The organism is Cyclobacterium qasimii M12-11B (assembly GCF_000427295.1).
Classification (GTDB): Bacteria; Bacteroidota; Bacteroidia; order Cytophagales; family Cyclobacteriaceae; genus Cyclobacterium; species Cyclobacterium qasimii.
The window spans coordinates 1-230,686 of record NZ_ATNM01000197.1 but is presented as its reverse complement, the minus strand read 5'-3'; the positions used below and the strand labels follow the sequence as shown (position 1 = coordinate 230,686).

178 protein-coding genes, 2 tRNA genes and 7 pseudogenes (1 of these 187 cut by a window edge) are annotated in these 230,686 nt (G+C 38.9%); 135 read left to right on the top strand and 52 right to left on the bottom strand.

Annotated features, from left to right (window positions below):
- On the bottom strand, positions 1–138 hold the start of the coding sequence (locus ADICYQ_RS24935; RefSeq protein WP_020888522.1) for a DUF4625 domain-containing protein. Its footprint begins 300 nt before the window's first position; the window shows 138 of its 438 coding nt (coding positions 1–138); it begins with the start codon at positions 136–138; the stop codon falls past the left edge of the window.
- Between the two features lie 276 nt (positions 139–414).
- Here ADICYQ_RS24935 and ADICYQ_RS24930 point away from each other — a divergent pair, with 276 nt between their 5' ends.
- Positions 415–1,185, top strand: a complete 771-nt coding sequence (locus tag ADICYQ_RS24930) for a DUF4625 domain-containing protein (RefSeq protein WP_040418107.1) — start codon at positions 415–417, stop codon at positions 1,183–1,185.
- Between the two features lie 439 nt (positions 1,186–1,624).
- Here the strand turns inward: ADICYQ_RS24930 and ADICYQ_RS24925 are convergent, their stop codons facing one another.
- Together ADICYQ_RS24925 and ADICYQ_RS24920 are read right to left on the bottom strand one after the other, a co-directional pair.
- Positions 1,625–2,323, bottom strand: a complete 699-nt coding sequence (locus ADICYQ_RS24925) for a DUF2490 domain-containing protein (RefSeq protein WP_040418106.1) — start codon at positions 2,321–2,323, stop codon at positions 1,625–1,627.
- Positions 2,324–2,484: 161 nt separating this feature from the next.
- Positions 2,485–2,844 carry a VOC family protein gene (locus ADICYQ_RS24920; protein ID WP_020888518.1) on the bottom strand — a complete coding sequence of 120 codons (360 nt, stop codon included), beginning with the start codon at positions 2,842–2,844 and terminating at the stop codon, positions 2,485–2,487.
- A gap of 1,086 nt (positions 2,845–3,930) precedes the next feature.
- On the opposite strand from ADICYQ_RS24920, the gene sbnA reads away from it, so the two are divergent.
- The 19 genes and pseudogenes from sbnA to ADICYQ_RS24810 all read left to right on the top strand — a co-directional run bounded on the left by sbnA (position 3,931) and on the right by ADICYQ_RS24810 (position 25,159).
- Positions 3,931–4,935 carry a 2,3-diaminopropionate biosynthesis protein SbnA gene (gene sbnA / locus ADICYQ_RS24910; protein WP_020888516.1) on the top strand — a complete coding sequence of 335 codons (1,005 nt, stop codon included), beginning with the start codon at positions 3,931–3,933 and terminating at the stop codon, positions 4,933–4,935.
- Entirely contained in the window at positions 4,929–6,773 is a 1,845-nt protein-coding gene (locus ADICYQ_RS24905) for an FAD/NAD(P)-binding protein (protein ID WP_020888515.1), read from the top strand. Before sbnA ends, ADICYQ_RS24905 begins: the two co-directional genes overlap by 7 nt.
- On the top strand, positions 6,748–8,208 hold the full coding sequence (locus ADICYQ_RS24900) for a type III PLP-dependent enzyme domain-containing protein (RefSeq protein ID WP_020888514.1): 1,461 nt from the start codon (positions 6,748–6,750) through the stop codon (positions 8,206–8,208). The genes ADICYQ_RS24905 and ADICYQ_RS24900 overlap by 26 nt, the downstream gene beginning before the upstream one ends.
- A 321-nt stretch (positions 8,209–8,529) precedes the next feature.
- Positions 8,530–8,688 (top strand): barstar family protein, encoded by a 159-nt coding sequence (locus tag ADICYQ_RS27930; protein WP_020888513.1) that lies wholly within the window; start codon positions 8,530–8,532, stop codon positions 8,686–8,688.
- 158 nt (positions 8,689–8,846) lie between these two features.
- On the top strand, positions 8,847–9,263 hold the full coding sequence (locus ADICYQ_RS24895) for a hypothetical protein (RefSeq protein ID WP_040418105.1): 417 nt from the start codon (positions 8,847–8,849) through the stop codon (positions 9,261–9,263).
- An 805-nt stretch (positions 9,264–10,068) separates the two neighbouring features.
- Positions 10,069–10,569, top strand: coding sequence for a thermonuclease family protein (locus tag ADICYQ_RS24885; RefSeq protein ID WP_020888510.1), 501 nt, complete (start codon positions 10,069–10,071; stop codon positions 10,567–10,569).
- A gap of 397 nt (positions 10,570–10,966) precedes the next feature.
- A complete protein-coding gene (locus tag ADICYQ_RS24880; protein WP_040418103.1) occupies positions 10,967–12,211 on the top strand; it encodes a DUF4919 domain-containing protein in 1,245 nt (414 codons plus the stop codon).
- Between the two features lie 982 nt (positions 12,212–13,193).
- Positions 13,194–13,718, top strand: a complete 525-nt coding sequence (locus ADICYQ_RS24870; RefSeq protein WP_200861928.1) for a DUF6088 family protein — start codon at positions 13,194–13,196, stop codon at positions 13,716–13,718.
- Positions 13,711–14,733 carry a nucleotidyl transferase AbiEii/AbiGii toxin family protein gene (locus ADICYQ_RS24865; protein ID WP_020888507.1) on the top strand — a complete coding sequence of 341 codons (1,023 nt, stop codon included), beginning with the start codon at positions 13,711–13,713 and terminating at the stop codon, positions 14,731–14,733. The genes ADICYQ_RS24870 and ADICYQ_RS24865 overlap by 8 nt, the downstream gene beginning before the upstream one ends.
- A gap of 1,153 nt (positions 14,734–15,886) precedes the next feature.
- Positions 15,887–16,489 (top strand): TetR/AcrR family transcriptional regulator, encoded by a 603-nt coding sequence (locus ADICYQ_RS24855; protein ID WP_040418100.1) that lies wholly within the window; start codon positions 15,887–15,889, stop codon positions 16,487–16,489.
- A gap of 51 nt (positions 16,490–16,540) precedes the next feature.
- The gene (locus ADICYQ_RS24850; RefSeq protein WP_020888503.1) at positions 16,541–17,344 is read left to right on the top strand and encodes a haloacid dehalogenase type II; all 804 of its coding nucleotides are present in this window, start codon (positions 16,541–16,543) and stop codon (positions 17,342–17,344) included.
- Between the two features lies 1 nt (position 17,345).
- Positions 17,346–17,750 carry a DoxX family protein gene (locus ADICYQ_RS24845; protein WP_020888502.1) on the top strand — a complete coding sequence of 135 codons (405 nt, stop codon included), beginning with the start codon at positions 17,346–17,348 and terminating at the stop codon, positions 17,748–17,750.
- Positions 17,747–18,676, top strand: coding sequence for a ketopantoate reductase family protein (locus ADICYQ_RS24840; RefSeq protein WP_020888501.1), 930 nt, complete (start codon positions 17,747–17,749; stop codon positions 18,674–18,676). Before ADICYQ_RS24845 ends, ADICYQ_RS24840 begins: the two co-directional genes overlap by 4 nt.
- A 253-nt stretch (positions 18,677–18,929) precedes the next feature.
- Complete coding sequence (locus tag ADICYQ_RS24835) at positions 18,930–19,781, top strand: LamG-like jellyroll fold domain-containing protein (protein ID WP_020888500.1); 852 nt, start codon at positions 18,930–18,932, stop codon at positions 19,779–19,781.
- Positions 19,782–20,089: 308 nt separating this feature from the next.
- Positions 20,090–20,773, top strand: a complete 684-nt coding sequence (locus ADICYQ_RS24830; RefSeq protein WP_020888499.1) for a DNA alkylation repair protein — start codon at positions 20,090–20,092, stop codon at positions 20,771–20,773.
- A gap of 179 nt (positions 20,774–20,952) precedes the next feature.
- A pseudogene (locus tag ADICYQ_RS24825) lies at positions 20,953–22,403 on the top strand (MBOAT family O-acyltransferase).
- Positions 22,404–22,409: 6 nt separating this feature from the next.
- Positions 22,410–23,330 carry a hypothetical protein gene (locus ADICYQ_RS24820; RefSeq protein WP_020888496.1) on the top strand — a complete coding sequence of 307 codons (921 nt, stop codon included), beginning with the start codon at positions 22,410–22,412 and terminating at the stop codon, positions 23,328–23,330.
- 258 nt (positions 23,331–23,588) lie between these two features.
- Complete coding sequence (locus ADICYQ_RS24815; protein WP_020888495.1) at positions 23,589–24,395, top strand: TlpA family protein disulfide reductase; 807 nt, start codon at positions 23,589–23,591, stop codon at positions 24,393–24,395.
- Positions 24,396–24,562: 167 nt separating this feature from the next.
- A complete protein-coding gene (locus ADICYQ_RS24810) occupies positions 24,563–25,159 on the top strand; it encodes a transposase (RefSeq protein WP_020888494.1) in 597 nt (198 codons plus the stop codon).
- Between the two features lie 86 nt (positions 25,160–25,245).
- On the opposite strand, the gene ADICYQ_RS24805 is transcribed toward ADICYQ_RS24810, so the two are convergent.
- The 5 genes from ADICYQ_RS24805 to ADICYQ_RS24785 all read right to left on the bottom strand — a co-directional run bounded on the left by ADICYQ_RS24805 (position 25,246) and on the right by ADICYQ_RS24785 (position 32,758).
- Complete coding sequence (locus tag ADICYQ_RS24805) at positions 25,246–26,682, bottom strand: SusD/RagB family nutrient-binding outer membrane lipoprotein (RefSeq protein WP_020888493.1); 1,437 nt, start codon at positions 26,680–26,682, stop codon at positions 25,246–25,248.
- Positions 26,683–26,692: 10 nt separating this feature from the next.
- Positions 26,693–29,947 carry a SusC/RagA family TonB-linked outer membrane protein gene (locus ADICYQ_RS24800; RefSeq protein ID WP_020888492.1) on the bottom strand — a complete coding sequence of 1,085 codons (3,255 nt, stop codon included), beginning with the start codon at positions 29,945–29,947 and terminating at the stop codon, positions 26,693–26,695.
- A gap of 291 nt (positions 29,948–30,238) precedes the next feature.
- Positions 30,239–31,219: an MlaD family protein gene (locus tag ADICYQ_RS24795; RefSeq protein WP_020888491.1), complete on the bottom strand. Its 981-nt coding sequence runs from the start codon at positions 31,217–31,219 to the stop codon at positions 30,239–30,241.
- Positions 31,220–31,223: 4 nt separating this feature from the next.
- Positions 31,224–31,976, bottom strand: a complete 753-nt coding sequence (locus tag ADICYQ_RS24790) for an ABC transporter ATP-binding protein (RefSeq protein ID WP_020888490.1) — start codon at positions 31,974–31,976, stop codon at positions 31,224–31,226.
- Positions 31,976–32,758: an MlaE family ABC transporter permease gene (locus ADICYQ_RS24785; RefSeq protein ID WP_020888489.1), complete on the bottom strand. Its 783-nt coding sequence runs from the start codon at positions 32,756–32,758 to the stop codon at positions 31,976–31,978. Before ADICYQ_RS24785 ends, ADICYQ_RS24790 begins: the two co-directional genes overlap by 1 nt.
- Before the next feature lie 412 nt (positions 32,759–33,170).
- Here ADICYQ_RS24785 and ADICYQ_RS24780 point away from each other — a divergent pair, with 412 nt between their 5' ends.
- A complete protein-coding gene (locus tag ADICYQ_RS24780; protein ID WP_040418140.1) occupies positions 33,171–34,085 on the top strand; it encodes an endonuclease/exonuclease/phosphatase family protein in 915 nt (304 codons plus the stop codon).
- 73 nt (positions 34,086–34,158) lie between these two features.
- Here the strand turns inward: ADICYQ_RS24780 and ADICYQ_RS24775 are convergent, their stop codons facing one another.
- Complete coding sequence (locus ADICYQ_RS24775) at positions 34,159–35,016, bottom strand: formate/nitrite transporter family protein (RefSeq protein ID WP_020888487.1); 858 nt, start codon at positions 35,014–35,016, stop codon at positions 34,159–34,161.
- Between the two features lie 507 nt (positions 35,017–35,523).
- Here ADICYQ_RS24775 and ADICYQ_RS24770 point away from each other — a divergent pair.
- The gene (locus tag ADICYQ_RS24770) at positions 35,524–36,201 is read left to right on the top strand and encodes a porin family protein (RefSeq protein ID WP_020888485.1); all 678 of its coding nucleotides are present in this window, start codon (positions 35,524–35,526) and stop codon (positions 36,199–36,201) included.
- A gap of 141 nt (positions 36,202–36,342) precedes the next feature.
- Here the strand turns inward: ADICYQ_RS24770 and ADICYQ_RS24765 are convergent, their stop codons facing one another.
- Together ADICYQ_RS24765 and ADICYQ_RS24760 are read right to left on the bottom strand one after the other, a co-directional pair.
- Complete coding sequence (locus ADICYQ_RS24765) at positions 36,343–37,047, bottom strand: LytR/AlgR family response regulator transcription factor (protein WP_020888483.1); 705 nt, start codon at positions 37,045–37,047, stop codon at positions 36,343–36,345.
- A gap of 670 nt (positions 37,048–37,717) precedes the next feature.
- On the bottom strand, positions 37,718–37,978 hold the full coding sequence (locus tag ADICYQ_RS24760; protein ID WP_040418098.1) for a hypothetical protein: 261 nt from the start codon (positions 37,976–37,978) through the stop codon (positions 37,718–37,720).
- 675 nt (positions 37,979–38,653) lie between these two features.
- Here ADICYQ_RS24760 and ADICYQ_RS29450 point away from each other — a divergent pair.
- Positions 38,654–39,052: an FAD-dependent oxidoreductase gene (locus ADICYQ_RS29450; RefSeq protein WP_081652440.1), complete on the top strand. Its 399-nt coding sequence runs from the start codon at positions 38,654–38,656 to the stop codon at positions 39,050–39,052.
- A 58-nt stretch (positions 39,053–39,110) separates the two neighbouring features.
- Positions 39,111–40,241 carry an FAD-dependent oxidoreductase gene (locus tag ADICYQ_RS26445; RefSeq protein WP_081652439.1) on the top strand — a complete coding sequence of 377 codons (1,131 nt, stop codon included), beginning with the start codon at positions 39,111–39,113 and terminating at the stop codon, positions 40,239–40,241.
- Positions 40,242–40,344: 103 nt separating this feature from the next.
- Here the strand turns inward: ADICYQ_RS26445 and ADICYQ_RS24745 are convergent, their stop codons facing one another.
- On the bottom strand, positions 40,345–42,270 hold the full coding sequence (locus ADICYQ_RS24745; RefSeq protein WP_235114908.1) for an FG-GAP-like repeat-containing protein: 1,926 nt from the start codon (positions 42,268–42,270) through the stop codon (positions 40,345–40,347).
- Between the two features lie 842 nt (positions 42,271–43,112).
- On the opposite strand from ADICYQ_RS24745, the gene ADICYQ_RS26440 reads away from it, so the two are divergent.
- Positions 43,113–43,433 (top strand): HmuY family protein, encoded by a 321-nt coding sequence (locus ADICYQ_RS26440; RefSeq protein ID WP_020888476.1) that lies wholly within the window; start codon positions 43,113–43,115, stop codon positions 43,431–43,433.
- Between the two features lie 208 nt (positions 43,434–43,641).
- On the opposite strand, the gene ADICYQ_RS26435 is transcribed toward ADICYQ_RS26440, so the two are convergent.
- The gene (locus ADICYQ_RS26435) at positions 43,642–44,277 is read right to left on the bottom strand and encodes a toxin-antitoxin system YwqK family antitoxin (RefSeq protein WP_146947861.1); all 636 of its coding nucleotides are present in this window, start codon (positions 44,275–44,277) and stop codon (positions 43,642–43,644) included.
- A 6-nt stretch (positions 44,278–44,283) separates the two neighbouring features.
- Positions 44,284–45,030, bottom strand: a complete 747-nt coding sequence (locus ADICYQ_RS24725) for a YHYH protein (RefSeq protein ID WP_020888473.1) — start codon at positions 45,028–45,030, stop codon at positions 44,284–44,286.
- Between the two features lie 265 nt (positions 45,031–45,295).
- Here ADICYQ_RS24725 and ADICYQ_RS26950 point away from each other — a divergent pair, with 265 nt between their 5' ends.
- The 3 genes and pseudogenes from ADICYQ_RS26950 to ADICYQ_RS30990 all read left to right on the top strand — a co-directional run bounded on the left by ADICYQ_RS26950 (position 45,296) and on the right by ADICYQ_RS30990 (position 48,773).
- Positions 45,296–46,015 (top strand): sterol desaturase family protein, encoded by a 720-nt coding sequence (locus ADICYQ_RS26950; RefSeq protein ID WP_020888472.1) that lies wholly within the window; start codon positions 45,296–45,298, stop codon positions 46,013–46,015.
- Positions 46,016–46,018: 3 nt separating this feature from the next.
- Complete coding sequence (locus ADICYQ_RS24720; RefSeq protein WP_020888471.1) at positions 46,019–47,869, top strand: beta-ketoacyl-ACP synthase III; 1,851 nt, start codon at positions 46,019–46,021, stop codon at positions 47,867–47,869.
- 8 nt (positions 47,870–47,877) lie between these two features.
- A pseudogene (locus tag ADICYQ_RS30990) lies at positions 47,878–48,773 on the top strand (DUF6999 family protein).
- Between the two features lie 102 nt (positions 48,774–48,875).
- Here the strand turns inward: ADICYQ_RS30990 and ADICYQ_RS24710 are convergent.
- The 5 genes from ADICYQ_RS24710 to ADICYQ_RS24690 all read right to left on the bottom strand — a co-directional run bounded on the left by ADICYQ_RS24710 (position 48,876) and on the right by ADICYQ_RS24690 (position 54,463).
- Positions 48,876–49,871, bottom strand: a complete 996-nt coding sequence (locus tag ADICYQ_RS24710; RefSeq protein WP_040418133.1) for a YhdH/YhfP family quinone oxidoreductase — start codon at positions 49,869–49,871, stop codon at positions 48,876–48,878.
- Between the two features lie 337 nt (positions 49,872–50,208).
- Positions 50,209–51,204 (bottom strand): hypothetical protein, encoded by a 996-nt coding sequence (locus tag ADICYQ_RS24705; RefSeq protein ID WP_020888466.1) that lies wholly within the window; start codon positions 51,202–51,204, stop codon positions 50,209–50,211.
- Between the two features lie 154 nt (positions 51,205–51,358).
- Positions 51,359–52,111, bottom strand: coding sequence for an SDR family oxidoreductase (locus ADICYQ_RS24700; protein WP_020888464.1), 753 nt, complete (start codon positions 52,109–52,111; stop codon positions 51,359–51,361).
- A gap of 8 nt (positions 52,112–52,119) precedes the next feature.
- Positions 52,120–53,085, bottom strand: a complete 966-nt coding sequence (denD, locus tag ADICYQ_RS24695; protein WP_040418096.1) for a D-erythronate dehydrogenase — start codon at positions 53,083–53,085, stop codon at positions 52,120–52,122.
- Positions 53,086–53,101: 16 nt separating this feature from the next.
- Positions 53,102–54,463, bottom strand: a complete 1,362-nt coding sequence (locus ADICYQ_RS24690; RefSeq protein ID WP_020888462.1) for a GntP family permease — start codon at positions 54,461–54,463, stop codon at positions 53,102–53,104.
- Positions 54,464–54,640: 177 nt separating this feature from the next.
- Between ADICYQ_RS24690 and ADICYQ_RS24685 the strand changes: the two genes are divergently transcribed.
- The 7 genes from ADICYQ_RS24685 to ADICYQ_RS24655 all read left to right on the top strand — a co-directional run bounded on the left by ADICYQ_RS24685 (position 54,641) and on the right by ADICYQ_RS24655 (position 67,042).
- Positions 54,641–55,357, top strand: a complete 717-nt coding sequence (locus ADICYQ_RS24685) for an LOG family protein (protein ID WP_020888461.1) — start codon at positions 54,641–54,643, stop codon at positions 55,355–55,357.
- 4 nt (positions 55,358–55,361) lie between these two features.
- A complete protein-coding gene (locus ADICYQ_RS24680; RefSeq protein ID WP_020888460.1) occupies positions 55,362–56,303 on the top strand; it encodes a lytic transglycosylase domain-containing protein in 942 nt (313 codons plus the stop codon).
- Between the two features lie 180 nt (positions 56,304–56,483).
- Positions 56,484–58,031: a hypothetical protein gene (locus tag ADICYQ_RS24675; protein WP_020888459.1), complete on the top strand. Its 1,548-nt coding sequence runs from the start codon at positions 56,484–56,486 to the stop codon at positions 58,029–58,031.
- 267 nt (positions 58,032–58,298) lie between these two features.
- Positions 58,299–61,145: an excinuclease ABC subunit UvrA gene (gene uvrA / locus ADICYQ_RS24670; protein ID WP_020888458.1), complete on the top strand. Its 2,847-nt coding sequence runs from the start codon at positions 58,299–58,301 to the stop codon at positions 61,143–61,145.
- 434 nt (positions 61,146–61,579) lie between these two features.
- Positions 61,580–63,085, top strand: a complete 1,506-nt coding sequence (locus tag ADICYQ_RS24665) for a beta-helix domain-containing protein (protein WP_020888457.1) — start codon at positions 61,580–61,582, stop codon at positions 63,083–63,085.
- A 93-nt stretch (positions 63,086–63,178) separates the two neighbouring features.
- A complete protein-coding gene (locus tag ADICYQ_RS24660) occupies positions 63,179–66,055 on the top strand; it encodes a TonB-dependent receptor (protein WP_020888456.1) in 2,877 nt (958 codons plus the stop codon).
- Positions 66,056–66,265: 210 nt separating this feature from the next.
- Positions 66,266–67,042: a hypothetical protein gene (locus tag ADICYQ_RS24655; RefSeq protein WP_020888455.1), complete on the top strand. Its 777-nt coding sequence runs from the start codon at positions 66,266–66,268 to the stop codon at positions 67,040–67,042.
- Between the two features lie 310 nt (positions 67,043–67,352).
- On the opposite strand, the gene ADICYQ_RS24650 is transcribed toward ADICYQ_RS24655, so the two are convergent.
- The 6 genes from ADICYQ_RS24650 to ADICYQ_RS24620 form a co-directional block, all read right to left on the bottom strand.
- Positions 67,353–68,714 (bottom strand): peptidylprolyl isomerase, encoded by a 1,362-nt coding sequence (locus ADICYQ_RS24650; RefSeq protein ID WP_438830486.1) that lies wholly within the window; start codon positions 68,712–68,714, stop codon positions 67,353–67,355.
- Positions 68,692–71,532, bottom strand: coding sequence for a peptidylprolyl isomerase (locus tag ADICYQ_RS26945; RefSeq protein ID WP_235114906.1), 2,841 nt, complete (start codon positions 71,530–71,532; stop codon positions 68,692–68,694). The genes ADICYQ_RS24650 and ADICYQ_RS26945 overlap by 23 nt, the downstream gene beginning before the upstream one ends.
- A gap of 116 nt (positions 71,533–71,648) precedes the next feature.
- Complete coding sequence (locus ADICYQ_RS24635; protein ID WP_040418095.1) at positions 71,649–72,065, bottom strand: ATP-binding protein; 417 nt, start codon at positions 72,063–72,065, stop codon at positions 71,649–71,651.
- On the bottom strand, positions 72,055–72,399 hold the full coding sequence (locus ADICYQ_RS24630; RefSeq protein WP_020888451.1) for an STAS domain-containing protein: 345 nt from the start codon (positions 72,397–72,399) through the stop codon (positions 72,055–72,057). The genes ADICYQ_RS24635 and ADICYQ_RS24630 overlap by 11 nt, the downstream gene beginning before the upstream one ends.
- A gap of 31 nt (positions 72,400–72,430) precedes the next feature.
- A complete protein-coding gene (locus tag ADICYQ_RS24625; protein ID WP_040418094.1) occupies positions 72,431–74,500 on the bottom strand; it encodes a GAF domain-containing SpoIIE family protein phosphatase in 2,070 nt (689 codons plus the stop codon).
- A gap of 398 nt (positions 74,501–74,898) precedes the next feature.
- Positions 74,899–76,131, bottom strand: coding sequence for an aminotransferase class V-fold PLP-dependent enzyme (locus ADICYQ_RS24620; RefSeq protein WP_040418093.1), 1,233 nt, complete (start codon positions 76,129–76,131; stop codon positions 74,899–74,901).
- A 166-nt stretch (positions 76,132–76,297) separates the two neighbouring features.
- Here ADICYQ_RS24620 and ADICYQ_RS24615 point away from each other — a divergent pair, with 166 nt between their 5' ends.
- Positions 76,298–76,966 carry a YdcF family protein gene (locus tag ADICYQ_RS24615; protein WP_020888448.1) on the top strand — a complete coding sequence of 223 codons (669 nt, stop codon included), beginning with the start codon at positions 76,298–76,300 and terminating at the stop codon, positions 76,964–76,966.
- A 19-nt stretch (positions 76,967–76,985) separates the two neighbouring features.
- On the opposite strand, the pseudogene ADICYQ_RS24610 reads toward ADICYQ_RS24615, so the two are convergent.
- Both ADICYQ_RS24610 and ADICYQ_RS24605 read right to left on the bottom strand, forming a co-directional pair.
- Positions 76,986–78,286: pseudogene (locus ADICYQ_RS24610) on the bottom strand (cryptochrome/photolyase family protein).
- A 40-nt stretch (positions 78,287–78,326) separates the two neighbouring features.
- Complete coding sequence (locus tag ADICYQ_RS24605; protein WP_235114903.1) at positions 78,327–82,862, bottom strand: translocation/assembly module TamB domain-containing protein; 4,536 nt, start codon at positions 82,860–82,862, stop codon at positions 78,327–78,329.
- 73 nt (positions 82,863–82,935) lie between these two features.
- Here ADICYQ_RS24605 and tsaD point away from each other — a divergent pair, with 73 nt between their 5' ends.
- The 7 genes from tsaD (at position 82,936) to ADICYQ_RS26430 (ending at position 91,087) form a co-directional block, all read left to right on the top strand.
- Positions 82,936–83,952, top strand: a complete 1,017-nt coding sequence (tsaD, locus tag ADICYQ_RS24600) for a tRNA (adenosine(37)-N6)-threonylcarbamoyltransferase complex transferase subunit TsaD (protein WP_040418091.1) — start codon at positions 82,936–82,938, stop codon at positions 83,950–83,952.
- Positions 83,945–84,409 (top strand): SsrA-binding protein SmpB, encoded by a 465-nt coding sequence (smpB, locus tag ADICYQ_RS24595; protein ID WP_020888444.1) that lies wholly within the window; start codon positions 83,945–83,947, stop codon positions 84,407–84,409. The genes tsaD and smpB overlap by 8 nt, the downstream gene beginning before the upstream one ends.
- The gene (locus ADICYQ_RS24590) at positions 84,375–85,187 is read left to right on the top strand and encodes an NlpC/P60 family protein (protein ID WP_081652438.1); all 813 of its coding nucleotides are present in this window, start codon (positions 84,375–84,377) and stop codon (positions 85,185–85,187) included. The genes smpB and ADICYQ_RS24590 overlap by 35 nt, the downstream gene beginning before the upstream one ends.
- A gap of 11 nt (positions 85,188–85,198) precedes the next feature.
- Positions 85,199–85,705: an HNH endonuclease gene (locus ADICYQ_RS24585; protein ID WP_040418128.1), complete on the top strand. Its 507-nt coding sequence runs from the start codon at positions 85,199–85,201 to the stop codon at positions 85,703–85,705.
- Between the two features lie 183 nt (positions 85,706–85,888).
- Positions 85,889–87,670, top strand: a complete 1,782-nt coding sequence (gene rpsA, locus ADICYQ_RS24580; RefSeq protein WP_020888441.1) for a 30S ribosomal protein S1 — start codon at positions 85,889–85,891, stop codon at positions 87,668–87,670.
- 643 nt (positions 87,671–88,313) lie between these two features.
- Positions 88,314–90,611, top strand: a complete 2,298-nt coding sequence (locus tag ADICYQ_RS24575; RefSeq protein WP_020888440.1) for a TonB-dependent receptor — start codon at positions 88,314–88,316, stop codon at positions 90,609–90,611.
- Complete coding sequence (locus tag ADICYQ_RS26430) at positions 90,611–91,087, top strand: thioredoxin family protein (RefSeq protein WP_051160354.1); 477 nt, start codon at positions 90,611–90,613, stop codon at positions 91,085–91,087. Before ADICYQ_RS24575 ends, ADICYQ_RS26430 begins: the two co-directional genes overlap by 1 nt.
- A 499-nt stretch (positions 91,088–91,586) precedes the next feature.
- Here the strand turns inward: ADICYQ_RS26430 and ADICYQ_RS24565 are convergent.
- A tRNA-Cys gene (locus ADICYQ_RS24565) sits at positions 91,587–91,657 on the bottom strand.
- 367 nt (positions 91,658–92,024) lie between these two features.
- On the opposite strand from ADICYQ_RS24565, the gene ADICYQ_RS24560 reads away from it, so the two are divergent.
- The 24 genes and pseudogenes from ADICYQ_RS24560 to ADICYQ_RS24450 all read left to right on the top strand — a co-directional run bounded on the left by ADICYQ_RS24560 (position 92,025) and on the right by ADICYQ_RS24450 (position 120,305).
- A complete protein-coding gene (locus ADICYQ_RS24560) occupies positions 92,025–93,296 on the top strand; it encodes a c-type cytochrome (protein ID WP_040418089.1) in 1,272 nt (423 codons plus the stop codon).
- A gap of 32 nt (positions 93,297–93,328) precedes the next feature.
- Entirely contained in the window at positions 93,329–96,433 is a 3,105-nt protein-coding gene (locus ADICYQ_RS24555) for a TAT-variant-translocated molybdopterin oxidoreductase (RefSeq protein WP_020888437.1), read from the top strand.
- An 18-nt stretch (positions 96,434–96,451) separates the two neighbouring features.
- Positions 96,452–97,816, top strand: a complete 1,365-nt coding sequence (gene nrfD / locus ADICYQ_RS24550; RefSeq protein WP_020888436.1) for an NrfD/PsrC family molybdoenzyme membrane anchor subunit — start codon at positions 96,452–96,454, stop codon at positions 97,814–97,816.
- A 2-nt stretch (positions 97,817–97,818) separates the two neighbouring features.
- Entirely contained in the window at positions 97,819–98,349 is a 531-nt protein-coding gene (locus ADICYQ_RS24545) for a DUF3341 domain-containing protein (protein ID WP_020888435.1), read from the top strand.
- Between the two features lie 14 nt (positions 98,350–98,363).
- Positions 98,364–98,990: a c-type cytochrome gene (locus ADICYQ_RS24540; protein ID WP_040418088.1), complete on the top strand. Its 627-nt coding sequence runs from the start codon at positions 98,364–98,366 to the stop codon at positions 98,988–98,990.
- Positions 98,990–100,273 carry a hypothetical protein gene (locus ADICYQ_RS24535; protein ID WP_020888433.1) on the top strand — a complete coding sequence of 428 codons (1,284 nt, stop codon included), beginning with the start codon at positions 98,990–98,992 and terminating at the stop codon, positions 100,271–100,273. The genes ADICYQ_RS24540 and ADICYQ_RS24535 overlap by 1 nt, the downstream gene beginning before the upstream one ends.
- 24 nt (positions 100,274–100,297) lie before the next feature.
- Entirely contained in the window at positions 100,298–101,329 is a 1,032-nt protein-coding gene (locus tag ADICYQ_RS24530) for a cytochrome c oxidase subunit II (RefSeq protein WP_020888432.1), read from the top strand.
- A 24-nt stretch (positions 101,330–101,353) separates the two neighbouring features.
- The gene (locus tag ADICYQ_RS24525) at positions 101,354–103,246 is read left to right on the top strand and encodes a cytochrome c oxidase subunit I (RefSeq protein ID WP_020888431.1); all 1,893 of its coding nucleotides are present in this window, start codon (positions 101,354–101,356) and stop codon (positions 103,244–103,246) included.
- Positions 103,227–104,318, top strand: coding sequence for a COX15/CtaA family protein (locus ADICYQ_RS24520; RefSeq protein WP_020888430.1), 1,092 nt, complete (start codon positions 103,227–103,229; stop codon positions 104,316–104,318). The genes ADICYQ_RS24525 and ADICYQ_RS24520 overlap by 20 nt, the downstream gene beginning before the upstream one ends.
- Positions 104,315–105,217, top strand: coding sequence for a heme o synthase (cyoE, locus tag ADICYQ_RS24515; protein ID WP_020888429.1), 903 nt, complete (start codon positions 104,315–104,317; stop codon positions 105,215–105,217). The genes ADICYQ_RS24520 and cyoE overlap by 4 nt, the downstream gene beginning before the upstream one ends.
- A 1-nt stretch (position 105,218) precedes the next feature.
- On the top strand, positions 105,219–105,800 hold the full coding sequence (locus tag ADICYQ_RS24510) for a cytochrome c oxidase subunit 3 (protein ID WP_020888428.1): 582 nt from the start codon (positions 105,219–105,221) through the stop codon (positions 105,798–105,800).
- Positions 105,801–105,822: 22 nt separating this feature from the next.
- Positions 105,823–106,593 carry a cytochrome c oxidase subunit 3 gene (locus ADICYQ_RS24505; protein ID WP_020888427.1) on the top strand — a complete coding sequence of 257 codons (771 nt, stop codon included), beginning with the start codon at positions 105,823–105,825 and terminating at the stop codon, positions 106,591–106,593.
- Between the two features lie 20 nt (positions 106,594–106,613).
- Positions 106,614–106,940: a cytochrome C oxidase subunit IV family protein gene (locus ADICYQ_RS24500; RefSeq protein ID WP_020888426.1), complete on the top strand. Its 327-nt coding sequence runs from the start codon at positions 106,614–106,616 to the stop codon at positions 106,938–106,940.
- A 72-nt stretch (positions 106,941–107,012) separates the two neighbouring features.
- Complete coding sequence (locus ADICYQ_RS24495; protein ID WP_020888425.1) at positions 107,013–107,681, top strand: SCO family protein; 669 nt, start codon at positions 107,013–107,015, stop codon at positions 107,679–107,681.
- Complete coding sequence (locus ADICYQ_RS24490; protein ID WP_040418087.1) at positions 107,668–108,222, top strand: DUF420 domain-containing protein; 555 nt, start codon at positions 107,668–107,670, stop codon at positions 108,220–108,222. The genes ADICYQ_RS24495 and ADICYQ_RS24490 overlap by 14 nt, the downstream gene beginning before the upstream one ends.
- Positions 108,223–108,287: 65 nt before the next feature.
- Complete coding sequence (locus ADICYQ_RS24485) at positions 108,288–108,536, top strand: hypothetical protein (RefSeq protein WP_040418086.1); 249 nt, start codon at positions 108,288–108,290, stop codon at positions 108,534–108,536.
- Positions 108,537–108,749: 213 nt separating this feature from the next.
- Complete coding sequence (locus ADICYQ_RS29180; protein WP_235114901.1) at positions 108,750–109,538, top strand: hypothetical protein; 789 nt, start codon at positions 108,750–108,752, stop codon at positions 109,536–109,538.
- A 109-nt stretch (positions 109,539–109,647) separates the two neighbouring features.
- A complete protein-coding gene (locus tag ADICYQ_RS24480) occupies positions 109,648–112,461 on the top strand; it encodes a sensor histidine kinase (protein WP_020888421.1) in 2,814 nt (937 codons plus the stop codon).
- Positions 112,462–112,510: 49 nt separating this feature from the next.
- The gene (locus tag ADICYQ_RS24475; protein WP_235114900.1) at positions 112,511–115,993 is read left to right on the top strand and encodes a DUF8818 domain-containing protein; all 3,483 of its coding nucleotides are present in this window, start codon (positions 112,511–112,513) and stop codon (positions 115,991–115,993) included.
- A gap of 77 nt (positions 115,994–116,070) precedes the next feature.
- Positions 116,071–116,777 (top strand): annotated as a pseudogene (locus ADICYQ_RS24470) (SDR family oxidoreductase).
- A gap of 2 nt (positions 116,778–116,779) precedes the next feature.
- Positions 116,780–118,771, top strand: a complete 1,992-nt coding sequence (gene ispG, locus ADICYQ_RS24465; protein ID WP_020888417.1) for a (E)-4-hydroxy-3-methylbut-2-enyl-diphosphate synthase — start codon at positions 116,780–116,782, stop codon at positions 118,769–118,771.
- Between the two features lie 30 nt (positions 118,772–118,801).
- The gene (locus tag ADICYQ_RS24460) at positions 118,802–118,990 is read left to right on the top strand and encodes a DUF6728 family protein (RefSeq protein WP_020888416.1); all 189 of its coding nucleotides are present in this window, start codon (positions 118,802–118,804) and stop codon (positions 118,988–118,990) included.
- Positions 118,990–119,340 (top strand): MmcQ/YjbR family DNA-binding protein, encoded by a 351-nt coding sequence (locus tag ADICYQ_RS24455; protein WP_020888415.1) that lies wholly within the window; start codon positions 118,990–118,992, stop codon positions 119,338–119,340. The genes ADICYQ_RS24460 and ADICYQ_RS24455 overlap by 1 nt, the downstream gene beginning before the upstream one ends.
- On the top strand, positions 119,337–120,305 hold the full coding sequence (locus ADICYQ_RS24450; RefSeq protein WP_020888414.1) for an ABC transporter ATP-binding protein: 969 nt from the start codon (positions 119,337–119,339) through the stop codon (positions 120,303–120,305). Before ADICYQ_RS24455 ends, ADICYQ_RS24450 begins: the two co-directional genes overlap by 4 nt.
- Before the next feature lie 11 nt (positions 120,306–120,316).
- Here ADICYQ_RS24450 and ADICYQ_RS24445 read toward each other — a convergent pair whose 3' ends face one another.
- Complete coding sequence (locus ADICYQ_RS24445; protein ID WP_020888413.1) at positions 120,317–120,817, bottom strand: FKBP-type peptidyl-prolyl cis-trans isomerase; 501 nt, start codon at positions 120,815–120,817, stop codon at positions 120,317–120,319.
- Positions 120,818–120,847: 30 nt separating this feature from the next.
- Positions 120,848–121,003, bottom strand: a complete 156-nt coding sequence (locus ADICYQ_RS27500) for a hypothetical protein (RefSeq protein ID WP_020888412.1) — start codon at positions 121,001–121,003, stop codon at positions 120,848–120,850.
- Positions 121,004–121,118: 115 nt separating this feature from the next.
- On the opposite strand from ADICYQ_RS27500, the gene rhaM reads away from it, so the two are divergent.
- The 12 genes from rhaM (at position 121,119) to ADICYQ_RS26425 (ending at position 136,223) form a co-directional block, all read left to right on the top strand.
- Positions 121,119–121,430: an L-rhamnose mutarotase gene (gene rhaM, locus ADICYQ_RS24440; RefSeq protein ID WP_020888411.1), complete on the top strand. Its 312-nt coding sequence runs from the start codon at positions 121,119–121,121 to the stop codon at positions 121,428–121,430.
- 24 nt (positions 121,431–121,454) lie between these two features.
- On the top strand, positions 121,455–124,277 hold the full coding sequence (locus tag ADICYQ_RS24435; RefSeq protein WP_020888410.1) for a glycosyl hydrolase: 2,823 nt from the start codon (positions 121,455–121,457) through the stop codon (positions 124,275–124,277).
- A 110-nt stretch (positions 124,278–124,387) separates the two neighbouring features.
- On the top strand, positions 124,388–125,437 hold the full coding sequence (locus ADICYQ_RS24430; RefSeq protein WP_020888409.1) for a GntR family transcriptional regulator: 1,050 nt from the start codon (positions 124,388–124,390) through the stop codon (positions 125,435–125,437).
- 123 nt (positions 125,438–125,560) lie between these two features.
- A complete protein-coding gene (locus ADICYQ_RS24425; RefSeq protein ID WP_020888408.1) occupies positions 125,561–126,949 on the top strand; it encodes a purine-cytosine permease family protein in 1,389 nt (462 codons plus the stop codon).
- Positions 126,946–127,131 carry a hypothetical protein gene (locus ADICYQ_RS24420; RefSeq protein WP_020888407.1) on the top strand — a complete coding sequence of 62 codons (186 nt, stop codon included), beginning with the start codon at positions 126,946–126,948 and terminating at the stop codon, positions 127,129–127,131. The genes ADICYQ_RS24425 and ADICYQ_RS24420 overlap by 4 nt, the downstream gene beginning before the upstream one ends.
- 167 nt (positions 127,132–127,298) lie before the next feature.
- A complete protein-coding gene (locus ADICYQ_RS24415) occupies positions 127,299–131,261 on the top strand; it encodes a hypothetical protein (protein ID WP_020888406.1) in 3,963 nt (1,320 codons plus the stop codon).
- 261 nt (positions 131,262–131,522) lie between these two features.
- A complete protein-coding gene (locus ADICYQ_RS24410; protein WP_020888405.1) occupies positions 131,523–132,125 on the top strand; it encodes an RNA polymerase sigma factor in 603 nt (200 codons plus the stop codon).
- Positions 132,100–132,471 carry a hypothetical protein gene (locus ADICYQ_RS29175; RefSeq protein ID WP_020888404.1) on the top strand — a complete coding sequence of 124 codons (372 nt, stop codon included), beginning with the start codon at positions 132,100–132,102 and terminating at the stop codon, positions 132,469–132,471. The genes ADICYQ_RS24410 and ADICYQ_RS29175 overlap by 26 nt, the downstream gene beginning before the upstream one ends.
- Before the next feature lie 53 nt (positions 132,472–132,524).
- A complete protein-coding gene (nth, locus tag ADICYQ_RS24400; protein WP_020888403.1) occupies positions 132,525–133,214 on the top strand; it encodes an endonuclease III in 690 nt (229 codons plus the stop codon).
- Complete coding sequence (asnB, locus tag ADICYQ_RS24395) at positions 133,214–135,019, top strand: asparagine synthase (glutamine-hydrolyzing) (RefSeq protein ID WP_040418085.1); 1,806 nt, start codon at positions 133,214–133,216, stop codon at positions 135,017–135,019. Before nth ends, asnB begins: the two co-directional genes overlap by 1 nt.
- Positions 135,016–135,843, top strand: a complete 828-nt coding sequence (locus tag ADICYQ_RS24390) for a glycosyltransferase family 4 protein (protein ID WP_020888401.1) — start codon at positions 135,016–135,018, stop codon at positions 135,841–135,843. The genes asnB and ADICYQ_RS24390 overlap by 4 nt, the downstream gene beginning before the upstream one ends.
- Positions 135,792–136,223, top strand: a complete 432-nt coding sequence (locus tag ADICYQ_RS26425; protein ID WP_152520527.1) for a glycosyltransferase family protein — start codon at positions 135,792–135,794, stop codon at positions 136,221–136,223. The genes ADICYQ_RS24390 and ADICYQ_RS26425 overlap by 52 nt, the downstream gene beginning before the upstream one ends.
- A gap of 21 nt (positions 136,224–136,244) precedes the next feature.
- Here the strand turns inward: ADICYQ_RS26425 and gldB are convergent, their stop codons facing one another.
- Positions 136,245–137,252, bottom strand: a complete 1,008-nt coding sequence (gene gldB / locus ADICYQ_RS24385; protein ID WP_040418084.1) for a gliding motility lipoprotein GldB — start codon at positions 137,250–137,252, stop codon at positions 136,245–136,247.
- Between the two features lie 345 nt (positions 137,253–137,597).
- Between gldB and ADICYQ_RS24380 the strand changes: the two genes are divergently transcribed.
- From ADICYQ_RS24380 to ADICYQ_RS24330, 12 genes are all read left to right on the top strand, one after another.
- Positions 137,598–138,539: a fasciclin domain-containing protein gene (locus ADICYQ_RS24380; RefSeq protein WP_020888398.1), complete on the top strand. Its 942-nt coding sequence runs from the start codon at positions 137,598–137,600 to the stop codon at positions 138,537–138,539.
- A 378-nt stretch (positions 138,540–138,917) separates the two neighbouring features.
- Entirely contained in the window at positions 138,918–141,536 is a 2,619-nt protein-coding gene (locus ADICYQ_RS24375) for an SLBB domain-containing protein (RefSeq protein WP_040418083.1), read from the top strand.
- A 2-nt stretch (positions 141,537–141,538) separates the two neighbouring features.
- Entirely contained in the window at positions 141,539–142,621 is a 1,083-nt protein-coding gene (locus ADICYQ_RS24370) for a Wzz/FepE/Etk N-terminal domain-containing protein (RefSeq protein ID WP_040418082.1), read from the top strand.
- Between the two features lie 87 nt (positions 142,622–142,708).
- Positions 142,709–143,419 (top strand): oligosaccharide flippase family protein, encoded by a 711-nt coding sequence (locus ADICYQ_RS26420; protein ID WP_316929341.1) that lies wholly within the window; start codon positions 142,709–142,711, stop codon positions 143,417–143,419.
- Positions 143,420–143,445: 26 nt separating this feature from the next.
- On the top strand, positions 143,446–143,949 hold the full coding sequence (locus ADICYQ_RS26415) for a lipopolysaccharide biosynthesis protein (RefSeq protein ID WP_020888394.1): 504 nt from the start codon (positions 143,446–143,448) through the stop codon (positions 143,947–143,949).
- The gene (locus tag ADICYQ_RS24360) at positions 143,918–144,742 is read left to right on the top strand and encodes a glycosyltransferase family 2 protein (RefSeq protein ID WP_235114897.1); all 825 of its coding nucleotides are present in this window, start codon (positions 143,918–143,920) and stop codon (positions 144,740–144,742) included. Before ADICYQ_RS26415 ends, ADICYQ_RS24360 begins: the two co-directional genes overlap by 32 nt.
- A 512-nt stretch (positions 144,743–145,254) precedes the next feature.
- Complete coding sequence (locus ADICYQ_RS24355; protein WP_316929340.1) at positions 145,255–146,247, top strand: O-antigen ligase family protein; 993 nt, start codon at positions 145,255–145,257, stop codon at positions 146,245–146,247.
- Entirely contained in the window at positions 146,244–147,377 is a 1,134-nt protein-coding gene (locus ADICYQ_RS24350) for a glycosyltransferase family 4 protein (RefSeq protein WP_020888390.1), read from the top strand. The genes ADICYQ_RS24355 and ADICYQ_RS24350 overlap by 4 nt, the downstream gene beginning before the upstream one ends.
- The gene (locus ADICYQ_RS24345; protein WP_020888389.1) at positions 147,370–148,074 is read left to right on the top strand and encodes an acyltransferase; all 705 of its coding nucleotides are present in this window, start codon (positions 147,370–147,372) and stop codon (positions 148,072–148,074) included. The genes ADICYQ_RS24350 and ADICYQ_RS24345 overlap by 8 nt, the downstream gene beginning before the upstream one ends.
- Before the next feature lie 189 nt (positions 148,075–148,263).
- On the top strand, positions 148,264–149,415 hold the full coding sequence (locus ADICYQ_RS24340; protein ID WP_040418081.1) for a glycosyltransferase family 4 protein: 1,152 nt from the start codon (positions 148,264–148,266) through the stop codon (positions 149,413–149,415).
- Between the two features lie 18 nt (positions 149,416–149,433).
- On the top strand, positions 149,434–150,591 hold the full coding sequence (locus tag ADICYQ_RS24335) for a glycosyltransferase (RefSeq protein WP_020888387.1): 1,158 nt from the start codon (positions 149,434–149,436) through the stop codon (positions 150,589–150,591).
- A 478-nt stretch (positions 150,592–151,069) separates the two neighbouring features.
- Complete coding sequence (locus ADICYQ_RS24330) at positions 151,070–152,437, top strand: exopolysaccharide biosynthesis polyprenyl glycosylphosphotransferase (RefSeq protein ID WP_020888385.1); 1,368 nt, start codon at positions 151,070–151,072, stop codon at positions 152,435–152,437.
- Positions 152,438–152,525: 88 nt separating this feature from the next.
- Here ADICYQ_RS24330 and ADICYQ_RS24325 read toward each other — a convergent pair whose 3' ends face one another.
- Positions 152,526–153,437, bottom strand: a complete 912-nt coding sequence (locus tag ADICYQ_RS24325; RefSeq protein ID WP_020888384.1) for a universal stress protein — start codon at positions 153,435–153,437, stop codon at positions 152,526–152,528.
- A gap of 264 nt (positions 153,438–153,701) precedes the next feature.
- Between ADICYQ_RS24325 and ADICYQ_RS24320 the strand changes: the two genes are divergently transcribed.
- From ADICYQ_RS24320 to ADICYQ_RS24310, 4 genes are all read left to right on the top strand, one after another.
- Entirely contained in the window at positions 153,702–154,253 is a 552-nt protein-coding gene (locus ADICYQ_RS24320) for a 2'-5' RNA ligase family protein (RefSeq protein ID WP_020888383.1), read from the top strand.
- A gap of 533 nt (positions 154,254–154,786) precedes the next feature.
- The gene (locus ADICYQ_RS29170) at positions 154,787–155,587 is read left to right on the top strand and encodes a carboxypeptidase-like regulatory domain-containing protein (RefSeq protein ID WP_235114896.1); all 801 of its coding nucleotides are present in this window, start codon (positions 154,787–154,789) and stop codon (positions 155,585–155,587) included.
- Entirely contained in the window at positions 155,548–157,764 is a 2,217-nt protein-coding gene (locus tag ADICYQ_RS24315; RefSeq protein WP_235114893.1) for a SusC/RagA family TonB-linked outer membrane protein, read from the top strand. Before ADICYQ_RS29170 ends, ADICYQ_RS24315 begins: the two co-directional genes overlap by 40 nt.
- A 12-nt stretch (positions 157,765–157,776) precedes the next feature.
- Positions 157,777–159,204, top strand: coding sequence for a RagB/SusD family nutrient uptake outer membrane protein (locus tag ADICYQ_RS24310; RefSeq protein WP_020888380.1), 1,428 nt, complete (start codon positions 157,777–157,779; stop codon positions 159,202–159,204).
- A 142-nt stretch (positions 159,205–159,346) separates the two neighbouring features.
- Here the strand turns inward: ADICYQ_RS24310 and ADICYQ_RS24305 are convergent, their stop codons facing one another.
- Positions 159,347–159,838 (bottom strand): DUF6702 family protein, encoded by a 492-nt coding sequence (locus ADICYQ_RS24305; RefSeq protein WP_040418080.1) that lies wholly within the window; start codon positions 159,836–159,838, stop codon positions 159,347–159,349.
- A 90-nt stretch (positions 159,839–159,928) separates the two neighbouring features.
- Between ADICYQ_RS24305 and ADICYQ_RS24300 the strand changes: the two genes are divergently transcribed.
- Positions 159,929–160,510: a HupE/UreJ family protein gene (locus ADICYQ_RS24300; RefSeq protein WP_020888378.1), complete on the top strand. Its 582-nt coding sequence runs from the start codon at positions 159,929–159,931 to the stop codon at positions 160,508–160,510.
- A 114-nt stretch (positions 160,511–160,624) separates the two neighbouring features.
- A complete protein-coding gene (locus ADICYQ_RS24295) occupies positions 160,625–162,952 on the top strand; it encodes a M1 family metallopeptidase (protein WP_020888377.1) in 2,328 nt (775 codons plus the stop codon).
- Between the two features lie 497 nt (positions 162,953–163,449).
- On the opposite strand, the pseudogene ADICYQ_RS24290 reads toward ADICYQ_RS24295, so the two are convergent.
- Positions 163,450–164,681 (bottom strand): annotated as a pseudogene (locus tag ADICYQ_RS24290) (ammonium transporter).
- Between the two features lie 48 nt (positions 164,682–164,729).
- Positions 164,730–165,068, bottom strand: a complete 339-nt coding sequence (locus ADICYQ_RS24285) for a P-II family nitrogen regulator (protein WP_020888374.1) — start codon at positions 165,066–165,068, stop codon at positions 164,730–164,732.
- 379 nt (positions 165,069–165,447) lie between these two features.
- Between ADICYQ_RS24285 and ADICYQ_RS24280 the strand changes: the two genes are divergently transcribed.
- Both ADICYQ_RS24280 and ADICYQ_RS24275 read left to right on the top strand, forming a co-directional pair.
- Complete coding sequence (locus ADICYQ_RS24280) at positions 165,448–166,347, top strand: nucleotidyltransferase family protein (protein ID WP_020888373.1); 900 nt, start codon at positions 165,448–165,450, stop codon at positions 166,345–166,347.
- A gap of 173 nt (positions 166,348–166,520) precedes the next feature.
- Positions 166,521–166,940 carry a DoxX family protein gene (locus ADICYQ_RS24275; protein ID WP_040418079.1) on the top strand — a complete coding sequence of 140 codons (420 nt, stop codon included), beginning with the start codon at positions 166,521–166,523 and terminating at the stop codon, positions 166,938–166,940.
- A gap of 2 nt (positions 166,941–166,942) precedes the next feature.
- Here ADICYQ_RS24275 and recF read toward each other — a convergent pair whose 3' ends face one another.
- Complete coding sequence (recF, locus tag ADICYQ_RS24270) at positions 166,943–168,073, bottom strand: DNA replication/repair protein RecF (RefSeq protein WP_020888371.1); 1,131 nt, start codon at positions 168,071–168,073, stop codon at positions 166,943–166,945.
- Positions 168,074–168,152: 79 nt separating this feature from the next.
- Here recF and pdhA point away from each other — a divergent pair, with 79 nt between their 5' ends.
- Positions 168,153–169,175, top strand: coding sequence for a pyruvate dehydrogenase (acetyl-transferring) E1 component subunit alpha (pdhA, locus tag ADICYQ_RS24265; RefSeq protein WP_020888370.1), 1,023 nt, complete (start codon positions 168,153–168,155; stop codon positions 169,173–169,175).
- Between the two features lie 125 nt (positions 169,176–169,300).
- Here the strand turns inward: pdhA and ADICYQ_RS24260 are convergent, their stop codons facing one another.
- The gene (locus ADICYQ_RS24260; protein ID WP_020888369.1) at positions 169,301–169,921 is read right to left on the bottom strand and encodes an SRPBCC family protein; all 621 of its coding nucleotides are present in this window, start codon (positions 169,919–169,921) and stop codon (positions 169,301–169,303) included.
- Between the two features lie 151 nt (positions 169,922–170,072).
- On the opposite strand from ADICYQ_RS24260, the gene ADICYQ_RS24255 reads away from it, so the two are divergent.
- From ADICYQ_RS24255 to ADICYQ_RS24190, 16 genes are all read left to right on the top strand, one after another.
- A complete protein-coding gene (locus tag ADICYQ_RS24255; RefSeq protein WP_020888368.1) occupies positions 170,073–171,212 on the top strand; it encodes a hypothetical protein in 1,140 nt (379 codons plus the stop codon).
- 340 nt (positions 171,213–171,552) lie between these two features.
- Positions 171,553–172,137 carry an RNA polymerase sigma-70 factor gene (locus ADICYQ_RS24250; RefSeq protein WP_146947899.1) on the top strand — a complete coding sequence of 195 codons (585 nt, stop codon included), beginning with the start codon at positions 171,553–171,555 and terminating at the stop codon, positions 172,135–172,137.
- A 3-nt stretch (positions 172,138–172,140) separates the two neighbouring features.
- Entirely contained in the window at positions 172,141–173,118 is a 978-nt protein-coding gene (locus ADICYQ_RS24245) for a FecR domain-containing protein (RefSeq protein ID WP_020888366.1), read from the top strand.
- 34 nt (positions 173,119–173,152) lie between these two features.
- Positions 173,153–174,919, top strand: coding sequence for a peptidase associated/transthyretin-like domain-containing protein (locus tag ADICYQ_RS24240; RefSeq protein WP_051160352.1), 1,767 nt, complete (start codon positions 173,153–173,155; stop codon positions 174,917–174,919).
- Between the two features lie 224 nt (positions 174,920–175,143).
- Entirely contained in the window at positions 175,144–175,914 is a 771-nt protein-coding gene (locus ADICYQ_RS24235; protein ID WP_020888364.1) for a GntR family transcriptional regulator, read from the top strand.
- Between the two features lie 272 nt (positions 175,915–176,186).
- A complete protein-coding gene (locus ADICYQ_RS24230) occupies positions 176,187–177,416 on the top strand; it encodes an MFS transporter (RefSeq protein WP_020888363.1) in 1,230 nt (409 codons plus the stop codon).
- A gap of 85 nt (positions 177,417–177,501) precedes the next feature.
- Positions 177,502–178,995, top strand: coding sequence for an L-fucose/L-arabinose isomerase family protein (locus tag ADICYQ_RS24225; protein ID WP_020888362.1), 1,494 nt, complete (start codon positions 177,502–177,504; stop codon positions 178,993–178,995).
- Between the two features lie 28 nt (positions 178,996–179,023).
- Complete coding sequence (locus ADICYQ_RS26405; protein ID WP_020888361.1) at positions 179,024–179,302, top strand: carboxypeptidase-like regulatory domain-containing protein; 279 nt, start codon at positions 179,024–179,026, stop codon at positions 179,300–179,302.
- The gene (locus tag ADICYQ_RS24220; RefSeq protein ID WP_081652437.1) at positions 179,224–182,202 is read left to right on the top strand and encodes a SusC/RagA family TonB-linked outer membrane protein; all 2,979 of its coding nucleotides are present in this window, start codon (positions 179,224–179,226) and stop codon (positions 182,200–182,202) included. The genes ADICYQ_RS26405 and ADICYQ_RS24220 overlap by 79 nt, the downstream gene beginning before the upstream one ends.
- Positions 182,203–182,219: 17 nt before the next feature.
- Positions 182,220–183,653: a RagB/SusD family nutrient uptake outer membrane protein gene (locus ADICYQ_RS24215; protein WP_020888359.1), complete on the top strand. Its 1,434-nt coding sequence runs from the start codon at positions 182,220–182,222 to the stop codon at positions 183,651–183,653.
- Positions 183,653–185,974 (top strand): hypothetical protein, encoded by a 2,322-nt coding sequence (locus ADICYQ_RS24210; RefSeq protein WP_051160351.1) that lies wholly within the window; start codon positions 183,653–183,655, stop codon positions 185,972–185,974. The genes ADICYQ_RS24215 and ADICYQ_RS24210 overlap by 1 nt, the downstream gene beginning before the upstream one ends.
- A 23-nt stretch (positions 185,975–185,997) precedes the next feature.
- Positions 185,998–186,180: a hypothetical protein gene (locus tag ADICYQ_RS29165; protein ID WP_235114891.1), complete on the top strand. Its 183-nt coding sequence runs from the start codon at positions 185,998–186,000 to the stop codon at positions 186,178–186,180.
- A gap of 24 nt (positions 186,181–186,204) precedes the next feature.
- Complete coding sequence (locus tag ADICYQ_RS24205; RefSeq protein ID WP_081652436.1) at positions 186,205–187,644, top strand: sulfatase family protein; 1,440 nt, start codon at positions 186,205–186,207, stop codon at positions 187,642–187,644.
- 41 nt (positions 187,645–187,685) lie between these two features.
- Complete coding sequence (locus ADICYQ_RS24200; protein WP_040418078.1) at positions 187,686–188,258, top strand: glycosyl hydrolase; 573 nt, start codon at positions 187,686–187,688, stop codon at positions 188,256–188,258.
- 5 nt (positions 188,259–188,263) lie between these two features.
- Positions 188,264–189,070, top strand: a complete 807-nt coding sequence (locus ADICYQ_RS29445) for a glycosyl hydrolase (RefSeq protein ID WP_020888354.1) — start codon at positions 188,264–188,266, stop codon at positions 189,068–189,070.
- Positions 188,955–190,655 carry a glycosyl hydrolase gene (locus ADICYQ_RS24190; protein WP_161625629.1) on the top strand — a complete coding sequence of 567 codons (1,701 nt, stop codon included), beginning with the start codon at positions 188,955–188,957 and terminating at the stop codon, positions 190,653–190,655. Before ADICYQ_RS29445 ends, ADICYQ_RS24190 begins: the two co-directional genes overlap by 116 nt.
- A gap of 65 nt (positions 190,656–190,720) precedes the next feature.
- On the opposite strand, the gene ADICYQ_RS24185 is transcribed toward ADICYQ_RS24190, so the two are convergent.
- Complete coding sequence (locus tag ADICYQ_RS24185) at positions 190,721–193,069, bottom strand: alpha-L-fucosidase (protein WP_040418076.1); 2,349 nt, start codon at positions 193,067–193,069, stop codon at positions 190,721–190,723.
- Positions 193,070–193,899: 830 nt separating this feature from the next.
- Between ADICYQ_RS24185 and ADICYQ_RS24175 the strand changes: the two genes are divergently transcribed.
- Entirely contained in the window at positions 193,900–194,277 is a 378-nt protein-coding gene (locus ADICYQ_RS24175; protein ID WP_040418074.1) for a GxxExxY protein, read from the top strand.
- A 627-nt stretch (positions 194,278–194,904) separates the two neighbouring features.
- Here the strand turns inward: ADICYQ_RS24175 and ADICYQ_RS24170 are convergent.
- Together ADICYQ_RS24170 and ADICYQ_RS24165 are read right to left on the bottom strand one after the other, a co-directional pair.
- Complete coding sequence (locus ADICYQ_RS24170; protein ID WP_020888349.1) at positions 194,905–195,873, bottom strand: YihY/virulence factor BrkB family protein; 969 nt, start codon at positions 195,871–195,873, stop codon at positions 194,905–194,907.
- A gap of 1,330 nt (positions 195,874–197,203) precedes the next feature.
- Positions 197,204–197,276: transfer RNA gene (locus tag ADICYQ_RS24165), tRNA-Met, on the bottom strand.
- A gap of 140 nt (positions 197,277–197,416) precedes the next feature.
- Here ADICYQ_RS24165 and era point away from each other — a divergent pair.
- Genes era through ADICYQ_RS24150 form a run of 3 tightly spaced genes read left to right on the top strand, consistent with a single transcriptional unit; the run spans position 197,417 to position 200,174 of the window.
- On the top strand, positions 197,417–198,307 hold the full coding sequence (gene era, locus ADICYQ_RS24160; protein WP_020888348.1) for a GTPase Era: 891 nt from the start codon (positions 197,417–197,419) through the stop codon (positions 198,305–198,307).
- Positions 198,308–198,318: 11 nt separating this feature from the next.
- Positions 198,319–199,632: a ribosome biogenesis GTPase Der gene (gene der, locus ADICYQ_RS24155; protein ID WP_020888347.1), complete on the top strand. Its 1,314-nt coding sequence runs from the start codon at positions 198,319–198,321 to the stop codon at positions 199,630–199,632.
- Between the two features lie 8 nt (positions 199,633–199,640).
- Positions 199,641–200,174 carry a hypothetical protein gene (locus ADICYQ_RS24150; RefSeq protein WP_020888346.1) on the top strand — a complete coding sequence of 178 codons (534 nt, stop codon included), beginning with the start codon at positions 199,641–199,643 and terminating at the stop codon, positions 200,172–200,174.
- 181 nt (positions 200,175–200,355) lie between these two features.
- Here ADICYQ_RS24150 and rsmG read toward each other — a convergent pair.
- The 3 genes and pseudogenes from rsmG to ADICYQ_RS24135 all read right to left on the bottom strand — a co-directional run bounded on the left by rsmG (position 200,356) and on the right by ADICYQ_RS24135 (position 202,738).
- A pseudogene (rsmG, locus tag ADICYQ_RS24145) lies at positions 200,356–201,005 on the bottom strand (16S rRNA (guanine(527)-N(7))-methyltransferase RsmG).
- 3 nt (positions 201,006–201,008) lie between these two features.
- Positions 201,009–201,620 carry an RNA polymerase sigma factor gene (locus ADICYQ_RS24140; protein ID WP_020888343.1) on the bottom strand — a complete coding sequence of 204 codons (612 nt, stop codon included), beginning with the start codon at positions 201,618–201,620 and terminating at the stop codon, positions 201,009–201,011.
- Positions 201,611–202,738 carry a glycosyltransferase gene (locus tag ADICYQ_RS24135; protein WP_020888342.1) on the bottom strand — a complete coding sequence of 376 codons (1,128 nt, stop codon included), beginning with the start codon at positions 202,736–202,738 and terminating at the stop codon, positions 201,611–201,613. Before ADICYQ_RS24135 ends, ADICYQ_RS24140 begins: the two co-directional genes overlap by 10 nt.
- Before the next feature lie 292 nt (positions 202,739–203,030).
- Between ADICYQ_RS24135 and tgt the strand changes: the two genes are divergently transcribed.
- From tgt to ADICYQ_RS24120, 3 genes are read left to right on the top strand one after another with little or no spacing between them, the layout of a single operon-like run.
- Positions 203,031–204,161, top strand: coding sequence for a tRNA guanosine(34) transglycosylase Tgt (tgt, locus tag ADICYQ_RS24130; RefSeq protein WP_020888341.1), 1,131 nt, complete (start codon positions 203,031–203,033; stop codon positions 204,159–204,161).
- Between the two features lie 54 nt (positions 204,162–204,215).
- A complete protein-coding gene (locus ADICYQ_RS24125; RefSeq protein ID WP_020888340.1) occupies positions 204,216–205,289 on the top strand; it encodes an LptF/LptG family permease in 1,074 nt (357 codons plus the stop codon).
- A 10-nt stretch (positions 205,290–205,299) separates the two neighbouring features.
- Positions 205,300–206,205 carry a DMT family transporter gene (locus ADICYQ_RS24120; RefSeq protein ID WP_020888339.1) on the top strand — a complete coding sequence of 302 codons (906 nt, stop codon included), beginning with the start codon at positions 205,300–205,302 and terminating at the stop codon, positions 206,203–206,205.
- 70 nt (positions 206,206–206,275) lie between these two features.
- Here the strand turns inward: ADICYQ_RS24120 and ispE are convergent, their stop codons facing one another.
- The gene (ispE, locus tag ADICYQ_RS24115; protein WP_020888338.1) at positions 206,276–207,085 is read right to left on the bottom strand and encodes a 4-(cytidine 5'-diphospho)-2-C-methyl-D-erythritol kinase; all 810 of its coding nucleotides are present in this window, start codon (positions 207,083–207,085) and stop codon (positions 206,276–206,278) included.
- 537 nt (positions 207,086–207,622) lie between these two features.
- Here ispE and ilvD point away from each other — a divergent pair.
- The 9 genes and pseudogenes from ilvD to leuB all read left to right on the top strand — a co-directional run bounded on the left by ilvD (position 207,623) and on the right by leuB (position 218,813).
- Positions 207,623–209,304 (top strand): annotated as a pseudogene (gene ilvD, locus ADICYQ_RS24110) (dihydroxy-acid dehydratase).
- A 5-nt stretch (positions 209,305–209,309) separates the two neighbouring features.
- On the top strand, positions 209,310–211,004 hold the full coding sequence (ilvB, locus tag ADICYQ_RS24105; RefSeq protein WP_020888336.1) for a biosynthetic-type acetolactate synthase large subunit: 1,695 nt from the start codon (positions 209,310–209,312) through the stop codon (positions 211,002–211,004).
- A gap of 5 nt (positions 211,005–211,009) precedes the next feature.
- A complete protein-coding gene (ilvN, locus tag ADICYQ_RS24100; protein WP_020888335.1) occupies positions 211,010–211,510 on the top strand; it encodes an acetolactate synthase small subunit in 501 nt (166 codons plus the stop codon).
- Positions 211,511–211,542: 32 nt separating this feature from the next.
- Complete coding sequence (ilvC, locus tag ADICYQ_RS24095) at positions 211,543–212,586, top strand: ketol-acid reductoisomerase (protein ID WP_020888334.1); 1,044 nt, start codon at positions 211,543–211,545, stop codon at positions 212,584–212,586.
- Positions 212,587–212,595: 9 nt separating this feature from the next.
- Positions 212,596–214,095 carry a 2-isopropylmalate synthase gene (locus ADICYQ_RS24090; protein WP_020888333.1) on the top strand — a complete coding sequence of 500 codons (1,500 nt, stop codon included), beginning with the start codon at positions 212,596–212,598 and terminating at the stop codon, positions 214,093–214,095.
- Between the two features lie 21 nt (positions 214,096–214,116).
- The gene (gene leuC, locus ADICYQ_RS24085) at positions 214,117–215,538 is read left to right on the top strand and encodes a 3-isopropylmalate dehydratase large subunit (RefSeq protein WP_020888332.1); all 1,422 of its coding nucleotides are present in this window, start codon (positions 214,117–214,119) and stop codon (positions 215,536–215,538) included.
- A gap of 4 nt (positions 215,539–215,542) precedes the next feature.
- Positions 215,543–216,133 carry a 3-isopropylmalate dehydratase small subunit gene (gene leuD, locus ADICYQ_RS24080; RefSeq protein ID WP_020888331.1) on the top strand — a complete coding sequence of 197 codons (591 nt, stop codon included), beginning with the start codon at positions 215,543–215,545 and terminating at the stop codon, positions 216,131–216,133.
- A 51-nt stretch (positions 216,134–216,184) separates the two neighbouring features.
- Positions 216,185–217,774 (top strand): hydroxymethylglutaryl-CoA lyase-like TIM-barrel protein, encoded by a 1,590-nt coding sequence (locus ADICYQ_RS24075; protein WP_040418069.1) that lies wholly within the window; start codon positions 216,185–216,187, stop codon positions 217,772–217,774.
- Positions 217,743–218,813 (top strand): 3-isopropylmalate dehydrogenase, encoded by a 1,071-nt coding sequence (leuB, locus tag ADICYQ_RS24070; RefSeq protein WP_040418066.1) that lies wholly within the window; start codon positions 217,743–217,745, stop codon positions 218,811–218,813. The genes ADICYQ_RS24075 and leuB overlap by 32 nt, the downstream gene beginning before the upstream one ends.
- 67 nt (positions 218,814–218,880) lie before the next feature.
- Here the strand turns inward: leuB and ADICYQ_RS24065 are convergent, their stop codons facing one another.
- From ADICYQ_RS24065 to ADICYQ_RS24030, 8 genes are all read right to left on the bottom strand, one after another.
- A complete protein-coding gene (locus ADICYQ_RS24065) occupies positions 218,881–219,705 on the bottom strand; it encodes an enoyl-ACP reductase FabI (RefSeq protein ID WP_020888328.1) in 825 nt (274 codons plus the stop codon).
- 105 nt (positions 219,706–219,810) lie between these two features.
- Positions 219,811–221,463, bottom strand: coding sequence for a DNA repair protein RecN (gene recN / locus ADICYQ_RS24060; RefSeq protein ID WP_020888327.1), 1,653 nt, complete (start codon positions 221,461–221,463; stop codon positions 219,811–219,813).
- A 47-nt stretch (positions 221,464–221,510) separates the two neighbouring features.
- Positions 221,511–222,422, bottom strand: a complete 912-nt coding sequence (gene porD, locus ADICYQ_RS24055) for a type IX secretion system protein PorD (protein WP_020888326.1) — start codon at positions 222,420–222,422, stop codon at positions 221,511–221,513.
- Positions 222,423–222,625: 203 nt separating this feature from the next.
- Positions 222,626–223,855, bottom strand: a complete 1,230-nt coding sequence (gene coaBC, locus ADICYQ_RS24050; protein ID WP_020888325.1) for a bifunctional phosphopantothenoylcysteine decarboxylase/phosphopantothenate--cysteine ligase CoaBC — start codon at positions 223,853–223,855, stop codon at positions 222,626–222,628.
- A 1-nt stretch (position 223,856) separates the two neighbouring features.
- Positions 223,857–224,174 (bottom strand): DNA-directed RNA polymerase subunit omega, encoded by a 318-nt coding sequence (locus ADICYQ_RS24045; protein WP_020888324.1) that lies wholly within the window; start codon positions 224,172–224,174, stop codon positions 223,857–223,859.
- 14 nt (positions 224,175–224,188) lie between these two features.
- Positions 224,189–225,115 carry an outer membrane protein assembly factor BamD gene (locus ADICYQ_RS24040; protein ID WP_020888323.1) on the bottom strand — a complete coding sequence of 309 codons (927 nt, stop codon included), beginning with the start codon at positions 225,113–225,115 and terminating at the stop codon, positions 224,189–224,191.
- A 65-nt stretch (positions 225,116–225,180) separates the two neighbouring features.
- Entirely contained in the window at positions 225,181–225,894 is a 714-nt protein-coding gene (locus ADICYQ_RS24035; RefSeq protein ID WP_020888322.1) for a T9SS type A sorting domain-containing protein, read from the bottom strand.
- 217 nt (positions 225,895–226,111) lie between these two features.
- Complete coding sequence (locus tag ADICYQ_RS24030) at positions 226,112–227,725, bottom strand: OstA-like protein (protein WP_040418063.1); 1,614 nt, start codon at positions 227,723–227,725, stop codon at positions 226,112–226,114.
- Positions 227,726–227,822: 97 nt separating this feature from the next.
- On the opposite strand from ADICYQ_RS24030, the gene tilS reads away from it, so the two are divergent.
- From tilS to mdh, 3 genes are all read left to right on the top strand, one after another.
- On the top strand, positions 227,823–229,115 hold the full coding sequence (tilS, locus tag ADICYQ_RS24025; protein ID WP_235114890.1) for a tRNA lysidine(34) synthetase TilS: 1,293 nt from the start codon (positions 227,823–227,825) through the stop codon (positions 229,113–229,115).
- 95 nt (positions 229,116–229,210) lie between these two features.
- The gene (locus ADICYQ_RS24020) at positions 229,211–229,615 is read left to right on the top strand and encodes a cyclic nucleotide-binding domain-containing protein (protein WP_020888318.1); all 405 of its coding nucleotides are present in this window, start codon (positions 229,211–229,213) and stop codon (positions 229,613–229,615) included.
- Between the two features lie 87 nt (positions 229,616–229,702).
- On the top strand, positions 229,703–230,641 hold the full coding sequence (mdh, locus tag ADICYQ_RS24015; protein ID WP_020888317.1) for a malate dehydrogenase: 939 nt from the start codon (positions 229,703–229,705) through the stop codon (positions 230,639–230,641).
- Positions 230,642–230,686 lie beyond the last annotated feature (45 nt).

The window sequence follows — 230,686 nt, the reverse complement described above, 5'->3', positions numbered from 1 at the left end:
AATTTCATCATCGTTTAACCCAATTTCAACATTGTCAATGGTAGGGGAAGGTAAAATTGGATCAATGTTCTCCTGGCATGAGGCCAGTGCTAAAACAGCTATAAGGACAGATATAAAATGGTTGAAATTTATTTTCATGACTGGAATGATATTGTTTTAAATGTATTTCTGTGGTGAATAGGTGTTTGTGGATACAGCGTAAAAGGAGCCTTTAGGCGAATAATACTCATAAACGCCCCTGCAACACTATTGCAAATATATACCATATCATGAGTGAAACAATGTTGCAAATGGAATATTTAATTAAAAGAAATATTCCGCTTCAAAGCGGTACAAAATCTTGTATATGCAATCATATTGCATTATGTTTGTGCAACTATATTGCATTATTTAACCAGTAAAGATTTATTGAAAATGAAAAGACTTAGACAAGCATTTATGATTCCTCTCTTGGCTTTGGCACTGTTTTCCTGCCAGGAAGAGGAGGACATGACCTTTGATCCGGCAGTAATATCTGCCTTTGAAATGGGAGAGGGTAGCTCACATTCTACCGAACCTGTGGCCTACCGTGGTACTGATTTGCACCTGGAGGCTACCATTATTGCAAATGCCAATGTTGCTTCCATTACATTGAGTATTCATGCACATGATGTGGAAGTGGGCGAAGGAGAAACAGAGTGGGACTTTGAAAAAGTCTACACGGATTCCAAGTACTTGGTGAAGAATCCAGCCTTTCATGAGCATATAGATATCCCTGCGACGGCTCCGGCAGGAGAATACCATGTGGTATTGGAAGTTTTAGATATTGCAGGTAACATAACGGAAGTGGAGGGTCATTTAGAAATAAGAGAATTGATTCATATTAGTGGATTCGAAATGGATGCCGAAGTGGTAAGAGGAGAAGATTTCCATGTAGAGTTTTTAATTGGTGCAGCCAATGGGATTCATACCATTACTGTTGACATTCATGCCCATGGTCTTACCGCTGGTGCAGGAGAAGTGGTTTGGGAAATGGAGCAAGTTTTTGAAGAAGGATACCACGAGTTGTCTGAGGTCGAATTTCATGAACACATAGATGTTCCTGCCAATGCCACTGCCGGAGAATATCATGTGATGTTTATTGTAGAGGATGAGGAAGGAAATGAAGAGGAATATGGTACCTATATTGAGGTTGTAAACGATTGATTTTAAATGTGATCCTAGGATATAAAATAAGCCGGAACCTTCCGGCTTATTTTATATTATTCACATGGCTTCGATTTTAGGATGTGTTTAAGAAAAATCCCTACCGACTCTGCCTGGACAGCTACTGCGCCCCTTTGCTAGAAGGTGGATTTGCGGCATAATGAATTTTATGCTCTTTTGGTGGAATTGATATGGATGGAGAAATGCAAAATCAGATTTGTACTCGTTAGTCCTGGAAAAAACAAAATCCCCCTTTTTCTAAAGGGGGACAAAGGGGGATTTCAACGGGAATAGTAAGCCATTACCAAGTCGTAGGCTTTAGTCGTACTCAGGTTATTATAGTATTAATAAAACATCCCAGGAATTGTTTTCACTAGTCAAACTTTTTCACTAAAACCCACCCCAATAGCTATATCAGGTAACGTCGGTGCTTTTTCGATTAAATATCATGGTGCAAGCTAAACTGTAATTGGTTTTTACTCCATTGGTCAGTCGATTGTCTCATGCCTCCCAGTTGAACTTTCAAGTCATTATTGATCATATAGCCAAGGGCCACATAAAACCTGTTTCGGTCAAAGATTTCAACTGAGCTTCCATTTCCTATACCTCTTTCGCCATTGATAAAAATTTCATTGTAAAGGGCCAGGTAGAGGGTGTTTTTTTCCATTGCTGCTTTATTCAAGGCTATATTTAAAAATAAGTTGTACCGAAAACGGGTTCTGAAATCCTGGTTTTCTACAAAGCGCTGCTCATAGCGAAACCTATGGGTAGCATAAAATCGCTCGCCAAATTGAGAGGGGAAAAGGGCTTCCTGATAGATTCTGCTTTCAGAGGATGTGCTTTTGTCCTCCCCATAAGCTCCTGAAGTAATGTTAGCAATGCCAAGGGTGAACTTGATGTCCGTCTCTTTTGGTTTATAGGTCAACCCTCCTCGTAACAACAGTTGTTCCAGGTCTCCACCTTTGTTCCAGTTGCGGTATTGGATATCTCCCTGAAAGCCCCATTGACTTTTATTAAAGGTTGAATTAAAAAAATACATGTACCAGGCCCCTGTTTTGTCCGTGTCTATTTGGGCTTTCCCTGAGAAGGGTACAAGTAGGGTAATGATTATGGACAGTAAAAATAAACGCTTTTTCATTTTTGGGTTTAAAATGTGATGATGGAGTTTTGAAACAGACATTTCTCTCATTTGACCTGCCTGAAATGATAAAGATAGTTCAAAAACATGGGCCTTCCAACCGTTTGAAAGCCGGTTTAGCTTCCTTGAGAATACTATTTACATGGGAAAAGACGATTAATTTATCCTTCTAAATGACTTAATAAATTAATGGTTACCCCATTTGGGTCTTTAATAAAAAAGCGCCTCACTCCCCAGTCTTCATCCGTAATTGGGTATTCAATGGTTATTTTCTGTTGCCTGGCTTTTTCATGCCAACTGTCTATTTCCGAAACTTCTATGGATAAGAATATAGTGGAATTGTCAAGAGGGGCATTGTCCTTGTTTTGAAAGATTGAGATTTGTGCCGTAGGGTTTTCTTTGGAAACAAAGGTCAACACCCACCCCATGTCCATGGCCAATTCCATATCTAAAAAATCAAGGTAAAAGCCTTTGCTTTTCTCCAGGTCATTTGAATAAATATTGGGGACTATTCTTCGCATGGTTTTTTTGTTTTAATGGTTTGTTGTCAAAGATAAAAAAAACTAGTCCAAGTGATTTTGTCAGCATTGTTGCGGAAAAAAAAAGCAACAATACCGCCAAAATCAGGATGTATACTCTATTTAATTTCCAAGGGTTTTCACCCTTGGCTACAAAAATGTCACCCCTATTGGGGTTTAGGGAACGTAAAGGATTCCGGTGTAATCTTTAAAAATGCAAGATTGGGTTGATAGATGATTTTGTCAGCATTGTTGCGGAAAAAGAAGGCAACAATACCGCCAAAATCATAGTGTTTTTCTTATGTAATTACCAAGGGCTGACACCCTTGGCTATGATATTTCGCCCCTTTGGGGCTGGGGAATGGGGACGATTAAATACCCGTCCATCTCTGCTCGTCACTGCGAATCCATTTTTTGGGGATTTTAGGGAGGGAATGGGTGCGGCAGTCCCTCGCTTAATCGGGATATCGAGTTGAGAACAGGTGTTAATGGGTGGGGACTTCCGTTTTTGCCAGGGGTTTTGCACCCCTATCTACAAAAGTTTCACTCCTCCGGAGTTTTTCGTATTCCTTCCATTTTTCGGTTAGTGTTACATAGAAAGTTATGATAAAGTGATTGGTGGAATCCTGCTTGAATTGTGGAGCAATGTTTTGGCTATGCCAGACTCAGGTTAAGCCTAGATTATGACCTCAATTGAATTTTTTTTGGACGTTATTGAATTTAGGAATCGATTCGCTATTCAATGTCTGAGAAAAGCGGCCATGTTCTGTAAAATTTGAATAAACGTATTTCTCCTCAATCTCATAAACAGATGTATTTTTTCATAAAAAGATAGGGTTAAGTTGTAAAGTATTGTAAATCAGCAGGTATATGTTTGAATGTTCTCTCCAAAGAAGCAGGGGTTGGCACATGAATGAACAAACAAATTCAGTATGATTTAAGTTAACTGAGGGTGAAAAATTGTAGTAAGTTTTTCCATTTTATGAAATGAATCCCGGATTGTACTTTATAGAATGGCATAAAATTTATGCATTATGTCCATATAAACTATCAATTAATTTGGATTTCATCCATTAGAACATAAAGGTTATGATTACGACAGCTAATGTTTCGAATGTTGCCAATGATATAGTGGCAACCATAGGGGAGACTCCCTTGGTGCGTCTGGATAAACTTTTCCCAGACAGCCATGCATCGTTTTATGGTAAATTGGAGGCAGCCAATCCTTCCGGAAGTTTGAAGGACAGGACTTCGATTTTTATAGTCAAAAAAGCACTTGAAGAAGGAAGAATAAATAGAGGGGATACCATTATAGAATCGAGTTCCGGTAACATGGCCTTAGGCCTGGCACAGGCATGTATCCATTATGGATTAAAGTTGATCGTGGTGGTGGACCCTAACTTGAATGCACATACAGAAAAGCTATTGAAAACCTATGGGGCCCAACTGGAATATGTAAAAACCCCTGCTAAAAAAGGAGGTTTTCTAGCTGCCCGACTAGACAGGGTACAGGAGCTATTGCAAGCCATACCCAACAGTTTCTGGACCAACCAATATGGGAACCTTAACAACCCTTTGGCACACCATAAAACCATAGACGAAATAATGAGAGACCTGGGTGGAGCGGTTGATTACCTCTTTGTGTCCACTAGCACCTGCGGTACTTTAATGGGTTATGCCGATTATATCAAAGAGCATAATCTAGGAACAAAGGTGATAGCGGTGGATGCTTTAGGAAGTGTTTTGTTTGGAGGAAAGGCAGCGCCAAGACTTATTCCTGGACATGGGGCAGGTGTACAATCGCAGTTTGTCGATACCCAAAAATTTGAAGGCCATGTAAAGGTTAGCGACCTGGACTGTATTGAAGGATGCTGGTCCTTGCTCAAAAAAGAAGGGATACTCTGTGGAGGCTCCACAGGTGGAGTAATTGCTGCCATAGATCGGTACATCAAATACATTCCAAAGGCTAGCAATTGTGTGTTCCTTTTGGCAGATAGGGGAGAGCGGTATCTCGACACCATTTACAATCCGGATTGGGTATTGTCCAATTTCCCTGAAAGTGAGCCAAAGCTAAAAACTGCCATTGGATGGTGAGAGCTGACACCGAAAGGATGGAAAATGCATCAACATATAATATTGCCATAGTTGGAGTAGGCCCAAAAGGTTACTACGCTTTTGAGCGCCTGTTGGCGCAACTCAAAGCGCGCGAAATCCAAGATCCTATAGCGATCCATCTTTTCAATCAAAATAAATTCTTTGCAGCTGGTAATGTTTACCGCCCTGATCAGGCGTCTTATCTGCTGATGAATTATGCCAATAAAAACATCAATAGCTGGACGGATGAGGAACCCCGGGCAATTATCGATGAAACACCAAATTTTGTAAACTGGCTGTCCAAAAAAGCGCAAGTTCCAGAAAGTCAAATTGGTGAGGAATTTTCTTCACGGGCAACAGTAGGTAGCTATTTGATGGAAGGATTTGATCGTTTGGGCAATAACTTGCCTGAGAATATTCGGTTGGTGAAACATATTAGGACGGTTACCGATATTGAAAAACATGGTGAAAAATTCAGGCTTTATACCCAAGAGAAAGAAGAAGATGAATTTCCGGAATTTGATAGAATTTTATTGACGACCGGGCATTTAGGTTGCGGAGCTGGATTTCTTGAAGAAAACCATTTCGGCCATTCCATCGATTTTGTATACCCTACCCACTTGGCTTTGGGACATATTGAAGCCGGAGCGCAAGTGGCAATTAAAGGATTTGGCCTGACCAGCATCGATGCCATTCTCGCCCTTACCGAAGTTAGGGGAGGGCAATTTGCAGGTGCTGGATCTGATAAATTGACCTATATGCCTTCGGGAAAGGAACCCGACAAAATATTTCCCTTTTCCAGAACAGGCCTTCCAATGATGCCTCGTACAGGGACGATGGATATTGATGCCCCCTTGTTTTTTTTTAGAGAGGATGTTATTGCCTGGCTGAAAAGTATAAAGCCCATTTCTTTTGAAAAGACCATTCTACCCTTGATAATCAAAGAATGCGCCCATAGTTATTACAGCGTGCTTTTCAGGAAATACCAACAGGAGATAATTCACCATTCAACCTATGGATTCAGTATAAGTCAAATAGAAGCTTTTCACAAAGCCTTTCCTGAAGCCGAAAGGTTTAGCTGGGAAAAACTGTTGGATCCCTTTTCCAATCAACCCACTTTGACTCATCAACAAGTTGCCGACTATATAGAAAAACTGCTTTTGGAAGCAGAAAAAGGCCCCGAGGAAAGTCCATTGAATGCGGCATTTGGCACCTGGCGCCGTATAAGTTCAGGTTTTAATGAAATCTACAGTTTTGGAGGCTTGGATGCGGCTTCACATAGACTGTTTGACCGAAACTATTTCGGCCTTTTCAACCGCATTGCCTATGGACCTCCAGTGAAGAACATGAAGAAAATACTGGCTCTTGCTGAAGCAGGAATAGTGGACTTTGGTTTTGCTCGAGGGTCGACTTTTGAGGTCAATGAATCCTCTGATGCTTATGGCTTTTTGAAGGGTGAAAACCAAAAAGAGCAAGCCATAGACTACCTGATCAATGCCCGAATTCCCAGAAACAAGGATAGCGAAACGCCCAGCCCCCTTTATCGTTCAATCTTGGAAAAAGGAATCGGAAGAAAATTCATGAATGCCAGTGGAAGCATTTATACTCCCGGGTGCATGGATATGGATGAAAAGGGTAAAATGATTGCAAAGGATGGAACAGTACAGGAAGGGATTGCCCTATACGGCACGCCTACAGAAGGGCTGACTTTGGACAATGACACCTTGTCCAGAAAACGAAACAATTTTGCCTCCCAATGGGCAGAAGAAGTAGCTAAAGCAGTTGAGAAAAAAGAGACGATAAATATTTCCAATGAATACGAATCAAAATTATATTAAAGGCAATCCAAATGCTGGGCTGACCCCCATTACTTCCCCATGGATGCACCGTATTTTTGAAGACCAGAAAATTATCAGCGGACTGATTGAAAAACATGGCTCCCCCATCAACCTGCACCATCTGCCCACTTTTTCCGATAACATCGCTTCCTTCAAAAAGCTTTTTGAAGCTTATGGATTGAAACACCAAATCTACTATGCACGCAAGGCCAACAAATCAAAATCCCTGGTGAAACAGGCTTTGGAAGTAGGCATAGGTGTGGATACAGCCAGCCAAAAAGAACTGGAACAATCCATCGCTTTGGGTGGAAATGGGAAAAACCTGGTGCTTACTTCTGCCATCAAAACCAAGGAACAGTATGCATTGGCCGTCAATGAGCAGGTGCCCATTGTCCTGGACAATGAGGATGAATGTGTACAAGCCCAAAGCATAGCAGAGGAACTGAATAAAAAGGCCATTGTAGGCATTCGCATAAGCGGTTTTACGGTAGAGGGGACCAAGCTTTACAGTCGTTTTGGCTTTGATATAGCTGCTGTGGAGGCCTTTATTCTGGGAAATTTCGGGGAAAAAGGGCGTTTTAAAAACCTCTCTATTCAGGGTTTTCACTTTCACCTGGACGGTTATTCTACCCTTCAGCGTGGCAAAGCCCTTTCCGATTGCATAGGTTTGGCCAAGCGACTCAATGAGTCTGGTTTGTCCATCGCTTTTATAGACATGGGAGGAGGGATATTGATGAACTACTTGGAAAGCGAGGAGCAATGGAAAGCCTTTGATCAGGCATTGCAAGAAGGAGTGAATAACAATGACAATCCCTTAACTTTCAATGGTCATGGATTGGGCTATGAAATGATCAACAATGAATTAACAGGCCAACTCAAAACCTATCCCTATTACAATCACATCAATGGCACGACCTTTCTAAAGGAGGTGCTGGACTATAAAGATGCGGAAACCGCAGAGAGCAATGCCCAAAGACTGAAGGCCATGTCACTTGAAATACGAATAGAACCAGGTCGCTCCCTGCTTAACCAAACGGGGATGACCATTGCCAGGGTAGCCCATAGGAAACAGGATGCCAGAGGGCAATGGCTGGTAGGATTGGAAATGAACATGAGTCAGATGATGAGTTCCAGTGAAGATTTTCTCTTGGATCCCTATGTGATGTATGCGGGTAAATCAGAGTCAAACGCGCCTGTAGAGGTGTTTTTCACAGGTGCCTATTGTTTGGAAAGGGATGTGCTGCTCAAACGCAAAATCTCCCTGCCCCAACTCCCCGCCATAGGTGATTTTGTCGCCTTTGTAAATACCGCCGGCTATATGATGCACTTTTTCGAAACCGAAGCCCACCTTTTCGACCTGTCCCAAAATTTAAGTTTTAGTAGTGAGGGTAAGTTAGGGGTATCGGATTTTACTGCTGATGATTTGATTGGGTAATTATTTTTAGGGAGTTTAATTTTTAGTGGAGTAAACGATATTATTTTTTGATTTTTCTTTAATAGGCTTCTGTTTAATATTTTAAATTTATTAAGTGCTGGTGTAATTGCTGTTCAAGCCTGTGTATTTCCAAATATATTCCTGCCGTTTAAGTAAAAGTGTGGTTTCTATACTTGAATTTTTGTCCTAAATAGTTAATTTGACATTTTACAAGCTAAATGGGGTGGGTTTATAGTCGATATATACGCAACTCAAATAGTAAACATAGCTATATACACTTGTTGGGCTTAATGGAAAGAAACGCAATACAAAATTGAAACTATGCAGATAGAAATTAACGCATATAATTTTTCAGATCTTGACGAATTTTATGATGAGATAAAAACCAAATTGACTAAGAATTTGGAATTTAAGATAGGTCGTAATTTAGATGCATTCAATGACGTTTTAGCTGGTGGATTTGGTGTTTTTGATTGCTAAGATAAGTCCGATGATTTAATCTGAATTGATTCAAATAAAAGCAAGTTGGATTTAAATGAAAAATACAATAATAGTGGAAAAACGATTTTTGAAATAATCATTGAAATAATCAGATACAATGACCATATAAAATTAATTCTCAAATAGAACTATTGAAAATGCAGGATTTAAGTCAAAAAGACTTTTCGGATTTTATTAAAAATGGATTACTTAAAGATTTTCCATATTTTTCCGATTATATAAAAACCAAGGATGATATTTTGACAATTGAATATCCAAGCCAACAAAAGACAGCAACTTTCTGGATTACAACACAAGATTTAGAAATTACAATTGGATTTGATAATAGCGAAGGAAATTGTAGTTGGCATACACATATGAGTTTATTTGGAGCTTATGAACCTGTAGACGAGCTGAAAACTTCGATTGAGTTGATTAAAAACATTTTTAATGGAATTGAGATTTTAGTATTTGAATCAGACTCTATCATTTACTTGACTAAAAATCCAGATGAAGAGATTGCAAATGCAGAGAATAATCAGATTCTTGAATTTAAAAAATGGACTGAAATATAGAAACCACTACGCCTAACAAAATGTAAAATTCATGTGGCTCAATATCAACAAAATAGCCATTATTTCGTGCAACGTTGCTTACGGCCTGACAAGTCAAACTTCGTTGGACTTGTCGCCCCACGAATCTTACATAGAACGTTGGTGTGCTACGAAGCTGTGGTAATCCAGTAGGTGTAAATCCTACCTAAATAATTTGCTGTTCATTTAGTAGAGTTTTAGATAGTTAACTGCCAGACTTTAGCTGAAGCCAGTTATGCTCAAATTAATAAGACATATTTTGTAAGTTTGAACCTGTAATAGCTGGGTTGTCCTAAACCCTAAAAACTGAAAAGCTTTATCTTTTTCAATGGCCTCCTGCATTAGCTGGTGAAAATTGGGTAATTCGACACCGGTGGCTGAGCCTGTCGAAGTCAATGGTGCCGAAGTTAACTTGGTTAGCTTTTTACCTAATTTTAGTAATTTTGATATCAACGAAAGTTGAAAACTTTCCTCATTTTGGGTCTAAGATACGCTTCGCTAAACTTAGACCAGCGGGTGCGATCAATTGAAACTTAAATTCAGCTCCATAGTGCTCGGAAAAGGAACATATTTATTGGGCTCTCTATCAGCCTTTCAAACTGGGAACTCGCTGATAAAGAATCTATTTTTGAGGATCTTTAAATCTTAACTTATAATAAAAAGTTTTTTTTAAGTTTGCTTTTGTAAAAGAAATGCAACTAACGAGGGCAATCATAACCCATATATAATAAGCAAGCCTTAATTTTACTTTTACCCTATTATCTTTGAACCTTGATAGGCTTCTAAAATGAATAAAACATATAAATATTTTCTTGTCCTTCTGGTCTCAATAATCGTTGCCTATTATAATTCCGGTAAGGAGGAAGCTGAGCTTTCGGGTTTGATGCCTGTATCCAGAGTAGTGGATGGTGATACCTTTTGGGCTGAGGATGGGTCAAAAAAAGGAGTGAAAATTCGATTGATTGGAGTGGATGCTCCTGAAACAAGAAATGGGAATTATAAGAAAATTGGATTTTATGGACAAGAAGCCAAAGCTTACCTTACTGATTTATTAATCAATCAAGAAGTTTTGTTGGAATATGGTGTGGACAGTTTAGACCGGTATGGAAGAACGCTTGCCTACGTTTATTTGTCTGATGGTACTTTTGTAAATGAGGAGTTGATAAAAAATGGTTACGCAAGAGTTTTGTCGATTCCGCCCAATGTTAAATACGCAGATGCCTTTGTATCCTACGAACGTGATGCCAGAGAAAGCAATCGTGGGCTCTGGCAAAAGGAGTCTGAATAATCAATTGGCTTATAAGAATGTAGGTCAGCATTGGAGAAAACAAAGCATATTGATCGTATTGTTCTCTTAATTTCGACTAAGGCCGGATGAATATGATTTGACCCTGTAAATGAGCTTTTGCCCATTCCTATTGAATTGATTTCTTTGGTCAATTCAGCCTGAATCAAAGAAAATGAAGCGATTCCTCCTTTTCAATAGCCTCCTGCTTTAACTGATAAAAACTGGATAATTCGGCACCGGTGGCTGAGCCTGTCGAAGTCAGCGGAGTCGAAGTTGATATTGGGAGCTCTCTACCTATTTTAGTGATTGTGATATCAATAAAAGTTGAAAACTTTCCTTATTTTGGGTCTAAGTTATGCTTCGCTAAACTTAGACCAAGTAGAAGAGATGACACACAATGAAAAGAAAGGAAATGCATAAAAAATTAATTACTGGATTATTAATACTTTTTGGACTTCAAGGGTTTGGGCAATCGAATGATCTAAATTTATCGGAAAGATTCGGTAAGTGTGATTCTACACTGACTGATTATGAAGTTATGGATTTATTATTTCATTATAGAGATGTCGCTAAAATGAACCAAAACGATGGAGTATTAGAGGACTTACAAAACCTTGAACGAAATGATGCATTCCCAGAGATTGAGAAGATATGTTCTGAAATACTTGATTATAACCCAGTTAATTTAACTGCCTTAACTTACTATGCAATAGCGCAACTAGGGCAAGAGAAAGAAGAAAATATTACCTCTTCTTGGGATAAAACACAAATGATATATAATGCTGTAAAGCGATTTGGTAAAGGAACAGCGTCTGCACCATTTATTGTTTCCGACTTAAATGATGCAAAAGCATTAATTTATCTGTACTGGGAAAAAGGAACAGAAATTAATTCTTTGAAAAAAAGTCAAGAGGGAATTGTGAATATTTTGATCTCTAACCCTAAAGGTGTAAACGATACTGTTAGCTTTAATTTTGATAAAAGTCTGAATATTAGAGAAATATATTTTGATTATCACCGGGACTTTCAATTTTATCTAGCAGAATCAGCAAGCCCTCAATCTGAATTTTACTACGAAACGTTGCTGGACCGATTTCAAAGTCATGATAAGTCCTTGAAAAACAATGAAATCATTGCTTTAATGATTGGTTTCAAGAACAATCAGAATTATCACCCCTATAAAAATGTCGAGAAGGAGCGTGAAATAATGAAGTTAATGGGCGATAAGAATTATGATAAAGCATTGATGCTAAGTAAAGAGCTTTTAAAAACCAACCCAGTAAACTTTACAGCCCTTATGGAAGAGGGTTTTTCTTTATGGAAAATTAACGATGACAGAAGTTATTTCCCCTCTGTAAAATCAAGAATGATCGTAGATGCCATATTGTGGAGTGGAACAGGATCAAATACACATTCCTATTTTGTTCTTAGCCCACTTGATGGTCAGACGATTATTAGCTATATATTCGGAGGAAACATTGGGACTATGGGGTCTGGTGATGATTCAAATGGTTATTTTCTTGACATGCTAGATATGGAAATAGAAGGACAAGAAACAATAACCCTTTATTTTAATATTGACCATGCAATAAATAATAGCGAATTTAAAAAGCAGATTGAAAAATCTTTAGACAAGGAATAGTGCTTGGTTATAACTGATCAATCCGAAGGTTTTGTATCAATTTATTAATGCAATTTTTCAACTACGGGGAGTGGCTGGGCCATGCAAGCTAAAGGGGATTTGTGGCTTTACAATTCCGATATTTCTATACCAAGTCATTGATTAAGACCATTGTTACTTTTTTGCTGCAGGGCCAAAAAGTAACCAAAAAACCCCGCCGCTGAGTATCTTTTCGGCTAAAATTTAAGGCTGCCCGCACACAGGCAAACTCTGGTATTTTAGGTTTGAGCTATTCAGCTTACATTTCCGGTAGTAAATGCTCACATCAAGGTCAAACATGCCTGTGCCCTTGCCATACCCTGCTTAAATTTCTTCACGCCGAATAGCTACAAGGCGGAAATTTAAAAATCAGCCTATTAAATAATGATTATAAGCATTGGATATTCCAGAGCATGGCGACCTTTTATATTTAGATTTAATAATTCACCTTTTGTAATTTAAATATAGGATAAAGCCGGATGATGCGACTTTACCCTATAAATGGGCTAAAGCACATTCCTATTGAATTGATTTCTTTGGTCAATTGATTTAGCCTGAATCAAGGAAAATGAAACGAATCCTCCTTTTCAATAGCCTCCTGCTTTAACTGGTAAAAATTAGGTAATTCGGCACCGGTGGCTGAGCCTGTCGAAGTCACCGGTGTGCAAGTTAATATTGGGAACTCTCTACCTATTTTAATGATTGTGGCATTAACGAAAATTGAAAACTTTCTTCATTTTGGGTCTAAGTTACGCTTCGCTAAACTTAGACCAGCGGGTGTTGTAGGATTGAGGGATAACCTTCGTCCGTTATATCCAAGAGCAGCTAATGGCTAACTTTCTTGTCACAAATTATTACTATATTTGTGACAAGAAACTAGCCGTATGATGCCACAAAACATTGAAACACAAATACTGGAAAGGGTCAAACGAAAAGCAAAAGGAACACTTTTTTTACTGACAATATTTTAAAGGATGCGAATCCTGATGCAGTTCGTAAGGCTCTTGAACGCTTGGTGAAAGCCGGTAAAATTGACCGTGTAGCTACAGGTATCTACGTACGTCCTGTGATTGATGACATTATTGGAAAAGTGATGCCTGACATCGAGGAGATAGCCATTGCCATTGCCAAAAGAGACAGGGCCCGTATTCTTCCAACGGGAAGTTTCGCAATGTATAAATTAGGATTAACCACACAAGTTCCTTTGAACGTGGTTTACTATACAGATACTTCTGCCAGAAAAATACAAATTGGTAAACAGACCATTAACTTTAAAAAATCAAGCTCAAAAAACTTGGCTTTTGTTGGTGGGTTAAGCAAATTAGCTATTCAGGCAATGCGGACAATCGGTAAAGACCAAATAACAGATAATGAGCTTCGGCAGATCAAAAACATTTTAAAGAAGGAGAATCCAAAATACCTGCAACACGATTTACAAATAGCACCAGTTTGGATTAGGGAATTACTCAAAGGCACAATCAATGATTGATTTTTCACATTTAAGCGAATGGTTTAAGCTACCCGATAAAACCAAAGTCAGAATTTTTTCAGAAACAGCAAGACAACTTCCCTTGCCTTCTCCATCAGCTGCAGAAAAAGACTGGTGGGTGACACATACTCTGGCTGTAATCTTTACTATGGATTGTGCCAAGGCTTTAGTTTTTAAAGGAGGTACTTCTTTAAGCAAAGGTTGGAAACTCATTCAACGATTTTCCGAAGATATCGACTTGGCTTTAGATAGGGAGTATTTGAATTTTACAGGAGATTTATCCAAAGGTGATATCCGAAGGCTGAGAAGAAAGTCGTACGCTTTTATCAATGAAACTTTCACCCAAGAATTACAGGCAAAGTTCAAGGTATTAGGTTTTAGAAATGTAAAAATTAAACCCCGTGAGGTTGAAAACCATGACCAAGACCCATTGATTATCGAAATCTATTACCCAAAATTAACCGAAACGGATACTTATCTTAAACCCGGTGTTTTGGTTGAAGTGGGGAGTCGTTCACTCAAAGAACCTTACACTCAACGCACTTTCGGGACATTCGTTTCTGAAATTTACCCCGAAAATATCTTCGCCGATAATCCCGTTACTATTCCTACGGTAAACCCCGAACGTACCTTTCTGGAAAAGGTATTTCTTTTACACGAAGAGTTTCAGAAAACACCTGAAAAAATCAAGGTTGAACGACTAAGCCGGCATCTTTACGACATAGAGAAATTGAGCCAATCTGAATTTTTAGAAACAGCATTACAAAACCAGAGATTGTATAATACCATCGTAACACACCGGAGTAAATTCACTCCAATTTCTGGAATTGATTACGTCAACCACGCCCCAAAAAATATAAAGTTTGTTCCTCCTGAATACTTATTACCTCTATGGAAAAAAGATTATGCTGATATGTCCGAAAGTATGTTTTATGGAAAGTCATTATCATTTGAAAAACTTATTGAACGATTACTGGAATTACAAAAGAAAATCAACGGACTTGCCCAACGCTAAACCCATACAAAAATCTTTTTGTTCTCAAAATTTTGGCTAAAGCCAGAAAATTCGATTTGACCTTATAAATGGGCTACAGCCCATTCCTATTGAATTGATTTCTTTGATCCATCGGTTTAGGTTAAAATTTAGTAAAATGAAATGGTTCTTCTATTTTAATATCCTCCTGCTTTGGCTGGTGATAATAGGGTAATTTGGCACCGGTGGCTGAGCCTGTCGAAGTCAGTGGAGTCGAAGTCAACTTGGGTAGTTTTTTACCTAATTATTGTGATTATGGCATCAACGAAAGTTGAAAACTTTCCTCATATTGGGTCTAAGTTACACTTCGCTAAACTTAGACCAGGTAGAGAAGGCTTCTTTTATTTAGTGATTTTTAATGCAATCGCTAAAGTAAGGGCGCGGTGGCCGGGCCAAAACTACGAGGGGCGTTAGGCAACGTGTGGTGGGATTTAGTTTTGGCTAGATTTTTCTTTGGTTCGTTTCTTTTCATCAATGGAAAAGAAATGAACAGCAATCCAGTGGTTTTATGGATAAAATTACTTAACAATGCCAAACCCATCAGGCCATGTTTATCCAGTAACGCTTCTATTAATAATTTTCTTTCCTATTAATATAAAACTGAAATTAGTTAGTGGTGGTTTTAACTTTACAATTCCTTTTTTCTATACTATATCATTAACCTTGACTATTGTCACTTTTTTGCTACAGGTCAAAAAAGTAACCCAAAAACCCCGCCGCTGAGTATCTTTTCGGCTAAAAATTAAGGCTTCCCGCACACAGGCAAACTCCTCAGTTTTTGGTTTTCTCATATTTCGTTGATTATTGGATGTTTCATTAACCAAAAAATTCGTCAGACAGAGCCTGTGCCCTTGCCATACCCTGCTTAAATTTCTTCACGCCGAATAGCTACAAGGCGGAATTTAATGAATCACATAGTACCCATTCCTGGCCAACCAATTAGATATGAGTCAATGTATTCGCAATTTCAAGTAGAAACAGATCCTTTTCACCCTTCATTCTTCGTTTGATAAAGTAGGAATTTGGCACACAATTCTTATTCACTCAACTCCTTTATTGAAACCTTTCCATATCCAAATATTACAGAATAAGCCAAGAAACAAACCACTTGTACTTTTATTCGTATATTTAGGGTATGCAGCAAGAATTGAAGTCTGAGATAACCAAGCAACACATAGTGCATGAAGCATTTAAGCTTTTTTATGAAAACGGGTTTAAGGCTACAAGCATAAATGATGTTATGAAAGCTGCCAAAATGACCAAAGGGGCTTTCTACCACCATTATAAAAGTAAGGAGCAGCTTGGATTAGAGGTGATTGAATTGAAAATTCAAAAACGGGTTTACAATGCCATGGTTTTGCCTTTAAACGGTACTGGGAATGCCATGGAAATTCTAGAAAATACCTTTTTAAATAGAATTAAGTCCTTTCCTTTTTATGACAAGCAGCAAGGATGCCCGATGAATAACTTTATCAATGAAATTGGTAATTATGAAATTAGCTATCAATTGGCTTTAAAAAGCATTGTTGAAAAATGGAAAAAAGCACTTGTCATTCTTATTGAAAAAGGCAAGGAGCAAAACGCCATAAAAAAGGAAATTCCAAGTGAAGCAGTAGCCGTTTATCTGATTAGTGCTTTTGAAGGAATTAGAGGAATCAGGAAATTATATGACAATGATGTTATCTTGGATCAGTATATTTCTGGTTTGTCGGTATACCTCAATCAATTAAAATTTTAATTTTTTACCAAAAAACATACCGATAAGAATGTTTTTAACGTAAGTATTTACATGATGAAAAAGAACAGAAGAAATTTTATTAAGAATACAGCTTTACTTGGTATGGCTGGGGCAACAATTCCTCAGGTTGGTTTTGCAAGAAACAATGCAAGCGAGTTGGAGGCTAAAGTGATAGGGACAAGACCTAAGGTATTGTTTTTTGATGTTAATGAAACCTTGCTTGACTTAACAGCGATGAAGACAAGCGTTGGGGATTTACTCGGAGGCAGAAGTGAATTGTTGCCGCTGTGGTTTACCACCATGTTGCAATATTCCTTGGTCACTACCGTGGGCAGACAATACAATGATTTCGGAATAATTGGAGCCGCAGCCCTACAAATGGTCGCCGCTAACAATGGGATCTCTATTACGGAAAAAGAAGCCAGAGATGCTATTTTGGGCCCTATCCGCTCTTTGCCAGCACATCCAGAAGTCAAAGCGTCTTTACAACAATTAAAGGATGCTGGATACAAACTCGTTTCCTTTACCAACTCATCCAATAAGGGGGTGAAAACACAATTTGAAAACGCTGGACTGTTAGATTATTTTGAAGAAAGATTAAGTATTGAAGACATGGGTAAATTCAAACCGCATGCAGATGCCTACGACTGGGCAGCAAGAAAAATGGAGATAAAACCTTCTGAATGCTTATTGGTCGCAGCTCATGGATGGGACATTGCTGGTGCACTTTGGGCTGGTTGGAGAGGCGCTTTTATAAGCAGACCAGGTGCTCAATTGTATCCCCTTGCTCCAAAGCCAGAAATCATTGAAAATGATCTAGCATTGGTCACTAAAAAATTAATTAGCTTAAAATAAGATGAATAAAATAGCAAGTAAAATCATTAATATTATCTCAATTGTGGCAATGGGCTATTTTGCTATTCCTAAACTTTTGGCTAAGCCCATGAGTGTTGCAGGATTTGAACAATTTGAAAATGCTTTACACATCAATGCTGACTTTTTCAGGGTTTTCACGGGTTTAGCTGAAATCAGCATGGTGCTTTTGATAATTTATTTTGCCATTTCACAAGAAGTGAAAATTGGAATATTTGCTTATGCATTTCTATTCATTACCATGATTACGGCTTTGGGATTGGAGTTTTTTGCAAGGCCCGAACCAAAAATACCCTTGGTGATAATTGCTATTGTACTCGCCTTATTCTCTGTATTTCAGGTTTTTTATCTAAAAACAAAATTCAACTTTAAAGAAAATAAACTATGAAAATAGGTATTTTAGGAATGGGAGGCATTGGGAGTTTCATTGGCGCAAAACTTACCAAGAACTTTGAAAAGGATGAGGAGACCAAAGTGATATTTATTTGTCGCAATAAGACAAAGGAGGTCATTAACAAGGATGGACTTTCATTAATAACAGGCGATGAAATAATAAAATCAAAACCTTATTTAGCATCTGATAATCCGGATGAAATCGGATTACTTGATATTCTGATTGTTGCCACAAAATCATTTTCCTTAGCTGCAGCAATTGGTAAATATCAAGATTGTCTGAAAGAAGAGACAATTATAATTCCATTACAAAATGGAGTGAATGCAAAAGAAAGCATTGAAAAAAACATTGAGCACGACCCTTCAAAAATTCTTGAAGGCTGTATTTACATCGCTTCGAACATAGAAAAACCAGGAGTTGTAAAACACCTTGGCGGACCAGGGAAAATATTTTTCGGAAACAATGATGATTCAGATTTTGAATGGGTGGAGAAAGTATTGGTTAATGGTGGTTTAGATGCTACTTACACCAAAGACATCAAGGAGATTTTATGGAAAAAATACCTCTTTGTTTCTCCATTAGCTGTTATGACCACAGCACTTGATATCACATTTGGAGCTTTGGCCGAAGAACCCAAGTATATGGCTAAACTTGAAAAAATGATGAGAGAAGTACAAGCTTTAGCAGGCAAGTTCAATGTGACTTTGACTGAACAAAATATAGCCGATTCCTTGGCAATGCTCTCTAATTTCCCTTACAAATCTAAATCATCACTTCAACTGGATTTCGAAAACCAAAACAGCCAAACAGAAAAAGAGGATTTCCTGGATTTTGTTATAAAAAATGGCAAAAAGTTTGAGGTTAAAGTAGCTAACTACGAAGAAATGAACCAGAAAATAGAGGTGCTTCTTAAGGCTTAATAAATTTTCCTCAGGGTGATCTTATTGCATAATTCCATTTAACGCTTTAATAATTAGGGGATAAAGTAAGATTGGGTTCATTTACCCTATTTCCCCAGCCAGGCAAGGGCGTAATATCACAGCATCGGGTGAAGTCACGGTTCAGTGATTACACATTAAATGATTTTGGCGGCATTGTTGCCATTTTTCTGCACCAATGCTGACAAAATCACTTTAAGATTTGCATTTATCATAGACTCAAAACATCAAAATCATGAACTCAAATTGGCTTTCTCTTACATTTGGATTATTCTTTTTAGTCATTTCAAATTTTGCTTTTTCTCAAAACGAGGAATTAAAAGACCATATTCTTTTCTACAGTTCTTTTGACGGAAAAACTTCGGCAGATATAGCTGCTGGCGATCCACTAATATATACCGCTGATAACTATGGCGAAATAGAAAGTGCAAAGTCAGGTTTACACAATCCTGATGTTGTTTTAGCCAAAAACAAAGGCCTTAGCGGAGATGCCCTTTATTTCAAAAAGAAGAATAGTTCGGCTATTTATTTTAGCGGTAATAAAAACCTGGGATACAGTTCTACATCCTGGAGTGGGACCTTTTCGTTTTGGCTGCAATTGGACCCTGCGAAAGACCTGGAACCGGGTTTTTGCGACCCAATAAACCTCACGGACTCTAGATACAATGATGCCGCCTTATGGGTGGATTTTACAAAAGATGATCCGAGAGAATTCAGGTTAGGCGTTATGGGAGATTTGGAGGTATGGAATCCTGAAAATAAAAACGATGAAGCCAAGACAAAAAAACGAACGGTTACCGTAACCCAGCCTCCTTTTAAAAGTGGAAAATGGACACATATTGTAATTACCTATTCCGAGATAAACACAAATAAATCTTCCAGTAAGTTATACCTAGATGGGCAGTTGAAGGGAGCTGTTGAAGGTGTTAATGATCCCTTTACATGGGAGGAAGAAAATGCCAAGATTATGCTTGGCCTAAGTTATGTTGGGTTGATGGATGAGCTTACAGTTTTCGATAAGGTTTTGGATTCCAATGAAGTGAAGTTTGTTTACGAGCAGAAAAATGGTATGAAGTCTTTGTTCTAAAAGTGGTATGGCTAAGAACAGTTAAATGTTTTTATACAATAGCTTAGGTGGGCGGGAGTTGAGTAATTCGACACCGGTGGCTGAGCCTGTCGAAGTCAGCGGTGTTGAAGTAAACTTGGAGTGTCTCTACCTATTTTAGCTTTGACGGCAACCTGATGATTATTTCACGAAAGTTGAAAACTTTCCTTATTTTGGGCCTAAGTTACGCTTCGCTAAACTTAGGCCAGGTAGGAACTTAGACCAGTTAGGATTAAAAGGTCAACGTTTACTAATTATCATCCCACCACACAACCCAAATATTCAACCAAATGCTATCCAACGAAACCCTTGAATACATTTCAGTCTTAGAACAGGAATTTAGCCGTTATGCCAATAAAGAACTGGCATTGCAGCAAGGGGCATATTTGCGGAATCAATTCCAGTTTTTTGGGATTTCTACCCAGCATAGAAGAGCCATCCAAAGTCCTTTTTTGCACAAAGCCATGCTTCCACCAAAGACTGAGCTTCATGAATTGGTAAAGGTTTTATGGAGTAGGAACGAGAGGGAGTTTCATTACTTTGCCCAAGAACTTTCATTGAAATACATGAAAGTCATAGAGAAAGAGGACATCCATCTTTATGCGCACATGGTGGCTCATCAATCTTGGTGGGATACGGTAGATATGATCGCTAATAAATTGATGGGCAATTACTTTCTGCTTTTTCCTGAAGAAAAGGAGTCGCACATAAACAAATGGTTGCGGTCCAATAATATTTGGTTGCAAAGGAGTGCGCTGCTGTTTCAGTTAAAGTACAAGGATAAAATGGATCTCGCCCTTTTAGTGAAGTGCATTCACCATTTATTGAGATCTGATGAATTTTTTATCAATAAAGCCATTGGCTGGGTACTGCGAGAATACAGTCGTACCGACCCTGAGTGGGTGCAGGAATTTGTAGACGATACAGCATTAAGTCCTTTAAGTAAAAGAGAAGCTTTAAGGTTAATTTCTTGAAGTGGGAAAGAGAATAGGACTTAGACCGCTGTTTCTTTGTTTTTTATTACTACTTTTAAAGTTATTTTTGGAACTTACTAAAAGGTCTAATCCTTAAAAGTATTGCCAATAATTCTACTTTTCTTGAGCTTACCTCAGTCCCTTAATAAGGTTAAAAAATAATTGAATAGACAGAACGAATGCTTTTTAACTCAATTGACTTTGCAATATTTTTACCGATAGTTTTTATACTTTATTGGCTTGTTTCAAGCAAAAGCTTGAAGTTGCAAAACTTTCTAATCGTTGCAGCAAGTTATTTGTTTTATGGATGGTGGGACTGGAGATTCTTGTCTTTGATATTATTCAGTACTGTAGTAGACTATGCTATAGGAAATAGACTGAAGATTGAAGGTAATCCAACAAAAGGAAAGTTTTACTTTATACAAGTATTTTTGTAAATCTAGGTTTCCTGGGGTTCTTTAAATATTACAACTTCTTTTTAGACAATTTTATTTCTGCCTTTTCATTTTTTGGAACAGAAATAAATGCAAGTTCATTAAACATTATTTTACCGGTAGGGATAAGCTTTTATACCTTTCAAACTTTAAGTTATTCAATTGATGTGTACAAAAGAAAACTTGAACCAACGGATGATTTTATTGCTTTTTCTGCCTTTGTAAGTTTTTTCCCACAATTAGTTGCCGGTCCTATTGAAAGGGCAACCAATTTGTTACCTCAATTTTACAAAAAACGGACATTTGATTATTCAAAAGCGGTAGACGGCATGCGCCAAATTCTTTGGGGCTTGTTTAAAAAGATGGTGATTGCAGATAATTGCGCTCAATATGCCAATTTGATTTTCAATAATTCATCAGATTATTCCGGCAGCACATTGGTTTTGGGTGCCGTATTTTTCAGCTTTCAAATTTATGGTGACTTCTCAGGCTATTCGGATATAGCCATAGGAACTTCCAGACTTTTTGGCTTTAATTTGATGCAGAACTTCAATTTCCCCTATTTTTCAAGGGACATTGCAGAATTTTGGAGACGGTGGCATATTTCCCTGTCCACTTGGTTTAGAGATTACTTATATATTCCACTAGGCGGAAGTCGTGGCGGAACGTGGATGAAAGTAAGAAATACATTTATTATTTTTATCGTGAGCGGGTTTTGGCATGGAGCAAATTGGACTTTTATTGTCTGGGGTGCGTTAAATGCAGTCTTCTTCTTACCTCTATTATTGACAAAGAACAATCGAAATAATCTTAAACCGGTTGCCCAGGGAAAGGCTTTACCTAGCATTAAAGAATTTGCATATATGCTGCTAACCTTTGGTTTAATTGTGACTGCTTGGATATTTTTCAGAGCAGAAAATATTGGGCATGCCATAAGCTATATTTCTGAAATTTTATCACCTTCACTTTTCTCAATCCCACAATTTGATGGGAGAGGAAGGGCTTTTGTTGCAATAGTTCTTGTTGCAATTTTTGTTATGCTTGAATGGAAAGGACGTGAAGGGCAATATGCCATTGCCCATTTGGGGCAAAATTGGTACAGGCCCATTAGGTGGTCATTTTATGCGTCAATAATTTTTGCAATTGGAATGTTTATGCCCTCGGTTGAATCCCCTTTTATTTATTTTCAGTTTTAGAATTCTATGAAAAAATTCAGCCTAAATACATTTAAATTTTTATTATTTACCTGTTTGTTTTATTTGGTCATGTTGTTTGTTTGGACTAACCTCACGCCTAATAAATTTAAACCGAATGTAAGTTATAAGATAGGTGCCAATGGACATCTGTTTTCAAGGATTTCTGAAATAAAGAATCAAAGTAATTTAGATGTTTTATTCTTGGGTTCATCTCATTCCTATCGGGGGTTTGATCCACGAATATTTACAAAATACGGGTACAAAACATTTAACTTAGGGTCCAGTTCTCAAACTCCTCTCCAAACCAAAGTTCTTTTTAATAGGTATATGGATTCTTTAAACCCAAAAATGGTAATATATGAGGTTTTTCCTGCGACATTTAACGTTGATGGGGTTGAATCATCACTTGATGTAATTTCTAATGATAAAAATGATTTTAATTCCTTCGAAATGGCTTTAAAAATCAACAACATTAAAACTTACAATACATTTTTTTATGCCCTTATTCGAGATTTATTAGGCCTAAATGAATCCTTTAATGAATCTATTTATAAAGGAAAAGATAAGTATGTATCAGGCGGGTTTGTGGAAAATAAAGTTGAGTTTTTTAAACCCTTTCCTTTTGAAAAAAGAAAAGTAAACATTAAAGATTATCAGCTTGAATCTTTTTTAGAAATCGTGAATGAATTGAAAAAAAGAAACATACCGTTAATTCTGGTTTATGCCCCCATTTCTAAAGTCCACTTTGATAGCTATACGAACACAGACTATCTTGATAGTTTAATGAGTACGTATTCAGTCTATTATAATTTTAATAATATCATTTCTTTAAATGATTCATTACATTTTAGTGATTCTCATCACTTGAATCAAAGCGGTGTGGAATTATTTAACAAAAAACTAATTGAGATATTGAATAAAGAATAGGCAATACCATGTGAAAAGCCTAGTCTCAGAGAGTCGTAAACCAGGGGAAGCAGCCCACTACTACTTCTTGAACAGTAAATTAGCAAGGCAAACCGCCGGAGTTATCCAATTGATGGATCCCTCTAAATTCTTTTTACTTAGATTAAAACACTTTACAGGCAAGATTCAAAACTACTAATTAATTGGGTGTATAAAGGGGTGTTTAGTTTTGTTGTGTTTTTATTTTTTATATATTAAAGTTTAGCTAACTGCTACGCCATGAAAAACTTACCGCTCCTGTTATTATTGGTCTTTATTTCCTTTGCATCTTGTAATGAAAAATCAAGCAAAAATCTTGACAAGGAAATGCAAGGGTTTGAGGATTTGGAAGAGTTGACAGCAGATTTTAGTACTTGGTGGAACTACCATTATTACAAAATCTCTTTTTCATCGGACTTTATAGCGCTTGATGAAAATGCTAAAGTAATCTCAAAAAAAGATTTCCTGATAAAATTAACATCTGGAAACTACATTAGCATTGAGAGCAAGGTGAAAGCTAAGGCCGATTCCATCAGCTATAAACTGGTTAGATTACCTGAAGGTGCGGATAAAAGCATTTCGACTACCATTAAAAATTCAGCGGCACAGGCTTTTGGATATTATGAAATGGAAGGTAAAAAATTCCCAGAAATTGACTTAACAGCTATCAATGGGCAGCAGTACAAAAATGAAAGCCTAATAGGGAAAATCACGATAATTAAAACCTGGTTTATCGCCTGCAAACCTTGCATAGCTGAGATGCCTGAATTAAATGAGTTTGTACATAAGTACCGCAATGAAAGTGACATACAATTTTTAAGCCTGGCCACAGATTCTCAATCTTCCTTAGAAGACTTTTTAACCAAGAGGGCATTCGATTATGTGGTTTTTCCGGATCAAGAAGAACTGATTATTGATCAATTGAATTTACAGGCCTATCCCACGCATCTGGTGCTTGATAAAAACGGCAACATTAAGAAAATTTTCAATAAAGCCTCCGAATTAATGGCCTACATCGATGGGCACAAATCACTTTTAAAAATTTAGGGAAAAGGTATCCGCCAGTCCTGTATTTAACTGAATGGGATTTGCTAGATATTCCTCGGAAGTATGTTGACCCTCTGGGTTTAGTGTGTATAAAATTAAATTTAAGATTGGTTTAAGTTTTGCGAAGCGTAAATCAGGCCAGATAGGGTGACAATTAATTTAAACCAATGTCCTATAATCCAAATATTCATCATCGAAAGTCTTTGCGGTTGACCGGTTACGATTATTCGCAGGCAGGTGCATATTTTATTACCATTTGTTGTCACAAACGAATTCATCGTTTTGGAGAAATTGAAAACAATGAAATGATATTGAATGAATACGGAACACATGCCTATAATGAATGGGCGAAATTACCAGAGCGATTTAATAATTTTGTATTGGATGGTTTTCAAATAATGCCAAATCATATGCACGGCATTATTATTTTGAATGCCGTAGAGGCGGGGTTCACCCCCTCCCAAATAGAAAATAACAATAATGAAATTGGGCAACCGCCAGGGTTGACCCTAACAATATCCGATGATATTAATGATATTCCCATCCGTCCGAATGCATCCGTTGGTGATATTGTTGGTGCATATAAATCCTTGGTTGCAAATAAATGTCTGAAAATTTTCAAATTGAAAAATAGAATGATGGGGAAATTTTGGCAACGCAATTACTATGAACACATAGTCCGAAATGAACAATCCTATCAAACGATTTCAAAATACATTGTTAATAATCCGAAAAAATGGGGAGATGATAAATTTTATTATTGATGAACAAACCATACTCTCCCCAAAAAAGTAAAAGCCGTTCCAATTTGGAACGGCTTTTACACTTTTATTTACATTTAAAACGTCTCTTAATTTACATCCCACCACAAGTAAGTGGCTCCGTCATCTCCTCCAATGGCTTGTCCAGCCGCAGAACGGTTGGTGCCATTTAAGGTTTGCTCATTGACAGGGTAAATCACCCTTTTTGGAATTGTCAGTTGACTTGCTCCTTCTATTGCTGGAGGTTGTAAAGCTGGCCAATCCAATCTTCTCCATTCCAACCAGGCATCATACCCGCGATTGTACAGGGAAATCCATTTTTGGTTGCCAATCTTTTGACGCCAATCTCCTGAAGCTGTTGAATAATTAACATCCTCTTGTGCAAGGTAGGCTGTAGTCTCGCTGTCCGTTCCACCCCAGTAGGCTATGGATGCAGCAATCGCATTGTTATAATGTTCCTCTGCAGTTCCTGGCACATTAAAGCCTCTTTCAATAGCCTCTGCAAGCAGGAATTCCACTTCTGAATAATCTACTAACAATGCCTCGAAAGTAGGGTCTGTGACCATTGGGTTGATGGTTGAGAAATCCGAATAAGAATTTGAAAAACCATATTTTCCTCCTATATATTCACCATCTACTTGGGTGAAATAAAAGACCCTTCTGGGATCATTCAGTTCGTTCATTGCATCAACCAAAGTATTGGCCACAACATAATCTTGTCTGGAAGTAAATAATGGATTTATCTCTTCGGAAACAGGGTTGTTATTAGGTGGTGCACTCAGATATGGAAAGGCACCACTGTCCATATTGGCGGTGAATACATTGGGCGCGGCCGCTTCAACTAAACCCTGAGCAAGGCTTGGGTTTACATCCGCAATGACCATCGCCAGTTTTAGTTTTAGAGAATTACCAAATTTCACCCACATATCCATATCTCCTGAATACATGATATCTGCCTCCTCAAAACCTACAGCATCTACGTTAATCATGTTCAAGCCCTCATCAAGTCGGGTAAGAACTGCATTGTAAACCGTTTCTGCGTCGTCATAGGAAGGAAGAGAATTTTCTGGATTCAAAGCCTCTGAGTAAGGGACATCTCCGAAAGTATTCAGCAATACAGACCAGGAAAACACTTCCATAATTTCTATTTGTGCCAATTGGTTGCTTTTGACTTCCTCTGTGATATTGATGTCTAATGCCACCAACCTTTTGGATTCTTTTAAATCCGCTAAAACATCCCGATAAAGGGCTACCCATACGTTTTGTGGAATAAGTCGGGTAGTCATATTATACCTTGGCTCATCCAAATACTGCGTTGTGGTCCAATGCTGTACATAGAACCTATAATTATTTACGTTTACATCTGGAGTGGTAATCACATCCGTGAGTTCCTTAACTGCGCCTGTAAATAAGGTAGCAGGGGGAACCTCAATTGCACTCTTTTGATCTACATTGTAGTCGTCCAAATTATCTACGCATGATGCCATCAGCGCCATGGAGATTATACTTATAAAAATCTTTTTCATCTTTTCTGGTTTAGAAATTTAACCGAACATTAAAACCATAATTCTTCAAAGCAGGATATGCACCTCCCTGATAACCTCTTCCGGCATTACCGGAGCTCAAACCTTCCTCTGGATCGGAAAATTCCATGTTCTTATGGATGATCCATAGATTACGGCCTATAAGTTGCAGGTCGACACTCTGAAAAACCCCCATTTTTTGAATCCAGGCAGGGGGTAGGGTGTAAGTCACCGCCACTTCTCTTAATTTCACAAAACTCCCATCAAAAGTATACAGGGAACGTGGGGTCTCACCATAATTGTTGGCCGCATAACCAAATGGGGTTATGCCATCGCCATTAAGGTTTTCGGCATAGATGTCATTGGGACTGCCGTCTGCTTTTACTCCCGGTAACAAAACTCCACCGCCATCTGCTACAGGCAGTCTTGAAGGATTTCCCTTGTCATTCAAGGCTGCGGTTAAAGGATATAATCCTGTTCCTTCACCATAATATTGATCCAGGGAGAAAATGTCACCTCCGCTACGGATATCGATTAGAAAACCTAAGGAAATGCCTTTATACGTAATGGTATTGTTAATACCACCAATCCAGTCAGGATTTGGATCACCTATGATTTCATCTGAATTATCTGAAACCATATAGTAACCATCTTCATTGACGGTTCTTTCTCCATTGGTATAAACAAAGTCTTTGCCTCTAATAACTCCATAAGGTTGACCTACGGCCGCATTGACGGATACGCCACCTTGGAAAGAAGCTATGGGAACATTTAATACCTCGTTTTCTCCTTCTCCATATAGACTAATTACCTCATTTCTGTTTCGGGCGAAATTCAAGTTCATGGTCCATTGAAAATCTTGGGTCTGAATGGGAGTTACAAAGGCAGAAACCTCAATTCCCTGGTTTTGAACTTCTCCAGCATTGACAAACCTCTTGGTATAGCCACTTGCTGCAGATGTATTCACCGGCAAAATCTGATTGATGGTGTTTGATTTATAATAAGTTACATCAAATCCAAAGAGTCTGTCAAAAAAGTCAGCTTCTACACCTGCCTCAAAACTTTTTTGCCTTTCAGGCAATAAGAAGTTATTGTTTCTTGTGCTGGGAAGAGAGAATATAGGAATAGATCCATAGCCTGTCTGCGCATCATATACGTCATACAAACTCAAAGCAGGGGCATCATTACCCACTTCTGCATAATTCGCCCTGACTTTACCATGCGACAACCAGGAAGCATCCAATAATTTAGAAAACACTAAGTTAGCTGCTGCTGCTGGATAGAAGTAAGTGTTGTTGTCTTCAGGCAAAGTAGTAGACTTGTCCTGACGAGCAGATACTTCCACAAACAAGGTCTCTTTGTAACCAAAGTTGGCGTTTGCAAATACTCCATCAACACCTATATCTTGTACTTCTTCAAATGGTGGTTGGATGGCATTCCGTGAATTGGAAAGACTGTATAACCCCGGCACTACCAAACCACCATTGGTACTGGCCCTTATGGAACTCATCCTGCTTCTACGCAAATTAGACCCTAACAAGCCTGTAAAGCTGATGTCCTCTGATATGTCCTTGTTGAAGTTTAACAAAAGGTCAAAGTTGGACTCATTAAAATCTCTATTGAATCTAGTATATTGGCTAACATCTGCACTACCAATGGCTACACGTTCTTCTTGAAGATCGGTGGTAGTATTGAAAGACGCCCGGCCCATCACACTGAACCAATCGTTAACCTTATAGTTTACTGAGGCATAGCCATAATAATTGTCCCTGCTGTCATTGGAATAATTTTGATACCTTGACCAATATAAGTTGTCTGAATATATAGGGCCGGTATTGGCACTATTCCAGTTCCAGGTAATGTTTTGTTCATTTCTCCAGTAAGCAGCTTCCTGATCCCGAATGTCCACATTGGTTTGCCACCATTGCCTGAATTGTTGGTTGGGGTTTCTTCCATTGTAGCCGGTTCCGTACCGACCCATACCTACAGTTCGTGCATAGTTTCCAGACGCGGTAACTGTCAGTCGATCCGTTGCTTTATAAGACGCGGTAAAGTTGAACTGATCCTTGTCTATGGTACTGTTTGGCAAATTTCCTTTTATATCATTACGGGTGTATCCTAAACTAAATGTGGCATCTTCTCCACCACCACTCAAAATAATACTCTGATTGGAATTTAACCCTGTTTCATAAAAGGTGCTTGGATCATTTTGAGCAGCAACCCAAGGAGTCATTTGACCAAAGGTTGGAGAAAATGGATCAATCGCATCCCACTGATAGACCATAAGTCCTGGATCAAATGCAGGACCATAAGAAGCATCATCCTGAAACCTTACCACAGGCCCCACTCCACTCCCAAGATCCTGGGGTGTTCGGAAAGCGCCTGAATAACCTGCTCCGTAATCTTTTTGGTACCTAACAAAGGTGCTTTTGTCAATTTGACTCCATACAACACCGGTATTTACGGTAAGGGCCATGCTGTTTTCTTTCCCTTTTTTAGTGGTAATCATGATTACACCATTGGCAGCACGTGATCCGTACAATGCGGTAGCCGCGGCTCCTTTCAAAACGTTGACAGATTCTATATTGTCGGGATTTAAATCTGCTGCTGCGTTTCCAAAGTCAGTACCAACACGACCTTCTTGCTGGTTTCCATAACTTTCATTCGCCTGGTAGGCTTTAGTACTTGTGTTGTTGTTCGCGTTGCTTATTGGCACTCCGTCAATCACAAAAAGGGCTTGGTTGTTCCCTGTTATAGAGGAATAACCCCTTATAATAACATTGGTAGATCCACCCATGGTGTTATTGCTCCTAATGTCCAGGCCGGCTACTTTTCCCGAAAGGGAATTTACAAAATCCGGGCTCCTGGTACGGGTGATCATGTCCCCATCAACTTCCTGTGCAGAATAGGCCAATTCATTTCTATTCCTCTCCACACCCAAAGCGGTTATCACTACTTCAGAGAGTTCCCTCACGTCTTGAAGTAATACTACATCGATTGTGCTTCGGTTTCCGATAGTTGCTTCTTGGGCAACAAAGCCAACAAAGCTAAATACCAGCAGGTTTGAACCTTCTGGAACGGCTAAGGTATAGTTGCCGTCAATGTCTGATATTGCCCCAACCATAGTTCCTTTAACACGTATGTTTACGCCCGGAATACCTTCCGGTTCATCTGCGGAAGTTATCCTCCCGGTTACAGTTTTACTTTGTGCTAGCACAGAAAACACTGTACCTATTACCAGCGCAAAGCAGAGTAAAGTATTCTTCATAATTTCATGATTTAAGTTAAAAGTATAAACCAAATAATACCCCGAATGTTTAATTAAAAATCACACGGAATTCACTTAGGCTAATCGCTACAAAAACAGTTCCGAAATTCATTAATTACAGAATTAATTATAATATTAGTATAACAAACTGTTAAGTTAATTTCAAACCTGTCAATAAACCCCAAACAGGGTGTTTCAGAATGGGTTTTGTCTTCCTAATGCAACTTTTTTACTAGGAGATGCTTAGAATAAAATACATTGGCATTTACGTGATTTAGGGTTGATTCAAAACTAATCAGCCTCTCGCTTTTGCTGTCGCTCCTGTTTTTTGAAATACCTACGGAATAGAAAGTTGTGTTTGAGGGCTTCCATATTTGCATTCAATTTCTCAGCAGCTTCCTTTATATTAACCATTGTACTGTCAATGTTCTTGGACAAAGCTTCATCTTGTGTGAAATGGTTAAAAGTTCCTTTTCCAGATTTTATCTCAGTAAGGTATTCCTCCAGATTTTGTGTTACACTGTTAATGCCTTTACTTGATTTTTCGAGATTAAAAAACACGGCTTTCATTTGGCTGGCTGAGATCGTGTCGCTTAACAAAACAGCAGCAGTGCTTTCATTGTAATTCACTTGCTCAATAATAGCATTTACACGTGTGACCAATGTTGAGGTACTCTGGGTTGCATTTTTTAGCGCTATTAATGACTGACGAATGTCCCGGGCCAGCAGGGTATCGCTTAATAGTGTACCTAAGGTGCCTTTACCCTGTAAAATTTTTTGGGTGATTTTTAGCAAATCTTCGGTGAGCAAGGCCGCATTTTCATTGGTTGTGCTTAGCGTAGAAAGCATGTCATCGGTCCCAACTTTGCTGTAGGACTGAATGGTATCTCCTGAACTAACTGATGTTGTGTTTTGTTCATTTCCAGGAACAATGTTTACCACCATACTTCCTACCAATCCATCGGAGCCGATAAAGGTAATGGCGTCTTTTTTGATAAATCTGGAGATTTTATCTTCCACCATCAATTGGATACGGATGTTTCTTTCATCAATCATTTCTATTTTACTCACGGTGCCCACATCAATCCCAGAATAACGCACGTTGTTCCCTGTTTGTAGCCCATTTACGTTTTCAAAAATACTATACAGCTGAATGTTACTGCTGAAAATATGTTGGCGCATTCCTACAAAATAGAGGATTGCGATGAGTAGTACAGTACCGATCACTACAAATAGGCCTACTTTCGCTTTGTAAGAATTTGATTTTCCCATAATTTTAGTTTTTAAAGAATGCCTGTACTTTTGGGTCCTTCGAGTTCGAAAGCTCATCAAAACTCCCTTCGACATAATTGGTACCATCTACCAATAAAATCATACGATTTGAGATTACCCTTGCACAATCCACATCGTGGGTGATAATAAGGGAAGAGGTATGGTATTTTTTTTGAATATTCCGCATCAACTCGATAATCTCCTTTGCCGTAATCGGATCCAAACCTGTTGTTGGCTCATCATAAATTATAATTTTTGGTTTTAAGATTAAAGCACGTGCCAATGCCACTCGTCGCTGCATTCCTCCAGAAAGTTCCGCTGGCATTAAATCCATAGTATCCGACAGACCCACGTTTTCCAATGCTTCCCTTACGAGTGCTTCAGTACTTTCAAAATCAGCTACCTTATGGGTTTGGCGCCTAAGAGGAAATTCCAGGTTTTCACGTACTGTCATGGAATCATATAGTGCACTGCCCTGGAATAGAAATCCGATTTCAGTGCGGAGTAAATCCAATTCTTTATGACCCATAGTAATAATGTCCTGGTTTTTAATGGTAATACTTCCACTGTCTGGCTGTATTAAGCCCACCAAACATTTGACCATTACCGATTTTCCTGATCCTGACTTGCCCATTACGACCAGGTTTTCGCCTTCAAAAAGTTTCAGGTTAAAGTCTACGAGCACATGGTTGTCTCCAAAACTTTTGTGAAGGCTTCTTAACTCTAATACGGGTTTTAAGTTTTCTTTGGAATCCATCAGATTTCGAAAAATATATCAGTTACAAACACAGCAATAAAATCAATTACAAACAAGAGCATGGAAGTATAGACTACAGCAGAATTTGAAGCTTCTCCCACACCTACGGTTCCCTTGGAACAATTGTACCCCTTATAGCAACCTACCAGCCCAATGGCAAAACCGAAGAAAACGGATTTCACTGTAGCTGGGATGATATCACTAAAACTGAGTGCATCAAAAACCTGGTTGAAATAGAGCATATAGGAGACATGACCTTTTAGATTTTCGATAATGGCTGAACCAAATAGTGCAATAACATCGCCCATTATTATCAATAGAGGCAACATCAAAGTAGTGGCCAAAATGCGGGTAACGACCAGGTATTTAAAGGGGTTGTTTCCTGAAACCTCCATTGCGTCTATTTGTTCCGTAACCCGCATAGAACCCAGTTCGGCCCCTATTCCGGAACCAATTCTACCAGCACAGATAAGGGCAATAATTACAGGGCCAATTTCTCTGACTATAGAAATGCCTACCATTGAGGGCATCCAGGATTCTGCCCCAAATTCCATTAGGGTGGGGCGTGACTGTAGGGTGAAAACAAGCCCTAGAATAAATCCGGTTACCCCAACCAAAAGCAAAGAACGGTTTCCTATATTATAGGACTGACGAAGTAGTTCTTTAAACTCAAAGGGCTGGCTGAAAACTTCCTTGAAAAAGCGCCCTGAAAAAAGCGCCATATCACCTATTTCGGTGAAAAATGATTCAGAACGGGTCTTTATAGAGGTTGATTTAGCCATTTTAAGGATCTTGGCATTTAAGATTGAATAGATTTCGAATTTAGGGATGAATTGGACGAATAATCATGATTTAAGTCATTCTTTAAAATGATACGGTTACCGAGGCTCATTTTATAGTAGAAACATTGGAATGGTAAAAGAGAAATTGGCAATATGAAATAAAGAGTATAGGCATAAATTTTGCCTCAATAGCAGCGTTGAATTCAGTATGGTTAAAGCCTATATGGATAGCTTTTGTTAAACAGTTAACCTGAATTCATAAAGAAAGTTTTAGGAAATATTGTAGTTTTTCGCTTAAGAAGCATCTAAATTTGGTTCAGTCCTAAACACCTATTTTTTAGCTAAGTATAACTTCTTTTACTCCTTGATGTTGAATATCGCTATTAACCCAATCCTGAAAATATATAATTCCATGCAACGGATTCTATTCTATTTGTCATTTGTGCTAATTTTTGCCTCTTGTAGCCCACAACAAGAAACGAAGACTTTCAAGGTCATGGCTTGGAATATTTTGCATGGTGGCAATGATATCGAAAACGGCCCTCAGCATGTCATTCAAATCATAAAGGAAATTGATCCCGATGTGATTTTGATGGTAGAAACATATGGCTCAGGAAAAATGATTGCAGATTCTTTGGGCTATAACTTTCATTTGATTGCAAAAGAAGGAACTGCTCTGGATGAAAAAACCGTCAACTTGTCCATCTTTTCTAAGTTTCCATTTGGAGAGCGAATTGATACAGATTACCCCTTCTATTTGGGAGGGAGAGAAATAATAATAAACAATCAAAAGATTCGCGTTTTCTCTAATTGGTTTCACTATTTGCCATGGGAGGATGCACCTGAGGAACTGGGGATGACTGCCGAGGAATTACTCGTTTGGGAACGAACGGAAACCAAATATGAAATGATCCAAAAGGTGCTTCCTTACTTAGGGAAATACAGTGCAGAAACGGATTCCATCCCCATGATTTTCGGAGGGGACATGAATTCTCCTTCACATTTGGATTGGGGAGAAGAGACCAGGGAAATGCACAAAGGTTTGGTGGTTCCCTGGTACAGTACTAAGGTTTTAGAAAACATAGGTTTGATCGATACCTATAGAACTTTAAATCCAGACCCATTGACCAATCCCGGAATCACATGGGACACCAAAGGGCAAAAAGACGAGCACCGAATCGACTATATTTATTATAAAGGAGATGCTTTACAAGCCATCGAATCAAAATCCTACAAAGCATTTTTGGGAGAACCCTTCTCCCTTAATGGAAAGTCCATTGCTTATCCATCAGATCATGGCTTTGTGGTGACCACTTTTACGTTTTAGCCTGACTTCAAAGACCGTGAAAAAGTAACGTTAATCAGCTGGGTTACTTTCGTAAGTAAGTGGATTTCCTGTTTTATTTGTGTCTTTTAGTGGCATAATTTGATTCGAAAATTCGGTATTTAAATAGCGCCACGACGATAGAACCTCCAATTCCATTTCCCAATAAGGTAAGGAGAAGGAAGGACAAATAATCTCCTAGTGAGATCGTTTCTGAATACAAAAACCCAGCAAATGCTTCTATATTCCCTACAATGCTGTGGTGAAAACCAACAAAACCTATGGTCCCGGTGATCAGTACGATTAAAAGGATACGGGTCAGAGAAGAGGTGGTACTGTTCAATATCCAGGTTAATAGCCCCATAAGCCATCCTGCGAATACTGAACTTAGCAATAAAACCCAGTAACTGTGATCCAATATATGGCTACCAATTTTAACCATTGTTTCCTTGTCGAAAAGATTAAGCTGTGCTGCCAGATCTCCTATACAGAAAACAAATACAATTCCCCCCAGGAGGTTTCCAATGATAACCACTCCCCAAATACTCAATAGTTCGAGAATAGTTCTCTGCCCATTTAAAACAGGCAGTGCCAGGACAGAGGTTTGTTCCGTAAAAAGTACAGATTTACCAAGGATCACCATGATGAATCCTAAAGGGTAAACAAGACCGAACAATTTAAAAATAATGTTTTCGTCTACCTTTCCAGCCAATAAGAAATACAAGGTGGAAATTAAAAGGTAGCTAAAACCAATTTCGAGTCCAGCAATACAAGCACTCAAAAAGATCGCTCTTTTCTTAATTTTGAATATTTCCTCTCCTTCGTGTATTACTCTGCTAAGGATTTCCGTGTATTTTCCGGACTCTTCTATTTCATTGGATTTTTTCTCCAGATCCTGTTGGTGTACTTTTTGGTCTTTTTTCTCTGGCTTCATAAATGATTTAGTATCCACAATTTGTGTTTTTCATTAGTTCAGACTTTAAACTATGAAATATTGGTCAGGAACTATCTGATGGACTATAAAATATAGGTTACTCTAAAGCCTTATGTGGCTTGAGCTTTTATTCCTTCACCAATACTTTGATTAATCTAACTTTAATTCTTTTAAAATTTTTGCGAACTATTGCAATTAAATTATTCCATTGATTTGAAATATCCGACTTTTCTGCTTCAATTTTTGTCCATAATCATTATTTTTTACCTGTTGCTGATGTTTGGGCAATGTTAAAGGTAAATTATTTATTTAAAAATTCACCACCTGTGGAAGAGTCAATTTTTAATTATGGCATTCCCTTTGCTACGTACAATTATAAGCTGGTAAAATTACTTAATGAATAAGTATTGACTATAAAAATTAAATTTATATTCCTATTGTATAAATAATATATTAAATGGTCAACCGGTTAAACCACAATTATTTTTAACTGTAAATTATAATAAAATGTTAAAAAACGCTTCTAATAAAAAATTTGCCGGAATTCTAGCAGCACTATTTTTACTGGTTGGAACAGCGCATACTTATGGACAAACCAATAACCCGGGGCCCAAATTTGGAATCAAGGGTGGTTTAAATCTTTCTCAGTTATATGTTGATCAACCTACAGTAGAGGATGAAAGCATGAAAGCAGGATTTAATTTTGGGGTTTTTGGTAAGATACCAATTAACAGCTTTCTTGCTGTTCAGCCAGAAGTGCTTTATTCCAATGCAGGCTCAAAAGTAACCTATGGTGGTTCTGATTTGGAAAATGTCCTGGGAATTGAATCAGGCGAAGTAAGGTTTAATTTAAATTATGTGCAGGTTCCAGTAGCATTGGCCGTAAACGTTGGTCCCTTAAACCTTCATGCAGGACCATACCTTTCTTATCTATTTTCAGCCAATGTGAAAGATTTGAAGCAATCCGATTTAAGTTCTTCTGATATTGCGACCTTAGATACAGACGACTTTAATAAGTTGGACTATGGGGTGATGTTTGGCGTAGGCTTTGACGTGAAAGCAGTAACCATTGGTGTCAGGTATAATTATGGTTTCCGCGAAATAGGAAACAGTGGGGTTGCCGGTCAATTGACAGAAAACTCTAAGAATGGAGTAGGGCAGATTTATTTAGGATTTGGCCTATAATCTACCAGAATCAACCCTGACTTTACTAAAGTCAGGGTTTTTTTATGTGTCCGGCTTGGGTATTTACCCTACTTTTTCCAGAGACTTAGGATTCAAAAAAACTTGGGAAAATCTTCCATTTGAAGAATAAGGTCAATATTCTTAATTTAAAAGCTTGGCTACATTTCCCCTATAAGCTTCTCCAACAGAGAACTCCAATTCCCCTATAAACACACTGTTTTTTCGAATGGACGTAATTTCACTAATTGCGACTGCATAGGACTTATGAATTCTGATAAATTGATCCAAAGGCAAAAGTGTTTCCACCTCCTTGAAACTCATTCTTACCACAAGTGGCTGAGGAGCATTTTTTAAGTAAAATTTGATATAATCGCCATACCCTTTAAGCCAAAGGATATCCTCGAATTTTAATTTTACCTGACTGTAATCTACATGTACAAAAATATGATCCATCACTTTTATTGATGGGGAAGAGGGTTTGATGGTGAGTAATTCATGTCGATCTTTTGCTCGGTTGCAAGCCTTAATAAAGCGATCCAAGGGAACCGGTTTTACCAGGTAGTCGACAACATCAAGGTCAAAACTTTCCAAGGCAAACTCTTTATAAGCGGTGATAATTATTGCCAATGGTTTTTTTTCAAGACTTGAGATAAATTGAAGCCCAGTTAATTCAGGCATCTGTATGTCTATCAATAGGAGGTCTATTGAATGTTTTTGCATTTCCTCCATGGCATCAAAAGCATTGTCACAAGTGGTTACCAAATTTAGATAGGGTATCTTGCTTATATAGTTTTTAATCAACTCAAGAGCAAGTGGCTCATCATCTACGGCAATGCAGTTTATCATGAATTGGAGCTTTGAAAGGGTGTTTTTTCTTAATTGTTAGCTGAAAATTGGTACTGTATCATTCCAGGATTCCTCATTCTGATAGCTAAGCTTAGTGATGCTCTTTTTATTTCTATCAGGAGGACTTGGTCCTTCAATATATTCGTTTTTGACTTAATATGAAACTTTCATCAATATGCTTGTGGAAAGAGACCTACTCCTTGCGTACTGATTCCTACAAAAAAAATAAACCCACCCCTTTGTATTTGAGTTGGGAAGGTTTTGCTTATCAATGGGGGGATAAAAAAGAAACCCCTGCGCAATACAAAACTGTAAAGGCAGGGGCGACTCCATTATGAAAATTTTTAATCTACACTTACATTTTGATAGTACACTTTTTTACCATCTTTTACGCTAATGACATAATCTCCTTTGATGGCATTTTCGAAATTGAATGTTTTGGTAATGCTTGCCTGGCTGATGTATGTTTCTCCAAAGACTTTAGCTTTGTTATCATCGTGGATTTTAATGTCTATTTCGGATAGGTCACTGTTGTCCAGGTTTAAATGAACTTTTTTGCCTGTTTTTTCAAATACAGATGGAATGATTTTTTCCTCTTTATTTATGCTGCTAACACCGTTTTCTTCTATTTGTACCGTATAGACAATTGATGTGGCATCGTCCGTAATATTTAAATAGTAGGTCCCAGTTTTAAGGTTTTAAGGTTAAAAAGTTTTGAATAATCAGTACTCATCACATAATCATAGAATAGGGTATGGCCTTTATCATCGCTCATAGAGACAGAAGATGCTTCGGAGGGAGAAACCATTTCAAAAACCAGGCTTTTGGCATCACTCCCCTTGATCAAACTAGTGCTTGGTTCGTAAGCCATAGAAGTTAAAGAAATGAACATTAATGCTGCTACTGCGGTACTTTTTAGTATGTTTTTCATGACAATTTTGTTTTAATGTTTGAAGAATAACCCATTGTTTGTGATTGAATTATGAATCAAACATAGGGAGGTTTAAGCCACCTTTTTTTTAGTGCGATGAAACCAAAAAAGGTTGCGACAAAAACTTAAAATGCTGCGATGAAAAATTCGAAGGGGATATATAATGACCAGGAATTCGGATTCGTAGACGTGGAAAAATATAAGGTAGGACCGCTAACTTGGGAGATTTTGGTCCTACAAGTTGCTTTGGCTCTTTGTTATAAGAATTTAGATTTATAGGGAGAGTAATATTAAGGTTTAGAGGATCTCTAATAAATCGGTAAAAGTATCTCAAGGACGCTGATTATGACGTTAATTTACTCATTTTAAGGTGGTTAAGTATGGGGAAGGTTGGCTATTGACTGTTTTGGACTAAAGGACCCTGAGTATCTAGAATTAACAGAGTTGCCCATTATTTTCATTGAAAGGAAAGAAAATAAGGGGCAATCTACGGGTTGTCCCTCAAGATTAGTATTTTTAGGAATGAAGTGTGGGAATTTAGTCGTCTCAATCATCATTGGCATTATCGAGGTCTGAAAAACGGACTTTTGTTTTTTTCAAGATTAGATAAATTCACAGCATTTTAACTTGAATGACCGTAAAAAATCATCACTATAAACCCTATCCAAAGCATACATGAAATTTTTAAAAATTCTATATTTATTGACCGCATGCGTATTGCTAAACGCCTGCAACAATGAAGGTAAGCAGGCCGATTTCACAACTGATATTTGTATTTTAGGTGGAAGCGAGTCTGGATTTACTGCAGCTATCCAAGCTTCCAGAATGGGTAAGAAAGTAGTATTAATAGAGCCAACAGGTCATCCCGGAGGAATGGTAGTGGAAGGCCTCGGAAAGGACATGCGATTTGGTAATGCAATTGTAATTGGAGGGATTACCCGTGAATTTTACGAAGCAGTTGGTGAACATTACGGCCGAAAAGCTGAATTTAATAACCCGAGATGGTATTCGAAATATGAGCCTTCTGTTGCTGGGCAGATAATAGAGCAGATGCTGGGAAAAGAAAAAACATAACCATCATTAGAAATTCCCGGATAAAGGAACAAAACGGCGTAGAAAAAAAGGAAACCGAATAGAGAGGGTAATTCTTGAAGATGGTTCAGAAATAAAGGCCAAAGTCTTTGTCGATGCTTCCATAGAAGGCCATTTACTGCATTTTGCTGGAGTAACTACCGAAACAATTCGCGAGGGGAATGACAAGTATGGGGAGAAGCTTAACGGCATTCAGGAAGTAAATACTTTCAAGCAGTTTACGGTAGCGGTTGACCCATATATTGTTGAAGGTGATTCGACGAGTGGACTAATCTCAACCATTCAAGCTGGCGAATTAGGAAACCATGGGGATCCCAGTCATTATATTCAGGGCTTCTGTTTCAGGATGTGCCTGACAAAAGAGAAGGGAAACATGTTGCCGATCAACAAACCTGAGAACTATGTACCTGAAAGGTATGAAATTTACAGGAGGTACTTCAAAGCAGGTGGCAAGCTATTCAAACCAGAAGCCAATAGACACAATGGTAAAACGGACATAGGCAGTTGGCATGATCTATCGGCAAACCTTTATGGAGAGAATTGGGAATACCCTGAAGGGAATTACCAAAAACAGGACAGTATTGTCAAATTTCACCGTGATTTTACGCTAGGCCTGCTATGGTTTTTGCAGAACGACGAGAGTGTGGATAGTCTCAACAGAGCCAATTGGGAAGGATGGGGGCTGCCAAAAGACGAATTTACAGACAATGGCAATTGGCCACGTCGCCTATATATCCGAAGTGGAAGAAGGATGGTGTCTGATTACGTCATCACTGAACACAATGTTGACATTAAGGTTAAAGATACCGTTTCAGACCCTGTTGGCATTGCATGGTGGCCACCAGATGTGCACCATGCCCGGAGAATTGTAAAAAATGGTAAAGCTTATAATGAAGGATTCACCCATGTAGAAAACGATGGAACTTGGAAACCTTTTAAAATCTCATTTCAGGCCACAGTGCCAAAGAAAGAAGAATGCATTAATCTATTGACCCCTACTAGTCTTTCATCAAGCTATATAGGCTATGGAAGCACCAGAATCGTCCCTACCTTTATGATTGTAGGGCAGAGTGTTGGTGCAGCTGCTGCTATTGCTGCTAGTGAAAATATAGACGTTCAGGATATACCTTATCCGGAATTGGAAAAGGTCTTATTGAGTCAAAACCAATAATTTCCCTGCCGGATGATTGGCTGGAAATAATCACGACAAATAATTAAACCAAAAAAGCCTCTGCAATTATTGCAGAGGCTTTTTTACTTTTTTGATTTATTGACTACCTACGGAAGTAATAAAAATGTCCATCTTCGGCTCCTGCCAGTACATCCCAAGTACCATTTTTATCCCAATCAACAAAAGTAGGGCTTGTGGTATGTCCAGCAAGGATTTTTTCAGATATAGGGCCTTTATGGTTAAAGACTACCTTATCAGGGCTTTCGCTTACGTTTTCAAATAGAGATATATTAACGCTATTGATCAATAGGTCCAGGTCTCCATCATTGTCCCAATCCATAAAGCTGATTTTCCTTCGTCCACTGCTGCCTGCATCTGCGGTGTTAAGTCTTAAGACGCCCGGATTTGCATCTTCCACCTTGTCCTTATTGGAAAAGGCGGAGCCATTTTCTCCGTAAAAGATTCTTTTTCCGGGTTGAAGAATTGGTTCACCGTTACCTTCTTTCCCTTCAAAGAAGGCAAGGTAACCTTCATGGTCCAGCATAACCAAATCCATGACCCCATCTTTGTTCCAATCGATGGCATAAGGAGTGGTTCTCCATTGGGTAGCCAATTCATTGGCTTCAGGCTTCCACCAGTTCCATGCTGGATGAGGTGGTGTTTGGTCAGCCCAATCTATTTTTACCGGCTGAGGAGCCAATAATCCGTCCCCTGTGTTTTTGATCCATTCTACTCGACCCCAGATGGAGTTAAATACAATGTCCTTGTTGTTGTCGCCATCCCAGTCAGCGACAGTCAAAGTGGTGTAACCCCATTTTGCTTCTGCTGGCCCCTGAATAGATCCGTTGTCACCGGCTTGGATTCTTATCGGTTCACCATCGATTTCCAATAGTTTTGGCTCAGCCCATTTTGGTTTCGCTGCGCCATCCAGGTTTTCTATAAAGGCAAAGTGGCCTGCAGAATTACCCGCAATGATATCTTCATCACCATCATTGTCCCAGTCAACGCTTACGGGTGTTACCAGAGCGCCAAATTTAAGATTGTCAGCTTGTTGTCTGAAGTATTTTGGAGAATCAAATATTGGAAGTCCACTTTTAGTTTCCCCAGTGTTTTTGATCAATGCTACCCGGCCATCTTCATCACCAACTACCAGATCCACATGTCCATCCTTGTCCCAATCCAGTGCGACAGGAATGATCATTTCTAGATTCATGGTAATTATACCCTCCTCGTTTTCTAGTAATTTACCTTCTTTATAAACAGGTTTTTCTCTGGTTCCTGTGTTTTCAAAATAGGTCATCTTATCCAGAAACTCTCCACAAATAAGGTCAAGGTCTCCATCTCCATCAAAGTCAGCGAAATTGGGTGAAGGTGCTCCATATACATTTATTTCTTTTCCTCCAGCTTTTATCCGGCCTCTATTTTCGTAGTTGCCATCTTTGTTTTCTAGCAAGTATACATAGCCAAAAAGCGGTCCGTTGGTCCAGACACCTTCATCATTGTAGGCATCGTCCCAGCCGTAAGAAGACCAATCATCCATCCCAACAATGATGTCAAGGTCACCGTCTCCTTCGTAATCAATCATTTTCCACTGGTTAAATCTTGGCTTTTTGCCCAGCTCCTTGGTCAATTCCTCAATGGGGAAGAGGTCTTCAGGTGTGGAGGCCAGGTCTGTTGTGAAATTCATCAACTCCGCTCCGGGGATTAAAACCTTGACTCCTTGATCTGTATGTGATATTTGCACTTTAGATATGGCATCACCTATTCTGACCGGAGGTGCAAAATCTGGGAAATCTTCACCGCTTGTGTTTTCAAAAAAGTAAAGTCCGTTGAACGGTTTATCAGGGCAAGAAACAAGCATGTCCATGTCACCATCACCATCATAATCCATTGGCAATGGCCAGGCCCACAAGCCTACACCTAGAAAAGAACTGGCTTCGGGGTTGTTGTATTTTACGATTTCGAAGTCACTAGGTGAGTCATCTACTTCAGTCGTTTTGGGGCTTGAGCAGGCTAAAGCAAAAGCCATCACAACCAGAATTAAAAAGTTTTTCCTTAGGGAATTTTTTAAAGGCTTCATTTTAATAATTTGGGGTTTTTGTTTCATATTATTAATTGTTTGTAAGCTGATTTTTGTAATAATGACAAATTTTTAAGCATAGGATGCGCAAAATTTGTGTGTTTATCTAGCTAAATAGGTCCCTTAAGTCTTTTTTGATGGTGGTTAGTATTGATAATCAACAACTTTACCTGACCTAAGTCAAAATGGATTTACATAGTACTTACCGCTTTTCAACAAAAGTGACCACCCAGAATTACATAATTAATTCTTTCAAAGCCTTTTTTTATTGTCTTCAATGAATATCCGAAATATAATTTTATTCCCATAATGTTATAATGTATTCATAAGCTTAATTGATGTGAACCTTAAATTCACCAATTTAGGTGGTAGTTGATGAGGGGGAAGGGGAGAGGTTTTAGGCGAGCTTTGCTGAGGATGGAAAGGGATTTCTTTGCTAAAAGATTTTCTATGGCTTAGCCTTTAGGGTTTAATTAAAACAGTTGGCTGAATGGAGGCCAATTTCCAAATACCATTTTATAGGGGAGTCATAGTTGAATAATAGTCTTTTTCCCTAATTCACTAGTTCCATTGGGATTAAATATTACAGCCAAGGGTGTGAGCTCAGGGTTCAGAAATTACAACTTAATTTATTTTGAAGGCATTGTATTTCCGGGCAGGTATTGGAAGAGAACCCTTTCCAATGCTACAGCTTTTCTGAATACAAGCTTTTGACAGAAAGTTAAGACTGGGATGAGGCCTTTAAATGAACGACTATACGTACCAACAAGGATAAAAATGTTCGGGCAGCTTTGGTCGATGGTGTTTTCCAGGAAATTAAGGAAGTACCTGAGACAGCTACCTTCTCTATGGATACAGAAACAGAATTGGCAATCCCCACTGGAAGTGGTAATGGCTGGTACAGTTATAATTCCACTACCCACGCCATTAAACCTATTCCAGGAAAAGTGATTTTGCTACAAACTGCTTCTGGTAATTATGCCAAGGTAGAAATCCTAAGTTACTACAAAGGAAGCCCTTCTGATGAAGCGTTGGATCCTTTGACTGATGTAGGCGCTACCTATACCTTTCAATTTGTATTACAACCAAACGGTACTACCATTTTCGAATAATGTAAGTTTATTTTCCAGCATTGGAATTCTGAGCCTTGTTGAAAAATTTATTTTTTTCGGCAGGGTTTCTTTTACTTCATCCAGGTCATTGTTAATCTTCTTTAAGCGATTAAGAAATTCTTCGTAGTAGTCTTTCTTGTAATTTTGGTTTTGGATATTCTGATTTAAAGGTCTCATGACGGGCTTTATTTTATATTAAAATAGTAAATCAAATTATTTTTTCATCCTCTAAGGCATAACAGGTAGTTGTTTTTTGCAAACCGAATCTTGTACCATTTTTAACTTGAAAATTTCGATACAAGCTGCCATTAAGCCTCCATGCTTGTTGTAATCCATCCTGTTTGTCATCTTTATAATTGTAGACATATGAAGGGGCTCCGTTTGCATACCAACTTCTTTGCACACCTTCCTTTTTGTCCTCGTAATAATTGTATTCGAACTTTAGCTCTCCGGAATCTTCCCAGTATCCAATTTGCTTGCCCACTGAAAGGTTATTTCTATAATTCCGGACTTCAAAGGGCTTTCCATTATCGTAATAGCTGGTATATAAACCATGAAGCACACCATCTAAAATTGAACTATAGGTGCTTATATTGAATCCAACTTGCTTTTTGTAAATGATCCCTGAATATTTTTCATACCCCAAATAATAGTAGCCATTTACCAATGATATGTTTGCATCATTAAAATTTATGGTGTCATTGGGGATCCCTGAAGTATCCACTGAATAATCAAGCTCAAACTTTTCTTCGTTCTCCTTGGAGAAATACTCACATGAAGACAAGCCTATACCAATCAGGAGAACCAAAAACATTTTCAATATTTTACCTAAACCGAATGCCATCAAATATCATTGAGTGAATGTTCCTTTGGTTCCATGATAGGCCCCAGATTTAATAACATATAAACCTGAGGTAGAATAAACCTCATTGCTGACATGGTAGTGATAAATACCATCAGAAAAATCAGCAGTTGGGCCAGTGTGTCCACCATTTTCATCCAGGTTGTCTGGATAAGAATTGTCCATGTCTTTGCGCCCGTAGACAGGAAATCCATCCCTTAAAAAGCCAATTAATTCAGCATCATTAACGGTAAGATAAGTGCCTTCGCTATGATAATGATAGTCCTCCCGTGGTCCAGGATGACCGCCTGAAGCATCAAAAGTTCCCCAGGCATTCTCTTGTAAAACCCCACCACCTTCATAATCATTGTAAATTGGAACACCATTTAATGCCATTCCTACCGGCCCCAATTCCGTTTCTTCTTTATAAGAACTTTCATTTGGATTTGTGGGGATGGTCATAGAATAATTAAATGAAATCATGCTCGTATTCATGTTGGCATGATTGCTTCCCGGGAAAGCTTCAAACATTTCGTGTCCTTCACCCCAATAAGGTGTTTTATGATCAGGCAATCCGGTGCTATTGATAGTAATATTGTCCTCATTTACCTGAACAGAAACTTCTTGGGTATATTCATTCACGTAGTTCTCAAGTACGACATTCGAAATAGATACACTTCCAGGAGTAACAGGCAGTTTTTCATTCTCACAGGAAAATAAACCTATCGTTAGAATTAAATACAATGCTTTTCTCATGTCTCTATAGACGCAGTTTCTTTACTAATCCTTCGCTAATAAATATTTTATTTAGATTTTCTCTGTAAAACATTTAAAAAAGGAGACAATAGAGTAAGCATTCATTTCATCCGATTAAAAATTTAACACTCCGAGGGTTACAGTCATTTACCGATTTTCCGGCCCAAACCTTAGCACAAGCCTCGACGTATTGCTAAAAGACAAATAGAAGAAATGCCTATCTTTAAGGTTCCAAATCCCCTAATCGGTAAAAACTAAGCACCTAATGGAGCCTTTTATAAAACATGTACTGTATGACTATTCCTACCTTATATTGTTTGAGCTTTCCTTTGGCTACTTCCTGTTGCTATATTTTGGTATAGCGCCCCTGTTTTTAGCCATTTGTAGATTTTTGGAATCTCGTAAACTGCTTCACAAAATTCGGCCCGAGGAAGTTTCTCGCCGGCAGGTCGTTTTTGAAATCAAGCATTCTTTGAAGTCTATAGTGGTCTTTGGGTTCTCGATTATACCCGTTATTTATTTTGTGCGTTTAGGTATAATAGATTTATTACCCAATACCTGGCTTACGGTTCTTGTTGGGATTATCGCTCTTACGTTATGGAATGAGGTTCACTTTTACTTGGTGCACCGATTGATGCATCAAAAATTCATGATGAAACAGGTGCATTACATTCACCATAAATCTCATGTCCCAACAGTATATTCCGTGTATAGCTTTCATTGGGTGGAGGCCTTATTATTAAGTACGGTACCTTTAACCATATTGCCGTTTATTCCGTTTTCAATACTTGCTGTTTTCATTTTCCCTCTGGTAAGTATTTTATTGAATTTTGCAGGCCATTGTAATTATAGGTTTGGAAATGGCAAAGGAAATGGGTGGAAGCATTTTGGCACCTACCATAATGAGCATCATAGCAGAGGTAGGAAGAACTACGGCTTTGCCCTTAACTTTCTGGATAAATTGTTTTCCAGACAAAACAGATGACAAATGAATGAAGTATATATAACCGCAGCAGGTACGTTTTTGCCCAATAAACCTGTTTCAAACGATGAAATGGAAGATTTTCTGGGCCGTATCGGCGGGAAAGACAGCCGAATAAAGGAACGCATCTTAAAACAAAACGGTATCAAGACGAGGTATTATGCCCTAGACAAATCCCAGGAAACGACGCATTCCAATGCATTGTTGGCTGTAAATGCGGTGAAGAATGCACTCAAAAAAAGCAATTTACGGTCTGCTGAGGTAGCGCTGTTGTGTACTGGAACGACACAGGGAGATTTGCCAATTCCTGGATTTGCCAGTATGGTGCATGCCGGTTTGGATTTCAATCGTTGTGAAGTGGCGAGTTTTCAAAGTGTTTGTGCTAGTGGGATTATGGCATTAAAAAGTGCTTTTAGTCAAATAAAAAGTGAAGAAAAACAGAATGCAATCTGTGTAGGAAGTGAGCTTTCCAGCAGAATGTTTAAAGCTTCAAGGTTTGAGGCACAGGGAGTAGAAACTTTGCCTTTTGATGCCGAGTTTTTGCGTTGGATGCTTTCTGATGGGGCCGGTGCTTTCGTGCTTCAAAACAAGGGAAATCATGAGGGGATTTCTTTGAGAATTGATTGGATTGACCTTAAATCCTATGCCAATGAATTCCCCGTTTGCATGTTTACAGGGAAAACGGACAATAAAAATGAAGAAGAAAAAACCTGGTTGGATTATTCAAGCTATGAGGAAGCTTCTAAAGCGGGAGCAATAAATTTGAAGCAGGACACAAGACTCCTGGAAAAGGTGATCAAAACAGGGGTAGCGCATTACTTTGAGTTAATCGATCAGGGGAAGATTAATGCTTCTCAAATAGATTGGTTGTGCTGTCATTATTCCTCTGAGGTTTTCAAGGACAGCATCAAAGAACTGATGGAAAAGGGTGGAGGAGCCATAGCCGAAGAGAAATGGTTTAGCAATCTTACCTCCAAAGGAAATACTGGGGCAGCTTCAATTTTCATTATGTTGGAAGAATTGATGTATTCCGGAAAATTAAATACTGGGGATACTATCCTCTGTATGGTGCCTGAAAGTGGTCGCTTTATCACTTCTTATATGCGTTTAACAGTGATAGGGAATACTAAATTGAAGACCAGGGCTTATCCATTGAGGGAAATAGAACCACCTGAATTGATTATTGATAAAAGTGAAACTTCTGAATGGTTGATCCGAAACCTCGCCCAGGTCTGGATTGATTTTGAAACGGCTTTGCTCAAAGTACCTATTGTCGCCAAAATTCATGATGGGAAGTTGAGTGTGGCTGATTATAAGCTGTTGTTAATAGACCTTAGGCAGCAAGTGATAGATGGTTCCCAGTGGATTTCCAGAGCTGCTTCTAATATTGACATTGACCTTTTTGATTTGCGCTCCGCATTTATTAAGCATACGGCAACAGAGCACAAAGATTATCAAATGCTAGAAAGGAATTTTGAAGCTCTTGGGGAGAAACTTGAGACCATAAGGTCAGGTGAAAAGAACATTGGGACAGTTGCTTTGACCTCTTTTATGTTTCAGCAGGCAAGCAAAGCCAACCCCATTGATTTGCTGGGGGCAATGTTTATTATTGAGGGAATAGGGAAAAGGCTGGCAGGTTTTTGGGGAGAAATGATGCAAGATCAGTTGAAGTTGAAAAACAGTCAAGTTTCATTCTTTACTTACCATGGTACTGCGGATGAAAATCATTTTCATAACTTAGAGGAGGCCTTGAACCATCCCAAAATGAACAAGGATATTGCGAAAGCCATTGTTAAAACAGCGAAAACAACGGCAAAATTATACAAAATGCAATTGGAAGAATTGGGGAATTATTAACGAGCAGTATGAAAGACAATGTATTAGATTTATCGAAGCATGATGATAGGGATCCCAATCCCTGGTTGGCCTTATTTCTGGACGATAGTATCCCGATTAACCAAACTACCAAGTTGGTTTTAATGAGGGACAACTCCTCCAGATCCGTTAGGTATTTGCTTCCTTTTATAGAAGTAGGATCTAAGATAACCATGTTCTTCATTCACATTTTCAAGTTTTTCTTCCCTAAACTGATCAATTCCTCACAAATCCTGCATAAGATTTTGGCCTGGGGACTTAAGCGCTTTGTAAGTCCAGATGCCAATTTACTTATTTTTAGACATTTTCATATTGGGACGGAGATCTTGCAATTTATTGCATGCAATATTCCAAAGGTGGAAATAGTTGGGAGCCCGCTCAAACCAAGAAATTTTGAGGACGTAAAAGATGACCTATTTTTGAAGCATGATCTAAACTTGTACAATTTTGTCATTCGTTTAAACAGTCAGTTGAGGGAAAAAACATTTCCATTGGGCCACCTGAAAAATTGGATTTGAGCATGATTACGGAAGATCAATTTGATCACATTGCTTTCCCAGATCGATGGACCAATTTTCTGGACTTGAGATCTGCCATTGAGCTATTTACACCTTTTTACCAATTGTTTCTTACCTCCAATGATTTTATTCGGGCTTCAAATTCCCTGCAGCTAGATGAAACAATCGCCATTTATACTTCTCAAATTCTTGGTACTCCTGGACACCTTGGCCTGGTTAACAATAAGCATCCAATGGTGCCGGTGACTACTTATAGTGCGGCTTACAGGTTAGTATTGCATGGACTTGCCGCTGAAACATTGCATGAAGTTTTGGTCAAAATGAAATTGAATAAAAGTGCCGATGGAGTAATGATGCCTACAAGGTAAAATACGAATAGCACTCTTTGCAAAAAACGGGAATTTGGCAAAGGTTTTCTTTGTTTTCAACCAAATTCCCGAGACTAATTTTAGGAGTAAATATAGCCTTGCTTAATCAGCTAATTTCACGACAGTTCGTCCTTTTAATTTCCCTTGCAGCATTAAGGCTATTTTTTCAGGTAAGGCATCAAGTGTTATTTCATCACAGGTGGCTGACAATTGATCAGGTTTCCAATCTTTGGCCAATTTGTTCCAGACCTGTCTTCTGTAACTCATGGGGTAGTTCTGAGAATCAATGCCTATAAGTGCAATGCCCCTTAAGATAAATGGGAAAACCGTCAGATCAAGATTTGGTGAGGCTACATTACCACAGCAGGTGATGGCTCCCATAGAAGTCGTGGATTTGATGATATTTTCAAGAATCACCCCACCTACGGTATCTATTCCCCCGGCACAAATAGGTTTTAGCATAGGGCGCTTGTCTAAATTTTCGAAATCAGACCGTAGTATTATTTCATTTGCTCCCAAGTTCATGAGGTAATCCTTTTCATGCGCTTTGCCAGTGATGGCAATGACAGTGTAACCCAGTTTGGAAAGGATCGCCACACTCAATGCGCCAACACCACCAGATGCACCGGAAACAATGATTTTACCGTCTTCAGGCTTCACCAATTCGCTGAGTCGCAATACTGACATTCCTGCGGTTAAGCCTGCAGTCCCATAAATCATTGCCTCTTTCATGCTCAGGTTTTCGGGTAGCTTTACAGTCCATTCTGCAGGTACCCGGATGTATTCACCAAAACCACCGGCCGTATTCATTCCCAAATCATAGCTGGTTACGATTACTTTGTCACCAATACTAAAGCCATCATTTTCAGACTTAGCAATTACACCTACAGCATCAATGCCTGGTGTGTGGGGGAAATTTCTTGTTACCCCTTTATTTCCTGAAGCAGAAAGGGCATCCTTGTAATTAAGGGAAGAGTAGGAAACTTTGATTAGCAAATCACCGGCAGGTAAATCTGTTATGTTTTTGGTTTTTATCTCTCCTATGAATGCTCCGTTTTGTTCCTCAACAACAAAGGATTTAAATTGATTTACTTCCATATCCTGGGGTTTATTTTTTAATGAGTCTTGTATGTTTTTTAACCACATAAAGTATTTGTGGTAAATTATTCCCGCAATTGATGTGCCTTAATATTGGAAATATTGCTTTGTCCAATTTTTGAGTTTATCCAAATGGACCCAAATTGTAATTTCCTTGCTGAGTTAGCGCTATCTAAAGCTCGCCTATCAAGCCATTAGGAACTGACTGCTGCCCCCTCAAAAGTTATTTTCAGTTGTTCCTATAAAAACTGAATGATAAAAAACCATTCAAAAGCACCTATTATTTGAAAAGGAGCTGTAGTAAGACAGGGTGATATTGCTCTTGACCCTTTATAGTTTAATCCGTAATATCCTCCCATTTCCATCCATCATTTTTAACTAGACTAGCAATAAATGCCCTTCTGTCATTAATTTTATGTATTAGATCAATCGCAGTAGCCTCTGAAACTAAGATATCAAAAGAATATAATTCATCCTTATAAGGAAAATCAGGAACCTCTTCTTTTTTAAACGAATAAGAGTTCTTTGCCACTTTCAAATATTTATCCATTGCCATTCGCAAATTCTGCCAAATGTATGCCTTGTCAGATTTGTCAATATTGTACACCTTTTGAATGCTTAAAACCTCATCAAGTTTGGCAAGATTAAGTTGTGGGGAATACTTTGGATTTTCAGAATGAAAATACATTAGTACCGGATAGGCTAATTGTTGCTCGCAATGCAACAGTATCATGGGATATAATTCTTTGAATTGATCATGAATTTTATCAAAATTTTTCCCATTCCAACCGTTAAGGATTATTTCATTGGGTGTGTTGCCTAGGTTAGAAATGTAAGTTGCCATCATTCGTTGTTTGACTACAGCATTCATAAGCGGGATAAAATAGGATATTGCTAAGGACAACAAAAACATACCGTTCAACCCCATCAAATTAGAGATTATTCGCCAAAAATCGCTCCCAGTTTTTAAATCACCATTCCCAAGGGAGGTTAAAGTATAACCGACGTAATAAAATTTACCTGTTGTGCTGGCGGATAACTCAGTTGAAGTTTTAACAATTGAATTGATATCCGAATTGTAAATGAGTCCATAACCAATGCCCAGCAATAAAGCCCAAAGGGTAAACAATGTTACCACAACAAGAGCACCTATATTGCTTAAAATAGTTAACCGTGAAAATTTCCTTGAAATAAAAACACCCATATGCCAAACTTGTCTTGCGACAAAATTTGATATTTTACTTCCTCCATTTAATCGAAGAATGGTGGATAAGGCATCAATATTTGTTATGATAACGATGATGATTCCGCTGAGTAGTAGAATTGTGTTCATTGAATTAATATTTTAACCCCTAAATATTTTTTCTATGATTACCTCCAATAGTCAATCCAATTTCATCAGTTTTGAATATTTAAAAATAATAAATGGACCATTTCAGTACAATTCAATCTATCCTATCTTGAAATTTGGCTTAATACTTACTTGATCACCCTCTCCCTATATACGGCATCCCATTGGCCATGATGGTCATAAAGGGAATGTTGGCAGCAGGAGGGAGGCTGGCCATATACACGATGGCCCTACCAATTTCATTGACATCCATGGTAGGCTCTACTTTTCGGGAACCATCCGCTTGTAGGGTGCCTTCTTCCATTTTTTTGGTCATGTCACTTTTGGCATTGCCAATGTCTATCTGACTGCAGGTAATGTTTTGATCTCTTCCATCAAGAATGGTGGATTGGGTTAGGCCGGTGACAGCATGTTTACTTGCTGTGTAGGCCACTGACATTGGCCTGGGAGCATGGGCGGAGATGGAGCCATTGTTTATAATGCGCCCACCCTTTGGTTCTTGCGCTTTCATTAATTTAAAGGCTTGTTGGGTACAGAGAAATGCTCCTGTAAGGTTGGTGTCGATGACTTTTTTCCATTCTTCATAAGCCAGGTCTTCCAAAGGAACAGCTGGTGCATTGATCCCTGCATTGTTAAAAAGCAAGTCCAAGCGTCCGTACTTTTCCATTACTTTATCAAACAATGCATTCACACTTTCAGGTGATGTGATGTCTGTGGGGAAAATCAATACATCGTCTTGGCAACAAATTTTGGCAGTTTCCTCCAACGTTTCCTTCGTTCTTCCAGTCAATATCAAGGTCCAATTGTCTTTGGCCAGAGCTTTCGCTACAGCCCTTCCTATGCCTGAACCTGCTCCGGTGATGAGCGCAGTTTTTATTGTAGTTTTCATAATTGGGCTTATTTTTCGGGTACTTGTATGTGCTCTTCCTGAATATAATTGGTAATGATTTCCGTGGTGTTTTTATCGGCAGTGAAACCAAGTGCATCTGCCTTTTTGGTGTCAAAATTTGGAGGCCAGGTAAGGACAATGCTTTGGAGAAAGGCATCCGGTTCATAGGAAATATGGTCGGTAATGCCTTTATGGGTGACCTTCTCCAGACTGTCGATCATTTCTTGTACGCTTACGGTTATACCGGGGAGATTGATCGTACGGTCATCCCCAATGTCTTTGGCGGATAACTTGGCGGCATGAATGAAGTTACGAACGACTTGCTTTGGCGAAAGTATCCAAAAAGGGGATGAAGGAGCTACAGGGTAACTCGTTGCTTTCCCATTCAATGGTTCTCGAATAATGCTACTTAAAAAAGATGAGGTTGCCGCATTTGGTTTTCCCGGCCTAACGGTAATGGTTGGAAGTCTCAGGCACCTGGCATCTACAAAACCACGTCTACTGAAATCATTCATTAACAAATCTACCATGGCTTTCTGTGTGCCATAGGAGCTTTTGGGTTTAGGCGCAGTTTCTTCGGTGAGTACTTGATTTACATCACCACCAAAGATTCCACAGGAACTTGCAAACACCACTTTTGGGCAGTAAGCCAGTTGCCTGCATTTCTCTAGCAGGTGCTGGGAACCGTATAAGTTTACCCGCATTCCTAGGTCAAAGTTTTTTTCTGCTTCACCACTGACTACTGCGGCAAGGTGAAATATCAGTTCGGGCTTTTTTTCTAATAAAGGATCGATTAGCGAGGGGTCGCTAAAATCTCCTGCAATGCATTCAAAACCTGGGTTGTTTTTGATAATGTCCAAAAAGGCCTGGTCAACCAGCGTTATTTTCCCTTTGGATTCTGGGTGTTGGCGGAGCCATTCTGTAGCGAGTCTGCTACCAATAAATCCGCCACCTCCTATGATCAGTACATTCATTATTTTGGGTTTTGGGTTAGACAAAAGGGAACATCCAGGACAGTAGCCAAACCTGTGCCATTCCTGCCAGTGAAATGACTGCAAGTAGAAAAGTCCAGGTTTTTAAGGCTTCTTTTTCAGTTAGGCCACTCATTCTTGCTACCACCCAAAAAGCACTGTCATTCATCCAGGAAATAAAGAGGGAGCCAAAGCCCATGGCCATCAACAGGTATACAGGATGAAACCCCAGGGATTGTCCGTCTCCAATTAGTGCGGACATGATGGCCACACTTGAAATCATCGCAACAGTTCCCGATCCCTGGGCGGTTTTTAATACGGCAGCTATTAGCCAGGCAAGAGGGATGAAATGTAGTGGGAAATTTTCTGTAGCCAATCTAATTGCCTCTCCAATGCCGCTATTGTTGATCATGGCACCATAAGCACCACCTGCACTTGTGATAAGGATGATTATACCTCCAATTTCCAAAGGCTTTCCTACTTTTGACCATAGTTCTCTGGAGGATAGTTTTTCAGATTTGGCCCATAGGTACAGGGCTGCCGCTGCTCCAGTAGCCATAGCTAAATTTTTATTACCGATAAAAACCAACCATTCAGGAACATGCCCAGTTATGGCTTGAACCATTGTACCTGAACCAATCATAACGATGGGTAAAACGATGGGAGCAAGGGCCCAAGTCAAAGCTATTTGAGATGCATCCCCAGCATTGACTGGCAATGCTATTCTTATGGGTACAACCATTTTTTCATTGATTCTTTTGCCAATATATAATACCAATAGGGCAGGAACAATTCCTAAAATCATTCCTGAAAGGATCACCGTTCCCAGCTCTATTCCCAGACTTTCTGCCATGATAAGTGGGCCAGGAGTAGGGGGAACGATACTATGAGTAATGGCAGCTCCACCGCCGATGGCCATTACATAAAGGATATAATTTTTACCCGTTTTGAGCGCCAGGCTAATGCCCAAGGGGATAAGTAAGAAAAAGACCGTATCTAAAAAAACAGGGATCGAGAGTAAAAATGCAGCGATAAGCAAAGCCAAAGCGGCTTGTTTTTCACCGAGTTTATTTAGCAACTGGGTAACGATTTTCTCTGCTGCACCACTCTCCAACATCGCCGTACCAATTATTGCCGCCAAGGCAATCACCCAAGCTATTTTCCCTGCCATTACACCAAAAGCAATCATGGGTTCATCGAGGGCAGCATTGATGCCTTTGCTCTCCATTAGATCTGGTGTCAAAAGGCCCACAAAGACAGCGGCAGCTACCAGGGCAATAAAAGGGTGAAACTTAAATTTGGAAACCAAAACTACGACCAGAGCAATACTGGACAATAGAATGGCAAATGGCCAAAAGTCAGCATGATAAATTGATTCCATACTTTAAATACGGGAAAATATTCTAAAATCTAACGGCTAGGCCTTCTAAAATTCGTGTTTTAGGTAAAAGATTTTTATTTTTTGAATAAAAGTCGTTTGTTTGCTCAATTCGGATGGTTTACATTAGGAAAAAAATTATTGGTTTTATTTTAGAGGTGAAAATTTGATTGCGATACCATGGAAGATGGAAAAGAGGAGGATAAAATAAGGAGAGCGTTTAAGGAAAAAGACTGGGCGGAAATCAAGAGTGCAGATTCCTGGGTAATATTTAAAGTCATTAGTGAATTTGTGGAAGGTTTTGAAAAGCTTGCCAAAATTGGACCTTGTGTGTCTATTTTTGGATCTGCCAGAACAGCGTCAAACCACCGCAATTACCTAAAAGCTGAAGCCATTGCTGCCAAGCTTGTGAGACATGGTTATGGGGTGATCACAGGAGGTGGTCCAGGGATCATGGAAGCGGGAAATAAAGGCGCTCATTCAGAAAAAGGCAAGTCAGTAGGTTTAAATATCGTTTTGCCTTTTGAGCAATTCAATAATATTTATATTGACCCTGACAAACTGCTTACCTTTGATTACTTTTTTGTCCGTAAGGTAATGTTTACCAAATATTCTCAGGGATTTATCGTTTTGCCTGGAGGTTTTGGAACCATGGATGAATTGTTTGAAGCTTTGACCCTTATACAAACCAAGAAGATCGGACGTTTTCCGATTGTCCTTGTAGGGAAGGCGTATTGGGAAGGATTGATCGAATGGATTAAAACTACCATGTTGGAATCCTTTTCCAATATCAATAAAGAAGACCTCGATCTTTTTGTTCTTGTAGACTCTGCAGATGATGCAGTGGGTGCCATAGACGATTTTTATAACAAGTATCTACTGTCTCCAAATTATTAAGACATTGAAAAAAAAGCATACCTATAACCTGTATTTCCTTGTAACATTGCAGTTTGTAATCATCGGCTATTTGCTTTTTCAAAGCAAGGAGGAAAAGCCTGAGCTAAAAGCAGAAGAAGGGGCAGTTGCCGAATTGCGGGCAGGGAAGACGAGAACGAATCCTAGGGTTCGAATTTTTGACCTTCCCGAAAAGCCCGAATTTGCCGGCGAAAAAGCACCTGTTGATCAACCTGATGTATTCGAAAGGTACGAGAGAGAGATTTATGTCAACGCTTATTGGGAGTCAAATGCCTTGCTGATGCTGAAGAGGTCGGGCAAGTATTTTTCTTATATCGAACAGACATTAAAAGAAAATGGTATTCCTGATGATTTTAAGTATGTGGCTGTCATAGAGTCGGGCTTATTAAATGTCACTTCTCCAGCTGGGGCAAAGGGTTTCTGGCAATTTATGAAGGGAACTGCCGGGGATTTTGGATTGGAGGTCAACCGGGATGTGGATGAAAGGTACCATTTTGAAAAAGCTACATTAGCAGCCTGTAAATACATTCGTGCTGCCTATGGCAAATTTGGAAATTGGACAAGTGTAGCGGCTAGTTATAATATGGGAATGGCAGGAATTGCCCGAAGGAAAAACCAACAGCTTAGTCCTGATTATTACGACCTATACCTTAATGAAGAAACCAGCAGGTATATCTTTAGGATACTGGCAATGAAGGAAATTTTTGAAAATCAAAGCAAGTATGGATTTGAGCTTCAAAATGAAGATTTGTACTCTTTACCACCTCTTAGGGAAATACAAGTCAGTGAAAGCATAGACAACCTGGCGGAATGGGCTATAGAACAGAATAGCAATTATAAGGAGGTTAAAATTTATAACCCCTGGCTAATTAATACTAAACTTAATGTACGAAAAGGTAGTTCTTATATCATAAAATTGCCCTTATAAAATTCTTTTGTAAAGGAATTGTCTTTTATGATTAACTTGAATGGCAAATAAATCCCTTCCTATGAAAAAACCTTTCATCATAACCTTTATCATTGGGCTAGTTTTGCTTGGTTTTTTTATTTGTTACCATTATTGGTTAATAATTATCTCAATAATAACGCAGAGCGGATTGTTAGTAATATGATTGTCCGTACCAGCGAATTTGCAGGTCATGAGGTCAATTTCGGTAAAATCAGACTGGATTATAATTACCAGGGTACCTTTTTAAAAATGGATTCTGTAAATATCCATCCTGGCCAGGAGTTGATGGAGGAGGATAAAATCAAATTCAACCTTACTTTTAAGGAAGCCAGCCTGACAGGTTTTCGCTGGGTAGATTTTCTATTTTACAATAGCATCAAGCTAGACTCTGCCTATATCGCCGATGTGGTTTTGGAGACGGTAACACCAGATCTGGAGGAAATGACTGATAACATGGGGCAGGAAAATGGAAATCAAGGAGAGAACTACAAAAAAATTAGCATCAATCATTTCCGGATCAACAAAGCATCTTTTGAAAACAGAGACAGTGAAACAGACTCTACCAGGTTGCTGATAAATGACCTGTTTATCTTTGCTGATGGGTTTAGCCTAAGTGATCAGGACCTTGAAAGTCAGGAGGCACTATTTTCAGTCAATAGTATTGAGGGGTATTTGGCAGAGGTCGAGCTTCATGTCAATGACTATATAAATGTGGTAGAAGCCAATGATTTATCCTTTAATACAACGGAACAGAAATTAAGCATTGAAAAGGCAGCTTTTAAAAACAAACTGCTCAAATATTCTTATATCAACCGGTTTGAAAAGGAGACAAATTGGATGGAATTTAACAATGCGCGGTTAGAAATCTCGGGAATGGATTTTCAATCCTATTTCAGGGAAGGCAAAATTGCAGCAGACAATGTGCAATTGGATCATTTAGAACTGGAGGTTTTTAGAGACAAAAGGAAGGTGGAGGACACTACCAAAAGACCTAAAATGATACATGACATTATCAAAGGACTGCCAAAAAGTATTTGGTTGAAGTCGATTAACTTTGAGAACACAACCATTACTTATCAGGAGCGGCCAGACACCAAAGCCCCTTCCTCTGGAAAGATATTTTTTGACCAGGTCAATGGAGAGATCCTTGGCTTCACCAATTATGCGGAAAAATTGTCATTGAATGATACCCTAAGCATTAAAGCTAAAGGAAGGCTTATGGGAGAGGGACAGATTGATATGCAGGCAGATTATCTGATCAATGACAAGGAAGGGAAATTTTTACTGGAAGGAACTGTAGGGCAGATGAACCTGACCAGTCTTAACAACATGATCATGCCGGCAACAAGGGTTGCACTAAAGCAAGGTAGATTAGATAACCTATACTTTAACATTGTAGCAAATGACATTGAAGGTACTGGCGACGTAATAGCAAGGTATTCTGATTTGCAAATAGAAATCCTTGATAAAGATTATAAGCGGAACAAAAATGTTTTTAGAGATATTGGTGCATTCATAGCCAATAAGCTTGTGATAAGAACACATAATCCGCAAAAATCAGGAGACCTCCAGAAAGGAGAAGTTTATTTTCAGAGAGCAGAACACAAGTTTATTTTCCATTATTGGTGGAATTTGGTATTGAGTGGACTGAAGTCAACCATTACAGGAGACACGGAACAAGACATGAGGGAGAAGCAAACCAATTAAACCTTTACTTGGAAATGAACCATTTGTCTTGTTTTAGGTTTACCTTAGTTATGTTCTTTTTAGTCAAGCTTATTGCGTGATTGAACTAAAATAACGAGAGGGGTGGAATTATAATAAGTCAAGGAATCTTTTGGTTTCAAGACTGCCAATCAGCGTGGCAAAGTTGAAAAAGGCGAAAATTGCCTTGTGTTATCCCAATAAATTTAGCACTAATAAGAATAGTAATTACCTAATTCAGGTTAAACCAATACAAGAGAAAAATATCCAATGTCAGTAGAAAATCAACCTTCTCAAGAACATATTGAAATATATGGGGCCAGAGAGCATAACCTCAAGAACCTCGATCTTACTTTACCCAGAAATAAATTAGTGGTCATCACAGGTTTGAGTGGCAGTGGTAAAAGTTCACTGGCATTTGACACCATTTATGCTGAAGGCCAAAGACGTTATATGGAAAGTTTTTCTGCCTATGCCCGGTCTTTTTTGGGAGGTATGGAAAGACCTGATGTAGACAAAATCAATGGGCTATCTCCTGTTATTTCTATAGAGCAAAAAACTACCTCAAAGAATCCCCGATCTACAGTAGGTACCGTTACTGAGATTTACGATTTTATGCGTCTTTTATACGCCAGATCAGGTGAAGCTTATTCCTACCTTTCCGGTGAAAAGATGGTTAGGCAGACAGAAGATCAGATTATAGCTCAGATTTTTAACGTTTTTCTAGACAAGAAGCTATCCATTCTGGCACCAGTTGTAAAAGGCAGGAAGGGCCATTACCGGGAATTGTTTGAGCAGATCCGTAAAATGGGATACTCAAAAGTCAGGATAGACGGAGAGATGGTTGAGGTGGAGCCTAAAATGCAAGTGGACCGTTACAAGATTCACGATATAGAAATAGTGGTTGACAGGGTACTTGCAGAGGAGGGGGATAGGTATAGGATTTCTCAGTCGCTAAAAACAGCATTGCAACATGGTAAAGGAGTAATGATGTTGCTTGATGAAGAGGGTAAAACTCATCATTTCTCAAAATACCTGATGGACCCGCTAACAGGGTTAAGTTATGATGAGCCAGCACCAAACTCTTTCTCCTTCAATAGTCCTTACGGAGCTTGTCCTTCTTGTAATGGTCTTGGAGTGATAGAAGAAATCACCCGTGAAAGCGTTATTCCAGATCCATCTTTAAGTATTAGCCGTGGAGGAATAGCACCTTTGGGGGAATACAGGGATATTTGGATTTTTAAAAAAATAGAAGCCATACTTAAGCGCTATACAGGTAGCTTGGCAACCCCTATAGAAAAACTGGATGAAAAGATAATTCAGATTTTATTATATGGGGATAAAATGGACGTTGCTGTTGACTCCGTGAAATACCCGGGGACAAAGTGGAACACCACCTTTGAAGGGATTCTAAATTTTCTCCAAAAGCAAAGAGAAGGAGGGTCTGATAAAATTCAGAAGTGGATCTCTGATTTCACTAGCACCCGTCAATGTCCCGAATGTGAAGGCTATCGCCTAAAGAAAGAAGCCCTTCATTTCAAGATAGCAGAAAAGCATATTGGTGAACTGGCACAAATGGATATCACCTCCCTTGGAGAGTGGTTTGCTAATATTGAAGAGCGAATGACGGAGCGTCAGAAGATCATTGGCGCAGAAGTATTGAAAGAGATAAGGAAAAGAATTGGGTTTTTGCTCGACATAGGCTTAAATTATCTTTCCCTTAATCGTCCTTTGCGGACCTTGTCTGGAGGGGAAGCCCAAAGGATTCGATTGGCAACTCAAATAGGAACGCAATTAGTGGGCGTGCTTTATATTTTGGATGAGCCAAGTATAGGTTTGCACCAAAGAGACAATGTGAAACTGACACATGCCCTGAAAGACTTACGTGATTTGGGGAATTCAGTGATAGTGGTGGAACATGACAAGGACATGATGATGGAGGCCGATTATGTTTTGGACATTGGTCCAGGTGCGGGTCGCCATGGTGGTCAAATTGTAGCGAGTGGTACTCCTGAGGAGATATTAGCCTCCGATAGCCTTACAGCTAAATACCTGAATGGTGTACTAAGCATACCTATCCCTGAACAAAGAAGAAAAGGCTCAGGCAAGAAACTCAAATTAAAAGAAGCAAGTGGAAATAATCTGAAAAATGTAAACCTCGAAATCCCACTGGGTACCATGGTTTGTGTTACAGGCGTGTCAGGTTCAGGAAAAAGTTCTCTGATCCATGAAACCCTGTATCCGCTACTTAACAGACAGTTCTACAATTCCAAAAAGGAACCTTTGCCCTATAAAGAAATAAGTGGCTTAGAGCATTTGGACAAAGTAATAGAAGTGGATCAATCTCCTATAGGACGAACGCCAAGATCCAACCCGGCGACCTATACAGGTGTTTTCACAGACATCAGGGCTTTATTTACAGAATTGCCAGAATCAAAAATAAGAGGCTACAAGCCGGGAAGATTTTCCTTTAACGTTAAAGGAGGACGCTGTGAGGATTGTGAAGGTGGAGGAATGAAGTTGATTGAAATGGATTTTCTTCCAGACGTTCATATTCCCTGTGAAACCTGTAAAGGGAAGCGTTACAATCGGGAAACTTTGGAGGTGAGATTTAAGGGCAAGTCCATTGCAGATATTCTGGACATGACTGTGGAGCAGGCGGTAGCATTTTTTGAACACATACCAAAGATTTTAAGGAAGATACAAACCCTGCATGATGTAGGATTGGATTATATTACTTTAGGCCAACATGCCACCACTTTGTCTGGTGGAGAGGCGCAGCGTGTAAAACTAGCTACGGAGCTTTCGAAGAAAGACACTGGTAAAACTTTTTATATCCTTGATGAACCCACAACAGGATTACATTTCAAAGATATTGGATTGCTTTTGGGTGTCCTTCAACAATTGGTCGACAAGGGTAATACGGTGCTTATTATTGAGCACAATATGGACGTTATTAAGGTGGTGGATTATGTCATAGACCTTGGACCGGAAGGTGGTCAGAAAGGTGGTGAAATTCTTTTTAGTGGTACTCCTGAGAAAATGGCGCTACATCCTACTAGTCATACTGCCAAATTTTTGAAAGAAGAATTGAAAAAGAAAGACCTGGTAATGTGATAATAGCCTGTGACTTTGAGTGGTTGCCTAATTGAACGCAAGCATGGAATACAAGCATATAGGTAGTCTTAAGTGGATTTACATTTCCGCGAAGGGCTACCTTTCTAATTGATGGGATTTCAGGTAAAGGCCATAATTTACTTTTTGTATTACCTGTTAATAATACCAAGCACTGTTTGAATAGATGAATTGATGATTTTTAAGGTATGTTTTTTGGGAATTTGAGACCTAACCTTTGCGCTAAATAGCTGATTATTAAGAGTTGTTAACGCACTGAGGGTCTGATAGGGCCTATTTCTTTATCAATGTTAAGAGAAGGTTAATTCGGAGCATTTAATTTTAAAATTTCATAATTCACTTTTTATTGGGTGGTAGATTTTTGGGTCAATTTTGTGCCTGAATCTAATTCAGACTTAAAAATCTAATACCTAACCATGAAGAAATTATTTAATTGGATGATGATCGCTACAATTGCTGTATCAACTATGACAGCATGTACCGAAGAGGAAACACCTAATAATACAGTCGCTATTTCAGGAGTTCCAGCTACGGCAGTAGTAGAAGCTGGTCAGACAGTAGACCCTGTTACCGCCAATATTACAGCGGGAGACGGGCTGACAACTTTGGTTGTCTATAAAGATGGTGTGGTTGTCGAAACCATAAATTACACAGGAGAAATGAATGCTGACTACCAGTTTTCTTATCAAACAACAGCCGAAGATGCAGACAAAAATCTGGTATTTGAATTTGTTGCTACAGATATGAATGGCGATACTCAGACCTCTACTTATGTGGTAACTGTAGGAGAAATTGCTACGGTTGTTAAAATTGAAAACAACATTACTGCTAACACGGAATGGGAAACTGGTAAAGTTTACGTTCTAAGTGGAAGAATAGCTGTAACTGCAGGTGTTGAATTAAAAATTCAACCGGGAGTTATTGTAAAAGGTGAAGCTGGATCTGGTGCCAACGCTACCGCTTTGGTAATTGCCAGAGGAGCAACCATTGAAGCTATAGGAACAGCAGAACAACCAATCATTTTTACTTCCATAGCAGATGAAATTGCTCCTGGAATGATTGCTAGCCCTAACCTTGACCCTGACCTGGATGGATTATGGGGAGGATTATTGGTACTTGGAAAAGCACCAAGTTCTTTTGCCGGAGACGTAACAGAAGTACAAATAGAAGGAATTCCACCTTCCGATTCAAACGGACTACATGGTGGAGATGATCCTGCAGATTATTCAGGGACTATCAAATACGTATCTATCAGACATGGTGGCGCCAATATTGGTGAAGGAAATGAAATCAATGGTTTGACTTTAGGATCTGTTGGTTCTAGCACCATCATTGAAAATGTAGAAGTAGTGGCCAATCAGGATGATGGAATCGAATGGTTTGGTGGTACTGTAAGTGTGAAGAATGCTGTTGTATGGAATGCAGGTGATGATGCTTTGGATACTGATATGGCTTGGGCAGGAACACTTGATAATTTCATTGTAATCTCCGGAGGATCTACTGACCATGCATTAGAAATAGATGGCCCTGAAGGTTCCTACAACGACAGTCATACCCTTCAGAATGGTACTATAGTTGGAAATGACGCTTCAGAATTAGGTGATTTCAGAGATGGTGCAAGAGGTACCTTCAAGAACATTCTTTTTCAAGGTTTTGCTGATCCGGCATCTACAGATGGCAGAGGAGACCTTTCTTTGAGTGGAGATAAATCTCTTGAGAATTTTACAAATGGGATCCTTTCTTTTGAAAACCTTGAAGTAGTACTTGCAGATGGTGTTTCACTGTCTACCATGTTCAAAAGTGGAACTGATGCTTACGCTAGTGCTGTGGCTGATGGTGCAGGAACTGTTGGAGCTGACAAATCAGTATTTGCTGATTGGACTTGGTCAGCTGTTGCTGGACAATTGGACGCTTTAAAATAATAATAACTGACAACATTTTTTTGAAAGGAATGCAATCCGCATTCCTTTCTAATTTTTTTATCTGATCGCTGTAATACTTAAAATGAAAATAAAATGAAAAACTTTACAAATAGCTGGATCTTTATAGGATTTATGCTTTTGTCCACAGGTTTATTTGCCCAGAATGGGACGATCCGTGGGACAATTTATGATGAGGGTACCGGGGAGCCATTGTTTGGTGTAGCTGTTGCCGTAGTAGGTGCTCAAATTGGAGCGGTTACAGACTTTGATGGAGATTTTGAAATTCAACTGCCGGAAGGAGTTTATTCTATTCAGGCATCTTTTATTTCTTTCAACAACCTACAATTGGAAGAAATAGAAGTAAATAAAGGACAGGTTACCCTTCTTGATAACCTTAGAATGTCAGAATTCACTTCTGACCTTGAAACAGTAACCATTACAGCAGAGGCGATAAGAACCACTGAAGCCGCGCTAATGACTGTAAAAAGAAATGCCCCACAACTGATGGATGGTATTTCAGCAGCTGCTTTCAGACAAATTGGCGATGGAGATGCTGCTTCTGCAATAAAGCGGGTAACAGGGGTTTCCATTGAAGGAGGGAAATATGTGTACATCCGTGGACTAGGTGATCGTTACACCAAAACAGTATTGAACGGAATGGACATTCCTGGCTTGGATCCAGACAGGAATACGATCCAGATGGATATTTTCCCTACTAATATTATTGACAATATTATCGTGTCTAAATCATTCACCAGTAATCTTTCAGCAGATTTTACCGGAGGTGTTGTGGACATTGAGACCAAAGATTTTCCTGAGGAGAAAACGATGCGCCTTTCAATCAGTGGAGGTTATAATCCTGCCATGCACTTTAACTCCAATTTTTTATCTACAGAAGGTAGTGCCACCGATTTTTTAGGTTTTGACAATGGCTTCAGAGACATTCCAACCAAAGGAATCACAGAAATTCCACAATATGCAGATGTCGTAGGAAATCCTGGAGGAGAAAAAGGACTCCTTTACCAAAGTATTTTGAGTGATTTCAATCCTACTTTTGGAGGTACAAAAAAGCAAAACCTTATGAATTATTCGCTAGGCTTCTCGCTTGGAGATCAATTCAAACATGGTGACAATACCTTCGGCTATAATTTTGCCATTACCTACAAAAACACCTCAGAATTTTTCAAAGGGGCAGAATTTAACTTGTATGCCAAACCTAGGGAGGCAAATGAGACAGAATTGGAACCATTAGAAAGGTCTGTAGGGAATTATGGAGAAAGCAATGTTTTACTAGGAGGCTTGTTTGGGATTGCCTATAAAACCGATTTTTCGAAGTATAAGCTTAATTTTATTCACCTGCAAAATGGATCTTCCAAAGTGGGTAATTTTGACTTTCAAAATACCAATCTTGGGGCAGTTTTTGAGGCAGATCAGTACAATATAGAATACAGTCAAAGGGCTTTAACGAATGTTATGCTAAGTGGTATCCACTACAGTAAAGATGGTGCCTGGGAATTGGATTGGAAAGTTGCACCTACGCTATCTTCCATTGAAGATCCTGATGTAAGGGTACTTAGATTTAGGGAGCCAAACAAAACCATTTCATCAGAAGTTGGTCTTCCTCAGAGGATTTGGAGGTCACTTGATGAACAAAACCTAATTGGTAAACTTGATTTGACCAAAAACCATGTTCTTTTTGGGGAATCTGCTAAGCTTAGGTTTGGCTCATCTTATGCCTATAAGCAAAGAGATTTCCTAATCCAGGATTTCCAGTTTTCTACTGGCAATTCTACCTTCACAGGAGATCCCAATCAGGTACTTATTGAAGACAACCTTTTTTCGGAAGACAATAGAAACGGAATCCGATACAGCCCACTGTTCATTCCAAATAATCCCAATAGCTACAATGCCAATCTAACCAATGTTGGTTTGTACGTTCATAGTGAGTTTGCACCTTTGAAAAATTTAAAAGCGATTGTGGGTTTGCGTGCAGAGAAGTTTGACCAATATTATACCGGGGCGAATCAAACACAAACCATAGTATATGACAATGAAAAAGTAATGGGAGACCTGGATCTTTTTCCTACCATTAACCTGATCAGGAATATTAAAGAGAACCAGAACCTTCGCTTCTCTTTTTCAAGTACCATTGCCAGACCTTCTTTTAAGGAAATGTCTTTTGCAGAAATTTTGGACCCAATCACAGGCAGAACATTTATTGGAGGTTTGTTCCCAGAGACAACTGATGGCGGAACTGAAGTATTATGGGACGGTAATTTAGAAGCCACAAGAATCAATAACTTTGATTTGAGATGGGAACAATTTCTTTCAGGAGGCCAGTTGTTCTCAGTGAGTGCTTTTTACAAGACCTTTGACAAACCTATAGAAATGGTACAGTTTCTTTCAGATCCCGGTGCTTTTCAACCCAGGAATGTAGGAAATGGAACTGTGGCTGGAATTGAACTGGAATTGAGGAAATCACTTGGCTTTTTAAGTCCTTCACTTGAGACTTTCTTTTTCAATTTCAATGGTACCATTACAAAATCCAGCATTCAAATGTCAGAAGCTGAATTACGATCAAGAGCCCTTACGGCAAGAGAAGGCGAAACCATTGAAGAAACCAGAGACATGTCCGGACAGGCGCCGTACATTATCAATACTGGTTTGAGTTATAACAACTATGTTTCAGGAATAGAGGCAGGGATATTTTATAACATGCAAGGAGCTACCTTAAATTATATAGGCTACGGTAATAGAACAGATACTTATACTGTTCCCTTCCATGCTGTTAATTTAAGCCTGAACAAAACATTTGGTGCTGAGGAGAAAATTAAAGCAGGGGTAAATGTTCAAAACTTACTCAACCAGTCAAGAAAAGAAGTTTTCCGTTCTTACGGAGCCGAAGATCAGATCTTTTCATCACTCAGCCCAGGAACACTGATCAATGTAAACTTTTCTTACGCTTTTTAAACCTTAGGTGTGTAATAGCTAGCTAATTGAAAATTATATACAAATCATTCTTCATTTGTATTAATAAACCATCCAAGTATTAATTTTTTACAGCTTATTTTTCCGGGTTTATTTTAATCTTTTAAAATATCCTTCCAATTGGAAGGATATTTTTTTGTCTGTATGTTAAGAAATTGTTAACTTTAGTTAACAGTATAATAATTTAGACAAATGCATAAGGCACTATCCCTGTTGGTTTTACTTTTAATGGCTTCCGTTTCGGAAACGGTTCAGGCTAAAAACCATGCCTATTTGTCAACTATTTCTACCCCATCTGAGCCTTCTTCATTGCTGAAATCCTGGCGTATGGATAGTGAGGATTTCACCATTTTACATGAGCAATTGAATAAAGATTTTTCCAAGTTTGGCAGGACCAAGAAAATGGTAAAAAACATATTCTACCGCTCTCACCAGCGGATATTTCGTAACTACGAGCAATTTAGTATGGCTCAGGATACATTTACCTCCGGAGCTTATGATTGTGTAAGTGGCTCGTTGATTTTGGCCGGGTTACTTGAATACTTTGGTTTTGAATTTGATATAATAGAGACCACGTACCATGTTTTTTTGAAAGTGGAAGTTGCCAATGAGGATGTGATATTGGAGGTAACTGACCCCTTGACTGGTTTTATTTCGGACGATCCTGCACGTAAAACTTATCTGGCCAAGTACAGCTATGGAGAAAATATTTCCAGTCCATGGGGTATTTTAGCAAGCATTGAAGGGGCAAATACTCCTGCAATTTTCAGGAAGATTGACCTCCAAAGCTTAATTGGCCTTCAATATTTTAATCAGGCCATCAATCATTATAATAAGGAGAATGAACTTCTCGCCTATCAATTCAGTGTTTCTGCCCTCAAGATGTACAAAGCAGAAAGAATTATAGGGTTTTCAGAATTTTTTGAAGCACAATTTATTACTGTCAGCCTCTCGCTAATATTTCTTTAATTCGGATTGTGCAATAGGGTTTTCCGTTGAAATCCTTCTAAAGGGGGATTTGCGGAAACGTGAATTTAAAGCTGATTTGGTGTTCTTCAAACCGGCTGAGAAAATTCAAAATCAGATATGCACTCGTCAGTCCTGTTTGCCTTATCCGGCAATTATATATTAAAACACAAAAAAAAAATGCTTCCTATAGTGAATAGGAAGCATTTTTAAGTAGGCTTTTATTTTTATTTATCTTTTAAAACCTCGCATTTATCATAGTTGGGGTCTATATCGATAAACACTTCCTCTTTGGCTAAAACAAACCAATTGGCTAAGATATCCTCTTCTTTTTCCTTTTCGCTGCAGCTTTTAGTTTTTCATAATCATCTGCAATATTGGCTCTATGAGCAGGATAACGGGCCTTGTAAAAGAGAATCCGTACACCTGGCTCAGACCTTCCGTTTCTTGGGTCAACATCGTCAAATCTTACAGTTGGAGTTATGTCGCCTATTTCCATACTATCCAGTGTAAAAAAGAGGATAGGGTCTTCCAGGGTCCTTGAAGTTAGCCTATTGGAACCTGTAGCAGGGTCTGTGAAAAATCCTCCAGCATCTGAAGTCTCCCTGTCATCGGAATTCTCCTTGGCTGCTTTGGCAAAAGGTATTTTCTCATCAATGATCTGCTGCCGAAGACTATCCAAAAACTGCTCAGCTTTCACGAGGTCTTCTTCTGATGGCGTAGGAATCATTAATATATGTCTTGTATTAAATGTATTGCCTCTTCTTTCGAGCAATTGAATCATGTGGAACCCAAACATGGATTCAACCGGATCACTGATTTCTCCTTGTTTTAGCGCAAAGGCCGTGGCTTCATATTCAGGAGCCAATTCCCCTCTTTTGAAAAAACCTAGATCACCTCCTTGAGGTCCAGAACCTGGATCCTGAGAATATTGTCGCGCCATAGCTGCAAAATCAGACTCGCCGCTTAGTATTTTTTCTTTGATCTCTGCCAGTTTCTTGTATACCTTGTCCTTCTCAGATTGGCTAACTTCTGGTTTTTTAACAATCTGCCCAACAACTACCTCTGAAGAGAAGAAAGGCAAGGAATCCTTTGGGATTGAGCTATAAAATTTTCTCACATCATTTGGAGAAACCTGTAGGTCTTGGGTGATGACACCCTGCATTTTACCAACTACTAATTGTTCCTTTACAGCGTCTTGGATCTCATTTTTTAATTGATCACCTGTTTTACCATAATTTTCGATTAACATTTCTTCATCTCCTCCAAATTGCTGGAGTACCATGTTGAAACGTTGATCTGTTTGGATGATTACTTCAGCTTCAGATACAATCACAGAATCAATTTCTGATTTTGCCATCATCATTTTATTAATCAGCAAGGATTCAAAGACCTGACATCTTGAAGGAATCTCAAAACCTTGTTGGGCTTGTGAAGATGCCTCCAGGTAGGCTTTTTGAAGATCGGACTCCAAAATGATGTAATTGTCTACTTTAGCGATGATCTTATCCAGTACTTGTCCAGTTGGCTTTTCTTCCTTCTCTTTTTCTTCAGGACTGGGACTGGCAGACTCAGTAGTAGTGTCTTGTGCCAAAGTCATTTGGAAAACGGAAAGGCCTAGCACCACCAGTAAGCTGAGGCTTTTGGTCAATTTATTCATATATGGTAAACTCATTGTTTTTAAGTGCATTGTTGTAAATATCTCTTTTTAATTTTTCGGCTATCTCAGCTCTCCTTTTATTAACGATGATCTTTGAAATCTCGTCTTTTACAAACTCTAATGGTGGCACCTGATCCTGAAGCCTGTATTCCAATATCTTGAAATAATAGGAGTAGGTTTCGTCATCAACATGAATCAACTTTTCGTTCCGGAGCAATTGAACGTGGTTGTTGTTTTTGGTCAACGGTGTGTTTAAGATAATGTCATCAAAATTGATCCAGGTGGAATCCTCCATGAAATAATTGTTTGCATAACGGATAGCAAAGTCCTTCAGTTCTTCTTTCTGACTTTCCTGATTACTGTTTAGCAAGCGTTCCAATTGTCTCCTGTTTGGAATGTCCTTTTCAAGCTTTATAAAATTGGTACGGACAATTATTTCCTTTAAGGCAAAATTTTGATTATTAGAAGTATAATAGGCTTCAATTTCCTCCTGAGTAACATCTTTGTTAAGCGTCTTTTCTACGTAATTTTTCTCGAATTCGTAAGCAATTAATGCATACCTGTAATCCAGTAATTTTCTGTTTATCTCAGCCTCATTAATGGTGAGATTTTGACTTGCTTCCCGTATAACCAGTTGCTTTTTTATCCAACTTTGAACATAACGATTGATCAATTCTACAGAATCCATGTCCGGAGACATCTCCTTACCTATGTGGTCAATGTCTGAATGGTATAAATTAGCATTACCAACAGTGGCCACAAGCGTATCGTCTGTATCCTCTTGATCATTCTTCATCTTGAACAAATCACAGGAAGACACGAAAAGCATAATGCTACATGCGATTACTAGTTTATTGAACAAGAGACTGGTATATTTTTCTTTTTCATCCTCATTGACCTGGATGGTATATTTTTGTTTTAATTCAGTAAGTAAGTTTTTTTCAAGGTATTGTTGATAATCCTGAATGAGTTTCCCCCGAGTTTCTTCATATTTTTTCACTCTTGCAGGTAATATTTCTCCCAATACCAGGAGAATGGTTTCGTTATTTTGCTGAATTTCATGATAGGACTGGTTTAGATCCAGTCCATTAAAGATTTCATTTTTGTCAACTTCGTAAGTTTTTTGCTCTACAGTAAAAAGCAAAGCATTCTTTTCAAGAAATTTCTTGTTTAATTCTGAGGACAAGCTGTCAGTGAGAGGCTGGGAACTCAGATAAGCCGCTACATTGGAAATGTCTTGGTTCTTTTTAGCTTTTAGAATCAATGCTTTTGCACGTTTATTCCACATGTATTGGTCATTGTTTTCTTGGAAGTAGGCTTTTTGGCCTGTGCTGTCCTCTAGTGCTTTTTGCCATACCTCATTGTTCATGAGTTCAAATAACAACATGCCATACCTGTATTCATTGACCAGTTGTCTGTAGTCATGGTTGTTTTGATAGAGCTGCTCTTCCTCCCATTTTGACAATAACTCCTCAGAAAAATCTTTATAAACGGCATCAAAAGAAGAAGTAAACAATGTGTTTCCTTGTGAATTGGTTGTTTTGAGAAAGGCAATCAAATCAGCAATTTCCGCTTCTTTCCATTCGGACTGTATAATCAAATTGTCTTCCTTTTTGGATAGTTCTTCTAGTTTTGAATAAAGTTGAGCCGTTGGTTTTCCATTTTGGCTTGCAAATGTACTTTTAAGAATTGAAAGGAGTTGATTGTTTTCAGTGACCTTAAACTTCGCCTTTTGCATGGCTAAAACTTGCTCTTTTATTAAGCTTGACCGGCTGTCTCGTAAAATGTTAGATTTTATTGTAGGTAAAACTTCGTTAAATGGCGGCACTGGCTTTGCCGCCTCCAGGCGGATGATGTGGTAGCCATACTCTGTTTTAACAGGTACTGAAAAAGCTCCTATTTTGTTCAATGAGAAAGCAGCATGTTCGAATTCAGGAACAATAGCACCGACACCAAACCAAGGGATAATTCCCTTTTTAACCTTACTACTTGGGTCTTCAGAATAGGTTTTCACCAAATCTAACCATTGATTTGAATCCTCAAGAAGCGTTTGATGAATTTGATTGATTTTATTTAAAGCAATTGCTTCTTCGTCGACACTTACATCTGCCCCAACTCTTATTAATAGATGTGACACACGTAATTGACCAGGATTTGGTCTACGATCTTCCAACTTTATGATATGGTAGCCAAAATCTGAAACAATCGGGGCAGAAATTTCACCAATTTTCAGATTGTATGCAGCTTCTTCGAAGGGCAAAACCATTTGCATGGCTGTAAAATATCCCAAGCTGCCTTTATTAGCACTAGCAGACGGATCATCCGAATATTTTACTGCCAACTGGTGGAAATCAGCCCCTGCATTTGCTTCGGCTTTTATTTTTTCAGCCATCTTGTAGACAGCTATTGAATCCTCTTTTGAGGCATTTTCCGGAAACTGGAAAAGTATGTGGCTGGCCTTTACAATTTCCTGCATCCTACTGTACGCTTTTCTTAACTCGCCTTCAGTAAGCGAATTTTCCAGCAGATAGGGCTTTTTTAATTCATCTTTGAAAGCAGCAAATTCGGTCTTGAATGCCTTTGTTTGGTGCATCCCTAAATCCATCGCGTATTTCACTTTGAGTTTGTAGTCTACAAATAACTCAAAATTACGCTCAAAATCAGTTCTGCTAATAGGGCTAGCATCCTTCTGGCGGTTCTTATTTAGAATATAAAGAAATTCCTCTTTATCAGAGGTTTCTCCATTTATTTTTAAAAGGTAGTCCAATAGTGGATTTGCTTCCTTGATGGCATCAGGAACCGGAGTGGCACTTGCAAATAAAATTCCTAACAAAAGGAAATATATATGCTTCAAATTCATAGGACAATTGGTACAATTTAATCTGCAATGTTACAAATTTTACCCCACAATTCGGGTTGTTAACCCGGATAAGTGATGGGATTTAACATTTATTTGGAATTGAGTTTTTTAATGAGACGACAGGTATTAATAGAATGATTGGTTTCAAATTCTATTTTATCCATTATTTTCCTTACCAATAACAATCCGAGGCCCCCTTTTCTCCTCTCTTTCATTACAGAGTTTACTTCGGGAGATTTGTATTCTATTAGATTAAAGGCTTTCCCTGAATCTGTAATCTCAAAAATGATCGTGTCTGCATTTAAATGCACATTAAGCAATAAAAAACTGTGGGGGTCGCAATCATGAGAATGAATGATAAGGTTGGCACATACCTCTTCCACTGCCAATATCAATTGATTTTGGCTTATGTCATTTAATTTGGCCGGAATAAGGGTCTTTGATATAAAGGTCCTTAATTCTGCCAACTGACTTTTTTCACAATATAGCTTCAATTCATGCTTCATGGAGTGATTTTTCAGCTGCTTCTCTTGTGTCTTTTATATTCATTAATTGGTCCAGGCCCAGAATATGAAAGACATTCATTACTTTTTCATTGAGTCCGTAAATAATAAATTGGATGTTTTTTTCCTTAAAATCTTCTAAGTATGACATGAAAACCCCTAAGCCTGCAGATGATATGTACTGTAGCTCATGGGCATTCACTAAAATATTTTTGATGTCTTCATTTATGACTTCTTGAATTACCTCATCCAATTCCACTGAATTGCTGGCATCCACTTCTCCTTCAAGGCTAATGATTAAATAACCTTCTTCACCCGTTTTATTTATAGTTAACATATTCAATTATACGTTTTAAGCTTTTTTTAGTTTATGCTTTAAATTTGATGACCAAAATTGAATAATCATCATCGGGTAAAGTCTCTCTCCCGACAAAATCATAAACTTCTTCTACTATTTTACTTTTTATTTCCATTGCCTGAAAATCTTTTAAGCCATCCAAAAGCAACCTTAGTTTGTCATAACCAAACTCTTGGTTGTCTTTGTTTTTTGCTTCCACTATGCCATCGGTATACATGACCATAACATCTCCCGGTTGGTATTTTAAATACCCTTCTTCCAGGTAATTCTCATATCCATCGTTTCTGACGATACCTAAACCCATGCCTTTGATGTTTAAAAACCGGGAAATATCTTTCTCCCTGGAATAATATAAGGTAGGACAATGGCCAGCTCTCGCAAAGTTGATTTCTTTAGTTAAGGTACTGATGGTGTAATACGTAGTAGTTATAAAGTTGTTTTTTTCAAGGCATCGGCTTAGGGCATTGTTGGCTTTGGATAAAAAGTCTTTTGGTGGGAGATTTAATTGTACCAAACTATGAAACACCCCTTTCATTTGTGACATATTGAAAGCGGCAGAAGTTCCTTTTCCAGATACATCCCCAATAATCAAAGCAAAATTATTTTTATCAAAACGATAGGTTTCATAGTAATCTCCTCCCACTTCATCCGCAGCAGCTGAAAACCCATCTATTTCAAAACAGTCATTGTGATGCAATTCGGAAGGTAAAAGGCTGCGCTGTACTCTTTGGGCAATTTCCAGTTCTTCTCTATACCGTTCATTTCTGATGGCTTCATTGAGAAGTCTGTGGTTTTCAATCGAAATAGAAGTCTGACCAGCAAAGGTTGAAATGATGTTGATCATTTCTTTGTTAAAACCATCCTTGACTTCCTTTAATAGGAAGATATCACCCAATTTCTTTTTATTAGCCGATACGGGAAGTACCAATACAGATTTATAGATCTCATGCGGAATATGTCCGTACAGGTATTCGGTGCGGTCAGTGGTTTGGCCATTGAAGTAGGAGGCAAAAGGTGCAGACCTTTTTAACAGGGTCATCACTTCCTGACGTTCTCCATTGCTGATAAATTTCTGCAATTGTATTTTGGACGATTGTTCAGGTTCCGATGGATAAAGTTCTAGCCAGGCTGCATCTACATAGGCTGCACTCATACAGCTATCCATTAAAATGTCTAAAACCTGCTCTTCATCTTCACCTGGTTTTATGGATTGGCTTAACTTCTGGAAACTGATTGCCTCCGTAAGTTTCTGCTCAAATACAGAGGAAGTAGGTAAGTTAAACAAGGTTACCAGTGAACTGAAAACCGCATATAAAAGCACGAAAACAAAAAGGCCTAGCAGGAAAAGATTTTCCGATAGATTAATAAAGTGAATGTTTTGCTGGGTATAAGAAACCAGGCGGAAAAATAGATACACCGTGCAGGCGATAATTATCACCAAAAATAAAATGGATTTCCATTTTTCCCGAAAGGTGAGATAGGGGATCCATTTTAAGTTGATAGAAAGAATGGCACCGTAGATGATCAGAAAGATCAGGCCAAACATAAAGCCGTAATTAAAACTTGCTTGGCTGATCAGAACAAAGAACATGCTGATCAATAGAATGACCTCATAAGCTTGCCATTGCTGTACGATAGCTTTACTTTTTTGGTAAAGTATCAGGTGTTTCCAACTCAAAGTGGTTGAAATAAGGAAGATAGATACTACAGCAAAGTTTACATGGTAGAAGAAATTCTTTAGAAGAGGGTCTTCCGACAATCGGGAATCTCCAAGCAGGTAATAGAAGAAAATTATAAGAAAGGAGGTACCTGTGGCCATCAAACCCGTCGAAGCGGCCCTCCAGATAAAGAAGATGAAATTACGATTTTGGTTTTTCTTTATGGCATCATTGAAAAAAATGTATAACCAGATAAAGAAGAGGATTTCAAGAATCCAGGTAATTTCCTTGCCAATCAAACCTTCCATTTGATTGATTTCCCCAAATACTCTGATCAAATTCACAAGTAGTAATGCTAGCCATGAGATGACGGCTAGCATAACATAAATTTTGCCTCGTTGTATTTGTGGAAACTTCACCATAGAAAATCTTACAATAATAAAAATAGAATACCAGAAACCATCGGTAACCGTAAAAAACTATGTGCGATTACGCTAAATTATTTAGCACTGGAATTAAAAATGTTCAGTCAGAAGTGCCAAATAGTCTTGGGAATTCGTCCAGTTTCTTGGCTTTTTCTTCATAAGTAGACATTAAATTTGGCAATAAGGGATGTTATCCCTTTAAAAGTTACCAGGTACTACTATTACAAGGTAGTGAAAACCTATCTCTTTTTTTAAATCTAACTTTCTTTCCTAATTCAAAATGTCAATTTGGGAGATAAGCAAAGAAAAAATCCGGCTCGAATAGTTTAGATAACTACCCGGCCGGATTTTTTGTAAAATAGGTTATAAAAGGTTTGCAACCTTTTTGACTTCCTTTAAGCCGTTCTTTTTGCTAAAGACTCTTTTAGTTTCTTAGCTACAATTTTGTCTTGACCCTTTTCAAGCATAAATACGGTCAAACGTAAACTTTTTGGTTCTTCCCAGTCGATGGTTTCTATGGATGGATTGCCCTCTCTAAGATCTCCTCCAACATCTTTGGCAGAGAATCCATGCTGACTTCCTTCCCAGCTGATTTTAAGGGAGGGATTGTGATTGGCCACTTCTGGTATTACGACCTCGGTAGTAATACCCGGGATGTCTGCAATGGCATCATCGATAAGGGCCACTCTGTCTTCCCAAGTTTGCCATATCTTATCATGGTCTCTGTTGATGAAAGTTTCTAAAGCCATGTACATGCCAAGAATTTCTTCTTTATTAACTTTCTGTCCACGACCGATATTTCCACCTCTTGGAGGAGCACTTAGTCTGGCGGCTTCTATTAAATGTTTTTTACCCATCAAAATACCAGCACTTTGTGGACCAGCCATTGCTTTACCACCAGAAATAGCCACAAGGTCAAAACCCATGTCATTAAATCTCCATAAGTTTTCTACTGGGGGAACGTCAGCTGCGATGTCGTTCATGGTAGGAATGCCATGTTTTTTTGCGATAGCTATCCATTCCTCATGCTTGATTTGGCCTACAGGTGCTTCCCGATTTAAAAACCACATCATGGCAGTTTTTTCACTGATAGCAGCTTCCAACTCTTCCTTGGTTTCAATCATTATTAATTTAACACCTGTATTGGTGAGCGCATGATGGTATCCGTTGGCATGACTTTTTTGGAGAATTACTTCCGTTTTCATTCCAGTTCCTTCCAAAAAGGGTAGTTGACCAGCTTTTTTAGAATCTTTACCTGTAAGTACTCCTGCCATTCCTAAGACCAATGCAGACCAGCAACCAGCCGTAACCATCGCTCCTTCAGCATGACAAAGGCCAGCGATTTTTTCGCCCACTTTGTCTTGGACATCGTTTAGCATTACATATTTTTTAGAAGCCAAATTAATGGTCTCCATTACCTCAGGGGGCATCAAAGAGGCAGTCATGGAAGTGTAATTCCCTGCTGCATTGATGAAAGTTCTTAAGCCTAACTCTTTTATTAAATCTCTTTTTGCTACAGCAGCCGTCGTTGACGGTAAAGTGTCTGCCAACAAGGTGCTACTACCTGCCAATCCACCCAAAATAGGGAGTGATGCAAGGCGTTTGATTAGTTTTCTTCTAGATATCATGATGTTGTTAGTGTGATTATAGGCCGATAATTTAATAATTATCACTGGGCTTTTTAAATTTAGCCCAGAAAATATATTATTTTTGAAAGTAATAGGCAATTTGGTGGGTTTAGCGGTAATGCGATTCGATTGATTTTTTGCCCATAACCAGTATATCTCAGAAAAAATGTTCAACAAGAAACAACCTGCAATTGACAATGAAATAAAAATCTTGGCAAAAGTCCTCTGGGATTACCATAAGTTAAATCATGCCTTAGAAAAAGCAGATGCCATTATGGTTCTTGGTAGCCATGATACCAGAGTGGCTGAAAGAGGAGCCAGTCTCTGGCTGAATGGAATGGCAGAATACTTGATCCTTTCAGGTGGGCTTGGGAATTTCACCCTTGGCCTTTGGGAGGAGCCTGAAGCAGACAAATTTGCGAAAATTGCCATGGAAATGGGTGTGCCCAAATCCGCCATAATTGTAGAAAATCAGTCTACCAACACTGGAGAAAACATTCAGTTTACACAAAACATATTAAAAGAGAGAAATCTCGATTTCCAAAGGTTCATTATTGTTCAAAAACCTTATATGGAAAGGCGTTCATATGCCACATTTAAGAAGAATTGGCCAGAGAAGCTGGTATGGGTGGCTAGCCCGGAAATTCCCATTGATAGCTATCCCAATGAGGAGATTTCTATGGCTATAGTGATTCAATCCATGGTGGGAGATTTGCAGCGAATAAAAGAATATCCAAAACTTGGTTTTCAAATTGAGCAGGAAATCCCTCAAGAAGTATGGCAAGCTTTTGAACAATTGGTGATTTTGGGATTTGACCAGCACCTTATCAAATAATGGTGTTTCTATGCTTTAATTATTTATCCAAGGCTTCCTTATAGGTCTCCAATGCCCTTTCCCGTGCTTTTTTATGCTCAATTATTGGCGCTACATAGTCTTCAGTACCGTATTCTGGGATCCATTTTTGGATGTATTTTTTTCTTTGTCAAACTTGGTCATTTGGGATTCTGGATTGAATATTCGAAAATAGGGTTGTGCATCCGTACCAGTGCCAGCTGCCCATTGCCATCCACCATTATTGGATGACAATTCAAAATCAAGCAATTTCTCTGCAAAATAGGCCTCTCCCCAGCGCCAGTCAATCAGCAGGTGCTTGGTTAGGAAGCTTGCGGTGATCATCCTTACCCTGTTGTGCATGTACCCAGTGCTATTAAGCTCCCTCATGCCTGCATCAACCATTGGGTACCCGGTTTCACCTTTGCACCATTTGCCAAATGCAACCTCATCATTCTTCCATAAGATGCGGTCATATTTCTCCTTGAAGGAAGTATCGACTACTGTAGGCTTGTGATAAAGGATCATCATGTAAAACTCCCGCCATATTAATTCATTGAGATAAGTCCCATTTAGTTCGACAGCTTCCTGTACAAGCCGACGAATGCTTATGGTTCCAAAACGCAAGTGAATCCCCAAACGACTTGTCCCATGTTTAGCGGGAAAATTTCGGGTTTTGTCATAATTTTGAATCAACTTTTCATCGATCTCCAAGGGTGGGATTTTCACTGGGCTTTCTTCAAACCCTATCGCTTTAAGAGAAGGGAGTGGTAAGGGTTCCGTTTTGTAAAATGACTTTTTCCTGTCATCTAAACTAAGGAGGTCAAAAGTGAGGTCTTTTAATTTCTGCAGCCAGATTTTACTGTAAGGGGTAAACACCTTGTAAAAACTTCCTTCATTATTGGTGATCTCATCCTTTTCAAAAATCACCTGGTCTTTAAAATCATAAAAAGGAATGTCTTTGTCTGCCAAGAATCTCTCCACCGCATTGTCCCTTTGTCTGGCATAAGGCTCATAATCACGGTTGGTGTATACATTTTGAATGTCGAATTCTTTGGTCAAGTCACTGAAAACGGATAGCGGTTTGCCTAGTTTAACCAGAATAGAACTATCGTAATTTTTTAATTCGTCATGAATTTTATTGACTTGTTCGAGAATAAACTGCACCCTGGCATCTTTTTTATTTTCCAGTTTATCAAGAATTTCTTCATCAAAAATAAATAGGGGCAAAACATTTTTCTCATTTTCATAAGCCATAAACAAGCCTATGTTGTCAAAAAGCCTCAGGTCTCTTCTAAACCAAAATATTGTCACTTTATCCATACTACAATAATCAAAAAAAAGCGGAGATTGTTTAGTGAATTCAAGGATTTTCTTTGTCCATAATATTTATGATAGATGGGGTTTCCCTTGGATCGGGCTTGAACAATTCGGGAGCTACCTCATCCAGGTTGATGTTGAAATCACCTCTCAGGTATTCATCAGAATCATTAATGTACAGCGGTTTACTTCTCTTAAAGTTTTGAAAAAGCTCTTTAAGTGAGCTGAAAAGCAGGTTTTGGGAAATGGATACGCCATAGGTATTGGGAGCGCGGTTATTAATGTTTAGGGCCGTTAGAGTATTGAAATTATTGCGATTGTATACCCTTACACGGTATTGCCCATTCTCAGTCAAAAGATACTCGGCCTGCCAATCTCCCGCAATTGTATTGAGGTCAGCATTGCCCTGAAGATCGGTAAACCCACCATCTCTGGTCACGCGCAACCTGCCGTCAAAGAAGGTATAAGCCACTCTAATTTGAAATGTTTCCAGTGCTGATTCATCTAGTCCCATCAGGTCAAAATCTATTTCCAGGTTTTCATCCACCTGTGCAATCAGGTTATTGAGCTGTGAAGAGATCAATTGGCTGAGGTTAGAAAAACCGATTCCGGTGCTGTTAAACTGTCCTTCTGGAGAAAACCTTCTAAGCATTATCAGGGAGAAAACCTGCCTGTTCTTTTCCTGTTCATCGTTAGCGATTCTATTTTTGAAAGCAGAAATGGTGGTTTGTAACTCGCTATCCTCAGGGAATTCCGAAAAGTCAAAATCAAAAGATATGTCAGGAGACAATAATTCACCGTTAAGATCCATAATCACCTTTACCGGAAACCGTCTTTTAATTTGGCTGGTTTCTAGCGCACTGGTGCTGGAATTCGTTTGAAGGGATGTCAGTGACACGTTTTCTTGATAGATAGCAGAAATATCCATCACTCCTTGGTAAGGGTCTCCATACCAGTTGATAATTCCTCCTGGTTCAATTACGAATTTCTTGTTGATTACATTGTACAAAGAGAAATTATACAGGGCATCTACTATCTCATAGTTACCGGTCATGGTGAAATTTCCTTGTGTATCAATATTCATATTGAAGACACCCTTCCCATGACCCTGAATATTCTCGCCTGTTTTAGGGTCAATTTGAATTTCGACATAGGCATCCGGCGTAATGTCAAGGTTCAGGTTCATCCTGAGATTATTGATTGTAAGCCTTTCGATCGATTCGCTAAATTCAAGTATTTGCGTGGTATCCCTCAGGTTGATGATATTGATAAAATCTTCCTGTGCCTGACCATTGGATTCACCTATAGGAATGAATACTTTGGTATTGGGTTGGGAGGTAGCATTTGCGGTAAGATCAAGGTTATTGGCTGCACCAAAAACACTGATATCCCCCGTAGCATAGGCTGTTCCAAAGAAAAGATCATTGTCAGATGCACTGGTATTCATCACCTGAAAATTGTTTATCTCAGCGGTAAGGTCTAGAATGAAATTATCAAAATTGTCATGTGTGATACCTCCTCTTAGTCCCGCAATATTGTTATTGACATCTCTTAATTCCAATCCCCTGAAACTAATGTCGTTTGGTTCGAAAATGATGTTGCCATCTACCATGTAGGTCGTATTGAGGTAATTGAACCTGAAAGTAGCACCGTCTAATTTGCCTAAACCTTCTACAATGGGATGGGTGATGGTTCCTCCTACCTTTAAATCCCCATTTAGCTTTCCATCTATGTCAGTTAAATAATCTGCTATAAATGGCTCAATTACGGAAAGTCGGGCATCAGTAAAGCGGGCGTTTAATGCCATTTCTCTTTCGGTATTGCCCAAATCACCTGAAAGATCAATTACCTCTGCACCGTTACGAATGTTTTGAATAGATAGATTGACTGCATCATCAGAATAGTAAGCATTGGCCTCAATTTCACCTACCAGGAATTGGTTGATATAGATGTCTCTAATGGAGATAGCACCTTTCATTCCCTTTTTATTCCATCCCTCTTTCAATTGTATATGTCCGTTGGCTGTTCCTTCATATTCTTTGAGGCCAAAGGAGTTGAGGAAATCCAGGTTTAATTCATTGATGTTGATCTCCATTTTGTCGTGTGGATTGTGATTGATCTTACCATCAGCAGCTATGAATTCATTGTTATGAAATATTTTTAATTTGTCAAACTGAGTTTCATCAGCTTTAATGCTAATACTGTTGCCTTCTTCGAACTGCCAATAATCATCCAGCAGTTTGATTTCTGATGGAGAGAATTTTATCAGGGTGTTATCGGGTGATAAATTGATCTCTGCCCCAATGTCAAAATGGCTTTCCGTAAGCAACTGATCCAGGTAGAAAGAAATGTCCAACTTGGACTGGTTCCATATCGTTTCTACAGATAAATTATGAAAGTTGAAACCTGAATTGAGCTGAATCTCTTTTGACAATACATAAAAAGAAGCGAGCACCTCATTGCTGTCCTTGTATTTGGCAGTATTCAAATCAATATTATTATCGATAAAATAATTATTGCCATAGTATATGGTGTCTATTCCGCTGTAAAAGTTGAATACCGTATTTTGCTCCGTTTGATAAAATGCGCCTTCCACCTGTGTATTGTTTGAAATAAACAGCATTGGATCGATCAAATTTAATATCGGGTTCGCATCCCTTAGATCAAGGGTGATATCGATTTGGTAGGGATTGATTGGGGAGGTTTTGGCCACCTTCGATCCTGAGTAGTTATTCGTTAAAATGGCATAGTAATTTTTCCATAATTCCTTCAGGTCTTCGCCCAATTGTTTCACCTTATAATTGCCACTGATACCCGCCACCAGGAGGTCAGAGTTCAAGGAAATAACACGGGAATTGTCTGTGAAAAGCGATTGAAAGAGGAAGTAATCCAGAAAAAGATCACGGCCATCATAGCTGACAAGTACGTCTCTAAATCTGGCAACTCCTTCAATGTCATCCAGGGTAACCCCCTTTGTGTCCAGTTCGAAATTACCACTGAGGAAAATGGCTTGATTGGAAAGGTTTATTTCATTTAAGAATGCCGTATCCAGGTCTAAGACCAGATTTGCAGAATCCTTGTTATTTCTTAAATCCAACATGCCGTCAACATCCATTACCAGGTTTGGGTCATTGACAGTCATTTTACCCTCAAACAAGTCCTTGGCAAAAGTGGCTTTGGTTTGTATGTTTTTGAAGTCGTAATGGTTGATGCCCAATTTGCTAAAATTAGCGTCCAACTCAATGATTGCAGATGAAACACTAAACCCGGATCCTTTAATTTGTCCTTTGAAACTTGTCTTTTGAAAACTTTCCCGGTCTTCCATCAAGACGCCCAAGTCTAGATTCGACACTTCTAACTGCCCTTTATAGGTTGGGTTATCGTCTTGTTTTAAATAGTTGAGGGTTCCATTAAGTCTGCCTATTCCCGTTCGGAAATTACCTTTAGCAGTAAAATCAGTAAGATGCCCAACGAAGTCAGAATTAAAGCGAATGATACCAAATTTGTTCAGTTCTTTTCTAGCCTGAGGTGTCACATACCGATAGAGGTCGTCGGGACTCAAGGTAGAATTGATCAATGAAAGCTCAAAATAAGTTTCTGATACTTTTGGCAATCCTTCAATATTGAATTTCCCAAACAAAGCACTTTTATCACCAAACCTCAAGAGAAGCTCATCGGAATAAATGGAATCGACTCGTCCGTTGACCTGACCGCTGAGGTATAGCCGATCATCAATGGCTGGGATGTTGTCAGAAAAATACCCCAAGTCTCTGATATCTAAAACTGCCTCGTCCAATTCGGCTAAAATTTCCACCTTCCGATTGAAATCCCTTAGATCAGTAGGAGAATCAAACCTGAATTGGAGGTAATTTTTTATTTCTGTCTGATTGGATTTTAAGTAGAGGTCTTTGAACTCCATACCCGTGCTGGAGTAGGTGAAATTGGTCTGTAGTTGTTGAAAAACCATTCCTGAATTGGCCTCAACTCCTTTCATGTGTTTTAGGTCAAATGCTACCGTGTCCCTTCTGACATAGAAGTCTGTAGCACTTGCCACCAAATCTCTAAATTGAAGATTGCTGTAATCAAATTTTATATCGAAAGGAGGCAGGGTATAGTCCACGATATCCAAAGAGGTTTTTATCAGGGAGACATTGCCAATTGTGAAGGTGGAAGCCTTTAGAGAATTTTTTTCTTTCTTAGGAAGGAAGATCTCCCGTACGCGGGAAAGAAATACAGATATATTTAATCCTTCTCCATCAGGGTGGGTAAGGATCCGGACTTTTCCATTATTAAGGTTGATTTCATCAAAGCCCGGCTGTTCATTGTCCATTAGTCCCTTAATGGAAAAGTCAATATAAACCTCGTCGAGATCCATCATCAAGCTGTCTTGCAAATCTTTAATGGTTACTTCTTGCAAGCTGATGGCATCCCACCACCTTATATTCACGCGACCTATTTCTGTTCTGTACCCGGTTTCTTTGCTAATATGGTTGGTTACGAAACCGGCCAAGTAGGTTTGTAATACAGGAATCTGTAACAATAAGGTAATTGTAACCAAGAAAATGAGCAGATAGCTCATGATCCTAAACGTCCTTCTAAGGGCATTCAGCAAAATTTCCTTAACTTTCGATTTATTTTCCAACAGGCACGAAATGAGTTGTAATATATTAGCAATAGAATCCTCTTGTGATGAAACGTCAGCATCAGTGATTTCTGATGGCAAAATACTTAATAATATTGTCGCCACGCAATCTGTTCATGAGAAATATGGTGGGGTTGTTCCAGAATTGGCTTCTAGAGCACATCAACAGCATCTTATTCCAGTAGTGGCAGAAGCTTTAAAATCTTCAGGAATTAATAAAAGTGATTTGAGTGCGGTGGCTTTTACCCGTGGCCCAGGATTAATGGGCGCACTTTTGGTAGGGGTGTCATTTGCGAAGTCCTTCGCTTATGCTTTGGATAAACCTATCATCGAAGTGAATCACATGGAAGCCCATGTTTTGGCACATTTTATAGACTCCCCTAAACCAACCTTTCCTTTTATTTGTCTTACCGTAAGTGGGGGACATACCCAACTCGTATTGGTAAACAATCCATTGGAAATGGAAGTTTTAGGAGAAACACAGGATGATGCGGTAGGCGAAGCTTTCGATAAAATCTCAAAAATTATAGGTTTGCCTTATCCCGGTGGGCCGCATTTAGATAAACTTGCAGCCAAAGGGAATCCACTTGCGTTTCCTTTTCCATTATCGGAGATGAAAGGTCTTTCCTTTTCCTTTAGTGGCATAAAAACTGCAGTACTTTATTTTTTGAGAGATAGGATTAAGAGAGAACCTGATTTTATAAAGAACAATTTGGAAGACATATGTGCTTCAGTGCAGCATACACTCATTAAGATGTTGATGCAAAAACTGGTAAAAGCTACAAAAGAGAGGGGGATTAAAGAAGTGGCCATTGCTGGAGGAGTATCTGCGAACTCAGGTCTTCGGCAAACCATTTTAGAGGAAGCGAAAAAATACCAGTGGAATGTTTATCTTCCCAAACTGGAATACTGTACAGACAATGCGGCAATGGTGGCAATGGCAGCGCATTTTAAATTTCAAGCTGGAATGTTTACAGATTTGAACGTCAGCCCATTGGCAAAATTGAAAATTGGAAATCATGGTTAAAAAGAATAAATTCGAGAAAATTATTAATATCAAAAACAAAAAGGCAAGTTTTGAATTTGAGTTTATTGATAAATACAAAGCCGGTTTAGTATTAAAAGGCACAGAAATTAAATCGATAAGGGAGGGTAAGGTTTCCCTTACCGAAGCATTTTGCTTTTTCCGTGACAATGAACTATTCATTAAGCAAATGCATATTGCACCTTATACCTTAGCGGCTCATTTCAATCATGACCCGGTTAGGGAGCGCAAGTTGTTGTTGCAGAAAAAAGAATTGAAAAAGCTGGAAAACAAATTTGCAGAAAAGGGACTTACCATTGTTCCGGTAAGGGTTTATATCAATGACAATGGGTTGGCTAAAATAGAAGTAGCCTTAGGGAAAGGTAAAAAAGTGCATGATAAACGACATTCACTAAAAGAAAAAGATGCTAAAAGAGACCTCCAAAGAATGGACTTCTAATGCTGGGTGCGGAATCTGTAGGATGTCGCTCCTCAGTGTTTTTAGGGAGCCTTTACTCAGTTCAGGGTTAAGTACCCAATTGCTTTTTGGGGAGTTGTACAATATTGTGCACATTGGTTCGGATGACCAATGGTTGAAGATAGAAGGAGTTGAATCGACTGGCACAGGTTGGATTATGGCTTCTCAACACCACCCGCTTTCAAGAGATGAATTTGATTTTTTTGTGCAGTCACCTCGGCAAGTTGTTTCCCAGGGAATTGGTGAAATTCGTTTAAAGGACAACACCTTACTTTTACTCCCCGGCAGTCAAATCCATGCGGGACAAAATGAAATATTTGAGTGGGAAGAATCTATCAAGTTTAATGGTACAAGTCATCCATTTGAAGTAAAGGCCTCGAGGGCAGAAATCATTGCTACTGCGTTGACCTTCCTGAATGCACCATTTCTACCTGGTGGCAGGAGCCTTTTTGGTCTGAATGCATCTTCATGGCTAAATCTTATTTTTAAAATTAGTGGAGTGATCCTGCCCAATGAACTTTCTGCTCTCAAAAACATAGGTAAGGATCGGGAGGTGTCAGAGATCCAAGCTGGGGACCTTATAGTATTTGGCGCTAATCAAGGTGTACCTTTCCAAGCTGGCCTATATAAAGGTGAACGTGAAATTCTTTGGGTAAGAGAAAAAGTAAAGACAGGAGCTTTTGATCCAGAAAAATGGGCCAGCAATGCAGCACTCAGTGAATCTATTCAATTGATGCATATAAAAAACCTTGTGGATTGATGAAGGAATATTTGGAAAAAAAAGTACTTGTATTGAACCTGGATCATTCTCCCATTGGGGTCGTAAATGTATATAAAGCATTTGTTCTTACTTATCTTGACAAAGCCACTGCATTGGTTCAGTATGAGGACCTTCAAATAAGAACTGTAGATAAGGTGTTTGATTACCCCGCCGTTATTCGACTCGATGATTATAAGAACATACCGCATAAGGGGGTTTTATTGAATCGAAACAATCTTTTTAAACGGGATGATCACACCTGTCAATATTGTGGATCGAGTAAAGATCTGACCTTAGATCATGTCATTCCAAAGTCCAAGGGTGGCAAGACATCCTGGAATAACCTGATTACTGCTTGCCATCGTTGCAATACAATCAAAGGGAATAAAACCCCGGAAGAGGCAGGCATGGCTTTAAAGACCTATCCTTTTAAGCCCAATTTATCTTATTTCCTGGCAGAATATGCTGAGCGCCATGCTGAAGAATGGATTCCTTTCCTTGCTACAAAGCAGGTATGATCTAAAGTGCCCAAATAGGTTGAATATCTTGATCTTTTGTTGGCTTACAGTTTCTAATCCTAAAATTATTCGTAAATTTGCAATCCATTCGAGTGGATGGGCCTTTTAACAAAAGGATATCATTTATAAAAACCTCAGCCAGACGACCCTAAGGCTGTTGAAAATCAGGGTTATCTATTAATTATGTCAAATCAAGAAGATTTTAATTGGGAAAAATTTGAGACCAAGGGTTTCGGAGAAGGTTACACCAAAGCTGAGAGAGCTGAGATGGAAAACCTTTACGACAATACCCTTACTGAGATTACAGAAAAAGAAGTTATCACAGGTACTGTAGTAGGTATTAATGATAAAGATGTAATCATCAACATTGGTTTCAAATCAGACGGACTTGTTCCACTGAACGAATTCCGTGATATAGAGGGGTTGAAAATCGGCGATGAAGTTGAATTATTCATCGAAGAGCAGGAAAATTCCTTGGGACAGTTAGTACTTTCCCGTAAGAAAGCCAAGATGGTTAAAGCTTGGCAGACCATTGAAGAAGCATTGGAACAAGACAATGTTATCGAAGGTTTAGTTAAGAGAAGAACCAAAGGTGGACTGATCGTTGATATTTATGGTGTAGAAGCTTTCTTACCAGGATCTCAAATCGATGTTAAACCTATCAGAGATTTTGATATCTATGTAGGTAAAAAGATGGAAGTGAAAGTGGTTAAGATTAATCACGCAAACGATAACGTTGTAGTTTCACATAAAGTCTTGATCGAGAAAGATCTTGAGAAACAAAAAGCTGAAATCCTTAACAACCTTGAAAAAGGTCAAGTACTTGAAGGTATTATCAAAAACATGACCAACTTCGGTGTATTCATCGATTTGGGTGGTGTAGATGGTTTACTTCACATTACAGACATCTCTTGGGGTCGTATTAATCATCCAGAAGAAGTACTTAACCTTGACGACAAAGTTCAGATAGTAGTACTTGATTTTGATGATGATAAGAAAAGAATTTCTTTGGGTATGAAGCAATTGACTGCTCATCCTTGGGATTCTTTATCTGCTACTTTGGAAGTTGGATCAAAAGTTACAGGTAAAATTGTAAACGTAGCTGACTACGGTGCATTCCTTGAATTAGCACCAGGTGTAGAAGGTTTGATTCACGTTTCTGAAATGTCATGGTCACAGCACTTAAGAAACCCAGCTGACTTCGTGAAAGTTAGTGATGAGATCGAAGCTGTAATCCTTACACTTGACAAAGACGAGCGCAAGATGTCTCTTGGTATCAAGCAACTTACTGAAGATCCTTGGACTAAGGCTGAAATGTCTACCAAATATGCTATCGGTACCAAACATAAAGGTATTGTTAGAAACCTTACCAACTTCGGTCTATTCTTAGAGCTTGAAGAAGGTATAGATGGTTTGGTTCACGTATCTGATTTGTCTTGGACTAAAAAGATCAAACATCCTTCAGAATTTGTGAAGGTAAGTGACGAACTTGATGTTATCGTTTTAGAATTGGATCTTGATAGCAGAAGATTGGCTCTTGGACACAAACAATTGGAAGAAAATCCTTGGGATACTTTCGAAAATGTGTTCCCAATCGGATCTAAGCACAAATGTGCTATCATCTCTAAAAATGATAAAGGAGCTGTCCTTGAATTACCTTACGGTCTTGAAGGATTTGCAACTACCAAAAATCTTGAGAAAGAGGACGGAAGTCAAGCAGAAGCAGGTGAAAGCCTTGATTTCACTGTGATTGAATTCTCTAAAGATGACAAGCGTATTGTACTTTCTCATACTGCTACTTTCAAAGAAGAAGCAATGCCTAAACCAGGTGCTGCTAAGAAAGCTAGTCCTAAGAAGAAAGCTGCAACTAGCACGGATAGTGGAGCTGGAGCTGAAAAATCTACACTAGGAGATTTGGATGCACTGTCTGCATTGAAAGAAAAAATGGATCAGGGTAAGAAATAATTCACCCTTATTTATATAATACCGAAAGCACTAACCTTACCCAAGGTTAGTGCTTTTTTTATGTCTTATTGGAAGTTTTTTTTATAGCCCATATTGGGGAAGGGCTAACCAATAACCATTGCAATTTCTATTTGCTTTTGAAGCTAAATTTGAAATAATTTTAAGCATGGTTGTTCAAAGCGCTTAGATCGCGAATGTTGCAGGATTGTTGCCAAAAATTAAAGAATGCCTTCTCAAGCCTATCTTTTTTTATTGCTTATACCATTGGGTTTTGTTTTTAATATTGCCCAATCCCTTTGTATGCTTATGTAAGCGAGTAATGATTGGCTAATTTTTAAATGATTTCAGGGATGAATAGACCTCTCCTAATGGGATTTCTGCGTGGGGTTTAGCTATCATTTGTCCTTGATAAATTGATGCATTTTATTTTAAAACCAGTTAATTGAGACACTATTTTTATTGGGTTTCTCAGCAACAAACTTCCTACTTATTTCCTTTTGCTAGTTTAATGGTGCTTCTGCTTACATAAGCTATTGTCGGGTTTAATGTTTTAGAGTCGTAAAATAATAATTAAATAAACGTCAAAAATATTTGTTAGATAAGGCTAACTTATTACTTTTGTAAGGATATTAAAATTATAAATATGAAACTAATAAAATACACCACATTCTTATTTTCGCTGTTAGTTGCCCTAACTTATCAACAAGTGGAGGCGCAACAGAAAGGTGTAATTACCGGAAAAGTTATAGATGAAAGTGGTGCTCCATTGGAATTCGCCAATGTAGGTATTCGAAAAATTTCTTTGGGTGGTGTTACAGATGAAAATGGCTCTTTTGTCATTCAAAATGTCCCATTGGGTACACATTCCTTGACAGCTTCCCTGATAGGATTTGAAATGCAACAAACCAAAATTGAGGTTACAGGGGCTAATTTGTCACCAAGCTATAATTTTGTTTTAAGTGAATCTGCAGCATCACTTGGAGAAGTAGTAGTATCGGGGACTATGAAAGAGGTTTCAAAATTGGATAGCCCAGTGCCTGTAGAAGTTTACTCAGCCAATTTCTTTCGGTCCAATCCTACACCTTCTGTCTTCGAGTCTCTTCAGAATGTAAATGGAGTCCGTCCTCAAATAAATTGTAATGTTTGTAACACGGGAGACATTCACATCAATGGTCTTGAAGGCCCTTATACTATGGTTTTGATTGATGGGATGCCGATTGTGAGTGGCTTGTCATCTGTGTATGGATTGACAGGGATTCCTCAAGCACTTATCGAGCGGATAGAGATTGTGAAAGGACCGGCTTCAACCTTGTATGGTTCCGAGGCAGTTGGTGGGCTTATCAATATCATCACTAAAAAACCAGCTTCCGCCCCATTGGTGTCAGCAGATGTGTTCAGTACCGACTGGGGTGATGTCAATACTGATTTGGGTTTACGTTATAATCTAACCGAAAAAACCCAAGGCCTTTTGGGGATAAATTATTTTAACTATCAGAACCCAATCGATAAGAATGGAGATGGCTTTACCGATGTGACGCTTCAAAATAGAATTTCTATTTTCAACAAATTTAATTTTGATAGAAAATCCGGGAAAGATTTCTCTGTAGCAGGACGTTATGTTTATGAAGATAGGTGGGGTGGTGAGATGGATTGGACTTCTGAGTACCGAGGTGGAGATGAGATTTATGCAGAAAGTATTTATACCAACCGATGGGAAATGTTTGGGGTATATCAACTGCCTGTAGATGAGCTGATTAATTTTCAGTTTAGCACAAACGGACATAGTCAAAATTCCGTTTATGGGGACTCACCTTATATTGCAGATCAGTACATTGGTTTTGGTCAGCTGACTTGGAACAAACCCCTGAAGGAACATGATTTATTGTTTGGGATGGCGTATAGGTACACTTTTTATGACGACAATACACCAGCCACTACCGATGCAAATAACCTGAATGAACCATCAATCACGCATCTTCCTGGTGCTTTTTTACAGGATGAAATTACTTTCAACGATAACCATAAAATATTAATGGGTATGCGGTATGATTACAATAGTCTACATGGAAGCATCTTTTCTCCAAGGATAAATTATAAATGGACCTCTGATAATAGAAACAATGTAGTTCGGATGAGCGTCGGGAATGGATACCGGGTAGCCAATGTATTCACCGAAGACCATGCGGCCCTTACTGGTGCCAGGGAAGTGGTATTTGATGGGGAGCTTGCTCCAGAAACTTCATGGAATGCCAACTTGAATATAGTTAAGAAAATTTATACTTCTAGCCAGGTTTTCATAAGTCTTGACGGATCTGCTTTTTATACTTATTTTAACAATGCTATTTTACCTGATTACGAAACGGATCCAAATAAGATTATTTATGGTAACCTTGATGGACATGCTGTATCAAAGGGCGCTTCACTCAATGTAGAAATGTCTTGGGTAAATGGCTTAAACATTATTGCAGGAGGTACGCTGATGGATGTGTCAGTAACGGAAAATGACGTAACCTACAGGCAGTTACTTACTGAGCGGTTTAGTGGCGTATGGAGTATTGGTTATACCATTCCTTCCATAGCGTTAACAGTAGATTATACAGGTAACCTTTATGGCCCTATGAGATTGCCTCTTTTGGGGGCACTTGATGATAGACCTGGGTACTCACCTTGGTACAGCTTGCAGAATGTGCAGCTTAGCAAACGCTTGACTTCAAAATGGGAAGTGTATGGTGGCGTGAAGAACCTTTTGAACTTTACGCCGGCTGCGAACAGTATAGCAAGAGCCTTTGATCCTTTTGATAGAAATGTGGTTTTTGATGGAGGTGGGCAGGTAGTTCCAACCCCTGAAAATCCTACAGCACTTACATTTGATCCATCTTATGTGTACGCGCCGAATCAAGGGAGAAGAGCCTTTCTAGGAGTTAGGTTTACGATTGATTGATGAAGTGGCTTATAATCATATGGACTGTATTAGTGATGGCATCTTGTGCTGAGATATCCCATGGCCAAACTTTGCCATGGACCTCAATGGAGCATCTTGGGGATAGCTTAAGGGCTAACCCTAAGCCATTAATGGTTTTTATTCACACGGATTGGTGTAAATACTGCAAGATGCAGGAAAACATAACCTTTAAAGACCAGGAGGTTATTGATTTACTTACAGAAAAATTCTACTGCCTAAAAATTGATGCTGAAGACGAGAGAACACTGACTTTTATGGGGCGGGACTATGATCCTGCTTCTGTTGGGGATTTTCATCCTTTGGCTAGAATGCTGGGAATGGAACATGGAAAGCTATTGTTTCCTACTACAGTGTTTTATTTCCCAAGTACTCAAACCTTCCAAAGATTTCAGGGGTTTCAACGTGAAAAAGACTTGAAAAGGTTCATCCAAGAAATTGAAAATGGTATGCCTTAGGTTTTTTGGGGGGCGAAAACTGAAATAAATTATACTGTAAGGTATGAAATAGCTTAGTCGATAGGGTAGTTTGAAAAAGAGAATTTGTTTGAAAATTTTAAAATTATTTTTGTTGCAATTCTGTGTTATTGCTTAGGATGGCATGGCCAAACCTATTGTTTTCCATACAGGTTTAACTAATTTTTCAATGCTGTTTTGTTTGATTTGGTGATTTCTGGGAAGGCTTTTTTAAATTGATAGCCCTGTGTTTTTTGTTAATTTAAGCCCTTTTACTGAGACCTTTAATAGGAGAAAAGTTAAGATTTACTTGAATAAAACCGGTTTAAATTTTACCCAGATTTTGGGGATGAGATTGTCCTGACCTATCCTTATGGTTCTCAAAAGGCAACTTTTTCAATCAATTTGGATACAATGTGGTATTTCTGGTAATAGAATTAGGCATAACCAATTCCAAAAAAGTAGGCACAAAAAAAGGCATCCCTGAACGGGATGCCTTTTGAGGTCGAGAGCGGATTCGAACCGCTGTACAAGGTTTTGCAGACCTCTGCCTAGCCACTCGGCCACTCGACCTTTTTATTTATCGAAGCGCAAATTTAGGCATTTAATGTTGGCTTTTCAAACGTTACCGCTAAAAAATATCAGGAGTTTTTCACCAAATGCTGGAGTTAAAATCACTCTGAAACGAAATGTTAATTGGTGTGGACGAGATTATTTTTTAAATTATTTAAAAATCAACTTATTTATAACTGTTCTAAATTAAAAAATGCTTCAGGTATACCTATTCAACCAACTGTAAAACAACGAATTAAATACTATATTTAGTTTTTGTTCTCCAAAATTGTTCTATGCTCTTCAAGTTTGAAAAATAGAAGTTGGGTGGTACATTTGTGGGGAATTTGTATTGCACTGAGAAAATCTGAAAAAAGTACACATAACTATGTCGATCAAACGCTCATTATTAGGGGTTTCAATTCGCGTATGCCATCTGATGGTCTTGATATTCCTATTTTCAGGGATTCAGGCATATGCGGTGGACCCTGAAGTTCCGGATAGCGAAGAAGCTATATCCGCGGGTCAGTCCATTTTTAATGCCAACTGTAAAACCTGCCATAGACTCGATCAGAAATTGATCGGTCCTGCCCTTAGGGGAGTTACTGATAGGAGGGAGTTGGCTTGGATAAAACAATTTATTACCAACTCACAAGTATTGGTTCAAGGAGGAGATGCTGATGCAGTAGCTCTTTTTAAAGAATTCAATAACACGGTCATGCCTGCGCATGATTTTTTAAGTGACGGCGACCTAACGAATTTGCTTTCATACATTGAGTTCGGGGACAAAGTCGACCCAGCAGCAGCGGCAGCAGCGGCTGGAGCTGAAGGTGGAGAAGCAGCTAGTTCGGGAGGAGGAATTCCTAACGAATACCTGACCATAATTCTTGTAGTACTTGTAATCGTGCTGGTTCTAGTATTGGTTGTATTGGGACTTATCGTTTCAGTATTGACAAAATACATGAACAAGAATGATGATCTGGATGAGGACGATAAAGCTTTTATCAACCAAAAAACAGATTATAAAGGCATCTTTAAAAGTGACGGCATGATCATTATTGTCACGGCTATCGTGCTTGCATTTGTTGTAAAGACAGCCATTAATGGCTTGTATACAGTAGGTGTTCAGCAAGGATATGCGCCAAGCCAACCAATTGCTTATTCACATGAGCTTCATGCAGGTCAGTATGAAATCCCTTGTCAATACTGTCATACAGGTGTAGAAATCGGAAAGTCTGCAAACATTCCTTCCGCTAACATATGTATGAACTGTCACATGCACATTCAAAATGTGGAAGGCAAAGATGGCATTTCTCCTGAGATAGCAAAAATATACGATGCAGTAGATAATAATAAACCTATAGAATGGGTAAGGGTGCATAACCTTCCTGATTTGGCTTATTTTAATCACTCTCAGCACGTTGTTGTAGGTGGTGTTGAATGCCAAACTTGTCATGGACCTGTCGAGGAAATGGAAGTAGTTTCTCAATACAGTGCATTAACCATGGGTTGGTGTATTGATTGTCATAGAAATACTGAAATCGACACACAGGGCAATGAGTATTATGACAAACTCGTGCAATTGCATTCAGAATCCTCTAACGATGCTTTGAAAGTCAAAGACATTGGTGGTTTGGAATGTGCAAAGTGTCACTATTAAATCTTTACGAACATTCTTTTCTTTAATATAAAATGAAAGAAAATAAAAAGACATATTGGAAAGGGTTAGAGCAGTTGACAAACGATCCCGAGTTTGTTAAAAATGCTGATCAGGAATTTCCTGGCTTTACCTCAAAAAGTAATCAAAAGGAAGATGGAAGTTCCACTAGAAGGGACTTTCTAAAAATGATGGGTTTCAGTGTGGCTGCGGCTTCACTGGCAGCTTGTGAGGCTCCGGTAAGAAAAGCCATTCCTTATGTCAACAAACCTGTTGATATCAATCCTTCTGTTCCCAATTATTACGCATCTACCTTTTCAAAAGGTGGGGACTACGCTTCTATTGTGGTTAAAACCAGAGAAGGTAGGCCTATAAAAATCGATGGTAATAAATTGTCACCGATTACTAAGGGTGGAACAAATGCTATCGTGGAAGGATCAGTATTGTCACTTTATGACGATGCAAGATTAAAAGCCCCTCAAATTGGAGGCAATGCTGTTGAATGGGCTGCATTGGATAGTGAACTTTCTGGAAAGCTTAAAAGCGCTGGAGCAATTAAAATAATCAGTAATACCATTTTATCTCCTGGTACAAACAGGGCGATAAGAGCATTTGCTGATCAAATGGGTAATGTTGAACTCATTACTTATGATCCTATCTCCAACTATGGTATCACCAAAGCGAGTGAGACCTATTATGGAAGCAGTATTCTTCCTTCTTATCATTTCGATGAGGCTAAAATAATTGTCAGCTTTGGAGCTGATTTTTTAGGTTCATGGATTTCTCCGATTGAATTCGCGAGACAATATGCTCAGGGAAGGAAGATTTCTAAGGAAAACCGTAATATGTCAAGGCATTTCCAGTTTGAGTCTACACTTTCTCTTACAGGATCTAATGCTGACTATCGTACACCAATTACAGCGTCCCAAAGTGGCCTTGCTGTGTTGTCTTTGTACAACCTGATTGCAAAAAAAGCTGGTGCAAGTACTGTTTCGGGTGCTAGTTTAGAAATAAATCATTTAGCAAAAGCTGCTAACGAATTGTGGGCCAATAAAGGCGCATCTCTTGTCGTATCTGGATCAAATGATCCAAATGTTCAAGTGGTGATTCACGCAATCAATGAGCTTCTAGGAAATAATGGAAGTACAGTAGACTTTCAAACGCCAGTATATTTCCGTAAAGGAGATGACAACAGGATGAAGCAATTCGTCACTGAATTGAATGCTGGAAAAGTTGGAGCTGTAATTTTTTACAATTGCAATCCAGTTTATGACTTCGGTGGAGGGCAAGAAATTGCTGCTGCTATAAGTAAAGCTAAGGTTTCTGTTTCCACTTCCGAAGTGAAAGATGAGACGGCTTCATTTGTACAATATCTTGCTCCGGATCATCACTTCCTTGAATCTTGGAATGATTTTAATCCTAAAAAAGGAGTTTATAGTTTGGCTCAGCCAGTAATCTCTCCATTGTTTAATACCCGTCAGGCAACTGAAAGCTTTTTAAAGTGGGCAGGAAACAATACTTCATATTATGATTTTCTTCGCGAAGACTGGGAAGCTACTTTTGCTTTCCAAGGATTAGAAGGCGATTTTCAGTCCTTCTGGGATAAATGTCTATATGATGGGATCTATGAAATGGCCAATACTTCAGAAGACAGCGAAACCACTGCTGCTCTTGCAGTAACTGGTGACATCAATGCTTCTGCTTCAGCAATAGGCAAATCCTATCAGGCGCAGGGTTCAGGTACAGAACTTATTGTTTATACCAAAGTAGGTATAGGCTCAGGTGCCTTTGCCAACAACCCTTGGTTACAGGAAATGCCGGATCCAATATCAAAAGCTACTTGGGACAATTACCTTACGGTATCTCAAAAGTGGGCCAATGCTAATGATCTGAAGATGTATGAAGGAGGCACTAAATTGGCAAATGTTTCTGTCAATGGTCAAACTTTCACTGTGCCAGTTTTGGTTCAACCAGGACAAGCTGACGGAACCTTTGGTCTTGCATTAGGCTATGGTAGAACAGCAGCTGGAAGAGTAGCTGATGGAGTAGGTTTTAATGCCTATGCTTTATTGAACGCTTCTAAAGGATTTGTTGATTACGATATAACTGAAGGTGTAAGTGTAAGCCTTACGGATGAATCTTACAAAATAGCACAGACACAAACGCACCAGACCTACATGGGAAGGAGTTTTGTTGTTCAAGAAGCTACTTTAGGTGAATACCAAGAGGATGCTAGTGCTGGAAGGTACCACCCAGAAATATATAAAGACGGCGAATTTGTCAAGCCAAGTAAAATCTCACTTTGGTCTGGTCATAAATACAGCCAACACCATTGGGGATTAGCAATAGACATGAACTCCTGTATAGGATGTTCAGCTTGTACAGTTGCATGTCAGGTAGAAAATAACGTAGCCGTTGTAGGTAAGCAGGAAGTTCTTAACAGGAGAGAAATGGCCTGGATAAGAATTGACAGGTACTACAGTTCACCTGCAGAAGCTTCTTCCACTACGGAATTAGAAGAAGCAGCGGACAATCCTGAGGTTGTTTTCCAACCGATGATGTGTCAGCATTGTAACAATGCACCTTGTGAGACTGTGTGTCCGGTAGTTGCTACTACGCATAGTTCTGAAGGACTAAATCAAATGACTTATAACCGTTGTATCGGTACTAGGTATTGTGCCAACAACTGTCCTTATAAAGTAAGAAGATTTAACTGGTTTAAATACCATGACAATAAGGATTTTGCAGGAGTAAATACCGCTCAAAACGATGATTTGGGTAAAATGGTACTTAATCCTGATGTGACGGTAAGAGCGAGGGGTGTAATGGAAAAATGCTCCATGTGTGTTCAACGAATTCAGGCTGGGAAACTGACTGCAAAACGTGAAAACAGGAAAGTGAAGGATGGTGATATAAATGTTGCTTGTGCAGTATCTTGTCCTACTGAAGCGCTTGTTTTTGGAGACATGAATGATCCTCAATCTAAAGTGTCAAAAATGTTGAAAATTGAAGAAAACAGTACGGACGCTATCAAGGAGGTAAATGAAGAAAGGGCGTACCATGTATTAGAGGAAATCAATGTCAGCCCTAATGTTTGGTATTTTACCAAAATCAGAAATAAGGACAAAAACGAAGCTTAAAAAACAAAATAATAAGATATGCAGGTTACTTCACCCGTACGCGATCCGCTTATTACCGGCGGTAAGACTTACAAGGACGTCACCAATGATATTGCCAGGCATGTAGAAGGTAAGCCAACCAAAAGTTGGCTGATTGGATTGGCAGTTTCGTTGACTGTTCTTTTAATAGGCAGCTTGGCACTGGTTGCTACCCTTTGGGAAGGAATAGGAATGTGGGGACTTAATAAAACTGTAGGCTGGGCCTGGGACATCACCAACTTTGTGTGGTGGGTAGGTATTGGTCACGCAGGTACACTTATATCGGCCGTATTGTTGCTCTTTAGACAAAAATGGAGAACATCCATTAACAGAGCAGCGGAAGCCATGACGATCTTTGCCGTTATTTGTGCTGCAATCTTTCCATTGATACATATGGGAAGGCCGTGGATTGGAGCCATTTGGGCGCTTCCATTGCCAAATACATATGGATCACTGTGGGTGAATTTTAACTCTCCACTACTATGGGATGTATTCGCGATCTCAACTTACTTCTCTGTATCCCTTGTATTTTGGTATATCGGTTTGATTCCTGATTTTGCTACTATTAGAGATAGAGCTACAGGAATTAGAAATACCATATATGGTGCATTGAGTTTTGGATGGGATGGTGGTGCTAAGACCTGGATGAGGTATGAGAGTGTTTCACTTATCCTTGCAGGACTTGCAACTCCCTTAGTACTTTCTGTACACACAATTGTATCCTTTGACTTTGCTACTTCAGTAATACCTGGATGGCACACTACTATCTTCCCTCCTTATTTTGTGGCAGGTGCCATTTTCTCAGGGTTTGCCATGGTGTTGTCCTTGATGATTGTCACCAGAAAGGTATTTAAGCTTGAAGACTACATTACAATGGGCCATATTGAACTGATGAATATTGTAATCATCGTCACTGGTTCTATTGTAGGTATTGCTTATATCACTGAATTCTTTATCGCTTGGTATTCCGGTGTAGAAGCAGAACAATATGCATTTATTAACAGGATGTTCGGACCTTACTGGTGGGCATACTGGTCTATGATGACCTGTAATGTGATTTCCCCACAATTGTTCTGGTTCAAAAAAATCAGAACCTCAATTGTAGCTACTTTTATATTATCTATAGTGGTGAATATTGGGATGTGGTTTGAAAGGTTTGTTATTATCGTAACCTCTTTGCACAGAGATTACCTTCCTTCTTCATGGGTAATGTTTTATCCAACCATTACAGACGTTGGAATATACCTATTCACTTTCGGATTTTTCTTCACCTGTTTCTTGTTGTTTGCCAAATTCTTCCCAGTGATCAACATGGCAGAGATCAAAGCTGTATTAAAATCTTCATCTGAAAAAACAACTAAATAATCATGGAAAGAGATAAAAACTTTATCCTGGGGATCTTTGATGATGAGGACATTCTTAAGAATGCTGTCAGAGAAGTAAGAGCTGCAGGAATTAAAATACATGAGGTGTTTTCCCCATACCCAGTTCACGGATTGGAAGATGAGTTGGGATACAAAAAAAGTAGATTACCAGTAGCTGCATTTCTATTTGGATTGTTAGGAACTACTTTGGCATTGACCATGCAATTTTATATGATGAAATTCGATTGGCCAATGATAATCGGTGGTAAAGACCACGCTGCTTTTCCTGATTTTATTCCGGTGACTTTCGAATTGACAGTTTTGGTAGCAGCTTTTGGAATGGTAGGCGTATTCATGATCAGTAGTAACCTGAAACCATGGGGACAGCCTAAGATTTTTGATCTCAGAAGTACAGATGACAAGCACGTTATGGCCATTGATATCGCTAATAATGCTGCTGTAGATTTGGAAATAATTAAAGGTGCTCTGAAAAATTCAGGGGCATCGGAGGTGAACAGTAAAAGTTTTGATTAAGTAATCTGTAGCAAATGAAAATTATATCATCAATATATTCAATAGCTGTAATCGGGGTATCACTAGGGCTTGCTTCTTGCAGTGCTGAGGGTGATTATCCAGGTACGGAGTATGCTCCTCAGATGTATCATTCAGTTCCTTATGAAGGCTTAAGCCAGATCACGAACGAAGAAGAAGGGCAATGGTTATCCACTCGAGAGGATGGAAAAGGAGAGTTTTTCAACAGCAATACAAATAACCCGAATAGAATGAATATGCGGGAGCCTGTAGCCAATACTGTTCCAAGAAATAAAGAAGGTATTTTGCCTTACAGATTAAAAGTTGCCGACCTTGAAGGTGCAGCTTCTACTCAAAATCCAATTCCTCTTAATGATGAAGTATTGGCTGATGGTAAGAGGTTGTTTGTCCAGTATTGTACTCCTTGTCATGGAAGTGGCGGAGAAGGTGATGGAAAAGCTGGTATGGTAATAGGTGGTGTTGCTAATTTAAAAGGTGGAGCCTACTTAAATTTATCCGAAGGCCATATTTTCCATGTTATCACTCATGGTAAAGGTAGGATGGGAGCTCACGGCTCGCAGATTACTGCTGACAGAAGGTGGGAAATTGTACACTATGTTAAACAAGAAATTCAGAAGCAATAATGGCACAGGGAAGCAACTACAATTTGGATCAAAAATTTGATTTTACCGCCTCGGTAAAGAAAGTGATTTTCATACTTGGTGGTATCGGTGCGCTTTTATTGGTATTCGGTATTATCATGGCTGCTACTGGTGGACATGGACACGGAGAAGAAACTGGGCATGGTTTTCATTGGACGCAAAGGTTATATGCTAACCTTTGGATAAATAATGTGTATTTCACAGGGATTGCGATTATAGGAGTGTTTTTCTTCGCTATTCAATATGCTGCTCAGGCAGGTTGGTCTACCGCTTTACTTAGGGTCATGTTGTCCTTAGGTTATTGGCTTCCAATTGCTGCAGTTTTAATGTTGGTAACTTTCTTTATAGCCAATCATGATCTGTTTCATTGGACTCATAGCTATGTTTTTGACAAGGCAGGAGATCATTATGATAGAATAATTGACGGAAAAGGAAGTTTCTTTTACTGGCCAATGGAAAAAGGTACCTTCCCGATATTTTATATCGTTCGTATGGTATTGTTCTTTGGCTTTTGGGTTTTCTTTTTTAACAAACTTAGAACCCTTTCTAACGAAGAAGACCTTCATGGAGGAACAACTTATTGGCACACCATAAGAAAATGGTCAGCTATATTCTTGATCTTTTTTGCTGTTTCTTCCTCTATAAGCGCTTGGGATTGGGTAATGTCTATTGATACACACTGGTTCTCAACATTGTTTGGTTGGTATGTCTTTGCTTCTTGGTTTGTTGCTGGTTTGTCGGTAATTACCTTAATAACCATATTCCTAAAAGAGCAAGGATACCTGGAGATGGTCAATCAAAATCATATCCATGATCTTGGAAAATTTGTTTTTGCTTTCTCTATTTTCTGGACTTACATATGGTTCTCTCAGTTTTTACTGATTTATTATGCCAATATTCCTGAAGAGTCTGTCTATTTTATTGAAAGACTTTCCAGTGATGTGTATGGTTCTTACATATTTGTTAACCTAATATTAAACTTTGCCTTACCATTTTTGGTTCTTATGACAAGGGATGCTAAAAGGCATAATATATTCCTTAAGGTTGTATGTACACTCATTATTGTTGGGCACTGGGTTGATTTCTTCTTGATGGTTCAGCCAGGTACTTTGGGACATAATGGTGGAGTTGGTTTAATGGAAGTAGGAATGTTGTTGGTTTATGGGGCTGCTTTTGCTTTTGTAGCATTGTCTAACTTAGCAAAACACAACCTTATTCCGAAGAACCATCCGATGTTAGAGGAAAGTTATCATCATCACATTTAATTTAATTCCGAAACAGTTATAATTATGTACGGATTTCTTATTTCAATAGGTGTAGTACTCCTGATCATGGTGATCTGGATGGTCTACAGAATTCAAACCCTGATCTCGGTCGCTAAAGGGTCTGATAAAAAAATTGCTACTACCAGTAATAAAGTAAACGCCATTTTATTCATGGTGTTTCTTATCGGGATTGGTGGCTGGATGGTTTGGTATTCTGTTAAAGAATTTCACAATTACCAGTTACCAATAGGTTCAGAGCATGGTATTGTTACAGACAGGTTGTTTTGGATAACCATGGCTGTTACTGGTTTTATTTTCATTCTTACCCATATCCTATTGTTTTGGTTTAGTTACCACTACCGATACGATGAAAAACGAAGAGCAGCATTTTACCCTGACAACAATAAGTTGGAGATTCTTTGGACGCTTGTACCTGCTGTAGTACTAACCGTTTTGGTTATATCTGGTTGGAAAGCTTGGACTGATATCACTGGACCAGCGCCTGACAATGCGCATGTAGTTGAGATCATGGGATATCAGTTCGCATGGGACGTTAGGTATCCAGGGGCTGATCAACAACTGGGAAACTATGATTATAGGCTTACTACTGCTACCAATTCAAGAGGGATTGACTTTACAGACAAAAATGCTTTCGATGATTTCCCTTCGCAAAGTGTAGTAATTCCTAAAGGAGAGCCTGTATTGTTCAATATTAGAGCAAGAGATGTATTGCATTCAGTTTTTGCACCGCATATGCGATTAAAAATGGATGCTGTACCAGGCATGCCTACAAGATTTTGGTTTGTACCCAACAAAACGACCGAAGAGATGAGGGCAGAGTTGGGCGATGAGGAATTTGAATTTGAAATTGCTTGTGCTGAGGTTTGTGGCAATGGTCATTTTTCTATGAGAAAAGTAATCACGGTTGTAGAGCCTGAAGAATATAGAAAGTGGTTTGCAGAACAAACTCCTTTTATAAAGAGTAATCCGGATCTTGTAGCCGACCTTCCTGTAGAACTTAAGGAATTGGCCGAGATTTATATAAACGAAGAATAACTTAGCGAATTAATTATAAATACCATGGCAGTAGCAAACGTTTCAGCTCATGATGCAGCATCTACACATGATGATCATGACCATGAGCACCACGATAACTTCATAACGAAGTATATATTTTCAACTGACCATAAGATGATTGCGAAGCAATATCTTGTGTCTGGTATATTTTGGGCATTTATTGGTGGTTTTCTTTCTGTATTATTTCGATTGCAGTTAGGATTTCCTGATATGGATATGTCCTTCCTTAAACCTATTTTAGGTGGATGGATTGATGCAACTGGAAAATTGGATCCTACCTTTTACCTGGCTTTAGTCACCATGCACGGAACCATCATGGTTTTCTTTGTATTGACGGCGGGTCTTAGTGGTACCTTTTCCAACTTTCTAATTCCATTACAAATTGGAGCCCGAGACATGGCTTCAGGATTTATGAACATGTTGTCCTACTGGTTCTTCTTTCTTTCCGGTGTGATTATGTTCATTTCCTTGTTTTTGGAAAAAGGCCCTGCAGGTGGGGGATGGGTAGTTTATCCACCATTGTCTGCACTGGAGCAAGCAATTCCTGGTTCTGGTATGGGTATGACTCTATGGTTAATCGCTATGGTTTTCTTTATTGCCTCTTCATTGATGGGCGGTATAAACTATATCACTACCGTAATCAACCTTCGAACAAAAGGAATGTCATTTTCTAGATTGCCATTGACTATCTGGGCATTCTTTCTTACAGCAGTTATTGGATTGTTGTCTTTCCCAGTTTTATTCTCTGCCGCCTTATTGTTAGTTTTTGACAGAAGTTTTGGTACCAGTTTTTACCTAGCTGATATTTATATCGGTGGTGAAGCCTTGCCGAATACAGGAGGTAGTGCTGTATTGTACCAGCATTTGTTCTGGTTCTTAGGTCACCCTGAAGTGTATATTGTGCTATTGCCTGCATTAGGGATTACTTCTGAAGTAATAGCAACCAATTCAAGGAAACCTATTTTTGGCTACAAAGCAATGATTATATCCATGTTGGGTATTACTATATTGTCTTTCGTGGTATGGGCGCATCACATGTTCGTGTCAGGTTTGAATCCATTCCTAGGCTCAATCTTCATGTTCCTTACCTTGATTATAGCAGTGCCATCTGCAGTTAAAGTATTTAATTACTTGACTACATTGTGGAGAGGTAACTTGAGATTTACGCCAGCCATGTTGTTTTCTATAGGCCTTGTTTCTTTCTTTATATCAGGTGGTTTGACAGGTATTTTCTTGGGTAATTCCGCTATTGATATTCAATTGCACGATACTTACTTTGTTGTTGCTCACTTTCACCTGGTGATGGGTGCCGCTTCGTTCTTTGGAATGCTTGCAGGAGTTTACCATTGGTTCCCTAAAATGTTTGGCAGGATGCTAGACGAGAAATTAGGTTATGTTCATTTCTGGCTTACATTTGTTGGTGTTTACCTTGTGTTTTTCCCAATGCACTACATTGGTATCGCTGGTTTCCCAAGAAGGTATTACAGCTGGACAAACTTCTCTTTTGCAGACATGTATACTGATTTGAACATGTTTGTATCTGTAGCTGCAATAATTACTTTCTTTGCTCAGTTTATCTTCGTGTTTAACTTCTTTTACAGTATGTACAAAGGAAGAAAAGCAAGTTCTAATCCGTGGCATTCTAATACTTTAGAATGGACTACACCAGTAGTGCCTGGTCATGGAAACTGGGTAGGAGAAATCCCAACTGTTTACAGATGGCCATACGATTATAGCAAACCTGGATCTAAAGAAGATTTTATTCCTCAAACTGTTCCACTTTCTGCTACTCCGGAATCTAATCTTCCTCATGAAGCAAAACTTGTTCAATTGGAAAAAGAAATAATGGCTGAAGAAGGAGAAGTATTGGTAACTAATGAGTCAAAAGAATCTTAATAATATTAACAGCTTCCGTAGTGTATGTTTCATCACTACGGTGGCTGTTTTCCTTCTTATTCTGATTGGTGGTATAGTTAGAAGTACGGGCGCTGGAATGGGTTGCCCTGACTGGCCGAAATGTTTCGGGAGTTGGGTGCCTCCAACATCAGAAGATCAACTTCCAACAAACTACCCTGAAATCTATGTTACCAAAAGAGTTGAAAAGAACGAGCGTTTCGCTTCTCTTTTAACTACTCTTGGATTTGACCATTTGGCTGAAGAAATAAGAAACGATGAAAGTATTCTTGTTCAAGAACCATTCAATGCTACTAAAACCTGGATTGAGTATATAAATAGACTCGCAGGTGCAATTATTGGATTGCTTATAATATTGACTTTGATTTATTCTTTTAGGTTAAAGTCTGTTGATCCAAAAATTATGTGGCTTTCAATTCTTTCTCTGGTTTTGGTGTTGTTTCAAGGTTGGTTGGGCTCTATAGTAGTCTCTACTAATCTTCTTCAATGGATGATAAGTGTCCATATGATTGTCGCTCTTTTCATGGTTTGCCTTCTCCTGTATATTTATCATTTATCTGGCAGATACGCAAACAAAACGAAACGTGCTGACTTGCCAATTGAAATTTCAACCAAATATCGTTGGATACTTGGTTTGGGCATTTTGTTAATGGTTGTTCAAATAATCCTTGGTACCCAGGTAAGGGAACAGATTGATGTAATAGCAGGTAACGCTGCTTATTTGAATAGATCATCATGGATAGGAGAGTTAGGCCTTACCTATTATATTCATAGGACTTATTCCTTGGTTATACTAGGCCTACATTTATTTATTGGTTATAAGTTATTCCCTTTTAGGGAACGAAATAATAAAATGAGTAACCATTATGTATTGCTGATGTCATTGTTTGTTGCGGTTATTTTATCCGGTACAATAATGGCTTATTTTGGAATACCAGCATTCATTCAACCTGTGCACTTGTTCTTGGGTTCGTTGATTATTGGATTTCAATATTTTATTTGGCTTGAATTAGGGCAAAGTGAAAAAGACCCTATAAATATTGCTTTATCATGAGTACTCTAGGTTTATCAGAAAAATTGTTGTGGGATAGTGTTGCCATGAGGTTTAAAGCCTATTTGGAGTTAATTAAATTCAGATTGTCTGCTTTGGTTACCTTCTCTGCTGTATTTGGTTTTATTTTGGGACACCATGGTCAGAATTTTTCTTGGGGTGGTTTCATTGGATTTGTTATAGGTGGCTTCCTTATTACTGGAGCGTCTGGTGCAGCCAATGAGATAAAAGAAAGAGAAATTGATAAGTTAATGACAAGAACCAAAACGCGCCCTCTTCCAATGGATGTTATTTCCGTTAGAGAAGCTTATTGGTTTGCTGTTATTACCGCTGTTTTAGGCATATTCCTTTTGGCATTTTTCACCAACATGTTGACCACCGGATTAGGTATCCTAAGTATGGTGTTGTATGTGTTTGTGTATACGCCACTCAAGAGGGTTGGTCCTATTGCTGTATTAGTAGGAGCTATTCCTGGTGCAATGCCTCCTTTACTTGGATGGACAGCTGTGACAGGAAGCATTTCTTATGAAGCATTGATCATTTTCGGTATTCAATTCATCTGGCAATTCCCCCATTTTTGGGCAATCGCCTGGGTAAGTGATGAGGATTATAAAAGAGCAGGTTTTAAACTGCTTCCTTCTGGAGGACAGAAAGACCTTAATACTGCTATTCAGATAATGATCTATACCTTGTTTTTGTTGCCTCTTGGACTTTTACCTACCTATTTCGGGTTGACGGGTATAAATTCCGGGATTGTAGCCACCATTTGTGGGGTATTGTTCTTGGCACAAACCTTTTCTTTAATGAAAGATTGTTCCAGGAAATCAGCCTTGAAAATTATGTTTGGTTCATTCTTGTACCTTCCTATAACACAAATTGCTTACTTACTAGATAAAGTGTAACATGGAAGAGAATCTAACATTTATTGAAGGAGCGGAACAACCGCTATCCATGCATCCTAAAAAGTTTGCACTCTGGTTGTTTATTGTGAGTGTGGTGATGGTATTTGCAGGAATGACAAGTGCATATATCGTTAGACAAGGAGAAGGTAATTGGCTTGAATTTGACCTTCCAAATATCTTCTGGTATACATCAGGAATAATCGTTTTATCTAGTATTAGTTTACAATGGGCTTATTCTTCTGCCAAAAAGGATAGCTTTAATAACCTTAAAATTGGACTTCTTATTACCCTGGTTTTAGGAATAGCCTTTCTAGTAGGACAATGGTACAGTTGGGAAGCCCTTGTGGCTGAAGATGTGTATTTTGTAGGTAATCCTTCAGGGTCCTTCATGTATGTTTTTACTGGCTTGCATGCAATACATCTTATTAGTGGTGTGATATTTCTAATAATTGTATTAATTTCGGCTTTAAGGAATGAAATACACTCTCAAAAATTGGCACAACTAGAAATGTGCGTCACCTTTTGGCATTTTTTGGGAGGTCTTTGGCTTTACCTGTTTATGTTTTTGCTTCTAAATCATTAAAATATAAGTTAATTTACTAATTATGTCTTCGACTGCTATTGAAATTCAATCAAAAAGAGGCGTTTGGGGTGGAGGTAACGAACCACTAAAAGCGAGCTACGGTAAGCTCATGATGTGGTTTTTTCTCCTCTCAGATATTTTTACCTTTACAGCCTTTCTTATTACTTATGGTGCCATTAGGGTGAGTTATCCTGCTTATTCGGGAGAAGTTGCCGATTTTGTGAGTTCTAATGAACATTGGCCTATTCCTGAAATGATATTTGATGCCGTACCGTTTGTTCACGGTGGTCATTTCCCTCTTGTTTTTGTTGGGTTGATGACTTTTATCTTGATTATGAGTTCTGTGACCATGGTTCTTGCAGTAGAGGCTGGACATAGGAATGATAAAAATGACGTTGTTAAATGGATGCTTTGGACACTTTTGGGAGGTATGACTTTCCTTGGTTGCCAGGCTTGGGAATGGACTCACTTTATTCACGGCACAGACGAAGGTGTTGTGATGACTTATGTCAACTCTTTGAATAATGTAGTGTCTGAAACTGTATATGGTGCCAATTTGCTTGTCAACGAATATGGTCCGGCGCCTTTTGCACAATTGTTTTTCTTTATTACCGGGTTCCATGGTTTCCATGTTACCATAGGTGTTTTCTTGCTGTTTTTAGCATTTTATCAGGCGGCTGTAGGTGTTTACGAAAACCGAGGTCATTATGAAATGGTTGAGAAAATTGGCTTATACTGGCACTTTGTAGATCTAGTATGGGTATTCGTATTTACCTTCTTCTATTTGATCTAGAAATATAAACTTATAATATAATGGAACACGTTAATAAAAATGGGATGGAAGTAATTCCAAGAGATCCTGCGAAAATTAAAAAAATCTGGCTAACTGCATTGATTTTGTTAGTAATTACTTCCGTGGAGTTTGTATTGGCATTTACCATGGAACGAGGTTTTTTATTGTACTTCATTTTCATCGTTCTTACTGTTGTGAAAGCCAAGTATATTATGATGGAGTTTATGCACTTAGGTGAAGAAGCTAAACCATTGTTTTATTCCATCATTGTACCCCTTATTTTCTTGGTTTGGCTGATTATAGCTTTAATGAAGGAAGGCGTTGAGATTTTTGGAGTGCGGTGGTAATACCATTTAAAAAATATTAAAAATTGAATGGTTGAAGGGGAATCTTCAACCATTTTTTTGTTGTAGTACTGTATGAAAATGTTGCGAGTTATTCAGGTGCTGGTATTGGTCTGTGTATTGATGATACCGGTTTTAATAATCCTATTTTTAAGGGGATTTTCTTCAAATCAATATGATATTCCAATCCTATATCAAAACGGTGTTGATGATCCTTTTGGTCAATGTGATTTTAAAGACAGTACCCAACATTACATTCCTGATTTTACCTTTACCGATCAACTAGGAAGAAGTGTAGGTAAGGAGGAAATGATGGGGAAGATTACTGTTGTAGACTTTTTCTTTACCAGTTGCCCTAGTATATGCCCTGTGATGTCAAATGAGATGGAAAGGGTTCAGGATGTATTTCGGGATGAGGACAATGTACAGATATACTCAATTAGCATAGACCCTGAGTATGATAACCAAGAAGTTTTATTTGACTATGCCAAGGAACATTCAGCAACAAAGGACAAATGGTTTTTTCTGAATGGGCCTATGGAAGAAACCTATAATCTGGCGAGGTGTGGTTTTATCCTTCCTACCATAAGTGGTGGTGCTGTACCTGAGGATTTTGTTCATAGTGATAAGTTTGTTCTCATAGATGAGCTTGGGCGGATCCGAGGTTATTATAGTGGTACCAAAAGAGAAGGTGTGGATCAATTGATTTTAGAAACAAAAATTTTGCTTCATGACAAAGAATAGTTTAAACATGGAATCTAACGAAAAAACGATTTATAAATGGATAACCGTTATTTCCATATTGGTGCCAATAGCTGTTGCTGTACTTTTGTTTATGCCCTCAAAGGTTAACACTCAAGAAGATTGGGTATATTTTCTTCCCCATTTGAATGCTGTTATTAATTCATTTGCTTCAGTCATGCTTCTTTTAGGTCTTTATTTCATCAAGAATGGTAAAATAGGATGGCATAAGATGTCTATGTCAGTGGCTTTCGGACTCGGGGCTATTTTTCTTGTCAGCTATATTATTTATCATTCTGCAGCTGAAAGTGCTTCTTTTGGTGGAGAAGGATGGATTAGATGGGTTTACTACCCACTTCTTATTACCCATATAATTTTGGCTGCCGTGGCTTTATTCCCAATTCTTCTCGCCTATTACTATGGAATGACCGGTAAGTATGACAAGCACCGCTCAGTTGTCAGGTATGCTTTTCCAATATGGCTATATGTCACTGTATCAGGTGTAATAGTGTATTTGATGATAAGTCCGTATTACACTCATTGAGGAGTTTATCTCCTAAACTTTGCCTATCTTTAAACAAAGGTTTAACCAAAACGTTTACAATTAAAATGAAAAATTCTTTCAAATTTCTGTTGGGTGTTTTCCTTATGTTAGGGGTTTCAGTGCAAACCACTTTAGCGCAATGTGCCATGTGTAGAGCCACTATCGAAAACAATGTTAGTAATGGGGATACTACGGTAGGTGCCACGCTTAATCTTGGAATTCTTTATCTTTTTGTTGCCCCCTATGTATTGCTAAGTGTTTTAGGATATTTTTGGTATAAAAATGCCAGAAGGAAGAAAAAACTTTCTTTATAGACAGGGCTTTTAAATTATCGAATAGTTCTGAGGCTTACCTTCCAAAAAGTGCAGGTCTTTTGCAAAATCATTTTTTGAGTTTATCTTAAACTTAGGTTTCAAAAGATTTTCCCAACACCTAATTAGAAAGTGATTGTGACAAGTAATAGATTGTCAAAAACTTTAATTGGCTATTACGTATAAAAAGGGACCATCCACGCAAGATTAATTGCAATGTTAAGAAGAAGAAGGCTACTATTGGTTTTGTCGATTGTTCTCTTGGGAATAGTGCTGTCCGTAAATTTCTTTATGGATGGAAAACATCAAGCTGACCATGGGCAGTATAAAGTGCGTCTTGAAAGGCGTTTGGCCTCCGTGATTAATGGGTTTGATAAAGACTACGAGCAAATTTCAGGAAGTGCCCAAAATGATAAATTGCTTACTTTTAAAAGTCTCAATATCGACCATGAGTTTCACTTTTATTTGTTCTCTCAAGAAGGTGAATTGACGTACTGGTCCGATATAGACATGGTGCCAGATTTCAATAACTTTTCTACCTCAAAAGAGTATCAACTTCTCGATAACAACAGAGGCATATATTTCACCAAGCTTAGAAAACTTACCCGTAATAATAAAGATTATTGGGTGCTACAAGTTCATCCTTTTTTCGATAAGGTAGAGATAGACAATGAATACCTCGAAAGTGGCTACAATCCGGATATTTTTGGAAACGATAGGTTTTTATTGTCAGGCTCACCAAAAGAGAACTACCAGGAAATACATTTTGATGGGGAATACCTCTTTTCCATTTTTTTCAGGGTTGGCTATGATCCTCCTGGAAAATCTATTAATCATACTCTTTTAATATTTTTCTTTTCATTACTAGGGCTTGTATTGCTTATTGGAGGTGGATTTGTTTATACTTTGTGGTCAAAAGGGCAAAAAAATTCTTGCAACCATTTATACCTTTATTATTCTTTTTTGTGTAAGGGTAATTATGCTTTCCTTTCGTTTTCCCAATGATTTTTTTCAAACGGGGATTTTTGACTCCAGTCTTTATGCATCCTCTCGGCTAAATCCTAGTTTAGGGGACCTACTATTGAATGTAATATGCTATTTGGTTGTATTGATCATGATTATTGCAATTTTAAGTAGAAGGCGGGTAGCTATCTCTTTTATCAATTTCCGAAAAAAATATCCTTATTGGCTTAATCTTGCCTGTGCCTATACTTTGTCCACTATTTTAATGTTTCTGGTATTTTACCTGTATTTAAATATTGTTGAAAATGCGCAATGGAATTTGAATATAGGTGCTATCCCTAGTTTTGACTACCTGAAAATTGTAAGCTTGTTTGTTGTTTTTTTAGGAGGTGCCGCCTACCTATTGTTTACGATTATTGGGTTAAATATGGTGTTATTCAAAAGCACCAAAAATCAATCTTACCCATTAAAAGTATTGGTGATTTTCGTTTTGCCCTTTTTAGTTTTTCTTCTCTTTTACAACTTTGTTTTATTCATCGCTTTTATTGCGCATATTATTCTCTTGGTGGCGATCATTAGTTTTAAGCTTTATGAAAGCTTGTTTAAACTTGATTTCAACACCTTTCTGATGTTTTTCTTTGCTTGCTTGATAGGCGCTGTAATTACTGGAGCTGCCGCTTATCAGGACCTTAGATACGATGAGGTTAGGTCTAAAGTTAAGTTTGCCAATAATGTTATGCTTGATAGGGATGTCATGGGAGAATTTTTACTAGAGGACATCCTGACAAGAATTGGTGATGATGCCTTCATTAAAAGTAGGCTTTCTGACCGATTGCTTTCCAAAGATCCTATCGAAAGGAAGATCAAGAAAATTTACCTGGCTGGATATTTTGATCAATACAGGCAAGAAGTTAGTGTTTTTGGCCAGTTGGGACAGCCTGTTTTGGGACAAGGTAAAACAGTTGACCTTGCTGAATATAAAAAACGATACATGAACAGTGATTATGCTACTCAGGTTCATAATCTTTATTTTATCAAATCTACAGAGACCAATACGGGAAATAGATTTGTGGCTTTTATTAAAATACAACGTAACAATGATTTTCTGGGCACTATAGTCATAGAGCTAAACCAGCAAAGAATTGAATCTGGTAAAGCATTTCCCAAATTACTGATGGACAATAAATACGTGTCCAACTACATAGAACGAGATTTTGATTTTGCTATTTTTGAGGAAAATGTATTGAGTTATAGCTCAGGTATTTTCAGCTACCAAGGGGTAGATATGGAAGATATCCTGGACCATAAAGAAATATTTACTACAGGGGTTCTATTTAATGGGTACCACCATTTAGCGGTTGAGTACAATGACAAAGTTATCGTAGTCTCTTCCCGGCAATACCCTAACAATTACATTCTAGCGGACATAGCTTTTCTTTTTGTAGCGTTCCTGATTTTCACCCTTTTGTCTGTATCCGTATTCCTTCTATTGATGGGGATAAACCAGCTGAGGTTCAATTATGCTACCAAACTGCAATTGTACCTGAATTTTGCATTTTTCTTCCCGATGTTGGTCATAAGTGTAATTGCATTGGGGTTTTTAAGTCATTCTTACACTGAAGATTTACATAGGCAATATTATCAAAAGGCAGGGATAATAAGAGATAATCTAGGACGAGATCTTGGCGGAGAGCAGTTCAATACCTTGAACAGAGATGACATTAATGGAGAACTTTACGCTTTGGCAAGCGCTACTGATGCCGACATTAACCTTTATCTTCCTGATGGGATTCTTATGGCGACTAACCAACCGACCATTTTTGACAAGAAAATATTAACCCATTATTTGCACCCAAAAGCCTACGCCGCCATTATTGAGTCAATGGAAAACCGATTGCTACAAACCGAGCAAGTAGGAGGACTGCAATACAAAACCGTATACCTGGCGCTTAAAAATGGAGAAAACCAAAGACTTCAAGCCATAATAGCCATTCCTTTTTTTGAATCAGAGGAAGAATTGAATGTTATGATCACAGAGGTGTTCAGTAATATTCTGATCATTTTTGTTGTCATTTTCCTCCTTTTTCTAATTATTTCCTATTTCGTTTCTAAAAACCTAACCCATCCATTTAAGCTTCTGACTCAAAAGCTTAAAGATACTGATCTGGAAAACAATGAATACATGGTTTGGCCGGCGAAAGATGAAATAGGCTTGTTGGTCAATGAATACAACAACATGTTGTTTAAGCTTGAATCAAGTAAGAAGGTTTTGGCTTCAAACGAAAAAGAGTCTGCCTGGAGAGAAATGGCAAAACAGGTAGCCCATGAGATAAAGAATCCTTTAACGCCAATGAAACTTACCCTCCAGCATTTATTGCGGCTGCAAGCGGCAAATAAGCTAGACACTGGTCAGGCATTGGTAAACCCCATAAATTCAATCATTCATCAGGTAGACACCTTAAGTGATATCGCTAGTTCTTTTTCGACATTTGCCAAAATGCCTCTTCCTAAAAACCAGGAACTTGAATTAAGAAATGTGGTGTTTGAAACCATTTCTATATTTTATAACAGAGAGGATGCTGATATCGAACTAGAAGACCTTACCAATGAAGGTACCTCGACTAAAATAATGGGAGACCCTAAATTGTACAGTAGGGTTATATCCAATCTTGTCATCAACGGAATACAAGCTGCTGTAGAAGGCAAAAAATCGAAGGTACTTGTTCAGTTGGTTTTTGAAGGGGAGGCCCATATAAAATTAGCCATCAAGGACAATGGTAAAGGGATTTCTGAAGAATTAAAAGACAAGGTTTTCATGCCGAATTTCAGCACAAAAACGGATGGGTCAGGATTAGGTTTGGCTATTGCCAAAAGAGGGGTAGAAACGGCCGGTGGTAAGATATGGTTTGAGACATCGACTGAGTCAGGAACGACCTTTTTTCTCCTATTTCCTCTAATCCCATGATTCCCTGATTAATTGAGAGGAATTGTTTACTTTAGCTCCTTGTAAGAGATTGAGATATGCAGTTGGTGAAGTATTTTTTTGCTTTTTCATCAGTGCTTTTAGCATTGACCAATCCCACGATGGCACAAGAGCAAGAGTGTCTATGGAGAGCTGTCAGTACGCAAAAAGCCATTTATTTTTGGATTCAATGTCAATGTTGGAATCAAGTATTCAGGTACAAGATGCCCATGGAAATAAATTCCCCCATGAATATGACATTAACACAGGCAGACTAACGATCCTTGATGAGGAGAACAGTGCCCGAGATTCCCTTTTGATTTGTTACCGAATATTGCCTTTTACTTTTAATCATGTATTCCAAAACAGGACACTCAAGGAGGACTATGATTCTTTGGCATTTTTCAAAGACAGCCCTCCAGATAAAAAAGCCATTTATGATTTTAGAGAGGAAGTTTTTACTTCCAGTAAGCTCAATCAGTCAGGAAACCTGACCAGGGGGATCTCCTTTGGGAATACCCAAAATGTATTTGTAAACTCAGCCCTCAACTTGCAAATGGAAGGCGTATTGGCAGAAAACCTTAACATCAGGGCAAGTATTACCGATCAGAATGTGCCTTTCCAACCTGAGGGAAATACGCAACAAGTACAGGATTTCGACAATATATTAATTGAGTTGTACAATGATAAAATCAATCTGGCAGGAGGGGATGTTGTACTTCAACAACGTAAGTCTGAATTTTTAAGGTATTATAAAAATGTGCAGGGACTTCAATTTACTTCAGACTATGCGGTCAATGAAAAATGGGAAGCCTCAAGCAGGGTAGGTGCAGCCATCGCTAAAGGGAAGTTTGCCTCCGTAAATTTGGAAGTAAGTGAAGGTGTTCTGGGGCCTTATCGAATAAGAGGGCCTGGAAACGAAAGGTTTGTAATTGTTTTGGCCAATTCGGAAAAAGTCTTTTTGGATGGAAAACAATTAAAGCGAGGCTTTAACAATGACTATACGATAGATTATAACCAAGGGGAGATCACATTCACTCCTACCGTGATGATTACCCAGTATTCTAGAGTGAGAGTGGATTTTGAATATGCTGAACGAAACTTCTCCAGATCTATAGTTACTGCCAATCACATTCAAAAAAGTAAAAATGTCACCTTCTACCTTAATTACTACAGGGAAAAGGACGACCGAAACCGACCATTGTTTACTGAACTTAGTGATGTAGATAAAACCCTTCTCAGTAATGTGGGGGATGATATTTTTTCAGCCGCCATTCCTAGGATTGACAGTATCGCCTTTGATGCAAATAGAATATTGTATAGAAAAGTTACTGCCTTTACGGAAAATGGAGAAGCGCAAACTTACTATGAATACAGCACAGATCCCTCAGTGGCTTATTTTGCAATTAGCTTTACTGAAACTACCCAGGGTTTGGGCAATTATAAAAGAAAAGAACAGTTGGCAAACGGGGTGGTTTATGAATATACACCTCCTTTGAATGGGCTTGCGCAAGGTAATTATACGATAAGTTCACCATTGCCTTCCCCCAACAAAAAACAGATGATTACCACAGGGACGGAAATCAAGTTGGGGAAGTACGAAACTACCTTTGCTGAATTGGCCATTTCAGATCAGGATCAAAACCTATTCTCCGATTTAGACGATGCCGATAACAATGGGTTTGCCTTTAAAGCTGGTTTAAGATCTGAAGGACGAACATTTAAAAAGTTCAAAGATTACCTCTTTAATGGACAAACGACAATTGAATACAATGCGGCAAACTTCACTTTTATAGACCGCTTAAGGTCTATTGAATTTGACAGAGACTGGGGACTGACTGATAGAGGGGAGGATGACAAGGCAGCTGAAAAACTGTATAATATCAATCTTCAATTGGTGAAAGACAATGAAAACCAGGTTTCCTACGACCTGGATTTGAGAAACAGGACAGGGGTGTTGTCTGGAATTCAACAAAGGATTAAACTCAACCAGAAGCTTTGGGATAGACTTTTGCTTACCAATGATTTTTTCCAGTTGAACAGTGAAGTGTTACCCTTACAATCGCGATGGCTGAGGTATCAGGGCGAGATCAAATATCCAACAGCTGTGTTTGTGCCAGGTTATAGGTTTACGGTAGATAAAAACAAGGTTATTGACCCTCAGAATAATCAGGTAGTATCCACAGCGATGAATTTTGAAGAGCATCAATTTTCATTAACTACGAATGATACTTTAAAGTATTCATTTTTTGCAACTGCCAGTTTACGAGAGGACAAAGCAGTAATAGATGATCAACTGAAACCAGACACCAAAGCCTTTATGAACACCTATGGGGTCAAGGGAACATTTGGTGCGCATACTTTAAATGGGTCATTCACTTACAGGAAGTTAACGTTTTTGACCAGAGACCTTCCCGAAGAGACCACTGTAATGGGGAAATTGGATTATCGGAGTGCTCTTTTTGACAATAACTTGTCCAATGAATTTACCTATGCACTTGGGAATGGGAGAGAACTAAGGAGGGAATTCGTCTTTTTACCCGTTCCTACAGGTGAAGGAACTCATACCTGGAGAGATGATAACGAAGACGGGGTGCAGCAATTGAATGAATTTTACCTGGCCATAAACCCAGAAGAAAAGAATTTTATAAAGGTTTTTGTTCCAACAGACGAGTACCTTCAGGCTTATACTACATTGTTTAATTACCGCCTTAGTGCAAAGTTTCCATCCAAATGGAAAAGCGATGGAGGGTTGAAAAAAGTGTTGTCAAAATTTTCAAATAACACGAACTTAAATGTGGAAAAGAAAATCACCTCACGCGATTTCGTGCAGCGGATAAGTCCCTTTCAGGCTGGTATAGCAGACACTTCTTTGCTTTCCTTGCGGCAATCCTTTCGCTCTTCTTTCTTTTTTAATAGGGCTTCCCCCAAGTTTGGCATGGATTTGTCTTTTTTTAATAGCCATCAGAAGCAATTGCTTACCGGAGGTTTTGAGGAGTTGTCTCAGGACGATTGGCGCTACAATGCACGCTTTAATATTGAGACAAAGTGGAACCTTCTATTCTATGCAAATAGCGGCAAAAGGAAGGCCTCGTCAGATTTCTTAGACAATAGAAATTATGATATAGAACAATATACATTGGGGCCAGAAATAAACTTACAGCCGAGTCCCGTATTTAGAACTACCCTTCAATACAGGTTTACTGGAAAGGAGAATATATCCAATATTGAAATGGATGAAAAGGCCCAGTTGCATGAAGGGGCACTAAGTTTTAGGTTGGCAAAAGCCATAAAAACGACGGTGAATGCCCAGGTGAAGTATACGTTTATAGATTACAACGGTACAGTAAATTCACCCACCGGTTATGAGATGCTTCAGGCCCTAACTCCCGGGAACAATACCAGTTGGAGCTTGAGTTGGTTGCAAAAAATAGGCGAGGGATTACAGTTAAACCTTGTTTATGAGGGCCGGAACTCCGAAGGTCTGGACCAGTTGGTACATACAGGACGTATGCAGGTTTCAGCCCTGTTTTGATTAGGCATAGCCATTGAAAAATTGTAGATTTGTAACAGTTATTTTTGTTGTTGTACTAATTATTAAAGCACAAACTAATGTCGAAAAGTATTTTGGTTACCGGTGGTACTAAGGGTATTGGTAAAGCCATAATTCTTGAATTTGCCGCCAAAGGTTTTTGATATTTTTACCTGTAGCAGGAATGAAGGAGAGTTAGAAGCATTGAAAAAATGAGATAGAGGAGCGTTTTTCTGCGGTAAAAGTTTACATAAAGAAAGCAGACTTATCTATAAAAGAAGAGACAAAAGCTTTTGCAGCTTTTGTAAAAAAAATTGCTGTGCCTGATGTTTTAGTAAATAATACTGGTATTTTTATTCCGGGCAGTCTGCATTCAGAGTTAGAAGAGAATTTTGAAAAGACCATGCACACAAATCTTTTCAGCACTTATTATTTGACAAAGGCCTTTACTGAGGATTTCATGAATAGAAAAAATGGACATATTTTTACTATTGGAAGCATTGCAGGATTTACTGCCTATGCCAATGGTGGAAGTTATGCCGTTTCAAAGTGGGCCATGTTGGGATTCACCAAATGTCTACGACAAGAGATGATACCCCATGGAGTAAAGGTGACGTCTGTATTGCCCGGCGCTACCTATACGGCGAGTTGGGAAGGCGTTGATTTACCAGAGAGTAGGTTCATTGATGTCGCTGATGTTGCGGCATCTGTTTGGTCTGCGTATAACCTTTCACCCCGTTCTGTTGTTGAAGAGATAGTAATCCGACCTCAATTAGGTGATATATAATTATGGAATTGAAAACAGTCACAGAGAATCAGCAGTACTGCAATAGTCTTACCAATTACTCCAGGAGGAAAACCATTCCTGTAAGGATTGGAGACATAATTATTGGTGGCGACAACCCCATTGTCGTTCAATCCATGACAACCGTGGACACCATGGACACCCTTGGCTCTATTGAACAATGCATTCGCATGATTGATAGCGGCTGTGAATTGGTGAGAATTACAGCCCCCAGTATCAAAGAAGCAGAAAATCTTCGGCACATTAAGGAAGGGCTGAAAAAACGAGGGTACAATACTCCTTTGGTAGCGGACATTCATTTTACGCCTAATGCAGCTGAAGTAGCCGCTAAAATTGTTGAAAAAGTTAGGGTAAACCCGGGGAATTATGCTGATAAAAAGAAATTTGAAGTTTTAGAATATACAGATTCATCCTATCAGGCTGAACTGGAAAGAATTAGAGAACGCTTTCTTCCTTTGGTAAACATCTGTAAAGCCAATGGAACAGCCATGAGGATTGGAACCAATCATGGCTCATTGTCTGACAGGATTATGAGCAGGTATGGTGACACTCCGCTGGGAATGGTCGAATCCGCACTAGAGTTTTTAAGGATTTGTGAAGACGAAAACTACCACGATATTGTGATTTCCATGAAATCATCCAATACCCAGGTAATGGTTCAGGCCTATCGACTTTTGGTGAATAAACTAGACGAGGGAGGATTCAAACCTTATCCTCTCCATTTGGGAGTGACAGAGGCAGGGGATGGTGAAGATGGAAGGGTCAAGTCGGCTGTTGGAATTGGTGCTTTACTGGAAGATGGCCTAGGAGATACCGTTAGGGTTTCCCTTACAGAGGATCCTGAGTTTGAATCTCCAGTGGTGAAAACACTTATCAACAGGTACGCTACAAGATCTGTAGAATCAGGTATTAAGCCCATCATTAATTATCCAATTGATCCTTTCAGCTACAATAAAAGGGTAGCGGTAGAAGTCGCAAATTTTGGTGGAAGTAATGTGCCCAGGGTCATTACAGATGTTTCCTCCATTGAGCTGTCCCAACCGAAAGACCTGAAATGTACAGGTCATTTTTACCTCCCTGAATTGGACAAGTGGAAAATGAATGACCAGGGATGTGATTATGTGTACTCGGGAGGTAGTCCTGTACCATTTATGCTTCCAAATGGCTTAAAGGAAATATTAACTTATGAAACCTGGGAACAACAAGAGGATAAAAAGAACAAGCTTCCTGCTTTAGGTTTGGAACATTTGAAAAAAAATGTACCCTTACACGAAGCGCTTAATTTTATCCTTGTTTCTGCAGAAACCATAGTTGAGACGATACCTTATTTGAACAATGAACTACCAATGGTAATTCTTTTGTTTACAAATAGTGGGCATCAAATGCAGGCAATAAGAAGGGCGATTGTTTCACTCATAGATGCAAAAATCAATCTACCTGTGGTGCCTAAGGTAAGTTATAAGGATGGAGATGCTGAAAAAACAATGCTGTTTTCAGGTACTGATGTTGGAGGATTGTTGATTGATGGTCTTGGAGATGGCATACTTATAGGTTTAGACAAACTTAAACTGGAAGGCAAGGCTACAATGTTGGAGCAGGTTAAATTGCACAACTCGGTAAGCTTTGGCGTACTACAGGCAGCAAGGACCAGGATGTCCAAAACGGAATACATTTCTTGTCCCTCTTGTGGTAGAACCCTATTTGATCTTCAGGAAACTACTGCCTTGATTAGGAAAAGAACAGACCATCTTAAAGGAGTGAAAATAGGAATTATGGGCTGTATTGTAAATGGTCCAGGTGAAATGGCAGACGCAGACTATGGGTATGTAGGATCTGGAAAAGGAAAAATAACCCTTTACAAAGGAAAAGAAGTGATGAAAAGGTCTGTTCCTTCTGAAAATGCTGTTGACGAATTAATAGACATTATCAAAGAAGATGGACAGTGGATCGAACCTGAAACTGCAGACCATGAATAGTCTCATCAAGAAAATCTGAATTAAGTGAATATGGCTAGTAAATTAAAAGAGTTTTTTCAGTTGGGTGAAGTTGGGGGATACTTTATAAGGGTATTTAAAAAACCTGACCCTAATCAGAAGACCAATTTCAATCTTAGAATGATGCATGGCATTAATAAGATTTCCATATTGGTTTTCCTTGCCGCCTTGATCTATTGGATCATCAAAAGGTTGGCCTGATGAATATTGAAACCTTTAGGGAGTATTGTTTGGGAAAACCAGGAGTAACTGAGGATACTCCCTTTGACCATAATACACTTTGCTTCAGGATAGGGAATAAAATTTTCGCCATTTTAGACATTGACAAATTTGAAAGTGTCAATTTGAAGTGCGATCCTGAGCAAGCCGTCCTATTAAGGGAAAAACATGATGGTATTCGACCCGGCTATCACATGAATAAAAAGCATTGGAACACCGTTTCCTGTGATGGAAGTGTGGCTTCGCCTTTAATTCTGGAATTGGTAGACCACTCCTATGCATTGGTCTATTCAAGCCTACCTAAAAAATTGAAAGAAGAAATCAACGGATGAGTTACCTTAAAATTGAGGGGTTAACCAAAACTTACAATGGTGAACTGAAAGCCCTTGACGCACTGTCTTTGAATATTGCCAAAGCGGAACGTTGGTCTATTATTGGCGCCAGTGGAAGTGGTAAAAGCACGCTGTTAAAGCTGATTGCTGGCATGGAAGTTCAGGATGAAGGTATCGTCTATTTAGAAGGGGAGAAAATCCTAAACCCAGAGCAAAAACTGGTGGCAGGCTATGATGAACTTCAGCTTGTGAAACAGGACAATGGTTTGTTTCCATTGTCTACTGTTGCTGAAAATATCAGCAGACCCTTGCTTCAATATGATAAAGAGTATGCCGCCGAAAGACTTGAGACCTTATTGCAGGTATTTGGCTTAGCCGATAAAAGAGACAATTTCCCCCGACAGTTGTCAGGTGGTCAGCAACAAAAAGTAGCCATTGCCAGAGCGCTTAGCCTTGAACCCGAAGTTTTACTTTTGGACGAACCTTTTAGCTCTCTGGATAGTCTGCAAAAAAGAGGTCTCCTGGATGAATTAAACCTTATTTTTAAATCTTTGGAGATAACCGTCATCATGGTCACCCATGACATACAAGATGCGCTCTTGCTTACGGAAAATTTATGCGTGCTTTCAGATGGAAAGCTATTGCGCCAGGGAAAGGTGAAGGACATATACAAAAATCCTGAAACCGCTTATGTAGCTGGATTTTTTGGGCCCTTAAACCAAATTCCTGGAAAAACCAACCAATACTTAAGACCTTCATCTATAGAAAACTCAACCGAAAAGGGCAAGTTAAAAGGGAAGGTACTATTGAATCGGTATTTTCCGGAATATGACCTCCTTACTGTGGAGGTACCGGGCAAATCCATTCCTTGGCAGATTACTCGAGTTGAAAGAGATATCTCCGAAGGAGCCTCCATTTATATGAGTTGGGAAGAAGATAAAGTTCTGCTCCTGGAAGACATCTAGCATTTCAAAGTTTAAGTTACTTTGAAACCTTCTTCTTTTTCTTGTTCGGTAGCTTCTCTTATCGCAAATACTTCACCATCAAAATGCAGGTTCATGCCCGTTAGCGGGTGATTGAAATCCAAAAGAACTTCCTCTCCAAGATCCTTTACCACTTTTGCCTGCATTGGATAACCATCTTCATCGATCAATGGAAGAAAATTCCCTTCTTGAAGCATCTCTTCCTCAAATCCTTGTTCTTTGTTAAACTGTGCCTTTGGAACAGATACGATGAGATCATCGTCTGGTTTACCATAGGCCTCTTCTACAGTTAGCGTAAAATTAAAACTATCACCTTTCACTTTGTTTTCGAGCTTTTCTTCAAAAGTTTTAGGCAGTCCACTATCACCATATAGGAAATAGAAAGGGTCATCTTGATCTCTGACTTCAACACTAAAAGGCAATGAATCGGACTCTTCATTGGTAACCTTTAATTCGTAGGTCAACCCTACAATGGCATTCTCTTCGATTTTCATACTTTATATTTAAGCTTACAAAGTTAATCTTTATTGATTGGAATTAAAAAATATCCAGCCATCACCCCGATAGTACAGGGAAGTTAATTCAATTGTTTTGCTTACTTTGAGATTCAAATCTGATTTATACAATGTAATGTATTGAAAAGCAGTATGGTCTCTAAGATTAAAAAGGGGCTTTTCCATGACTCGCAATATTTTAAGCGAAAAATAAATACTGTTTAGAATTGGATGCGACCCCTTTACGTAATAGAAAGGACACATTCTTAAAGTTGAAATAATATTTTATAAAAAATCACTCATGATCTCTGTAGCGTTTACAATGAAATTATTGCCTGGGAATGAAGGAGTGTATGAAAAAAGACACAACGAAATCTGGCCAGAGTTAGCTGAACTATTAAAAAAAGCAGGGATTACGGAGTACCATATTTTTCTGGATAGGCAGAGTGGAGTGCTTTTCGCTTTTCAGAATCTCACAGAAACAAACCAAACCAAAGGACTTGCCGAACTTTCAATAATGAAGAAGTGGTGGGCCCATATGGAAGATATAATGGAAACAAATCCTGACCAATCTCCAAAGGTTACTCGTCTGGAGAAGGTATTTAGTTTGTGAAGTCTATCTTAAAACAACAAAAAAATGCTCGTCAGAAATGAAAGAGTCTTAAGTAGTCTGTTGGTATCCATAGCATTTTTGCTAATGGCCTTCTTAACTGGTTGCGATAATAAATCCTCAGCAAATAGCAAGTTGAAAATTGGCCAATGGCCAGAGCCAACTTCGGAATCCAGGCCATGGGCAAGATGGTGGTGGATGGGGAGTGCAGTGGATAAGGATAACCTTTCCTATTTAATGCATGAATACAGTGAAGCTGGAATAGGTGGCTTGGAAATAGCACCTATTTATGGCGCAAAAGGGTTTGAAAATACCTTTTTGGATTACCTTTCTCCAGAATGGATTGCCATGCTACAGCACAGCATCAGCATTGCTGATAGCCTAGGAATGCAGATAGATTTGACCCAAGGTACAGGCTGGCCTTTTGGAGGGGAAATGGTCACTCCTGAGATGGCTGCAAAAAAAATGCGTATTCAGCATTATCGTTATTCCCAAGATAAAGGGTTGGATCGGCCTATAAAGATTGAAGAGAAAAATACCAATGGGAAATCCCATTACCTTCATACCTTAATGGCCTATAAGGATTCAGAATCACCGAAAAACCTGACGGACAGGGTCGCTGTTGATGGTGGTTTAAATTGGAATGGAGAGGGAGACTGGACGTTAATTGCTGTTTTCGAAATACAGACTGGGCAAAAAGTAAAAAGAGCAGCACCAGGTGGAAAAGGGTTTACCCTGGATCACTTTTCTGAAATTGCGGTTAAACAATACCTCGACCATTTTGATAGTGCTTTTAGAGGGGATTTCCCTGGGATCAGGGCTTTTTATAACGATAGCTTTGAAGTGTATGGCGCCGATTTTACTGGTGATTATTTTAATTATTTTCAATCCAAAAGGGGTTATGATATTAGGAATCATCTAGCTCAACTTACCGCCGAAAACCCAGGTGAGGAGGGTCGTCGTTTGAAGTCTGATTACAGAGAGACCATAAGCGATATGCTGCTAGAAAACTTTACCCATCAATGGTCCTCTTGGGCAAAAGGACATCAAAAACTTACCAAGAATCAGGCGCATGGTTCTCCAGGAAACTTGTTGGATCTATATGCGGCAGTTTCTATACCTGAAGGAGAAACATTTGGTTCCAGCTATTTTCCTATACCAGGAATTCGTAGAGATAGTTCAGACATAAGGAATGTGGATCCTGACCCCATCATGCTAAAGTTTGCTTCTTCAGCAGCTCACCTTACAGGGAATAATTTGGCTTCTACTGAAACATTTACCTGGCTTGGAGAACATTTCAAATCCTCTTTTTCACAAGCTAAACCTGAGTTGGAGCAAGCATTTCTTGCGGGCATAAACCACATGTTTTACCATGGAATAACCTATTCACCTCAAGAGGTGGAATTTCCTGGGTGGCTTTTTTATGCTTCTCTTAATTTAAATACGCACAATAGCTTATGGCCTCACCTTAAAGGATTCAATGGTTATGTGCAAAGGGTACAGTCTATTTTGCAATCAGGAATGCCAGACAATGAACTGCTGATGTATTGGCCTGTGTATGATGTGTGGGCCGACCCTGAAGGTTTAGGGAAGACGCTTACGGTACACGGAATTGATGAATGGCTTCACCCTACATCTTTTTACAAGGAATCAAAAAAGCTCATGGAGATAGGTTATGGACTGGACTTTGTCTCTGATGCCCTGTTGAATACTTTGGAGGTAAAGGACCATGTTCTTATTGGAGCAGATGGTAAATTCAGGTCTGCTGCGATAGTAGTTCCCAAGACGGCTTATATGCCTGTGGCCACACTTAAGCAATTGATAGCCTTGGCCAAAGAGGGCGCCCATATTGTTTTTCAGGATAAGCCTGCTGATGTTCCTGGTTTTAAAGACCATGACGGAAGGAAGGTTACCTTGGATAGTATGTGGCAAAGTATACCCCTAAAACCCAACGCACAAGGAAGTGGTGCTGATTTTGGGAAAGGAAAAATATTGGTATCGAAAGAACTCCCATCAGCCTTAGGGTCGTTTGGCATTGAAAGAGAAAAACTCACAGATTTGGGATTGAAGTATATCAGGAGAAGGGTGGGCGAGCAAAAGTACTATTACCTGGTCAATCATACCGCTAATAAAATTAGTGAAATGGTTTCTTTTGAAACAGAAGGTAAAGCCGCAATATTGATGGATCCTGAGCAGGGAACAATCGGCTTGGCAAAGGTAAATACCGGTTCAGGGAGCACAAAGGTTGCCATTTCGCTTTTGCCGGGACAATCCGTCATTGTTCATGTCTTAAATGAGCTGCCGAAAGGTTTGGCGCCCTGGAAGTATGAAGTTCCAGATCCAGAGATTATTGATGTTAGCAACACTTGGAAATTAACCTTTACAAAAGGAGGACCAGCACTTCCTTCAGGTCAGGTTTTGGAAAATCTGCAGCCTTGGACTTCCCTGAAAGGAGAAGACATTGAAGATTTCTCAGGACAGGCCATGTATGAAAGTTCTTTCGAGCTTGGTAGCCTTAATGATAAAGCGAAGTACGTATTGAACCTTGGGGAGGTGTTAGAAAGTGCTAAAGTTTGGGTAAATGACAAGGAAGTAGGGTATGCTTTTAGTATTCCCTTCCGATTGGATATAAGTGACTTCGTGAAAAAAGGTAAAAATACCCTTAGGGTGGAAGTTGCAAACCTTATGGCCAACCATGTCAGGTACATGGATAAAAATGAAATCCTCTGGAGAAATTATCATGAAATCAACTTTGTGAATATCGATTATAAGCCATTTGATGCATCAGATTGGGAAGTTATGCCTTCTGGTTTGGCAGGGCCAGTCAATATTGAAGTGCATGATTTATAACATGTTTTAATTAAATTGTTACTTGAAAAGGAGAGTATTTAACTTTATTTATTAAATTTAAAGACCACCTCCTTTGCGGATTTTTAATAAAAGCCAAAATAACCTGACCCATGATTGAAGTGAAGCCTCTGATCCGTCTTGATGAAAATTCCAGAATTCCCAAATACCAGCAAATAGTAAATTCTATCATTGAAGATATCGAAAGTAGCTCACTTTTGGTAGGGGATAAAATACCATCAATAAATGAAATCAGCGAAGAACATTATTTGTCAAGAGATACGGTAGAGAAAGCCTACAATCAGTTGAAGGCTAAAAAAATTATTCTCTCTGTAAAAGGAAAAGGTTATTATGTAGCCAAGAATATTTCTACCTCAAAGGTAAGGGTCCTTTATCTTTTGAATAAGCTGAGCAACTACAAGCTAAAAACATACAACTCTTTTATAGATAGTCTGGGGACCGATGCCCATGTGGATCTTAATATTTACCATTGCGATCCAAAATTGCTTAAGAACATTCTCACCGAGAATATAGGGGCCTACGACTATTATGTGCTTATGCCTCATTTTAAAGATGGAGATAACGGCCATTATAATTTCGATGAGGAAGTAATGGAATGTGTGAAAGAAATTCCCTCCGATAAATTAATCATAATGGACAATCAGATTCCCGAATTAGGGGAAAAAGTTGCGTCTATTTTTCAGGACTTTAAAGATGACATTTACAACGCATTGATTGAAGGCATTTTTCAGCTTCAACAATACGATAAATTAATGCTGGTGTATCCTACAGATATCCTGTACCCTTATCCAAAAGAGATTCTGAAAGGCTTTCAGCAATTCTGCAGTGATTTTGATTTTGACCACGAAATATTGGATAAAGTTTATCCGGAAATGGAGCTACGTCCCAAGGATGCATTTATCGTGATTGAAGAAAATGACTTGGTTAATTTGGTGAAACAGGTTAGAGAGCAGAATTTTGAACCTGGGAAGGAGATCGGGATTATATCCTACAATGACACCCCTCTAAAAGAACTTTTGGGCATAACGGTAATTTCTACTGATTTCAAATTAATGGGAGAGACTGCGGCTTATATGATCAAAAAGAACAAAAAAGAGTCCGTCAAAAATGTTTTCAAATTCATCAATAGAGGGTCTATTTAGTCAGTTTAAATTGATACTGATTGTGTTGCCCAATTTTCTTAATACTTCAATAAAATTTCATTTAGTACTGTTTAAACCCCATTGAACTGAAAATCAATGGAGGTTATTTGATTACCTATTTCTATGGAAAAAAGCAAAAGTTTGGTAGATCGCCTCAATGCGGTCAATGAGTATGAACAACAACCCATTCCCAATAACAAACTGAAAGGTTGGAGAAGTTTTTTAGGCACCTATGCAGGTGAACATACAGCGGGTACTGAATTTGTAATTGGGCCATTGTTTGTAGCCCACGGAGCAAGTGCAATTGATTTAGTGACAGGACTATTGATAGGCAATATCCTGGCAGTATTAAGCTGGGCTTTTCTGACGGCAAAAATCGCTGTCAAAACAAGGGTAACCCTTTATTATTTATTGGAGAAAATTGCTGGTAAAAAATTCACGTTAATATATAACCTTGTCAATGCAGGCCTTTTCTGTTTTCTGGCAGGTTCTATGATTGCTGTAGCGGCTACGGCGGTAGGAATACCTTTTGACATGGCCATGCCACAGTTGACGGATGTTTATCCCAACAGCATGGGCTGGGTGATAACCGTCTTTGTGGTGGGAGCCATTACCACATTGATCGCTATGCTAGGTTTTGATCAGGTTTCCAAATTTGCTATGGTCGCTTCCCCTTGGATGATCATGATATTTATTGCTGCAGCATTGGCTGTCCTTCCAAGGCTTGGAGTAACCGAAATTGGATCATTTTGGTCAGTCGCAGAAAGTACGATCTGGACAGGGGTTCCTTTGGATGGACAAAGTAAATTTGGTTTTTGGCACATCATGTTTTTTGCCTGGTTTTGTAATATGGCCATGCACATAGGGATGGCTGATTTGTCATTACTGAGGTATGCCAAGAAGTGGGAGCAAGGGTTTTCGTCTGCAACGGGTGTGTTTTTAGGGCATTTTATTGCCTGGATAGCCTCGGGTATTTTGTATTCCCTATTCCTTATCGAATCTAAAGGTAGTCTCACTTTTGCACCTGGGCCGATTGCGTACAGTGCAGTGGGTGCTGCTGGAGCAATTTGTGTGGTGATCGCTGGCTGGACTACCGCCAACCCGACACTTTATAGAGCAGGCCTGGCGATACAGTCGATCAATCCAAAATGGAAAACATGGAAAGTAACCCTGTTTGTAGGTCTATTTACTACAATTGCCGCTTGTTTCCCAGCTTTGGTCATGCGTTTGCTGGAGTTTGTTGCCTTGTATGGGTTGATTCTAATGCCTGTTGGCGCTGTGATTTTTATTGATGTTTACTTACTGGAAAAGCTAGGACTAAAATCCAATTATGCAGAAGTTAAGGGAGTAAAGCTTAATTGGGCCGTAGCCATTACTTGGGTAATTACCTTGAGTTTGTGTGTGTTAATTAACAAACTTTTTGGCGTTGAAATCTTCTTCCTTGGGCTTCCAGGCTGGTTTATAGCTGTTGTAGTATATGTTTTGGCAAGTAAATTGATTCAAAAGAAATGAAACTATTATTGAAAATTATATCATTTATAGGCCTGGGTTTATGTATTGTACCGGCCATTTTAGTGTTTGGGGAACATATGGAGGCATCTACCTGTAAACAACTTATGTTTTTGGGAACGATTATGTGGTTTGCCACTGCTCCTTCCTGGATGATAAAGAAAGAAGTGCCATCTGATGATTGAAAATATTTCTCAGGTGATTAGTTAATCAAAATATTGCATCAGATAAAACAAGCTTATGTAAAATTTGATTGTTGATTTTTGTTTTAGGCAGAATAAAATTTTTACTTTTGCGAAGTAGTTGTTAAATTAGTTAATCTTTTAGAATTAATTTAACAACTACTTTCCTAATGAAATTCAGGGACCTACGCATTTGGATCTTCATTTTTGGTATCATGCTGTTAATAGGTGCCTATCTTTACCAGCATTCCAAAACCAACCAAAGTCAGCTTGAATCTCAGGGGATAAAAGCTATATTTTTAGCCAAGCACAATTTCCTGGATTCCTTTTACAATTACCATGTCCAATTAGAGGGGTATTTTAAAAGGAATTTTTATACCTGGGGAATGGAAGCCGAGGAGGATGCCGCTTCTCGTATGGTAAATATGATTGATAGAAATCCAAAATTTGGCATTGAAAGAATTCAAAACTTTACGGATGATCTCAGGCCAGAGCCTCAGATGTTTGCTGAGGATGGAATTTCACTTATTCAAAGAGACACTTCTTACCTGATTTATGTCAAAGGTTTCAGGTTTTTCCTTAATGATAAAACTAAAATGGGTGATCAACCTGTTTTAAACTATGATTCGCTAAGAATAAAAATTAAGAAAGAACTTGGCAATGCCCTTGCCCAGGATACATTGTCTGGAAGAGCTTTTGAAATAGACCATTCGGTTTCGGTAAATGATTTAATGGTGGGCAATGTCCAAAGTTTGTTTTTCGACAAGCTTTTTATTTTGGATCAAACGGGGACGGCCATTTACCCTAGAGACCTGGCAGGTCTTCCCGTAGTGAATGTAGATTCTTTAAGTCACGAGCAAACTGTTGGCGAAAGGGAGTTAGACCTACAGGTGTCTGGGAAGCTATACAAGGGTTTTCTATCACCAGCAGTGATTGGAAATCAAGTTTTTTATTTACTAGGGGCCAAGGATAAGTCAGGGTTTGAAAGTGTAGCACTTAAAATTAATTTCAAAGTTCTAAGTGCTTTTTTAACGCTTTTGATCTTGATTTTTGTCTCTATTCCAGTCATCAGTATCTTTAATCTTGGGGATGGGGATGTTCTGACCAAGAAAAGAGTGATGGGTTTGGGCCTGTCATTGATCTTGGTGATGGTGATTTTAGGTTTCTTTTTCTTCTCCCTATTCCAGAATTATGACAATGAGCACACCTCTGAAAACAATCTCCAAAACGTAAAATATGCCTTCAATTCAGAAATTCAACAGTTAATAGAAGGGCTTGAAATTTTTAAAGAAGAAATTGAGGATGGTCAGATCCATACCAATCAGCCAGAGGATGCACACCATGAGGAGCAGGATGTTAACGAATTTTTGGAGTTTGATTTAGAGGGGAACATTCTAAAGATGTTGATTCCACAAATGTCTTCTTTCGAAGGCCCTATTGATTTTGGTAATTTCCCCTTTGTTTCCATCGCAAATAGAGATTATGTTAAAGAACTTCGGAATTTAGATCCAGAGCAAGGCTATTTTATTAGCGCACATTCCTCCAAGTCTACGGGAGAACTTGAAGGTGTGATTAGCAAAAAAGAAGGAGAACAGGGTTATGCTTTGACTTTTCATTTGGATTCACTAGTGCCTAAGATTAGCAAGCATCATCGATTTTTCGTCTTCAAACCGGATGGCAAGGTTTTACTTATTAGTGAAAAAGTTAACATTCCCATTGATAACCTTAATCAGGGTATAGGTGAGGAAAAATGGCATGAAATCCGAACCTTAATTGCCAACAATAAAAATGCAGGTGATGATAAGGTCTGGAAAACCCCCATTTATGTAAATGGACATGAGTACCAAGCTTTATTAAGCCCTATCTCCTCCGATTCGTTTGTCTCAGAAAACTGGGTGCTTTACCTGGAAGACACGAACCTGCAACATGCTTTGCATTCACTGGCTTCCCTCGAAGGGATAGCTGTTTTTGGTCCCTACTTAATGATTTTATCATTATTGGGATTATTGACGCTGGTTACACGTAAATCAAGTATTTACCTTGCCTTTGAAGACTTTTCATTTGCCTGGTATAGCCCATCTCCTAGAAAGAGATTGAGATTTCTATGGCTCAATAGTATTCTTTTACTTGATATATTTCTCTTTCTTATTATTTACCTTTTTCTACCATTAAGCATATTCAAAATATTCCTCTGGTCCTCCCTTTTTGCCATTCAGTCAGGGACATGTAATTTTCTGCTTTTGGCTACAGTTGGGAAGGATAAAGCAAAGAAAAACATCAATGCTTTTTTAGTAATGGTGATCCTGCTATGGGTTATAATGGCCTTTCTACTAGGTTACCTTTCTTTCTTAAGCCATAGTGGAACGATGTATTTTATATTTACCCTTTTCATTTTATTGATGATCGCAGGCATGCAGATACTGTGTTTTTACCTCTACCAGACACAAAAATTTCCTACCGTTCGCTTTAGCAAATGGAACAAAACAAAGATGCTATTTAAAATGCACCGAAGGTTTACTGATTTTTGGACCAAATTAACAGGTTCAGCTGTAGATAAACGGGTTTTTGCTATCAACCTTCTTTTATGGTTGATGATTGTTGGGTTTTTGCCCGGTTATTTCATTCACCGACAAATTTTTAATCAGGAGAAAATCATTTGGGAATATGTAAGCAAAGGCGATATTGAGGACGAAGAGCAAGTTAAATTTTTGCCAGAGGGATACATGAGTTTGATCAAGATTCATGAAGAATTCAGAAGAAATAATTTTGGAAGATTTTCAAATCAAGATGATGAATTGATCACCAATTTTATCGCAGCTCCTCAGCAAGCATTAATTGAAGCCTTTAATACCACACCTGGGATAACCTTTGGGAAACTGAGTAAAGGTATTGGGCTTTGGGATACCATTCGATCAAATTTATTTTTCTTATTGGTTCTACTGGTGATACTCATTTGGCTATTTAAAATGATAATGGTTTTGGGGAATAAAATTTACCTCATCGATTATCATTTTACAAACGCTTTTGGACTATTGCCTAAGGATACTGATAAGCAAAAAAATAGTTTCGTTATAGGTGTAGATGCGTCCAAGTCCAAGGAGTGGATATTAAAACAGTTTGGATTTGAATCCGAAGAGGTGCTGACGGTAAGATTATTCAGCGGGAATGAGTTGGACATGCCAGAATTGAAACCAGCACACAAAGGAGTAATCCTTGAAAATTTCCACTGTCTGGGAGATGTTGAGATGCTTTTGAATACCATGGTGGCTTTTCAAAAGAAGTATTGCAAGGAAAGTGTAAAGTTATTTGTCACCTCTGGAAGGCCGCTTCAGGAGATATTACCAAGCAATATGCCCAAACAATCGAGGCTGTTGATTACCGAGATCTTTTCAGAATATCTTTTTCAATATGTTCCTATAGACTTTGAAAACCAGAAAATCACCCTTCCTTATTTTGGTGATGGGTCAAAATTCAGCGATGAGGAGGCTAAAATTAATTATGATCTAAGAATGAAGAGTCAATTGTTTAATGATGAAAAAACACATGGTCTAGCAGGCGAAATTGAATATGGTCCCAATGGCAAAGCTATCGCTTCCCTTATTACCGAGGAGATTTCAAGAGACAAGCTTGACATGCCTTTGTCCCAAGAGAGATACGAGAAATGCGTATTGTCTATACAGCGCTACAACAAAGCTTACTATATGAACATTTGGGCAGAGTTAAGTCTAAAGGAAAAGAAAATGGTGTATAACTATGCCAAGGAGGGGTTCATTAATTTTTTCAATAAAGAGACAATGACAGCTTTAATCCAAAAAGGGTTGGTAAAGATGAATCCGGCTATGGACAGTTTGGTTTTGTTTTCTGATAGTTTTAGGAACTTTGTTTGCGTCTATATAAGTGATGAAGAAGTTGCCCGATTTAAGCAAGATGAAAGTAAGTCCGGAAATGCGAGAATGATTCAAGCAGCGGTCTTCAGTTTTGTTTTAATTTGCATTGCATTGATCAGTTTCTATGACCCTAATATTCTAAATGAGACCTCGGCTTATATTACTGGTTTCCTTGGAGTTTCGGGGACTATTTACAGCATTTTGGCAAAAGGGTTTGGCAAAAGTACACCAACTGAGAATCAATAAATTTCAATTTCAGTAATTTTGGTACTTTAATTGTTACATTCTGAGAAATCGCATAATATTGCAATAGAGTGTTTGGTGCTTTTTTTAACAAAAGGAATATTCTTCTGTCTTCTATTTTTTATGATGCTATTTATCATAAAAAAGTACAAAAAAATTGTGAATTCTGGACTGATTCTATACATTTGAGAATGAAGTTATTAATCATTGGCTGCAAAATCTACAATATGGGATAAAACTCTACGTTATTTAAATATCTGTTTTATGAGTATAAGGGTAGGACCTAAAGACAGTGAATTAATTTCACAATATAGGAATGGTAGTGAGGTAGCCTTCGAAAGGCTGGTTGATAAATACAAGACCAAAGTCTATACTACAATTTTGATGATAGTAAAAGAGCAGGGTGTAGCTGAGGATCTGTTACAAGACGTATTTGTAAAAGTCGTCCAAACACTCAACTCTGATCGCTATAATGAAGAAGGTAAATTCCAGCCATGGTTAATGCGGATAGCACACAATTTAGCTATTGATCATTTTAGAAAAATGAAACGCTATCCTATGGTGGTGATGGAAGACGGGTCAAATGTTTTTAATACTTTACATTTTGCCGAACAGAATGTAGAGGATGTGAAGGTAAAGGAGGAGACGTATGCTTTGGTTAGGCAGTTGATTGAGGAATTGCCTGAGAGTCAAAAACAAGTTTTGATCATGAGGCATTACATGGATTTAAGTTTCCAGGAAATTGCAGAGCAGACTGGAGTGAGCATAAATACCGCCTTGGGAAGAATGCGTTATGCCCTTATCAATTTACGAAAGAAACTCAAACAAATAAATATTGCCTATGACCAAATCTTTTACGACAAATGACCTGATAAGGTATATTTATCAGGAAATGGAGGAAGAGGAGAATGATCAATTGGTGCAACTCTTGCAAGATGACCAACAGCTAATGCAGGAGTACATCGATTTGCTAAGCACAATTGAAAAATTGGATATCGTCCTGATCGAACCTTCCGATAGCATTATTAACGCCATTAAAAAAAGGCACGGTCCAAAGGACTGGAAAAAGTATAACACCAACAACAGTATATTTCCTGTCGTTTCACCAAAACGACAGGAATTTTTTTTGCAATTATCCCAATCCAAGGAGATAGGGATATTAGTATCAAATTTAGTATTGCCAATACTAAAAAATAAAGACCTTAGCAAGTGAATTAGAAATGTATCCCCGATTAGGCAATTTGGGTATTAAAGTAAAAGATTGTCATGTTAAAAAAAGAACGTTATAAGGCATTTGTCGAACATTTTTCAGAGAATATGCCTGTGGCTGAGACTGAATTGAAGTTTGAATCGACCTTTCAATTGTTAGTGGCAGTAGTATTAAGTGCCCAATGCACTGATAAACGTATAAACATCGTAACCCCACCACTTTTCAGAGACTTCCCTAGTCCTGAGCATTTGGCAGCAAGTGATTTTGATCAATTGTTCCCTTATATCAAAACAGTCTCTTATCCAAATAACAAAACCAAACACCTTTTAGGTTTGGGTAAAATGCTAGTAGAAGATTTTAATGCTGAAGTTCCAGATACTGTTGATGAGCTTATTAAACTTCCTGGTGTGGGTAGAAAAACGGCCAATGTCATTACTAGCGTTGTGTGGAATCAGCCAAATATGGCGGTAGACACCCATGTATTTAGGGTTTCAAAGAGATTGGGACTAGTAGCCCAGAAAGTCAAAACCCCATTGGAAGTAGAAAAAGACCTTGTACGGCATCTACCAAAAGAGGTGATTCATAAAGCGCATCATTGGTTAATCCTACACGGTAGATACGTGTGCTTGGCCCGGAAGCCCAAATGTCATGAATGCAGTATCACTGAAATTTGCCGGTATTATGAAAAAAATCGCAACGAAATAGAATTTGAGCAAGTCGCCGCTAAAAAAACGACTACAAAATAATGTGTGGAGTACATTTGTTGGTAGACACATCTGCTACAGATGAGATGGCTATTGCCAATATGGTCGAAAGTTGCACTCATCGAGGGCCAGATCATAGCGGAATTATAAAAGTCACCGATGGCGTATTTCTGGCATCCAATCGATTGAAAATCCTGGATTCAAGGGATGAAGCCAATCAGCCTATCACGAATAAGGAGAAAAGTGCTTTCTTGTCATGGAATGGTTTTTTGTACAACTTCCAGGAGTTGAAAAATCAACTCATCAGTGAGGGTGTGATTTTTAAAACGCGTTCTGATGGAGAAGTATTGTTCCAATGGTTGCTCTTAAAAGGAAAAGAAGGCATTAAGCATCTGGAAGGGATGTTTGCCTTCGTCTTTGTCGATATCAATAAAAGTGAAATCCTTTTGGTAAGGGATCCGGTAGGGATGAAATCCTTGTATTACCATCACCATGAAAATAAATTAATTTGTTCTTCTGAAGCACTTTGCCTTGTCCACTCCGGAAAGGTTGATGCTAGTATTGATGCTCAGCAGGTGCTGCCTTATTGGTACCTGAGAACTTCTATGCCCACCGCTTCATTTTTCAAAAATGTCAAAGAATTATTGCCTGGACAAATAGCCATTTTCGGTTTAGATGGAAGTAAAAAAGAAGTAACAAAATTCGCCGTAAATGTGGCTACTGGCTTAAACAGTCCAGTACCTAATCAAAAAATATTTAAACAATGCCTTGTTGAGGCCATTCTCAAACATTTTACAGCAGAAGTGCCTGTGGGAATGATACTAAGTGGAGGTGCGGATAGTTCGCTTTTGTACCATATTTGGTTCAAAGAGACTGGAATTCCACTGCCGACCTATACGATCGGTTTTGACTCTCCTTATCGGGGCAAAAACAGTGATGCAGACTTTGCTGCCAATTTGACGAAGAAGTATGGTGGAGGTAACCAGGAGATTAAAATAGGACCTGCGTTTTTTTTACAAACATGGGAAGAATACCTTTCCCAGTTGGATCAGCCTGTAGGAGACAGTGCGAGCTATTTGACATGGCTGATAGCCAGGGAAGCTAAGAAAAGGGTGAAAGTACTCGTCAGCGGTGTTGGTGCTGATGAGTTGTTTGGTGGATACAATAGGCATATGGCTTTCAAAACCTATCTAAAAAGGCCAAATTTGTGGCATGGCGTATCTCAATTCCTTCAGGATATGCCTTTATTTAGCAGAAGTCAGAAAAAGTTTTTGAAGGGTATTCATAAGAATCCTGACCGTACTTTTATTAATTTTGCAGCCCTTAATCCTGTTCCTGAAAAATTAGGGAGGGTGTTGGAAGACCACTATCCTAAATCAGGTAGCAATTATAAAAATGCATTGGCCTATGATCAAGCATTTTATCTGGTACATGATTTGTTGAAAATCCATGACAATGCCTGCATGGCACATGGGATTGAAGGAAGGGCGCCATTTCTAGATTGGACATTGGTGGCCTTGAGTAAGGAGATGAGCGAGGAACAGTTAATTACTACCACACCTAAATCCTGGATAAAAGAAATATTGATAGCCGAGGGACTTGGGAATATTGCAGAAAGAAAAAAATCTGGATTTGGTCTCCCTATTAAGGAGTGGTTCCTTCATCATCCTGGTTTTAGAATTAAAATGAGTTCGGCGATTTTAGATTTTGGCAATAAATATGGAGGCTTGGTTCCTAAGGAATGGCAATCCCTATTAAAACATCCTGAAAACCATATTCAAGACCATTATTTGTTGTTATTTAATGTGTTTCTACTTTCAGAGTGGATCAATAAAAACACCCAATGAGAATAATTTACATCCATCAATATTACCTAAGACCAGATCAAGGAGGAGCGGTGAGATCTTATCATCTCGCTCAAGGACTTGCTAAGGAGGGCATCAAGGTGGAGATGATTACTGCTCACAATGAAAAATCTTATAAAGTATGTGAAGATGGAGCAGTGAAGGTGCATTACCTTCCGGTCCCCTATCGGGCTGAGTTCTCTGTATGGGAAAGGATTCTGGCATTTTATCGCTTTTATAAACAAGCCAAGAGATTAATTTCAACACTGGAATCACCAGATTTATTTTACATTTCTTCTACTCCGCTTACTACTGGATGGATAGGTGTTTGGGCAAAAAAGACCTGGAACATCCCTTTTGTTTTTGAAGTCAGGGATCTTTGGCCCGAGGCTCCAATACAGGTTTTGAAAATCAGGAATCCAATTGTTAAAAAGCTACTGTATCGAGTGGAGTCTAAAATTTACCAGGAGGCAGACAGAATTGTATCACTCTCTCCGGGAATTCAGAACTATATTAAATCCCGTTTCCCTAAAAAGAGGGTAGCGTTAATCCCTAATTTTTCTGACAATGTCTTCTTCATGCCAAAAGACTTGGCTGTTGAAACCCGAGATTTTGCCAAGCAGCCATTAACCCTTTTATATTCTGGGGCCATTGGAGAAGTCAATGGGCTTGATCAGTTCTTAGACCTGGCTTGGGAAGCATTGAAATTAGGTAAAAACTGGCGTTTTGAATTGATGGGGGACGGAAATGCGCTAGAAAGGCTAAAGAAAAAAACATGGCGGTTGGCATTAACCAATGTCTTTTTATTGCCTTTGCTAATAAAATAGCCGTTAAAAAACAATTGGAAAATGCAGACCTGGCTTATATTTCTTTCCTGCCTTTAAAAGCATTGGAAAGCAGCAGTCCTAACAAATTTTTTGATGCTTTGGCAATGGGTTTACCAGTCGTTGTGAATTTCAAAGGTTGGATTTATGAGCTTATATTAAAAGAAGGTATGGGCTTTTTTCACAATACCGCAGATGTCACGTTATTAATAGAGGAGCTGGAAAAACTAGAGAAAAACCCATCCCTCCTTAATCAAATGGGTCAAAAGTCTCGGGAAATTGCAGAAAATAATTTTGATAAAAAGGAGGCACAACAAAAGTTGCTTGCCTTCCTGGTTCAAAAGAAGCAGCCTTTAAAATCAGCTTTGCCTAAATATAGCTGAAAAACACAGTCCTTTTTTAGACTAAGGCCTCCTGGGTTTGTACCCTGAATTTTTAAATATTAGTCGTGCATCATCTTGCTTCATCAGCTCCATAAGGTTTAAATCATTATTGGATTGGTAATCATCTACGATATTCCAACCTATCCATCTTCCAATTCTTCCCGGTGCATCTGGACTAATAACATCCGTGAATGGGGCTTCACCAGTATACTTTCTAATTTCAAATGGATTGGTTTCAAACAACAATTCATTTTCAATAAAATGCCCCCAAATCATTTCTTCATTGGCGTAGCTACCAAGGATTTCGTCTGTTTCGTAACCAATAATTAATTCATCAGAAGTGCAGGGCAGTATAGTTTTGGTGAAGTGATAGGATTTGCCGTAATAGATCATTTCAGCTAGAAGGCTACGGTCTGTAAGCTTTGTTTTATTAAACTGAGAGGAGATGGCTGTAACGATGGTTGGAACAAGGTGGGCTTTGTTGTACCTTTTTAATATGTAATACGGCAAGTCCACAGGCTGGAATTTATGATCATTAGGCAGAAAGTAGTCCAATCCAATCACTATTACATCTTCAGTGACGATTAGGTCACTGCCAAAGCCACTAACAAAAGTGTAAACTGCTGGCACTTTATAGTTGGGGTAATGGTATTTTATTCCAGCAAAAGCAATCTCCAAATCATTTTTGATATCACTAATGTCTCCAAAATGAGCTTTTACTTCCTGGTATAACTCCACCATTCCACTGTCCTGATGGATCAAAAGTAACTCATCCGCCAGTTGATCTTGATTCTCAATACCCATGTTGGCAAACATAGCTGTTGTAAACTGGGGATAGGATTCCAGGTTTGACATCATTTTATCTTTGCTAAGGTCTCCAAAGAATAAATCCTCCATTCTCAGAATATCTAGGGAAGCAATATTTTCCTTATAACCAGAAGGGATTTCACATTCCTCATTGGATCGGTTACATCCAATTTGAATAGCAATTGGTAATAGAACGGTCATTAAAAATTTGAATCGTTTCATGCATGCAAAGTTAGGCAATAGCGCTTAATATGTTTAACAATTGGTAGACATCATTGAATCAGCTTAAAAATATCAGGTAATGAGGTTAACAGAATGTCCATCCCTGAATTTTCAATAGACAAAATGCTTTATAATAAGATTTAATTTTTATTGACGTTAGCATTTTTTTTCCCGGTGATAAAAAAGGGTGAAAATATACGATTATAAAGATTTGGGCCTCAATTAGAAGCAGTTTAATGCCTACCAGTATAGTGTTTAATAAAACTTAATGAAAATTAACAAAATTAATTTGATTGGTTGGTTTCCAATGAATTAAACCAATGAAAACTTAAACCAATTAAAATCATGCACACTAAATTTAAAAATTCTCAAAAATTATTAGGACTGTTTCTCTCCGCAATTGTTCTTTTTGCTGCTAGCTGTTCAGACGATGATCCTAAGCCTATGGAAGCCGAAGATAAAAATGTTGTAGAACTAGCCATAAGCGATAGCCGGTTTACTACTTTGGTGCTAGCTGTCCAGAGAGCTGGTTTGGTAGATGCGCTTAGTGCTGACGGACCATTTACCCTATTTGCCCCTACAAATCAAGCATTCATTGATGCAGGGATAACGGATGTGAATAACGTTTCAGAAGACGCCTTAAAAGATATATTAATGTACCATGTGGTTGCCGCTGATGTGCCATCTTCTGCTGTAAGTAGTGGAAGCGTTACTTCTTTGGAAGGTTCTCCATTCTATGTAAGCATTTCTACAGATAACAAAGTGTGGATTAATGGAAACGCGGAAGTAACCGAAACAGATATTGATGCCTCCAATGGTGTAATCCATGTAATTGACAATGTGTTAATGAAGCCAACAATGTCCATAGCTGGTATCGCTACAGATTTTGCTCAATCGGCTACACCGGAATTTACACAGCTGGTTGGAGCCTTATCAAGAGCAGGTTTAGTAGATGCTGTGAATGGTGGGATGGAAGATGATTTGACAGTATTTGCCCCTACAGATGCTGCTTTTCTTCAATTGTACGATGATTTAGGAGTAACAGGATATGAAGACATTGCGCTTGAGACCTTAGAGAATGTATTGTTGTATCATGTAGTACCTGCAAGGGCTTTTTCTCAAGATTTAAGAGATGCTGCTGAACTACCTACTTTGCTCACAGATGAGACACTAACTGTAGATTTGAGCGATTTAAAAATTGAAGAGGCAAATCTAAACACAGATTTGTTAAATGTTCATGCAACAAATGGAGTCATTCATGTGATTGACAAAGTGATGCTACCATAATTTTTTAATAGAGGGTTAATTTTATAAGCATGGGTCGATTGGCCCATGCTTTTTTTGTTTCCATTAAGATTGAGAATTGCTTTAAGATAGCATCGTTGATTCTTACAATTCCAAGTTGGCACGGGCTAACATCATCGCCTACAGGTAAATCTTGTTTGTAGAGAAAAAAATAATTTCAAGGGCCAATTTCGCAGCGTTGACAAAGAAATAAATTATATTTATTATTTCGCCTTTAATAGGCAAAGGTTGTCCCTTAAAGAAAGGAATAATTATCTTTACAGTTGCTTTATGGTTAAAATTATGAATAACCTAATTATTCATGTCAGATAAAGGTGTGGGTAATGTGGCGAAGCTGTATGGCTACCAAAAAAAATAGATATGATTTCTCCAATACCTGAGAACCGTTATAGGTTTCAATATTTGATGTTTTTTCTTCTTGTGATGTTGTCTTTTAATGCATTTCCACAATCTTTAGAAGACATATCCTCTATAAATGTAGATGATTTAAGTGATCAGCAATTGCAGCAATTGGTCGAAAGAGCTACTCAAGCGGGTCTTTCAGAAGCTGAGCTGTTGCAGATGGCGCAATTAAGAGGAGTGCCTACTTCCGAAATTGATAAGCTAAAAGAGAGATTGAACGGGATGGTGCTAATGGATAGCTATGGTTCTGGAAATGCCTCAAAGGTTAATTCCAGAAGTCCAAGAAGGCAATTAGAGTTCAATGAAATCACTCAGGGGATTATTCCTCCGCAGGTAGATTTGGAGAATATGCCCACGGATAAACTGCCTTACTATGGAATGGATCTTTTTTACAATAAAACGAGAAGACTGACATTTGAGCCTAACCTAAATCTTGCTACACCGAGAAACTATATTTTAGGACCTGGTGACGAAGTGAATATTGATGTTTATGGACAATCAGAAACTTACTATCAAACGTCTATTACGCCAGAAGGCCAAATCATATTGGAAAACATAGGGCCTATTAGTGTCTCTGGATTTTCGCTGGAAGAGGCCACCAAGGTAATTCAGAATAGATTATCTGTATTCTATAAAGGCCTAAAAGGCAATAATCCCAATACTTTTTTACAAGTTAACCTTGGGAATATCAGAACCATAAAAGTTAATTTGGTGGGAGAAGTCAGGTTACCGGGGACTTTTACACTGAGTGCTTTCAGTAATGTTTTCAATGCCTTATATGCTGCAGGAGGCCCAAATGTCAATGGGAGTATGCGGAATGTGAAGTTGATCCGAAATCAAAAAGCCATCGCTGAAATCGACCTATATGATTTTTTAAATAATGGTGACCAAGGCGTAAATGTGACCTTACAGGACCAGGACATCATATTGGTGCCGCCTTATTCTGCTAGGGTAAGTATGGAAGGGGCTGTAAAGCGTCCTAAAGTATTTGAAGTAAAGGAGAATGAGACATTTGCTGATGTGCTTGAATTTGCTGGTGGATTTACTGACAGAGCCTTTCAGGAAAAGGTTGGTGTCACAAGAATGACAGCCAAAGAAAAAGCTGTTTCGGATGTTTACAATGATCAGTTTTCAATGTTTCTAGTAAAAGGAGGAGATCATTATTTAATTGGAGAAATACTAGATAGGTATACCAACAGAGTGCAGGTGAAGGGAGCCGTTTATAGACCGGGTAACTATGCTTTTGAACAAGGGCTCACGCTTACCAAGCTGATTGAAAAGTCCGAAGGCTTAAGAGGGGAAGCATTCTCAAAAAGAGTGACTGTTTTAAGAACAAAAGAGGATCTAAGTACTCGTTTGATACAAGTAGATCTTGGAGATATAATGAAAGGCATTTCACCTGACATCCCTATTATCAGAGAGGATGTCGTGCATGTCCCTTCAATTTATGAGATTAAGGAAGAAACCTATGTCAAAGTAAGTGGTGAGGTATTGGTGCCGGGGACTTACGCATATGCCGAGGATATGACATCGGAAGACCTTATACTTATGGCAGGAGGGCTTAAAGAATCCGCATCGAAAGAAGACATTGAAATCGCCAGAAGAGCAACGGATCAGGGTGGCAGAGAGTACGCTGAAATAATCCCTGTTGCAATGGGTGAGGACCTTGGGCTTTCTGATAATCCTCATGCTTTACTTCCATTCGATCATTTGACAGTAAGAAGGAAGACAAATTTCAGCTTTGAAAGAATGGTTAAAATTGACGGACAAGTCCAAGCCCCTGGCAATTTTGCCATTACTCAGGCAGAGGAGCGGATTTCTAGTTTGATTTCCCGCTCTGGAGGGCTTACAGATTTTGCCTACCCAAAAGGTGCTACGCTGATTAGAAGAACTGAGTTTTTCAAAAATCAATCGGAGAAGGTCAGAAATAACAATAATTTACTCAACTTGTTGGAAAGGTTGAATAGGGACAATATGGAACCTACTGAGTCTCAAAAACAAATGATTGATCGCATAAATAAATACCTTTTTGGAAAGAATGATTCAGTAGAAGTTGAGTTAGATCTAGCCGTAATAGAGGCTAGAGAGAGACTTTTAAACGATATTTCTGCTTCCCGGGATGGAATAAACCCAATCCAATTGAGAGAGACTGAGGCAGTAGCTATTGACCTTGTGGCCATAATGGCAAATCCAGGATCTAAGTACGATTTGATTTTAGAGGAAGGGGATATATTAAGCGTTCCTAGAAAGTTACAAACAGTAAGATTGAGAGGGGATGTGATCTATCCAACGACTATTAGGCATGAAGACTTTAGGGGATTGCATTATTACATCAATAAGGCAGGAGGCTTTAATGTAAGGGCGAAAAGAAAAAGGACTTACGTGGTATATGCCAACGGTGAAGTGGCCCGAACCAAGAATTATATTTTCTTTAATGCCTTTCCAAAGGTTGAACCCGGATCAGAAATCATTGTTCCTACCAAAGGTCCACGGATACCAATTAGACCTGGTGATTTTGTTGGGATTACTACTGGCCTTGCCACTTTGGCTTTGGTTTTAACTCAGATTTGGAATTAACTATGGAGGGAAACCGACACATATTAGATGACAAGATCACTTTTAAAGAGCTGTTTCTTCGCCTTCAAAACTGGTTAAATATTTACAAGAAAAGGTGGAAAATATTGCTGCTCTTTATGGTTGTTGGTGCCATTTTAGGGGGACTTGTGTCTATTCTAAAAAAGCCAGTGTATCATGCTGATACAACCTTTGTATTAGAGCAATCTGACATGGGAGGAATGGGTAATATTTCAGGACTAGCCTCTATGCTTGGAATTAATCTTGGAGCAATGGGGGGAGAAAGTGGACTCTTCAAAGGAGACAATATTATGGAACTCTATAAGTCAGAATCCATGCTAACAAAAACCTTGTTAAGGCCCTTTGATTCTGTCTCCAATGAAAGTGCTGGGAAATTGTTAATAGAGCGGTACATTTTCTTTAACAAACTTGATCAAAAATGGAAAGATGAGGTTGATTTCAGCGCACTGGATTTCTCTTTACCTCGTTCCCGCTTTACCATCCAACAGGACAGTGTCTTGAAAGAAGTAGTAAAGGAAATAAAGGAACGAAATTTAATAGTCGAAAAGCCAGATCGAAAGCTCAATATAATTAAAGTGACAGTGGCCAGTAAAGACCAGGCCTTCTCTAAAAGCTTTAATGAAAACCTGGTAGCAACGGTCAATGAATTTTACTTAAAGGCAAAGACAAAGAAAACAACAGAGAATGTCCGGGTGCTTCAACATCAATCAGACAGTGTAAGAAAGGTTTTGGACAACAAAATTAAAGCTTTGGCAGTATTTCAGGACAGGATTCCCAACCCAAACCCATTGCTTCAAGAGAGGGTGGTGCCTTCAAAAAGCATACAAATTGATATTCAAGCCTCGGCCGCAGTGTATGAAGAAATTGTAAAGAACTTAGAGATATCTAAAATTAACAATAGAAATAACACTCCTTTGATCCAGATTATAGACCAGCCTCGATATCCACTCGAGAGAGCTGAAATAAAATTTAAAACAGGAATTGTCGTGGGAATGTTTCTATTCTTTTTGATGGGTTTTGTTTGGATTTATTTGAGCACACTGTATGTGACACATCTTAAGCCATGAGTCCTACCTATAATTATGTCGGATAAACGCTCCCAAGTACCTTATATTCATTTATTAAGACATAAATCTTTTTAAATTTAGTTTTTTATTTTAATTCAATCCTCAAATATCCTTGTTTCACTTGTGGCTATGCCGGTATTGATTCGGGTAGTGGGAGTGGAGGAATTTGGAAGGATCAATCTTGCTTTCTCCGTTATTCTCTTATTTAATGTGCTTGTCGGTTTCGGGTACAACCTGAGTGCGCCAAAGAGCATTGCTTTGAATCAGGGAAACATTCAAGCCTTAAGTGAGAAGGTTTCAGAAATTCTCTGGAGCAAGCTATTTCTTGCATTCACCTCTCTTTTAATTATTGGAATCCTTGGTTTTGTCTTTGGGTTTTTTGAAGACTTCCTGCTGGTGCTTTGGTGGTCTACAGTATTGTTATTTAGCGAAGCCACTACCAGCGTTTGGTTTTTTCAAGGGAAAGAACGGATGCAATGGGTTTCGGTAATCAATGTTTTCACAAAGTTAGCTTATTTGCTGCTATTGGTTTGGTGTATAAATAATCCAAGCGATAGTTATTTGTCGAATTTTTTACTCGGTTCTACTGCGCTTTTAGGAAATGTAGGCTTACTCTTATTTGTAAACTTCAGTATGAATATCAAACTGATTTGGCCAAAATTTCCGCCTATATTCCGCTCCTTAAAAGAGAATGTATTGCTGTTTCTTTCCAGTCTTGCTTCCCATATTGCTATAAATGGAGGACTGATCATTTTAAGTTTTTTGCTTCTGCAGCCGTATTGGGGCCATACAGTATAGCTGAGCGAATAGCGATGGTTTTAAGAATGGCTCCGGTTTTAATTAGTCAGGCAGTTTTTCCAAGGGCCAGTATTCTCTATTATGAAGAGAACCGTAAATTCTTTTCCTTTCTTGCCAAGGTAGAGTTGGCCACTTTAGCAATTGGCGTTTTAATCATTGTTTTTATACAAATAGCGGCACCTTTTATAATAACACTCCTAGCAGGTGAAAACCTGGAGAATGCGGTCCTTTTCCTTAAAATTCTGTCCTTTATCCCTTTGGTTTCAGGGCTTAATTTGGGGAATATGCTGATAATTTTAGTGACTGAGCAAAAGAAAGTCCTTTTTAATTCCACCTGGGTTTTTTCAGTATACATGTTGACAGCTTCACTTGTCCTTACCCAAGCTTATGGTGGTGTAGGTCTTGCTGTAGCTTTGATTTCAACAGAAATTATAATATTTATTGTCACCACCATTCTTTTAAATAGAAAAAAACCATCCACCGTATCTCAATTTTATCGTGCATTATTCAGTAGCCATAGTTATTCTTAATTGGAATGGCTGGGCTTATACCCAGGCATGTATTGAATCCCTTCTTGTGTCAGGGGTCTCTGAAAGTGACATTGTCCTTGTGGACAATGGTTCAACAGACGGGTCTCTTTTAAATGTCAAAAATCGATTTCAAGATATCCACCTTATTAAAAATAAAGTCAACGAAGGTTTCACCGGGGGGAATAATATAGGTATGCAATACGCCTTGAATAGAGGGTATGAATACATCATGTTGCTAAACAATGACACAAAAGTGACAACAGGTTTTCTGGAATTGTTGATTGCAGAAATGAGGACTTCAGACAAATTGGCGGCCATACAGCCGTTGATTTATTATATGGAGCCAGAAACACAAATATGGAATGCCGGAGGAAAATACCATGCTTGGTTGGGGTATTCGCAAACAAATTATAAGGTAAAGAGCGAAAAACCTTACTTGACAGAATGGATTAGTGGTTGTGCAATTCTGGTTAGATCGGCTGTTCTGGAGAAAGTTGGCTTATTGGACAACAAGTATTTTGCCTATTTTGAAGATGTGGATTGGTCCTTAAGGATGAGAAAGCGGGGTTTTGAGCTCAAAGTACATCCTAAGTCGATAATTTACCATGAAGCAGGAGCATCATCGAAAAGCGAAATTAAAGGAAGTGAGGGGTTTTTAGACCCTAAAGTTCATTTCCTTAACGTTAAAAACCAGATTTTTCAACTTAGAAAATACTGTACTAGTCCACAATATTGGCTCGCATGGCCTTTCCATTTTGCTAAATTTGGGTTTTTATTCTTTATTTCTTGGTAAAAGGACGTAGAAGCAAATGCATGGCAGTGATAAATGGAATTAAGGAAGGATTGAAAACGCCACTGAAATTTAGTAAATGATATCTCTGCTATTGTTCGTAATTGTAGTAGTATATGTTTTACTGCTGGTGTTTATCACTGTTGAAAAAATTATTTTCAAAGGGGATTGGCATTTTATACTGTTCTTTATGGTGCTTTACCTGCCCTTTTACACCTCCATTTTGAGCATAGTCTACCAAGCCACGGGCTCAGAATTAGTAGTGGCATTTTTTTCAATATATTAAAGAGCTTTTACTATTTCTGGCTTTGCTTGGCTTTGTTTTCTACAATAGAAATATTTGGGACTATCCAATCAGGCTCAATTTAGTTGATAAACTATTTCTTTCCTTTACTGCTTTAGCAATTTTGTATGTGTTTCTGCCCCTTGGAGAAGCAAGTTTACTCAGTAAGTTATTGTATCTCAAAGGCACTTTATTAATTCCTCTGTTTTATTTTTTGGGAAGAAATACAAAGATGAATCAAAAAGCTATCACAAGACTATTCAGCCTAATAATGTTTGTGGCCATTGCTGCTTTTTGCTTGAATGTGGTAGAGAAGGCGATAGGAGTGCACTTTCAACAATTTTCTGGCTACGCTTTATTTAATTTTGCTGTAAATGGCATCGATCCATCAGGGAATTATGGTTTGTCCTGGACTTTTGAAACCCAAACATCGGGGATGCGATTGGCTTCGTTTTTTTCAGATCCTCTGGAACTTGCCAGTTCATGTCTGTTAGCATTTTCTACAGGCCTTATTTGGTATTTAAGTAAAGAAAGAGGACAGAGCTGGATGTACCTTATTGTAATGGCAGCATCCTTTGGTAGCTTGATGATGACCGCTTCCAGGGCAGCTTTTGGAGCATTTTTTGTAATGCTTCTGTTCATTGCTGTGGTATTTAGACTCTATAAATTACTTGGACTAGGGGCCTTGCTTTTTATTAGTTTTGGAGCCTATGTGATATTGTTTGCATCGGATGAGTTTTATTATTTTATCTATGACACCATTACTTTCCAAAACGCCTCAAGCCTAGGGCATTTGGTGGAATGGTTTCTTGCCTTGGATTCCATCATTGCCAATCCCGAAGGAATAGGGCTGGCAATGAGTGGAAACACGGGGAGTGTAGAAGATGAATTTCGTGTAGGGGGAGAAAACCAGTTTTTAATCTACGGAGTTCAACTTGGCGTGTTAGGCATGTTTTTGTACATCGCTATTTTGGGTTTTGGTATCTATAAAAGTCTTCTTGTTTTCAGAAAAACCGAGGACAGTAATACGGCCCGTATTGCTTTCGTTACAGCGGCAACTAAATTTGGGCTTCTACTACCTCTTTTTACAGCGAATGCGGAATTATATGCCTATGTTTCACTTATTACTTGGTGGATGATGGGCTATACTTTAACTGCTTATAACCGGCTTTATTCCACCTTGAATTTTACTACGACTAGTAATCTTTCCCAACCATCAGTATGAATAAGAAAGGTAAGAAGGTTATTCTTGTAGATATATTTTTTCAATACCTAGCCCAAACGGGCATTAAGACCTACACGGATAGCCTCCTTAGTCAGATAGATGCTTACGATGGGGAAGAATATACCTTTATCATTTACCCGTCGCGTGAAAAAATGATGGGAAGTAAGTTTTTTAAAGGTAAAACTGCCCGCTGGAAAAACTGGTGGTTTCAGATTCGATATTTTTCTCATAAACTTATTGTCTTGCCATTCCTTTCCCTTTGGTACAAAGCGGATCTTGTTTTTTCTCCTGACATTCTTTCACCCATCTGGTCCAGAGGAAAAAGGGTTTCTGTGATTCACGATGCTTTTTTCTGGGAAACACCTGAACATTACAATGCTCTCTGGAGAAAAATTTACTTGTTTTTTTTACAGAAGAGTGTAGACTCGGGAGCACGCGTTTTGACCGTAAGTCATTATGCTAAATCAAAAATATCAAATTATTTAAAAACTAGTAATCCTATAACGGCCATTCCAACAGGGCTGGACCTCAAGGTGAGGGCCAAAATGGACAAAGAGCATTCACATCATCCAAACCCTTATTTCCTTCATGTTGGCGTTATGGAGAAAAGGAAAAACCTTCCCACGCTTATTAAAGCATTTGCCATTTTTTCGGAAATGAGTGAGACAGACTATTCCCTGGTATTGGTAGGGCAGAGAGGTCCTAGAGAAGCTTTGGATGACTATCCAGCGATTATGGACTTAGTAAAAAAGTATCAATTGGAGGACAAAGTTATTTTCCCCGGCTACCTGGATGCAGTGAAGCTTTCAACTTATTATCAATTTGCAGAAGCTTATGTATTTCCTTCCACCAATGAAGGTTTTGGTTTGCCTGTGCTAGAAGCATTTTCTTACGGATTACCCGTGATTGTAGGTCCCCAAGGAGCTTTGCAAGAAGTGGGAGGTGAAGCAGTGTTAGTAAGTAGCTCCTTTGATGCGGAGGATTTTTCAAGAGTTATGTTTCAGCTTTCAACGGATGAGGCGCTTCGCCATGAATTATCAGAATCTGGTTTTAAGCGATTGTCGTTGTTTACTGGAGAGAAGTTTTTCCTATCTTTGCTGGGTTATTTTAAAAGGATGATTAATGAGTAGTTTTCCGGGAAAGTTAATTTCAGGGATTTCAGGATTGGATTTTTCAGATCGATTTGGATTGGGTTGGGATCGATTATCTACCCTGTCCGTATTGATACGTATGGGTATTTGGTGGTTGCGTGGCTTGTTTCTAAGACTGAGGTTGAAATCATCCAAAGGGATGCTTTTGTTGGGGAAGGGTGTAACCATTCGTCAGGCAGGCTATTTTGAGGTCGGGAGTAATTTTGTTGCCCAGGATCACTGTGAGATAAATTGTCTTTCACAAAAAGGCATTGTTTTCGGCGATAAAGTGACCGTGGGTAGCTATGCTATTATTCGGCCGACAAACTTATATGGAGGAGAGTTAGGGGTAGGACTTAAAGTTGGAAATAATTCCAGTATAGGGCCTTATGCCTATATCGGATGTTCAGGATACATAGAGATAGGTGACAATGTAATGATGTCGCCTAGGGTAAGCATTTACGCTGAAAACCATGTATTTGACGATATTGGGCAACCTATGATAGCACAAGGGGTTAAACGTTCTTTTGTGAAAATAGAGGATGATTGCTGGATAGCTTCAAATGCTGTGATTTTAGCGGGTGTTACCATAGGTAAAGGATCTGTAGTTGCCGCCGGAAGCATTGTTACGAAAGATGTGGCTCCATACAGCATAGTTGGAGGGAATCCTGCTAAGCTTATCAAATCGAGGAAATGAAATGGTGTGGATTCTAATCATGTTCTTGAATATAGCCAGTATGTTTCACCTTAGGTTTAAAATCGTAGGCTACATTAGGCATAAAAGTAATTTTTTGATACCATTATTTGGGAATTGGTTTTTCTTTCAAGTGAAAGAAAAACCAATTCCGATTTCATGTTTTACCTAAATAGGATCAGAAGGATATAAATGAAGCGTAAAATAGAGGGAAAGCGGGTTATGATGCTGCATGGGTCATCTGATCTATATGGAGCAAGCAAAATATTTTTACTTACAGCTGAAATTCTGAGTAATAATGGTGTGGCTGTTTTAGTGATTTTATCGGAGGATGGCCCGCTAGCAGACGAATTGAAAAAGTTAGGAATTAGGGTTGAACTAGTGCGTTTAGGGGTTATTAGGCGCAAGTATTTTAATATCAGTGGGTTATTTAACAGATTAAAGGTTACTTTTGAAGCTTATAGAAAGCTTGGAGCACTTGCTGAAGAAGAAAAAACTACACATATTTACTCGAATACCGCTGCAGTTTGGGTAGGAGCACTACTTTCCAGAATGAAAGGGTATACCCATATTTGGCACCTGCATGAAATCATTGAACAGCCAAAGTTTTTTGCAGTATGGATGGGGAAGTTGGTGGAGTATAATTCTCACAAGGTTATCGTTGTTTCTGAAGCCGTTAAAAAGAATTGGGCAAAACACGTAAGTGCAAATAAACTGCATTTGGTTTATAATGGGATAGATTATAATCCTTACCTTTGCAAATCTGTTGATTTGCGTAAGGAGTTAAATATTCCTAATGAGGCAATGATAATTGGGATGATAGGAAGGGTTAACAGTTGGAAAGGGCAGGAATACTTTTTGGAAATTTCAGAAGAATTAAATAAAAAGTTTTTAAATTTATATTTTCTTTTAGTAGGAGACGCCTTTCCTGGTGATGAACACTTGTTTGAAGGGTTAGAACAAAGGATTTTGGAGAATAAATTTAGTGATAAAATAATTAATTTAGGTTTTAGAAAAGATATATCCCATGTTTTAGCTACTATGGATATTTTTATTCTTCCATCCATATTACCTGATCCATTCCCAACTGTAATATTAGAAGCCATGGCTTCTAAAAAGCCTGTGGTGGCTACAGCCCAAGGTGGGGCCTTGGAAATGATAGAGCATGGTGAAACTGGTTATCATATCCCTTTGAATGAAGCTCCTGAAGCAGCTTCCATTATTGGTGATTTAATAAATAATAAAGGCCAAATCAACAAAGTAGGTGAAGAGGCCAGAAAAAGCGTTATAGAAAATTTTTCTTTGCCTAAATATGGGCAGAAAATTTTGAATATTTTTTCTTGAGTAGTAAATAGATACAGTATGTCAAAAAACAACAAGCCGTTGCATGTTGCCATAGTAGGTACAAGAGGGTATCCTTATGTTTACGGGGGTTACGAAACTTTTGTAAAAGAAATGGGCGAACGGTTGGTGCAAAGAGGAATAGAGGTTACCGTATATTGTCATGCTCCATTGTTTGAAAAAAAGCCTAAAAAGGTAAATGGTATTAACCTGGTCTATATACCCTGTGTTGAAACCAAGTCATTAAGTCAATTGACCAATTCTTTACTCTCAATGATCCATGTCTGTTTTTCAAAAGTAGACGTAGTGTTTGTAGTAAATAGTGCCAATGGTCCTTTTGGTATACTCACCAAAGCATTTGGGAAACCATCCACTATTAATGTAGATGGTCTGGAGTGGCTAAGGCCAAAATGGAAAGGATTAGGAGCGAGATACTATTTGTTTGCTTCCAGACTTGCCACCAAGCTGTATGATCAATTGATTACAGATTCAGATGAAATGGAGAAAATTTATCTTGAAAAATTCAATGCTCCTTCAAAGATGATCGCCTATGGTGCCAATCCTAGATTGTCTTCTGATAGCACTCTGATTGAAGAGTGGGATCTTCAAAAACAATCTTATTTTTTGATTGTAGGTAGACTTATTCCTGACAATAATGCTGATTTAATCGTTGAAGGTTTTGTGAAATCAAAATCCAAAAGAAAGCTCGTTATTGTAGGGGATGTTCCTTATCACGATAAGTTTGCCCAGAGAATGAAGCAGGTTGACGACAAGAGGTTGATATTTACAGGATATGTAAGAGACCAAGAGCAATTGGCTTCCTTGTACCACAATTGTTTTGCTTATTTTCATGGACATGAATATGGTGGTACAAATCCTGCGATGTTGAAAGCCCTTGGGTATGGTTGTGCCATTCTTGCTTTGGATACCAGGTTCAATCAGGAAATGCTACAAAAAGGTAAATTTGGATGGTACTTTGATAAAAATGCAGCATCTGTTGTTGATATCACAGAAAAAGCAGAAAGTTCTCCTGAAAAAATGGAAAACTTAAGAGAGCATGCAAGAGAAGGGCTGACAGATAAGTACAACTGGGATGTTGTAACTGATGAATATGAAACCCTTTTTAAGGCTTTATGTAAGCGAAAAATAAAAGAGAATTTAGTTGAGATAAACTACTAAAAATCATCAATGTGTTTTTTGTCTTTAATCTTTTATAAGGTGACATTAATGATGCAATAACACCAACTGTGATTTTATGGTAGCGTTAACTTTAGACCTTAAGATTTAAAATATTACCGGATTTTATCCGGTTTTTTTTACCCATTTTTGAAATGACGAATACTTAGGGCTATGCATGTGGATTGAAGATTTCGATGCTGAAAATTCAAAGCCATTGATTCCTTCCCATATTAGTATAGCTCTTGCATTTTCGGTTTGGATTCAGCTCTTAGGTTTCTGTTGCTTTTAGATTTGGGCAAGCAAAGTGTGATCCGTGCAGGTTTCTAATTTCGATTAAAGCAGAAAATCGAAAAAAGTGACAAGATTTCCAGTACTTTTGTGCTAAGCTTATTATTTTTAGCTATTAGCAGCAAAGAGCCTGTGAAGAAGAATCGAATGATTTGGGTTTATGCGAATGATTTTTAATTGATATACTTGAATGGCAAAACGTTTTTATAAATATTTCCCATGGCTGTTTATTTCTGTGGAGCTTGTGGTGATGTTTATTGTGTTTGGACTGTTGACTATTTTAAGTCCGGAAAGCGATTTTAAGTCTTCAGACTACCTTTTAGATGTAGGATTGTTTGGCTTAGTATGGCTTATTATTGTCTTGGTTAGGAAGGATTATAAACTATCAAGAACATCTGTTTATTGGGATACGCTCATGCAGTTCCTAGTCTCATATGTTTGGGCAATTTTGATATTTTTTATTTTAAGGGAGCACTTGTCCTCCTCCAGCTCATTAAAATTAGATTTTTATCTTTTCCCAATTGGGCTCTTCATGGTAGTATTTTTTAGAATTGGCGTCCATATGGCCCTGAGAAGGTACAGGATGAGCGGTAGAAATTATCGGAAAGCGGTAATATTGGGGAAGGATGAATGGAGCAATCAATTGGCACGTACCCTTGAGAAGAATAAAGCTTTTGGGATCAAATTATTAGGGTTTTTTGATGATAAGGTGAATAGTAAGGATGTTTTGGGGGATTTTGATCATTTTTTCGATTCCTTCGGCATTGGCTCTCTGGATTTGGTTTATCTCAGCCAAAATATGCCTGGCAATCTGGTAAATAAAATAGTGGATTTCGCTGATGAAAATCATTTTAAGGTTAAGATTATTCCTGGTCCGGCATTGCAATGGAACAAAAAAATGAGTTTTAGTAACTATGGCTCTTTCATAGTAGTCAATTTGAACGAGATTCCTTTAGATCGTTTAGGGAACCAATTTTTCAAACGTTTTTTTGATGTGCTGTTTTCTACCTTAGTAATCTTATTTATCTTTAGTTGGTTAGTGCCAATTATTGCGATATTGATTAAACTAGAATCTAAAGGCCCGGTGTTTTTCTATCAAAAACGGACTGGCGTAAACAATAAAGATTTCACCTGTATTAAATTCAGAACCATGCAGGAGAATCCATGGTCAGATACGCTTCAAGCCTCAAAAAATGACCCTAGAGTAACCAAGGTTGGTGGGGTTCTAAGGCGCTTCTCCCTGGATGAGCTTCCTCAGTTTATTAATGTACTCAAAAATGAGATGTCAGTCGTAGGACCGAGGCCTCACACCGTTCCTATGAATGAAGTTTTTAAGCAACGTTTGGAAAAATACAATAACAGGCATTGCATTAAACCTGGGATAACAGGCCTTGCACAGGTATTGGGTTACCGTGGAGAGATTTCTACCCACTGGCAAATAAGGTCCAGGGTGAAGCTTGATTATTTTTATGTTCGCAAATGGTCCTTTTTTCTGGACATTAAGATCGTCTTAAAAACAATGAATCAAATGCTAAGTTCAGGTGAGGAAGTTTATTGAAAAGCTTCAGTAAACCCATCTGAGTAATTTGGATTTGACAGAGGGTTTTTAACGCTTAACATTTGTATTGATTTTTAAAACCAATTTTTTAGATTCTAAAAAGGGCTTCAAGAAAGCTCATGTTTTCACCTTTTTCCTTCATCACTAGCATGGGGATATCATGGTTGTTATTCACTAGTTTTTCGGCTACACTTCCCAATAAAACTGCCGCTGATCTTGACCTGCCCCTGCTTCCTACGATTAACAAGTCTGTATCAATAGAGCGAGCAAACTCCATTATGTTATCCGCTTCATCTTTATTGTCTCTAAGGATAAATGTGCACAATAAGTCAGGCAAGTTGTTTTCAGTTAAGAAATGCTTGAAATCCTTTTTTGCATTTTCAAGCATTATTGCTGCAAATTCTTCAAAGGATTTGCCTGTTTTGCTATAACCACTAGGGACTTCATACATATGGCAGCACTGTAAAGCAGCGTTTGTTTTTTCGCTAATCTCCAAAGCGATTTCAATACTTACCTTTGAATGTTTTGAAAAATCAATCGGGAGTAAAACACTGTTGATTTTGCCAGTTGGAGGTGTTTCCGGAAGTAATAGTACTGGTCTAGGGTATTTCTGCGACAAATTTTTGACCAGGGAGTCAGAAGGTGTTTTGCCTTTTTTTCTACCAAGTATTAAAAGATCGGTTTCTTTAATATTGCACCAACGAAGCATGCTGTCCTGTGCATTTCCCTCCTTTACAATGATCTCATAATTGAAATCTAGTGCTGGTTTGCTTTTTTCAATTTCATATAGAATTTGACTTTCGATGGTTTCGTCTAATGGGGCCAATAAATCAGGATATGCTGATGTGACCTCTTCGGGTAGAATTAGACTTTTCGAAAAATGAATAAAATATACTTTCTCTATATCCAAAATAGGAACAAGTATTTTGATATTGGATATCAATACCTCATCTAAAAGGGTTAAGTCTAACCCTACCATGACTTTTTTGAATTGCTTCATTGATCTTACCTTTAAATCAGTTTTGCGTTTGAATTGGGAATATGGTAAAATTTTATGAATTTAACTTTTTGATGGCATCTTTAAAAGAAGATTTACTTCAAATAATAAAAATAAATGCAATTGACTATCTGAGGTGTCTAGGGTAAAGCCATTTGATTCGTTGTAAGCTCTCAGACTTATTTCTTTGAGTTTGTGGAATCAACTAAAAAGACGACTTTTGCAAGCTTTGTATTTAAAGTCAAATCATTCAGATAATTTATTGTCATGACTAAAGTAATGGGTAAATATTTTTTGGCTATTGTACCAGATGAGCCTTTGAAAGATGCGATTACTGATTTGAAGGAGCAGTTACGAGCTTCTTTTGGTATTAAGTATGCCCTTAAATCCCCGCCGCACATCACGCTGAAAATGCCATTTGTTCACAGTGAAAATAAGGAAGTGGAATTGGTGAAATCATTGCGGAAGTTTTTTGAACAAGAGAAAAGCTTTTCTTTGTCTTTAGGAAGGATCGGGTCATTTGGGAATAGGGTAGCTTTTATGAAGGTGAAATATCCTCCTGAACTTCTATTTTGTCAACAACGACTCATTGCTTTTAGTAAAACAGTTTTAAAAAAGAGTATTGAGTTAAGCGACACCAATTATCACCCTCATCTGACTTTGGCCTATAGGGATGTGAAAAAGGATCAATTTGAACAAGTATTGGAGTACCTGAAGGGGAATTCTGTGAAAGGCTCTTTTAACGTTCACCAGGTTTATTTGCTGAAAAAAGTAGATGGTTTCTGGCGTATTATAGAAGAAATAAAGTTATCCAGTTGATTGTGAATGATTATGGACTAAGTTCCTGCTTGCAATTGTAAGAATTCTGAAGTCTTAAAGTCTTCGGACAATTTTTTTTCTTTTTTTACAAATTATTAAAATTTGTAATAATTAGATAATACCTACATAATATTCTGAATCAGTATTTTGGAAATAATTTTTAGTTTTCTTCGCAATTATGTAGGTGCGTTAAAATGGGGAAAAAACGATATTTTAATATGCTAAAAAACATTTTTCCCAAAATAAAATACATTTTACATAAACGGTTTAAATAATTTATGAGTCTTTAAAAGACAATATTAAATTGGTTTAATTATGTTAATTAAAAAATAAAACTAAAAATAATAAATAAGTGATATTATTCTATTTTTATTTTTGTCATTGAAAATATAAATTTTTGTTTCGCTTCATTTTACAAAATATTTTGGTTTTCACCTTGTACTATGCAGTTATAGATCATTTTGGTTTATGAATAATTTGATGGAATTTTGCATTATAAACATTGTTAAAAAACCTTAAATCTATTATTTACTATGAAGCGAGTTTTACTTTGCTTGACATTTTCTATGTTAGCAGTATTCTCATCAATGGCTCAGAGCAGAACAGTATCCGGTACGGTTACTTCTGAAGATGAGCCTAATGGGATACCTGGAGTGAATGTGAGCGTGAAAGGATCGTTGGTTGGTACCGTTTCAGATATTGATGGTACCTATAGCTTGTCGATTCCAGAAGGATCAAATGTATTGTCTTTTAGCTTTGTTGGGTTTTTGACCCAAGAAAGAATGATTGACAATCAAAGTAAGATTGATGTGTTGCTGAAGCCTGATGTTAAGACATTAGGAGAGGTAGTTGTGGTTGGGTATGGTACCCAATCTGCAAAAATGTCTGTACAAAGTATTTCTAGCCTGGACAATTCCCAAATTGAAAGGATGCCCATTTTTACTGCCCAGGAAGCTTTACAAGGACAAGCAGCTGGTGTACAGTTGACAGGTACCTCCGGTGTGGGTGGTGCACAACAAAATATAAGAATCCGGGGTGTTGCTTCTTTGACAGCAGGCGGTTCTCCTTTGTTCGTAGTGGATGGCGTTCCTTTAAATGATGGAAGCAGTGGAGATTATGCCAATGAATCCGGTGCAGTAACACTTAACCCATTGATGGAATTAAATCCAAATGAAATTCAATCCATTTCAGTGCTTAAAGATGCTTCTGCAGTAGCCATATATGGTTCTAGAGGTGCAAATGGTGTCATCCTTATTCAAACGAAAAGGGGAAAAGTGGTGAATCGAAAATCAATGTGGACTTTTACAGGGGAGTACAAAACCCAACTACTGTAAGACCATACATGTCCTTGGCGCAATACAACCAATACCGTTCTGATAGGACAGGAGACCCGGTAAGTAGTTTTCCACAAACAGGCTTTGATTGGCCTGAGGCAGTTATTGAGCAAGGTAAAATTTCTAATTTGAATGTAAGTGCATCAGGAGGAAGTGACAATACTACTTATTTCATTTCAGGTACTTATTTTATGCAGGATACCTATGCTTTAGGAAATGAGTTGGACAGGTTTAATGGCAGGTTAAATATGACCCATAAGTTCTCAGAAAAAGCAAGGTTTGGGGCCAATGTTGGGTTGGCAAAGACTTTCAATGATCGAATCAATTCGGACAATAGTACTTTTGCTCCATTAACTTCCGCTTTTTTACATTTGCCTTACAACAAACCATTTGATGAAAATGGGAATTACACGAGACTTGGTTTTGTACCTAATTTACTTGCACTTGCAGATTTAGCGCAAACGGAGTATGTTACTCGCAGGACAACAGCCAATACTTATTTTGAATTTGATATTCTTCCTGATCTTACTTTTAAAACCGATTGGGGGATTGATCAGATTCAAACGGAAGAAACCATGCGTTATCCTGATATTATTGAGCCTACTGGGCAAGGTTATAAAAGGATCATTCAAGATTATAAATGGTTGAGCACAAATACCTTGAATTACCAAAAATATTTTGGTAATGACCATTTCTTTGGAGCCCTTTTAGGCTATTCTTATGAGCAATCAGATTTTGCGAGTATGACTGTAGAAGGTTCAGGCTTTGTGAGTGATAAATTGCCAAATGTTGCTTCGGCTGCGACGCCTACAATCACGAGCGCAACAGGTACTGGATGGAAACTTGCTTCTTATTTCTCGAGGTTAAACTATAGGTATAAAGATAAATTCCTGTTTGAAGGGAGTGCAAGAAGAGATGGCTCTTCTCGTTTCGGTATGGACAACCGTTATGGTAATTTCTGGGCGCTGTCTGGAGGATGGGTGCTTTCTGAAGAGAAATTTTTGCAAAACAACAGTATCCTTGATTTCTTAAAAATTAATACTAGTTATGGAATTGCGGGAAATGACAGGGTTGATAATTTCGCCTCCCTCGGCTTGTATCAAGCGGGTAGTTTAGGTGATTATGCGGGAAGTCCCGGGATTTACCCAAGTCAGCCAGCCAATCCTACTTTAGGTTGGGAGGAATCCGCACAGTTTGATTTCACAGTTTATGCCACATTATTCAATAACAAACTTGATATAGAAGCTTCTTTGTGGAACAAGCGTACTACAGGATTGCTATTAGACGTTCCAATTCCTTATACAACAGGATATACAAGTTATGCGCAGAATGCAGGTGTTATGCGCAACAGAGGAATAGATTTAATGATAAATTCGCTGAATGTTCAGTCCTCTGGATTTGAGTGGAGAACGATTTTGAATGTGGGATTTCTTAAAAATGAAGTACTTGAACTTCCAGGAGCTTCCGAAGACAGTAAAGGAAGGCTATTTGTTCAGGGTTCTTCAAGCCAAAGAGCTATAGAAGGTTATTCAGTTAATACTTTTTACCTGGTAAGGTACAGTGGTATCAATCCTGAGACTGGGGAAGCTGAATGGTTGAATTCAGACGGTGAGCCTACCAACACCTACAGCACAAATAACAGAGAAATTATAGGTTCTGCTATTCCTAGAATCTCAGGAGGTTTAACCAATACTTTCTCTTACAAAGGGTTTGATCTTTCAGCCTTGTTTACTTTCACACAAGGGAATTATATCATGTTTGATGATCTTAGGTTCTTGTATAGTCCGAACAACCTGAACTCATTTAACCTGGATCCACAATTGCTAGATTATTGGACAGAAGAGAATACGAATAGCTTTGCTCCGCGATTGGATGGTACTACGCAAGCTAACTTTGGTCAGAGGTCTACCATTCACCTAAGAAAAGGAGATCATATTCGACTTAGAAATTTGTCTCTAACCTACAATATTCCAGCGAATGTTCTGGAAAGAACAAACGTCTTGAGAAGCGCCAGGGTATACGGCATGTTGCAGAACATGCTTACGTTCTCAAATCTTGAGGATGGTTTAGAGCCTGAAATCAGTGGAAATGGAAGTGATAACCAAATCCAAGGGGAGTCCTTCTTTACTCCAGCTCAGGCAAAGTCATTTACATTGGGTGTTTCATTAGGATTCTAAAAAAGCTTTACAATGAAAAATTTAAAAACAATATTATTTATAGGTCTGTTGGGAAGTTTATTTTCTTGTGAGGATTTAGACATTGATCCTCAACAATCCCTTTCGACAGAACTTGCTTTTGCGGACAAGCAGTCAGTAGAGGGTTCTCTACTTGGTGTCTATTCTTTGACACAAGAGTGGGAGGTTTTTGGTTCTTTGCCTCAGGTTATTGCCGATTTTCAGGCTGATAATGTGAGATTTATCGGTTCTTTTCCTACACTTCAGGAGATTGGTATTTATACCACTCAAGCAGATAATGTAACGGTTAGGGATTTGTGGAGAGCGCATTACCGTGCCATTTTAGCTGCCAATGCAGTGGTAGCTTTCACTCCTGATTCTCCCGATGAAGCGCTTACAACTGAAGAGAGAAATCAATATGTAGCAGAGGCAAAATTTATGCGTTCTCTGTTAATGTTTCAATTGGTTAACCTTTTTGGTCAGCCAGTAAATGTAGCAGGTGAAGATGCGCTTGGTATTCCCATCGTTACAGATGCTTTCTCTGGAGAGATCGTTGATTTTCCAAGGAACACTGTTGGTGAAGTTCATGAATTCATAATCAATGAACTTAATGCTATTGTGGCGGATTTGCCAGATACTTATGCTACTTCTGCATTTACTAGAGGCAGGGCTACCAAAGGTGCTGCCAATGCATTGCTTTCCAGGATACACCTCTATAGAGGGGAATGGCAGTTGGCGGCCGATAAAGCCAAGGCAGTTTTAGATGCGGAAGCAATTTATGGATTAGCGGGTAATTATAGTTTCTGGGGAGAAAACAATAGTGAATATGTGTTTTCTATTCAGAATTCAGAAATTGACAATGGTAGAACTGGCTCAGGTGGTTGGGGTTCCTATTACAATTCTGCTGAAGATGGTGGTAGGGGTGATGCACCTTTTTCTAATGCGCTTATAGAAGCCTATGCTACAAATGATATGCGAATCACAGCGCTTTCAAAGGAAAATGTAAATGGTGAAGGCGTTTCATTATTGTATACAACAAAGTTTCCTGATGTAGTTACTCATTCTGACAATTCACCTATAATAAGGACTACTGAAATTGTGCTAAATAGGGCAGAAGCATTGGCTCAACTCAATGGTGTCAACGATGAATCATTGGCATTGATTAATGATTTGAGAGATAGAGCCGGCCTAGAAGGCTTAAGTGCTGGAAATTTTGCTAGTAAAGAAGCTTTTATCGCTCAAATTCTAGAAGAAAGAAGAAAAGAATTGGCTTTTGAAGGACACAGAAGAATGGACCTTCTAAGAAATAACCTACCACTTAGGCCTGAAAGTGATACTTACTTTGATGCGTCTAAGCCAGGAGAGGATAGAACAATATTGCCGATTCCACAAAGAGAATTAGATATCAATACTGGACTGGTTCAAAATCCAGGGTTCGAATAAACATGGCTTATACAATGGAATGAGCATTGTGTATTTCGGGATAAATTGGATGACAGATAAGAAGCCACTCTCAATTACTGGGAGTGGCTTCTTTCTTTGGTCTATATAGATATAGCCATTTGGTTTGTTGCCTTCAATAATTTTAATCTAGCTCAAGCGTGCCGCTAATTTTATCTTTCCTTGTAATTAAGCTTTTGGGTTTCCTGTTTTTGTAAAAATTGACAATGTTTTGCTGTGTAGGGAAGTCATCTAAAAGAATCGTATTGTAAATGGTAACTTCAAAAGGTTCAGGGATCTTTTCTGATTCCATGTAAAACCATGCGGCGTCCTCTTCGATTTCATAACCCAGGTAGGTTAGTTTTAATTTCTTGCCGTCGACTTCCAGCTTATTGTTCTCTAGTATGTATTCTTTAATAAGGCTTTCCAAAAGCTTAGGATCCTCAGGTTTTAGAAAATTCACCTGCTTGCCAGAGGCAATAGTCAATGAAGTTTCCATGTCATTCCAGAAAATCTTTTGGGCGATTTCTATTTGCTGCCGATTTTCGTTGTAGACCATGTCTGTCAGGCTTATAAAAAAAGGGTGGGTTTCCATTCCAAAAGAAAAGAGAACTAAGAAAAGTCTAATGACAAGCATTTAAAGGAGTTGTTTTTGTAATATCTGCGAATTATGCGTTAATATTACAACAAAATTTTAAAACCTAAAGTAAATTAATCAGCTTATTCTATGAACCAATTTCAGTTGTATTTTAATCTTGGTATTCAGCATATTCTGGATATTAAAGGTTTTGATCATATTCTTTTTGTTTTAGCCTTGGCAGTTGTGTACATGATTAAAGACTGGGGCAGGATCCTGGTTTTAGTTACTGCTTTTACCATAGGTCATTCACTGACATTGGCATTAGCTACTTTTAAGGTGATATCAGTCAATACAGATTTGGTGGAATTTTTGATTCCTGTAACCATTGGTATTACTGCTTTAGCCAATATTATCAAGCCAAAAAGCTCCTCTGGTAAAGGTATGCAGCTCAATTATTTGTTTGCGCTTTGTTTTGGGTTGATTCATGGGCTTGGATTTTCTAATTACTTGAGAGCCCTTTTGGGCCAAGAGCAATCGATTTTCACCCCGCTCCTTGCCTTTAATGTAGGACTTGAAGTTGGTCAGGTAGTGATTGTAGTGTTGTTTTTATTGGCCTCGACCTTGATTACAGGGATATTTAGAATTAATAGAAAAGAATGGGTGTTGGTTATTTCATCTATTATACTAGGCATGTCTATAATGATTTTATTGGACAGTGTATACTGGTAATATCTGATACAATAAACCCTTTTGCATAAAGTGAATTTGAGGTAATTTCTTTATATTCATACATTATCTGTTCAGGCCTATTGCCTGTCTTTAATTCGTAAAATTTCACTTACCATGAAGCATATTGTTTTCTTTTTCCTGCTTTTTACAATCATAAGATTTGGAGCCCATGCCCAAATCGACACACAAAGACACGGTAACAGGTTTGAGCAACTTGGTACCACACTTCGTTCTCCCAACGTGTACCGCACAGCTTCAGGAGCGCCAGGGCACGAATACTGGCAGCAAAGGGCAGATTATGAAATCGTAGTTGAATTAAACGACGATAACCAGTCCATAAGTGGGAAAGAAAAAGTAACCTATTACAATGAGTCTCCGGACCCTTTGGATTACTTATGGCTGCAGTTAGATCAAAATCAACGAGACAAAGACTCTGAAACCCCCAAGATTGCTAGTAGTAAGATTCATCCAAAAATGAATCTTGGAGAATTAGAAGACATTATTTGGCATGACATGGACCTTGGGTTAAAGATTTATTCCGTCACAGATGCCAATGGAGTAGCCATACCTGCAACGGTCAACTTAACCATGATGAGATTAGACCTTGCCAGTCCATTATTGCCTGGAGAAAAGTTTGAGTTTAATATCGATTGGAGTTTCAATAGCCATGATAGAACAAGTTTCTTGGCTACCAGACCAGGATATGAATATTTTGAAGAGGACGGGAATTATATTTATACCATTTCTGAATGGTTTCCAAGAATGGCTGTTTACTCTGATTTTGAAGGCTGGCAGAACAAACAATTTGTAGGAAGAGGAGAATTTGCTTTGGTTTTTGGGGATTATAAAGTCTCAATCACCGTTCCTGCAGATCATATGGTAGGGTCTACTGGAGTATTGCAAAATCCAGGAGAAGTTTTTAGCCAAAAGGAAATGAGCCGTTGGGACGAAGCCAAAACTTCTTTTGATGAGCCAGTAGTAATTCGTACTCAGTCTGAGGCAGAAAAGCTGGAAAAGCATAGGTCTTCTGAAAAGAAAACCTGGGTATTCCATGCGGAAAATGTAAGGGATTTTGCTTGGACGTCCTCCAGAAAATTTATCTGGGATGCTATGGCTGTTCGTTTAGAAAATGGCAAGGAAGTAATGGCAATGTCTTATTATGCCAAGGAAGCCAATCCACTTTGGGGGCAATATTCTACCAAAGTGGTAGCGCATACTTTGAAGTCTTACTCTTCCAGAACATTTGATTATCCCTATCCTAAAGCGATTTCGGTGGAGGCTTCTAATGGAATGGAATACCCTATGATATGCTTTAACTATGGAAGACCGGATAAGGACGGAACTTATACTGAAGCCATCAAGTATGGTATGATTTCCGTGATTATTCATGAAGTAGGGCACAATTTTTTCCCTATGATTGTCAACTCCGACGAAAGACAATGGACTTGGATGGATGAAGGGCTTAATACCTTCTTGCAATTTTTGGCCGAACAGGAGTGGCAAAGGGATTATCCTTCACGTAGAGGGCCGGCACATAAGATTGCACCTTATATGAAAGGAGAGAAAAGTCTATTGGAGCCTATAATGACTAATTCTGAAAACATCATTCAATTTGGGCCAAATGCATATGCAAAACCTGCCACTGCGCTGAATATTTTAAGGGAAACAGTGATGGGAAGGGAGCTCTTTGATTTTGCGTTTAAAAAATATGCTGAAAGGTGGATGTTCAAACATCCAACACCAGATGATTTCTTTAGGACCATGGAAGATGCATCCGCAGTAGATTTGGATTGGTATTGGAGAGGATGGTTTTTTGGTACTGAGCCAGTAGATATTTCTATTAGAGATGTACGCTGGTATAAGATTGATAGCAGGAAACCAAACGAGGTTAAAGCGGATGCTAAAAAAGCCTATGACCATGAAGAGACTTATGTGTCGAGGACAAGGAATAAAGAAGACATTGCTCAAACTGTTTTAGAAAGAGATCCTGATGTGGGTGATTTTTATAATAGTTTTGAGCGCTTTAAGGTTTGGCCTGAAGAGGAAAAGGAGTACAAGGCTTTTGTAAGTCAATTGAGGAAAGAGGAAAGAGAAATGCTGGAAAGTGGGCTTAACTTTTATGAGATTTCATTTGAGAATTTAGGAGGTCTGGTAATGCCCATTATTATTGAATTTCAATACGCAGATGGCACAAGTGAAGTGGAAACCATTCCCGCTCAAATATGGAGACATGATGAATATGAAGTCAGCAAGGTTTTTGCCAAACAAAAAGAAGTGGTACAAATTGTTGTTGATCCTTATCGTGAAACTGCAGATATAGACGAATCTAATAACTATTGGCCAAGACAGTTTATGCCGTCAAAATTTGAGCTGTTTAAACAGAATGCACCATCAAGAGGAACTTCATCAGGCCCTAGTCCAATGAAAAGAGAAAGAAAATAATGATCCAATATGGTTTCATCAATCCTTCAAATGGGCGTTGTTGCCCCTTATTGAATTTTCAAGCTTGAGTTTTCTTGTCTTCAGCACCTTATTATCTTGGTCTCAAGGCAATTCTGTTGCCTTTGGAGAGCGTAGCATAAAGAGAGGATAGGGCTTATTATGATGATTGAGATTCCGTTATTATTAAAAGTAACCAAGGGTTGTCCTTAAGTCTAATTCCATTATTCTAAACAAGGCTTTGAGCACTTGGAGTAATCAATGGGGAATTGAGGGCTGTCTTGTTGCTTCCAATTCTCCAGGCCCAAAGGTGGGTACGATCCAATCATTGAGGGGATTCATATGTGGTAGCCCTTCAGAGAGGGATTGCTTGTAGAGACTCTATCTCTTGACAATGTTGTCAAATCCTTGTTGAAGGATTTTATAAAAATGGGCACAAAAAAAACAGGCAGATAGAACCTGCCTGTTTTTCACTTTTTATATAGCTGTAGTCTGTAATGTTATTCTTTTGTTTCAAAGTCAGGATAAGCTCTCATTCCGTGCTCATTGATGTCAAGACCTTCTGTCTCTTCTTGTTCATCTACCCTAATTCCAACTGTTTTCTTCAATACGTAGAAGATGATAAAGCTAAACGCGACACAGAATGCGCCAATGGCTACAATACCGGTCAATTGAGATATTATTTGAGACATACCGGCAAGGTCACCGAATATACCTACTGCAAGGGTACCCCATATACCACAGATAAGGTGTACTGAAATGGCACCAACTGGATCATCAATTTTAATTTTGTCAAATAAAACCACTCCGAATACTACCAGGATACCACCTATAAAGCCTATTATTACGGCATCAGTTGGAGACATTAAATCGGCGCCAGCAGTAATACTAACAAGTCCTGCCAATATCCCATTCAATACCATTGTGATGTCATAGGCTTTGAATTTTAGGTAGGAGGCAAGTAAAGCTCCGAAAGCACCAGCAGCACCTGCAAGAGCGGTAGTTACAAATACTAAAGATACTGTTCCAGGGTCTGCAGACAACACTGATCCACCATTAAAACCGAACCATCCAAACCATAACAAGAATACTCCGAAAACTGCCAAAGGTATATTGTGACCTGGTATCGCGTTGGTTTTTCCATCTTTGTATTTTCCAATTCTAGATCCTAGTAGGTAAGCGCCTATTACAGCACCCCATCCTCCAACTGAATGGACAATAGTAGAACCTGCAAAATCATAAAAAGGAACGGATAAGGTGTCTAAGAAACCTCCACCCCATTTCCACATACCTACGATAGGGTAGCAAACGCCAACATATAGTATAGAGAAGAAGATGAATGGGCCTAGCTTGATTCTTTCAGCTACAGCTCCTGATACAATTGTTGCAGCAGTGGCAGCAAACATAGCTTGAAAAATGAAATCCGTGTAAAAAGTATAACCCTCACTGTAAGCTGAAGTATTCCAACCTTCGGGTAGGCTTAACCCTAGGCCTCCAAAACCAAAACACCTCCGGCAAAAATTTCGCCAGGATACATTAGGTTGAAACCTACAAAAGCATAAGTCAATAAGCCTATAGCTGGGATGATGGTGTTTTTAAATAGTATATTAATCGTGTTTTTGGCTCTTGTAAGCCCAGCTTCCAGTGCCGCAAAACCCAGATGCATGATGAAAACCAAAATGGTTGCCACCAAAATCCAAAGGTTGTTAATGGTAAATAATTCCTGAGTCATTTAATTTGTGTTTTTAATAAATTGATAGTGATGTTAGCTGAACAGGGATTACAATGCGTTTTCTCCAGTTTCATCATTTCTAATTCGGAAAGCTTTCTCTACATCATAGACAAATATTTTTCCGTCACCTACGTCACCTGTTCTTCCCTCATTGAGGATACAAGCAACTACTTTGTCTTCTAAATCGTCCTGAACGACTATTTCCAGTTTTGTTCTGGGTATAAAAGTTGGTTCATAGGCTACTCCACGGTAGTGCTGCATTTTTGCATGCTGTAGTCCCATTCCTTTTACTTCATAAAAGGTTAGAAATTTAACCCCTAATGCCGAAAGACATTTGTGAATTTCGTCAAATTTCGAAGTTCTAATTAAAGCTTCAATTTTTTTCATTTTTATAACAGGATTAATATTTTTTTGATAATTATAGAATAAAAAAATTATCTGTTACAAAAATAATAATCAGGAACTTATATAACAACTAATTTTAAAAATAAATGAGTAAATACGAGAAAATGGGGGTAATTTCATCCAATTCGACCACTTTTAACACTAAAAATGAATCTATTGGACGGTATTTCACCTAAAATTGCGGTTTTTTATGCAAAATAAATATTTAGGTGATTGAAAAATAACTTGGTTATTGGGGTTAGGAAGTGAAAGCCAAATCAAATTAATAGAGGAATTTCTCTGATGACGTTCTTAAAAAAATTAACTTTGCTTTAGTGTTTGTATTTTAGCAAAGTATTGCCAATTAACTATTTTAAAGACAATGAATAAACCAACACTTTTAATTTTGGCTGCAGGAATGGGCAGCAGGTATGGTGGAGACAAGCAAATTGATGGCTTTGGACCAAATGCTGAGACAATTCTAGAGTATTCCATTTATGATGCCATTCGTTCTGGGTTTGGGAAAGTGGTTTTTATTGTAAGGCAGGAAATACTTGAAGAAAGTAAAGAGATTTTTATACCGAAATTTGGAAACCTCATTCCACTTGAATTTGTCGTTCAGACTTTGACCAATCGTGTACCAGAAGCATTTCAGGATCCAGATAGGAAAAAACCTTATGGAACAGCTCACGCCATGCTTTGTGCAAAGGATGTGATCAAAGAACCTTTTGCTGTCATTAATGCGGATGATTTTTATGGAGAAGAGGCTTTTCAAGCACTTGGTAATTTTTTAACTCATGACGTAAAACCTGACCTTCATTGTATGGTGGGATATGCTGTCAAAAACGTATTGTCTGATTACGGCACCGTAAGTAGAGGCGTTTGTGATGTTTCACCAGAGGGTTTTCTCACTGGCATGATTGAGCGAACTGCCATCTCGAAAAAAGAGACTGGTATTTCCCACGAAGCCGACGGTGAAAAATTAGAGATTTCGCCAGACAATCCAGTCTCTATGAATTGCTGGGGATTTCATCATTCAATCTTTGAAGAAACAGAGCGTTTATGGCTTTCCTTTTTAGAAGAAAATAAAGAAAATCTAAAATCTGAATTTTATATTCCTAAAGTTGCCAATGCAATAATACAGGAAGGAAAAGGAAAGATTCAAATACTTGAAGGGGGTAAAATTTGGTTTGGCGTTACTTATTCTCAGGATAAAGAACATGTAATGAAAGAACTAAAAAGCTTACACTCAGAAGGGAAATATCCGGCCAAACTCTGGTAATTAGTTTTAAAGCCTTAAGAAAAGGGGTGCAATGTCCCTGATCATAGTGGTCAAAAGAGCTTTATAGATAATAGCTGACAAGGATAAAAGTGCTTGTCAGCTATTTTTGCTTTTATTTTTATTTAACTTGAGGTTTCTTGCTTTTATAGAACACAAAAGTTGACCACTAACCTATGAAAAAGATTGTCTTTTCACACGCTCCATTTTCTTTGGATTTTGGCCTGCTCTTATTAAGGGTAGGTACATCCCTCATGTTAGTGTCGCACGGTTGGTCGAAAGTAACCCATTTTAGTGAAAGGCTAAGTAGTTTTGCCGACCCGATTGGCTTAGGGCCTGCGGTATCGTTGCAACTGGTAATATTTGCTGAATTTTTTTGTGCCATCTTTCTAATCCTAGGGTTTATGAGCAGGATTATACTCATTCCAATGATTATAAATATGGCGGTAATTACATTTATTGTTCAGTCTGGAGGTGGGTTTGAAAAACAAGAATTGCCAATGATTTACCTCCTTGTGTTTATTGTTCTTTTGCTTCTTGGACCCGGGAAAATCTCTTTGGATGGGAAAATATTAAAAAGAAGAAGCCGCTATTAATCTTATTCTATTTCACTGACAGTATTGTTTGAAATTGTAAAAGAGCTGTAATCCGAAGTGATTTGGCTAAGGATTTCTCTAGACCTTTCAGGCCTCGCATCTGAAATAAATAGCTGTCCAAATTCTTTATTGGCTACCGCCGTCATTAAGTGGTGGATCCGATGATCATCAAGCTTGTCAAAAATATCATCCAGCAAAAGTAGTGGCTTGGTGCCTTTTATTTCCTTGAAAATATAAAACTGGGCAAGCTTAAGACTTATTAAAAAGGATTTCTTTTGGCCCTGTGAGCCAAATTTTTTTATCTCTTGATCATCAAATGTGAATATAAAGTCGTCTTTATGAATGCCAAAACCTGTTCTTTTGAGTAGTACATCTCTTTTTACATTGTTGACAAAGTCCAAATTGAAATGCTCTTTGTCTACCTGACTTTTATAATGTATGCCTACTTCTTCTTTAGCGCCAGATATGGCTTCATAATGCTTTTTAAAATGAATTAAAAAATCATTTAAAAATTGATGACGGATTTGGTTTATTTCATTGGACAGTTGAATCAATTCTTCGTCGTAAGGAGCCAACTGTAACCTGTCCAGTCTTTTTTCTTCAGCGAATCTCTTTAATAATGCATTCCTTTGTTTTAAATACTTTTGGTATCGAATCAGCTTTTGCAAGTAGTTTTGGTCCGCCTGACAGATCATGCTGTCAAAAAACTTTCTTCTTTCCTCACTTCCACCATTGATAATTTCAGTGTCATCTGGAGCAATAATTACCAGGGGGAGAAGCCCGATATGATCACTAAGTTTGGTGTAAGGCTTTCCACTGACTTCAAGGCGCTTCTTTTTACCACTTTCAAAGAAGCAATTGACCCCAAGCTCTTTGTCAAGCAGGTCAAACTCTCCCTTAATCGTAAAAAAATCTTTTTCATGCATTATATGGTTACTGTCACCGGGTATAAATGCACTTTTGGTTAAACACAAATAATGAATGGCATCCAATAGATTGGTTTTCCCCGCGCCATTTTCACCAAAGAAACAATTAACTCCTTGATCAAAAACCAAATCCAAATTTTGGAAGTTTTTAAATTGAATTAATTTTAAGTTTTTAGGTACATGGCTTAATCGCAGGATGTTTTTCACTATTTTTATAAAAGGTCACAAAATTGCTTTGATTTCATTATATTTGAGGCCAAAGTTAGCATATTTTATAGAATACGGTATGGCAAAGAAGAGTTCTAGTACAAGTAAATCTAAAGTAAAATATTCCAAAGAAACCTACCACAATTGGTTTGAGGGAATGTTGCTTATGAGGCGTTTTGAAGAAAAAGCAGGGCAGCTTTATGGACAACAAAAGATAAGGGGATTCTGTCACCTTTATATTGGCCAGGAAGCATGCGCAGCTGGAGCCATTTCTGCTCTTGAAAAAGAGGATAAATGGATAACAGCATACAGGTGTCACGCCCAGCCATTAGGCTTAGGTACAGATCCTGGTGCTATTATGGCCGAACTTTATGGTAAAGCCACAGGCACTACCAAAGGTAAAGGTGGTTCCATGCACATTTTCGATAAATCAAAAAACTTTGCCGGAGGCCATGCTATTGTAGGGGCTCAAATTCCAATGGGATTAGGGCTTGGTTTTGCTGAAAAATACAAGGGTACAAAAAACCTGTCCATTTGCTTTATGGGGGATGGTGCTGTAAGGCAAGGGGCTTTTCATGAATCCCTCAATTTGGCCATGCTTTACAAAACACCTGTTATTTTTGTAATAGAGAACAATGGCTATGCCATGGGTACCTCTGTAAAACGTTCTTCTAATGTGGATGAACTTTACAAATTAGGTGAATCTTACGACATCCCTTCCTTCCCTGTGGATGCGATGAATGTGGAAGAAGTACATGAGGCGGTGAAAGAAGCAGCTGAAAGGGCAAGAAAAGGAGATGGACCGACTTTATTGGAGTTCAGAACATACAGATACAAAGGACACTCAATGTCTGATCCTCAAAAATACCGAACCAAGGAAGAGGTAGAGGAATACAAACAAAGGGATCCTATCGAACAGGTTAGGGCTACGATTGTTGACAATCAAATCCTTACTGAAGACGAAATAAAAGAAATTGAAGCCAAAGTGAAAAAGCAAGTAGCTGATGCAGTTAAATTTGCTGAAGAATCACCTTGGCCTGAAGGAGAAGATGCCTTCAAAGATGTTTATATGGAAGATGATTTTCCTTTTGTTAGGGAATAATTATTCTCAATATTATTTAATTGAAAAGCCCTTCAGGATTTGTCCTGAAGGGCTTTTTTTTGACTGTAGCGTATTGGTCACTTAAGCATAACGCCAGGGAATCCTCGGTGGAAAGTCGGTGAAACCTAGATTTCTTCGATAGTTCTTTTTAGGTTTTCCATAGTTGCCCAGAGATTTTTTCTGATGATCGGGTCTACAATCCACCTCGGCAATCCTTCTTCTGGGACGGATATAATGTGGTACCTCAAAAGTGTATGTTCGTTTCCCTCCGTTATCACCCACCTTCCTTTTAAGCCTTCCATTTGAACTATGTTCTCTTCGTTAGAGAATATTCTGGATTCAGACGATTTGAAAAATATGGTTTTACCATCCTTATTTTCTACGAGCTGATTGTATAAGTAGCATTCTCTATCTGATAAGGGAAAAGGAAAGCTGTATTTTATATAGCTGATCCAGGACTGTTTACCGCTTGCTTTGATTTTATAATCTAGGCTGTTTTCATTCCATTTTGCTCCAAATTTTTCTTTTGTTAATACCTCTAAAACATTTTTAGAAGGAGCCTGGATTTCAATTAAAAATTTTACTTCTCTGCTTTTCGTGCCATCCTCCATGGTGATCCATCGCTCAAAGAAGTGAATCCCATTCCCTTCTTTAATTAATTCAAATTCAGGAGAGTGAGGTAAGATTGGGGCTGCGGAAAAGGTGCTTAAAATATATATTGGGATACTAAATAAGATAAATTTCATGAGCGCTGTTGGTTTGTTTTAGCAAATGTCGCCTGTAGTTATAAGACAACTAGAAAGTGGTATACCCCTGTTTGAAAATAATAGCATTTTAAAATAGGGGTAAAACAAATTAGGGTTGTCCTACCTATGAAACGATAAATAATTGAAAATCATGAAAATTAATTACACTAAATTTAAAACTGGTACCCTATTGTTTTTATTGTTAGGCAGTTCCTTTTCTAAGGTCTGTGCACAAAAGGAGCGACCTGCCCATCTGGGATTTATTTATCCTATCAGTACCAATGGATTGGATGCGGCTAAGTTTTCCAATAACTTTAGTATCCACGCGCTTGCAGGTCTTTCTGCTGGGGAAAATGGATTGTCAATATATGGTCTAGCGGGGATGGTTCAGGGCGATGCTACTGGTTTGCAAGTTGCAGGTTTGTATTCAAAACTGAGAGGTGATTTGACAGGGGTTCAGCTTGCAGGGCTTATGAACCAGGCTCAGGATGCCGATAAAGGCGTGCAAATAGCCGGAATTGCTAATTTTTTAGAGAAAGATGCCCCTGTGCAAATTGCAGGAATATTGAATAAGGCAAGGAATGTGGAGGGCTTTCAAAATGCGGGCATAGTTAATCTCTCAGCCTCAAATAAGGGGGCTCAAATAGCAGGAATAGCCAATCTTACCAAGGAAATAGAAGGAATTCAAATTGCTGGCATATTCAATGAAGCTGAGAATGTAAATGGCATTCAGATCGCAGGGATTGTAAATAGAGCCAAAAAAGTTAAAGGGGTGCAGGTGTCTGGTATCGTAAATATTGCAGAAAGCAGTGACTATCCAATAGGAATTATAAATCTTATAGAAGATGGAGAAATAAGGATTGGGCTGTCTTCAGATGAAAACCTTACAACCATGTTAAGCCTTAAATCCGGAGGGAGAAGGTTGTATGGAATTGTAGGTATAGGGTCCAATCTACAATACGGTGACCTGCCTTACGCTTTAGAGGCTGGATTAGGTTTGAAGGTTTTTGAAGGCAATAGTTTTCGTCTGGATGTGGAGGGTACCAACATATTTGCCACCAATTTCAAAAAAGGGGGAGAATATTCCAGGTCAGGAATCAAGGTGTTGCCAGTTTTATTACTGTCTCGAAACCTACAAATTTTTGCAGGTCCCAGCTTAAATTATACCCATACCAAATATTCGAATGGGGATGATTTGTCAGGTTTGCAATTATGGAACCGTGACAGAAGAGGTGTCTATAAAGCGATTAATTTAGGAGTTACTGCTGGGTTGAACATCAGAATTGATTGATTTCCTTCTTTGTACCTTGCTTATTAGACTGTTTTCTAGAAAATTAATCGGGAATTGCACAGGCTTTGACAATATGCAGGGACTAAATAAAATACCGATCCATATCGGCAATCCGACATTACTATACCCGCAATTCGAATGGGGATTAAGTGGTCTTTGAAAAGAGTTTAATGTTGTCTAGTCAGGTTTTATGATTTAAATTACCCTCGCTTGGATCAATAAAACATGGTAGTGTAAGGTATAATTTCAAGCTTTATGAATTATTTCCCCAGAGACCAAGGGTATAGTAATAGTAAGGTGTCATATTATTGAATGAAGGTAAATTTAATGATCAGGATTGGTGACAGAAATTACGAATGTTAATAAGGACTTACCACTGTTAGTGGATGAGCGCGTGTTTGAGGAGGTTTTTAAAAGCCACTTTAAATCTCTGTATGCTTATTCACGTGTGTTGGTTAAGGATGAAGTTGTGGCCGAAGAGGTGGTGCAGACCGTTTTTCTTAAACTATGGGAAAGGAGGGAGGCCGTTGATATCACCACTTCTATTAAATCCTACCTCTACAAGGCAGTGTATTACGACTCACTAAACTATCTCAAGCACGAAAAAGTTAAGATGAAACACAGGGAAAGGAAACAACATGAATTTGCAGGAGATAGGTCTATAGGAACTGTGGTCGACAACCCTGGAGAGGAGAAGGAAATTCAAAATAAGTTGAACCAGGCATTGCAGGTATTGCCTGAAAAATGTAGGAAGGTGTTTCAGCTTAGTAGGTTCGAAGAGCTTAAGTACCATGAAATTGCAGATAGATTGGGTATTTCTATAAAAACTGTGGAAGGTCACATGGGGAAAGCCCTGAAAACCTTAAGAGTGGAATTGGCAGAATTTCTGCCAGTTATTTTAATTCTATTGGCAGATAAATTTTAAGTGATGGAAGATAGCTTACTTATAAAATACCTGCTTGAGGAAGCCAGTCCAGATGAGGTTACAGCAGTAGAAATCTGGATGGATGCAAACCCTGAACATAAGAAACATTTTCAACAGCTTAGGTGGGTTTGGGTAAAGTCAAAAGACTTGGTTCAGGCGGATGATATAAATGAAAATTCAGCATGGGAGCGCTTTCAATTGCTTCGTGAGGAAAATCAAAAAAAGGTACAACCAAAGGGGGGGCAACGGTTTTTAGCTTCTGGATGGGGAAGAGTAGCAGCGGCCTTTGTGCTTCTTGGTGCGATTACGGCAATAGTCTTGTCCTTCCTTCCCCATTCTGGAAAGGCCCTTTACTCCAATGTGGCTTTAGTGGCAGATCAGGAAGCTATAAAAGAAGTGCTAATAGATGGTAGTGTACTTACACTTAATAAAAATGCTAAATTATCCTATAGCCAGAAATGGTTAGGGGGTAATCGCCTCGTTAAGTTGGAGCAGGGAGAAGCTTATTTCCAAGTAGAGAAGAATCCTAAAAAGCCATTTGTAATAGCTGTAGGTGAATTGGAAGTAAGGGTTTTAGGTACTTCTTTCAATGTTAAAAAAACCAAAGAAAGAACAATTGTGATTGTGGATGAAGGTGTTGTGCAAGTGAAAACAGTTAGAGATGAAGTTTTGCTGCAAAAAAATGAAAAGGCTATGATTAACAATGACAATGGCACCATTGAAAAAAGTGCCTCCACCGATCAATTGTTTAAATATTATGTAAGCAAGGAGTTTGTAGCAAAGAACCTGAAACTTACAACACTTGTGGAGGCCTTGAATGCTGCTTATAATAGTGAGGTTGAGGTGCTGTCTTCGCAGGCAAAGGAGATGTCTATTACCACCACGCTCCCTTATGGATCATTGAGAGACAATCTTGAAATTATCAGTCAAACGCTTGGGGTAACTGTTTCTCAGAAGGGTGATAATATAATTATAGAATAATTCTTTACCTTCGAAGGGTCTGTTTCTTATCGTTATGATTTTTAAATTCCGTGGTTTTTTTCTGTTGTTTATCATTTGCCTGACTTCTCCTAAAATTGTTAGTGCACAGGACTTTCTTTTGCACGAAATGAATTATGTGGCGTCTAATCAAATCGCACTAGGGGATATTATGGACGAGCTATCGAAGGAACAAGGCTTTTATTTTTCCTACCAGAGCAGCCTGATCAATCTGAACAAACCGGTTACGGTTCCTTCCTATGAAGGGCAAGTAGCGGGTTTTCTTCGGGTCTTATTAGGAGAAGACTATGAATTCAAGGAGCATGACAAATATGTAATCATTAAATATGCGCCGGGGAAACTGGACATTGATTTTGACAAGGGAAATAGGTCCTCAATTCTTAAAGGAAAAGTAAAGGATTTTCACAATGGCGAACCAGTTCCCTTTGCCAGCATTTACGAAAAGAACACTTTGGTTTCTTCCTTGTCGGATGAAAACGGAGATTTTGAATTGAAATTCAAGAAGCAATCTAGTGATCTTATTTGGCTGGCCATAAGTAAGGAAGCTTATCGGGACACTTCCTTTGTTATCCTGCCAACGGTTGATGTAGGGCTGAGGGAGAAACCGAATAAATTAAGGTTTTATCCAGAAAACGGGGTAGCTGAAGCAATTGAAAACAGTGCTTTGGGACGTCTTTTAATTGGGTTTAGGCAACGTGTACAGCGGCTTAATTTTGGAGGTTTTTTTGTGGAAAGCCCGATGCAAGTATCTCTTACTCCAGGCTTGAGTTCTCAGGGTATTTTTAACAGTCAAATGATTAATAATTTCTCTTTGAATATTCTAGGAGGCTACACGGCCGGGGTAGAAGGATTGGAAGTTGCTGGTATTTTTAATATTAATCAGAAAGATGTTAAGGCCTTTCAGGTCGCCGGGATTCTTAATATTACAGGTGGGGATGTGGATGGTTTTCAAGCTTCCGGAATACATAATTTTGTGTATGGTAATGTGAGTGGTTTTCAAGTCGGGGGCATATACAATCATGTGAAGGGTGATGTAAACGGTGGACATGTTGCAGGGATTTACAATTACACAGATGGCTCGGCAGATATTCAAATTGGAGGTCTGCTTAATAAAACGGCACAGGCCAATGTTTTACAAATAGCAGGTTTGTCTAACCATGCAAATACCAGTACTGGAGCATTTCAAATAGCAGGATTGAATAATTATTCACTAGGGGAAGTGAGTTTTCAGATCGCCGGTCTGGTAAACAAGGCAGAGAATGTTACAGGTGCTCAATTTTCAGGACTAATTAATATTGCCAAGTCCAGTGATTACCCTATTGGGCTGATAAATCTCATAGAAGATGGGCAAAAAAGTTTGTCGGTGGGTATTGATGAGACTGGGTTAGGGCAAATTACTTTTCGATCTGGGGGAAGAAAGTTATTTGGCTTAATTGGAACAGGAATGATGGAACAGTATGGAAAAACAATGTATGGATTTGATTTTGGGCTAGGGTTACATGTTTTTAATAAGGAGAAAATATCGATGGATTTTGAATTTGTAAACAGGCAAACAACTGACTTTTCCAACTTGTCAAACAATACAAGTTTTTTTAGATTAATCCCTGGGTATAAGTTAGGTAATCATTTTAATCTTGTTGCAGGCCCATCTTTAGGATTTACCGTTTTTGATAAAAACTGGACTTACCCTAGTTCCGGATATGTGCTAGCAGATAGAACCACAAGTAATGGTAAGTATACCTTGCATGCAGGATTTTACGCTGGGGTACAGTACCTATTTTAATTCAGATATAGCAATGGGTTTCGCAGTAATCTTGCCTTAACAAGAAAGTGATATTATTGTCTATTAACTGTTCTATTTTTATATTCCAGAGGAGATGGACTGGGTTTTGGTGCTTTTTCCCTTACTTTTAAGGGCTAAAATCATTTTATTTAAATGAATCCCCATTGGTTTTAACTCCTTAATTAAGTGGTCGACGCATAAATCGACGAGAATTTTATTCTTTTATGAAAAATCGGAACCAGAGCAAAACGCCCAAATTCATTGCCATAAGTGAGCAAATCATTGGTAAAATAATATCAGGAGAATTATTGCCTGGAGAAAAGGTGCCCTCTGAAAATGAATTGATTCATAACTTTCAAGTTAGTAATACAACAGCTAGAAAGAGCCTGCAAGAGATCGAGTCACGTGGCTATGCCCAGAGGATAAAAGGCAAAGGCACCTTTGTGCTTAATAAAACAGAAGACCATCACTTGGTAAGGACCTTAGGTTCTATAGATGCCACAAGAAGAGGTTTTGATGAAGGTTTGAAGGTTGAAGGTTTTAAACCCAAAACCATAGTGCTGGAAAAAATAGTGCTTGAGCATGGCGTGTCTGCAGAAATTAGTGGTAAAAATTACATTATAGAAGGCCCGGTATTAAAAGTGCACCAGCTAAGGTATGCAAACGATATGCTGTTAAAAGATGAGACCAAATACATCTCCTTAAAGCTTTGTCCCAAGATCAATATGCTTTCCACAGACCTATCCTATTTCAAGGTGTATGAAGAAAAATACCAGCTGAAGATCTCCGATATCAAACAAAATTTAAGCGCAATTATTCTTCCACCGGATGACCCAACAAATAATTTTGAATTTAAAAGTGCTTTGCCCGTATTTGTACTGGACAGCGTAGTACTGAGTAGGAAAGATGCGGTGCTTGAATTAGAGAAATCTCTCTATAGAGGGGATAAGTACAAATTTGCTATTATTGCCCATCCTGAGTACAATGGGAATTGAAGCCCAATACTAGACACTTGTCAAAGGTGATCGTCTTTCATTTTTTTTATCCTTTGGTATTTATTCTTGCAGAAAAACTCTTTGTCTCCCTATTTTTTCCCAAAAGTGTTTGCTTAGAGCGTTAAGATAAATTTTGATATTTCTTTTAATTTAACTTTTATCTTCTGTAATGGCTGGTGATGGGTGAGTTTTTGGGTAAAAAATTTATAATAACTTGCATTTTAATTTTTAAGGTTATATCATTGTTTTATTAACTTAGAGCGTTAAGTGCAATGAACCCAAAAATCAAATGGTATATTCTAGCAATGGTATTCATTGCTACAGGCCTAAATTTTTTAGACAGGCAGGTCTTATCCATGACCATAATCAAAATTCAAGAAGAACTTTCTATTTCGGATGTACAGTATGGCTGGGTGAATACCGGTTTTCTGGTTAGTTATGCATTGATGTTTACCATAGGCGGTCGCTTAATTGATAAATTCGGTGGAAAAAAGGGACTTGGATTTTCAGTTGGGATTTGGTCATTTGCCAGTGTTTTACACGGAGTTATGAACAGTTTCTCCCAATTGTTGGGATTCCGTTTTTTACTTGGCGTGGGTGAAGGCGCATGTTTTCCCGGAGCAGCCAAGACTGTGTATGAATGGTTTGATGAAAAACAGAGAGCACTTGCAAATGGAATAGCGATTGGAGGCGCCGCAATTGGGGCCGTAGCGGCACCACCTTTAACCATTTTGATTGCTGGCGAATATGGCTGGCGCTGGAGTTTTGTCATTCCGGGAGTAATTGGTATTGTTTGGGTTATTGTTTGGTTTAGCCAATCCTGGAAAAATAGCCTACATGCCAGAGAGACCAAAGTAATGGCCACGACTGATGAGCCTGTGGTACAAATTTCTATAAAACGACTCCTAAAAAATAAGACAGTGCAGGTATTTATTTTAATCAGGTTTCTTTTGGATCCGGTATTTTACTTTTTGATGTTTTGGGTGCCTAAATACCTAAATCAGGAGCGGGATTTATCCTTCGAGCGAATAGGGGAATTGTTTTGGATACCCTTCTTGGCATTAGGCCTTTCCAATATTTTAGGGGGTTGGTGTTCAGATAAACTGGTAGCAAAGAATTTCAGCATCAATGCTGCTAGAAAATGGGTGATGGGCTTTGCTGCAGCACTAACCCTTGTGGCACCTTTTATTTCTACGGTTTCCACTGTTGAAGTAGCCATTCTTTTAATGTCTTTGATGATGCTTGCCCATGGTTTTTGGATCACAAATTACATTACAGCTATAGCCGATGTGTTTGGTAAATATGCTACTTCATCAGTGGTAGGATTATCTGGAACAGCAGGCGCTATTTCTGGGATGATCATTAACCCTTTTATTGGGTGGATTGCCCAAAACTATTCTTATGGTCCACTTTGGTTGGTCTCCGGTATCATGTATCCTTTGGCATTTGTCATTCTGATGGTATTTATACCAAAAATTAAAACAATCGAATTCAGTAAATAATATTCAATTGGCAATTGATCTTGTACCATTTTGTCAAATTTAACATAGTGCGTTAAGAGAAAATATTAATCTTAAACTTAAAAAAATGAAGGAAAGTAATGGAAGTGGCAACCCAGTAGAGGGGAAATATAAAATTGAAAGAAGGGAGTCCTCTTTGCCTAGAATTGGAGTTTTTGGCGTAGGCTATTTCAAATATTGGGCACAATTTGATGGGCTATTGGATGCCTTATTGGCTAAGCAAAAAGTGCTTATAGAGAAAATTGAAAAGAACAATGCACAAGTAATTGATTTTGGTTTGGTGGATGATGCACAGTCTGCCTATGACCTGGTGCCAAAGTTACAAGCGGAGAATCTCGATTTGATATTTTGTGACATGCTCACTTATGCTACCTCAAGCACTTTTGGAACAATCATTAAAAATATCAATGTGCCTATAGTGCTGGTAGCCTTGCAGCCAGACAAAGCAATGGATTACAGTAAAGCTTCTACTTATATGCAGCTCTACAATGATGATGTATGCTCATTACCTGAATTTGCTGGTGTTGCTGTAAGGATGGGGAAAAAAGTGCCTGATGTTATTATCGGTACCCTCCATGATGATCCTGAATCTGAACGAATGATTGGCGAGTATTGTCGGATGGCCAACGTATTGCATGGCTTAAAAACAGCAAGAATCGGACATATAGGTCATCCTATAGAAGCTATGCTCGACATGCATACTGATTCAACCATGCTTACTGCCCATTTTGGGGTGCATATAGTACAATGTGAAGCCAATGAAATTGTAGGCAATTACTCCGATAAGGTTTCTGATGCTGAGGTAACTGAAGAAGAGAAGCGTATTTTATCTTTCTTCATTACCCCTGATCCCGTTTCTGATCCTATCTCTGAGAAGTTGAAGAAGGAAGACTTAAAGGTGGCCGCCGGCGTTTCTGTGGCCTTAAAGAAATTTGTAACGGATAAAAATCTTGATGGGCTGGCCTATTATTATAATGGGGAAGACCATAGTGAGACCCAAATGGTAATGTCCAATCTTATTGTTGGGAATTCACTGTTAACAAGCTCTGGATTTCCCATGTGTGGCGAGTCTGACTTGAAATGTTGTATGGCCATGTTTATCATGGACCGATTCGGTATTGGTGGGAGTTTCGCGGAATTTCACCCAATAGATTTTAAAGAAAATTTTGTTTTAGTAGGCCATGATGGTCCGCACAATCTCTCCATCGCTCAGGGAAAACCTGTTCTTAGAAGTTTAAAAAAGTACCATGGAAAACCCGGGTTTGGAGCTGGCGTGGAATTCAAAATTAAGGAGGGGCCGATTACCATGTTGAGCATTAGCTCCAATTATGAAGGCAAATTCAAGTTTGTCATCGCAGAGGGAGAATCTGTAGAAGGGCCAATACCGCCTACAGGAAATACAAATACAAGAGGTTTTTTCAAACCCGATGTACGCACCTTTTTGACCAATTGGATCAAAGAAGGACCTACCCATCACTTTGCTTTGGGCATAGGGCACCATGCCAAAAGCATCCAGAAAATTGCCAATTATCTAAATATAGAATCGGTAATAGTAGTCTGAATTAATCAATAACCCAAAATAACCGACCATGAAAACACTTATTAAAAGTTTTGTTTTTGTGATGGTACTCTGCTTTAGCATGGGCCATTACAAGCTATTGGCACAATCGGGCAATCGCCTGGTGGTAAAAGGAACGGTGTCGTCTGCAGAAGATGGCGCCACGATTCCGGGCGTAGCAGTCCTTGAAAAAGGCACGTCAAACGGGACGGTAACAGACATTGACGGAGCATACGAAATTACGTTAAGCAATGGAAATGCTGTTTTGGTTTTTCTTATGTTGGCTTTGCCAAGACGGAGCTTCAGGTAGGAAACCGAAGTGCATTAGATGTCCAACTTCAGATGGATATGGAACAACTCAATGAGGTTGTAGTGGTAGGTTATGGTACCCAAAAGAGAAAAGACCTTAGTGGTTCCATTTCAAGGATTACGAGTGATGAGTTTTTGCAACCATCTACGGGGAGTTTTGACCAGATGCTTCAAGGTAAAGTCGCCGGTGTACAGATCAACCAAACTACTGGTGCACCAGGAGGGAATGTAAATATTCTTGTCAGGGGGGTTAGTTCTATTTCTGGAGGCAATCAACCATTGTATGTGATTGACGGATTTCCTGTAGATGGAGGTTCCAATTCAAATATGCGTGGTTATGGCGGAGACTCCTTTTCCTCTGCAAACATGGCTTCCAATACTGCGAACCGAATCAATCCACTAAGTTCTATTAACCCTTCAGATATTGCTTCGATAGAGATTCTTAAAGATGCCTCCGCTACTGCTATTTACGGTTCAAGAGGATCAAATGGTGTTGTGATCATTACCACTAAACGGGGGAATTATGAAAAGGCACAGATTAGCCTTGACATGTCTTATGGATATCAGGAAGTGGCCAATAAACTTGACTTGATGAATGCCAGTCAATATGCAAATTTTGTAGCAGATGGTAGAGACAATGCCTGGGTTTTTAGTGGTGGATCCATTGACGATCCTAACGAGGTAAGAAATGCTTCAAGTAGGGTTAGACCGGAATTTAGAGATCCTGGATCTCTTACTACAGATACGGATTGGCAGGATGTTATTTTTAGAACTGCCCCAGTAAGGAATGTCCAGTTATCTTCTAGAGGGGGCACAGACAAAACAAGTTTTTTCATTTCCGGAGGCTATTTTTCACAGGAGGGAGTTGTCATCAATTCAGATTATAACAGATTTAACTTGAGAGTGAATGTGGATGCTCAGATTACCGACAAGGTAAGGATAGGTACTTCAACTTATGGATCTTATGGCTATGGAAGGTTTGCCAACACAGAGTCTCATTATGGACAGGGCGGATTGCTTTCCAATGTGTTAGCTGCTTCCCCAACTATTCCAGTTTATGACAATGAGGGCAATTATTATTTCAACCAGGCAGATGTTACAGATGGATTAGGGTTTCTAGCCAATGTGTTGGCAGTGAGTGAAGGATCTGTGGATAGGAGAAATGTGATGAATGTTTACACCAACAACTATATAGAAGTAGACATTAACGAAAACCTGATGTTCAGATCATCTGCTGGGATCAATTATTCCTCAAGCAATATCCGCCTTTGGAGGTCCACAGCAGTTCCTCAGTACACTTCGTTGAACTATCCAGCAACCGCAGGGGCTACAAAAATGGACAACCTAAATTGGCTAAATGAAAACACACTGACATTTAACAAGTCCTTTGACAACAAGCATTTTTTAAATGCTGTGGCAGGCTTTACTGCTCAGAAAAACAGTGGTGATCGTTTATCTGCAGGAGCCTCTGATTTCCCTACAAATTATGTCACCTACCTTTCAGGAGGAATTGTGAATGCTGGAACGCAAACCCTAAGTGAATGGTCACTATTGTCTGTGATGGCAAGGGTAAACTATTCCTATGACAGCAAGTACCTTTTCACTGCTACCCTTAGGCGAGATGGAAGTTCCAGGTTTGGAAGCAACTTCAAGTGGGGGTCTTTTCCTTCATTCTCCCTGGGATACAATATCTCTGAGGAAGAATTTTTAAGCAATGCTGATTTTCTAAGTAACCTTAAGATTAGGGCCAGTTACGGGATTTCTGGAAACAATCAAATCGGAAATTATACCCATATCGGATTATTGTCTGCCAGAAGGTATATCAATGAAAGTGGGCTGATACCAGGGTTGGTACCAAGCAGTCTTGCGAATGACGATTTGACCTGGGAAATCTCGAAACAAACCAATTTTGGGATAGACTTGAGCCTATTTCAGGACAGGATTAATCTTACAGCAGATGTGTACAGGGATCTGAAGACTGACTTGCTATTGGCTGTTCAGCTGCCTGCTGCTTCAGGTTTTTACAGTTCAGTGCAGAACATTGGAGATGTCGAGAATAAGGGGTTTGAGTTAGGGTTGAATACGGTGAACATTCAAAAGACCAATTTCACATGGAATAGCAATCTGACTTTTTCTGCAAATAGAAACGAAGTGCTTAAACTGGCAACTGAAGGTGGGAGAATTTCAAACTCCCCATTTCAAATTACTCAGGTGGGTTATCCTGTCTCCAGTTTTTACATGATTAATAAACTGGGGATTTTCATGAACAGTGATGAGCTTGAAGGTGCTGCCTTGTTTCACCCAAGAACGGAAGCCGGAGATATAAAATTCGAAGATGTAAATGAAGATGGTGTAATCAATCAAAATGACAGGAAAATTGTAGGCGACCCTTGGCCAGATTTTGTATGGGGTATAACCAATAATTTTGAATGGAAGAATTTTAATTTAAATATAGCCATCGTTGGTTCCGAAGGTGCCCAAACTTACCTTGAATCAGGTGGTGCTTTAATGGGATCCAATGGTGTTCAAAATGGTTTGGCCTTACAAGATAATAGATGGCGTTCGGAAGAAGATCCTGGTGATGGAATTATACCACGGGCAATCAGAAGTAATCATGCATTGGGATTTGGTACTTCCTCACACTTTTTGTTTGACGCTTCCTTTATCCGGATCAGGAATGTGATGCTTGGGTACAATATGCCTGAAGAACTTGTTTCCAGGTTTAGGTTGACAGGCATGAATGTCTATGCAAGTGTTGCCAATGTATACACTTTTACTGATTACCCCGGTTATGATCCAGAATCCAGTAGTACTGGTGATGATGTAGTCAATGCAGGTATTGATTATCTAAATTATCCACTGCCACGGACTTACACTTTGGGACTAAAAATAACCTTATAACTTAAAATTATTGAGTCATGAAAAAATATATCATATATATCCTGACCTTATTGGCTGGGACCTCTTGCTCAGATTTTCTAGAATTGCAGCCCGAACATCAAATCAGTGATGGCTCCTTCTATAAAAATGCCAACGATTTTGAGACAGCACTTATTGGTAGTTATTCAAGTCTTCAGAACCTGTATGATGCCAATTTAGTGTACGTTGGAGAATTAACAACGGACAATGCGGAAATCCAGTGGACCACTCCTTCTATTTCCGAGGTTGAGTTGGATGAAGTTAACTTTACGCCTTCCAATGGCTTTTTGAATTCAATCTGGCAGATAAGTTTTAACCTTGTTTCCCAATCAAACAATATATTGTCTAGAATTGATGATGTGGACATGGCCACTCAGATCAGAGACCAGATAAAAGGAGAGGCTTTATTTTTAAGGGCTTTAGGATACTTTAATCTTGTCAGAACATTTGGGCCTGTGCCAATTGTGGATGTGGCTTTCCGAAGCCCAGGTGAAATTGCGGCCTATGACATGACGCGAAAACCTGAGGAAGCTGTTTATCAAATGATAGAAGCGGACTTGAATCAGGCCACAGCCCTGCTAACTGATGTGAATGGTTTGGGTAAATCCAGGGCTTCAAGTGCAGCCGCAATGACCTTGTTGGGGAAAGTTTACCTAACCCAAATGGACTATAGCAATGCTGAAACTGCATTAAAAGGAGTTGTAGAAGGCAATGATTTTTCGCTTGAATCGGATTATAAAAGCTTGTTTACCAATGGGAATGATGAATTGTCAGAGTCAATTTTTGAGATTAAATACATGTCAGGTAACTTGGGAGTAGGGAATGGCTTTTCCAGCACATTTACCCCAGCGAGATTTGATATGGATATCTTCCCCAACCAAATGCAAGGTTCAGGTAGAATTTTGCCAACACCTGAAATGGCCGAAGCTTATGAAGCCGGAGACCTTAGAAGGCCCGCATCTATTGGAGATTCTGTAAAGGTGATTTCCGGAGGTTACGAAAAGGAATTGTATGGGTTGAAATTTGTGGATTTCACTACAGGTGTTCAAGGAGATGGCGGAATCAACTTTACAGCCTTGAGGTATGCTGATGTACTACTGATGTATGCAGAAGCACTCAATCAAAATGGTAAGCAGGATGAAGCGATGGTTTATCTTAATATGGTTCGCGAACGAGCAGGGTTGACTGTTTTGAGCGGTTTGGATCAAGCAGCATTAACAGCTGCATTGGCACAGGAACGCAGAGTTGAGCTATTTATGGAAGGTCACCGCTGGTATGATTTGGTGAGAACAGGAAAGCTTTTAACTGAAATGAATGCTTATTTTGAGCGGAACAATTTGAATTTCGAGGTTCAGGCTTATAAAACAATAATGCCCATCCCACTTAGAGAAATTGATATTAATCCCAGCTTAGGACAAAACACTGGTTATTAATGAGGAAAGGAAACATTACAATACGCAATTTTTGGTTGGTTTTGTTGCTAGCTCTGGTCTGTGTACCGGGGCTGGCACAAGACAACCTAAAGGGTAAGAATTTTCAAAGTATTACTTTGGAGTCTTCTCTTAAGCCTTTTAAGAAAAAGGACAAAGCTTATATCAGGGCAGTGGCTCATGAAATGTTTACCCAATGGCATTCCTTGTTGAGGCATGCAGATACTGTATCGATGATGCTTTGGACCAGTGATGGTTCTGAGATTCTCGATTACAAGGGTACCATGGATCAACCGCTGGAGTGGGCCAAATACATGGGGAATCCAAATACAGATCATGAAGTGGGTTCAGGCCCCGAATCCCTTTCTTTGCATCAAAGGGCTTATGTATATCGGGACGATGCGCCAGACTTTACTTATGGAGATCTAGCTTTTATTGTTAAGGTACTTAAAGAGGAAGGACGAAAGGTAACAGGGAAGCCAATTAAAGTAGGTGCTACCTTTGACCCAGGTCCTGAATTTGCTAAATCTCCTTTCAAATATGAAAAACATCCAGAGATACTGGGTGGTAATGCCATGGGACACAAGACTTTTGTAAGTTCTTATTCATTGTTGAATGGTGACAGTGAATCCTATGCAGGTTTCCCTGATGGTATTCCTGATCAAACGCCATTTGGAACCTTCTTTGGAAGACAAAGTCAGCATTTTCTTGATGATTTGGGTTTTGACTATATCTGGCTAAGCAATGGGTTTGGTTTTGGGGCAGAAGGATGGTCTGCTACAGGAGCCATTTTCAGTGGAGAAAATTTTGCTCAGGAAAAACTGGCTTCATCTGCTGATAAAGTGGTAGGATTTTGGAAGTTATTTAGAGAAGAATGTCCTGATTACCCCATCCAAACCAGAGGAACCAACCTTTCTGTAGGAGCTGACTTGGCTAGGGATGCGGTAGATTTAAGAAACATATACAAAGGTGGATTCAATATGTTGCCTCCTCCCAATTCTCCTTGGGCTGCATTGGATGGAGATTTTGGTTTAGAATTGGCAGGTTATATGTCGCGAATGGCCATGTTGCCGGACAATAGATTTCCATTTAGGTATTATACCCACGATCCCTGGTGGATCAATAGCCCTTGGCTAGACCGCTATGGAAGAGAACCGCATGATATTTATTTGCCTTTGGCAGTAGCAAGAATCGATGAAGAAGGAAAGATAGGTGTACCAACCCATTTGAATTTCCTGACCATCGATGATACCTATGGCAACATGCCAACGCAGGTGCCGGATGAGGTAATGCCTCATATTTTAAAGGCGCGTTATGACATGCCTACAGCTCCTGGACCTTTGGTTTGGGTCTATCCGTTTGATGAGTACCATGATTGGGCAAGGGATTATACCGACAGGTTGCCAGAGATTTATTATGGCGATTGGTTTATGAGACAAGCAATCAATAGTGGTCTTCCTATGAACACGGTGATTTCCACTACTTCTCTTCCAGGAGCCATCACGAATAATCCAGGCCTTTTTAAGTCTTCGATACTTGTGACCATTGCTCCGGAAAAAAATTCTAAGAATGAGAAAACGCTCATGGATTTTGTGAAAAATGGCGGGCAACTTATTGTATTTGGGCCGGTGGATCATTCAAGCAAGACCTTTATGGATTTTATAAACCTTTCCAATACCACGCCACTATCAGGTGAGATGGAGCTACGGTCAGAAGTTGGTATTGATATTATCAAAGGGGAGGTTCCCCAAAAAATACGACACCTTTCCTTATTTTCTGGTGGAGGATTCCGTACCCTTATCAAAAATCCGAAAGATTCTTTTACTCAGGCTTTGTCAAGTGTGAAACAAGGGGATGAAGTAAGGGATATGGCATGGCTGAGACAGGATCCTGATTGGAAGGGAGGAAAAGTTGTTTATCTAAGAGGCACCAATTCCAGTAGCTTTACCGGTGGAAGGTTATTGACGCCTGACAATCCGGAAGAATTTCAGATTGTTCCAGCAATGCTAAGACAACTGCTAGGTACCTTCGGGATGCAGTTAAAAATAGAAAAGGAAAACGTTGGGATTAAAGACCCTGTACTTACGATCAACCGTTCTGACAATGCTTTTATCTTTTCCGGTTACAATCCTAATTCTACTGTAAAGCAGTCCTTTAAATTTGAGCAAGGAGCGCCTTTGATATTGGGCTTTGAGACAATCCTTGAAGATGGTTTTTCTAACTACACCATGCCAACAGCCTGGCATAGAGAATGTCGTGTTTTATTACCCAGACCTCAGGAATGGTGTCGTTTAAAGAACTTCATTCAGGCCAAAAAGGGATAAGTAAGCGGTATAGCGTCAGTGGATTGAAAAATGGATCACTTAGAATATATCCATCCGATGGGGTGACGGCAGAAGAATTAAATGTATACCTAAATTCAAGGTATCCATGGAATACTGGTGAGATCCCTTTCACTGAAGTGAAAAATGGCAATGAGCGCTATTTTGAAATCAAGGATGTCTCAGGAACGGTAGCATTTTCATGGTAGTTTAACTCGGGTAACTAGTTTAAGATGAAGAAAATAATAAATATTCCCTGGAGACTGCTCCTATTTATGTGCTTTAGTATGGCGGCTATAGCAGCTTGCCAAAGCGAAAAAAACCAAGAGGAAGAATCAAAGCCGAATGTTTTGGTCATTTTGACAGATCAGCACACCAATGATGCGTTGAGTTATTTGGGGAACCCTCATTTAAACACGCCAGCCATGGACCAGTTGGCAGCTGAAGGCACCTTTTTTACGGCATCTTATTGTACTTCGCCAGTTTGCGGACCAGCTAGAAGTAGCTTGATCACAGGAAGGATGCCTCATGAAACTGGTGTGGTTTGGAATTCTACCCATATCCGACCAGAAGTGCCCACTATAGGCCAGGTTTTTAAAGAATCAGGATACAATACAGTCTGGGCTGGAAAGTGGCACTTGCCAGCGTCTTACCCTGCGAAAATAGCTACGGATTCAGTGGCTGGTTTTGCTGTGGTACCATTCCAATCCTTGAATAAGGAATGGGATTTGGGTGAAGATACGGATGGGCCAATTGCAGACGCGACGGTGAATTATCTCAACAATTATAAGGAAGATCAACCCTTCTTACTGGCAGTTTCACTTCACAATCCTCACGACATTTGCCATGTCCCAAGAAGACCGGATGAATATGCCAAAGCCCATGAATTGGAAGGTTTACCTCCCTTGCCCAATAACTTTGAAATTGATCCTGATGAACCAGAATTCCTTGCTGAAAAACGCTTGATGGACCATTATGGGGATGAATTGTTATTGACCAAAGACTATACACCGGAAGACTGGCAGGCGTATTTATACCATTATTATCGATTTACCGAAATGGTGGATGGGGAAATTGGCAAAATCCTGCAAGCATTGAAGAAAAATGGTTTTGACGATAATACCATTGTAGTGCTTACCAGTGAGCATGGTGACGGGGGTGCAGGGCACAAGTGGGCTGCTAAGTTAAGTTTGTATGATGAAGCTGCTACCGTCCCGTTTATCATCAGGTACAAAGGGCATGTACCATCTGGCAACATTGACAGAAACCAATTGGTATCAGGGATTGATTTGGCCCCAACCATAATCGATTATGCAGGTTTAACGACTTCTGCTAAATTTACTGGTAAAAGCCTTAAACCAGTTTTGGAGCATCCTGGGGAGAAGTTGAGAGAGTATTTGGTGGTGCAGTTGGCAGATGATAAACTGGATTCCAGCAGGCAGGCCAGATTGATCAGAAATGATCGATACAAATACAATTTGTACAATCAGGGGGAGCGAAATGAGCAATTGTTTGACTTGTGGAAAGATCCGGGAGAGCAGCATAACCTTGCTTATGTTGATGCCTATCAATCCGTTAAAAAAGATATGCATGTGGCATTGGATGAATGGATAACAGCCACCGGTGACAATTTTTACGAGTGGAAAGCATTGCCAAATAGTAAAGAGAAATAACCGTATATTGATTTTAGACAATTACCAGAAATGCCTAAGCCATGAAGTTAAAAGCTTTTACAATTTGTTATTTAGTTGCGTTTTGTAGTGTGCTATCTTTTGGCCTTCGGGCCCAAGAAAGTACGGCGTACAATCAGATGCGACAAAATTTCCTGCAGCCACCAAGTACGGCCAAACCCACTGTTTACCATTGGTGGTTGGGAGGACATGTGGATACTTTAAGGCTAAAAGAGGAAATAAAATCCTTTGATGAGGCAGGTATAGCTGGTTTTACCATATTTGAAATAGGTTCACGTGATACAATTCAGGTAGGTGCGGGCCCCGAGTTTTTGGGTGATGAATCTTTGGCAACCATAAGAGTTGCCGTAGAGGAGGCTGGTAAATATGGCATGGAGGTAGGATTGAATACGGCGAGTAGCTGGAATGCTGGTGGCAATTGGCTCACCCCTAAACATGCGGCAAAATCAATTTACCAACGCAAAGTGAATGTCACGGGTGGAGGGAAGAAAAAATCAAATTACCCTTCCCTGAAATCCCAGAAAAAGATCCCCGAGGCAGGACACGCCTCATTTCTTATGGGAAAGATGGAAAACCCTTATATTCCGAAGAGATAGCAGTATTGGCCATTCCATTGGTTAAAGACAATGTGGCTATGGATACCAGCGGTATAAAGGATGTTTCCCTTTACTTTGACGCTAAAAAAGAGGTGTTGAATTGGGATGTCCCGGAAGGAGAATGGAAAATAGTACGGTATGTGAGCTCCAATTCTGGCGAGAATTTGGTGTTGCCAAGTAAGTATTCAGCCGGGCCTATTGTAGATCATTTCGATGGGGAAGCAACAGCTTTTCACTTCAATTATATTATAGACCGATTGGAATCTGTTTTAGGGGATTTGCGTGAAACGTCCTTGAAAAATCTATACATGGCAAGTTATGAAGCCAGGGGTTTCAATTGGACACCTACTTTACCACAAGAGTTCCAGGAATTAAATGGCTATGATATAAAGAAATTCTTACCCATTCTATTTGAGGAAGTGGTGTTTTCTACTGAAGCTACCTCTGCTTTTAGAGCAGGCTTTCAAAGGACATTGTCAGAATTGATGATCAAAAACTTCTACATGAAGTCGAAAGAGATCTGCAATGCCCATGGATTAAAAAATAACAGTGAAGCAGGAGGACCTGGCTATCCTTTGCACAATGTACCAGTAGAACCCTTAAAGGCGTTGGGTAAAGGTTTGGATATCCCTAGAGGAGAGTTTTGGATCAATCATAATAATTTTAGTGAGGAGGGTTTTAGATGTGCTAAGGGTAGTGAAGGAAGTCTCTTCTGCCTCCCATATTTATGGTATAGGAATGGTGGAGATGGAAGCATTTACCACTTTTCAGCAATGGCAAGAAGGTCCTTTCGAAATGAAACCTATGGGTGACAGGGCTTTTGCTGAAGGCATGAACAGGGTAGTCGTCCATGGATCTACCCATAATCCAGAAGGTACTGGAAACCCAGGGATCGTTTACCATGCAGGAACTCATTATAATGACAAAAGGGTCTGGTGGAAGAAAATTCGGCCATTTAATGAATACCTGGCAAGGGTGTCTTATGTCTTACAGGAAGCCGATTTCAAAGCCGATGTCTTGTATTATTATGGTGACACCATTCCCAATTACGGAGGGCATAAGCGCAGTCGCTTTAATCCAGGGGAAGGGTATGATTTTGAATTGGTCAATACTGAAATACTTCTTGGACTGGAAGTGAAAAATGGGAAAATAGTAAATCCTCGGAATAAGGCTGAATTCAGTGTGCTGGCCTTGACCAAAGAATATGAAATTAATCCTCAAGTATTGGTGAAATTGGAACAAATGGCAAAAAGTGGTGCCATTATCACAGGATCTAAACCCAATAGAATTGCCCCTGAAAGAAACATGAAGGATCTTCCCAAGATGAATGGTTGGCTGAATAGTATATGGAAACCTTATAGCAAGCAAACTTTCAAGCCAGGAAGTGGAGCCATTTATTATGGGGCTTCGGTAGCTGAGATCCTTCAGGAATTGAAAATTAGCCATGACTTTGATTATTTAGACAAAGGGTTTTATACACTGGATTATACCCACTACCAAAAAGATGGTCTTGATTTTTATTTTGTAGTCAATACTACAAACGAATGGTTGTCTAGAGACTTGACGTTCCGACAAGAGGGAAAGACGCCAGAGTTATGGAATCCTGAAAATGGAAGTATAAGTACCATTCCTGTTTTTGAAAATACTTCGGATGGTATCCAACTTCCCTTGAGTCTTGCACCTTATGAAAGCATTTTTGTAGTTTTTAAGCATGGGGACAAACAAGCACATTTCACAAAAATAGCTCGTGATGGTATTCACCCTCCTAGGTTGCGTTATGGGGAGTATGGCGTTGAGTTATGGGAAGAAGGAGAATTTGATTTCGTGCAAAAAGATAAAACCAGTCGCATGTTAAATCATGGCAATTTGAAAACAATAGCAGGTGCTTGGGAAGTTTATTTTCCTGAAGGTTGGGGAGCGCCGGAAAAAGCAATTTTCCCGGAATTAAAATCCTGGACGGAGTCTGAAATTGAAGGGGTCAAATACTTTTCAGGGACTGCACGTTACGAAAAGAATTTCATCCATGAAATGCATGCCTCTGAATTTCCAGAAGCCAGGGTTTACCTGGATTTAGGAGACCTATCCCATGTCGCGGAAGTTTGGTTGAATGAGCAACCGTTGGGAATTACCTGGGCGAAGCCTTACCGTTTTGATGTGAGCGATGCTTTAAAACCAGGAATAAATACCCTAAAAATAGAAGTAGCCAATACCTGGTCAAACAGGTTAACGGGAGATGCAGCGACTGGTGCTAATTTCACCAAAACCCATGTGGAGGCCACCGTTATAAAAGGCATTCCTAAGTTGAGGGTTCCCTGGAAAGATGCGCCATTGATTCCTTCTGGAATTTTTGGGCCAGTTACCTTAAAAACCGTTCTTCCAATTGTAGCTCCTAAGTGATTTTGAGCAGCATTGTTGCTTTTTTCTGCACCAATGCTGCTCAAATTTTCGACTATATTTCTTAATTAGTCCGCTTGATAAACTGTAAATGATTTCAATTCCATTTTACTATCATCTCCTACCAAAGAAAGTCGGAGTTTATCAGTTTTTACGGGATCAAAATAGTGGATGCGCTTTCTCCCGATTGTCAATCCTTTAGCTACTGTTTGCCAATTGGCCCCATCAAAGCTTTCAAGATTGTACTGCTTGATATGTTGTCCATTGGCAATGTTCTCTTCGAGGACCATTAGGTTTGTTGCCTGGTTTTTAGGAATTGTAAGTGTATAGATAGTATTGCCATTGTTCTCCGGCTGATCATAATTGGCCACAGGATGTGAGAAAGTTTGCTCGATGGCTATTCCAAATTCTTCCAGTCGCTTTACCTCAGCAGTAGGGATTAAACCACTGGTATCAGGAGTCATATTCACCAGTAAATTTGCTCCCCTACCGATGGATTCGGAATACACGTTCATCATGAAGGGGAGGTCACGCAAGGTCTTGTCTGAATCAGGCTTCCAAAACCAGGTTGATCTGGTGTGGAGGTTGGCTTCGGCAGGAATCCATCCCGCACTTTGTGGGCCTACCCACTTATCAAATCCTTCACCGGGCTGAACGATATTCCCCAAGGGATAAGCTGCCCATCCCTGCTCGCTACCTGACCAGCGAACATCCGGCTTGGTTCCTCCCATTACAATTGCCTTTGGTTGTAAAAGGCGCACCATATTGTGTATCGCATCCCCATAGGCCGTGCCCAATGGTTGCATAGTCTCAGGATCCATGACATCCCATCCAAACGGATCATAAGCACCATCAAACCACAAGTAAGAGATTTCCCCATAGTTGGTCAGCAACTCTCTGAGCTGCTCCAGAAAAACAGGGAAATACCTGTTAATGTCTCCAACAATTTTGCGTTCCCCTTGTGGATCGGGTGTGCTGGTACAGCCAAAATGCTTGTCTCCACCGGATACATAGAGGCCAATTTCCAGGTCGTATTTTCTACAAGCTTCTACAAACTCCCTTACAACATCTCCTTTACCATTTTTCCAGGTAGCATTCTTCACCGAATAATCCGTGGTTTCCGTTGGCCAGAGACAAAAGCCATTGTGGTGTTTTGCTGTTAATACGATGTGTTTGGCGCCAAAAGATTTGGCTGTTTTGGCCCATTGTTCCGCATCAAGTCTGTTGGGATTAAATATTTCTGCAGCGGGGACACTCATCATGTCAGAGCCTATATAGGTGGCAGGCCCAAAGTGAATAAAGGCCCCCAACTGCCTTTCCTGATAGGCCAATTGGCTTTCGGTGGGGCGAGTCGTTAATGGCTTAGTAGAGAAAATGGCTGTTCCATTACCTTCTGTGCCTGCCTCCAATACCGGTAACCAGTCTCCCTGGTGTTTTGGTGCTATATCTGATTGCCCTTCAGCTTTAAAAAAATGCTCGAACAATTCTCTTGGTGTTCCGTCGTAAGTTGCCCGCTGTAAATCTCCTGCTGTAGTTTGATCGCTTCCGGTGAAATAAAGGATGGTTTTGCCTTGAAAATAGCAGAGTTCCACATCCGAAGCATTGTTCTCAGAGATGTCAGGATTGATCAAAGGAATGTTTTTATGTGTCGGATTAAAGGTGACAAAAGGCCTGTCTTCTGCTGCATCTTCCCAATTGACAAGGTCTTTGGAGCGGGTGATTCTTGTTTCATAACCTGGTTGTAGCGATTCAAGGTAGAGTGTATAGTACCAACCTCCTTCATAATAAAGGGCGGGTCCGCCAACATATTTGTCCACTCCATAGACCGCACCCGGAATTTCTTCCCAGTGCTCCAAATCCGAAGAGCTCATGTACCTAAAGGTAAAAGGTTTCCACTTCTTGTCACTGGTTTCATAAAGTAGAACAAAGCCATCCTTTCCCCTCGTAACAGCAGTATTAAAAAAATACTCATCGTCATTTGCCCGAAGGACGGTTTTTGGCTTGCTCCAGTTGACAAGGTCTTCAGAGCTGGTCATTGTAATTTCGGTCATTTTCCGCCAGGGTTTTCCTTCCCCATAGTCCCCCGCAAAAACGTATACTTTGCCTTCCCATGTCAGGACTGTTCCAAAACCATGGTTTTTCAGAGGCGTGGAAATTATCTGATTTGTTTGTAGGTCTCTAATACGGACCTTGTCCTCATGGAATTTGTGCCCAGGCTTAGCCCCAGGAATATCCCAAAACCGCTGGTTATTTTCCAGCAGGTATAACTTCTCTTGAAACACAAACGGTGAGGTTTCCACCAATGGAGAACCCAGTCGTTTTTCTTTCTGGATAGGATTTTCCCAAGGCTCTTGCGCCAATAGGTTCTGGCATATAAAGATTAGGGCAATACAGGCAATGCTTTTAATACGATTCATGGTATAGTTTATACAGCTTAAGGTCAATTGAGACTACCAGGTAAATATATAAAAAGTGGGTGGGTTTTATTCTTTTGAGCAGATTTGAAAAATTGTTAACTTATAGGATAGATTGCACGCAGAGCCGCAAAGAAATATTTTCGACCCCTTAGCGAGAAACAAATTAGAGTTAAAAAAAACTGCACGCAGAGCCGCAGAGTCGCAAAGAAATATTTTCTACTCGTTAGCGAGAAACAAAAGTCTAAAAACAATCAAAAGGTCCAATCAAAAAGCAATGGAGCCAAAAAAGTAAGATTATCCCCTTTGCGTCTTAGCGCCTTAGCGAGAAAGAAATTAGAGTTAAAAAAAAACTGCACGCAGAGCCGCAAAGAAATGTTTTCTAAGTCTTTAGGATGGTCAAGAATAAAAAAAGCTAATCAAAGGGTCACCTTTTCAGTAAAAGGCATCCCTTTACCCTTTGCGTCTTAGCGCCTTTTGCGAGACCCAGTAATTTAAATAGAACTATTAAAAACTGCACGCAGAGCCGCGGAGCCGCAAAGAAATATTTTCTACTCGTTAGCGAGAAACAAAAGTCTAAAAACAATCAAAAGAACCAATCAAAAAGCAATGGAGCTAAAAAAGTATGATTATCCCCTTTGCGTCTTTGCGCCTTAGCGAGAAAGAAATTAGAGTTAAAAAAAAACTGCACGCAGAGCCGCAGAGCCGCTAAGAAACATAGCGTTGGACAAGAATCTAAAAAAACCTATAAAAACCAATCAAAGACCACGAAGCCTCAAATAAGCATCCTCAATACCTTAGCGTCCTTGCGAGAAACAAAAATCTAAAAAAAAATGTCTGAAAACGATCTTTCCAAAGTAATAGTAGATACCTGCTACCAGATTCATGTAGCGCTTGGGCCCGGTTTGTTTGAGTCAGTTTATGAGGAGGTTTTATATTACGAACTCATTCAGAAAGGGTTGAGTGTTTCAAGACAACAAGCTATTCCGTTAATTTGGAAGGGGATCAGAATGGATCAGGGTTTCCGATCTGATTTAATCGTGGAGGACAGGGTGTTGGTAGAAATAAAATCAGTAGGTGCCATTGCTCCGGTGCATTTTAAGCAAGTACTGACTTACTTAAAACTCACGGGGCTAAAGCTCGGTTTGTTGATTAATTTCAATGAAGCCTTAATTAAAGATGGGATATCCAGAGTTGTTAATAACTTATAAATATTTTTCGCAGGGCCACAATGGAAAATTGATATCACCTTAGTGAGATCCAAGAAAACAAAAATGCTTTTAAAATTGCACGCAAAGACGCTGAGTCTCAAAGAAATGTTTTTTAAGTTCTTAAGATGGTCAAGAATAAAAAAAGCTAATCAAAGTGTCACCTTTTCAGTAAAAGGCATCCCTTTACCCTTTGCGTCTTAGCGCCTTAGCGAGAATTAAGAAAATAAAAAAGCATTTAAAACTGCACGCAGAGCCGCAGAGTCGCAAAGAAATGTTTTCTAAGTCCTTAAGATGGTCAAGAATAAAAGAAAACTAATCCAAGGGTTATGAATTAAAAAGAGGAAGCTCTATGCCCTTTGCGTCTTATCGCCTTTGCGAGCCCCAGTAATTTATATAGAACTATTAAAAACTGCACGCAGAGCCGCGGAGCCGCAAAGAAATAATTTTTGTCCCATAATGAGGATTGATATTAAAAATAAGTTTAGAAAGCCATATAGTAAAAAGAAAGTATACTGATGCCCTTTGCGTCTTAGCGCCTTTGCGGGAATTATTATTCTAGAAAGGACTTTAAATACTGCAGGTAGAGCCGTGAAGTCCCCCCCCCAAAAAAAAATTACAAACTTTGCTCTATTTGGTCATTTCCTTATCCACTTTCTTTTTTTTGATTAGTTTTTCTTTCTTATGTTCAAAATCAGAGGTGCGCACCGCATGGCTAGACGGTTTTAGCTGATAGCCATACCTTCTCCCATAAACCTGAGTGAACTCAGCACCAAAGAAAAGTATAAGGCATGAATAGGATATCCAAAGCAAGAAAAGAATAATGGCACCTGCAGCACCAAATGTTTCACCGGGATTTGATTCACTTAAATAAAAGGCAATAAGTGCTTTTCCTACCGTAAACAGTACTGAGGTGAGAATAGCACCTGTCCATACCATACGCCATTTGATATTAACATCTGGCAAAATCTTAAATATTGCGGCAAAAAGCAATGCAATAATGACGATAGAAAGAATAATATTAGCCAAATAAGCCAAGATAAAAAGACTTTCACCAAAATTTCGTGTTAACCAACCACCTATTGAAGAAATCGTTGTGCTCAAAACTAATGAGATGAGTAGTAAAAAACCTATAACAATGATTATCCCAAGCGAAGTGGCCCTATCTTTCAAGAGGGTTTTAATACCAGCTTTTTCATTTTTTTTTACCTCCCATATGGAATTTAAAGATTTCTGAAGTTGAACGAAAAGTCCGGTTGCACCGAAAAGCATGGTGCCTAACCCCACTATGGTCATGAGTACGGATTGGTCGGCTAAATTGGCATTTACTATAATTTCAGCAATACTTTCTGCTGATTCTGCACCAATCATTCCCGAAAGACCTGACGTAATTTCGGCAACGGTGTCGGTTCTGTCCATAAAAATACCAATAATGGACACTATTATAAGCAAAAGCCCTGGTAGTGAAAAAACAGCATAATAAGCAACCGAAGCGGCGTTTCCAAAGGCGTCGTCATCAGACCATTCTTTGTAAGTTGCCTTAAGTAGGGACCAGGTGTCCTTTATCTGGAATTTCTGTTCTGTCGTTTCGAGTGCCATGCTATTGAGCTTCTTATGGATTTAATCGTTTGTTCAATACTTATTTCCCAATACCATGCCAAGAAATAGGCATTTGGAATCTGTAATGTATTTCCCACGCTTAATACCTTAAATAAGGAAGAAAATGATTCTTTAAACAGATAGTTATCGCTGGAATTTACCTTTTTGAGGTGCTTATAAAAAGTGTTAACTTATAGAATTAATTGCACGCATAGTCGCGGAGCCGCAAAGAAATACTTTCTAAGTCCTTAGGATGGTCAAGAATAAAAAAAAACTAATCAAACGGAAATGAATAAATAGAGAGTCATCCCTATGACCTTTGCGTCTTAGCGCCTTAGCGAGAATTAATAATCTAAGAATAATTTATAAATTTTGCACGCAGAGCCGCAAAGTCGCAAAGAAATGTTTTTTACGCTCAAACGAGCGGCAAGAATAAAAAAACTAATTATAAGGTCACGTATTCAAAAAGAGTCATCCCTATGTCCTTTCCGTCATAGCGCCTTAGCGAGAATTAAGAAATAAAAAGGTTTTAACATTGCACGCAGAGTCGCGGAGTCGCAAAGAAGGGTTTTTAAATTCTTTGCGTCTTAGCGCCTTTGCGAGACCCAATAATCTAAATAGAACTATTAAAAACTGCACGCAGAGCCGCAGAGTCGCAAAGAAATGTTTTTTCTAAGTCCTTAAGATGGTTAAGAATAATAAAACTAATCAAAGGGTAATGAATTAAAAGAGAGTCATCCCTATGAACTTTGCGTCTTAGCGCCTTAGCGAGAATTAAGAAAATAAAAAAGGTTTTAACATTGCACGCAGAGTCGCGGAGTCGCAAAGAAATGTTTTCTAAGTCCTTAAGATGGTCAAGAATAAAAAAAGCTAATCAAAGGGTCACCTTTTCAGTAAAAGGCATCCCTTTACCCTTTGCGTCTTAGCGCCTTTGCGAGAATTATAGAATATAAAATAACTTTTAAGAATTGCACGCAGAGTCGCGGAGTCGCAAAGAAGGTTTTTTATATTCTTTGTGTCTTAGCACCTTTGCGATAATTAAGAATCTGAAAATAACTTATAAATTTTGCCCCCAGAGCCTCAAACAAATATTTTCTGTTCCATTGCGAGAATCGAGAATTTTTCTAAAAAATTCAGAAAAGCAGTTAAAATGTTATAAAGTCAAAAGAAAGTATTCTAAAGACCTTTGCGCCTTAGCGGCTTCGCGAGAAAAAGAATTTAAACGGCTTCACATTATTAAAAAAGAAAAATCTAGGTGCCTAATCGATAAATAAAAAAAATGCCTTAAAAAAAGAAAACCCCAAATACTTGACGTATAAGGGGTTTCTAGTAGCGGGAACAGGACTCGAACCTGTGACCTTTGGGTTATGAGCCCAACGAGCTACCAACTGCTCCATCCCGCGATATATCTTTATATTGAATAAAATCGCTTTTGAAATTGATAAGGTTTTAAACGTTTTTTGCTGCCTTATCCGTTATTGTGATACAAAGGTAAGGACATATTCTCAAAAATCAAGTACCTTTGTAAAAAAAATCTGAGACCATGCCAGAAAATATGCATAAAGCAGGCTTTATTAATATCATAGGTAAGCCTAATGTGGGTAAATCTACCTTGATGAATGCCCTGCTTGGAGAAAAGCTTTCTATCATTTCTTCCAAAGCCCAGACTACTCGTCATAGGATTTTGGGAATTATGAATGAACCGGAATACCAGATCGTCTTCTCCGATACTCCCGGCATGTTGAAACCAAAATACGAACTGCACAAAAGCATGATGGGTTTTGTACACCTGTCGCTCGAAGATGCTGATGTAATCGTTTTTGTAACAGATCTTTTTGAGAATGATGAAGAAATTGAAGACATTATTCAAAAGGTGAATGCCGCAGGAGTGCCTATTTTACTTGTCATCAATAAAATTGACTTGAATAAAGAAGAAAAGCTTGCAGAGGTTACGGAATACTGGACTGAAAGGATAAAAGCAGATGTGGTTATTCCGATTTCAGCATTGGAAAGTTTTAACCTCCAAAAGATAATGCAGGAAATTCTGGATCGCTTGCCTGTACATCCACCATTTTATGACAAAGAAGAACTAAGTGACCGTCCTGAGCGTTTCTTTGCTTCCGAAATCATAAGAGAAAAAATCTTTAACCAATACAAGAAAGAAATACCCTATAGTACAGAGGTTCGAATTGAAGATTTTGATGAAACCGATCAATTGCTACGCATGAGAGCCGTGATTTATGTGGAAAGAGATAGTCAAAAAGGAATTATTATCGGAGACAAGGGGAAAGCATTGAAAAGAGTGGGTACTCAAGCCAGGATTGAAATGGAGAATTTTTTTGGAAAAAAAGTTTTTCTAGAAACCTTTGTGAAGGTAGAAGACAACTGGAGAAAGAATAAAAACAAATTGAAAAAATTTGGTTACGACCAATAAAACATAGTATTATGGCCAATATAGTAGCAATTGTAGGGAGACCTAATGTGGGTAAATCCACGCTTTTTAACCGACTGGTAGAAGAGCGAAAAGCCATTGAAGACAACCTTAGTGGTGTGACAAGGGACAGGCATTATGGCCACGCCCAATGGGGAGGTAAGTTTTTCTCCGTCATTGATACCGGTGGGTATGTGATGGGTTCAGAAGATATTTTTGAAAAGGAAATTCGCAAACAAGTAAAGCTGGCCATTGAAGAGGCCTCTATTATCTTATTTGTAGTGGACTGTATGGTTGGACTTACTGATCTGGATGCGGATTTTGCTAAAGAATTGAGAGGTACAGACAAGCCTATCTTTATGGTAGCCAATAAGGCAGATAACTTGGACGACCTTTTAATGGCCAATGAATTTTATGCTTTGGGCATAGGTGAAGAAATTATCTATCCAACTACCGCTACCAGTGGAAGTGGTTTAGGCGATTTACTGGATGAGGTGATACAGAAATTCCCTGATGAGGGAGAAAAAGATCCTGATGAAGGAATACCAAAATTGGCCATCCTTGGAAGACCTAATGTAGGGAAATCCTCCTTTCTAAACGCTTTAATTGGCAAAGAGAGGTCAATAGTGACGGATGAAGCGGGAACGACCAGAGACGCCATCCATACGCGTTACCAGCTATATGGCAAGGACTATATCCTTACAGATACGGCAGGAATTCGAAAAAAGGCCAAAGTAAAAGAAGACATTGAGTTTTACTCAGTGATGCGGTCTTTAAGGACTTTGGAAGATTCAGATGTGGTCATCATCATGGTAGATGCTACTCGTGGTCTTGAAGCGCAGGATGTTAACCTAATCTCTCTTGCTATTAAAAACAACAAAGGGATGATGATTATGGTCAACAAATGGGATTTGGTAGAAAAAGACCACAAAACCATGCAGGCTTTTAAGGACAACATGACAGATAAGCTGGGTGAAAATAAATGGATTCCAATCATATTTATTTCTGCACTCACTAAGCAAAGAATATATCAAGCCATGGAATTGGCCATGCAAGTTTATGAAAATAAACAACGGAAGGTTTCTACTTCCAAGTTGAATGAGGTATTGTTGCCAGAAATCGAAAAGTATCCACCTCCTGCGAATAAGGGGAAATACATTAAAATTAAATACATTACACAGCTGCCAACCAAAAATCCGGTGATTGCCTTTTTCTGCAACTTACCCCAATACATTAAATCACCCTATACCCGATTCCTGGAAAATAGGTTAAGGGAAAATTTTGATTTTACAGGTGTGCCTGTTAAAATTACTTATAAAAAGAAATAAAAATTGCTATGAAAAAGTCTTTGTCTATTCTCTCTTTGATAGTGCTTTCGTTGATGTGGAGTTGTAAAACGACTACTGAAGAAGAAATGCCAGACCTGGAGTTGGCAAAGGAAGAGTGGCGCTTACAAGAGGCTACTTTAAGTGGTAGAGGTGTTGTTTCGGTGTCTGGGGCTTCAGTGCCGGTCAGTATTGAGGGAAATGGAGAGAATTATGACATGACCCTTGATTTTGGTGACATGGATCAATTGCTCACGGCAACTGGAAGCTTCGTTTTCGATGTCGACTTAATAGCGCTTGGCTTTACACTTCAAAATGAGAAAATCCCTGTTCAGGGTGTGGAAATTTTTTCCGGCACCTGGGAGTTGGTGGGTGATCAATTGGTGATAACCGACAAGGAAGAGGTTGTGATACTCGAAGTAATAGACTATTCAGATAACATGCTGAGACTTTCAGGTGAAATTGAAGTTTCGGATTTTGAGCGTTTGCAGGAAGATGGACTTACCGTTAGCGAATCTACTATTGAAGTGATCCTGGTAAGATAAGAAAGATTTCTTTGTTAGTATAACCCAAGACAGGTAGTAAATGCCCTGTCTTGGGTTATTTTTTGTTATGCGAGTGACTTTTTGTATTGCACTGGATAGTGGTAGGCCATGTATTTGGCCAAAAAATATTCAGGATGGATCTGGGTAAGAATAATTTTAGGATTGCTCCGAACTGATCAACTTACCTTTTGCCTTCATAAGGTAAATAAACCACTTTTTTGGTTTCAAAAAATGATTCGGTAAAGTAGTCTTCAAGATGATAGCTTACATAGTTAAGATGCAGAGCTTCCAACTCCTCATCGACATCACCACCTTTTAGGTAGAAGAGACCATTTTGAAATTCCTCATGAACATCTTCTTTTCTGAACTTATTTTTGATCCAGGGATAGAATTTCTCCATTTGTGTCACCGCTCGGCTGATGATAAAATGATACTTCCTGTCTTCTAGACTTTCTGCACGCACTTGTTGTGGCTCTACATTTTTCAACCCCAATTGCTTGACCACATCCTTTACTACAGTTATTTTCTTCCCTATAGAATCTACAAGGTGAAATTGTACTTCAGGGAATAAAATGGCCAGCGGGATCCCAGGGAATCCTCCCCCGTACCGATATCAAGAATCTTGGTGCCGGGTTCGAAAGAAAGTAATTTTGCAACTCCTAAAGAATGCAGCACATGGTGAATGTAAAAACTTTCCATGTCCTTGCGACTGATGACATTGATCTTACTGTTCCAATCCACATAAAGGTCTCCCATGCGCTCAAATTGATCCATTTGTTGGGCATTCAATTCTGGGAAATAATGTTGGATCAGCTTATGGTCTGCATTCATCAATTAAATATGTTTATTTTTGCCCTTGGCAATTTCGTATAATAGTTCTCTTGATCGGTGAAGTTGTGCTTTCACCGTTCCCAAAGGTTTGTCAAGTTCGACAGCGATTTCATCATAAGACAACTCATCAAAATACCTCAACTTAACCAGCTTTCGGTATTTTGCAGGTAACTTATCGACAAAAATCCGCACCATTTCTTTCCTCTGGGTTTTGATAAACTCATCCTGAGGATTGTTGTCATCATCTTCCACATCTATATTTACCGCATTTCCACCATCGTCTGTCATGGTGTTGTTTAAACTCATGGTCTTGAGTTTCTTTTTTCGGATAAAATCGATGGTGTTGTTGGTCGCAATTCTAAAAAGCCAAGTACTGAATGTATAGTCTTTTTTAAACTTGTGGAGATTTTTGAAGGCCTTAGCAAAGGCTTCCATGGTAAGATCTTCTGCGTCGTCAGTACCCCTGATCATTTTAAGGATCATAAAGTATACCGCTTTTTTGTACCGCTTCATGAGCGAAGCATACGCCTGCTGGTCTTTATCATTGACCGCTTTGTCGATCAATTCAAAATCTTCTAACGCTTTATCTGAAAAACTTCTTTCCTTTATTTCCATTTAACTGTTTTTGACAGATAACCTTTTGTTCCTAAGGTCCAAAAATAAATCATGTACATCAAATCAAAAAATAAAGTCCAAATTACCTTACCAGTCCCCTCTAATTTTTTTCTTGCCTTATGAATTATTAAATATTGCAGCATGGCCCTTGCAAAAACTAACCCCAATACAAGGGCAATTGGTTCCCAGGTGCTTTCAAGAATTAAAATTCCTGCTGCGGAGAGCCAGAATACCAAATGACTTAACGAATACAAACCCAGTTTTAGTTTATCTTTACTGCGATAATATTTCCCAGCATGGTAATGTCGCTTCTTTTGGGTGAAATAAGCTTTGAAACTGGTCTTCGGTTGAGAAATGGTAATGCTTTCTGGATGTGCTACTAAGGCGGTGTTTTCTGCCGTTGCATAAAGATTTACAAAAAGATCATCGTCCCCCCCTTCAATGTGCCAAAGTGATTTAAAGGCTTTCTTTTCCATGAAAAAGCTTTTTTTGTAGCAGAGGTTTCTTCCCACTCCCATAAATGGAGACTTCCAATAGCCAAATGAAAAGTAATAGATGGCTGTAAAAAGGGTTTCGTACTGAATGATTTTATTCAATAACCCAGGGAGTGCCAGGTAAGAACCATGTCCGAGGGCAAAAGTTTTACCTTCATTACGGACTGGAGTTGACATCCTCCTGATCCAGTGTGGAGAAACAGGCCTGCAATCCGCATCGGTAAGCAAGATAGTATCGTATTTAGATACTTTTATGCCTAGAGTAAGAGCGTATTTTTTGGCTGTCACATGATCCGGAGTATACCTGACGTTCACAATTCGGAGCTTGCTGTATGTTTCAGCAAGCGACCTCAACATATCTTCTGAGTCATCTGTGGAGCAATCATTCACGATTAGCACCTCAAATTCAGGATAGTTCTGCTCCATAAGTAAAGGCACCAGGTCTTGCAAGTGTGCAGCCTCATTTTTGGCGGCTATAATAATAGATACTCCGCTGAGATTAGTGTCCTGTTCCGTTTCTTGTTCTGCTTTGTGAAAAAAAACAAACCGGCCAAAAACTACCATCAAATAGGTAAACTGCACGCCCGAAGCTAAAAAAAATATCCACCATAATGTGTTTTCCATATTTGCACCTACTGTCCGTTCTTTAAGATTAATTCAAAAATCTCAAATTTTTGTTTAATTGCGGTTATTTTTGTGTTCCAATTGTAATAGGCCATGAGCTGTGCAATGCGTGTTTTAATTAAAAAGAAGCCAGGAGAGTTGAAGACTCAAACATGGTTTGGCCATATTTGAGGTCAAAAACCACAACTATTGACTGATTCTGAAATAATTTTAATGCACACTAAAATAACTATCGCCTATTTCGGATTCAAATATAATCAGTAAATGGGGGATTTATCAATGAAAGGGAGGAATGAAATTTAAACTTGAAAATAAGGATCAACACTCGAAAGCTCGAGCTGGTGAAATTCAAACAGATCACGGACTGATTCAAACACCTATATTTATGCCTGTGGGGACTGCTGGTTCGGTTAAGGCTGTTCACCAAAGGGAGTTGACCTATGATGTGAAAGCTCAAATTATTCTGGGCAATACCTATCACCTTTATCTCCGACCTGGCCTGGAAGTACTTGAAAAAGCTGGGGGTTTGCATAAATTCATGGGTTGGTCAAGTCCAATTCTTACAGACAGCGGTGGCTATCAGGTTTTTTCGCTAGAAGGGAACAGGAAAATTAAAGAAGAAGGGGTGGTCTTTAAATCCCATATTGATGGTTCAAAACATCACTTTACTCCTGAATCAGTGATGGACATTCAGCGTACTATCGGCGCTGATATAATTATGGCCTTTGATGAATGCACTCCCTTCCCTTGTGATTGGAGCTATGCTAAAAACTCCATGCATCTCACGCACCGGTGGCTAAAGAGATGTATAGATCAGTTTGATAATACCTCAGGGAAATATGGTTACAGCCAATCTTTGTTCCCAATTGTCCAAGGGAGTACTTTCAAAGACTTGAGAATGGATGCGGCACGTTTTGTCAGTGATCAGGATAGGGAAGGCAATGCCATTGGTGGCTTGTCGGTAGGTGAGCCTGCTGAGATGATGTATGAAATGACAGATCTGGTAACAGATATTCTTCCAGAAGACAAGCCAAGATACCTTATGGGAGTTGGTACTCCTGCCAATATTTTGGAAGGAATAGCACTGGGCATAGACATGTTTGATTGTGTGATGCCTACTAGAAATGCCAGGAATGGCATGCTTTTTACCTCTGAAGGGATTATTAATATTCGCAATGAAAGGTGGAAAATGGATTTCTCACCTCTTGACAGTGGCTTCGATTCTCATGTAAGCAATTTCTATTCCAAGGCCTATCTTAGACACCTGACGATAAGTAAGGAAATGCTGGCAGCACAGATTGCAAGTATTCACAATTTATCCTTCTATCTTTGGTTGGTGACCCAAGCGAGAGAGCACATACAGGCAGGTGATTTTACCACCTGGAAAAATGCAATGGTAGAAAAAGTTAGCAGAAGGTTATAAGGATTCTGCTAGAGCAGCCGTTTCATTTGATACAAAAGAGAAAGACCAGTTGGTATGAAACTATTGGACAAATTAATCATTAAAGATTTCCTCAAGACCTATTTATTTGTGGTCATGATGTTGATTTTGGTCGTTTTGGTGCTCGATTTCACCGAAAAGAATGATACCTATATCCGAAACGATGTCCCTGCATCTGAGATCTTGCAGTACATGCTTAATTATGGCCTTTACTTAAACAATTTACTTACGCCAATTACGGTCTTTATCTCCGTCATTTTTATTACGTCAAAAATGGCAGGAAGAACAGAGATCATCGCGATTCTCAGTAGTGGGGTAAGTTTTGTAAGAATGCTGGTGCCCTTTATCATGTCTGCAGTTTTAATTGCCGTGATTAGTTTTTTGCTAAACGGTTGGGTATTGCCTGTTGCTACGGCGGGAGTTTCGCAATTCAGGGTTGAATACCTGGACAAACAACAGGACCTGAACCAGCAAAACATTCACATAAAGGTGGCTACCGATTTGTATGCCTATATGCGCAGGTACTTTTCTTCTGTCGATCAAGGGCATGATTTCACCTTGGAGCATATCAAAGATGGGAAACTAATATCTAAATTCACCGCAGAAAGGCTTGTTTGGGACACCACCAAACATGTTTGGAATGCCCGTGATTGGAGATTGAGGGAGCTGAATGAAATGGGGGAGACCTGGACGACGGGTGACGCTATGGACACCACCTTGTCCATTACCCCTGCAGATTTTGATCTGCCACTTAATCATCACGAAACCTTGAAACTTCCCGAGCTTTCCAAGCAGATCATCATTCTTGAGGAGAGGGGAGCGGACAATATTAGTTTCTACAAGATCGAAAAGTACGTTCGCTTTATGTCCCCGTTTGCTGCGATCCTACTTACTTTCATTGGGGTAATTGTCTCTGCAAAGAAAACAAGGGGAGGCTCTGGTTTTAAAATAGCACTGGGCTTTATGCTGGCATTCGTGTACATCATACTATTTTTACTCTCCAGGACATTTGCTGAAGCAGGCACTGCTTACCCAATTTTAGCAGTATGGATTCCGAATATCGTTTTTGGACTGACGGGACTGGTGCTTTACAAAACCGTTCCCCGATGATTTTTCGTTTATGGTAAAAGATTATTTATGGCTTCACTTGGTCGTTCTTATCTGGGGATTTACTGCTATTCTCGGGTTATTGATAAGTCTTCCGGCGGTTGAGATCGTATTCTACCGTACCCTTCTTGCAAGTTTAGGACTTTTCTTGCTGCTAAAATTTAGAAGGCGGCCTTTAAAAGTAAATGGAAATGCCTTGCTCAAGTTTCTACTTACTGGAGGATTGATTGGCGCACATTGGATTTTGTTTTTTTGGGCAGCACAGGTCTCTACTGCGTCCGTTTGTCTGGCGGGAATGGCCACTTGTTCGCTCTGGACTGCTCTCATTGAGCCGATGGTCAACAGGCAACCTGTCAAATTGTATGAAGTAATGCTTGGCTTGGTTGTAATTATTGGTTTGATAGTGATATTTAAGTTTGAGTCTGGCTACAGTCTTGGTATTTTTCTAGCAGTCACTTCTGCTTTATTGTGTGCTTGCTTTACTGTGATAAATGGAAGGCTGACCAAAAGTCACAGCCCTTTTATTATTACTTTTTATGAAATGGTTGGTGCCTTTTTACTGACGGCAGGCTTTATTCCCTTCTACGCTTATTGGTTTACTACAGAAGGTTTTTCATGGGTACCACAGGGGATGGATTGGTTTTGGTTACTTGTACTTTCGCAGGTTTGTACCGTCATAGCTTTCACCTTGTCTGTGAAACTCATGAAAAGGATATCCGCTTTTGCTGTTAACCTGACGGTAAATATGGAGCCAGTGTATGGGATTCTGCTTGCCTTTATCATCTTTGGCGAAAAAGAAAAAATGACACCTGAATTTTATTTGGGGACCCTGATCATTTTGGCTTCCGTCTGTATTTACCCTATAATTCGTTTTGTTCAAAAAAGAAGAGTGGCCAGAACAATTAGAAAAATACATTAATCCCGAAGTTACAAGGTCTATTTTAATGTGATTATATCAAGTAATGAAATGGCTATTATTTACTTGTGGGTTAAGTCAGTTTTTCAGAAAAAAGAAAATAATGTTCCGGAAATTTAATTTCTTCCGGCGGATCCTTGAACAGTCCAAATACCGCAGAGCCTGAGCCAGACATGGCAGCGTACCAAGCACCAGCATTGTATAATTTCGTTTTTATGGCAGCAATTTCCGGGTAATTAGAGAAAATCCCTTTTTCGAAATCGTTAACAAGTTCGGACTTCCAGGAAGATGGAGCTGTAAGGATTGCTTTCAGGTCCAGGTCCCTTTCTGTGGGTTTGATTCCTGCATAGGCCTCTTTGGTGCCAACATGAATGCCTGGATGAATTAAGTAAATCCAATTTCCCGCTAGGTCGACAGAAATTGGTTCAAGCTTTTCGCCTCTTCCTGTTGCCATTTGGGCTTTATTTTGCACGAAAAATGGGCAGTCACTCCCTAATTTGGAGGCATAATCTTCAAGTTGTTTTTGGCTTAAGCCTAAAGAAAATAGTTCATTCAAAAGTTTTAAAGCAAAAGCTGCGTCGGCTGATCCCCCGCCTAATCCGGCACCTATTGGAATGTTTTTATGGAGGTGGGCTGCCACTGCCGTAAGTTTCGGGAAATCCGCTAAAAGCAATTGGAAGGCCTTCACGATCAGGTTGTGATCTAACGTGCCAGGTATTGGTATTCCGCTATGGGTAAAAGAAAAGGAATGGGAGGGAATGATTTCCAGAGCTTCCCTTAAAGGTATGGGGTACATGCAAGTATCGATGTCGTGGTATCCATCTGTTCTCTTTCTGAGGACGTGTAGTCCAAGATTGATTTTTGCATTGGGAAAAACGATCATATTTGTACATCTTTAGGCCCTAAAAGTAAAACAAAGGCGTGGATTTTCTAAGAAGCTTTTTAAATCATTTAAATGGATAAATGCTCACTTAAGTTTAAAGTTGGTGAGGATGTCTTGAAAGACAGTTTTTTTACCAAAAATTAACAAAAGTTTGCATCAGAATAAAATTTTGAATTTTTTCGTCATAATGAAATTTTTTAAAATAAAATTGCCTTATATCTGTAATAATAAACTTTAATTTTTAATTAAATTCATTTACATTATTTTCTTATTTTTTATAAATTAAAAAAGAATTAAAATATTGTAAGTATGGATTAGAGGTTTTAATATTGCATTATAATAGTACAAAATAAAGTCAAGAAAGATACTCCAAAAGAGATATGTTAATAGTTGTCAGCCTAGTCGTTCTAATTGTCATTATCATTTAGTAAGTGATGAAGCGCTGATCTATTGCCAATAGAAAAAATCAATCAAAGTGCTTCATTCGAGTGAAGCACTTTTTTTTATAAGCCAGTTGTTAAAAATAATAGAGTTATAATGAGCAATTCGAAAAAAAATAGTTGGGAGGTAAGTGACAATCAAGAGAATCCGGCTTCAATGGCCATGTTGTACGCAACAGGTCTGACGGATGAAGAGATGAAGCAGCCTTTTGTTGGGGTGGCTAGTTGTGGCTATGAGAGTAACCCTTGTAACATGCACCTTAATGACTTTGCAAGAGCCATTAAGGCTTCTACAATAGCGTCAAAGCTGACTGGATTGGTCTTCAATACAATAGGTATCAGTGATGGAATTTCAATGGGTACGTCAGGCATGCGTTATAGCTTGCCTTCCAGAGAGATCATAGCTGATTCCATAGAATCATTCATTTTAGGTCATTCATTTGACGGTATAGTGGCAGTAGCTGGCTGTGACAAAAACATGCCTGGCGCTGTAATGGGCATGTTACGTGTGAATAGGCCTTCTATATTGGTCTATGGTGGTACCATCAGGTCTGGTAAATACAAAGGAGAGAAACTAAATATTGTTTCTGCCTTCGAAGCATACGGAAAACGTATCAATAACGAAATTTCTGACGAAGACTATACAGGAGTAATTAAAAATGCTTGCCCAGGAGCTGGAGCATGTGGAGGTATGTATACCGCCAACACCATGTCTTCTGCTATAGAAGCAATGGGGTTGTCATTGCCTTATAGTGCATCTAATCCTGCCAATTCACAAGAAAAAGCTGCTGAATGCGGAGCCGTGGGTGAATTTATTGCCAATTTATTGGCCATGGATTTGAAACCAAGAGATATCGTAACCAAGAAAAGTTTAGAAAATGCAGTAAGGGTGGTAGTAGCGTTAGCTGGTAGCACCAATGCAGTGCTTCACCTATTGGCGATTGCCAGGACTGCTGACATTGACTTTGGACTTGAAGATTTCAAAAAAATAAATGCCACTACCCCTGTTTTGGGTGATTTTAAACCAAGTGGTAAATACATGATGGAGGACCTGCACGAGCAGGGAGGCTTGCCAGCATTTATGAGGTATCTATTGGACAATGGCTTATTGCATGGAGACTGTCTGACAGTGACCGGCAAAACTATAGCTGAAAACCTTGCCGATATTGCACCAATAAAAGCAGAAAAAGGCAGTGTAATCAATCCAATAGACGCACCAGTAAAAGCAACAGGTCACCTGTGCATTTTGACAGGAAACCTTGCTCCAGAAGGTTCAGTGGCAAAAATATCCGGAAAAGAAGGTGTTTCCTTTACTGGCCCTGCTAAAGTGTATAACTCAGAGCAGGAAGCCAATGATGCCATGAAAAACATGGAAGTTAAAAAAGGTGATGTAGTCGTCATCAGGTATGTGGGTCCTAAAGGCGGACCAGGTATGCCTGAAATGCTTAAGCCTACCTCTATTATTATTGGAGCAGGTTTGGGAGCAGATGTTGCGCTCATTACAGATGGTAGATTTTCAGGAGGCACGCATGGCTTCGTAGTAGGACATGTTACGCCGGAAGCATATACAGGTGGTCCAATAGGACTTTTACAAAACGGTGATAAGGTTACCATTAACGGTGAGACGCTCGAAATAAGTTGTGATGTTTCTGATGAAACTTTCGCAGAGAGAAAGAAAACCTGGGTAAATAAAGACTTAAGCCATTTAAACGGAACGTTAAAAAATATTCTCAGTTAGTTTCTACCGCATCTGAAGGATGTGTGACAGATAAAGATTAACGATTATGAATGATTCGAAAATAAGAGGGGCAGAAATTGTAATCAAATCCCTGGTAGCAGAAAACGCCAAATTTATTTTTGGCTACCCAGGTGGGGCTATCATGCCGGTGTATGATGCACTCTATGATTATATGGATCAAATCCAGCATATCCTGACCCGACACGAACAGGGAGCAATTCATGCTGCCCAGGGATATGCAAGAGTTTCCGGAAAAGTGGGGGTTTGTATAGCCACCTCTGGGCCTGGAGCCACCAATTTAATTACTGGCATGGCGGATGCCTTGATTGATAGCACCCCTTTGGTCTGTATCACAGGTCAGGTGTTGTCACAGCTGCTGGGTACTGATGCTTTTCAGGAAACTGATGTAGTTGGTATCTCTATGCCCGCCACCAAATGGAACATACAGGTGAGAAGAGTTGAGGATATCGCACCAGCGATTGCCAAAGGCTTCCATATCGCCAGATCGGGACGACCAGGACCGGTTTTAATAGACATAACAAAGGATGCTCAGGTAGCCTTAGGGGATTTCAATTACGTTCCTTGCTTAAACATTCGTTCTTACCGTCCTTATCCTAAGGTGCCGGACAGTGTGATCGATGAAGCAGCAGCACTTATCAATAAAGCCAAAAGACCTTATTTATTATACGGTCAGGGAGTAGTATTGGGAAAGGCAGAAAGCCAATTGAAAGCATTTTTGGATAAAACGGGAATTCCTGCTGCCTGTACCTTATTAGGAACAGGTGCTTTATCAGAGGATCATCCAAATTACGTAGGGAAATTGGGGATGCATGGAAACTATGCGCCCAACTTGCTTACCAATAAATGTGATGTTTTAATAAGCATAGGGATGCGCTTTGATGACCGGGTAACGGGAGATGTTAAGCGTTATGCCAAGCAAGCCAAGGTGATTCATCTTGAATTGGACCCTGCCGAAATCGACAAGATTGTAAAGGCGGATGTACCAGTTTTGGGTGACTGTAAGGTCAGCTTAGAAAAGCTTATTGAAAAAGTAGAGAAAAAAGAACACCCAGAATGGATCAAGCAATTCAGGGTACTTGAAGCAGAAGAAAAAAGAGTGGTAGTAGGCAATGACATTTCCCCAACCAAAATAGGGTTGACCATGGGAGAGGTTATTCGTCATATCAATGAGTTTAAAGCCGATGACGCTATATTAGTAACTGATGTTGGGCAACACCAAATGGTGGCCTGGAGGTATTTTAATTACAAAACCACCAGGACTCAAGTAACATCAGGTGGATTAGGAACCATGGGATTTGCCCTTCCGGCAGCCTTGGGTGCACAACTCCACGATTACAACCGAGAGGTAATATGTGTGGTAGGTGACGGAGGAATCCAAATGACCATCCAGGAACTCGGGACGATTATGCAAACCAAAGCTCCTGTAAAGGTGGTATTGCTCAATAACAATTTCTTGGGTATGGTAAGGCAATGGCAGCAATTGTTTTTTGACAAGCGCTATTCCTTTACGGAGTTGGACAATCCTGATTTTATTAAAATCGCTGAAGGATATAATTTCAAGGTTCAAAAAGTAGATGAAAGAACTGATTTACGTCAGGCTGTGGCTGAGATGTTTGTACATGATGGACCCTATTTTCTTGAGGTAAAAGTAGAAAAAGAGGACAATGTTTTCCCCATGATTGCTACTGGCAGTTCTGTTGAAGAAATTAGACTTAAATAACTCAGATGAAAAGAAGATATACAATTTCTGTATTCACAGAAAATTTCATAGGCATACTCAGTAGGATTACATTGATCTTTACTCGAAGAGGGATTAATATCGATGGTTTTACTGCCTCAGAAAGTAGAGAAGAGGGTATTTACCGGATCACTATAGAGGTGAATACAACTGAAGCACAAGTGATTCAGTTGTCTAGACAAATTGAAAAAATCATTGATGTTATCAAAGCATTTTATTACGTCGATGACGAAATGGTTTTTCAGGAAATTGCCTTGTATAAAATTCCAATTGAAAGCATAGATGCAGGTTTGGAAGTGGTAATTCGCCAGTACAATGCGAAGATAATTTCAGCGGAAAAAGGTTTTGTGGTCATTGAAATGACAGGTCATAAGAAAGACACCCAAGATTTGCTGGAAGTACTAAAAGACTTTAATGTTCTGGAGTTTGTTAGGTCGGGCAGGGTAGCTGTGGCCAAGCCAATGGTGAGCATTGATAAATATTTATAATACCAATTTAAAATCAATTTTAATTTATAGTTATGAAACTGAAGTTCGGTACAGTTGAAGAAAACGTAGTAACAAGAGAAGAATTTCCTCTTGAAAAAGCCAAGGAAGTCTTAAAGGAAGAAGTAATTGCCGTATTAGGATACGGAGTACAAGGTCCAGGACAGGCTTTAAACCTTAAAGACAATGGTTTTAATGTCATTGTTGGACAACGTAAAGGTTCTAAAACATGGGACAAAGCTATTGCTGACGGATGGGTGCCCGGTGAAACACTTTTTGAGTTGGAAGAAGCCTGCGAAAAAGGAACGATTCTTCAATTCTTGTTGTCTGATGCCGGACAAATTGCCTTATGGCCAACAGTTAAAAAACATTTGACTCCAGGAAAAGCACTTTACTTTTCTCATGGTTTTGGTGTTACTTACAAAGACCAAACAGGTATCATTCCACCAGCAGATGTTGATGTAATTTTGGTAGCACCAAAAGGTTCAGGAACTTCATTGAGGAGAATGTTTGTTGAGGGAAGAGGTTTAAACTCATCCTATGCAATTTTCCAGGATGCAACAGGAAAAGCGAAAGACAGAGTAGTAGCTTTGGGAATTGGTGTAGGTTCAGGTTACCTGTTCGAAACAAATTTCTACAAAGAAGTTACTTCTGATCTTACAGGAGAAAGAGGAACACTTATGGGTGCTATTCAAGGTATATTTGCTGCTCAATACGAAGTATTAAGAGCAAATGGTCATACTCCTTCTGAAGCATTCAATGAGACTGTTGAAGAATTGACTCAAAGTTTGATGCCTTTAGTAGCAGAAAATGGAATGGACTGGATGTATGCCAACTGTTCTACTACAGCTCAAAGAGGAGCATTAGATTGGTGGAAGCCTTTCAGAGATGCTACCAAACCTGTATTTGAAGAATTATACAACAGTGTAAAAACAGGTAAAGAAGCTACCAAATCTATCGAGTCCAACAGTAAAGCGGATTACAGAGTGAAATTGGAAGCAGAATTGAAAGAATTGAGAGATTCTGAAATGTGGCAGGCAGGTGCAACTGTCCGTAAATTAAGACCAGAAAACAATTAAAAAATAGCAATGTCAGAAAAGCTTTGGATATTTGATACCACTCTTAGGGATGGTGAACAGGTGCCGGGTTGTCAACTCGATACCAGGGAAAAAATTGTAGTAGCCAAGGCTTTGGAAGCATTGGGAGTTGATATCCTTGAGGCTGGATTTCCCATATCCAGCCCTGGGGATTTCAATTCTGTTGTGGAAATATCAAAGGCAGTAGAGGAACCTATTATCTGTGCACTTTCAAGAGCAGTCGAGAAAGACATAGAGGTAGCTGCTGAGGCGTTAAAATTTGCCAAAAAGAGTAGGATACACACTGGTATAGGTGTGTCAGGTTACCATATTGAGCATAAATTTAGAAGCACTCCTGATGCCGTGTTGGAGAAAGCCATAAGGGCTGTAAAATTTGCAAGAAATCTTGTCGGTGAAGTCGAATTTTATGCTGAAGATGCAGGAAGGGCGGAACCTGAATTTCTTGCCAGAATAGTTGAGGCAGTCATTAAGGCCGGAGCTACGGTTATCAATATCCCTGATACTACAGGTTATTGCCTTCCCGAACAATATGGCAATATCATTCGCTTCTTAAGAGAAAATGTATCGAATATAGACAGCGCCATTCTGTCTACCCACTGTCACAATGATCTTGGATTGGCTACCGCCAATAGTCTTGCCGGCGTCATGAATGGAGCAAGGCAAGTGGAAGTAACAATGAATGGCATTGGAGAACGTGCCGGAAATACCTCCTTGGAGGAAGTGGTAATGGCCATAAAAAGCCATAAAGAGATTCCTGTTTATACTGGAATCAATACCCCGAAAATCTACGAGACGAGTAGAATTATTTCCAAATTAATGAACATGCCTATACAGCCAAATAAGGCTATTGTAGGTAGAAATGCATTTGCCCATTCTTCTGGAATTCATCAGGACGGTGTCTTGAAAAACAGGGAGAATTACGAAATTATTGACCCTAAAGATGTTGGGGTTGAAGAATCATCCATAGTGCTTACTGCTAGAAGTGGAAGAGCAGCCTTGAAGCATCACCTCAAGTTATTGGGGTTTGAATTCGAAAAGGAAAAGCTGGATGAAATTTATGAGGCCTTTTTGACTCTTGCAGATTCGAAAAGAGACATAGGGAGAAAAGACCTTTTATCCCTATTGGGTGAACACCTGGAAAATTCTTTCTTTATAGAAATGAAAGATGTTTACTATGAAGGAAGTGAAGGTAAAGGTGGTCACGCCAAAGTTGTTCTTACCATAGGAGAAGAACAAAAAGAAAGTGAAGCCGATGGAAATGGCCCAGTAGATGCTGTAATAAAATCAATTAAAAAGCTTATCCCTCAGACGGTGATCTTGGATGAATTTCTGATTCAAGCCATTACCAAAGGAAGCGATGATGTATGCAAAGTACACATGAGATTGATGCATAATGAACGGCCATATCACGGTTTCGGATCAGAAACAGACATAGTATTGGCTTCGGCCAAAGCATTCATAGATGCTTTAAATAAATTACCTGTCAATTAAATTGACGAAAAGCTAAATATAATGGAGAAGAAATCATTATTTGATAAGATTTGGGATGCACATGTGATCCAGTCTATCCCAGATGGTCCGGATGTGTTTTTCATAGATAAGCATTTTATCCACGAAGTAACAAGCCCGGTGGCATTCCTAAACCTTGAAAAAAGAGGCAATAAGGTAATGTTTCCAGAAAGGACTGTAGCTACTCCTGATCATAATGTACCCACTATCGATCAGGATAAAACAATCAAGGACCAACTTTCCCGAATGCAAGTAGAAAGGTTAAGGGAAAATTGTAAAAGACATGGAGTAGAACTTCATGATCTTGGAACAGATCATCATGGTATCGTCCATGTAATCGGACCCGAGCTTGGTATCACCCAGCCAGGAATGACGATTGTATGTGGAGATAGCCACACTTCTACGCATGGGGCCTTCGGTACCATCGCATTTGGTATTGGTACCTCAGAAGTAGAAATGGTATTTGCTACGCAATGTATAATGCAAGCAAAAGCCAAGAAGATGCGTATTACCGTAGATGGTGAACTAGGTAAAGGCATCACCTCTAAAGATATTATTTTATACATCATTGCACAGATTTCTGCAAGTGGTGGAACTGGATATTTCATTGAATATGCAGGAAGTGCCATCACGGCATTAAGCATGGAAGCCAGGATGACCATCTGTAACATGAGTATAGAGATGGGCGCCAGAGGTGGATTGATAGCTCCTGACGAAACTACTTTTGAATACTTGAAAGGCAAGCAATATGCGCCTAAAGGTGAAGAGTGGGACAAAGCAGTTGCGCATTGGAAAACGCTTAAAACAGATGAAGGTACTGTATTCGATTTGGAATACCATTACAATGCAGAGGACATCGAACCAATGATCACCTACGGTACCAACCCAGGAATGGGCGTAAAGGTGAAAGGCAATATCCCAACTACAGACGGGATGAATGACAGTGAGAATAAATCTTACATAAAATCCTTGGACTATATGGGCTTTAAGCCTGGTGAGTCTTTACAAGGCAAAAAAATTGACTATGTATTCGTAGGGAGTTGCACCAATGGACGAATAGAAGATTTAAGGTCAGTGGCTCAATTTGTAAAAGGCAAAAAGAAAGCTGATAACATCACTGCATGGATAGTACCAGGCTCTAGAGAAGTAGAGAAAATGGCTATCAAAGAAGGAATTGTACAAACACTTGAGGAAGCTGGGTTTAAGTTAAGACAACCAGGATGCTCCGCTTGTTTGGCGATGAATGATGATAAAATACCGTCAGGAAAATATGCGGTTTCAACTTCCAACAGAAACTTTGAAGGACGTCAAGGACCTGGTAGTAGAACATTACTCGCCTCACCACTTACAGTAGCGGCAGTTGCCATTACTGGTGTGATTACAGACCCTAGGGATTTTATAGAAGAATTAGTACAAGAAAAATAATACCATGGCATACGATAAATTTGAAGTTTTGACCAGTAGGGTAGTCCCTCTTTCATCTGAAAACGTAGATACTGACCAAATTATTCCGGCCAGGTTTTTGAAAGCTACGGAGAGAGAAGGTTTTGGTGACAACCTCTTTAGAGACTGGCGTTATGATAATGAGGGAAAGCCTAAGGCTGACTTTGTATTAAACGACCCTACTTATTCGGGCAAAATCCTTTTGGCAGGAAAGAATTTCGGTTCGGGCTCTAGCCGTGAACACGCAGTTTGGGCCATTTATGACTATGGATTCCGATGTGTTGTTTCTAGTTTCTTCGCTGATATATTTAAAAACAATTGTTTGAATATTGGTGTTCTACCAGTTACGGTGTCTCCTAAATTTGCAGACGAATTGTTTTCAGCAGTTGAGGCCAATCCTGAAGTTGAAGTTGAAGTAGATATTAAGAAGCAAACCATCACGCTTTTGTCTACTGGAAGCGCTGAATCTTTTGATATTAATTCTTACAAAAAGGATAACATGCTTAATGGGTTTGACGATATTGATTATCTGCTCAACCTAAAAGAAGAAATAGTACAATTCGAAGCCAATAAATAAATACTACTCTGGGATTCGAAGTTGAAAATGTGTCAGGATAACGGTAAGCGAATGAGTAGAGAAAAGACAATAGAAATCATGGACACCACCCTTAGGGATGGAGAGCAAACCTCAGGGGTGTCATTTCTTCCTTCAGAAAAGCTTCAAATAGCGAAGCTTTTGTTGGAGGAGTTAAAAGTGGACCGGATTGAAGTAGCTTCAGCCAGGGTTTCAGAGGGAGAATTGGAAGGTGTCAAACGGATTACTAATTGGGCTGAGGAAAAAGGCTATCTGGATAGCATTGAAGTTTTGGGGTTTGTAGATACTCCCAAATCTGTGGACTGGATGGTAGAGGCAGGAGCCAAAGTGATGAATTTACTCACCAAGGGCTCTCTTAATCACTTGACCCACCAGCTTAAAAAAACACCGGAAGTTCATTTTGCTGAAATAGAAAAATGCATAGCTTATGCAAATCAGCATGACATCGAAGTAAACGTTTACCTTGAAGATTGGAGTAATGGCATGCGTAATTCCAGAGATTATGCCATGTCAATGATTCAATTCCTCTCTCAACTACCAGTTAAAAGAATAATGCTTCCTGATACTTTAGGGCTTTTATGTCCAGATGAAGTTAAGGAATTTATGGAGTTGATCTGTACAGAATTTCCTGATGTACATTTTGATTTCCATGCGCACAATGATTATGACCTTTCGGTTGCCAATGTTCTTCACGCTGTCAATACCGGTGCAAAAGGCATACATACTACTGTCAACGGTCTTGGTGAGCGTGCAGGAAATGCACCTTTGGAATCAATAGTAGCAGTAATTAAAGATTTCACCTCTTTTCATCTCAATGTAAATGAAAATAAAATCTACAGAATCAGTAAACTGATAGAGCAATTTTCTGGATTGAGAATTCCTGCAAATAAACCTGTTGTTGGGGAAAATGTATTTACCCAAACTGCAGGAGTTCATGCAGATGGTGACAATAAAAAGAACCTTTATTTTAGTGATTTGCTGCCTGAACGTTTCGGGAGAACACGAAAATATGCACTAGGCAAAACATCAGGAAAAGCCAATATTTCAAAAAATCTGGAAGAGTTGGGCATTTCACTTGAGCCTGATGAGTTGACCAAAGTAACACAGAAGATCATTGAGCTGGGGGATAAGAAGGAAAGGGTTACCACAGAGGATCTTCCCTATATCATCTCAGATGTGCTGCAAAATAACTCCATTCAAAAAGACATCGTCATCGACGGGTACCATATGGTGCATTCCAAAGGTTTAAAGCCTTCTGTTCAGTTGCGAATGAAAATATTCAGCAACTATTATGAGCAGAATGCTTCAGGCGATGGGCAGTATGATTCTTTCATGAAAGCACTGAAAAAAATATACAAGGGCTTAGACATGGAGCTTCCCAAATTAACAGATTTTCAGATAAGCATACCTCCTGGAGGAAAAACAGATGCTTTTGTGGAATGTGTGATTACCTGGGATTTGAGTGGGAGAATATTTAAGACCAAAGGTTTGGATAGTGACCAGACTATAGCGGCCATGAAGGCCACTGAAAAAATGCTGAATATCATAGAACAAATCAAAAATAGTAACAAAACTGAAAAAAAGAATCCTTATGGAAATGAATATAGCCCTATTACCTGGTGATGGTATTGGACCTGAAGTAATCGCTCAGGCAGTAAAGGTAGTGAATGCTGTCGCTAAGAAATTTGGACATACAATTACTTTTAAAGAAGCCATTACTGGAGCTGCAGCCATAGATGCAGTAGGTAATCCTTATCCTGATGCTACTCATGAAGTTTGCCTTGCTTCTGATGCTGTTCTATTTGGCGCCATTGGTGACCCTAGATTTGACAATGATCCAAGCGCAAAGGTTAGGCCTGAGCAAGGTTTATTGGAGATGAGAAAAAAATTGGGACTCTTCTCAAACGTTCGTCCTACATTTACTTTTCCTTCCCTTTTGCACAAATCACCTTTGAAAAAGGAAAGAATTGAAGGTACTGATTTGGTCTTTCTAAGAGAACTTACTGGAGGTATTTATTTCGGAGAGCCAAGAGGTAGAAACGAACAAGGAACCAAAGCTTTTGACACCTGTGTATATTCTGTAGAGGAAATTGAAAGATTGGCTAGAATGGGCTTTGAGTTTGCCATGAAAAGGAGGAAACTTTTAACCTGTGTTGATAAAGCCAATGTATTGGCTACTTCTAGACTATGGAGGGAAACTGTTCAGCGTTTAGCACCTGAGTATCCTGAAGTAACAGTTGAATATGAATTTGTTGATGCTGTAGCGATGCGTTTGGTTCAATGGCCTAAGGCATATGATGTCTTGATTACAGAGAATCTGTTTGGAGATATTCTAACGGACGAAGCGTCTGTGATAAGTGGATCTATGGGTTTGATGCCTTCGGCTTCCCTAGGGCTTAAAACAAAGCTTTTTGAGCCTATCCATGGTTCTTATCCTCAGGCTGCTGGTAAAGACATCGCCAATCCATTGGCAGCTGTTTTGTCTGCATCCATGATGTTTGAATATGCTTTTGATTTGATGGATGAAGCCAATATCATTTCTGAAGTGGTCAATTTGTCTTTGGAAAAAGGAATTGTAACTGAAGACCTTTCTGAAGGTGAAAAAGCTTACAAAACTTCAGAAGTTGGAGATTGGTTAGCTGAGCAAATTGCCAAAATGTAATAGATACAAACAAAAAAAGCCCCTAATTGCTTCTAAAAGCGGTTAGGAGCTTTTTTTTGTCTAGCTTTTATTTGTTTTTACTTGCCACGTAGGCATCGATCAAATCCTGAGTAATCCCTGTGGTAGAGTACCCACCATCATGAAATAAATTCTGCATCGTTACCATTCTGGTAAAGTCAGAAAACATTGTGATAATGTATTCACCACATGCTTCAGCTGAGGCATTTCCAAGTGGAGAAGCCAAGGCTGCAAAATCAAAGAAATCATCAAATCCTCCGATTCCTGATCCGGCAGTTGTTTTAGTAGGGGATTGGGAAATAGTATTCACCCTTACGTTTTTGAGTTTACCATATCTTAAGCCGTAATTTCTGGCAATGCTTTCAAGGATTGCTTTGGCTTCAGACATGTCGCTGTAAAATGGAAAAGACCTTTCTGCAGCAATATAGCTCAATCCAACTACGGATGCCCACTCATTAAGGATGTCTTTCTTTTCAGCTACGTGTAGCATTTTGTGAAAAGAGGTAGCAGAAACGTCATAAGACTTCTGTACCCATTCATAATTTAGGTCACCATAAGATCTTCCTTTCCGGACATTTGGTGACATACCAATAGAGTGGAGTAAGAAATCGAAATTTCCACCCAAATACTCTTTTGCTTCATCGTATAACTTTTCAATGTCTTCGACGGAAGTAGCGTCTGCAGGGATTATGATCGTCTCACATATATCTGCTAGTTCCTGAATAGCTCCCATTCGCATTGCTATTGGGGCGTTGGTAAGAACAAATTTCGCACCTTGCTCTTTTGCTTTTAAGGCAGTTTGCCAAGCGATAGAATTCTCATCTAGAGCACCAGTGATAATTCCTTTTTTTCCTTTTAATAAATTTTCAGGCATTGTATTCTTTTGATTTTCTGACTTCAATTAAATAATATTCTATAAAATTAACTAATAATGGGTGAAACATTTTCTGTAGGGCTTTTAGAAAACGCTTGTTCTCCACTATTTGTTAAGCAATTCTTTTGCGTTTTCAAAAGCAGTTGCTGAGGGATTTGACCCGGAAATCATCGTAGCGATTTCAAGTAATCTTTCTTCAGGGTTTAATAGCTTTATTTTACTTATGGTCTTTAGTGCACTATTGTCTTTGTATACGAAATAGTGTTTCTCTCCTTTAGCCGCTACCTGTGGTAAATGGCTTATGCAAATGACCTGGTGCTTTTTAGCAATCTGTTGCATCATTCGAACCATTTGTAAGGCTATTTCTCCAGAAATACCTGTGTCGATTTCATCAAAAATCAATGTAGGTAAGGCCATTTTATCAGCCATTACATATTTGATGGCAAACATTAACCTTGAAAATTCACCTCCTGAAGCCACCTGACCGATGGGTTGGGGCTGTATTCCTTTGTTTGCTGAAAACAAAATGTCAATGTCATCAATTCCTGACTCATTGGGTACAACCTCACTTCGCTTAATTTCCACTTTGGCATTTTCCATACCTAACTGCCCCAGCAAGGATTGAATCTCTTTGCTGAAATTGTTGAAAATGGAGCGCCTCTTTTTGGAAAGATTTTCCCCCAATTTGGTCAGCTGCAATTTTGACTGGGTAAGTAATGCCTGCTGCTCGACCAATTCTTCTTCTAGATGATCTCCTTTGAACACTTTGTCCGCAAGGGTAGAGGCAAGTTCTAAGAGCTCTTTGTCACTCTGAAGCCCATGCTTTTTCTGAAGTTGGTAAATTTTACTAAGTCTTTCTCGGACCCACTCGGATTTTTCGTAATCGACCTCTATTTCCTGCTCCTCAAGTGAAAGACTTTCCAGAATATCTTTTAATTCTATAACTAAGCTATTAAATCGCTGGTTTAAATCTTCAAAATTCTTACCGAATTTCTTTAAGTATTGGAAATGTTGCTGGGCAGCTTCTAACTGCTGCATCGCTCCCAACTCTTCGTTTTCCAGATGCTCTAAAGCCTGAGATGCCCTTGATTTTATTTCTTCGGCGTGGTTTAATAGCTCTTCCTTTGCTTCCAGGGAATCTTGTTCTCCTTCTTCAAGATTCAATCCAGACAACTCCTCTAGTTGAAACTGGTTGTAATCCGATTCTTGCTGGTATTGTTGCTTTTCCTGTTCTAATAGACGCACCTTTTTTTGCATCTTATTAAAGTCCTGGAATTGGCTAATATAAGCTTCTCTTTCCTTATTGACGCCGGCAAATGCATCTATAAGGGATAGTTGGTAAGAAGATGCTCCTAATAACAAGGTCTCATTCTGGGAATGAACGTCCATCAAGATTTTACCTAATACCTTCAAGGTTTCTAACCTGACTGGGGTATCATTGATAAAAGCCCTGGATTTGCCAGAAGGAGAGATTTCGCGCCTGATAATGCATGCAGGCTCATAATCCAACTCCTCCTTTTGAAAGAAAAGCTTCAAACCATAATTCTGAATATTGAATACTCCTTCAATAATACATTTTTTGGTTTCATCAAATAAAGTCCTGTTATCGGCCCTATTTCCAAGAAGTAATCCTACTGCTCCAAGCATGATGGACTTTCCTGCTCCGGTTTCACCGGTTATCATATTGAGTCCGGCACAGGGTTCCATTTCTAACTTTTCTATCAAAGCATAGTTGGTAATGCTAAGGTTGGTTAACATATTGCTTTGGTTTCGTTTAGAGGGTCAAAATTAACCAAATTTGAGGATTATCCTTTCAAAATATCATTGTATTTTCTGGCATTGTTTGGGTCTACCTTAAGTAGTACTTCTACTGCCTCCTGTTTCAATTCCATAGGTGCTCCTTTCAAAATTTTGCTTATTTCATCTGATTTCGCATCCATAAAGCTAATTGTTAGAATACTATTTGGTTGAACCTTGTTGGCTTCTTGTATCATTTTAATAGCTTCCACTATGTTTTCGTAGCTTTCTTCTGGCTTGGTTGTTAATAAATCAAGCCCTTTTCTATGGTAAAGGTAATAGGCATCTCTAACAGGAACCATGACCTGTGAGTTGTAAAGGTCGTTCGCTAACCAATACCTGTTCCGCTTATCCGATGGGTTTTGATTCCATCCTGGATTGGAGGATTGTTGGGCATTGGCGACAATATTATTGGCTATTTCAAAGAAAGCATCTCCTCCTCGAGGCGAGAAAGAATCGTAATCTATCCCTATGGTTATGTAGGCATAATAGGCCAATAGGGAAGTGATATTGTTCAAGTAGGAAAATTGATTGAATTCTAGTGGCTGGGATTCGGTATATTCAAAAGTCCAATTTCGATCGGCAAAGTTTAGTATCAAACTTTCATAATTGGATCCAAATACTGGACGCACTGTCTGAATCTGAACCGTAGCACTGAAAAAACCTACTTGAGGCATATCATTTATGGTAATCAATAAGTTCCCTTTTATCCTTTCCTGTGGCTTTAGGTCTGCGTCTGTCCAATTTCGCCCATTCAGAAACTGCTCAAAAGCCGATTTCATCTTCTCAAAAATATCGGTATCCTGGGTTTTAGCTCGTTCACTGTTAATGGTAACAGTGAAATTGAGTTGTTGGGATAGTACCTGATGTGGCGCTAAAAAAAAAGAGAAGAGGATGAAGAAAATTACCGGACGTACCATTTGATTAGTGAATTTTTATTTATCCGCAAAAACATATAATCCGAAATGGACAATTGCCATTTATTTCCTGCTGACAATTGTTGCAAATAAAACCAGCAGCTTTGTTAAGGGTTCACCTGAGGTGAATATTTTTTAAACGTTAAATAGACCATCTTATTCTTTGGCGTTTCTACAGTTTATCTAACAGTAATTACTTTGATGTGCTAAACGTTATTACTGGCTTTCTGGTTTTCCAGAATAGACCCGATCCGATCTAGTAGTTGTAGTGCCAACATGTCTTTGGTCAGCACAGGAGTTTTTATTTTCTCCCCATTCTTTGATAAAATGGTAACCTGATTAGTGTCTTTCTGAAAGCCTGCTTCTGGATCTAGAAGTGAGTTTAAAACCACAAAATCAAAGTTTTTTTCGACCAGTTTTTTTTCTGCACTTCCAAGTCCTTCGTCTGTTTCCAAGGCAAAGCCAACATGAATTTGATTCTGTTTCTTACTTGCACCCAATGTTTTAGCAATATCGGGATTTTTAATCAAAGTAATGGTCAGTGCATTTTCCTTCTTCTTGATCTTTTGGGCGGAAGGTGTTTCTGACCTGTAATCAGCCACCGCTGCACAAAATATAGCTACTTGTGCTTCAGAATGGTGGGTTTTAGTTGCTTCAAACATATCAAGCGCACTCAATACCGAAATGGTTTTAATGTTTGGATGCGGTCTTGGTTTTAAAGCAGTAGGGCCTAGAATTAAGATGACCTCTGCGCCTTTTTGGGCAGCCTTCTCAGCTAGAGAAATACCCATCTTACCACTTGAATGATTGCTAACGTACCTGACAGGGTCAATGGCTTCCTGAGTTGGTCCTGCGGTGATTAAAAACTTTTTGCCTTTAAGTACCTTATCAGGATTTAAGATCTCCTGAATGTAAGTAAAGATCTCTTCAGGTTCAGGCATTCTTCCTTTACCAACCAGTCCACTGGCCAATTCCCCCGAGTTTGCTTCCATTACATGGTTCCCATAACTATCAAGCTTGAGCAGGTTTTGGATCACAGAAGGATGTTGATACATGTCCAGGTCCATTGCTGGAGCCACAAGTACAGGACTTGTACATGACAAGTAAGTGCAGGCTAACAAATTGTCGCTTTGACCAGTTGCAAATTTCGCCAATGTATTGGCCGAAAGAGGGGCAATAACCATCAGGTCTGCCCAATTTCCTAAAGCGACATGGTTTGACCATTCACCAGTTTTTTTATCAAAAAAATCTATATGAACTGGATTTTTTGATAATGTCGCAAGTGTGAGAGGCGTAATAAAATCAAGAGCAGAAGTCGTCATAATAACTTTGACCTCTGCTCCAGATTTGACCAATAACCGAATAAGATGAGCTGCTTTATAAGCCGCTATTCCTCCAGTTACGCCTAGTAGTATACGTTTGCCAGTGAATGGCATGTTAAGACTTGGTTTCCTCCTCTTCAGGGAACCTGTACATGACCTTGTCTTCCATGAATTCTTCCATAGCCAATGTACTTGGCTTAGGCATTCTTTCGTAGAATTTTGATATTTCTATTTGCTCCTTGTTTTCAAAGACTTCCTCAAGGTTGTCTACAGTAGAAGCAAACTCAGATAATTTGTTGTTAAGCTCTTCTTTCATCGTAGATGAAATCTGCTTAGCTCTCTGAGAAATAGTGAAAATAGATTGATAAAGATTACCTGTTTTTTCAGCTACCTTGTCTAAATCTCTCGTGATAATTGACGGATTAATTGCCATATATATACTTGTTTTTAATTGCCCTCTTCTTTTAAAGCTTCAGAATCTTCCTGATCCTTTTTTTCTTCTTCTCGTAATCTTATTGCCTCTGCTGTTCTGGCTTTATACTGTTCTTTTATAGTATAGTGATCATCCAGTTTGGCCTTGGCCTCAGATTTAATATTGCTAACGTCCTTCAGGTGTTCACTTTCAGGGAATTTCTTTTCAAAATCATCTGCAAACTCTAACGCCTGTTCAAATCGCTCTTCTTTTTTATCAAAAACGCTACGATCTGCATATGCAGTACTTACTTCTACTAATTTAAATGCCAATTCCTCATTGTAATCACTATCTGGGAAAGACTTGGCGAAATTCTGAAAGTTAACAATACAGGCTCTGTAAAAATCACCTGGAAATAATCCTTCAGTGAGGCGATAATACATTTTTGATTCCGTAAATGCCTTTTCCTCAAACCTTTTTTGAAGATCGTCAATCATAGTAATGGAACGTTCATAAGAATCAGATTCCGGGAATCTGTTCATGAACAACTGTATAGCATTCACTGCTTCTCGTGAACTTCTTTGATCCAGGTTAAAATCCGGAGAGTCCAAATACAAAGAATAAGCATTCATAAATAAAGCTTCTTCTGCTAATGGAGATCGGTTATAGGTGTCAAAAAAGGTTTTGAAATATTCTGCAGCCTCGATGTACCTCTTGGTTCTGAAATGAGCATAAGCATAATTAAATTCCGCTAATTCAGCTTTTCCACTTCCCTTAATGACGGGTAGAACCCTGTCATATAGGATTATAGCTTTGTTGTGCTCCCCTTCATCATAGTAGCGATTAGCTGCTTCATAGAGTTCATCCCAGTTGGTACTTTTCTCTAACTTGTAAAATTCACCACAACCAAAAGTCAATAGTGAGGCAAGGAATATAAATATGTATTGGTGTACTTTTGTCATTTGACCTGCAAATATAATGGATTAATAATTGGTTATCAAGGCAGTTCTACTGCTAATGCGCATTCTTACCTTTTGACGTAGAGTTTTTTGGTGACGATATTTTTATTGTCAACGATCAAAGTGTAAAAATAAGTACCTGGGTTCAGGTCTGTTACTGGAATTATTAGGGTTTCTTGGGAAGGATCGAGTTGAAAATCATAAATTGGGTTGCCAATAAAGCTATTGATGACTATTCTGACCTTCGCATTAGGGTTTTTTATTTTATAGTCTAACTGAGCCGTTCTCACACTTGGGTTTGGATAGATCTCATCCATAGCCACATCCCTATGATTAACATTATCTGAGGGTTGGTCTGAGGTCACATTGTATACATTTTCTACAACAAAAGCATCTCTTTGGTTGGAGGTGTTGAAAAAATGCAGGTCAAATGTCCCTTTAGTAGGAGTTATACCTAGTTCAAATTCTATGTAGATGTTGGTTGCAACTTCTCCTGGTGCCAGTGTAAATCTAATTTGTGAAAGATCCTTTCTAGGGTCAAAACAATTTTCTCCTATGCAAATGAGTATGTTTTGGGAGGAACCTACATTTCCCCGAAGGTAGCGTAGAAAATATGTGGCACTTTCGTTGGAATCGTTCTGAAGGATCAATGTTTTTCTTTGGGTGGTATTTACTTTGCCGCTAAACTCTATTTTTTCACTAAGCACACGTACTTGTCTGGCATCTACAGACTGTAGCGCAAACAATTGTAAGGTGATTAAAAGTGATAAAAATATTCTCATGTAAAGTTTAGTTCTATAAAATATGATTTATGTTAACAAAGATTTTCTCCCTCTTTTAGAAGTATATACGTATAAAAATACCAAATTGGTTCCACTTTATAGGTAGGTTTGGGTTAAAAAATGTTAACAACGATGAAATTTTTTTATTCTTTGCCGTTAAAAAACTTTTGTCAAATTATTTTTTTTCAAAAAAATGTAATATATACGCCAAAAGACATTAATTGTCAGTAGGAATTTGTAGTTCATCATTCTCAGGGTAAGGGAGTTTCACATCAGGTTCATCAAAGAAGCTATAACGATTTTTGTCCCGTATTTTCGGTGTTCGCCAATCATTTATGTGTGTTTGCGTAGGTCTTTCTTCTCCTCTCCAAATAAATCCCTCTAGTTTTTGTTCATCTTCCTCAAACATATGGGGAGGTGTGAAGGAGGCTTCCGGTTTTATAGTGTGACTAATTCTGGAAACTGCACCCTCCTTAAATTCCATGATGATTCTTCCACAAAGTAATTTATTTAGTCCTTTTAAGGTGGTGTCATTTTCAATAGCAAAATACAAAGATTCACCATTGCCTTCCACATCAAGTTTATCCATGTCTCCATTCAAAAAGTAGGCTGTCATTTTACGACCTTTTATCTGATTGAAATTGGCAACAGTATCTCTTGTGATGGCAAAAGCATTGTCTTGGAGTAATGCCTGGTCAATTTCCTGGTTGGCTATAGTAAACTGAATGCTGTCTGCTGTAATCTGGCTTTTATTGTTCCAAAGTATGGGATCCGTATAAAGGTGAACGGTAGAGTCAGCGTATATATAAGCCATCGAATCGGCCCTTCCTGCTAAATCTGCCTTTATCATTCGCATGTTGGGATAGGCAAGCGTGTATTTGTCCTCTGGGTTCGTGCCATCTTGCGTAATAAGGGTGTCCGCAATTACAAATAAGGTGTCAATTTCAAAATATTTGCGAACCAGCGCATTACCATAAACTTCTGAGTACTGCTTTCCCTCCCAATATTTACCCTCATCTCCAAAAACTTCAGCATTTTGCTTTTTGTTAAAAATACTCACGTTTTCTTTGGCTTCGTAGTATTCCGCATTTTCATCATAGTAGAGGGTTTCTCCATATACAATACTGCTTTCGGACTCCACATCGCCATCATAAAATCGGAATATTTTATTCCCGGTATCGTAATAGCTGCCCTTTTGGGCATTTAGTCTATTGCCGTCTTTTGAAAGGATATTGGTAAGGCCTACTGTTTCAGTGATTTTTGTGGTTGTCGAATAATACAGGGTATTGGATTTCATCGTGTAATCCGGATTTTCCAATATCACATCCTCATTAAAGGTGATTTTCTCAATTTGGGTTTCATAAAGCCCTTTCTCACTTGTCAGTACATTTGTACTGTCTTTGACCATTCCTGAATTAAAATAGTTTGCTTCCCCATTTTCTCGGTTATAATCCAGAAAGTCGGTGTAAAGGGTAGTGCCTTCATTTACCAAGACCACATTATTTCTTAACAAGGCCAATTGCGTGTTACCATCATATTCTGCATAGCGACTAGTGACGGTGACCGAATCTTCTTGATCATCTATCTTGACATTACCAAAAAGTTTGGCAAGGTTGTCTTCTGAATAGAAGTGGGCAGAATCACAATAGATTAATGAAGTTTTGTGCTTTAGAATCACATCTGTCAGTAACCTTTCAAAACCCTTTCCTCCTAAAAGTTGCTCAGCCTGTAAAATTTCCAATCGGCTTTGCTCCTTCTCTGCCTGGGCCTGTGCCTTTGAAAAGACCAAAGAAGTAAGTAAGCAAAATAAAATAAATTTGATCTTTGTCATTCGAATTGATTTCCGAGGCAAAATTAATATAAAATAGTACTTTTGGTTTATGCTGGAGCGATTTATAAATCATGTACGCAAAAATAAACTTTTAGATGTGCAATCGCCCTATCTTGTGGCTGTCAGCGGTGGGATAGATAGTGTGGTTTTAGCCCACTTGCTCCAAAGAAACGGTTTCAATATATCGATTGCACATTGTAATTTTAAACTAAGAGGCGAAGCCAGCGATGCGGATGAAGCGTTTGTAATTAATTATGCGATGAAATTGGGAGTGCCTGTTCACGTAAAAGTTTTTGACACTGTTGCCTACATGGATGAAATGAATGTTTCTCTGCAAATGGCGGCAAGAGAATTGAGGTACAACTGGTTTGAGGAACTTAATACGAGTCTTGGGACACAAGGAGTGCTTGTAGCGCATCATGCCGATGATCAGTTAGAAACTGTAATGCTTAATTTATTGAGAGGTACAGGGATCGAGGGGATTTATGGTATGAGTAGCAAAAGAGACTATATCCGTCGGCCCCTTTTACCATTTTCCAGACAAGAAATACTAGGTTACCTGAAAGACAATGGACTTGAATGGAGGGAGGACAGTAGCAATGAGAAAACGATTTACAAAAGAAATTTCGTCAGACATAAATTATTGCCTTTGTTTCTTGAGTTTGATCCCAAAGGACCAGAATTGGTGCAGTACAGTTTTGATAGAATAAAGGATACCGGTAAGGCATTTTTCTATTTTTTTGATCTTTGGATAAAAGCCAATGTTGTTTCCAAAGATGGTTATGAAATGCTGTCATTTGACAGTTTGGTGGCTATACCCGGCAAGTCATCACTACTATTTTATTGGTTGAGAAAAAAAGGTTTTGTATATGCGCAGATTGAGGATATATTGTGTGCAGTTGAAAACCAAGAGGCTGGTCGTCAATTCCTGTCAGGGAGCTGGATGCTAAATATTGATAGGGAATGTTTGATTTTGGGGGAGCAACAGGAAATAGAAAAGCCTATTCAAGTAGGTCTTGAAGACGGTTCATTTTCTGTAATTGGACAACACCATTACAAATGTGTAAAGCTTAATGCCGGGGCACTTATAGATCGGTCTCCAGAGAATGCAATGCTGGATTTAGATTTGCTTGATTTCCCATTGACATTGCGTAATTGGGAGCAAGGAGATAGATTTATGCCGCTTGGAATGCAGCATTTTAAGAAAGTAAGCGATTATTTAATTGACAATAAAGTGCCATTGATTAAAAAGGACAAGGTTAAGGTCCTGTGTTCCAAAGGTAAGATAGTATGGTTGGTGGGGTTTAGGATAGATGATAGATTCAAGGTAAGACCAACAACCAGAAAGGTGTTTTATTTAAATAAATATAAAGATGAAAAACCCTTTTAGAAAAACATACAGCCCTGCAGAGATGGAAACTTTTGCTTTTTTAGCGAAAGTAAAGTTCTTTAAGCATTTGAACTACGAAGAAATGTCCAGGTTTTTTGCCGGCCATTCATCAACGAAAGTATGTACAGGACGAAGTCGTTTTTTTTAGAAATGACCCCAGCCAGGCACTTTACATTTTAGAAAAGGGTGGAGTAACGTTAAATATTGATATTCGAACGGATTTTGAAACCATAATAAAAATTAAGGAAGGGGAGCCGTTTGGTGAAAATTCCTTATTGGAAAATTCCAAAAGAATCTATACCGCTATCGTGGATACTGAGGAAGCGGTTTTATGGGTGATTCCGAATTATGCTATTTTAGACATATTTCAAAGCAATCAAAAGATAAAGGCCAAAATGATGAGTTCGCTTGCAACTTTCTATGATGGAAGGAATCAACAGCTTTTTTCTTCCTATAAGAAGTCTTATGGATTTTTTAACCTCGGACAGATGTTTGAATAATTACGATGAATCCTTCATATAAAGGACATTCTTTAATAACTTAGCGCAAATTTTGTAAAAAACTTCAATCTTAATCGATTATAAAAAATGACGAAAGTAACCGTAGTCGGAGCTGGTAATGTTGGTGCAACATGTGCAGATGTATTGGCTTACCGAGAAATAGCAGAAGAAATTGTCCTAGTTGACATCAAAGAAGGCGTTGCTGAAGGCAAGGCTTTAGATATCTGGCAAAAAGCCCCTATCAACGCTTACGATAGTAGGACTATCGGGAGTACCAATGATTATTCTAAAACTGCAGGATCTGATGTGGTTGTAATCACTTCAGGATTACCACGTAAGCCTGGCATGACCAGAGATGATTTGATCGAAACCAATGCTGGTATCGTGAAAATGGTTACCGAAAATGTTGTAAAACATTCTCCAGATGCCATCATCATCATCGTATCCAATCCTTTGGATGTAATGACCTACCAGGCACACATCGTTTCTAAATTACCAAGAACAAAAGTAATTGGTATGGCAGGAATTCTTGACACGGCAAGATACAGAGCTTTCTTAGCTGAAGCACTTGATATCTCTCCTAAAGAAATCCAAGCAATATTATTGGGTGGACATGGTGACACTATGGTGCCATTGCCAAGGTATACAACAGTCGCTGGTATCCCAGTTACTGAATTGATAGGCAAAGAGGCTTTAGATGCCATCATTGAAAGAACCAAATCTGGTGGTGGAGAACTTGTTAAGTTGATGGGAACGTCTGCTTGGTATGCACCAGGAGCAGCAGCTGCCCAAATGGTAGAAGCCATTGTTAAGAATCAAAAAAGAGTATTCCCAGTTTGTATCAAACTAGAAGGAGAATACGGTATTGACGATTGTTACTTAGGTGTACCTGTTATCCTTGGTAAGAATGGTATTGAAAAAGTAATTGAACTGGATTTGAACAGCGACGAAAAAGCTTTATTAGAAGTTTCAAGAAGTCATGTCAAAGAAGTTATGGCCGTTTTAGATAAAATTGGCAATAAATAAATAGTTAATTATATCACCATAAAAAAATCCCAACTTTGAATCGTT

Coding starts and splice junctions, on each gene's coding strand:
- ADICYQ_RS24930 (WP_040418107.1), top strand. CDS start 415: ATGAAAAGACTTAGACAAGCATTTATGATTCCTCTCTTGGCTTTGGCA.
- ADICYQ_RS24925 (WP_040418106.1), bottom strand. CDS start 2,323: ATGAAAAAGCGTTTATTTTTACTGTCCATAATCATTACCCTACTTGTA.
- ADICYQ_RS24920 (WP_020888518.1), bottom strand. CDS start 2,844: ATGCGAAGAATAGTCCCCAATATTTATTCAAATGACCTGGAGAAAAGC.
- sbnA (WP_020888516.1), top strand. CDS start 3,931: ATGATTACGACAGCTAATGTTTCGAATGTTGCCAATGATATAGTGGCA.
- ADICYQ_RS24905 (WP_020888515.1), top strand. CDS start 4,929: ATGGTGAGAGCTGACACCGAAAGGATGGAAAATGCATCAACATATAAT.
- ADICYQ_RS24900 (WP_020888514.1), top strand. CDS start 6,748: ATGAATACGAATCAAAATTATATTAAAGGCAATCCAAATGCTGGGCTG.
- ADICYQ_RS27930 (WP_020888513.1), top strand. CDS start 8,530: ATGCAGATAGAAATTAACGCATATAATTTTTCAGATCTTGACGAATTT.
- ADICYQ_RS24895 (WP_040418105.1), top strand. CDS start 8,847: ATGCAGGATTTAAGTCAAAAAGACTTTTCGGATTTTATTAAAAATGGA.
- ADICYQ_RS24885 (WP_020888510.1), top strand. CDS start 10,069: ATGAATAAAACATATAAATATTTTCTTGTCCTTCTGGTCTCAATAATC.
- ADICYQ_RS24880 (WP_040418103.1), top strand. CDS start 10,967: ATGAAAAGAAAGGAAATGCATAAAAAATTAATTACTGGATTATTAATA.
- ADICYQ_RS24865 (WP_020888507.1), top strand. CDS start 13,711: ATGATTGATTTTTCACATTTAAGCGAATGGTTTAAGCTACCCGATAAA.
- ADICYQ_RS24855 (WP_040418100.1), top strand. CDS start 15,887: ATGCAGCAAGAATTGAAGTCTGAGATAACCAAGCAACACATAGTGCAT.
- ADICYQ_RS24850 (WP_020888503.1), top strand. CDS start 16,541: ATGATGAAAAAGAACAGAAGAAATTTTATTAAGAATACAGCTTTACTT.
- ADICYQ_RS24845 (WP_020888502.1), top strand. CDS start 17,346: ATGAATAAAATAGCAAGTAAAATCATTAATATTATCTCAATTGTGGCA.
- ADICYQ_RS24840 (WP_020888501.1), top strand. CDS start 17,747: ATGAAAATAGGTATTTTAGGAATGGGAGGCATTGGGAGTTTCATTGGC.
- ADICYQ_RS24835 (WP_020888500.1), top strand. CDS start 18,930: ATGAACTCAAATTGGCTTTCTCTTACATTTGGATTATTCTTTTTAGTC.
- ADICYQ_RS24830 (WP_020888499.1), top strand. CDS start 20,090: ATGCTATCCAACGAAACCCTTGAATACATTTCAGTCTTAGAACAGGAA.
- ADICYQ_RS24820 (WP_020888496.1), top strand. CDS start 22,410: ATGAAAAAATTCAGCCTAAATACATTTAAATTTTTATTATTTACCTGT.
- ADICYQ_RS24815 (WP_020888495.1), top strand. CDS start 23,589: ATGAAAAACTTACCGCTCCTGTTATTATTGGTCTTTATTTCCTTTGCA.
- ADICYQ_RS24810 (WP_020888494.1), top strand. CDS start 24,563: ATGTCCTATAATCCAAATATTCATCATCGAAAGTCTTTGCGGTTGACC.
- ADICYQ_RS24805 (WP_020888493.1), bottom strand. CDS start 26,682: ATGAAAAAGATTTTTATAAGTATAATCTCCATGGCGCTGATGGCATCA.
- ADICYQ_RS24800 (WP_020888492.1), bottom strand. CDS start 29,947: ATGAAGAATACTTTACTCTGCTTTGCGCTGGTAATAGGTACAGTGTTT.
- ADICYQ_RS24795 (WP_020888491.1), bottom strand. CDS start 31,219: ATGGGAAAATCAAATTCTTACAAAGCGAAAGTAGGCCTATTTGTAGTG.
- ADICYQ_RS24790 (WP_020888490.1), bottom strand. CDS start 31,976: ATGGATTCCAAAGAAAACTTAAAACCCGTATTAGAGTTAAGAAGCCTT.
- ADICYQ_RS24785 (WP_020888489.1), bottom strand. CDS start 32,758: ATGGCTAAATCAACCTCTATAAAGACCCGTTCTGAATCATTTTTCACC.
- ADICYQ_RS24780 (WP_040418140.1), top strand. CDS start 33,171: ATGCAACGGATTCTATTCTATTTGTCATTTGTGCTAATTTTTGCCTCT.
- ADICYQ_RS24775 (WP_020888487.1), bottom strand. CDS start 35,016: ATGAAGCCAGAGAAAAAAGACCAAAAAGTACACCAACAGGATCTGGAG.
- ADICYQ_RS24770 (WP_020888485.1), top strand. CDS start 35,524: ATGTTAAAAAACGCTTCTAATAAAAAATTTGCCGGAATTCTAGCAGCA.
- ADICYQ_RS24765 (WP_020888483.1), bottom strand. CDS start 37,047: ATGATAAACTGCATTGCCGTAGATGATGAGCCACTTGCTCTTGAGTTG.
- ADICYQ_RS24760 (WP_040418098.1), bottom strand. CDS start 37,978: ATGAAAAACATACTAAAAAGTACCGCAGTAGCAGCATTAATGTTCATT.
- ADICYQ_RS29450 (WP_081652440.1), top strand. CDS start 38,654: ATGAAATTTTTAAAAATTCTATATTTATTGACCGCATGCGTATTGCTA.
- ADICYQ_RS24745 (WP_235114908.1), bottom strand. CDS start 42,270: ATGGCTTTTGCTTTAGCCTGCTCAAGCCCCAAAACGACTGAAGTAGAT.
- ADICYQ_RS26435 (WP_146947861.1), bottom strand. CDS start 44,277: ATGGCATTCGGTTTAGGTAAAATATTGAAAATGTTTTTGGTTCTCCTG.
- ADICYQ_RS24725 (WP_020888473.1), bottom strand. CDS start 45,030: ATGAGAAAAGCATTGTATTTAATTCTAACGATAGGTTTATTTTCCTGT.
- ADICYQ_RS26950 (WP_020888472.1), top strand. CDS start 45,296: ATGGAGCCTTTTATAAAACATGTACTGTATGACTATTCCTACCTTATA.
- ADICYQ_RS24720 (WP_020888471.1), top strand. CDS start 46,019: ATGAATGAAGTATATATAACCGCAGCAGGTACGTTTTTGCCCAATAAA.
- ADICYQ_RS24710 (WP_040418133.1), bottom strand. CDS start 49,871: ATGGAAGTAAATCAATTTAAATCCTTTGTTGTTGAGGAACAAAACGGA.
- ADICYQ_RS24705 (WP_020888466.1), bottom strand. CDS start 51,204: ATGAACACAATTCTACTACTCAGCGGAATCATCATCGTTATCATAACA.
- ADICYQ_RS24700 (WP_020888464.1), bottom strand. CDS start 52,111: ATGAAAACTACAATAAAAACTGCGCTCATCACCGGAGCAGGTTCAGGC.
- denD (WP_040418096.1), bottom strand. CDS start 53,085: ATGAATGTACTGATCATAGGAGGTGGCGGATTTATTGGTAGCAGACTC.
- ADICYQ_RS24690 (WP_020888462.1), bottom strand. CDS start 54,463: ATGGAATCAATTTATCATGCTGACTTTTGGCCATTTGCCATTCTATTG.
- ADICYQ_RS24685 (WP_020888461.1), top strand. CDS start 54,641: ATGGAAGATGGAAAAGAGGAGGATAAAATAAGGAGAGCGTTTAAGGAA.
- ADICYQ_RS24675 (WP_020888459.1), top strand. CDS start 56,484: ATGATTGTCCGTACCAGCGAATTTGCAGGTCATGAGGTCAATTTCGGT.
- uvrA (WP_020888458.1), top strand. CDS start 58,299: ATGTCAGTAGAAAATCAACCTTCTCAAGAACATATTGAAATATATGGG.
- ADICYQ_RS24665 (WP_020888457.1), top strand. CDS start 61,580: ATGAAGAAATTATTTAATTGGATGATGATCGCTACAATTGCTGTATCA.
- ADICYQ_RS24660 (WP_020888456.1), top strand. CDS start 63,179: ATGAAAAACTTTACAAATAGCTGGATCTTTATAGGATTTATGCTTTTG.
- ADICYQ_RS24655 (WP_020888455.1), top strand. CDS start 66,266: ATGCATAAGGCACTATCCCTGTTGGTTTTACTTTTAATGGCTTCCGTT.
- ADICYQ_RS24650 (WP_438830486.1), bottom strand. CDS start 68,714: ATGAGTTTACCATATATGAATAAATTGACCAAAAGCCTCAGCTTACTG.
- ADICYQ_RS24635 (WP_040418095.1), bottom strand. CDS start 72,065: ATGAAGCATGAATTGAAGCTATATTGTGAAAAAAGTCAGTTGGCAGAA.
- ADICYQ_RS24630 (WP_020888451.1), bottom strand. CDS start 72,399: ATGTTAACTATAAATAAAACGGGTGAAGAAGGTTATTTAATCATTAGC.
- ADICYQ_RS24625 (WP_040418094.1), bottom strand. CDS start 74,500: ATGGTGAAGTTTCCACAAATACAACGAGGCAAAATTTATGTTATGCTA.
- ADICYQ_RS24620 (WP_040418093.1), bottom strand. CDS start 76,131: ATGATATCTAGAAGAAAACTAATCAAACGCCTTGCATCACTCCCTATT.
- ADICYQ_RS24615 (WP_020888448.1), top strand. CDS start 76,298: ATGTTCAACAAGAAACAACCTGCAATTGACAATGAAATAAAAATCTTG.
- ADICYQ_RS24605 (WP_235114903.1), bottom strand. CDS start 82,862: ATGAGCTATCTGCTCATTTTCTTGGTTACAATTACCTTATTGTTACAG.
- tsaD (WP_040418091.1), top strand. CDS start 82,936: ATGAGTTGTAATATATTAGCAATAGAATCCTCTTGTGATGAAACGTCA.
- smpB (WP_020888444.1), top strand. CDS start 83,945: ATGGTTAAAAAGAATAAATTCGAGAAAATTATTAATATCAAAAACAAA.
- ADICYQ_RS24590 (WP_081652438.1), top strand. CDS start 84,375: ATGCTAAAAGAGACCTCCAAAGAATGGACTTCTAATGCTGGGTGCGGA.
- rpsA (WP_020888441.1), top strand. CDS start 85,889: ATGTCAAATCAAGAAGATTTTAATTGGGAAAAATTTGAGACCAAGGGT.
- ADICYQ_RS24575 (WP_020888440.1), top strand. CDS start 88,314: ATGAAACTAATAAAATACACCACATTCTTATTTTCGCTGTTAGTTGCC.
- ADICYQ_RS26430 (WP_051160354.1), top strand. CDS start 90,611: ATGAAGTGGCTTATAATCATATGGACTGTATTAGTGATGGCATCTTGT.
- ADICYQ_RS24560 (WP_040418089.1), top strand. CDS start 92,025: ATGTCGATCAAACGCTCATTATTAGGGGTTTCAATTCGCGTATGCCAT.
- ADICYQ_RS24555 (WP_020888437.1), top strand. CDS start 93,329: ATGAAAGAAAATAAAAAGACATATTGGAAAGGGTTAGAGCAGTTGACA.
- nrfD (WP_020888436.1), top strand. CDS start 96,452: ATGCAGGTTACTTCACCCGTACGCGATCCGCTTATTACCGGCGGTAAG.
- ADICYQ_RS24545 (WP_020888435.1), top strand. CDS start 97,819: ATGGAAAGAGATAAAAACTTTATCCTGGGGATCTTTGATGATGAGGAC.
- ADICYQ_RS24540 (WP_040418088.1), top strand. CDS start 98,364: ATGAAAATTATATCATCAATATATTCAATAGCTGTAATCGGGGTATCA.
- ADICYQ_RS24535 (WP_020888433.1), top strand. CDS start 98,990: ATGGCACAGGGAAGCAACTACAATTTGGATCAAAAATTTGATTTTACC.
- ADICYQ_RS24530 (WP_020888432.1), top strand. CDS start 100,298: ATGTACGGATTTCTTATTTCAATAGGTGTAGTACTCCTGATCATGGTG.
- ADICYQ_RS24525 (WP_020888431.1), top strand. CDS start 101,354: ATGGCAGTAGCAAACGTTTCAGCTCATGATGCAGCATCTACACATGAT.
- ADICYQ_RS24520 (WP_020888430.1), top strand. CDS start 103,227: ATGAGTCAAAAGAATCTTAATAATATTAACAGCTTCCGTAGTGTATGT.
- cyoE (WP_020888429.1), top strand. CDS start 104,315: ATGAGTACTCTAGGTTTATCAGAAAAATTGTTGTGGGATAGTGTTGCC.
- ADICYQ_RS24510 (WP_020888428.1), top strand. CDS start 105,219: ATGGAAGAGAATCTAACATTTATTGAAGGAGCGGAACAACCGCTATCC.
- ADICYQ_RS24505 (WP_020888427.1), top strand. CDS start 105,823: ATGTCTTCGACTGCTATTGAAATTCAATCAAAAAGAGGCGTTTGGGGT.
- ADICYQ_RS24500 (WP_020888426.1), top strand. CDS start 106,614: ATGGAACACGTTAATAAAAATGGGATGGAAGTAATTCCAAGAGATCCT.
- ADICYQ_RS24495 (WP_020888425.1), top strand. CDS start 107,013: ATGAAAATGTTGCGAGTTATTCAGGTGCTGGTATTGGTCTGTGTATTG.
- ADICYQ_RS24490 (WP_040418087.1), top strand. CDS start 107,668: ATGACAAAGAATAGTTTAAACATGGAATCTAACGAAAAAACGATTTAT.
- ADICYQ_RS24485 (WP_040418086.1), top strand. CDS start 108,288: ATGAAAAATTCTTTCAAATTTCTGTTGGGTGTTTTCCTTATGTTAGGG.
- ADICYQ_RS29180 (WP_235114901.1), top strand. CDS start 108,750: ATGTTAAGAAGAAGAAGGCTACTATTGGTTTTGTCGATTGTTCTCTTG.
- ADICYQ_RS24480 (WP_020888421.1), top strand. CDS start 109,648: ATGATTATTGCAATTTTAAGTAGAAGGCGGGTAGCTATCTCTTTTATC.
- ispG (WP_020888417.1), top strand. CDS start 116,780: ATGGAATTGAAAACAGTCACAGAGAATCAGCAGTACTGCAATAGTCTT.
- ADICYQ_RS24460 (WP_020888416.1), top strand. CDS start 118,802: ATGGCTAGTAAATTAAAAGAGTTTTTTCAGTTGGGTGAAGTTGGGGGA.
- ADICYQ_RS24455 (WP_020888415.1), top strand. CDS start 118,990: ATGAATATTGAAACCTTTAGGGAGTATTGTTTGGGAAAACCAGGAGTA.
- ADICYQ_RS24450 (WP_020888414.1), top strand. CDS start 119,337: ATGAGTTACCTTAAAATTGAGGGGTTAACCAAAACTTACAATGGTGAA.
- ADICYQ_RS24445 (WP_020888413.1), bottom strand. CDS start 120,817: ATGAAAATCGAAGAGAATGCCATTGTAGGGTTGACCTACGAATTAAAG.
- ADICYQ_RS27500 (WP_020888412.1), bottom strand. CDS start 121,003: ATGGAAAAGCCCCTTTTTAATCTTAGAGACCATACTGCTTTTCAATAC.
- rhaM (WP_020888411.1), top strand. CDS start 121,119: ATGATCTCTGTAGCGTTTACAATGAAATTATTGCCTGGGAATGAAGGA.
- ADICYQ_RS24435 (WP_020888410.1), top strand. CDS start 121,455: ATGCTCGTCAGAAATGAAAGAGTCTTAAGTAGTCTGTTGGTATCCATA.
- ADICYQ_RS24430 (WP_020888409.1), top strand. CDS start 124,388: ATGATTGAAGTGAAGCCTCTGATCCGTCTTGATGAAAATTCCAGAATT.
- ADICYQ_RS24425 (WP_020888408.1), top strand. CDS start 125,561: ATGGAAAAAAGCAAAAGTTTGGTAGATCGCCTCAATGCGGTCAATGAG.
- ADICYQ_RS24420 (WP_020888407.1), top strand. CDS start 126,946: ATGAAACTATTATTGAAAATTATATCATTTATAGGCCTGGGTTTATGT.
- ADICYQ_RS24415 (WP_020888406.1), top strand. CDS start 127,299: ATGAAATTCAGGGACCTACGCATTTGGATCTTCATTTTTGGTATCATG.
- ADICYQ_RS24410 (WP_020888405.1), top strand. CDS start 131,523: ATGAGTATAAGGGTAGGACCTAAAGACAGTGAATTAATTTCACAATAT.
- ADICYQ_RS29175 (WP_020888404.1), top strand. CDS start 132,100: ATGACCAAATCTTTTACGACAAATGACCTGATAAGGTATATTTATCAG.
- nth (WP_020888403.1), top strand. CDS start 132,525: ATGTTAAAAAAAGAACGTTATAAGGCATTTGTCGAACATTTTTCAGAG.
- asnB (WP_040418085.1), top strand. CDS start 133,214: ATGTGTGGAGTACATTTGTTGGTAGACACATCTGCTACAGATGAGATG.
- ADICYQ_RS24390 (WP_020888401.1), top strand. CDS start 135,016: ATGAGAATAATTTACATCCATCAATATTACCTAAGACCAGATCAAGGA.
- ADICYQ_RS26425 (WP_152520527.1), top strand. CDS start 135,792: ATGGCGGTTGGCATTAACCAATGTCTTTTTATTGCCTTTGCTAATAAA.
- gldB (WP_040418084.1), bottom strand. CDS start 137,252: ATGAAACGATTCAAATTTTTAATGACCGTTCTATTACCAATTGCTATT.
- ADICYQ_RS24380 (WP_020888398.1), top strand. CDS start 137,598: ATGCACACTAAATTTAAAAATTCTCAAAAATTATTAGGACTGTTTCTC.
- ADICYQ_RS24375 (WP_040418083.1), top strand. CDS start 138,918: ATGATTTCTCCAATACCTGAGAACCGTTATAGGTTTCAATATTTGATG.
- ADICYQ_RS24370 (WP_040418082.1), top strand. CDS start 141,539: ATGGAGGGAAACCGACACATATTAGATGACAAGATCACTTTTAAAGAG.
- ADICYQ_RS26415 (WP_020888394.1), top strand. CDS start 143,446: ATGGCTCCGGTTTTAATTAGTCAGGCAGTTTTTCCAAGGGCCAGTATT.
- ADICYQ_RS24355 (WP_316929340.1), top strand. CDS start 145,255: ATGAATCAAAAAGCTATCACAAGACTATTCAGCCTAATAATGTTTGTG.
- ADICYQ_RS24350 (WP_020888390.1), top strand. CDS start 146,244: ATGAATAAGAAAGGTAAGAAGGTTATTCTTGTAGATATATTTTTTCAA.
- ADICYQ_RS24345 (WP_020888389.1), top strand. CDS start 147,370: ATGAGTAGTTTTCCGGGAAAGTTAATTTCAGGGATTTCAGGATTGGAT.
- ADICYQ_RS24340 (WP_040418081.1), top strand. CDS start 148,264: ATGAAGCGTAAAATAGAGGGAAAGCGGGTTATGATGCTGCATGGGTCA.
- ADICYQ_RS24335 (WP_020888387.1), top strand. CDS start 149,434: ATGTCAAAAAACAACAAGCCGTTGCATGTTGCCATAGTAGGTACAAGA.
- ADICYQ_RS24330 (WP_020888385.1), top strand. CDS start 151,070: ATGGCAAAACGTTTTTATAAATATTTCCCATGGCTGTTTATTTCTGTG.
- ADICYQ_RS24325 (WP_020888384.1), bottom strand. CDS start 153,437: ATGAAGCAATTCAAAAAAGTCATGGTAGGGTTAGACTTAACCCTTTTA.
- ADICYQ_RS24320 (WP_020888383.1), top strand. CDS start 153,702: ATGACTAAAGTAATGGGTAAATATTTTTTGGCTATTGTACCAGATGAG.
- ADICYQ_RS29170 (WP_235114896.1), top strand. CDS start 154,787: ATGAAGCGAGTTTTACTTTGCTTGACATTTTCTATGTTAGCAGTATTC.
- ADICYQ_RS24310 (WP_020888380.1), top strand. CDS start 157,777: ATGAAAAATTTAAAAACAATATTATTTATAGGTCTGTTGGGAAGTTTA.
- ADICYQ_RS24305 (WP_040418080.1), bottom strand. CDS start 159,838: ATGCTTGTCATTAGACTTTTCTTAGTTCTCTTTTCTTTTGGAATGGAA.
- ADICYQ_RS24300 (WP_020888378.1), top strand. CDS start 159,929: ATGAACCAATTTCAGTTGTATTTTAATCTTGGTATTCAGCATATTCTG.
- ADICYQ_RS24295 (WP_020888377.1), top strand. CDS start 160,625: ATGAAGCATATTGTTTTCTTTTTCCTGCTTTTTACAATCATAAGATTT.
- ADICYQ_RS24285 (WP_020888374.1), bottom strand. CDS start 165,068: ATGAAAAAAATTGAAGCTTTAATTAGAACTTCGAAATTTGACGAAATT.
- ADICYQ_RS24280 (WP_020888373.1), top strand. CDS start 165,448: ATGAATAAACCAACACTTTTAATTTTGGCTGCAGGAATGGGCAGCAGG.
- ADICYQ_RS24275 (WP_040418079.1), top strand. CDS start 166,521: ATGAAAAAGATTGTCTTTTCACACGCTCCATTTTCTTTGGATTTTGGC.
- pdhA (WP_020888370.1), top strand. CDS start 168,153: ATGGCAAAGAAGAGTTCTAGTACAAGTAAATCTAAAGTAAAATATTCC.
- ADICYQ_RS24260 (WP_020888369.1), bottom strand. CDS start 169,921: ATGAAATTTATCTTATTTAGTATCCCAATATATATTTTAAGCACCTTT.
- ADICYQ_RS24255 (WP_020888368.1), top strand. CDS start 170,073: ATGAAAATTAATTACACTAAATTTAAAACTGGTACCCTATTGTTTTTA.
- ADICYQ_RS24245 (WP_020888366.1), top strand. CDS start 172,141: ATGGAAGATAGCTTACTTATAAAATACCTGCTTGAGGAAGCCAGTCCA.
- ADICYQ_RS24240 (WP_051160352.1), top strand. CDS start 173,153: ATGATTTTTAAATTCCGTGGTTTTTTTCTGTTGTTTATCATTTGCCTG.
- ADICYQ_RS24235 (WP_020888364.1), top strand. CDS start 175,144: ATGAAAAATCGGAACCAGAGCAAAACGCCCAAATTCATTGCCATAAGT.
- ADICYQ_RS24230 (WP_020888363.1), top strand. CDS start 176,187: ATGAACCCAAAAATCAAATGGTATATTCTAGCAATGGTATTCATTGCT.
- ADICYQ_RS24225 (WP_020888362.1), top strand. CDS start 177,502: ATGAAGGAAAGTAATGGAAGTGGCAACCCAGTAGAGGGGAAATATAAA.
- ADICYQ_RS26405 (WP_020888361.1), top strand. CDS start 179,024: ATGAAAACACTTATTAAAAGTTTTGTTTTTGTGATGGTACTCTGCTTT.
- ADICYQ_RS24215 (WP_020888359.1), top strand. CDS start 182,220: ATGAAAAAATATATCATATATATCCTGACCTTATTGGCTGGGACCTCT.
- ADICYQ_RS24210 (WP_051160351.1), top strand. CDS start 183,653: ATGAGGAAAGGAAACATTACAATACGCAATTTTTGGTTGGTTTTGTTG.
- ADICYQ_RS24205 (WP_081652436.1), top strand. CDS start 186,205: ATGAAGAAAATAATAAATATTCCCTGGAGACTGCTCCTATTTATGTGC.
- ADICYQ_RS24200 (WP_040418078.1), top strand. CDS start 187,686: ATGAAGTTAAAAGCTTTTACAATTTGTTATTTAGTTGCGTTTTGTAGT.
- ADICYQ_RS24185 (WP_040418076.1), bottom strand. CDS start 193,069: ATGAATCGTATTAAAAGCATTGCCTGTATTGCCCTAATCTTTATATGC.
- ADICYQ_RS24175 (WP_040418074.1), top strand. CDS start 193,900: ATGTCTGAAAACGATCTTTCCAAAGTAATAGTAGATACCTGCTACCAG.
- ADICYQ_RS24170 (WP_020888349.1), bottom strand. CDS start 195,873: ATGGCACTCGAAACGACAGAACAGAAATTCCAGATAAAGGACACCTGG.
- era (WP_020888348.1), top strand. CDS start 197,417: ATGCCAGAAAATATGCATAAAGCAGGCTTTATTAATATCATAGGTAAG.
- der (WP_020888347.1), top strand. CDS start 198,319: ATGGCCAATATAGTAGCAATTGTAGGGAGACCTAATGTGGGTAAATCC.
- ADICYQ_RS24150 (WP_020888346.1), top strand. CDS start 199,641: ATGAAAAAGTCTTTGTCTATTCTCTCTTTGATAGTGCTTTCGTTGATG.
- ADICYQ_RS24140 (WP_020888343.1), bottom strand. CDS start 201,620: ATGGAAATAAAGGAAAGAAGTTTTTCAGATAAAGCGTTAGAAGATTTT.
- ADICYQ_RS24135 (WP_020888342.1), bottom strand. CDS start 202,738: ATGGAAAACACATTATGGTGGATATTTTTTTTAGCTTCGGGCGTGCAG.
- tgt (WP_020888341.1), top strand. CDS start 203,031: ATGAAATTTAAACTTGAAAATAAGGATCAACACTCGAAAGCTCGAGCT.
- ADICYQ_RS24125 (WP_020888340.1), top strand. CDS start 204,216: ATGAAACTATTGGACAAATTAATCATTAAAGATTTCCTCAAGACCTAT.
- ADICYQ_RS24120 (WP_020888339.1), top strand. CDS start 205,300: ATGGTAAAAGATTATTTATGGCTTCACTTGGTCGTTCTTATCTGGGGA.
- ispE (WP_020888338.1), bottom strand. CDS start 207,085: ATGATCGTTTTTCCCAATGCAAAAATCAATCTTGGACTACACGTCCTC.
- ilvB (WP_020888336.1), top strand. CDS start 209,310: ATGAATGATTCGAAAATAAGAGGGGCAGAAATTGTAATCAAATCCCTG.
- ilvN (WP_020888335.1), top strand. CDS start 211,010: ATGAAAAGAAGATATACAATTTCTGTATTCACAGAAAATTTCATAGGC.
- ilvC (WP_020888334.1), top strand. CDS start 211,543: ATGAAACTGAAGTTCGGTACAGTTGAAGAAAACGTAGTAACAAGAGAA.
- ADICYQ_RS24090 (WP_020888333.1), top strand. CDS start 212,596: ATGTCAGAAAAGCTTTGGATATTTGATACCACTCTTAGGGATGGTGAA.
- leuC (WP_020888332.1), top strand. CDS start 214,117: ATGGAGAAGAAATCATTATTTGATAAGATTTGGGATGCACATGTGATC.
- leuD (WP_020888331.1), top strand. CDS start 215,543: ATGGCATACGATAAATTTGAAGTTTTGACCAGTAGGGTAGTCCCTCTT.
- ADICYQ_RS24075 (WP_040418069.1), top strand. CDS start 216,185: ATGAGTAGAGAAAAGACAATAGAAATCATGGACACCACCCTTAGGGAT.
- leuB (WP_040418066.1), top strand. CDS start 217,743: ATGGAAATGAATATAGCCCTATTACCTGGTGATGGTATTGGACCTGAA.
- ADICYQ_RS24065 (WP_020888328.1), bottom strand. CDS start 219,705: ATGCCTGAAAATTTATTAAAAGGAAAAAAAGGAATTATCACTGGTGCT.
- recN (WP_020888327.1), bottom strand. CDS start 221,463: ATGTTAACCAACCTTAGCATTACCAACTATGCTTTGATAGAAAAGTTA.
- porD (WP_020888326.1), bottom strand. CDS start 222,422: ATGGTACGTCCGGTAATTTTCTTCATCCTCTTCTCTTTTTTTTTAGCG.
- coaBC (WP_020888325.1), bottom strand. CDS start 223,855: ATGCCATTCACTGGCAAACGTATACTACTAGGCGTAACTGGAGGAATA.
- ADICYQ_RS24045 (WP_020888324.1), bottom strand. CDS start 224,174: ATGGCAATTAATCCGTCAATTATCACGAGAGATTTAGACAAGGTAGCT.
- ADICYQ_RS24040 (WP_020888323.1), bottom strand. CDS start 225,115: ATGACAAAAGTACACCAATACATATTTATATTCCTTGCCTCACTATTG.
- ADICYQ_RS24035 (WP_020888322.1), bottom strand. CDS start 225,894: ATGAGAATATTTTTATCACTTTTAATCACCTTACAATTGTTTGCGCTA.
- ADICYQ_RS24030 (WP_040418063.1), bottom strand. CDS start 227,725: ATGACAAAGATCAAATTTATTTTATTTTGCTTACTTACTTCTTTGGTC.
- mdh (WP_020888317.1), top strand. CDS start 229,703: ATGACGAAAGTAACCGTAGTCGGAGCTGGTAATGTTGGTGCAACATGT.